Raw genomic sequence first — 169345 nt, forward strand, 5'->3', positions numbered from 1 at the left:
ATATAGTGTAGACGAACAAGCCTTTGATGAGCTTAAAAACACTTCCCTCGGCAAGACGATACTTTTTACCGACAGAAACGATTGGCAGGCAGAGGAAATCATCCTTACATACCGGGATCAGAACAAAATCGAGCAGTCGTTCCGCCAGATGAAAGACCCCTCCTGGGTCAGTTGGGATCCGCTCCTGCACTGGACTGACCAAAAGATCCGCGTGCACGCGTTCTATTGTTTTGCCGCACTGCTTATGTCGGCATTGTTAAAGAAAGAACTGCAAAATAGAAAGGTTGCCATTTCCTTAACAAGAGCTTTTGAAAAATTGTCCAAAATTCAGGAGGTTACGATTGAATATCCAGCCCCGAAACGTACTCAGGAACCTGTTCGGGTAGTCCTGTTGACTGAAATGGATTCGGAACAAAAGGAACTTTTTGAGGCTTTAGAGCTGGCTGATTACACTGTTTAGTACTACGTTTTTGGCCCTGAAAGCCTTGATATGAAAGGATTCTAAAAAATAAAAACTAATATTTCGTAAAGTCATGCTAGCGGTAATTCATATGTGGCATCCACGACTAAGTGCAGTTTGTAGCCAAACCATTTTACGACCTTTTCCCAGGGCCTGCCGTCTTTGTCCTGACCATGGTATTCTTTTCGCCCGTAGTCGGCATCCGTATCCCGCCTGCCATCCGGTGTCTGTTTTTCATTTTTTCGTTTGGCAAATGACGGGATGGCTTTGCTGTCTATAGCCAGGTGCTTCCCGAAGTCAGACAATAGTTCCTGCAGTTCTTTCACCAGCTTTTCGAAAACATTGTTTATTTCTTCTTCGTGTTTGAATAACTTTTTTATAAATCGCGTATATACCCAGGCCGGCGGCACTTTGTTAAAGAATCCGCACATCTCCCGTAATTGCCCGTTCCGCGCTAGTTCACGCCGCAGTTTTTCTACAGATTCGTGTTGAAAGACTATTCCTGCCAGGATGGAGTTCCACATAGCCCGCACCGGATAATCGTCCCGGCCTTTATAGCGCTCTTTCTCCATCTGCCTCATAAGTTCTTCGTCCGGCATATATTCCAGCACGAGACGCAGCCGTTCTAAATCACCTAATTCTTCGATTTCTCTCCAGCCAAATATGCGAAGTTGTGGTATAATAGCCATGCAGGTAAGCCTCCTTGGTTTAATGTGTGGATTGGTTTTCACTATTTTACCATGGAATTGGCTTACCTGTTTTTCTTTTTTCTATCTTGGGGTTGATTTTTTAGTATCTTATGATCTCCTGCCCCGCAAAACCGTATTTTCCGCTTTTTTATGGGGGAAAATTCTTTTTTGCGTTCCTTTCAACGCTTGTGCTGTTTGGCCCCCTGAACATAGCAATTAGCTCTCCTGGAAAATTGTCGTTTCACCGGGAAACCGCGGCGACAGTTGATATATTACCACATGCTTTTAAGTGTGTCAACGTACTTCCTGCAACAATCACAGTAAATATTTATTATATCCAGCAGCATTTTATTATAATTTTGAACCGTTCATTCGTTCTTGCTTATACCGGGGTTTAGTCCCCGAAGCAATCCAGATTCCACTCCAAAATAGGTGCTGGGCACCTGGCCGACGATAATGGTTTCAGCAATGGGTACCCTGTTGTTGACAGTCACGCTCTTGCTGTCGGTGGGTATAACTATTGTCACGATTGTTTTTATATTTAAATACAAAATATGGCGAACCTGGTTAATTCCAGCCTGCTGGAACTCATCATCAAACTCTACGTTGACAGTGCCGACTGGAACAATACCGACTTTGATTCTCGGGCCGTAATTAGCCAATATCCGGCTGCCCAGTGCTTGCCCCATGGGAATGTAAAGGTTTTCGTCTTTTAATCCTTTCAGCATTTCTTTGATTTCAAGCCCTGCCTGGGAAACAATACGGCTGATTTTTATAGTATTGGCCTGCATCATCGTAATGTGCTGCTGGGCATCTTTATGAACATAAACCAGGTCGTTGTAATTGACGTTAGCAAGAACCCTTTCATAAAGAATCCGGTGAATGGTTTCCGTGGCGACCAGATTGGCTCTTGATTCGGCCATGGCCATAATCGCTGGTTTAAGATTTCTTTCCACCATGCTAAATAAAAACACAAGGAAAAGCAGCAGAATAATAACCGGGGTAAACCAGGGAATTTTTACCGGTAAAAAACGCCGCCTCAACCCGTACCTGCGCCTGCGCCACCCCGCCAAATTCATTCACCTCACTTTTAGCGAAGAAATGAATAAAAAATGCCTGTAAGAAAAATATATGTCGCTCAACATGAAAAAGTGCAAATACTATTAATAGCCAAAAGCTTAAAGTTTTAATTGGCTTGACGAGTGTGCTATAATATTTCAAGCAGGTAAAGCAAGGAGGTTTTATAATGACCCGAAAAAGGCCCCGAACCAGGATAAGATATGGCCGGGTGGTCATTCTGGCTGTTCTCCTGGTCTCATTTATAATTGCGGGTGCCGGCCTGGGATTTGTTTTCGGAGCAATCCGCAGCATGCCAAAATATGACCTCGAAAATATTACCGGGGCTCTCTCAAGTTTTATCCTGGACAAAGACAACCAGGAAGTTACCATGCTTAGAACGGATAAAAACAGGGTCCAGCTGGAACCTGCCGAAATCCCGTTAATAATGAAGCAAGCTATTGTTGCTATAGAAGACCAGCGTTTTTATAAACATCACGGTTTTGACCCCATTAGATTCATGGGAGCAGTTGTCGCCAACATAAAAAAAGGCTATGGTTCCGAGGGCGGCAGCACTATCACCCAGCAGCTTGTAAAAATAGCCATCCTGGAAAACCCCGAAAAGAAGTTGAGAAGAAAAATTCAGGAGGCAATCATTGCCTTTAAAGTTGAAAACAAATACACAAAAGACCAGATCCTGACCATGTATCTTAACAATGTCTATTACGGGCACGGGGCCTGGAGCCTGGAAACCGCAGCCGAAACGTACTTCGGCAAAGAAGCAAAGGACCTGACTCTTGAAGAGGCCGCAATGCTGGCGGGAGTTGTAAATGCTCCGGGGCGGTATTCACCCTACCTGAGCATGGAGAAAGCAAAACAGCGCCAGGCTCTGGTTCTTAACGAAATGGTTAAAATGAAATACATTTCCCAGGAAACCGCCGATAAAGCCAAAGCCAAGCCGCTCAAGCTCGCCGGTTTAAAAGCTAACAATTATAAATACCAGTCTTTTGCGGACTATGTCATTGAAGAAGCTGCCGAACAATTAAAACTTGAAGGTTCGGACATCGCCTCTTTATACACGGCCGGATACAAGATTTACACAACCATGGATACAAAAGCACAAGATACAGCCGAGGCGGCCTTTGCCGACGACAGTTTTTTCCCGAAAGGAAAAAACGGCAAAATTGTTCAGGGCGCCCTGGTCATACTGGACCCACACACGGGCGAAATCAGGACCCTGGTGGGGGGCAGGAACCAACAGGGAGAGCGCCAGTTTAACAGGGCCGTTCACGCTGCCCGCCAGCCCGGATCGGCCTTCAAGCCCATTGCCGTGTACGGCCCAGCCCTGGAAAAAGGCTATGGACCGGCCACAGTCCTTGATGACTACCCCCAGGTATATGAAACGCCATTGGGGCCAAAAACATTTGTCAACTATGACGAAAAAACCCGGGGTTACCGGGGATTGATCAGCATGCGCACCGCTATCCAGTGGTCTGTCAATACGTTCGCCGTGAAAATGCTGGAAAGAATCGGCGTCAGCGAAGGTTTCAATTTTGCGAAAAGGCTCGGTATTTCCACTCTTGTGGAAAGCGGTAAAAGCAACGACATGGGACTTTCCCTGGCCCTGGGAGGGTTAACCAAGGGGGTATCCCCCCTGGAGATGGCCGGCGCTTATGCGGCCTTTGCCAACCAGGGCATATACATCAAACCGTATGCAATCCGTAAAATCGAAGACAAGGATGGAAACGTGCTTTACCAGCATAAAACAATTAAAACGGTGGTAATGTCCCCCCAATCGGCTTATCTCTTGACAGACATGTTGCGAACGGTTGTTGAAGCCGGCACGGCCACCAAGGCCCAAATGGACCGCCCGGTAGCCGGGAAAACCGGTACAACCTCCTTTGATGTGGATGCCTGGTTCTGCGGCTATACCCCCGACCTGGTCGGAGTAGTCTGGATGGGTTATGACAAAGAAGAAGCGATGAGCGGTGTTTATGGCGGGACAGTGGGTGCTCCCCTCTGGAAAAAGGTGATGGAGGTAGCCCACCAGGGAATACCAGTCTCTGAATTCCCTGTTCCCGAAGGTATAACGGAAGTTCAGGTCGATTACAAATCGGGTCTGCTCCCTTCGCCTCTTACTCCCCCTAATTTTATTACTACCGAGAAATTCAACAGTGCCTACGTTCCTACCGAAATTTCCAATGTATGGGTACAGCTGCCTGTTTGCCCCGATTCGGGCAAACTTTTAACCGACATGTGCCCTTCCTCCATAACAAGGACATTTCTAAAACGCCCCATCCCCTGGAGCGGGGAACAGGTCCCGCAGGACGCCGTTCTTGAGCCGCCCACCGAATACTGCCCGGTACACGGCAGTGGAACTGCGGCAGGCCCTGTAATAAATTTGCAGGGGTTTCCGGTAATGGACGGTGATAACGTAAAAAGCATCAAACTAATGTGGACCCATTCAGCTCTTAATACCGACATGTTATTCCATATTTACCGCTCAACGCAGCCCAACATCATACCCGGTCAGGCAGTGTCCGTGGCAAAAGTAAACGTGGGTTCAACCTCTTGGCAGGACAACGATATTGTCCCAGGAAGCAAATACTATTACATGATAGTCGCCCAAAATCCCCACACGGGAGAACAATCTCCTCCCTCCAATGCAATCGAGGTGTTCGCCGGTAAAACAGATAAGCAAGACATTAAATTAAAAGCTCCAATCTTGCGGGGAGAAGCCCATATTGAGGGTAATAAGGCTACCGTTAAGCTTGATTGGACCAAAGCTTCCGAAACCAGGCCGGTTGTCTATTTCGTTTTTCGTTCGGACACTCCAAATTTCGAAGCCGGTCCCGAAAACCAGATAGCAGCCAACCAGTCAATCACAGCGACTTATTGGACGGATTCCGGACTGCCCAAGGGTAAGACTTACTACTACCGGGTAATTGCGTTCGATATGGAAACAAAACAACAGAGCCACTCTTCCAATCAGCTTCAGGTGATCATTCCCTGATTATCTCGCCGGCGGCGACAAAAGTACTTATCTTATATTGTCATCATCCAAATTAAGCTTTTCGCAGTTTAACTCAAATCCCGTACCCGGCCCCCTACTTCTTAAACTCCACTACCGTAACACCGTGACCGCCTTCGTAGTACCCGCCCATACGGGACGAAGCGACAAAACGGTGTCTTTTTACAATTTCACTAATGGCTCCTCTGAGGGCCCCCGTACCTTTACCGTGAATGATATATGCCTTAGGGATCCCGGCCAGATAGGCATCATCCAAATATTTTTCAGCCTCCAGAACGGCTTCCTCCACCGTCATGCCCCTAAGATCAAGCTCATTTTTCATTATCCTGGCCTTTTCGGCGACAATCTCTCCCACGCCTGTGCGTTCCTGTTTTTTATCTGGTTTTTCTTCCTCCAGCCTGCGGAGGTCTTTCAATTTCACGGCAAGCTTCACAATTCCCGCCTGTACCAGGACCTCGTCGTTCTTCGGTTTCTCCAGCACCTGCGCTTTCTGGTTCAATTTCTTTAAAAGGACAGTATCTCCCGGTACCAGGTCGGCGGGACTTACCAACCCCTCATCATCCTCTTTTTCCATTTGCGCCCTGATACGGGCTTCTTCTTCGCGCAGGCGGTCCCGCAGTTCATGAAGCTCTTTCCGTGCTTCCTGCGGCGCTCTTTTCAGTATTTCTTTCGCTTCCTTCAGAATAGCTTCGCTTTCCCGCCTTGCTCTGGTAACAATATCCAGCGCCTCGGCCTGGGCTTTTTGCAATACGTCCTGGACCTGGCTCTTTAGCTCATTTTCCCGTTTTTCCATTTGCAGGAGTTTGGTCTCGGCAATCCTTTTCAACTTTTCCGCCTCCTGCCTTTCTTTTTCCGAAAGCAGCTGGTTGGTCTCAAGACTGGCAATCAGGTCGGCCACCCGGACCTCCTCCTGCGAAAGAAAACTCCTGGCCCGTTCCACCAGCGCCGGGCCCAACCCCAGCCTTCTTGATATTTCAAAGGCATTGCTCCTGCCTGGGACACCTATCAAGAGCCGGTAGGTAGGCCGGAGTGTTTCCACATCAAATTCCACGCTGGCGTTTTCAACCCGTTCGTGGCTGTAAGCAAAGCTTTTCAATTCACTGTAGTGAGTGGTCGCGATGACTTTTGCTCCCTTTTGAATAAGGTATTCGAGGATTGCCATGGCCAGCGCCGCTCCTTCCGCAGGATCCGTTCCCGCTCCCAGTTCGTCAAGCAAGACCAGTGTCTGTTCGTTTAAGTTTTCCAGTATATTAATAATATTGGTCATGTGGGAGGAAAAGGTGCTGAGTGACTGCTCAATGCTCTGTTCATCGCCTATGTCGGCGTAAATCTGATTGAAGACGGCCAGTTCAGTGCCGACCTGCGCGGGCACGTGCAGTCCCGCCTGGGCCATGAGAGAAAATAGGCCGACCGTCTTAAGAGTTACCGTTTTGCCTCCGGTATTTGGACCGGTAATAACCAGGGTGTCAAACTCATCTCCAAGATGAATGGTCACCGGGACCACCCTTCCCTGGATGAGGGGATGCCTCCCCTGGATTATTCTTAAATACCCTTTCTGATTCATAACCGGCTGCCCGCAGTCCAGTTCAGAACTTAATCTGGCTTTAGCAAAAACAAAATCCAGGCTTGACAAGGCTTGAAGCATAAGCTTTAATTCCTGGCGGTGGCTGTCCACCTGCACGGTAAGCTGGCGCAGGATCCTTACCACTTCAGCCCGCTCCATGGCTTCACAGCGCTGCGCCTCGTTCGTCAGTTCCACCACGCTCATAGGTTCAATATATAGAGTGGCTCCGCTGGCCGACTGGTCATGAACAAGCCCCGGCACCTGGTGGCGGAACTCCTGTTTCACCGGCACCACATAGCGGTCGTTTCTGATCGTGATGAGCGGGTCCTGGAGATACTTCTGCATCCCGGGAGAACTGATCATTGCTTCCAGTTTTTCCTTGGCTTTGCCTTGCAGGCTGCGCAGTTTTCTCCTGATCCGGCCCAGTTCCTCTGAAGCGTTGTCGCTCACTTCCCCTTCCGGGGAAACGGTTTTCTTGATTTTCTGTTCAAGACCGGGAAGAACACAAAGATCGGTAGCATAAGAAGACAGTATCCGGTATTTTTTACCTTCTTTTTCAAAAAATCCTTTGATCCTTCTCGAAGCAGCCAGTGTATCAAAAATCTGTAAAAATTCTTGAGGCTCGATAATTCCTCCCATCTCGGCCCGCCTCAGGGGATTCCTGATGTCCCTGATGCCTCCCAGCGAAAAGCCCGGAAAGAGCCTGAGTATCTCTTTGGCCTCGCTTGTTTCCGCCAGGCCCAGGTTGACCGTATCCAGGTCTGTCGATGGCTTGAGACATAATGCCTTTTCCTTCCCCAGTTGAGATGAGCATTGTTTCACCAGCAGGTCAATGATTCTATGAAATTCAAGTTTTTGCAGCACTTTTTCATTCAATTCCATCATCCTTTTGTTTTGAACTGACGCTTTGACATTGGCGAGTGATATTATATCATAACCCGCCCTGCAACACTCCCCGGTAATAATGCCCTGTGGTAAAGCCTTCCGGGGACAAGCTGCTCAGCGTTTTCAGTGTTTCTTCCCGCACCCGGTACTTTTGGCCCAGTTCCCGGCACCGCCTTATTTCCTCACCATAAAGGCTAACCACCTTCTTCACCCAGCCAGCCTCTTCTCTTCTTGCCTCGATGCGCAAGATTTGAATCCCGCATTCCAACAGGGCCGGCAATTGCTCGATCATGGATAAGGTCTTGGGATTGTAAACAAGCATACGGCAGTTCTCATCGCTTTCTAAGGGAAACACCATCCTCATCCGGTCTTTTAGCCCGTAAATCCCTCCCGTACACGGGCGCGGGCACCCCCTGGACTCATGGCCCTTTCCCAAATTGAGGCCGATGGCGCAGTGCTCAGTTATCATGAGAGGGATCTTGCCGTGGACCAGGCATTCCAGCCTGACTGCCGGAACAGGATGAATTTGTTTGATTTGCTCTAAGGTCAACTCCAAAGAAAGGGCAAGCTGTTCAAGTCCCTTCTCCGAGAAGAGCCGGACGGTAAAGTCATTAAAAATATTAAGAGTGTAATCGCCCCTGACCCCCGGCAATCCCATTTCGCGAGCGAGTTGGACCGCTCCGGGGTTTCCCGCCAAAAACCCGTCCACGCCGGCTTCCTTCCCTTTCTCGCAGTATGCCATAACCTCCCTGGATTGTTCTTCGTGGAAAATACGGGGCAGCAGGAGGACCGCTTCGGCACCCTTTTCGTGGCACTCCGCAACAATGGACGGTAACTGTTCCTGTTCAAAACCCTCTTTGCGCCTTAGCTTTTCCCCTCCAAAATAGATAATGCGGGCCCCGCCCTGCAGGGCAGCCTTCAATGACGGCCTGTCGCCCACCAGTACAGAAAGGACTGTTTCCTTCCCTGGCACCTCTTTCTTGCCGGGCATATTTTCCATGAAAAGGCGAACCCGCCGCTCATAGACCTCCCTAGAAAGCGGGACTTTGGCAAAACGCGCCAGCCTATTCGCCTCTAGTGCCTCCACGGCCTTGCGGCGCAGGCTGTTTAGCTCGCTTAAGGGAACCATCATTCCTTCATCGCCTTCTATTTGCAAATCGCGCAGGTAAAACATCGTATTGCCCAATCTTTCCAGCTGCTTCTGGGCCGTTTTTCTTGATAAAGGGTGCCTGTCTGCTTTTTCCACCAGGTATTTACCCGCAACTTCGGCCGTGCGGCCATCAGCTTCCCTGGCCGCAAGAATCGCCGGCTCGCCCTCTCTTACCCGCAACATGAAGTCAAGCGGAAATTTTTTGGCCGTATTTGCAAAAAGGAAGGTTGCCCGGGACCTTTCCACCAGCCTGGTGTCAAATGTCTTAAAAACCCTGTCCCCCTTCCCTGGCCTCCCCTTGCCTGCCTTGAAAGTGACATTGCCCTGCCGGGCTGTTTCCACTACGTGACCGTCAAGTTTCAGGGATTTTATCTCACCGGCGAGGCGACCGCCCCTGGTCACCCAAATTTCGTAACCGTCACCCACCTGCAGGGGCTCCTCCAGGGCAACGGTCACTTCCTGCGTTTCTTTATCAAAAGCAACCACCCTCCCCAAATAAAGCCCGCGGTTATTCGGGCGCTGGTAGCTCATCAGGTGGGCCCCGGGCTTTTCCAGGAAGTAGCCCGTAGTAAAGTCGCGGTTGAATATCTGCGCCAGTTCCTTTAGAGCTTCAGGCTCCACCCTATAATTACAGGTCCCCCTGTCACAGGCGGCTTCCCTGCCGGCAAGCGCATCCAGCGCGTTCCGGTAATGGCGGGTTACGGTCGCCACGTATTCCGGCCTCTTCATTCGCCCTTCCACCTTGAGGGAAACAACACCAGAGTCAGCTAAACGGGGCAAATGCTCAATCATCATGAGGTCCCTTGGAGAAAGAAGGTACCCTTCGGCCAGCTCATCGCCCGCTGCATTGACCAGCGTATACGGAAGACGGCAGGGCTGGGCGCAGCACCCCCTGTTGCCGCTCCTTCCTCCGATCATGCTGCTCATCAGGCACTGCCCAGAATAAGAAACACATAAAGCGCCGTGGACAAACACCTCCAGCTGGATCTTGGCCTTCTTACTTATCAATCGAATATTATGGAGCGACACTTCCCGGGCCAGGATTACGCGGTTGAACCCCATCTCTTCCAAAAAACGGGCTCCGGCGCTGTTGTGCACGGTCATTTGGGTGCTGGCGTGAAGTTCCATTTCGGGCATGATCCTGCGCAGAGCTGCTGCCACGCCTAAATCCTGCACAATTACGGCATCGACATTCATATGGTAAAGCTCATACAAATAATCCAGGAGATCAGCAAACTCCGCATTGTCGACAAGAATATTAACTGCAACATATACCTTAACTCCGTAGAGGTGGGCATATTTTACCACCTCTTTCAGTTCCTCCAGATCAAAATTTTTTGCAAAGCGGCGGGCGCTGAACCGTTTTCCTCCCAGGTAAACGGCATCAGCGCCGTTTTGCACGGCGGCCCGCACAGCTTCTATCGTTCCCGCCGGGGAGAGAAGTTCAATTTTTGAAGACGACAACCTGTTTATCCTCCAATCTTTTTCCTGCCGGAAATCTATATCCACCACATATTATAACAATAGTCTCCTGCCCATAACATAAATAAATCTATACTGCCTCATCATGAGACATCCTGTGTCTCATTTTAATACGCGTCAGCCTCATTTTTCGCGCTCTCCAGGCTGGCATAATTTTTGCAAAAAATATGCATATCAAATCGTTAAGAAGGAGGCGATAACGCGCGTTCTAAAACAATACCTTAATCCAAAAGATCAGCAAGTCAAAAGAATCCCGAGCCAAAAGGCCTGTGACTTATCGTTATGGCCCTTGGCCTGTAGGGTACAGCGGGAAACTGCTGCGCCTCCCATTGCGGAAAGGGATGAGCAGGTCCAAAATTAAGAAAGATTTCAAGGAGGCGATTCGATTGGCTAAGATCGTAAGGGTTAACATGACTGACAGGAGTATTAAATTTGAGGATGTCCCGGAAAAATACAGGTTTTTGGGTGGGCGCGCACTGACATCCAGCATTGTCGTGGATGAAGTTGATCCGGCCTGCCACCCGCTAGGACCAAACAACAAGCTGGTGGTAGCCCCGGGGATGATAGCGGGTACCGCTGCGCCGAGTTCCGGCCGTCTTTCGGTGGGGGGCAAAAGTCCCCTGACCGGCACGATCAAAGAAGCAAATGCCGGCGGAATCCCCGGCCAATTGCTGGGCAGGCTCGGCATAAAAGCCATTATCGTGGAGGGACAGCCTCGGGACAAAGAATTTTACCTTTTGAAAATCGACAGCACGGGAGCCCAACTGGTTTCCGCCTCGGAAATAAGCGGAAAGGGAATGTACGAGACCAACGCGTTACTTTGGAAAAAATACGGCAGCGGGGCCGGGATCATCGGGATTGGTCCGGCTGGTGAAATGAAACTTCTCAACGCCGGCGTATCCTGCAACGATTCGGAAAACAGCCCGGGGCGCTACGCAGGGCGTGGAGGCCTCGGAGCCGTGATGGGCAGCAAAGGCCTGAAAGCGATCGTCGTAAGCGCTGAAAAAGGCTTGCAAGTTCCGCTGGCCGACAAGGAACTGTTTGACCGGGGCCGTAAAAAAATGGTCGATGCCCTCCTTAAACACCCCGTCACTTCCCAGACCCTGCCCACATACGGTACGGCAGCCCTGGTCAACGTCTTAAACGAGGCCGGCGGGCTTCCCACCCGCAACTTTAGCGCGGGAAGGTTTGAAGGCGCAGCCAAGACCGGCGGTGAAGCGATGGCTGAAATCAACCCGCAGCGCGGCGGGACCATGTCCCATCCCTGCCATCCCGGCTGCGTCATCAGGTGCTCCAACATTTATCACCGGCCGGACGGCAGCCACCACGTCTCACCCATTGAATACGAATCTACCTGGGCGTTGGGCGCAAACTGCGGCATAGACAACCTTGACGACATTGCCGAACTGAACAGGATCTGCAACGATGTGGGCCTTGATACCATCGAGACGGGCTGCACGCTGGCTGTGGCCATGGAAGCCGGTCTGGCCCGGTTCGGCGACGGCAAGAAAGCCATTGAGCTGCTGAGCGAAGTAGGCAAAGGCTCTGCTTTGGGACGCATTTTGGGCAATGGAACGGAGTACACAGCCAGGGCCTTTGGTGTCACCCGCTGCCCCACCGTCAAAGGTCAGTCCATGCCGGCTTACGAACCCAGGGTTATTAAAGGAATAGGCGTTACCTACGCCACCACGCCCATGGGAGCCGATCACACAGCCGGGTACACCATTGCCACGGAAGTGTTGAAGGTTGGCGGCGAGGCCGATCCTTCCGATGTCAATAAAGCAGACCTGGCCCGCGCTTTCCAGGCCGTTACCATGTTTGTCGATTCTACCGGCTACTGTCTTTTCGTTACTTTTGCCACTTCCGACTATCCCGAAGCACTGGAGGGAATGGTGGAAACCATTAACGGCACGCTGGGAACGAACTGGTCAACGGCCGATGTCCTCAGGCTGGGAAAAGAATGGCTGAAAAAAGAACGCAAATTCAACGAAGCGGCTGGCTTTACGAACAAGGACGACAGGCTGCCTGAGTTCATGAAGTACGAAAAGCTGCCGCCTCATGATGCCGTGTGGAACGTCTCCGATGAGATTCTGGACGCCGTTCATAATTATTGACCGGAGAAAACGAAAAATGAGCGAAGAAACAGGTAAGCATAACGGGTATATCACAGTATATCTTTATGGGAAACTCAAAAGTTTGGCCAGGCACAAGACACCCCAGGGCGAACACGTTGCGTATATTCCCTGCAGGGAAGGGGACAGAATAAGAGATATAATCGCGCGGCTCAAGCTGGAGTCGGCCGAACTTTCACACCTGTTTCTCAACGGCATATACTCCGGTCCGGCCTGCAGGGTAAAACCGGGAGACCGTCTCGGGCTTTTTGCCAAAGACATGCACCTTCTTTACAGGCAGTACTTTCCCATTGACAAAGGCGATGAGGACCAATGATCACAGTCGAGGTAATCGTTTATGCCACCCTGGTCGATTACGTGCCGGGCTCCAGGCCTGGGGCGCCGCTGGCGGTTAGGCTGGAAAAAGGCAAAACGGTCCTTGAACTGCTTGAGCAGCTAGGAATACCCGGAGAAAAAACAAAGCTTGTTTTTATAAACGGCGTATCAAGGAACATGGACCACATACTCAATGACGGCGACCGGGTGGGAATTTTCCCGCCTATAGCCGGGGGCTGAAAAACAAAAGGGCCGGTAAACCGAACGGGTTGACCGGCCCTTTTGCCGTTTTATTCAGGTCCCGGTAATCTCGGGTTGAAATTGTACTTTACCAGCTTCCTGTACAGTGTGGCCCTGCTGATGCCCAGTAAGCCGGATGCTTTTTTGATGTTGTTGCCTGTTTCGGCCAAGGCCCATTTAATCAGGTTGATCTCCGCTTCCTCCATGGGCGGAAGGCTGTCAACGACAAGAAAGGAGCTTTTGACCTGCCTGGGGAGGTGCTCCGGAAGAATCAGGTCATCGTCGCTGATGTGCATGGCCCTCTCCAGCACGTTGATAAGTTCGCGAATATTACCCGGCCACTGGTAACTGAGAAAAATTTTCTTCACTTCGGGCGAAACTTTAACTGCAGTTCTCTTGAATCTGTGCCCCAGTTTTCCAAGGTAATGCTCGGTTAATAGCTCAATGTCGTCCGTCCTCTCCCGGAGAGGAGGTATTTCTATGCTTATTACGTTAATCCTGTAATACAGATCCAGCCTGAAACTGCCTTTCTTCACTTTTTCATATAAATCCTTGTTCGTGGCTGCTATGACCCTGATATTAACGCTCCTGGTTCTGGAACCCCCTAGACGCGTCAGGCAGCCGTCCTGCAGAACACGCAGCAGCGCCGTCTGGGAATCAAGGGGGAGCTCGCCTATCTCATCAAGAAACAGAGTGCCGCCGTCAGCCGCTTCTATCTTTCCTTCCTGTCCCTTGGCTTTAGCCCCGGTAAAAGCGCCCGGCTCATAACCGAAGATCTCGCTTTCCAGCAAAGTTTCGGGTATGGCTCCGCAGTTAAGCGCTACAAACGGCCCGTCTTTCCGGCTGCTGTAATTGTGGATGGCCTGGGCGAACAGTTCCTTGCCTGTGCCGCTTTCTCCCTGAAGAAGCACCGTACTGTCGCTTTGCGCGGCCCTTTTGGCCAGCTTTATAGCTTCTCTAATCTTGTAATTGTTCCCCAGAATATAACTGAAATCATACCTGGCCGAATAAGTGTGCGGTGTCACCGCGCCAGCCCGGCCCTTTTTTACCAGCAGGTACCTGTTTTGAATGGCTTTAGCCGCAGCAAGGGCCAAACCCAGGTTATGAGGATGCGCCCTTTCGAAATTTCCTGATATATCCAATATGCCCAGCAAATTATAGTCTTCATCGAACACTGGAGCTGCCGAGCAGGTGAGAAAATGATTTTCCCGGTGAAAATGCTCAGCGGCATAAACAGTGATCGGGCATTGTTCCTGAAGAGCAACCCCAATGGCGTTCGTCCCTTTGAAATTCTCATGCCAGTTTACTCCTTCAGAAAGCTGCACCCTGTCAGCCCTGTCAACAAAACCGGCATCACCAATCCTTTTTAGAATGTATCCCTCGCTGTCAGTCAAGATAACCGAAAACCCGGACCCCTTTATTGTCTGGAACAGGTCCTCCATGATCGGTAAGGCTGCATCGACAAACAAGCGGTTTTTTTCTAATCTCTCCTTATACCTGGCCTGTTCCAGTTTATCAAGGGGAGCTCTCTTTAACGGGCTGTGCTTTTCCTGGCATCTCATCCAGGACTTGACTATTTCCGGCGCTATTTCGCTTCCCACTTCGCCCGTCCTAATAAACTTTTTCCAGGCCTTCTCCACAATAAGGTGTTTCTCATTGCTGCCCATTTGCCCGTCCACCTCCCATATTAAAAGTGGAAAATGCAGAAGATTTTAAAAACATTTCCACCGCTTGTTGATCGTTTTGCTAATTTTCTGTATTCTTCACTAACATAATTATAACATTTCTTCCCAGCCATTTGAAGCTGGTTGCCGCTCCAAGCGGGATATTTCTTCCCGCCCGGAGCAAGGTAGCGTTCATGCGTTTTTCGAGATCACTTTTTGGATCGGACAACCCGGATCAAACCCGCGCAGCTCAGGACTTTCACGCCGTTTTTTTCCAGTTCGTCCAGTAGAAGATTAATTCCCAGGGAGTCGCTGGCCATATGACCGGCAATAACGACATTTATATGGTTCTTTTCCGCTTCCTTGCGGTGTTTCTCACCTATGTGCATACCCACAACGGTGCCGACACCGGCAACGGCCAGCCTGGCAAAGGCATCCTCGGAGCCCCCCGTGCCGCCGGTCATATCCACGAAGATCTTGCCGGCCCGCCTCTTCCCTTCACCAACCACGATTCTAGGCCCGGCATTGATTAAAGCCGCTCTCCGGTATTCCGGAATTTCCTTTAATACCCTGATAACATCGTTAAGAGTATCCGGCTTTTTCTCCTCAAAATAACGGGTAAGAAAAGCGGCCACCATGTTGTCCGCGGGCGTGTGGACACACATGAAAGGAATATTTAAAAGCCTTGCCGCATCCACAGGACGGTCATGATTAAGCGGCATAAGCCCCCTTTCCACTTCGCTGATCCGGGAAGCCAAAATCCCCTCAGCCACATTGATTGGTACTCCCAGTTCAGCCAAAATGTCCTCCTGCATGTGCATAACCTGGTGAAGAGCCGCAAGCGCTTTCCCTTCCGGGTGATGGGCCAGGAGAAGGTCTATCTTTTCCCCCTTTTCGCGCAGCCTGTCGGCCAAAAGCACCTCCGGGGTCTCCATATCGATCCCCGCCAGCACTTTCCTTATTTCCGAGCCGGGATCTCCATAAAGTATTCTTGTATCGTTGTAAGGATGCCCAAGGTTTTCTCCGTCGAATATTTCCTTTTCGTCCTCTTTCAGCTCATCATACTGCTTCTTCCTTCTTTCAATCACTTTTTCAATTTCCCCGGCCGGCCTGGGATCGTTTTCCTTCCCAAGCCTGATAAAAAGCTCGTATATCTCGGACAGTTTCACAGTAAACCCTCCTGTTTGGTGAATAAATTTTTCACCTATTATTTTTGTCCTGGTCCAAAAGTTTAATCAGTTCATCGTAATCACTGGATAAGCGCAAATACTCATCGGCAATGTTAATTGCTGCCAGGACGGCAACTTTGCCCGGCGACAGGTGCGGGTATTTCAGGGTCAGCTGCTTCATTTTAAGGTCGACATAGGAAGAAACCTTTTCAATATGTTTGGTATCAGCGTCCCCTTTTATCACATAATCCTCGTTGAGAATTCGAACGTTTACCCGGTTGATTTTGTCCTTTGACCCTTTAGCTTCCCTGTCTTTGAGACTCATAAATACCCTCTCCCTCTTCAAGTGAGAAGCCTCTACCCTTTCTTTCGTCATTTCGACATAAACTCCTGCCAAGCGGCAAAGAAATATTTTCGTTTTTACGCCTGGCGTATCCGGGCGCCGAACCTCTGTTCAAGGGCAGCCAGAACTTGCTGGTGAAGGGTATTTACCTCCTCATCAGTGAGCGTCCTGTCCTCAGCCTGCCAGCTTAAAGAAAAAGCCAGGCTCTTAAATCCCTTTTCAATCTGTTTCCCTTTATAAACATCAAACAGTTTGACCTGCTTCAGAGACGGCTGTCCCGTTTCTTTAATTATCCGCTCGACAGCCGCCGCTTCAACTCCTTCCGGCACTATGACAGCCAGATCGCGTGTCACCGCCGGATACCTGGGAAGCGGGGTATACTGAACCTTTTCCTGGGCCTCCTGGGTCAGTATATCCATATCCAGCATGAACGCGACCGTCTCCTGCTCCAGCTCGTAGTTTTCAAGAACGAGAGGATGCAACTCGCCCAGCCAGCCGGCATTTTTGCCGTTAACCAAGACCCTTGCAGCCCGCCCCGGATGAAGGAAAGGCCTGCCGCTGTCGCTTTTAAATTCCCGGTTATTAATTCCCAGGCCGGACAGCAGGTTTTCAACAACTCCTTTCAAATAATAGAAGTCGTAAAACCTACCGGGATAGGCCCACGATTTTTCCTCTGCGCCGGTCGCCGCCCCGCCGAGAACCCATTTTTCCAACGGCAGCGGGGAATGTTCAGGGAACCCGTCCTGTTGATAGATCTTCCCCAATTCGTATACGGCTATATTATGGTTTCTCTTAGCTATGTTATTCCTGACCGTCTCCAAAAGTCCCGGCAGGAGAGTGGTCCGCATTATCCCCTGTTCTTCGGAAAGAGGATTCTTCACCACGACCGCCTGGCGAAGCTCATCTCCTTCCGGCAGTCTCAACCAATCAAGATGGCGTGGATTGACAAAGCTGAATGTAACAATCTCGTAAAGACCCTGGGCGCTCATCAAGGAACTGACCCGGCGCCGCACCCGCTGCGCCCAGGCCCTGCCCCCCTGTGTTACCGCACCGTAAGGCAGCGTGGTCGGTATGCGTTCGTATCCATGCAGCCGCGCAACTTCCTCTATCAAATCAATCTCTCTTTGTAAATCCCTGCGGTGAGAAGGCGTTTCAACCGTCCAGCCGCCATTCTCCTTGTTGATAACCCTTACCTGGAGAGAATCCAGGACAGTTTCCACGGCTTTTTCATCAAGAGAGGTTCCCAGTATTTTATTGACCCGGTCCAGGCGAAGCCTGAGCGGTTCTTTTCTTTCCGGATTCGGAAAGCAGTCCACATTTCCGGAAACGGGCACACCCGCCCCAAGCAGAGCAATGAGTTGTACGGCCCTGTCTGCGGCCAAGCTCACCCGCTCCAGGTCCACTTCCTTCTCAAAGCGTAACGAGGCCTCGCTCTTAAGCCCCAGGGTCTGGGATGTCCTGCGGTTATTTGGACCGTTAAAGAAAGCCGCCTCCAGCAGAACAGTCTTTGTTTCCTCCGTAACTTCCGTCTCCAAACCGCCCATTACCCCGGCAATGCCTACAGGCTTTTCGGCATCGGCAATGACCAGCATTTCCGGCCCCAAAACCCGTTTTTGCCCGTCAAGGGTGGTTATTTCCTCACCAGGACGGGCCTTTCGCACCACAATCCTGTTTTCAACAAGGCGGTCATAATCAAAGGCATGCATGGGCTGGCCCATTTCCAGCATAACGTAGTTTGTCACATCCACGATACTGTTAATGGGCCTGATTCCTCCAGCCAGCAGGCGGTGACGCATCCACAGCGGCGACTTCCCGACATGCACGTTCTTTATTATCCGGGCCACATATCTCCTGCATAGTTCAGGTTCCATGATTTCCACACTGGTGAGCGAAGCGCACTTGCCTCCTGTTTTTGATTCTTCAATGACTGGAAGCTTAAGCCTCCCCCCCGTCAAAGCGGCAACCTCGCGGGCAACATTTACCATGCCCAGGCAGTCCGACCTGTTGGGAGTAAGGCCAAGCTCCAGGATAATGTCGTTCAAGCCCAATACATCCACCACATCTTGACCGACAAGAACGTCCGCAGGCAAAAGATATATACCTTCCTTGTCTTCCGCGGGTAGTTTATCAACATCAAGGCCCAGTTCTTCAGCCGAGCAGAGCATCCCTTCCGACTCCACCCCTAAAAATGATGCCTTCCCTACCCTGACACCTCCGGCCAAAGAAGCACCCGGCAGCGCAACTGGTACTTTTTGCCCGGTCTTTAGGTTTTGGGCCCCCGAAACAACCGTAATGGAGTTTCCCTCACCGGTTTCAACCCTGCAGACCAGCAGCCTGCCGGCCTGCGGGTGAACCCGGACCTCCCGGACAAGCCCCACCTTAACACCCCCAACCCCTTTGTTGAGGCGTTCTATCGCCTCGACCTCCAGCCCCGACATGGTCAGGAGGTGAGCGAGTTCCTCCGGTTCAATGTTGAGTTCCACCAGTTCTTTTAACCAATTCCACGAAACGCGCATGCTTTAAATCCTCCTAAAACTGACGTAAGAACCTGATATCGTTTCCAAACAGCAGTCTCATATCATCCAGGTCATATTTCAACATGGTGATGCGTTCCACTCCCATGCCGAACGCAAACCCGCTCACTTTTTCCGGATCATAACCTCCCATCTCCAGCACCCGTGGATGAACCATGCCCGAACCAAGTATCTCCAACCAGCCCGTATGCTTGCACGTCCTGCACCCGTTACCCCCACAAACTCCACAGGAGACATCGACTTCCGCGCTTGGTTCTGTAAACGGGAAGAAGCTGGGGCGCAGCCGGATGCGGCGGTCCGCTCCAAACATCTGCCTGGCAAATGACAGCAGCGTTCCTTTCAGGTCGCTGAATCTTATATTTTCATCGACCACCAGCCCTTCCACCTGGTGAAACATGGGCGAATGGGTGGCATCATCGTCACGCCGGTATACTTTGCCTGGCGCAATTATCTTAATAGGAAGCCGGGGGCGCATTTTTTCCATAGCCCGCGCCTGTACAGGAGACGTTTGCGTGCGCAGCAGAACTTCGGGGGTAATATAGAATGAATCTTGCATATCCCTGGCCGGGTGGTCCTTGGGGATATTCAAAGCCTCGAAGTTATAATAATCAAGTTCAATATCCGGACCTTCTTCAATGGTATAGCCCATGCCGATAAAAATTTCCTCAATCCTGTCCAGCACCTGGTGAAGCGGGTGCTGCCGGCCGGGAGCCGGAGCAGATCCGGGCAAGGTGACATCAATGTTTTCCCGGCTCAACCTTTTTTCTATTTCTTCAGCCTTAACTCTTTTAATCGCTTCTCCCAGCTCTTTTTCCAGGTTGTCCCTGATCTCATTGGCCAACTGTCCCACCAGGGGGCGTTCCCCAGGCGGCAGCCGCCCCATGCCGCGCAAGATTTGGGTAAGCTCCCCTTTTTTACCCATGTATTTTACCCGGAATTCATTGAGAGCCTCAATAGACGCGCAGCTCGACAGCTCTTGCCGGGCTTTTCTTTCCAGTAAACGCAGTCTTTCCCGCATTTTTTCATTTAACCTCCTGTCGTTTTTTTAAGCTGAATAAAAACAGCTCCCGTCACGCAAGGGACGGAAGCTGGCTTCCGCGGTACCACCCTATTTAACCCAGCTTGTGGATTCGCTCATAAAGCCGTAACGGAGGCTCCGGCCAGGTTTTAGCGTTCACTTTTGTTTAGGCCTGGCAACTCCCGGGTGAACAACATTTCGTCATCTTAACGCGGTTTTCAGTCGCGACCGCGCTCCCTGTTTAAGACAACATCATGACTCCCGTTCATCGTTTTTACTGCGTAAGCGTTCTTTTATAAAGAATATAAAACATGATTGAACCCGTAGCTTCAAAAAGCCGCCAAAATAATTCGCTGTCGAGCTGCATGGTCCACACCCTCTCAGGTGACATGTTTCTAGTGGGATTATATCATAATTTCATTTAGAGTGACAAGGCTTACCGCTTTTTTGCCTGATGATCTCATAAAAAAGTATGCTTCCGGCTACAGCAGCGTTTAGCGACTCAACCCCGTTTCTCAGGGGGATCCTTACGCAAAAATCGACCTCATCCCGGGGAACATTGACTAGACCATGCCCTTCGCTGCCAATGACGAGAGCGATTTTACCTGGATAAGCGACGTTAAAATACTCTTCTCTTCCCAGCACATCTCCTGCTGCAAACCGGTAGCCCCGGCTGCGGCACCAGTCCCGCACAGTCGGCCAGTCCTGTCCGGTAACCACCGGAATCCTGAAAATGCTTCCCATCGTAGAGCGAACCGACTTACCGTTATACGGGTCAACCGTTCCCGGCAGGCAGACCGCTCCCAGGCCGCCGCCAGCCCAAACGGTGCGCAGCAGTGTGCCCAGGTTTCCGGGGTCCTGCAGCCCGTCGATGATCGCCAGAATGTCCTCCTCCCTTTTTTCCAATATGGAGGACAGCGAAACGGTATTCATCCGGGCAACCGCTACAATCCCCTGAGGGGTTTCCGTTTCGGCCAGTGTGCGCAGCACTTTTTCAGATACCTGGAAACAGCCGCTTTTGGTTTGCGCTGCGTATTCCCTTATAGTATGCCAAAGCCCCTCCCCCCGTTTTGTTTCCCGCAGGGAGAGATTGTAAAAAAAACAGGTCAGGCTGCCAGCCCTGATGCCTTCTTCCACCATCCTGACGCCTTCCACCAGGTACTGGCCCCTTTCTTCACGGTATTTTTTTTGCTGCAGTTTTTTTGCTTCTTTAACCGCGCGATTCTGCAGGGAATTTATTGTTTCCACAACCGTCTCATCCCTTTTAGCAAGTGTTCTCTTCCCGCTAGGCATTTCATGTCCAGTTACGTACTGACAAGAAAAAGATGGCTGTACGGCCATCTTCTCATCGCTATTGATTCTCCCTGGCCACGGCAACCAGCTGGCTGAATGCCGGCATATCGTTAACCGCCATGTCAGCAAGAATCTTACGGTTGACTTTTACCCCCGCCTTTTTCAGCCCGCTGATGAAACGGCTGTAAGACAAGCCGTTCATGCGGGTGGCGGCATTGATCCTGGCTATCCACAGTTTGCGGAAGTCGCCTTTGCGTTTGCGGCGATGGGCAAAAGCATAGGCCAGGGATTTCATTACCTGTTCATGGGCCGGTCTGTATAACTTTGACTTTGCCCCCCTGTAACCTTTCGCCAGCCGAAGTATCTTTTTATGTCTGCGGCGTGTTTTGTAACCGCCTTTCACCCTTGGCATATCAAAAACCTCCTTAGCAAGTTCCTGCCTGATTATTTATAGGGGATCAGTTTGACAACACGTTGAGCATCCGCTGCGCTCATGATTACTGCTTTCCTGAGATTGCGCTTTCTCTTGGCCGATTTTTTAGTCAGTATATGGCTTTTGAAAGCATGATTTCTCTTGATTTTACCGGTTCCGGTAACCCTGAAGCGTTTTGCCGCTCCACGATGCGTTTTCATTTTTGGCATAATCGTGGCCTCCTCTCTGCTGTTTAGTGCTGTTTCGGTGACAGGACCATGGTCATGTTCTTGCCTTCCAGCTTGGGGTCTTTTTCTATTATGGCCATTTCTTTGACAATTGCCGCAACCCTGCTTAAAAGCTCACGGCCAAGTTCGGGGTGGGAGAGTTCCCTGCCCCTGAACATAATGGTCACCTTTACCTTATCGCCATCCTGGAGAAAGCGAATGGCGTTCCTGGCCTTAACCTGAAAATCGTGTTCCTCTATATTGGGCCGCAGTTTGACCTCTTTCACATTTATAATGCGCTGTTTTTTGCGAGCTTCCCTTTCCCGTTTGCTCTGCTCATATTTGTACTTTCCCAGGTCCATGATCTTGCAGACGGGCGGTTTGGCATTGGGGGCAACCTCTACCATGTCCAGTCCTTTGGAGAGGGCAATTTTCAAAGCCTCTTTGGGAGACATTATGCCCAGCTGTTCCCCCGTCTCGCTGACCAATCGCACTTCTTTGGCCCTTATCTCCTCATTCACACGCAACTCGTCTTTACTTATGTTGTACACCTCCATAGAATTAATAACAAAAAAAGCGGACTTGAACCCATCCGCTTGAAAGACGATTAGCTTCGGCTTTATAACCGTGACCTTACTGGCCGCGCCGTAAGGTGAGAAGCGGACGGCTTCTGCTTATTGCCAGTGTTTGCGCTTATCGCTTCTATAGTATAACAAACTCCCGTGAAATGTGTCAATTTTTTCTTTGCCTGATTTCCTCCAGCAAATCCCGTTTAAACGCATGATAGTCCACAGTCCCTTTGTCCCCTTCGCCTCGCGTGCGCAAAGAAACTGTGCCGTTTTCCATTTCCTTGTCCCCCACCACCAGCATGTAAGGAACTTTTTCCAGCTGGGCCTCCCTGATCTTGTAGCCTATTTTTTCACTCCGCCTATCGATTTCCACCCTCACCCCGGCAGCAAACAAATCGTCATGGAGGCTCCCGGCGTACTCGACTTGCCTTTCGGTAATGGGGATCACCTTCACCTGAACCGGCGCCAGCCACACGGGGAAGACCCCGGCATAATGCTCGGTAAGAATGCCGATAAAGCGTTCCATGCTCCCGTAGCATGTGCGGTGAATCATAACCGGGCGGTGCTTCTGCCCGTCCTCGCCGATATATGTCAGCTCAAATTTTTCCGGAAGCTGGAAATCAAGCTGGATGGTGCCGCACTGCCATGTGCGGCCGATTGAATCCTTCAAATGAAAGTCGATTTTCGGCCCGTAGAACGCCCCGTCGCCCGGATTTATCCTGTAGTCCATGCCTTTTACCTCCAGGGCTTTCTTTAACGCCTGCGTGGCCATTTCCCATTCCTCATCGCTGCCCATAGCCTTCGCGGGCTTGGTGGAAAGTTCCACCCGGTATTCAAAACCGAACGTGCTGTAAACCTCGGTAAACAGGTCAAGAACACCGGTGATCTCCCCGGTTATCTGCTCAGGAAGCATGAAAATATGGGCATCATCCTGGGTAAAGTTGCGCACGCGCATCAGGCCGTGGAGCACTCCGGACAGTTCGTGCCTGTGCACCAGCCCCAGTTCGCACATGCGTATTGGTAATTCCCGGTAACTGTGCAAATCCGAATTGTAAACCAGCATTGCTCCGGGGCAGTTCATGGGTTTGATGGCATAATCTTCCTCGTCTATAACCGTAGTGTACATGTTTTCCCGGTAGTAAAACCAGTGGCCGGAACGCTCCCACAACTGGCGGTTGAGAATAATGGGCGACTTGATTTCCTGGTACCCTGCCTTCCTGTGGACCTCACGCCAGTAATCCTCAAGCTCGTTGCGGATCACCATTCCTTTAGGAAAAAAGAAGGGAAACCCCGGCCCTTCGTCCATAATGGCAAAAAGTTTCAACTCTTGTCCAAGCTTGCGGTGGTCGCGCTTTTTTGCCTCCTCCAGGCGGTGCAGGTATTCGTCCAGTTCGGTTTTATTCGGGAAAGAAGTGCCGTAAATCCGCTGCAGCATTTTGTTTTTCTCGCTGCCGCGCCAGTATGCGCCCGCCAGGCTCAGGAGTTTTACGGCCTTTACCCGGCCGGTGCTGGGAATATGGGGCCCCGCGCACAAGTCGACAAATTCCGCCTGTTCATACAGGGAAATGGGAACACCGGGCGGCAAGTCTTCAATCAATTCCACCTTGTAATTCTCGCCTCTTTCCCGGAAATAGGCAATGGCCTCCTCCCGGCCCATTTCTTTTCTTACCAGCGGCAGGTCTTCTTTAACGATCTTTTCCATTTCCCGCTCAATCTCTTGCAGGTCATCGGGCGTAAAGGTGTGTTCGGAATCAAAATCATAATAATAACCTTCGGCAATTGCCGGGCCTATCCCCAGCTTTGTGCCGGGAAACAACCGCAGCACCGCCTGGGCCAGGATATGTGAAGTCGTGTGGCGAAAGGCGTTCTTGCCCTCCTGATCGTCAAAAGTAAGGATTTCCAAAATCCCGTCTTCCTCCACCCGGTAAGAGAGGTCCACCACTAAATTGTTGAACCTGGCAACCAGCGCATCTTTTGCCAGTCTCCTGCTGATGTTTTCGCTTATCTCGGCTACCGTTGTCCCCTTCTTGTACTCACGTACCGAGCCGTCTTTCAGCGTGATTTTCACCATCGCCATCCCTCCAAAAAAATATTGATAACAAATCATGGTAAAAAATTTAAACCCGTCCCTGAAAAGGGACGGGAAATAAACCCGCGGTTCCACCCTTGTTGAAAGACCTGTATTAAGGTCTTCCCGCTTTTTTATCCCGTTAACGCCGGAAATACGTTTTTCCTTACTGTTTTCAGGAAAAAAGCTCCCAGGCGGTCTCACCGCAGCCTTCCCGGAGATGCTTCCAGCCAGGGCATCACCTCTCTGGATGGAGACACTGCGGCAGTTGTCCCGGTCACAGCTCATGCAGGCTAACACTCACTTTTTAGACTGCTACACAGATTATAATTATAATAGATAAAAAAGTCACCTGTGTCAATTGCCGGGAATAACGCGCAAAGTTATCAGGCCCTGGATAATGCCGATAATAAAACCCAGTACGCCGCCCATCAACTCAATGTGCCCCAGTTCCCTGCCGGCCAGGCGGTAAGTGATCTTTTCCAGCTGCTCCACGTCGAAAGCAAAAATCTTTTCCTCTACTATTTTCCTGATCTCTTCCCGGACATCTTCCAATTCATTTTCATTCAGTATTCCCTGGGGGTTTTCCAGGAAAGCCAAAGTTTCCTGGTACAATGTTCTACCGGCATACTTGGCCAGGGTATTTTGCATAGACCCAGGGATGATGGACGGGAGCCTCTCTTTGACCCGCTCCTGGACCACGCGCCTGACCTTCCAGGCGATTTTTTCCTTAATGTCCTGGCGCGCAAGGCTTCGTGCCACATCCTGGCCGGTGATCAATTCCCTGCTGACCACTTCTCCCAAAGCCGCGGCGATGTCTTTTCGCCTTTTGGGGATAAGCCCCTGCAACGTCCAGTTTACAAGCGCTGTTCGATAGGCCCTGTACGGTCGAAAAAGCAGCCTTATTGCGGCGACATTAGTTATCCAACCTATCCAGGCTCCGATAAGCCCCATGACCAATAGATACCCTGCGGTTTTCATGCTTCCACCCGATACCTTCAATATGCTCTGTTCTGACCAAAAAACCTTCCCTATGTCAAAATACCAGAGAACACCGGAACAAGCAAGCCTTTAGAAATTTAAAAGCAAAACCAGCCTGCAGTTGAAGCAAGCTGGCCTACTCTTCCCAGTCGGGCCTGCAGTGCCGGCAGCCGCCGCATTGGGTCGCCTTCCGGCCAAAAACATTGAGAATTGTTCTTATGGTGTCACCCGGTTCCACTCCTTCTTCCAGGTGCAGTTCAACTTTGCGAGGGGCCAGGGTTATAAGCGCACTAATCAGCAGATCGTCATAATTGATGTCGTTTTCAAGTAAATCCACCATTAAACCGTTCAGGCACTCGTGGATAAACGGCCTGTCATGGGCATCAAGCATCATGAATTTACCATTTTTTTTAAAAATAATTTTTATCTTATCAACCCGTGGTTCCTGGATCTCCACAAAATATTTTAATAGCCGAATAAATTCCATGTACTCCTTTTCCAGCATGAATTCGTCAACGGCTGAATTTACAATTTCCTCCAGTTCGTTCTGGTATTCCTTGAGACGAAAATTTATAAAACCTTCCAGTATTAAATCTTTATGAATTTCAAAATAACCCAGGATTTTTTCCATCACCTTTTCTTTGCGCTGCCGGATTTGAAATGAATCGTACCCGCCGGGGTTAAGGACCTCCCTGGCCTTGTTCAGAATGGCCTGCTTCTCTTCGTCGTTATAATAAAAGTAGTTCACCCGCACAATTCTCCTGATAATCCTGGCTTCCCACTCTTCCACGATAATGTCCGCCAGGCAGCTGGCAATTGAGTTTTTGATTAAATCGAAAGCCTCTTTATTGTTTTTGCCCTGCCGTTCCTGGAGACGGCAATCCATAAAAGTGAATTCTCCTATTTTATCCACGCCAATATTCAAGGGAAAACCTTCTTTTTGCAGGCAGCCGAGTTTATCCATGAGCCTTGTGTATAAGAGGCCGGGCATGGTACTTGTTCCTATTGAAATCGGTTCGGTCAAAAGCACCAGCTCCTTTCGCAAAACTAGTATATGAGAGGAATTTATTAATATACAGGTGTGTTTATAGCAAAAAAAGCAAAAGAAGGGAACTTATCATCAATAAGCTCCCTTCTTATTTTTACAGTACACATGGCCTTTACATTGTCAGCTGTCCTTGGGGAAACTGGGTCTGGGCGTATTGTTGGTACTGCTGCTGGGATTGCTGTATTTTTTGCTGGTCCTCGACTTCCAGTTTATAGTAACCTCCTTCGAACATGACGTTAAAAAACTCCCTGGCGCACTGGTGCGTCTCATTGAGGATAACCGTCAGGTCCTGGAAAAGCTCGCGGTGGCTTGCTTCCCTGACCATCACGTTAAAGTTGTCGGTGAGCCATTTTTCCGTGCTCAGGCAATCATTGAGCCTGTCCTGGTCGGTCATTTCCGGTCCTTTGGCCTGAGGTTCCCCCGGCATTTTGGGGTTTTGAATTACATTGGGCTGCTGCTGTTGCATATCGCTCTCTCCTTACTGTTTTAATTTGGCGGCTGAATTTGCGGGATTAAGATGTTTCAACAGGATGCCGTAATGTTTTTGATGAACCTGGACCGCTTTTCTCATCAGGTTTTTTGCCTTGGCGTCCTGGGTTTCCTGCGCGAAACGATTAAACTTTTTGATCACGCCAAGCTCCCAGGAAAGAGCATCCGTCAAATACTGGTGGTCTTTGGTGGTGATGACCTGCGGCGGTTCAGGCATCCTGTTTTGCAGTCCGGCCTGCTGCTGGTTATGCATTGCTTGGGGATTATACTCCTGCGGCTGCATATTCATTCCTCCTTTTTGTAATAGTGGTCCTTTACTAGCATGATTATTTTTTCGTCTGTTTATGTATTCATTCTTCCAATTTCTTTAAGTTCTTTTTCAGTATGCGGATGGCCCTTTCCGGATCAAGCCTGCCGTAAAGACCACCAACTGTCGAAACAAGGTAAGAGGCATCCAGGAGAACCTGGCCGTTGGGTCGCAGCACCGTGTATTCGTCATCGGTAAAGAGGGCTCCCTCGGTGATCAGCTTAAGGTCTTCCAGGTTATAGGCCAGTCCCTCTTTGCATTTATGGTATATGGTCCCGCCGATGAGCAGCAGGTTTGTCTTATTCGTATAAAAGTTGACCCCGTACTGCAGGAAATAGGTGTCCGTTTCCTTGACGTAACCCACATTGTTGCGGGTGGCTACAGCCATTATTTCTCTCGCCAGGCAGGAGCGAACGGCTGTCTCTTCCCTGGTCTCCGGCAAGTGGTGAGGATTGGCGTGAATCCACTTGAGGTACGGTTCCAGGACAAGCGTAAGGCCTTCTTCCGCCATCTTGAAGAAGCTTCCGAAGTGGTCTTTGCCCGGTTTAAACCCGGGAAACTTGGCCCGGAAAAAGGCGGCCAGTTCTTTTTCCATCTTGCCGCTCTTGAATTTTTCTAGTTCCAGGAGATTTTCGGCGTTGTAGCTAAGACCATATTTCCCTTCCACACGGCGGTAAGCCAGCGGCGCATTAGGCGTTTTCAAAATGGTCCTCTTGACTTTTCTTTTCGGGTCGTCATAGGGGAAAACATAAAGCGGGTTTTCCCTGACGTTGGCGAAAAAGTCGGTGGTGCAGCCGCCGATATCAAGAGCCACGATGTTGCCAAGCCCTTCTTCGCTGCCGTAACCCTTGGCCAGGAGATTGATACCCAGGAAGGCTGCTCTTGGCGTGGGCAAGAATTTGGCGCTCATGTATTCTTCGACCACGTCAAAGCCCTTGCCCCTGATGATTATCGTCTGGAACAACTCCCGGATTACCTCGTTGACCGCTTCGATATTGAACCTGTTTACTTCGGGCATCACGTTGTCGGTAATGCGGATATCGACGCTTTTGGCGGTAAAGATTTCCCTTACCCTGCCGGCTGCGTCCTTGTTGCCGGCATATATCACGGGAACGCCGTACTTTGCGTAGACAGCCAGCCTGGAGCCTTCAGCCAGCATCCTGGCGTTATGAAGCTGGGTTTCCGTATCTCCACCGTCGTCCACACCGCCGGCAATCAGTATGATTTCGGGCTGGTCAACTTCGTAAATGGTCCGTACATCTTCCTCTGTCAATTTCCCTTCATAAGAATTCAAGAGCTTTGCTCCCGCCGTAAGAGCAGCCAGGTCGGCGGCAAACCCGCTCTCTTCTTTGCACAGAGCCACCGTGACCATTTTCAGCCCGCCTTTGGCGCTGCTGCAGGGAAGCTTGACCTCAAACCTGTCCATGGCTTTTTTCAAAGGTTCCCAGCTTCCCTGGGCCTCGCACTCCGCCAGGCAGCCGAGCCCGTTGGCCAGTCCAATCCGGATGTCATTGGGCGTGGTGGGCACGTATTTCAAGTCAACCTCCTCGGAAGAAGTGTTAAACACGGCTATTTTGGTATAAGTGCTCCCAAAGTCCACGGCCAGTACCCACTTGTCTTCCAAATCCTTAATTCCCAGCTCTTCCCTGAATTTTGCCACCGTGTCGCTTTCGATCTTTTCTTCCAGTTCCGTTATGTAAGACTCATCATTGGCCATGGAAACATCCTTGAAGAAATACCAGGGAAATCTCTGCCTCACCAGGTCCACCCGGTGAATCTCGTCTTTGACCTTGATCCCGTCAAATTCGTCGATCTTGCAGGCGCCGTTTACTATCTTGGTGCGGCACTTCCCGGTCAGTTCGTAGCGCTTATCGACAACTGTTATCTGTGGAGCCTGGAAGAGGCCGATCTGAAGAGCAAGGTCAAGGTTATCGGCGCTGATCAGGGCGCATGTTTTTGTCGGGTAGTTTTCCTCATCAATGAGATCCAGGAGCAGGGAAGCATAATTCTTATCCTGGTCATGCCCCCGTTCTCCCGCTTCTTCTTCGCTCACCGCATATAGTTCATAATTATCCAGATTTACCTTTCCTTCGTAGCCTGCCATCATAGCCAGGTGCAGCATGTTGTACATGACGCCCTTTTTCAGTTCCCTCTTTCTTTCGACAACCCGGGGGTCATTCCAGACATCGGGCTGTGCGCCCTTGTAAAAATCCTTGAACACCTGTTTGACAATATCGGCGCTTTCGATAATATCCTTGGCCCTCGCTTCATGGTGGGCCTCCGGGTAGCTGACCACGTGCACAATGTCCGGTTCCATATACATCTGCCAGTAGGTGGAGACGGCAAGGTGTCCCTTAGCCATATCCAGGTTCGGCGGGAAGCTGGACAAACCGCCCCTTGTTTCCCTGATAATGTTGTAATCAAAATACCTGGTCAGCGGCTCAATAAGCTCATAAGCCGCCTTCATTTTCGCCAGGTCGCACAAGGGAGCAATTTCCGGCGGCAGGTCGAACATCAACTGCATCACATAGTTTTTTATCCCGCACTTTAACGCTACAACACCGGCAATGACATGGTCGGTCACGTACATGTCGTCGGAACAATTGCGCAATTGCCATTGATGGGGATCGTTGATTTCCAGGGGTTTATTAATTGAAGCCCACCAGCGCATGACCTCGAAGTGTTCATCGATGCCTTCCCTGATGGGCAGCGGTCCTCGACCGTCCAGCTGGTTGTAAAAAAAGATAGGCACAGCTGGAAAAGGCATATTGAAGGCCTCTTCAAAGTATTTGGCCAGCTCGAGAAGTTCGTCGGTACCTGAATAAATGCGGGTCATGGGGAAATTCCCGCACTTGGTGGCTTCTTTTAAAGCCTTCAAGTCTTCTTTTGTCCTGATGGGTGCCCCGCCCTGGCCCCGTAAATACTTGTCCGGCTTTTCTTCTCCCCGGATAAACTTGGCCAAAAATGCCTGCGACGGCTGGTCCGGCGCCAGGGAGACGATTTCAATAGCCTCAGCCTCGCAGACTTTTTTAATGTCTTCGAGGGTCGGTTCCAGGCTTTCCGAAGCGATACCGATATGGGCCCTGATGATGGGACGGTTTTCCAGCTCGCGGACCTGTTTAATCCTTGGAAGCAGGTCGTCTGACCACTCAATTTTTCTGGCAGCGGCTCCTGTTTTCTTTTCGGCAAATTCTTCCAGTTCTTCCATGGTAACAAAATCATCAACGATCATTTCAAAAAAGTTTTTAAACTCAGCCCGTTTCTCGTATTCCCTGGCAATAGCCTCCAGGTCGTAATTGCGTTCCTCTTCCGAGGAGAATTTGTCAGGCAGCACCGGAACGCCGGTCATAGCCCGCACCAGGTTGGCCGCCGGCCTCAACCCCCCAAAGGTATAGCGAATCCCGCTCTCCTTCGAATGAAGTCCGTGTTTGATGGCTTTTTCCATGAATTCCCTGATCATTTTATCAAGGTGAAGGTCTCCCAGCCTGAATGATACACCCACCACTTCGGGGCGCGACTCCCTGATCTTGTTAATCAGGTCGTCGATCTGCACTGCAGGTCCCAGCTTGACCGCGACATAACCCACCCCTTTGTCCTCCATCCACTCCGCAAAAGTTTCCACGCCGAGGGAATGAACGCAATCGCCGATCGAACCGGCTAACACCCTCCTTTTTTTCACATTCTTCTGCTCTTTCAAAACAAATCACCCCATTTTATTTTTATCTAAACAATATTCAAAATACTATCCTGCATAAACTGTCCATGTTCACAATTCCGTAATTCTGAGGTATCGGGGTTTCTCCCAGGTCCTTGCCCTCCAGCTTACCGCCTGCCAAGTACTCTTTCCCCATCCACCTGCCGGCAGCGGTAATAACTTCATCCATCATCGGAGTAGCCACACCTGCCAGTTCGGCCAGGCCCCGGCTTACAACAAGCCCATAAGGGACATCCTCCGTCAGGTAGCGGCTGGAGAAATCCGGCACATACCCCTCATTCCCCCGTTTTCTAACCGGAGCTTTTAATCCCCGGTAACCCTTATTGGTATTAAAGCACTTCATTAAAGTTGAACTGTCTTCTATTGACCCTCTGTAAGAATTGATTATCCATTCCCGGATTCCGGTGACACCTGTCAGATCAAACCCTCCATCTTTTTCCAGAACGGCTTTAATCTCCAATATCTCAAAACTGAGCCTTTCCAGTATGCCGCACATTTCTTCCGTTACGCCCTGGTAAAAGAGGGGGATTCTGTTTTCAGGGAAAGGCTGCCCGTCCCATTGGCGAAATAACCCGTACATTATCCCGGGATGGATTACCTGGCCCATATTGGCCAGGGAAACTGCCAGCATGTTCGGCATAGGCAGCACCGGAAGGCCAAGCAAATCCTGGAGAGCGTCGCAGAGAACAGCTGCTTGATTTGCCGGCAAGGACGCCGCCGCGACCTGGTTTTTCGTCCCCAGTATCTCCACCTGCTTGCCGTATTCTTTAATTCGGCAAGCCCAGGGAAGCGTCTGCAACCCGAAAATAGTGACGCCGGGCGGCGCCAGGCTGCAGGCCAAAAACTCAAAACCGCTGCGCGAAGGAATTGCTCCCACTATGGTACCCGGTGACAGGTGCTCGCTCATCCTGGCAAACAACTGCTTGTGGGTAAAAGCCGGAAGCACAAACACGACCGCCTCGCTTCCCGGAATAACCTTTTGGGGGTCACTGTCGATACGAGCAGGCAGGCCCAAGGAAACCTGTCCTTCCGCGCTTACCGCCTTAATACCTCCCTGCTGTGCCGTACCCTGCCTGATAAGCTCCGCCTCTTCCGGGAGCGGGGCCCATATCCTTACCTCCAGCCCCCTTGCGGATGCCAGAGCCGCCAGGGCATGCGCGCCGTTACCTCCTCCAACCACAGTAAGCGAACGAATTTTCATAAGACCTCCTCGTCTTAAGTCGAACAAAAACTAAAATAAAAAGAAAAGACAGCCAGAACTTAAGGAATTCCCTCTCTTCTGGACTGTCGGCCAAGTCGTTGCCCAGTCAGCAGCCTCTATATTCTTATGAGATTGATCATTTTACAGTCCCGGTTATGGCATTTGATTTCAATGTACCGCGCAGGTTTTAACACTGGCTTGTCAGGAACGGTACCCACCAACTTAAACAGTAACTTGCCGCAGTTGCCGCAGGTAACACGCACGTGGTCACTTTTTCCTCCGGGGGCAACCTGGTATGCTGCCTCCATACCTTACCACCCCTTAGCATTAAAGTATTATACAATGTATTGTTAATATGGTAATAATGTGTTAATACCGGTTGTTACCACTTAATATATTTATTCAACGTCTTTTTAAAAAATCCTCCTGGAAAACAGTAACCATGCAAAAAAATAGCCCGGGAAAAAGCCGGGCTGTTTTTTTATAACGCTTAAAACAATTCTTTTAGGCCGAAACGGAATTAACTTCCCCCGTCTCTTCCTCCTCATTTTGATCAATTGTCAAGTGGTGTTCTTTCATCATATAAAAGTCGATTAAGCCGAACAGGATGGCATAACAGGCTAATTTTTTACTGAAATTCATTACCTGCATGTTAAAGTTGGAAATCACGGCCGCCGCAGTTCCATCAACAATAAAGGCGGCAAGGAATAAAACCGCAACCATAGCTCCGGCCAGGACGGCCACGGCTACCGCGACGGCATAGACAGTCACTAAAAAGGCGTGGATTTGCTGTTTCATATCCGGATACCTCCTTCCTTAATGCACGAACAGAGGTAAAATGCCGAGCAGCAGGATCACGCTCATCACAGCATGTCCCGCTATCCAGACATACCCTAATTTGGCCGTTTCCTTAAATCCCGATTTGGCAATGCCCATGGCCGCATACATGCACAAGGCCATCGGCGGTGTCATCCCCTCCATGCATCCGGTAATTGCCGGCATTACCGCCGCTACGACGAAGGGGTCAAGACCTACCGCGGCTCCCGTCGAAATGATGGCACCGCCTAGAATGGCAACCTGGGCCGAACCGGGCATAACCATTCCCAAAAACGCTGTAAAAATTACAACCAGCAGAGCCCAACCAAAAGGCCCCAGTCCGAAGCTCAAAAACCACTGCTTGACAGCCTGCTCCATGGCGATTTCCTTAAATACCACGGAAATGGCATAAGCGAAATAGATGGTTGCCGATACCGGCACAACGCCTTTTAAGGTGTTTTTGAAAAGAATCATCAAGCTGGAATAGTTTAATCCACCCTCAATGTTTTTTCGGCCTATGTAAAGGGCATAAATGCAGGCCACGCCAGCCACAAACATCAACAGCGTACCGGAAAAAACCTTTTGCCCGGCTTCTCCCAGGCGAGAAACAACAAACGGCTTCATCGTAGAGTCCATAAGCAAGGGCAGCAGTATCAGAACGGGTATCAACAGGGAAGTCCAACCCTCTTTTAAAGACTGCCCAAAGGAAGGCCTTTCCGCCTTAGGAATTGGATCTACATGGTAGTATTTAGCAAAACCGTACAGGAAGATGGCTCTCTGTATGACGAGCCATGCCCCGACCACCCAGAGGGCCAGCCAGAAGGTTGAAAGCTCGTATTTGTTGGGATACAGTGCAGCCAGAATCCCGAAACCGACCAGGTTAAGACCGGGACCCATCTGGTTGCCCAGGGTGCTGCAGGACATTTCTGTCGTTGCCGCCAGGGCCCTGGGAAATCCCGTTTTAATCATAGCAGGGATCGTGAAAACCCCGGTGGCTGCCACGTTTCCAGGCCCCGTCCCCGACATCATGGCCATGGCGCTGCTTCCCAGCAGCGAAACATAGCCCGCGCCGCCGGGGAGCCCGCCGAACACGGCGACAATAAGGTTAATAAGCTTCTCAACTACCCTGGTCTGGTTGAGAATATGGGCCAGCACCAGGAAGGTGACGATGATGTAAAACAGGGAACTGGTTGTAGGATAAATCAGGTACTTCCAGAACAAATCATAGCGCTGCGTCATGATAATCGTGAAAGGAAAGCCTAAAGCTATTGCTTCGTAAATAGGCCGTTTAAATACTATAAAAACAAGCATGATAAACAACAGGAGTTCAACGAGGTAGAAAATTTCCAGTGGTATCCCGCCAATAGTAATATTCATTTTTCCATCTCCTTTCTTTTTCTTGCTTGCGCGGCACGGAGCTTGAATGCCTGAAATAGTTTATTCCAGGTTTCGTCCTTCTTTACCAGGATTTCCGGGTGAAATTGGGTCAAGAGAACAAAACTGTTCACCTCGCTTTCTATGGCCTCAATTACCTGATCCCGGGAACGGCCGACCGCCCTGAATCCTTGTCCCAATTCCTTGACAGCCTGACTGTGCCAGCTGTTAACGCGGAGTTCTGTTTTCCCAAATATCCTGGCAAGGTGACTTTCCTTTTCAACGGTAAGGTCATGATAAGGTTCCTCAAGCCCTATGCCCAATTTAACCTGGTTATGTTCCAGGGAACCGGGGATGTTTTCTGAAATCTTCAAGTAAAGGCTGCCTCCCATTACTTCATTCATCATCTGCATTCCCCGACACATCCCTAAAACAGGCAGGTCCAGTTCTAACACTTTTTCGAAAAGCCTTTTTTCAAAACGGTACCTGTCGGGGGCCGTTTCCGACAATCCCGGTATTTCTTTTTGGTTTAAAATACGGGCGGGAATCCTTCCTCCACCGGTGCAAAGCAAACCGTCTATCTCCTGCAACAACCGGGTAATGTATTCTTCGTTCTCGTTCACGGGTATCAAAAAAGGCAGCATTCCGTTATTTATTAAAATGTCTGAATATGTCCGGTCAATGTAGTGCAGGGCTCTTCCCGGAAAAATGTCTTCCTCGCCTCCGGTATCGGCATGGCATGTGACTCCTATCAACGGCATTTCCTTCACCGGATTTATACCCCTTTCTTGATAAAATAACCGGCAAATGCTGAATGTAAAGGTACAAAAAAGACAGCCCAGAATATGGTGCTTATTCCGGACTGTCTGCGGAATCGTGCTCCATCGGCAGTCTCATGATGTAAATGGTATTACATGTTATTACAAAGTAAAACTTCTACGTGAATGCTAAAATTCCTCCTGTAATTTAAAATATTTTTAATTTAAAATAAGACTTCCTCAGTTTTAAGTCAAAGGTATCTCAATATCCAAAAGAGGCGGGTACTGCTGGCAGCCAAAAATATCGGTTTCCCCGGGACTCCCGCTTGGCCGCTTTCTATTAATGGTAAATTTAATCGCCTGGGCAGGATCAAACGCAACAAGGTCAGCGATGTCTTTTTCTTCCAGGCCGTAAAGTTTGCAGAGCAGTTGTTTATTAATTACATCGCTTTTTTTTACCAACTCGTAATTTTCTTTTTCCCCGAAAATAATATCGAACGTGATCCTGTCGGTCCCGGCATTTTTGCTCCTGATGGTTTTAGCAAGTTCAGCCAGCTTTTTTGTCGGCACAAGAATCCCTCCCTTCAATACCTGCTTCAATGATCCCGGTTTTAAACAGCTCCAGGGGATCATCAACACATACGGCGTGGTTCATCGTCCACGTGTAAGCCGGTGTGGCCTCCAGAACTTCATCCACTACAAAGGCTGCCGCTCCCGCCGTTCCTTTGACTTCTGGCAGCCGGGCGTAAAACATCTGGCGTGTGCCGATCAGGGTTAATTCCCGGGCCATCTCCTTCGTTGGAGCAATGCCTTCCACAACAATACCCAGTTCATGTGACCTGATTTTCTTCACCGGCTCCAGGTCCCCCATCACGCCGTTCTTGCCGTATATCCGGTAACTCAACTCGTAACCGCCTTCGCCAAATCTTTCTCGGACCTGACTTCTTGCCCACTCAACGACCCTGTCAATATTTTTAATCGTATATGGATCGCGGATGCCGGCAATGCCTATGAAACGCTCTCCCACTTTGCCGGAACCTTCCAGCTTTACCTTGATTTTGTCCTCGATGGGATAAAACCTGGAGCCTGTAATGCGGCAGGTTTTTTCATCATACTGCTCATAAACGCAGTTCGACATGTCCAGCATCCCTCCCGCCACGTATTCATAATATGGATTGCTCCGCTCATACATGGCATGCCCGGCTACGGAAGCAATTGTGCACCTCTGGTGGGGATGCATTGCCTTTACTTTGACATCGTTTTCGCTGATCATGCCCAGAACCGACTCCTTGCCGGCATAAGGTTCCGCGCAAAAAGAAGCGCATTCCAGCACTTTCCCCAGGTAATAGGCCAGGTCGGCAGAAAAACCGTGATGCAGGGCCGGAGCTGCGAATATTGCGCAGTCGCTGGACCGGCCGCCAATGATCACCTCGGCTCCACTTTCCAAAAGTTTAAGATACGGGTGTACTCCGGCTACCGCCACAATGCGATCGGTCTTCTCCAGTTCATCCCTGGACAGGGGATGCCGCCCATCTAATCCTTCAATGATTTCACCATTTTTCATTTTGGTTAATACATATTCTTTTTCCACTTCCGAATAAAAATAACCGATTTTAAACCTGGGAATCCTGTGTTTTTTGGCCAGTTCGGCAATAAACTTAACATACATATCGACCCTGCTGTTAGTACCGGTATCCCCCGCGGAACCAACGATCATCGGAATTCCAAGCCTTCGCGACTCTACCAGCATCAGCTCCAGGTCATGGATCTGGGTTTCTTTTAGACTGGTGGAAATATCAGCTCCCAGCGGGACCGGGCCGATGTCGTCGCTTCCTGAATCGCATAGAATAAAATCGGGGTTTTCTTTCACGCCCAGGTAAAAACTGCCTTCTTTGGTAGGTGCGAAACCCAGGTGCCCGTTAGGGCAAAGGAATTTTAATTCTTTCTTCACAAATTGTCCTCTCCTTTTACCAAATTTGCCAATTAAACTTAATAACTCTTGTTTCCCTTGTTCTTAATAGGCGCCGTTCTTACAAAATGGAGTTCTCCTTTTTTCCGTCCTGTGATCATACTTAAAACCACCGTGCTTACTGCGGCAACCGCTACGGAGGCATAAGTCTCAGAGAGGCCCGGCACCGGATAATACCCATAAATGGCGTTGTATGCTACCCAGAAAAACCCAACCAGGCTTGTCACAATCATCGCCCAAAGAGCGCCTTTGGGCGTTGTCCTGCGCCAATATATCCCCAAAAGCAGAACCACGAACAGCGACCCGCGTATGGTATAGGCAAAATAAACCATGTCCAGTATTCTTGCGCCGCCATAAAGAAAGACGGCCAAAAAGATGCACACTGCACCTGCCATCCCGGTCATGAGCCTTGAAACGAACAGCAGCTCCCTGTCGGTCGCAGCTGGTTTAATGATCCGCTGGTAGATGTCCTTGGTAATCATTGTCCCGGAGGCCAGGATGATGGGTGAGACCGTAGAAAGGATGGCCGCCATTATCGAAGCCAGCACAATACCTCCGGCAACCGGCTGCAAATTCATCATCAGGACCGGCAGGGCGAGTTTCGCATTGGCCAGCTGCGGGAACTGCGCTTTGGCCGCCATTCCCAGCAGTGCTGTCAGGATTCCGAAAGGAGCAACCGCCAGGGCCGTGATAAAAGCCGCCTTCCTGGCCACATTTACGTCTCTGGCGGCCAAAATAGGTTGAATACCGGCTTGAGCGGTACAGGCCCCCAAGATGGAAGCGATCACCCAGGAAGCCACTTTGGCCTTCCCTATGCTGAACCAGTTGAAATAAGGTTCTGTGGGCAGCGCCGCAACAAGACCGCCAATTCCGCCGCTCCCGGTCCCCACCAGGACAATTGCAAGTATCACGCCGCCGTACATGGCCATAAGGTGCATGATATTCGTGTATCCTACCGCATTCATGCCTCCCGCCAGGGTATAGATGATAAACCCCAGGCCCAGGACAACAACGGCTGTCTCGTACCTCAATCCCAGCACGGTTACCCCAAGGGTCCCGGCGGCAATGACCTGCGCTGTGCCAACTGCGATCATGACAAAAGTTAAGAGTATGCTGGACACAACCCTGGCTTCTACCCCGATATACTTCTCAATAATCCCTGGTATCGTAACCGTTTCCAGGCTCCTGTAGAGTTTGGCAAACAAGACGGCCAAAAAAACGATGCCTATACCGTTGGCAATTGTGTACCATGCCCCTGAAAGACCGAACATATAGCCGTATTCGGACACTCCCGTAGTGGACGTTCCACCCAGCCACTCTCCGGTCCCCGCGGCAACGCACATCAAGACCCCAAGCCCCGCGCCATGAAAAGAACCGGCCGAGGTAGATTTGCCCCTGGCCATTAGGCCGATAAACACTGTTAAAACAAAATAGCCAAGAATAATCAGCAGCTGAATCGTCAAAGCTTTTATCCCCTCCACATATTTGTTATATCATGTTATATCTTGTTATGTTATCTATATTATACTTCCATCTTTCCTCCCGTGTAAATACTTAATATATTTTTTTTAAATTATACATTACATTTATCTGATTATAAACTTTAACCGCCGTTTATAGCTTAAATCTTTTTACCTTCAGCTAACTTACAGTCGTTAGAGCAACTCTTGCGAAAGGTTTAGTAAAGTGGTATTGTAATAAGCGAAGTGGTTATGATCTCTCATCACCCATAAACACAAAAAGGAACAAGGAGGGTGTTAAAACTGGAACACGAACTGCAAAACAATTCGCTTCCTCTCTACCTGCAATTGAAAAATATCATTTCGGGCCAAATAAAAGACGGTGTGCTCAAGCCTGGAGAAAAACTGCCCTCAGAAAGAGAACTCTGTGAAAGATACGGGGTCAGCCGCATAACTGTGCGGCAGGCCTTGAACGAATTAAGCAATGAGGGTTTGATTGACCGTTCCCACGGCAAGGGCACATTTGTCTCCCGGACGAAGGTGGAACAGGACCTCTACTCCATAACTCCCTTCCAGCACTTTATCCTCAGCAAAGGGATGAAGCCGCGAACCATGTACATAGAAGGCAAAGTGATACCCAACTCCTATCATCTCAGCAAAATACTGAATGTTCCGCTTTCGGAAAACCTGGTGGAAATGGCCCTCCTGGGGCTGGGCGATGATATGCCCATGTCCTTTTATACCAGTTTTTTCAGCTACGAACTCGGCATCAAGATGCAAGAACTGGCCCAGAGAGCCGCAAGCGAAAACCGTTCTTTCACAACATTTGACCTGTACAAAGAAATACCCCAGATCACTCTGGGGGTAATAAACCAGACTTTTGAGGCCTCGATTGCCGATGCGTACATTTCCAACATCTTAAAAATTAAAAAGGGAAATCCCATTCTCATTGCCGAATCCATAATCTATTCCCACGATGACCGTCCCCTGGAGTATAAAACTACTATCTACCGGGGAGACAAGTACAAATTCTCCCTGATTCGCAAGCCCGGCAGCGAATAGCGGACTTAATAAAGGTCTACCGACCTAGTAGCCCAGTTCTTCACCAACAATGAGCACGTTGATGTTTGACCGCGGGGGGTTCTTCCTTATTATGGTGGTAATATTGCATATCCGGGTGCCGTTCGGGCAATCCTGGCATATGCCGCTTTGGGTGCAAGGATTAGGCTTATTCATTCGTTTGTTGTTCAACGGCGCCACGTACATTTCTATCCTTTCCAAAGCGGCTTCGATGTCTTTAACAACTTTATTGATCCCCGCTATGACAACTACCTTTCGTGGACCAAAAGCCATTGCTCCAACACGGTTGCCGGTACTGTCCACGTTTACCAGCTTGCCGTCCAGGGTCACAGCATTGGTGCTGCATAAAAAGCAGTCACAGGTCAACTGACGGTGACGAATCAAAATATCTTCTTCCGGTTTAAACCCGGGTAGAGTTGCGTCCAAAATTTCCCTGCCTTCCTTTTCCAGCTGCTCAATGATCCCCAGTTCCCTTATTGTCATAGAACCGCCAACGCCTATGCTGCGGCTGTCGCCAATTATGGCGAAGGCTCTTTGCCGGGCTTCTTCCTTGGTGGCGACATATTCGGCATGAAAATTATTCTTCCTGAGCGCTTCTGCAACCTTTCGGCCAACAACCTCAGAATACCATTGTTTAGGGGTTTGCATGTCACTTCACTCCCATTTTAATAATTTACATTAATTTAACGATAAACGGAATTAATATTTTGATAGTCAGGAGCCTGGTCAAATGCAGCAGCGTAACCTCCAGCGGCTTGGCGCCAAGTTCATAAGCCAGAATGGTCATTGGCGTGAATCCAGATGGAGCTGCCGCTATCAGACAGGCCGTATTATCCCATCCGGTCGTTTTTTTAATAACCCAAGCCATAATTAATGATGTGGATAATACAAAAAAAGAAAGAACAGAAATAGGTACTAGCATTTCACGGAAAAGAAAAATTGTTTCATGAGTGATATTGAAACCTATCATTACTCCTATGCCAATCTGCATAATTCTATGGACAGGCACCGGGGGAGTTTCCAGCGGAACCCCTCCAAGAGATACCGCTGATACTGCAAACAAGGCCCCCAGCATCCCTCCGGCCGGCAAGGATAAAAACTCCCCCAGCAGGCCCCCGGCGACAGCGACGGCAACAGCGAAAATGACCCTCCCGGATTTTAATTTGGTCAAGTCTTTTATAATAAATTTTAGGTAAGCGTATGAAAACTGTTCTTTATAACAACTATAGATACGGTCCTTCAAGCTCGGGCGAACGGTTTGTTTTTTCCCGCCGGTCTTGCTTCGCCTTGCTAAAAAGGGAAATATGAGCAAAGTCAGCATTAACCTGTACACCTGAAGAAAAGAAACGCTGCCCACATCGGCTCCAACGGATAAGGCCACAATGCTCATTTCAGCAAGTCCAGCCGGGCTTGCCCCTAAAACAGCAGTGCTGATATCCATTCCGGTAATGAGCGAAAGCAGATAACCCACCCCCAGCCCAATGCTTAAAGCCCATAACGACATAAACCCGGCGGGCAAAATTATCTTTTTGATCTCGTTATAAACACCGGGGGTAATCTTTGCTCCGACAAACAGTCCCAAAAGCATTTGCATTATAATATTAAACTGCGGAGGCGGGGGCGACACGGGAATAACGCCCAGCAGATTTGCCGTGCCAACTATGGCGAGCGTCCCCAGTAATGCAGGCGCCGGCAAAGAAAAGACGAAAAACGCCAAATAACCAATAGAGCCTAAGAGCATTAGAAAAGCTATATTCATTACCGCCAATGGAGGTCCTCTCTTTTCTGAATCAGTTGACAAGCAGCTCCATAAGCCGGGATACGTCTTCCAGCTCCTCGATTCTTTCAATCGCTTCAACTAGCCGGAAGATATTTTTTTCGGGCATTAATCCGGAAGCGCACTCGAAAAATTTCTGGCAAATGATATCCCAACCCACCGGCATTTCAGGCGAACCCTTCAAAACATAAATGGTCTTTTCAAGCCTTGTCCCGTCTTTAAGAAAAACTTCCACCCGGGCGCCCCTTTTACCCGGAAACATCCTGTTGACTTCCTCGTCTACCGTTACTTCAACCAGCCGGGCTGTTTTCTTTAAATCCGGATCGGATAAATACCTTGGTTCCAGGTGCCGCATGCCGACTGATCCTTCCCGTAAAACAACCGCGCTGATGAAAGGTATGCTGAAACGCGCTCTCGCGGAATCTTCCGGCTCATAAATGTGCCCGGTCAGGTTCATTGCAACCTCATGGGTCCCCACGGCCACCCTGGATACATCTTCCGCCGAAAAACCGCATTCTTCCTTCAGGGCGGCAATGCTTTCGATGACCGGGTGGATGTGGCGGCAGGTGGGATAAAGCTTGGTATATGTATCGACAATTTCAAACCTTTTGCCCAGGTCCCCGGCAGCGCTTACACAATCCACTTCTTCCGACATGGTGTTGAAAATGCCGTATTGCCCTTCTAAGATGGACCTGGGACCGACCAGACCCTCTTTGGCCAGCCAGGCGGAAACAATGCCGGCAAAAGCGGCATGACCAACCATCACGCACTTGGAAGCCTGACCGGAAAGGGTTGCCTCCATCAGGCCCGCTGCCTGCATCCCCGAAAGCCCAAGCGCGGCTGCAGTTTGTTTATCATCAAGACCCAGCAGACTGGCGGCTGCCGCGGCCGCGCCAAACGTCCCGCAGGTGGCGCTGGGATGGAACCCCTTTTTGATCTGGGCGGGATTAACGCTTCGCGCGATACGGTAAACGATATCATACCCAAGAACGATTGAAGCGAGAACATCCTTGCCGGTAGAGCGCAGCGCTTCGCCTACGGCGAGAGCGGCCGGCACAACCACCGTACCGGCATGAACTCCCGCGTTTTTATGCCCGTCGTCCAATTCCACCGCATGGCCGAAAGCGGAATTAACCATGGCGGCGGCAGGGCAGGATAAACGTTCGCTTCGCCCAATGACCGTCGAAAAACCCATAGCTACGTCTTTTAAGCCTTTGACCAGTTCGGCGCCATATTCCCAGCCGCGTGAACCCGCTATGCAGGCCGCCATGATGTCCAGAACGCGCTCCTTTGTATAGGAGGCTATATTTGCCGGAATATCGTCAAAATCCGTGCCGGCAACAAAACCCGCCAGTTTCTCCGAGAGGCTCATTCCCGGATCATCCATCAAAAACCCCTCCAATACCGCATTGTTAAAAGCACCTGGTACGTTTACTTCTGAATGTATACCCATCCTTCCATTATGCGCCTTGCGGTCCGGCTGAACGTGGCACTTTTCACGCGAGACACCCCGTCTGTTTCTTCCAGCCGGGCTTCAACCGTCATTATCCCAAAGGGGTGTCCGATGCGAAGCCTTTTCACTTTATTTCCCAGCCTGGGGCTTACTATCTCGTTTATGACCGTGCCGGGTATATTCGCGGCCGTTATCGTACACACCGCGCCTGTCCCCATATAAGCATGGATGATTTTGCCCATGGAAAAGAGCCGGCCGACTATGTCGATTTGCTCCGGGCCAACAACTCTTCCCGTAGCGTCCGTATATTCTGCCGGTGCAGCATAAAAGCCTATCTTGGGAAGAGTGGGACTAAGAGTAGCCGCTTTGGAACGATCTTCAACCATCCCGATCATCTCCGCCGCCGTTCCTCTTATTTTTTCAGCCAATGCCATGATCCGTTTCGCGTCCGCTTTTCTTTCCACTTCCCAGGGCAGTTCCGTACCCTTAAGCCCCAATTCCTCGGCCCTGATAAAGACGATCGGGTTTGCCGCGTCAACAATGGATATGTTATATTTTGCTCCCTCAATTTCCACCACTTGCTGGGGAACTCCCGTGGGAAGCAGCTTGCCTGTCGCCGCCCCGCCAGGGTCTTCAAACTCAAGGTCAATTTTGGCTCCTGTGCCCGGCACTCCGTGGATCTCATAATCCCCTTTGGTCACGGCTTTCCCGTCCTTCACCGGAACATGGGCTACAATTATTTTTTTAGTGTTCGTATTGAAAATCCTTACAACCGTTACCGGTTCCACTGCTTTAACCAGCCCTTCGTCAACGGCAAAAGGCCCTACGGCGGAAGAGATGTTGCCGCAGTTCATTTCTTTGCCGACCAAAGGAAGGTCCAGGCTGACCTGGCCGAAAGTGTAATCTATATCGGCATCAGGCCTCTTGCTCACGCCGATAACAGCAACCTTGCTTGTTGACGAATTTGCTCCTCCCAACCCGTCGATCTGGCGAATGTCCGGGCTCCCGAAAGCTTTCAGGATCACGCTGTCCCGCTCTTTTATATCTGACGGCAAATCGTTTTCATGGAAAAATACCGCTTTGCTGGTTCCCCCGCGCATAATCACACATCTCACTCTTTCCTGATCGTACATGGAAACCGAGGCCTCCTTAAATACTGTTATTGTTTTGCTCTTTGGCCAGCTGTTCAAAGACACCCGGACCATACTTCTTTAAACACTGGACCATCCCGCCTTCCCGGATTATTTTCATCATGAAACCGGGAGGAGGAGTAACCCTGATGACAACCCCCCTGGTAATGTTTTCCACGCTCGAAAAATCCGGCGCTACTTTTATATAGTCTCCCTCTTTGATCGCCGTTGTATCGCAGGTCAGCACCGGCAAACCCAGGTTCACCGAATTACGATAAAAAATCCGGGCGAAAGATTTGGCCAAAACGGCTGAAATACCGGCCAGCTTGATGACAAGAGGCGCGTATTCCCGTGATGAACCGCAGCCGAAATTTTCATCGGCCACAATAAACCCGCCGCTTTTTATCTCGTCATAAAAGCCGGGCCTGATGTCTTCCATAATGTGCCTGGCCAGGTCATTCCAGTCCAGAGTCTTTGCCCTGTGCCTGCTGCCCATAATGTAATCGGTGTTTATATCCCGGCCGAACCTGTATGAAATCCCTTGCAGTTCCATCTGTTCTAAACCTCCATCAACGTTCTGGGGTCCGTAATTCTTCCCATTATAACGCTTGCCGCTACAGTAAGCGGGGAAGCGAGGTATATGCTGGCCTTAGCGTTGCCCATCCTGCCCTTAAAATTGCGGTTCGCTGTGGAGATGACATTTTCCCCGTCGCCGGGGATTCCTCCGTGTCCTCCCACGCACGGGCCGCAGCCGGGCGGGAGTACCATGGCCCCGGCTTCAACCATGGTTTCAATGATCCCTCTCTTTATCGTCTCGAGCAGAACTGACCTTGAGGCGGGCACTACCAGGAGCCTTGTGTTTTTGGCCACTTTTTTCCCTCTCAGAAGGTCTGCCGCCGCCTGCAAATCCTCCAGCCTCCCGTTCGTGCATGTGCCAATCACCCCTTGCGATATGGGCACATTCTCCATTTCAGAAACCGGCATTACGTTTTCAACCGTATGAGGGCACGCCACCTGCGGGGTGATTTCGAAAAGGTCGTACCGCAGTCTTTGGCTGTATGCGGCATCCGGATCTGGAAGGTAGCTGCTGTAATCAGTGATTCCCCTTTCATCCAGCCACTGCGCTGCCGTTTCGTCTGTCTCCATTAGGCAGGCCTTAGCGCCCATTTCTATTCCCATATTGCAGACAGTAAACCTTGCATCCATCGACAAGCTGGAGATTCCCGGGCCGCCGATTTCAAGGGCCATGTATGTAGCGCCGTCGGCCCCAAGATCTTTGGCCATTTTGAGAACCAGGTCCTTGGACATGACCCCTTTGGAAAATGCTCCTTCCAGATCAACGCGGATCGTTTCAGGCACCTTGAGCCATGTTTTTCCCGTAGCCAAGACAATAGCCGCATCCGTTGACCCCATTCCCGTAGCAAACGCGCCAATGGCGCCATATGTGCATGTGTGTGAATCTGTCCCGATCACGACGGTGCCCGGCCTCACCCTGCCCTTTTCAGGGAGGATCTGATGACATATTCCTTCGCCCGCCTCAAAAATCTCTATTCCCATTTCCCTGGCAAATTCTCTCAAACCATCCTGCATCCTCGAATATGTCTCTGCCGGGCTGGGTACAAAATGATCCATCACTATTGATACATCACTGGCGCGGCATACTTTATCAACCCCCGCTTCCCTTAAAGCCTCAACAGCGAGAGGCCCGGTGGCATCATGGAGCATGACCCGGCTCACAGGTGTTATCGTCAAGTCGCCGGCCTTTACCTCACCACCTGTAACGGCTGAAAGCAGCTTCTCCGCAATAGTCCGGCCCATCGAGTTTATACCCCCTATCTCCCCAGCGCCTTTTCCTCACGCAGTTTTTCTACCGTTCCATACTTCGTTTTAATAATCTCTTCGGGCAAAAACATTTCTTCCAGCTCCCTTATTTCCTGCAGGCCTATTAATTTGTTAAATTCACTAAAGGGAATAATTTTATCGTCCAGATTAGCATTGGTTCCCTCCTTCATAAGCTGGGTGACCCCTTCAACAATCCCTTTCGCGGCTGCGTACACAGTCATCACCGGTACGCTGCACCTCGCGTAGCCCATCTCTTCCAGCTCCTTGAAGGTTACAAGGGGTGTCCTTCCGCCATCCAGCATATTGGCGCTCAAGAGTATTCCCTTAGGTACCAGTTTATCGGCATAATATTTCAGTTCTTCGACGGATTGGGGCGCTTCCAGAAAAATCAGGTCGGCACCCGCCTCCCAGTATGCCTCCGCCCGGCGGATCACTTCCTCCGGGCCGAATACGGCCCGGGCGTCGGTACGGGCGTTGATCACGAAATCAGGGTCTCGCCGCGCCCACACTGCGGCTTTGATTTTGATCACCATTTCCTCAAGCGGTATAACTTCCTTCCCCGACATATGCCCGCAGCGTTTTGGCCAGACCTGGTCTTCCAGGTTAATGCCCGCAGCGCCTATTGTTTCAAATTCCCTCACCGTCCTGATGACATTGATGGCATTCCCGTACCCCGTGTCCCCGTCGGCCATTACCGGTATATCGACGCTGTTAACAATATTTTTCGTGTGCTCGAGCACTTCGCCGAAAGTCAACAAACCGACATCAGGTTTTCCCAACAGGCAGGCCGAAAAACCGTAACCGGAGCACTGAATCGCTTTAAACCCGGCCTTTTCAATGATTTTTGCCGAAAGGCAATCATAGGCCCCCGGCATCACAAGGATTTCCCGGGCTTTCAATAGTTCTTTGAGCTGAGTGGTTTTTTTCATGTATATTACCTCTCTTTGCAGAATTACTGGAATTTCTTTAAAAATAAAATGCATCCGCAGAATTAAACTTAGCGCCGATCCCTTGTTTCATTAGTCACTGGAAGAATAATTGCAATAATTACATATAAGCGTCTTTGAGAATATTAATAAAGTCTTCTTTTGTTGTTTGGCGCGGATTAATATATTGATAATGTTTTTCATACGCTTTTAAGCAGTCTTCAGCCAAAGGTTCGAAAACATCTTCTGAACAATTAAAATCCTTGAGCTTTTTACGCATATCGACATCAATACAGAGTTTCTCTATGGCTTTTATAGCTTTTTCGCCTGCTTCGTATTCGTTTATTCCCCGAATATCCTCTCCCATTGCTTGAGCAACTTGTGCATATTTCTCAGGGCAGGCAGGAAGGTTGAAACGGGCTACAGAAGTGAGCAATATGGCGTTTGAAAGACCATGACTCAAATGAAGCGTTGGCCCCAGATGCCTTCCTATGCAGTGTACATTGCCGGTGCCTGTTGTAGTGTAAGCCATACCGCCCATAGTGTTGGCGGCAAGCATATTTGTTGCCGCATATGCATTTTTCCGGTTAGCATACAAAGCGCGCAAATTGCTGCTGATAAGTCTTATCCCTTGAAGAGAAAGAGCTTCAGTATGAGGATTTGCTTTTAAAGAAATAAACGATTCGAAAGCATGAGTAAAAGCATCTATCCCGGCTTCAGCCACTACTTTGGGAGGGCAGCTTTCCAGGCTTTGGGGATCAAGAATTGCTATTTTGGGACAATTCAATTCTTTATGGCCTATCGTAAATTTAAAATTTCTTTCTTCATCGGTAATTACAGCTATAGAATTGACCTCGGAAGAGGTGCCGGCTGTTGTAGGTATGGCAATCAAAGGCACGGGAGGAATTTTGAACACCTCGTACCCAGCATAATCCTGGGGCTTACCACCGTTTGTCGCCATGACTCCAGCAGCTTTAGCCGTATCAATACAACTGCCTCCACCCACCGCGATCAACAGGTCACATTTTTCTTTTAAAATCATATTACACGCCTTCATAACCACTTCAACTGGAGCTTCTGGCAGAACCCCGTCAAAAATCACATATTGCGAATTGGATTCTTCGATGTGCCGGATGCATTTTTGATAAATATCCGTTTTCTTAACATTCTTACCGGATATTAACAATATTTTATTGGGTTTTATATTTATCAATTCCTCAGTAAGCTTTCTGATGCTGTTATAACCCATTATAATTCTCGTATGTGTTTCATATGTGGTAATATTGAACGGATAATTCATAAAACACCCCTTCTTTCCATCATGTCATCTTATTTTTTCGCAAACCCAATCCAGGTCAAGCTCATTCAACCTTGATTCCTTTGGCTTACCGTCCTCATCCCAGCCGGCAAGCTCATAGAACGTAGCCAGCGCCCGTTTATACGCGGCTTCGTCAATAACCTTTCCGTTGGTACCCCCGCCAACCAGCGGTTCGTACATGCGCGGCGGCAGCATATCATCCTCTTTAGTTAACCCGGCGGCAATATTAAAGGCGCGCATCATCTGCAGGCGGCGCTCGCCCAGCTGGACCAGTTCCCAGAGACTTGTTTCCCAGCCGGTAATGGCATCGACCGCGGCAACCAGTTCATTAAAATCGAGCGCGCGGGCAGGTGCCATGCAGAACAGGCAGATGTCCAGGCTGCTGTACACGCTGAAAATGAGATGCGTTTGATAAAAGAACTTCACCTTTTTGGGTCCCAGGTCATCCATCTCAAGCGGTTCATATATGCCCAAAGGCTTAAGTCTCTCTGTAACCAGAGCCGGAGCGGACGGTGAATTGATGCCGTCATGCAGGCTGGACATGTGGTCTGCGCCGATGGGCGTCAGGCCGTACGCCAAGGAGAGCGATTTTTTCACGCGCGGTTCATGGGCCGGGAATTCCACACCTTTGCAATGGACGGCAAATTTTTGAGCTTTCGGCCCCAGTTTTTCCGCCATTCTCTTCACGCCTTCCGCCAGCAGATCTCCAATCCCCTCGCGTTTCGCAATTTTTTCGACAAGCGGCAGCAGCGCTTTGCTGTTCCCGAACCTCAGCTCGATGCCGTCCGTATCCTCCAGCGAAAGTATCCCGTTTTCATAGCACTCCATGGCGAAGGCAATCGAAGCCCCCGCAGAAATGGTATCCAGCGAATACTTATTGCACAATTCGTTGGCCTTGCAAACGGCGTACAAGTCGGAAATTCCGGTATAAGAACCGAGTGCCGCAAGGGATTCGTATTCCGGGCCGCCGTATCGCGGATCGATTTCATACGGCTTGTCGGATTTAACGCTTTTTTTGCATAGCACGGGGCAGGCGAAACACCCCTCGTCTCCGGCAGCGATGGTCTCCTTTATCTTCGCCCTGCTGATTTCCTCCGCTTTCTCAAAATAACCTGTTTTCCAGTTGTATGTCGGCAACTGGAACGTCTGATTCTGTGAACTGACCAGCCTGCTGGTGCCGTTCTCGCGAAGTCCCCTGCTGCCGGGATAATCCATAAATTTACTCGCAAAACTCCGGGCAATCGCTTTTACCGCCTCGGGAGCCGCCGCTTCGGGGAAAAGATTTCCCCGGACGGCAAGGGCTTTCAAGTTTTTTGAACCCATTACCGCCCCGTGCCCGCCTCGCCCGTTAATATGTTTAAGTTCGTTAACCACGCAGGCGTAACGCACCATGTTTTCACCGGCAGGCCCGATACCAAGAACACGGATCCTGTCATCGTTATTCTCTTGGCGGATCAGGTCCTGGGCTTCGCCGGTCACCTTGCCCCACAGGTGGGAAGCGTCTTTGAGTTCAGCACGGCCATTGTTTATCCATAAATAAACCGGATGCGGCGCTCTACCCTGGACGACAACAGCATCAAAGCCCGCCGCTTTGAGTTCCCTGGCCCAGAACCCTCCTGCTTCACTGTCGGCAACACCGCCGGTTAGCGGAGAAACGCTGGTTATGGAATGGCGTGTAAACCCGGCTATGGGAAACCCTGAGACAATGCTGCCGCCGAAAACAATCACGTTTTCAGGCTCAAACGCATCGGTCCCCGGTTTTACGTTTTGCCAAACATAATACGCTCCCAGCGCCCCGCCGCCCATATAGCGGCGGAAAAACAGCTCGTCCTTTTCTTCCGTCCATATCTCGCTTTTGCTTAGATTTACCCTCAATATTTTGCCGTGATAACCATAAGGCATAAATCTTACACCTCTCTTTGACGCTTCAGTATGCTTTTGACAGAATCAGCGTTTAAGTTTCTCATTGTCACTCACAGCTGTTTTTCATCTTCAAGCAGGAACTGGGCAGCAATACGCGCTGCAGTCTCCGGAGGAACACGACACTTTTTTCTGCCCCCATCCTTAATAAACTGCTTGCGTTCTTCCGGAATAATGGTGTCGTAGTCTCTACCCATTAGCAGCGGTCGGATAACACCGCACATTGTGCTGCCGAATTCCTCCTTGAAGGCTTCATAATACCGATAGGCTTTCAGCCGACACTCGTTGTACTTCTCAATCGCCTCCGGAGTATCCCCCATGGGGTCAAAAATATTCTCTCTGCCATATGCAAGGCCCAACGCCATCAGTCCGCCAAGCAGCGCGCCGCAGGTCTCTTTATGGCTCGCAACACCTGGAAAAAAGGCTGCTGCTTTTAATAATTCCTGGCCGCCAGGAAGGCCAAACTCTTCCTGCAGCGCCGCCAAGGTTCCCTGCGCGCAGTTTCCGGATAATTCTTCATAGTCTCCGGCCTTTTGCGAAACCCTTCTGATTCTCTCTTTTTTACGGTCATTAAATGCCAAGATACCTTACCTCCTCAATCATTAATCACTTGCATTAATCGCTTGACCCTATAATTCCTTTTTTTCTGAAATGTCCTTAAACTTAAACACCCCAAGTTTTCTTATCCCTGCCACGACCAACAAAAACGCCGCCGCGGAAAGAACAATATTAACATGCAAAGGGTATTGATATACCATCATCGATAACCCCAAGGCAACCAAGAGTATGTTGGGAATTTTTTTCATCCCCCTGAATTCCACAAATAGCCCCATTGAAATTAAGAACATGGCCGATAACATAAAGAGAAACACTACATAATCCAAACGCAGGATGGACGGGAAATTTAAGAACACCAGCGGCATTAGTATCAACCCCTGGGCCATCTTCAGGCTTGTTACGGCTGACTTTACAAAACTGCCCTGAGCTAATTTTGCCGCAATTGCGCAGGCCGGGGCAATCGGAGGGGTGATCGGCGCTAAAGCCGAACCGTAAAATACGATAAAATGCGCCGTTAAGGGATCAATTCCGATTTGTCTAAAGGCTATCACCACTATTGACGCCACCAACAAATAGGTTGCCAGTCCGGAAACCGCCATGCCCAACAACACGCATAAAACCACAGTCACCAAAAGCAGCAGATACGGTTCGCCGTGGGCTACTCTTACCAGTTCGGCTCCCAGCTTGTAAAGAAGCCCTGTCCGCAAGAGCGTGCTCGAAATTATGCCGAGAGCCGCCCCCAATAAGATAACTTCGGAAACGCTTTTCCCGGCTTCATTGAGAGCGTTAATGCCGCCTTTAATAAATCCTTTTAAGTTCTCCTTAGATTTAGCCCAAACATCCCCTCCTTGAGGGTTTTTGATATAAGAAACAAGCAGCGGGATGAATAATTTAAGCAAATAAAATATATAGAATGAGACAATGGTGTTTACCCCGGCGACGAGGATGCTCGCCCCTGTCAAAAGATAGTACATAAGGACAATGATGGAGGCAAGTATGCACCACAAAATAAGCGGGTCATATAGTTTCTCCATTTCTTTCATTTGCTTTTCGATTAGCTGCTCATCTTTTTTTACCAGCCCCAGCGCTTCTTTTCGCATTTGGCGAAGCCTTATCCAGTGCGTATTTAAAAAAGTGGTAAAATAAAACACCAGCGCGGGAAGAATGCCGGCAGCAATTATGTTGAGGTAACTGGTCCCCAGCAGTTCAGCCATGATGAAAGCCGCCGCTCCCATAATCGGAGGCATTATTGCTCCCCCGGTGGAAGCAACCGTTTCCACGCTCGCCGCATCTTCCGGTTTCATCCCTCTCATTTTCATCATGGGGATGGTAAACGTCCCGGTGCCGGCCACGTTCGCGATTGCGCTTCCAGAAAAAGACCCGAACATCATACTTGACACCGTGGCTACCTGCGGGAAAAACACCTCGTGTTTTCCAAGCAGTCTGATGAAAAATGCAATCATGCTTTCCAGTCCGCCAAAACCGCGAACTACCGCCGCAAAGATAACAAAAATACCTACGTACGTAGCCATTGCCTGGGTAAGCGGCCCCCAAATCCCCGCCAAATCCAGGCTAATAGAAGCCACAAACCTTACAAAACCAATTTTTCCAATCGTAAACGGTTGCGGCAAATACTGTCCAAAAGCCACCAATAAAAACGGCGAGCAAATCACTATGCCAAAAATCACTCCTAGGGTTTTAAACGCCAGGTAAATAACGAGGGGTATGGTAATGTATATAAAGAAATAGTCCAGTGTGGTGTAATTTGATACCCTGAATTGCATCATTTCGTAAATCTCCATCCAGTAATAAACGGCTGAGATGAACATTATTAGAGATATGGTCCAGATGATAATCGTTATCAAGCGGTTGTGCTTAATTTTCTTTTCGTTGTAATAGAGATTTAGCAGCGTTACAATCAGCGCTATTGGCAGTATAGTAGCAGTAAACTTGGCGCTTGTGCAAAAAAAGGTCAGTGCAAATAATATCGTGAAAACTGTTAAGGAACAACTTAAAATAGTTATTATTGTTTTCGCTTGATTATTGCTTATTCTTGCCATTGATTGTCTCCCCCCTCTTATAAGCGAATAAATCACACCTCACATAAAACCAGGGAGGAGCCTTCAATATGCCTTTCAACCAAACAACCGCCATATATTGAAGGCTCCTTCTGAATTGTTTACTGGTTTACTTCGCCTACGAGCCAGTTGTCATGCCACACTTTTTGCTCTTTCAGCCATTTGGCAAACCCCGGATGAATTGGTATGCCCGCCTTGGCCGCTACCTCGATATGCCTTTCCTGGACTCCCAGGGCATCCTCCGCCCAAATGCAGTGAGCCGGGTGTACCTCTCCAACCTCTTTTCTGTGTTCATAAAGAGCTACCATTATTTCGTAAACGGCCTGTTCCGGAAGGTCCGGTGAAAAGACCCAGTACGTTCCCAGGACCGGTGACCAGCTCGTCTCTGGTCCTTTCAGCTTTGTGGAAAACTTTTTCAGGCTCAATGGCGCTGCAGCTACTCCCTCCACCTTGCTGGCGATCAATTCAGCGTCTTCTTTAGAAAAGGGCACTACCTTCGCATCCAATCTCATCTCCAGTTCTGTCATCCATGAAGGAACGCCTACGCTGGACAGCACATATCCCCAAGTGGCGTCGATCATCCCATTCTTCAGGGCATCGCTGATCGCACTCATTTCCACATAAACCATTTGGACAGGTAAATCAAGCTTTTCATGAATCATCTTGGATACCACTTCAGTAACATATCCCGGCAGTGTGGGGCAAACCTTTTTTCCCTTCAGGTCCCATATGCTTTTCAAATCGTCCCTGTCCGCCCTTGCCAGCAACACATTCTGGTGTTCCCAAAGACAAGGACCAAGCAGCGCTTTATTTTGCTTGGGAATGGGGTCTTTGGCAAAATTTCCTGTATCTTTCCAGAGTTCTACCATCTGGGGAATGTTTGAATAGGTGCCTTCACCTTCGCGCGACTGGATCGCTCTAAAACCGGCATATGGCCCTGCTGACGGAATCGTAGTAACGTCCTTCCAGATTTCTGGTTTGTGGTTTCTGATAATTCCAGTTATTGCCGACATCGAAACATAGGTCATACCGGACTCGCCAGCAGAAAACATTCTAAGAGAATACGGTCCTGCCTGGGCTTTGGCCGGCTGTCCTTCTGATTTGGTTCCTTCCGGCCCTTTTGTACTGCATCCCGCAAAAAGCATTAGAATCACCGATAAAACTAAAATCAATGAAATCAGAGATAATCTGGATTTTCTCACCCTTTTATCCCCCTTTAAATTTGGATTTTTTTCTTTGTTTATTTAAATTTCATTTCTGCTATTTTTCATGTATCACTCCTTTCTGCCGTGTATCTCTCTTTCCATACATTTCTTACCATCCCCTTTTTACGCTATTTCATAATTATTTTTAAAACCATGAAATGTTTTTATCATAATACTTTTTATTTTATATACAATAGAGGTTGGTATTATGATAACACATAACAATTATTAAGACATTTTATATCCTACGCAAGTATCGTGCCAATCAGCAGCTCCCTTGATTTCGCTGCTTTCTCTGGATTACATGTTTTCAAATGTTGCAGTATTACCACATGCAAGCTGGCTGCCTTTATTTTGCCGAAGTTTATGCGTTTCCTCTTTGCAACGCTCGGCTGCGTCTTTGACGCCCGTACAAAAGCGGCGTAAAGTGTACTCCATAACTTTGCGCCGCTTTGTGAAACACGCCCGCGATTGAGGCAAACGATTTTGAATTTCGAGCATCGAAACTCGAAATTACTGCTTTAATTTCCGCCATAAAGTGGTGCGATCTATCCCTAGCATTTTGGCGATTTCCTGTTTTTCCAGGCCGCTTTCGATCAGGGTCTCAATCAGGTTCTTTTCAAAATGCAGCCCTATTTTTTTAATATCGAGACCCTTTATATCAATGGCGTTAATCTTTTGATTTTTTTGCGGGATCAAGTCCTCCATGTCTTTAACGCCTATTTCCTTTTTCTGCATTATCACCATGTTTTCCGCGACATTTTTTAATTCCCTGACATTGCCCGGCCAGTTGTAGGAAAGGAGTATTTCTTTAACCCCTTCGCTTATTTTAGGTACATTCAGCTTATACTCGCGGGCAATGGCGCTGACAAAGTGTTCCAGCAGCAGCAAAATATCCTTCTTTCTCTCTCTCAGCGGCGGGATAACCAGCTTCAAAACATTAAGCCTGTAATACAGGTCCTCCCTGAACTGCTGTTTTTTTACCAGATCGATGAGGGGTTGGTTGGTAGCCGCAATAACCCGGACATCTACGGGAATGATTTTGTCGTCCCCCAGCCGCATAACCTCTTTTTCCTCGATAACCCTTAACAGGCCCAGCTGCAGTTTGGTCGTTATCCCGCTGATCTCATCAAGGAAAATCGTCCCTCCGTGGGCCAGTTCAAAAACCCCCGCCTTCCCTTCTTTTTTGGCGCCAGTGAAAGCGCCTTCCGAATAGCCGAACAGCATGCTTTCAAGAAGGCTTTCGGTCAGCGCGGAACAGTTTATGGCCACAAAGGGGCCGTTTTTCCTTTTACTGTTGTTATGGATGCTTTGGGCTATCATCTCTTTGCCGCTTCCGGTTTCGCCTTCGATTAAAACAAATGAGTCAAAGCGGCTTATGGTCTTGGCTTTTTCAATTGTTTCCTTCATTTTGGGACTCTGATGAACTATATCGTCAAAAACAACTTTGGCCTGCAAGCCGCGTTTCCGCATCTTTTCCCTGAGTCCCTGTTCCAGCTCCTTTATTTTGGTGATGTCCTTCAGGGTGATTACGCAGCCGAAAGTATCGCCTTTATAAACAAGCGGCACCTTGTTTACCACAATCGTTTTCCTGTTAAGCTCAATTAATTCGTTTAATCTCTCCTCCGGTTTTTTCAACAGGTTCCTAATCTCATGCGGGCAAGACACATCCTCGAGTTTATGCCCTATCAAACCCCTGTTCTCCAGGTCCAGTATGTCGATGGCGTTGGTATTGCACACTGTTATCCTGCCTTGTTCGTCAGTCGACATGATTCCTTCAAACGTGTAGTTCATTATTGCCTGAAACAACGAACTTTTCTTTCTTTCCTGGCTTTTGATCTGCAGAACATTAGCCGCCTGTTTAAGCGCTTCTTTGACACTCTCCCTGCTGGATTCGATAATCACCCCCTTGAGCCCGTGTGACTCGGCCAGCTGGCAGGACCCAACCCCGCCCACAATACACCTGAATCCTTTGTCCTTGGCCGTTAATATTGCGGACTCAATGTCTTTTTTAGTATCACATACATACATTTCCAGGGAACTTTTAAAAATATGGCGAAGGTCATTTACCTGGGATATTTGCTGCAGCAGGTTGTTGTACCCGACCACACAAATCTTCTCTCCTAATTCTTCGGCCCGCAATATCGCCTTAATAATATCGAAGCCGGTAAGAGGAATATCAACAACCGATATATCGCTGCTGAGGCTCCTCAACGCTTCAGCAGTGCCACCCCTGGCGACAATCACCTCCACTTCTTCAAATTTTGCCAGTTCAAGCCCTTTTTCTACCAGGCCTTCGAATACCTGGACGTTCAGCCCCAAGTTTTTGGCCTCGAATTGAATATCTTCCACCATTTTGGGATACGGAGCAATAAAATAAATTGAAGTTTTCGGGTTAGTCGTTTGTTCCACAGCCCGAACACCTCCTTATTTCCAGGCGAATAGTTTTGTACCTCGGGAATAAAAAAGCTGCTGCCAACACAGCAACTCTTTATTGTCAGTCCACATGAACCGCAGAAGTTTCAGCCGCCCTCCATCAGGGGCAGCAGTAATATCTCTTCGCCGGGTGATATTTCTTTGTTCAGGGCTTCCCTGTGTTCCAGCAGCCTGCCGTTATAACAAACCATCAGTCCTTCCAGCTCCCTGTAAAGCGTTTCAATGCCTTCCTGCTCCCGGGCCAGCTCATAGAGTTTTTTTATGCTGACAGGACCTTCAACCCGCACGACAATTTGTTTTTTTCCGGCGCTAACACACAGCTCATCTACAAAATTAATTGTAACGCGCATATAAACCCTTCTCTGAAAATATACAGGTTTGGCAGTATTATTTTATCACGTTTTTTAAAAAAAATCAGCCGCCCGTTAATGCGTGACGAATTCGCACTCGTGGCTGCCGACATGGGAATAAAAAACTCCTTTTTCTATCCAGGACGGTTTAATAACCGGCTCTTTTGTCACCGTGGCCGTGACAAAGGCATCAGCGCCGGCGACAGCGTCAAGAGCCGATTCAACTGCCTCAATTTTTTTGCCGGTCCATTCCCCCATTTCCCTGGCAAACGCAGAAGCCCTGTTATTATCCAGTCGGAACGCAGCTGCCTCAATACTTCGCGGCATTCCAGTGCTCCGCCGGTCCTACCGGGGTGAAGAACGACAACCTGGTTTTCCTGTAACAGGCAGCAGAGCTGCTGCATAATCTCACGGTGAGCAAAAGCCGGAGTCACCACCATAATAAGCCTGGCCTGCCCCCGCCCCACTAATCCACGCGCCTCATCCTGCAGAAGCAAACAGTTCTTAATCTGGTCATCCGCACCGGGCATCATGTTCCCACCTTTTAACCGGAATCACCTGAATCTTTAACTAAAGTATAACAAAATTTAAAACACCAAAACATGATTTATAATTGCGACCAGACAGATTTACTCTGGATAGGAGAAAACCATGTTTGCCGGAGCAAGAATAATCAAGACAGGCCTGGCTGTTGCCCTGAGCCTGTTTATATGCGATTATTTCAACATTCAGCCGTCCCTTTTCGCCGGAGCCGCCACCGTGCTGAACATGCAGCCTTCGGTGGAGCTGAGCCTTTACAACGCCAAGGAACAGTTGCTGGTTCATTCCCTTTCCGTTTGCGTAGCCATCCTGCTGGGGCTGACCATCGGCACCAACCCCCTGAGCATGGGTATTGCGACCATTATCATCATCCAGTTGTGCCAGGTTTTCAAATGGCGGGGCGGCGTCTCCGCCGGAGTTATGGCCGCCATATTCGTCCTGGCTTCGCCTCATGCGGAGTTTCTCAACCACGCGCTGGTCCGGTCGCTGGCCATCTTTGTCGGGGTCAGCGTGGCCCTGGTGGTCAATTTGACGATTGCTCCTCCCCGGTATCGCCAGCCTTTGCAAAAAAAGCTGGTCGAGTTAAACATCCATGTTTCCCGGCTTTTTTATGAAGCCGTGCAGGCTTTCCTCCGCCTGTCGTTGCCCACGCCGGAGGAAAAGGAAGCCATGACCAAGAAAACAGAAGACCTCTTCCGGGGAAACCCAGCGCCTTTATGACCTGTACCGGTTCGACATCGGCCCTCATGCTGAAAAGCAGGAAAACAGGCAAGAGGCTGTCATCCGGTACTTTAACGAATACCTGGCCTATAACAAAGGGCTCTGGCAAAGAACGCGCGACGTACTCTTCCTACTTGAGTCTTGTTTCTATAAAGAAGGAAATAATCAGTATTTATCGAATTATCCCGACAGAGATATCTCGAAGGAGTGTCGAGGATGATTCGGGTGCAGATGCTCGGTCGCTTCGCTATTTACACACCGGATGGAGAGGTTAGCCTTCCCACCGCCAAGGTGCGTGCCCTGGCGGCCTACCTGTTCTGGCAGCAGGGACGCTGGGTTCGGCGCGAGTTGCTGCGAGGTATGCTCTGGGGGGATATTGGTGAAGAACGCGCGGCGGGGAATTTAAGGACCGCCCTTCATTTATTGCGACGTTCCCTTGCCGGTGTGGACGCTGGCAACGAGCTTCTGGAGGTGAGACGCGATATTGTAAGGATTTCTCCCCGCCCTGACTGCCAACTTGACGCCCATGAGTTTGAAAAAAAGGCCTGGGCTGGCTTGGAAAAAGACACGCTCGAGGTCGAGCACCTGATGGCGGCTGCTTATTTTTACCGGGGGGGATTTCTGGAGGACCTGGACGTAGAATGGTGTCTCCCAGAACGCCGGCGTCTTGCCGATTTACACCTTGCCGTACTACGTTCGCTGGTGGAGCGGCTGGTCGGGCTGAACCTTCACGAAGCTGCCGCATCCTATGCTTCCCGGTGGTTGGCTGTAGATCCGCTGGATGAAGCGGCACACCAGTCACTGATGCGCATTTATGCTGCCCTTGGCGAGCCGGGTCGGGTCGTGGAGCAGTATGAACAGTGCCGTCAGGCGCTGGAAAAAGAGCTGGGCATAGCCCCGAGCGAGTCCACCAGGCGCCTGCTGCAGGAACTATCCCCTGCGGTTAAGGAGCGGACGGAAAGGTCTCATCATAAATATACCAAACAACGCGCGCAGAGCAGCTTTCGTTTTTTATCCGCCCGTCAGACCTCGGATATTTTATCCGACGGGAAAAAGCTATCCCAAGACCCGTTGCGCAACGCCCGGCTGCTCCTGGTCTCCGGCGAGGCGTTAGCCTTGCTGGGGGAAACGGCGGGCGGAATCAAATCACTGGAAAAAGCCCTCACCCTCTACGAACGATATAGCGGCCCGGCTGCCAGGGCCCGCCTAATACTGGGGGAAGCGCTGATCTGGCTTTCCATTCCTCTTACTCCCAAAATGGAAAGCTCGTTTCGCGAAAAAGGGCTCCGCTACATCGAGCAAGCCCTGGAATATTACCGTGTCAACGGCCCCCCTGCGGATCTGGGGCGCGCCCTGCAGTTGGGTTCTCAGGCTTGCTGGGTAGTTGGCCTGAACAGCCGGGCTGTTGCGCTGGCCGAAGAAGGTCTGGCCTTGGTCACAGCTCTTGGCGATCGGGAGGCGGAAGCTCGCCTGGCAGCCCTACTGGCCATGTCGCTTCGCGAGAAATATCGCCTGGCTGAAGCGCTGGCAGCTTTTGACCGCGCTGTCAAGAACGTGCCGTACATGAGCACTCCCTGGGAAGTGCTCTGGATTATTTTCCAGCGGGGTATCCTTTCCTACATTATTGGCGACCTGGCAAAGGCAGAATCCTTCCTGCGTGAAGCTCTGGCGCTCTGCCGGATGACAGCCTTTCCTTCGCTGATGATCAAGATTGGTGAATGTATGACACGCTCCATGATGATCGTACTCCTCCACTACCAGGACAAACCCGGGAAAATGGACGAATTTCTCAAACCGGAAATGGGTAAATACAACCCGGAACCCTTCATCTATTTAAATCAGTTGTTTGCCGCGGGGGAGGACCGACGGTCCCTTTTGCCCGGGGTGGAAGGATGGTTGCGAGCACGCATGTTCAGGCTGCCTAGCCCCATGATCGCCTGCACCATCCGCTGTGTGGCAGAGGAAATGCTGGCGGCGGGTCTGTTTAAAGAGGCAGCCCGCTGGGCTGGAGTGGGAGTGCGCCTGGCCAGGGTTCGTGAATGGGGCGCTATTGAGGCGTTATTTTATAGCCACCGGGCTGTGGCCTTGCTCAAACTGGGACGATCCGGCGCGGCGGAGGTCTGCAGGCGGCGAGCTTCAGAAATGGCTGATCCGATTGATCGGTGGGTTCCAGCTTGGCTGGCCCGGGTCGACGGTTTAATGGCCTTACGGCAAGGCGACAAGGCAGCATCTAAACGGCACCTGACGCGGAGCAGGCGCCTTTTTCTACAGAACGGCAGCCGCTACGATGCCCGGCAGGTGGAAAATGACCTGAAGAGGATTTAAAATAAAAAGAATATCAACAAAAAATGTCAACAAATACGAATAAACCCCTGGGAACATCCAAAAGGCGGGGCCTGCTTTTTTTATGCTTTTTAACGATTTTTAAACGATACATTGATATCTTAAAGGCATAATTGGCTGTATTACTTTTCCAGATGAGGTCGTACTTGCCGGTAATGAGAGTGGGGGCTTATTATTTTAGCCATCCCTGATGTTCCCGTTCTGGCATCTCCCGGCGGGACTGGTCCATTGGCCGCAGGTAGTCCCACACCGTCGGCCGGAACTGAATCCGAAGCAGCAGGTATTTAATCACACGCATGTTCCAGGGAGCTGGATTGCCGCTGGTAGTTGTCGGCCTGATCACCAGTATGGGCGCCAGGAGGAGGTGATGACAATGAAAAGAGTATTGGTTTTTTTGATTGTGCTGTTCGTGGTTATGTTCTGCCTGGTAGCTGCCGGTTGCGGCGGGGGTGGGCAGCAAAATGCCGGGCAACAAGCCACAAAACAGCCGGCTGCGCAAGAAAAGGCCGGTCAGCCGGCAAAAGAAGGGTCGGTAGCCGAGTTGTTCGCAAAAGGTCAAAAGGCAAGAGGAATGTCTTATGAGTATGTTTTAACCGCTTCCGCCGGGGTGATGAAGGGGAAGGTGTGGCTGCAGGGCAACCGGATTAAGACGGACGCGACCGTTGCCGGAAAGCGAATGATCAGCTTTTTTGATGGGGACACAAATACCATTGTCACTTATTATCCGGACCAAAACAAAGCTGTTAAACTATCCGCTGATAAGCAGCCGAAAACGGTCCTGACCCCCGGTGAGTATACAGGCGGTGTTGACCCGGATAAGGTGAAAGTCCTGGAAACCGTTGACTATGAGGGCGTTCGTTGCCGGGTGGTGGCAGTCTCCGGGGCAGGCAACGGGGAAGAGGTGCGCATGTGGGTACGTGAGGACTACGGTCTGCCTGTGCGGGTAGAAGTCGCTTCCGCTGCCGGCGGAAAAACGGTAATGGAGTACAAGAATCTGCAGGTGGGGCCCCTGCCGCCTGATACTTTCGAGCTACCTTCAGGCATAGAAGTGATGGACATCAATAAGATGATGGAACAGCTTCCCTCACGCCCGCTGGGACCTGTGAAGCAGCCTTGAGGTTTTAAGCATCCGGAATTATTAAGGAAGAAAAATGAATATGATTTGGAATAAGGGAAAAAGTCATATGTGTTAATGCTGCAACAGAAGTGGTTTATAAATATATTTATTAAATAAGAAATAAGGAGAGTAAGGGCATGGGAAATCGTTTGTTTGCGGCGATTATCTTATTATCTGTACTGATCTCCGCAGTATTCTGTGGTTGCGGCGGGGAGAAAAAGGCCCCGTCTACCGGCGCGTCCGCCAGCAATCAGCAGGCAGCATCCGAACCTGCAAAATCTCAACCTTCCGCCAAGCCAAGCAACTCTTCCGAAGAGTGGATGCCATGGGCAGGTCCGAAAACACTGGGTCCCGAAAAACCTTTGCCTTCCATGTGGTGTCTGACTCTTACCCACTGTTACAAAGCGGGTTCCGGCTATGTGATCCAGGTTAACTCCAAAGGTGAATGGTATGATGCGACGGTCCGCAAAGAGGGCGGCCAACTAAAAGGTACGCTTACCGCCGACGAGTTAGCAAGTGTAAAAGAGGCTGCCGGCAAAATCAACTGGGATCAATTGCCTGAGAAATCCACAAAAGATTATGTTGATTACACCGCTGAAAAGAAAACTCCTGCCGGGCCTGTTGGTTTCGTTGGCTACATCATTGACTATTACCAAAACCAGACCAATGCAATTCCGAATTACAAAGGGAAACGGATATATGTGGATTTTAAGGTTGCCTGCGCCCCCGAAGCCAAAAACCTCATCGAAGCTATGAAACCATTGCTGGAAAAGTATATTCCCCCTCAGAAATGATCAGGTGTAATCAGTATACCGATCTATAATTTCGAGTAGTTTCGAAAACATTATGGGAGGGTTTTGCATGTATTGTCCCAAATGCGGAAGAGGTTTAGAAGATACGGCGAAATTTTGCCCGAATTGCGGAACACCCGCTGCACCCGGAGCATCACAGGCTGCCAGCGCCTCGACAGGTCTGCCGGAAAACCTGGCAGGATTGTTCTGTTATATCCTCGGTTGGCTCACCGGATTGGTTTTCTTTCTCATTGACAGGCGGTCTTTCGTGCGTTTTCATGCCATGCAGTCAATAATTACCTTCGGGTGCGTAACCATTCTCAATATCCTAATCAGCGCCCTGTCAGTGATAGGGTTCTGGTCTCTCTTTCACCTGCTGAACAATATCATCATGCTGATCGCCATGGTTGCCTGGGTCCTCTGCATGTTAAAGGCATACCAAGGCCAGCGCTATAAGCTTCCCTTCTTTGGCGATCTGGCCGAACGCTATGCGGGAACACAAACCCAAGTCGGGCAATAGGCGGAGGGGGGGACAAATGAAAAAATTGCTTGTCTTTGTATTGATAATGCTTCTGATGTTTGCTACTTTTACAATTTTTTTGATTCCGGCCCTGAGTGTTGCTCTCCCAGAAAGACTGGAAAACCAAGCCTTAAGCGCCAGACTGACCTGGACACCGCAGGAGCTTGTTCCCGGAAATAATGCCACTTTCACTCTATCTATCAAGAGTACAGCCGCATCAACCGTTTCCAACGTAAAGGTCAGGATATCAGGAAATTATTACCCGTTTACACCCGAAGAACTCGGAAAACAACCGGCGCTTGCCGATACCTTTGACCTCCTCCTGCCCCAATTGACAGATGCTGAACGCAACAAGCTAACAGCCTTCAATATAGAAAAAATCCTGCCCATACTGGCCGCGAACAGCCAGGAAAGTATCAGCCATACCTACAAGCTTCCTTCCACGAACCTGCTGCCTACACTTGTGGTGAGGGTGAAAATCGAAGGCCTCCCAGATAAAGAGGAAAAACGCTATATAATCCCCGTACAGGCTCCCGGGGTTAACGCAAAGATCTCATCATTCACCTCATCCAAGACGACCGGCCTTACAAAAGGCCAGACCCTTACCTTTTCCGCCACTGTTAAAAACCTATCTAAAAGCTTATTCCCCGGGGTCCTTGGCCTCTATGCCGGTGATGCCCTGCTGCTGGAAAAGCCGCTGCTGCTGTCGGGCAATCAATCTTCCGTTATCGGGGCCTCCTGGACTGTGCCGGGACCAGGAGCATATAACATCAAGGCCGTTTTCAACAAGGCTTTCCTGCCGGAATTTCTCCATAGCCTGGCGGATTCACCTTCTTCTTTGACTCTGACGGTCCCCGATCTTAAGCCCGACCTGACCATCACAAAGATCGAAACAGTCCCTGCCGGTGTGGTCCCGGGCTCGACTGCCAATATACAGGTTACTGTGCAAAACAAGGGGGGCACGAGCTGTCCTGCCGGAAGCAAATTAACACTGACGGCAGGCGGACAAAGTTCTGAGGCAAATCTTCCGGCCCTAAACAAAAATGCCAGCAAAACTGTCAACTTCAACAAATTTTTATTTCCTTCCACGGAGAACTTTGTTATATCTGCCAAGGTAAATCCCCCACCCGGCACAGTTGAATCCGATGAAAAAAACAACTTCCTGGAATACACCCCTAATCTCCTTTTCCCGGATCTGGCGATTACAAAATTGACCATGACCCCATCCAGCGCAGCGCCGGGAGCCCCGGTAAAAATAACTGCCAGTGTAAAAAACACCGGGGCCGGGCAGTGCCCCGCGGGGGGGGTATGTTGAACTCCTCTGCGCCAGCCGGGAGCCGGTGAGACTGATGCTCCCTGCCCTTGGTAAAAACTCTTACAAAGACCTGGTCTTTAACAATTATCCCCTGCCTTTGAATGCGGTTGATGCAATCACAGCGAAAGCTTACCCCCCGGAAGGGATTAAAGAAATCTCCACGGCTAACAATACCAGGACGCTAACGCCCAACCTGCTTTTGCCTTCCATCTCCATCGAATCTTTCACCGCTTCGGGGGCATGGCCTCAGGGGAAACCTGCCCTGGGCGACTGGATTATCCTCAAGACTACGGTCAAAAACACTTCCAACATCAAGGTTACAGGCCTGCCGGTCCATATCATCCGGGAAGGCCAGGTCATCAACACTGCCCTGTTAAATATTGATCCGAAAAAATCGGCTTCCGCCGAATTTGCCCTGACGGTACCCCCCCTCTCCCTGCCGGCAAACCAGAACTCTATCGTTTATACCGCGGTAGTTAACCCCGCCGGGGCAGGAGGGCCTCCGACCAGCCCCGCCGAACTCCGCAAGGATTTGAACCTGGAAATCCTAAAGACAGGGCAGGTGCTCGTCAGCATCCGGGATGAAGACGATAATCCCCTGGAAGGGTTCACGGTAACCTGCACCGGCCATAATTATTATCAGCAGATTGAAAACGGCGAAAGGACCATAGCTGTCTTTACCAACGTTCCGATCGGTTACCCCTTTACCGTTACGGCATCCAAACCCGGCTATAACGGCTATAACGGCCAGCATACCTTCAGCGGCACACTGATGAACAGCGATACCAGGTGCCAGCTCTATTTTACCAACACGGGCACTGTTTCCGTCTCGGCCAAAAGCCAGGCTACGGGCAACACCCTGTCCGGCGTGGGTGTGGAAGTGGTTGGACCCGGCATGTGGGATCTGACCACCCAGGGAAGACCGGCCACCTTTACCCTGCCCAGCGGGACTTATACTTTTAAGCTTACCAAGCGGGGCTATGCGCCGACGACTATAACAGGATCAGTCACTGCCGGACAGAACACCATTGTCACGGGCAGTCTCCCCTATACGAGTATCACTCACATCTCGGGCTATGTCTTAAACCAGCATGGCAACCCCATGCCCAACCAGCAGCTTAAAATCTATAAAGCCGTAGAGGACACCCAGGTAGCCTCCCTGCAGACCAACGCCAGCGGGTATTTCTCCATAGACCTGGACAACAGCGGGCTCTTCTATATGTACCTCAAGTCAACTTCAGGCAGCGCCAGCGGGCGGTCGGAACCCCAATGCTTCTGGCCGGGCCTGGATTACCGGGTTGACCTTATTGTAGCGCCGCCTCCGCCGCCGCCCCCCTCTTCCGGCTGGCATGAAACAGCGCGCAAGGGCTGTGCCCGGGCCCATGCCGCCAGTGTCCCCGATACCTTCTTTACCCAGGGTTGGGATGTCGATTCAGCTTTAGGCCTATTTGCCATTCGGATGAAATACAACAACCAGCAGTTCGACATCCGGGACATCCATATTGACCTTATCGGCGGACCGGCAGCCATTTATAATGTCCACACCACCTACAACCCAGGCAGCATACTGGGAGAAACCGGTGCCGCCGCCGCTCAGTCCCTGGCCCCCACCATGAGTGACAGCGCGGCCGACTTCCTCTCCTTCCTCATCGAGATGAGTGCTCCGGGTATAGACTTAAATGCCACCGGGTCACTGGGCCGGACCATCGCCTGCCTGGACCGGCTGGAAGTTATCGACCGCGACACCGGAGAGGTCCTCTGGTATTCCAACAACGGGTTTAACACTATGGACAGCGGTTACAACTGGCAGGGGAAGAGCTATAATGTCCCGGACCTCCCCTGGTCCAAGTCCGTTATCCGCGCCTATTTGTACCTGGATGGCAGCGACATGCTGGGACCGAACAGCGACCGCTGCAAGATGGTCAGCTGGGATGTGGCCAGGGGGAAACTGCGTTACTTCAATGCTCCACGCAACCATCCCCGGTTTAACATTAACGATTAATGTCCAGAGGCGTGCATTATAAAAGAACCAAGCCTTTAATCCGGCCTGGTTCTTTTTTTTAGGTCCATAAAAGACTTCCCGACGGTCAAGTTAAAGGCAAGCCAAAAGCCTGGCAACTGTATCGGCCAATAGCTCGGCGGGGGCTTGTCCGACAAATTCTGCATTTCTGGCCGAATAGTCTACGGCGCGGATTTGCTCTACCATGATGTATCCCTTGACCTGATCGTGTCCGCTTTTTATACCATGCAGCGCCTACCGGGATAGTCAATTTCAATCTCCAATAATGCAGAACTTAAAGACTTGCCGTGGGTGTCCAGGGCTAAAGACGACGTGACGCCGCCGGCCAGTGAATCTTCAAGGACAAAATTGAAAGCGCAGATGTTGGGGAGTTCGTATCTAGTGATCCGGCCTTTAACCATGGGGCCAAAATGTTCCTTGACCACAGCAGGAGTGACGGTTTTGGCCAGCAGCTCATAATCTGCTTCATCATAAGGTATCAACGAGATGTTGGCGGCATTACCCTTATCGCCGGCCCTGGCATGCGCTATTTCCCACAATTTTATCCTGCTCATCCTTCATTCACCTCTTTGACCACCACTCGGCTTGCTACCGATTCCCGGGGGATAAAGGCTGAAACAATCGCAATTATTTCACTGACATGCTTTCTTGCCCCTCCACCGCCAGCCGGCCCGTTGGTATACAATGTTTCCACTTCATTACCGATTAAAATAGCCTCCTCGCGGGTATCCGTTTTAGCCGCCACCCGCAGCCTTACTTCATAAGGCTTGCCGCTCGCCTTCCCGTCTGCTACCGCCCCATGCAGCGCGTCAACCCCGATCAGGTCATACCTGATTTCCCGGTAAGTCGCTCCGACAGCTTCCAACCTCTCTTTCACAATCTGCGCAGCCAACCTGCCTCTTTCTACAGCGCCGCTCCCAGCATAGCTTATCTCGCCCTCGCCAATATAACCCTGATGATAGCCGATGCTCACTTTCAGTGTAGGGGGACGCCTCCGGCCATCCCCCCCCGTTACGAGCACCTTGTCAGGCCCGATCTGTTTGAACCCTACCTTGGTAAAATCAGCCGTTACATCAGGCGTAAGATAGGCGGCAGGGTCTCCAATTTCATACAAGAGTTGTTCCTTGCACGTGGAAACATTGACAATCCCCCCTGCTCCAGGCAGCTTGGTAATAATGCCGTCGCCATTTCCAGCAATGCAAGCTATTGGAAATCCCAGCCGGCCCAAACCAGGGACATCTTTTTTACCGGGTTCGGCATAATAACCGCCGGTAACCTGGCCGGCGCATTCCATCAGGTGCCCAATCACCGTACCTTTGCCCAGCAAAGTCCAGTTGTCTAAGCTCCAGCCGAACTCGTAAATCATTGGTGCCAAAAACAGGGAAGGATCGGCAACCCGTCCGGTGATAACAACATCCGCCCCGGTTTCCAAAGCCGGTATAATGCTTTCCGCTCCTAGATACGCATTGGCCGAAACAAACGAACCCAGCGACTGGTTCAATTTTTGGCCGGTCTCTACCAGACAGGGATTAATTTCGCCAATAATCCCGGAAACATCGTCGCCAATGACCGCCGCAATTTTCATTTTATCCAGGCCGTGTTTTCTGGCTATTTCTCTTGTCTTTTCCAGGGCCGCCAGAGGATTGGCAGCGCCCATGTTTGTTATGATTTTAATTTTGTTCTGGTAACAGACCGGCAGAATTTTATCCAGACGGTAAGCGAGCAGGCTGTCATATCCCGCGCTAGGGTCGCGCAATTTCCGTAACTGGGCAAGGGCAATCGTTCTTTCAGCCAGGCATTCAAATACGATATAATCCAGATTCCCATGTTTGGCAAGTTCTATCGCTGGTTCTACGCGGTCTCCGGCATAACCGGCGCCAGTGCCGATGACAAGCGTGTCATTTTTCATGTCGTCCTCCCCTATCCGTCTCGAAGTCAACCAACTGGTATTGTTAACATGCCTAAATTCGGAATGCTCCTGTCAATAAAGCTACCACCGTCATGAGGACCGTTATGACAAATGCATACGGTATGGTGAATTTTTGATGGTCCCCGAGGTCCACCCCGGCCAAACCGATCAGCAAAAAGGTGGAAGCCGTCAACGGGCTGACGGGGAAACCTGTGGTCATTTGTCCTAAAATCGCGGCGCGCGCAACTTCTATCCCCGGAATGCCCATCGCATCTGAGGCTGAGGCCAGTACCGGCAGAACGCCGAAATAGTATGAATCTGGATCAAACAGCAGGCTTGCCGGCATTGAAGTTAGAGCAGTCAGCACCGGAAAATGGGCGCCCAGGCCCTTGGGGATCACTGCCACCAGGCTGGTGGCCATAGCCTTAAGCATGCCAGACTTGCTTAACACTCCGGTGAATATGCCGGCGGCGAATATTATGGCCACCATGAGAATGGCCGTTTTGCCTTGCGCCACAATACGTTCCTGCTGAGCCTTGACATTGGGATAGTTGACGACCAGCGCAATAACCAGCGCCACCATGAACACAACCGGCAACGGCAGCAGCCCTTTGACCAGCGCAATGATTGACGCTGCCGTCAACAGCAGGTTGAACCACACCAGCCGCGGCCGCTTGAGGCTGGCGTCGCTATCTTCGTTGCTCAATGACGCCTGCACCGGGCCAGCGCTTTTGTCAACCCCCAGACGGGCCTTTTCTCTTTTACCCAACCAGTAGCTTATTGCCAGAACGCCGGCCAGGCCGGATAACAGCGCCGGTATGACGGGGTTAAACAGCTCCGACATGTTTAACTGCAACGAAGTCGCCGCTCTAAGGGTCGGGCCTCCCCAGGGAAGCATGTTCATGGTCCCCGCCGCCAAAGCCACAGTGCAGGCTAAAACTTTACGATCAATGCCCAGCCGGTCATAAATAGGCAATACGGCCGGAACGGCAATCAAGAAGGTCGAGGCCCCGGACCCGTCAAGGTGGGCAAGCATCCCAATCAGCGCTGTTCCTATTACAACTTTGACCGGGTCCCCGCCGCCGAACTGGACAATTTTTTTGATTATGGGGTCAAACATTCCGGCGTCGTTCATCAGCCCGAAATATAGAATCGCGAAGGTAAGCATAACGCCGGTTGGGGCTACGCTTTTAATTCCTTCCAGGGCAAACGTTCCGACTTTCGGCGCAAAGCCGGCCAGCACCCCGAACAGCAACGGGACTGCAATCAGGGCCACTATTACCGAAGTGCGCTTGGTCATCACCAGGAACAATAAAACCGCTATACTGCAGAACCCAAAAAAGGCCAGCATAAAATTTACCCCCTGTTCAAATTGTTTTCTCCGCGCGGTCAAAAATAGAATAGTAGCAAAATCCATGCCAATAGGGAAAAAATAAAAAGCATTATCCAATGCTTATTTTTGTCCTGGGATGTCTTGATTTTTACTTAAATATATATAACTATGATAACTATGCGTTTATCATAGTTGAGAATATAGAACGCGGTCCGCTGTCGATTTCTGTAATTGAATAAACCTATATCACACCTGGCTATTGTTTTTCAAAATTGATAAAACAGGCAAGTTTTTATCAATTATGAGAAGCCAATAATCTAATTCAGCACCGCAATCCGTATGTTTATTGAGATAACTTGCGGTACAATGTGGCCATAGATATGCCAAGCACCCGGCAAGCCTTCTTTTTGCCTTCCACGGAGTTTTCATAGTTCTGTAGCACGCTTTTTATAACTTCCTGTTCGTATTTTTTTATTTTGGCCTCCAGCGCATCCTCCGGTGCACCAATTTCCAGGCACCCCGCGGGCTTGTGGCCCATTATTGTTTTCCGGATGCGCTCCGGCAAATGCTCAAGCTTAATTTCGCGGTCTTCCGCCGCCATGTTGCAGGCATATTCAATTGCGTTCTTCAACTCCCTTATGTTTCCAGGCCAGTCATAGTCCATAAACGCCGCCTTTACTTCCTCGGAAAATCTTACATTTGCCGTTTTGTTTTTATCATACTGGCCAGCGAAAAATTCGGCCAATAGCAAAATGTCTCTTTTCCTCTCGCGCAACGGCGGCAGGTTTATTGAAAAGACATTGAGCCGGTAATACAAGTCCTGCCTAAACCGGCCGCTGTTTACCATGCTTTCCACGTTCTGGTTTGTGGCCGCAATAACCCGGATGTCTATCTTTTGCTCCGCCAGTTCGCCGATTCGCCTTACTTTCTGTTCCTGCAAAACCCGCAATATCTTGGCCTGTAACTCCAGGTCCATATCTCCAATCTCATCAAGGAAAAGAGTGCCCCTATCCGCAAGTTGGAAAAGCCCTATTTTACCGCCTTTTTTCGATCCGGTAAACGCGCCTTCGGCATACCCAAACATTTCGCTCTCCAATAGCACGGCGGGAATAGCCGCACAGTTCACCGCCACAAAATAGCCGTCTTTTCTTGGGCTGGAATTGTGAATGCTTTGAGCCAGCAGCTCTTTTCCAGTCCCGCTTTCGCCCGTCAGTATTATATTGGAATTGCTTTGCGCCGCTTTTTTTGCCAGTTCGACAGTTTCTTTAAAATTGGGGCTGTCACCGATAAGTTGGTCGAATGTGAAATGGGCGCGGAAAATATCTTTCATGGTCCCTTGAAGGTTCTTTAACCCGCTCTGGGCCTTTTTCAATTCCTCAGACAAGGCCTTAACTTCGGTGATGTCTTTTACAATCGATACCCCTCCGATTATTTCACCGTTAACTATAATCGGGGCCATGTCTACAACATACTCCACCGTCCCCACCTTGCGGTAAACGCCGGAAAGAGGTTTTCCGGACTCAATAACCGACGGCAGCACCGCTCCCGGCCGCACTTCAGCCACCGGCTTGCCGATTACTTCTTCTGCTTTCATGCCTATAATCCTTAGGTATTCCGGATTAACATACTGTATGACGCCCATTTTATCGGCTATGAGAAGACCGTCGCCGATTGCATTGAAAACATCAATCGACCATTCCTTCAACGTTTCGGGTTCGAGCAATGATTTTTGAGCCATTCGCCTCTCTCCTTTGCGGAGCGCCTCCTCGATTGCGTGGTGTCAATATTTGCCTTAATTTTATGTTTATTATCTCAATTAAATTATACCATCATTATTATGCTAAAAAAATTGCCGTTAATTGCCGGTACTAATTCTTGGACACCGAGGAATAATACAGTTAGTCGAATCACGGCGAGGGGTAATAATTGTGGAGAAAATAAAGGACAGGGTCGTTTTGGGGGTCGTGGCGGGGTTGGCGGGCAACGCAATAAAAACGACGATAGATATGGCTTCGGTGCGGGCCAAAATATCCCAGCGCTCCTTCCGTCAAACCGCGGCGGGCGTGTGGGTTTCAAACCGCAAGGAAGCCAACAGCATAAAAGGTCAACTCCTGGGCGGACTGCTTGATTTTGGGATGGGCATCCTGGGGGGTATTGGAATGGCCTACCACCTGTCGCTGACAGGGAAAGACCACGCCGCGCTAAAAGGGATAGTCTCAGGAATAGCAATGGGCTCAGCCATAACTTATTTTATTGGCTGTACGCCCAACAACCAGCTCCGCCCGACAGACGCAACCAGCAACCTGTCGTACATGTTGAGCCACGCCGCCTACGGGCTAGTGGCAGCCGCTGTGGCGGCAGCCCTGGGAGACCCATCGTTGTTTGGCGCCAGCCGGCAGGATGAAGGTCAATAATTCATCACCAGCAACTCGTCAATCTCGCCGCGTTTGTCAGCCCGGGAGTTGACCGGTCTCTTCGCTTTTATCACCACAGTTTTATAGCTTTTGTAAAGATCTTTAATAAACTCGGTGGCCGAGTTGGAAAGAATGAATTTTACTCCTCGCTCGTGGAGCTTGTCGCACGCTCTTTTCAGCCTCTTTTGCTCCTCCCGGTCGAACCCGCCCCGGTCGTATCCCGTGAAGCTGGCGGTATCCGAAACCGGGTCATACGGCGGGTCGAGATACACAAAGTCGCCGCACTTCACGTTATTTAACGCTTCTTCAAAATCAAGACTGGTGAAGGTGATGCGCGCCCAGTTGAAGTAATCGCTCACCGCCCTTAAGACGGCCTCGTTGACTATGTTCGGCCGCGCGTACCCGCCGAACGGGGTGTTGAACTCCCCGGCCTTGTTGACCCTGAACAGCCCGTTGTAGCAAGTCTTGTTGAGGTAAATGACCCGCGAGGCCCGCTGGATGGCGGTCAGTCTCTCGTACTGTTCGCGGTCGCGGTCCTGTTCCCTGACCCGGTAATAATACGCTTCCTCGTTTTTGTGCTTTTTCAGGTCAATGATCAGTTCCTCCACGCTATCTTTTATCACCTGATACACGTTTATAAGTTCGCTGTTGATGTCATTGACCGCTGCCTCCGGGGGCTTAAGCTCAAACAGCAGGGCGCCGCCGCCCAGGAAAGGTTCGTGATAAACCGAAAAAGATTTGGGAACGTGCATTTTGATGTGTTTTAAGACCTGCCGCTTCCCGCCGGCCCACTTCAATACCGGCGCCACCAGCTTGCTGCCAGCCATCTTGGGCCCCTCACACCCTTCGTTCCCGGCGTAAACCGCGCCTGTTAGTAGCGTCTCATGTCCTATATCGATTATATTTTACCTTGGGATCAAAGACAATCGGGGGCCGCCCCTTCTCCTCCATTTCTCCTGGCTACCAGCCCGGCCAGCAGGCAGGCAAAATAATAAATTGCCGCCGCTGACCCCAGCGTATACACCACAGCAGTGAATGCTCCCCGCAGGGGCCCGGTTGTCGCTGCTCCGGCCAGCGCCGCAGCAAACGGAGCATCAGACTGGCTATAAATAATAATGATATGGAAAACAACAAACATGTGCACCAGCGCACCGACGGCCAGACGCAGGCTAAACCTCCAATCGCGCAAGCGCCGTCTGTTCCCGGGAGCGCACAGCGCTTCCAGCAAAAAAAGCACGCCCAGGGTAACATAAAAGGTGACCAGCACGGTTACGGCGATGATTGCCGCCCCTTTCAACAAGGGAGCACTGTCAAGCCACCCACGCAGGCAAATAAAGGCTTCTTGCCCTGCGGGCGGCAGCATCGCAGGGATCAGGCACCATCCCCAAAAGACGCCCAGCAGGATAAAGAAAACCAGATTAACAATCAATAATTTGAGTATCGGCATCAAATGGCAAAAGGGTTATCCCAAAGAGTCAATTTTTGTCCCAAACCCAAGTCCAGGGCCTTCTGATAAACCTTGCTAGCCAGCGCAACATCTTCTATACCCATCCCTACCGTATTAAAATATATTTTCTCATCCCGGTTTTCACGCCCCGGCCTGGCTCCTGCCGCAATCATGCCGATTTCCGCGGTAATCGCGCTGTCATTAATAAGGCCTGCATTATACATGAGGGCAAGGCTCTCCACTCCCCTGTGCTTGATCTCTGCCCAATCATCAACAATTATTTTATCCATCTTCAAAATAGTCTCGAATTCGCACTCGTGGCTGCCGACATGGGAATAAAAAACTCCTTTTTCTATCCAGGACGGTTTAATAACCGGCTCTTTTGTCACCGTGGCCGTGACAAAGACATCAGCGCCGGCGACAGCGTCAAGAGCCCATTCAACTGCCTCAATTTTTTTGCCGGTCCATTCCCCCATCTCCCTGGCAAACGCAGAAGCCCTGTTTTTATCCAGATCGAAGATGCGGACTTCCTCTATTTCAGGGAGCACATAACAAAGCGCCAGCAGCTGCGTCCTGTTCTGGACACCTGCTCCTATCAATCCAACCGTTTTCGAATCCGGGCGGGCCAGGTATTTCGCCGCAACTCCCGTGTTCGCCCCGGTACGCGACGCGCTGATTACCGTCCCGTCCATAACAGCGATGGGAACCAGTGTTTCAGGATCGTTCAGGATGATAATGGCTGAAGCCCTGGGCAGTTTATGCCAAAAAGGGTTCCGGGGCGAACTGGCTATCCATTTGATCCCGACGGCGCCGATGTTTCCACCCACCCAGCCGGGCATTGCGTTAATCCTGCCGCGGCTGGATTCGCTTTCAACATCTCCCCAGCGGAGAACGCATTTGGGAGGCAGTACGTATTCTCTGCGGTAGTGCAGTTTGAAGACCTCTTCCATTGTCGGGACCGCTACGCTCATATCCAGCGCCCCGGCCGCCTTCACATCTTCCTGCGAAAGATAAAGCATCTCTGCTTTCAAGTTCGTGACCTCCTTTGTTCCTTGATTACAGCCATTAATCAGCATACGGCCAGCCTGAGTTCCTCCACGGTCATCCCTCTAATTCCCATTTTCTCCAACGTCCTCCCCAGCTTCCTGTACGGCGTGCCGTGCATCAATTCCGCAAGCCGGATTACACAGTCCATAACCGGTGTGTCCACACCCGCCAGCCTTCCCAGTTCGGCAAGAGGAACGAGACTCATCGGAACGTCTTCGGTTATATAACGGGTTCTAAGGTCTCCAGGGGCTTTAATCCCTGAATACACGGCGTTTTGCCTGATGGCTTCATACAAATTGTTCCCCTTTGTCCCGTAGACAGCCTCAATCCATTCCACTGCCGATAAGGTAGGCACGTTCAAAGCTCTGGCAATCCTGACCCTCTCATCGTCCAGGGCTTCCAGGACCCTTGCCACGGAGGGCGAAATGCCCCCGTGATAATACTCGAAGACCCCCTTTTCTTCTTCGATGCGGGCGGCGTTCAGGATGGTCGGGGCGGGATGAAAAACAGCCCCGATGTTCAACAAACTTGTTTCCAATACGCTCCCCGCTGCTTTGAAACACCCCGGCAAGGCCTCATCCAGCAAGGCCCGCACGTTCCCGATCTCTGCGGCCGGAAGCGAAGAGACGGCAACCTCCTTTTTAATCCCGTAAATGGTCACTTCCGTTTCTCCTGTGGCCCTGCTGGCATACAGCAGGGTTTGGGCTTCCGCAATAACCGCTTTTAAATCGGAACGCAGCTGCCTCAATACTTCGCGGCATTCCAGTGCTCCGCCGGTCCTACCGGGGTGAAGAACGACAACCTGGTTTTCCTGTAACAGGCAGCAGAGCTGCTGCATAATCTCCCGGTGAGCAAAAGCCGGAGTCACCACCATAATAAGCCTGGCCCCGGATACGACCTCCTCCATTTCCGGGCTGGCTGATTCCACCGGAGTGAAACCATCCCCCAGAACCCCTTTCCTGTTTATCCCGCCTGCTTCCCGTATGCCGGATAATGCCTGCTCGTACTTGTCATAAACAGAGACGCGGTGCCCGTTTAACGCAAGGTGAACGGCCATGGCCCGGCCGCCGTTGCCTGCGCCCAAAACCGCTGTTTTCATTTGGTCACCCCCGTTTTAAGCAAATCCTTGTCTTTGCCGCGCGCCCTGTACAGCTGCACCAGTAAAACGGCGGCAATTATCGCCAGACCGATCACATCCGAAACCACCCCCGGTTTGATCAGGACCAGGGCGGCAATGAGCAGCAGCAAGCGCGCCGGCCCGTTAATTCTTTGAAAATTGTAGCCCTGAAGGCTCCAGGAAAGGGAAAACACCCCGATTACAGCAGTCAATATCACGCCCAACGTCTTGATGACCGTTGTATTTACTAAAAGCATCGCTGGAGAAAGCACAAAGATAAAAGGCATAAGAAAAGCCGTAGAGGTCAATTTCAAACCGTTGAGGGCGGTTTTAACCGGGTCTGCTTTGGCAATGGCCGCCGCCAGGTAGGAACTCAAGGCCACCGGCGGCGTAACCGCAGCGAAACATCCGTAATAGAAAATGAACAAATGCGCAGCTATCACCATCACGCCCATTTTTACCAGGGCCGGTGCCACAATGGCTCCCAGGATAATATAAAGAGCGGTGGTGGGCATGCCCATGGACATCATTATCGCCGCCAGCATGGTCAGAAAAAGCGCTGCGTAAAGATTGCCCCCGGACAGGGTTATGATAAGATCGGCGAATTTTAATCCCAGTCCCGTAAGGGTTACGGAACCGACAATCAGCCCGGCAACGGCGCAGGCCGCTATAACGCTCAAGGCCCCCCTGGCGCCCCTGTCCAGGGCTTCCAGGGTTTTTTTAAGGTTAAGCCTGGTTTCTTTCTTAAACATGCTCGTCACTATGACTATGACCACCGCAAAAAAAGAGGCTTTTATAGGAGAGTATCCCCTAATGAGCATATAAAAAATGCTGAGAGGGGCCAGGAGCAAAAAAGCCCCGTTTTTAAGCGTTTTCCAAAAATCCGGCAGCTGGTCTTTTTTCAATCCGGCCAGCCCCTGCCTGGCAGCTTCCAGATCCACCATTACAAAGACCGCCAGGTAATAAAGAAGCGCGGGAAGTGCGGCGTTTATAATCAGCTTCCCGTAAGGCACGCCTGTCATTTCCGCCATAATAAAGGCTGCGGCGCCCATAATCGGCGGCATGATCTGGCCACCGGACGAAGCCGCAGCTTCTACCCCGCCGGCAAATTCAGGCCTGTACCCCACGCTCTTCATGAGCGGGATGGTGAATGTGCCTGTTCCCGCCACGTTGGCGAAAGAGCTTCCCGAAATCATGCCCATTAAACCGCTGCCCACCACGGCAGCCTTGGCAGGGCCTCCGCGGTAACGACCGGTTATAGAAAAAGCCAGGTCGATAAACGATTGGGCCCCGCCGGTCACTCCCAAAAACGACCCGAGCAGGATAAAGATGATCACATATGTGGCCGTGACATAAATGGCAACTCCAAATATTCCTTCGCCGGTCAGGTACATGTGTTCAATAATCCTGGTAAGCTCATATCCTTTGTGTCCAAAATCCCCCGGTAAAAACTGTCCGAACACGGCATAACCAAGGAAGACAAGCGCAACGATCACCAGCGGCCAGCCCATTGTACGGCGGGTTGCTTCCAGCGTCAGGAGAATGGCGGCCCCTCCGAACATAATATCCACAGAATTTGGAGCTCCCAGGCGATATACCAAATCCCAGTAAAATATAACGATATAAAGCCCAACAGCCGCTCCCAGGACTGTAAAAACCATGTCATACCAGGGGAAACGATTTCTGTCCTTCTTCCTGGCCGGATAGATGATAAAGGTAAGAGCAAGGGCAAATGCCAGGTGTATCGCTTTGTGCTGCGGTTGGGGAAGCATATAGAACCCCGCTGATACCAGGTGGTACAAGGACATGCAGACAGCAGCGGCGGTGGTTATCTTGGCCAGAGGACCCTTTAAGATGCGTGTTACTTCGAATTTTTCATTCAATATTTTAATTTTCTCTTCAGGACTGAGTTCAATTTTTTCCTTTTTCCTGAAAAACATCGGTGTTCCCCCTTAATATCCTGTATAACCAGGGCTCCTTATCGATATGGATTTTTAAAAGTTGACCGTCAGGGACGAATTCGTCCAGCGTTATTTCCTTTTCTTTAACCATGAGTCTTGGTTCGGCCAGGTAACTGACGCGAAAAAACAGTGCGTTCAGCCTGCGGTTGATGTTTTCCATGACCATAAATCCTTCGGTAAAGGTCACGGGGCCCTGCAGGGTTGACGGCATACCCCAGCCCAGGTCCTGCAAAGACGTTTTCGTCACAACAAGGCTCCCGTCCGGTTCCACGCGGTAGAACTCATAAACCGGCGTCCTCTGCACGGAATGGCGGATCATGGTGTAAAACTCAAAGCCGGGTTCAACTCCGCAAGAAAACATCAGTTTTCCAGAATCGGCATCCTCAATTTTAAAAACAAGAAAAGAGGGCCTGCAGGCAAGGTACAAAAGCAGGATTAATACAGCGATACCAGCGCGAAATAAATTGCGGCGCTCGTTCATCACAAGGCCCCCCCTTTCTCAGCTTGGTTTAGCGCTATTTAAGCAGCCCTTTTTCTTTATAAAACTTTTCGGCGCCGGGGTGAAGCGGGATAGACATGCCCTTGAGCGCGGTGTCAAGCGTGACGTTTTTACCCTGGGCATGAGCGCTTTTGATTTCATCCAGGTGTGAGAAAATGGCTTTTGTTATCTGATAAACCATTTCCGCGTCCATATCCTTGTGGGTCGTCAGGAGAGCAGGACTGGCCACCGTCGTAATATCTTTGTTGACGCCTTTGTAGGTCCCTTCCGGGATAGTGACCACCGTGAGATCCGGGTTGTCTGCGGCGATCTTTTTAAAAGCTTCCGGATCAATGGATAAAAGGTTTATTTCCAGCGTCGCGGAAGCATCAACCACCGCCGAAGTCGGGATTCCGGAACCGACTATGGCGCAGTCAACCAGGCGGTCCTTCAGGGCTGTCACCCCTTCGCCGAAGGAAAGGAACTGGGGTTTTATGTCTTCATAATCGATCCCGTGGGCCGTAAGCAGCAGTTTGGCCGTGCGTTCCGTCCCGCTGCCCGGCGCCCCAACCACCACGCGCTTGCCTTTCAGGTCGTAGATGGTCTGCAGCCCGGAGCTTTTTAACACCACGAACTGGAATGTTTCCGGGTAGAGGGAAGTAATCCCGCGAATGTTGTCAATGGGTTTTTCAAAGGGAGCTTCTCCCTTGAAGGCCGAAAGCGTAGTATTCGCGGCTCCCATGATGAAGTCGACTTTCTTTTCCGCAATCATTTTCAGGTTGGCCACGGAAGCTCCGGTCGACTCCGCAGTCGCCTCGACCCCCGGCACATACTTAGTAATGATGGCCGTAATAGCCGCCCCGATGGGATAATAAGTTCCCGCGGTCCCCCCGGTGGCGATCGAAACCTTCTTGGCTGGTGCGGGCGTCTCCTTCTTGGCCTCTTTGCTTGTCCCGCAGGCCGATAGGAACGCCAGGCACACGCTGATTGCTAACCCAAGGGCAACCAGTTTCCTTTTGTTCATTTTTTTACCTCCTTTGTTAATCCAGACCACGTTTGAACGCTGGTCCGCTTTTTAATTTCCATTTGTAATTGCAAGGAATGTGCCATTTTTAGTAATGACAAAAAAACCCGCAAAAGAGCCTCTCTTTCACAGGTTGTAAACACAAGTGTGCAATTTTTGCAAGCTTTTCGTTTCCTTGTATGAATTTTTTGCATAACGGCATGTCCTTACACGCCGTATTCCCTGATTTTATAATGTAAGCCTCTTTCACTTATTCCGAGCATTTCCGCAGTTCTCCGCTTGTTCCCGCCGCACGCCTCAAGGGTTTTTTGGATCAGCTTCATCTCTACATCGCGCAGCGTCTCCCCGACCCGGACCGTGAAAAAAGGGCCGCTTGCTTGCGCGTGGAACGCCGATTTCCTCAGGTGAGGCGGCAGGTCCCCGCAAGTAATGGTTGGGCCGGAACTTAAAGCCACCGCCCTTTCTATAATGTTTTCCAGTTCCCGCACGTTTCCCCTGTAATCATAATTTTCCAGCATCTCCAGGGCATCCTTTTCAATGCTGGCGATCTTCTTTCGGAAAGCGCCGCCGTATTGATTAATGAATTTGTCGACAAGCAGGGGGATGTCTTCCCGTCTTTCCCTAAGCGGCGGCAGTTTTATATGAATGACGTTGATGCGGTAAAAAAGGTCAGGCCGGAACGTCCCCTTTTCTATTTCCGCTTCAAGGTCCTTGTTGGTTGCCGATATCAACCGGACATCGATCTTGCGCCTGTTATTGGAACCAAGCGGCGTAATCTCTTTATCCTGTAAAACGCGCAGCACTTTCGACTGCAGGTTGTAATCCATATCTCCTATCTCATCGAGAAAAATCGTCCCCTTGTCCGCCAGCTCAAATTTGCCCGCTTTTCTGTTTGCCGCTCCGGTAAAAGCGCCTTTTTCATATCCGAAAAGCTCGCTTTCCAGAAGGGCGGAAGGTATGGCCGCGCAATTGACCACTTCGAAATGGTGCTCGCCTCTTCTCCCCAGGTAATGAAGGGCCTTGGCGACCAGCTCTTTGCCCGTCCCGCTTTCCCCGGTGATCAAGACGTTGGAATCAATGTCTTTTATTTTTTCAATAAGTTCAAACACCTGCCTCATGCTCTGGGATTTGCCAATAATATTAGCCAGGCTGTATTTCTGCTTGACCTCTTTGTTCAAATAATTCAGTTCGGTATTCAGGCGCCTGTATTCAAGCGCTTTTTGCGTCAGAACCTTCAGTTCTTCAATTTCAATGGGTTTTGTCAGGTAGTAATAAGCGCCTTCTTTTATCGCTTCCACGGTGGACTTTATACTCCCAAACGCCGTCATGATAATTACCGGCGTATCTTTATAACCGTCGCAAATCCGGCGCAACAAATCAAGACCGTTCTCCGGCCCGAGCTTCAGATCAAGCAGGACAAGGTCGATTTCGTTTGCGTTCAGGATCTCCAGGGCCTCCTTCGACCCTCTCGCCGTGAAAACAGAGTAGTCACGGTTCAACGCATATTTTAATGATGAACAAATGGCTTTTTCATCATCGACGACCAGTATGCTATTCATCTGCATCATCCTTTTTCTCCCGGGGCAAGATGACCGTCACTCTTGTACCCTCGTTTTCTTGGCTGTCAATACTGATCTCGCCGCCGTGTTCCTTGACCAGCTGGTAACATATGGAGAGGCCCAGCCCCGTTCCATCCTTTTTCAACGAAAAAAAAGGGTCCATCACTTTGTCCAGCAATTGGGCAGGTATTCCCTTGCCCGAATCGCTCACCTCAATTACTGTCTTCATCTCGGCTTCAGATGCTTTGAGGCTGATCTTGCCTCTGGATTCAACGGCCTGGATCGCGTTCAGCATCAGGTTGATGATGATCTGCTTGAACTGCTGCCTGTCGGCATAAGCCAGGACGTTCTCGCCCGCTTCCACCTTTATCTCGATTCCCTTTTCAAGGCACTCATTGTGGAAAAGAGAAAGAACCTCCAGGAGGAATAATTTTACCGGGATCATTTCCTTATTGGCTTTGCGCGGCCGCGCGTAATCGAGCAGGTCCGTGGCCAGGCGGTTCAACCGGTCCAGTTCCTGCGGGACATATTCCAGCATTTCTTTTTGAAAGCTGCGGTCCTCCAGACGGGAGGGGAGCAGTTTGACAAACGTTTTAACAGCCATCAGCGGGTTGCGGATCTCATGGGCAATTGCAGCCACCAGCTGCCCGAGGGCTTGCATCTTATCTTTTTGTCGCAGGGTTTCCTGCAGCCTTCTTTCGCCGGTAACATCCCGGAAACTGATAATGGCCCCGTTTATGGCATCAGAACCTGCGCGCAAAGGAAACAGGCTATAACTTATGACCTTGTCCTCGCCGTTGGTGCGCATGGTTTTCTCCTGGTTGAAAAATGTTTCACCGTTTTCAAGCACCAGGCGCAGCTTTTCCATATCAATAAACCTGTCCAGGGGCAAGTCCCGGATGTTGGCCCCAACCACCTCCATATCCTTTTCCGTTTTCAACTGGCGCCAGGAATGGGTATTGCAAAAACTCACCATCCCGTCGCGTCTAACGGTCATCACGCCCTGAAAGACGCTTTCCAGGATTTGAATTTTAAAACCGTGTTCCTTGTTTATTCTTTCATTCTGCTCCTGGAGCATCCTGTTAGCATCGGCGAGTTCCTGGGTTCGTTTTCTTACTTCTTGTTTAAGAAGCTGGTTCCACCTCAAAACAACAAGCACAAGCAGTCCGGCGCCGCCCAGGACGAAAAACAGCCGGCGCATGACGTTTCCCCATATCTCACCGGGAGTCTGAATGATTTCGCCAAACCATTTTTTGTATATTTTATCGTAGGTCCCATTGGCTTTTATCTGTTTCAGCCCCCTGTTAAAAACCTCCAAAAACTCCGTATTACCCTTTTTAACAGCCAGAGAATACTTGGCAGGCTCTATTTCGCCGCCGACAAGCTTGATGAAATTGGTCTGCTTCCATTTTTGAATAGTGTATAAGCCAACCATTTTATTGCCCACAAAGGCATCGACATTACCCATCATCAAAAGAAGGATGCCCTGCTGCTGGTTATCAACGTAATAAAGAGACTCCGGTGTTTTGTACCGGAGAAGAGCCGGGGGGACATTCCCTTTTTGGACGGCCACGCGCACGTGCTGCAAGTCTTCGATATCCGCTATGAAGTTGTTGTCGTGCCTGACAAAAATGCACCTGGAAATAGTAAGATAGGGTTCGGAAAAATCATACATCTTTTTTCGTTCATCAGTCTGTGTCATCCCCTGAATGGCGTCAATATCGCCCTTTTCAATGGATGCGGGTAGCATATACAAGGGCATGGGGTGAAGTTCTATATCCAAACCCGATTGAATAGCTATGGCGTGCATTATATCGACGTTAAACCCCTTATAGATACCGTTATCATTAACATATTCGTAAGGGGGGAGGTGATTGTCTCCTCCGACTTTTATGGAGCGCTGGGTAATCACCTCCGCGCCGGGCAGGGGTTCTGGTATTGCTGTAAAGAAAAGAAAAAGGCATAAGCCAAAAACATATTTTATATTTTTTTTTCGCAAAACAGACCCTCCCTTTTATTCAATATAATCATATCATGTTTAACAAACTAACCTCAACTTACTAATAACAGCTGATAGTGTCCCAATACTGTTGGAATTACCTCGTAAAACTCATAGAGGTAAAAAAGTCTCTCGAAATAACACAAATATTTGTCAAATTTTAGGAGTAAAAAAATAAAATGCATTTGGTCGAATTTCTGTAGCCAAACTACCTTGCATTATAAGGAGGCATTCTTCCAAATACCTATATTTTTCTCTCCACAGACAGGGCAGTTTTGGAGAGCCAGCGGCAATTCAAGGCCACATTCATCCAGCAATTCTGCATTCGTAAGAATTTCTGAAGTATGTCCATCTGCCGCGATTTTTCCATCTTTTATCACAATGGTTCTTTCGCAAAGCTCAAATACCATATCTAAATCATGGCTTGTAATGATTTTTGTATGTGTAAAGCTTTTAAGCAATTTTATGACCCGCCGCCTTGATTGGGGATCGAGTGCAGCGGTCGGTTCATCCATCACGAGAATATCAGGTTGCATCGAAAGCACAGAGGCAATGGCTGCAGCCCGCTTCTCACCTTCTGACAATTTGAAGGGAGCACGGTCTTTCAGATGAAGGATTCCCACCATCTCCAATGCTTGTATGACACGCTTTTCTACTTCTTTTTCATCCAGCTTGTAATTGCGCGGGCCAAAAGCCACATCATCATAGACCGTGGTCATGAACAACTGGTCATCCGGATCCTGAAAAACCATGCCGAGTCTTTGCCGGATCATGGAAAGTGTCTTTTTTGTCACTTGAACTTCACCCACCCGAACTTCTCCCTGGCAAGGAAAAAGAACACCTAATAACAGCATCAACAGCGTTGATTTTCCTGCGCCATTAGCACCAATGATTCCCACCGCCTCCCCGTGATGGATTCGGAAAGACAAACCATTTATGGCTTGGTGCCCATCGGGATAAGTGTAATGCACATCTATTACCTCTGTTATATGGTGACTCATCTTCCCACCCCTGTTATCAATGAACCTATCAACATCGGGATATTATAAATTCTTGCTACGGCAAAAAACATAACCCATCCTGCTAGATATATCCAATCGGAGGCTTTAATCTTTCGGCAGCTTTCTGTATTATATTCCCCCGCAAAACCTCTTAAGCACATCGCCTGATAAATACGCTGCGCCCTTGCAAATGTTTTTAGCAACAGTTGCCCTGCCAGAGATCCCCAAACGCCCGGGTGAATACCCTTTTGCTGAGGAGCCCGCAGGGAATAAGCACTTACTATCCGGGTAACCTCCACCATCAGCACCGAGATATATCGATATGTCAAAAGAAGCTGCAGGACAAACAAACGTGGGATTTTCAGCATCCTCAGAGCCGAGGCAAGGCTGTCCATCCCCGTGGTCGCAATAAGGATAAGCGCGGCTGTAACCGTGAATCCGCACTTTAAAAAGATGGAAAAAAAGGTGATCCACCCTCTCGAAAGGATGAACCCGCTAAGAATAAAGGCCTGGTGATCAAATAAAGGGTTTAATATACCTATACCAATGATAAAAGGTTCGACCAGTAGTATTCTTTTTAATATCGGTTTTATCGGAAGCTCCGCCAGTACCAACACCAGCAAAGGATAAAAAATAAGCGGAAATAATCCAATTATCTCATATCGATCAAAGGATACAACCACAGTCAGGTAAACGACTGTGGTCAAAAGTTTCACAAGTGGATGTATCCTGTGAATAATGGTTTCTTTCCGAGCTAGGTCGTCCAGAAGCCGTATATTATATAAGGAATTCGTGATGTTCGCCATATCAATAACCAAATCCTAACCAAAAGATATTAAGCATAGTTGTTGATACTGCCCCGGATATCTTCAAGCGGACACATCTTGCTTTCTTCTTTTGATCAGGCTGATAATAAACCCGGTAAGAGCTGCCAGCGCAAGCGTCATACCGCCGCCAACCAACCCTGAAAGGCTGGTGCCGCCACTCACGGCAGGCCAGGACTCTTGGCCTTCCCCGGTATTCTGTTCCTTCTCATTCTCAGGTGTTTTAAAACTATAATCGGGTAAAAAGGCGATCTTGCTTTGGATTTCAGAAAATACATGATGAATGCCATCTTTCGCTTCAAGCTCCTCTATTCCTGCGGTCTTGAACATAGACCATTCCAAACCATCAGGATTTGCTGAAGCAAACCACGAGAAGATTCCCCCTGTAATCACCGCAGCAATAGCAAGGCCAGTCAAAACTTTTTTTATGGAGAGGTTGCCCAGCGCTTTACCCAATGCAGCCTTCTCAATGATTTCCGGTTGCGCCTTCCAGACAAATGTTACAATAACTGCAGTGACAAGGCCTTCCACCACACCTATCGCCAAATGAATGGGTTGCATCAGCATGACGAAGGTGCTGAAAGGCAATTCAGTCTTCCCGGAAAAAAATGTTTCAAGTACGACCCCGAAAGCTCCAAGCTGAAGGCCTATAATGGCAGATAGCATTGCTGCACCAAAAATACGATTGGGGGAATAGCCTTTACCCATGATCTGCTTATAAACAAGCGGATAGGCAATAAAACATGTGAAAAAACCAAGATTAAATACATTACAGCCTAGCGCCAACAAGCCTCCATCGGCAAAGAACAAGGCTTGTATGACAAGAATTGAGGCCATGGTAAGGAATCCGGCATAAGGGCCAAGTAGAATAGAAAGAAGCAGACCCCCTCCAAGGTGACCACTGGAACCGGTGCCTGGAATTGAAAAATTAATCATCTGGGCGGCAAAAACAAAAGCGCCCATAACTCCCATCAACGGAATTTTCTTCTCATCCATATCATCCTGAATTTTTTTGATCGAATAAGCCGCAACTCCTGCAGTAGCTGTCCACATGGCTCCACCCACTACAGGCGAGATTAAAGCATCCGCCATATGCATGATTATCAACTCCTCTAAAAATAATAACCCATGAAGGTTGAATAATAATTCATCCCCTTCATGGGTTTGCTGTACATTTCTTCAGAAGTGCGAACAAAATCTTCACAACTTTGCCTGACAATAATATATCACAGTTCTTGAACGCAAGTCAAACATATATGTATGACTTCTATGTGCGGCACTACTTTTCGTATTTTTTGTTTTGTTGCCCCTTGTGATTACTGGCCTCTTCGGTTATATTGTGCCCATTTTGAATATTGGGCTGTCAAACTCAAGTCTAATAGTTATGCCCTTGATATTTCTTCATGGTACTCCACTGTAGCTTTCCTCAAATTAAATGTATTTTCATGGTATAATATAACTTAATTTTATAAAAAGAACAGGTGTATTATCATGTTTATTGCTGATTTTCATATACATTCAAAATACTCAAGAGCCACAAGCAGGGAATGTGTACCTGAAATGCTTGAAATGTGGGCGAGACGTAAAGGGATTGACGTTATAGGGACAGGCGATTTCACCCATCCGGCCTGGCGTGAAGAATTAAAGGAGAAGCTTGTTCCTTCAGGAGAAGGCCTTTATGTCCTTAAAAGCGATTACCGCAAAGAGGATAAAGTCGCAGGAAGAGATTGTAATCCTCAATTCATTGTTTCCGGCGAAATCAGTTCCATATACAAAAAGAATGGAAGGGTAAGAAAGGTTCACAACCTGATACTGCTGCCCGGCTTGGAACATGCCGAATCAATAGCGCGCCGGCTTGAGGCCGTAGGTAATTTGCATTCCGACGGCAGGCCGATATTGGGCCTCGACAGCAGGGATCTGCTTGAGATAGTGCTCGATATGTGCCCAGAGGCCATATTTATTCCTGCTCATATCTGGACCCCGCATTTTTCCTTGTACGGTGCCTATTCCGGCTTTGACGATATCAAGGAGTGTTTCGAAGATTTAACAGGCTGTATCTATGCCCTCGAAACGGGTCTTTCCTCAAACCCTCCCATGAACTGGCGCCTTTCCGCGCTGGATGAATTCATGCTGGTTTCCAATTCGGATGCGCATTCTCCGGCCAACCTGGGAAGAGAAGCAAACATTTTTGACACCGGGCTTTCTTACAGGGGCATCTTGCAGGCTTTAAAAAACCGCAGTACAAAGGAATTCTACGGTACCATAGAGTTTTTTCCGGAAGAAGGAAAATACCACTACGACGGGCACAGGGCGTGCAAGGTATGCTGGAAGCCTGCGGATACAAAAACTGCGGCAGGCATATGCCCTGTATGCGGCGAAAGGATTACAGTGGGTGTGCTTCACCGGGTTGAAGCGCTTGCAGACAGGGAAGAGGGCTTTGTCCCTCCGGCGGCAAAGCATTTTGAAAGCCTTGTTCCGCTTCATGAGGTGATAGCTTCCTCCATAGGCCATACTGCTGCCGGCGTGAAGGTGAAGGAAAAGTACGATGACCTGATACGGAGCCTGGGGCCGGAGCTGTTTATACTCCGCGAGGCGCCGCTAAAGGATATTGAACTGGCGGCAGGCCCCTGTATAGCTGAAGGCATCCGCAGGCTGAGATGCGGCAAGGTGGAAATACAACCCGGATTTGATGGAGAATACGGCAGAATTAAAATAATGGACAAAAGCGAAATAGATACGCTTTCCGGCCAGTTATGCTTTCTTAACGATAAAATTAATGATATTAAAAGTCAATCCATATCCAAAACGATTGAGGATAAAAAAGGTTCAGCCAGGAAAGCCGCCCTGGCGCCGATTTTAGCAGATGCCTGCCCGCTAAATGGTAGTGAGGACACGATGAAAACTGCTCCCGCAGACACTCTCTATGGGTTGAACCAGGAACAGTGGGAAGCAGTTTCATCCTCCAACCAGACAATTGCGGTCATGGCCGGTCCCGGAACCGGCAAAACAAAAACACTGGTGTGCCGTATCGCCTATCTTGTTGAAAAATGTGGCGTACATCCCTCGCAGGTAACAGCCGTTACCTTTACCAATAAGGCTGCAAATGAGATGCGCGTCCGTCTGGAGAAGCATTTCGGGGACAAGCGGACCGCGCGAGCCATAACCATAGGGACATTTCACTCCATCTGTCTGCAGATTTTATCCAGATGGAAGGGCAAGCATAACATCACGATTATTGATGAATGTAATGCCGTTTCAATCGTCGAGGAAATATTAAAGGGCATCAAATTGAAAATTTCTCCCCGGGATGTCATGAGAGGGATATCACTGATTAAAAGCGGCGCGGCCCTGGCGGGAGATCAGAAAAAATCGGATGTTCCAGCCGATGTATACGGTTTATACTGCTCACAGCTTGCGCGTTACGGTGTCATGGACTATGACGATATTCTCCTGGAAGTACTCAAACGGTTCGAGGGTACGAACCAAGGGGATATGGCGGACGGGAGCCTGGGAAACTCTTTCTCCCATCTTCTGGTGGATGAGTTTCAGGATATCAACGAGATCCAATACCGCTTGCTAAAAGAATGGAGCAGGAAAAGCAAGAGTATTTTTATTATAGGCGACCCTGACCAGTCGATTTATGGTTTCAGGGGTTCGGATTTCCGCTATTTTGAAAGGTTTAAAGAGGATTTCCCCGACATCCGGCACGTCCGGTTAACGCAGAATTACCGTTCCACGCCCGAGATCATCGTTTGCGCCCGGGCGGTAATCTCGAAGGAGAAGGCGGGCGGCCCCGCCCGTTCCCTGGAAACGAAAAGGAAAAACGGCGCCAAAGTACGCCTGGTAGCAACCAATGACGAATTCTCCGAGGCGCTGTTGGTGGCCAAGGAAATAAACCGGATGGTCGGCGGGATCGATATGCTCGATGCGCAGGCGCTGCCGGCCCCCAATAGAAAAAGATCTGCGGCGGAGCACCCGCGAGGCTTTTCCGATATCGCCGTGCTATACCGCACCAACCGTCAGGCGGAAATTCTGGAACAGTGCCTTCTTAAAGAAAGCATCCCCTATGTGGTCGTCGGGCGAGACGAGTTCCTTTCTGAGGAGCCGGTCCGCAAAACCATCGCCTTTTTCAAATTTTTGCTCAACCCAGGGGATATTGCCTCACTATGGGTATGCCTTAAAACCGGAAACATATACCCGGCAGACCTCACACAAAAGGTCCTGGAAAGTTACGCCGCAGTTGAGAGAAGCGTGTCATCCCTTGCCAGGATAATGGAAAGGGTCCAAGCGCCGCCTGTACCGGACAAGCCCAGGAAATTTATTGAAATGCTGAAGAAGTATGAACCTGTTATCCGCAAACAAAAACCGGGGACGATTATCGATTCCTGGATAAGCGACAACAACCTGTCAGGACTGAAGTGCATGGACCTGCTTTTAAATACAGCCGTAATGCATCACAATCTGAATTCTTTTATCCACAACCTTGTGCTGGGGCGCGAAAGCGATATCGTCCGCAGCGGCCGCAGGGCGTATTCCCCGGATGCCGTTTCGTTGATGACCCTGCATGGGGCAAAAGGTCTTGAATTCCCAGTAGTGTTCCTGTGCGGCGCAAACGACGGGATTATTCCGTTAAGGACCCCCGGCCGCGACTTCAATTTGGACGAGGAAAGACGGCTTTTCTATGTCGGGATGACAAGAGCGCAGGATGAACTCATCCTGCTGACCTCCCGCGCCCCTTCTCCTTTTATTGCCGACATACCTGAAGAACACCTGGCAACAGAAAATGCATTTGCGCGAAAGCAAGCGCCTCAATTCAAGCAAGTCAGCCTTTTTGACCTATAGCCCAAAATCGATAATAGAACCTTAACCAGGCAAAAAAACAATGCGGTGAAAAACGGGTTCAAGGCAGGGACAGCCGCAATTTTGCCGATTACATACAAAATATAAACATAGAGCGGCGGATAGTCCAACCGGGTATTCGAATAAACTGAAAAAAGATCGTTTGCGGCCGCGGCAGCCCAGCTTTTGAAAGTATTTATATCATAAGGGTGCCCACTAATTAAAACCGCGCAGGTGACCCGCAAAACGAGCCCAACCCCCAACAGGGTAAGCAACAACAATCTGACATTGCCCTGAAAAATCTTTGTCTTTTGATTTATTAAAAAATAGTAGGCTATAATGATTAACAACCAAAAAGCAATTGAGTAGATAATCAGGCAAGGATCATACTGAATGCCTCCCCCTGCCGCTCCCAATTCTCTTCTCCCCAGGCCACCGTTAGGCCGCCCCGTCGGACGGTTCGTCCCGCCCGGATTCGGCCTCAGTGCCGGTTGGCTTGCATTGTCATCGCGGTTAAATCGGTGGGGCAGAATATTCCCCTGCCCGGTCTCGCTTTGAGTAACGGCGCTCGTCCCATGGCTATCCCAAATTGTATAGACACACATAATTCCTGCCGCCAGCGCTGTCAAAACCAAGACTGCGCCCAACAGCCGCTTTTTCAGAATCACCTCGCAACCGCTCCTTTCAATGGCGTTTCCGGCCAGGCCCCTGTTCTCCGTAGCCATAGGGATGGGCGCTGTGCCAGCGCAGGGCGCTTGATAATATCGTGTCCAGATCGCTGTGTTCTGGCTCCCAACCAAAAACGCTCTTCATGGCGGAGTTGTCGGCCACCAGGCTATGCGGGTCTCCTGCCCGGCGTTCTACATATTCAACAGGGAGCTTATCCCCAATGAGAGCCTCTGCTTTTTGAATAATCTCCATCACCGAAAACCCTCGGCCCGTGCCAACATTCAAAGCCCTGCCTGGCAGTCCATTCTCCAGGGCGCCGAGAGCAAGAATATGAGCTTTGGCCAGGTCCAGCACATGGATATAATCGCGAATGCAGGTGCCGTCAGGTGTATCATAGTCCGTGCCGTATACATAAAGCCTCTGCCGCAGCCCCAGGGCTGTTTGCAGCATCAGGGGAACGAGGTGCATCTCCGGCCGGTGGTCTTCGCCAAGCTGACCGTCCAGCGCCGCTCCCGCGGCATTAAAATAGCGCAGGGCTATCCAGCCGATCCCATGCGCCCTGCCCATCCACTGCAGGTATTCTTCAATCATGCGCTTGGAAGCGCCATAGGGGTTAATCGGCTCAAGCGGGGACCCCTCGCTGATCGGGACGGCCTCAGGAATCCCATATACAGCAGCGGTGGACGAAAGGACCACCTGCTTTACGCCGGCCTTCACGGCTTCTTCCAGGAACGCAAAGGACTGGGCCGTATTTTCACGAAAATACAGTTCCGGTTGGGCATAGGATTCGCTGACCAGACTCTTGGCGGCAAAATGGATCACCGAACCAATCTCATGGGTTTCGATAATAAACCTCACCAGCTCAAGGTCAGCTATATCCCCCTCGTAAAAATGCCGGCTGGCGACAGCCTCCCGGTGGCCGGTGGACAGGTTATCCAGAACCGCCACCGGCACTCCTGCCTTAATTAGCTCGGCAACCGTGTGACTGCCGATATAGCCCGCGCCGCCTGTCACCAAAACCGGCTTCATATATAACCTCCCGCTTCCTGCAGATCCGTTTTTCTTCAAACAATACTTCTTCCATATAGGCCAGCAAATCAGAGTACAATTCCGGGCGGGCCAAGGCCAGTTTGATTCCGGCCTGCAGATAGCCCAGCTTATCCCCCACATCGAAACGCCTGCCTGCCAAGGGCAGCGCCAGCAGCGGGCGCTCCCGGCACACTTCCTTAAGCGCGTCTGTCAACTGGAACTCTCCGCCGCGGCCCGGTTTTAACTGTTCGAGGACCGGAAAGATGGATGGCTTTAAGATATAGCGCCCAATAACCGCAAGATTAGACGGAGCCTCCTCCACGGCCGGTTTTTCCACCAAATCGTTAATCCAAAACGCTTCTCCCGGGTCCTGCAGATTGCCATATTGGGGACAAACAATGCCGTACCTCTTAACGTCCCGGGGGTCTACCCGTTGGACCCCGACCACTTCCGTATCATGCTTTTCGTAAACCTCCATCAACTGCCGCAAAGCCGGCTTTTCGGATACCACGATATCGTCGCCCAGGAGCACGGCAAATGGTTCATCTCCGACAAATTCCCGGGCGCACAACACTGCATGCCCTAAGCCCAAGGGTTCCTGCTGGCGAACGTAGTGGATATGCGCCATTTGAGCAATCCCGCGAATTGTATTGAGGGTGTCCGTATCGCCGCTGGCGGCCAGCGTCCTCTCCAATTCAACGGACCTGTCGAAGTGGTCCTCGATGGCTCGCTTATTTCTTCCCGTTATGATAACGATGCTTTCGATTCCGGACTGCACAATCTCTTCAACAATATATTGAATGGCCGGTTTATCGACTATAGGCAGCATTTCTTTCGGTTGGGCCTTTGTAGCGGGAAGAAACCTGATGCCCAGTCCTGCTGCGGGAATTACGGCTTTCCTAATTTTCACAGAGATCACCTCTCACCTGTTTTTCTTTAAAAACCCAGCAACGGCTGCCAATATAGTTTATCGCCATGCCTGCCCCGGTGGCTGCGAGCTTGCTGGACCAAAGAGCCAGCCGCAGGGAATCCCGGCAGATGAACAACAGCGCTGCCGATACCAGCAGGGCAAGCCCGTTTACCGTGCCAAACTTGACCGCCTCCCAAAAGACAGTATTGCCGGCGGCCCTGAAGGTCCACTGGCGATTAAAATAAAAGCTGTTTACTACCCCTGCGGAATAAGCGACCCCTTGCGCCAGGAGGTGCGGCAGTCCGGCATGAGTCAGGATAAAAAAGACGATAAAATCAACTGCCGTATTGCCTGCCCCTACGGTACAAAAACGCAGGAACTCGAAAAAATTCTGTTTGTTGATGGGCACCCTATTCACCCCTTCATCTTCAGTATAATTATCTCCGGTTTCCAACTTCATCTTCGTTCCGGAGAAGGTAGAGCGGCCTGTTTTTCACTTCGTCATAAATCCTGCCGACATACTCTCCCATTATCCCAAGGGCAATCAGGATCACGCCGTCCAGCAGGAAAAGGCCGGCAAAAAGAACCGCCCATCCCGCGGCCGGATCGCCTTTGAAAAGCGCCAGGGCTACAGACGCAACCAGGCAGACGAAACCGGCAAAAGAGATCGCCAACCCCAGATGCATCGCCAGCTTCAACGGCTTATGAGAAAAGGAAGCGATTCCGTCTGCGGCGAAGCGAAGCATTTTTTTCAGCGGGTATTTTGTCTCCCCGGCGAAACGCTCCTCCCGGACGTACTCCACGGCAGTCTGGGAAAACCCCACCCAGCTGACCAGGCCGCGGACAAAACGGTTTTTCTCCCGGATGCTTTTCATGGCCTCGCATACCTTACGGTCTATCAGCCGGAAGTCACCGGTATCAAGAGGAATATCCACTTCCGCCAGGGCGCGGAGTGTCCGATAGAAAACTGCTGCGGTCCATTTTTTGAACAGGGTCTCCCCATTCCGTTTTACCCGCCTGGCATAGACCACATCATAACCTGCCTGCCATTTCTCAATCATCCGGGGAATCACCTCAGGGGGGTCCTGCAAATCGGCATCAATGATCACCACGGCATCCCCGCGGGCATAATCCATGCCCGCCGTTATCGCCATCTGATGTCCGAAATTGCGCGAGAAATCCAGCAGCCTTACCCTGTCATCCTGTTGGGCGAACTCCCTGATCAGGCTTGCCGTCTGATCACTGCTTCCGTCGTTGACGAAAAGCAGTTCATAAGTGTCCCCTATCGATTCCATCACCAGTGTCAGCCGGCGGTAAGTTTCGTTTACCACGGCTTCTTCGTTGTAAACAGGAACGATGACGGTATAACGAACGGTGCCTTCCATTGCGCCGCCTCCTTGTGTTAATTAATCAACAGCCTTATGGATCGACTCTATACAACGTATTGGCATCTCCCATACCCCTGGGGCCATCGAAAAAACCATTCCCCTGCCACTCTTCCCTGGGAACCTCGGTGCCGTGAGCGCGGATCCATGCCAGCACAGAGCTTCCGCCGCCTCCGAAGCCGGAGCCGGATGAAATGAGGAAGTACTTGATTTCTTTATTTGCCACCATTTTTTCCAGTTTCTCCACCGTAAGAATGGGATCCGAACCGCTGAAACCTCCCATAGCCATGACTGCCTTGCCTGTTTGAATGATATAGTTTTGCGCCGAGCTTGCGTTGGGAACGGCAAAGAGGTATTTTTCCCCGGTGTTGTTTTTGGTTACATAATCAAGCAGCCTGGTATTGATTCCGGAATCCATGTTTCTTCCCCCCACGCCCTGTCGGGGGCCAAAACCCGTTTGCCCCGGACCGGCTTGGGGCAACATGCCGTTGTCGCCGTAAAGAAGGGGCGTGGCTGACCAGTACAGGGGCGCTATCAGCAATACAAGCATTCCGGCCGTTGCGGCCAGGGCAGTCAGCCTCTCTTTTTTAGCGCCGACGAACAATACCAGGGCTAAGCCTATGCCAGCGCTTCCGATGCCAATCGTCCAGCCCGCGCCAATTTGCTGCTGGTAAGGCCGCAGGATATATAACTCAAAAAGAGTGGTGATCAGCAGGCCTGAGGGTAGCAGCCAAGTCTTCCAGCCCTCTTTTTCGCGATACAAGTTCCAGAGCTCGACCCAGCCTGCCCCGGCCAGGGCGGCGATGGGCGGCGCCAGCATAATCAGGTAGTAGTGATGGAAAAACCGCGCCGCACTGAAAAAGACCATCCCTGGCACAAGCCAGCCCAGCCAGAAAAGAGATTCCAATTGTTTATCCGAAAGCGGCTCTTTCCGGCGCAAACCGGACAGCAAACCTGCGCCTGCCAGGGCCACAAACGGCAAGAGCCAGCTGATTTGACCGGACAACTCTCTCTGGAAAAGGCGCAGGGGACCTGGTTGACCTGTGCCGAAGGCGCCGCCCCGGCCTTGTGGTCCACCCCCTGCGAAGCCGCCCATTTGTCCTTGCCTGCCACTGCCGTCAGGGCGTAAGGCTCCGGGAGGCATGTTGCTGCCGTTTGGCTGCATCTGCTGCGGGTTAGGCACAGCAGTTCCATTATCCGTTCCTTGAGCCGGGGTGAGGACTGTGTTCACTCCCGGTCGTGTTGGCTGCTGGCCTGACACGTTTGGGCCGTCCTGGTTTATTGGCTGGCGGTTGGGAGCGGCGCCTCCCGGCCCACCGCCCCTGTTCATGCCCGTAAGGCGGGACAGCCCGTTGTAGCCGAAAGCCAGTTCCAGGACGGAATTAGTCTGGCTGCTACCGATGTAAGGCCGGTTTTCCGGCGGGATCAAGTCGACAACCACGCCCCAAGACAGGGATATGCCGGTCATAATTACCGTTGCCGCTATCAAACCGGCCAGTTTCTTTTTCCACGGGCCTTTGAAGGCCAGCAGGTATAAGAGGTAAAATGCCGGCACCACCAGGTAGGCCTGGAGCATCTTAATATTAAAGCCCACCCCGATCATGGCGAAGGCCGCCAAAACCAAAGAAATCTTGCCGCGCTTAATGCCCTTGAACAACAACCAGGAAGCCAACAGGAGGGCAAAGACCAGGAGGCTGTCAATATTGTTGGTTCGGCTAACGGCAACGGCGATGGGTGAACAGGCCATTACCAGCGAGGCAATCCTGGCCGCCGTTTTCCCGAAGGTCGGCTTGACCAGAATATACACCATCAGGACCGAACCGATCCCCGCCAGGGCCTGAGGAAGAATTACGCTCCAACCGTGAACTCCGAAGACATAAGCAAAAACGGTCTGGACCCAGAAAGCCACCGGCGGTTTATCCACCGTAACAAACCCGGCTGGGTCAAAGGAAGCGAAGAAAAAGTTATGAAAACTCTGCAGCATGCTGGTTACGGCTGCCGTGTAATACGCGTTGGAGTATTGCTCCTTCCAGATATTAAAAATATTTAAAAAAGCGGAGAGCAAAACGATGGGGGCCAGAATTATATCGAAACGAAAACCATTCTTGGGCCTCATTGGATTGATTACCCCTTTCATTTCCGGCGTCGTTACAATAATACCCTTCTTAGCTGAATTGTCCCTTAACCGCAGCTGAATATTAAATGATAAACAACTGAAGATCCGCTGAAAACATCGGCACCAGCACGCTTCCGTTTATATTTATGGGGGCTGGGGAAAAAACCTTTTCAGCACCGTTTATGTAAACCTTAATCGTCGCAGGACCATTATTATCAGCAGGTGGTTGTGGCTTTTTGGAGTCATCTCTTTTGGGCATAAGTTCCATAATCTTATCAACTACGCTTTGAGTTGTGATTCCTTTATTGACGAGTTCAGCCCACATGCTGTTTCTTTCTTGCCTGGACTGTTCTATATACTTCCGGCGTTCTTCCTCACTCATGTTTTTCGTCTTTTCAAATGTCGCCTTTTGCTGTTCCTCTTGTTCCAGAACATATTACCCCCCAAAGCTGAATCAGCTCTGAACAATTACTGAAATTTGAATAAGTAACAGCTGAAAATTAGCTTAAAAAAGGCATTCATACGCAAAAACACTACGCATGAATGCCGTCACTCTGTTGAGCCTGCCAATGTGAATATTCAAACGGGAAGCCAGACCTGAAAAGTGCTTCCCTCCCCCTCCCGGCTTACAACACTGATTGTTCCCCCGTGGGCGTCCACGATGTGTTTGGTAATCGCCAACCCCAAACCGGAACCTCCGTGCTTGCGAGTCCTGGAAGTATCGCTGCGATAAAAGCGGTCAAAAATATGGGGCAAATGTTCTGCAGCGATCCCTGGGCCGTTATCCTGAACGGTGAATAGGACTCCGTTGTTTGCTGCGGCCAAAGAAATCCGGATCTCCCCTTTTTCAGGATCAGTGTGCTGCACTGCGTTTTGAAACAGGTTTAAGATCACCTGTTTGATTTTATCGACATCATATTTGCATTTCATATCCGGCTCAATCTCTAGGCTAAGCCTTCTTAAACCGGCCAATATGGTAAACTGCGGCTCCATTTCCCGGATAACAGCATCGAGTGAGCCTTCGGCCAGTTCCAAACAGGGTTCCCGTTCCAGCTTCGCCAGCAGCAGGAGGTCATGGACCAGTTTATTGAGCCGTTCCGACTCACTGCGCATGCTTTTCAACGCTTTAAAAAGCTGCTCCGGCTGCTGCGCCGCGCCCCTAAACAGCACATCCAGGAATCCCCGGATGGAGGTCAACGGGGTGCGCAGCTCATGAGAGGCATCGGCGATGAACCGCCGCATCTGTTCCTTGGTTTCCCTTTCAGCCGCAAAGGAGGTCTCCAGCCGCTCCAGCATGCCGTTAAAGGATTCCGCCAGGCGGTCAATTTCCGTTTGCCCCTGCCGGATCGGAAAGCGCCGGTCCAAATTGCCGGCATCAATTTGTTCAGCTGTCTTCACCATGTTGGACAACGGCACCAGGGTTTTCCGCAGCACCGGCAAAAACACAAACAGCCCCCCCACCATGGCCAAGAGGGACAGGAGCAAGAATTGAAGCAACTGCCCAGCCAGCAATTCTCTCAGCGGCCCTGTGGGAGTGCTTACCTGGATGAGGCCCAGCACGCGGCCCGGCCCTGCGGCAATCGGCTCCAGCACCACTAATTGCTGGATTCCTCCGTCGTTGACCACCCGGTAATTAGGCTCCCCCCTTCTGGACGGTTTCTTGTTCAATATTACGTCTAAATACTCCCTAGCCTCCAGTTGGGGCGGGTTTACGCCGTCCGGGCCGTTCATCAGGATGGTAAAACTGCCGTCGGCATCAATCAGGGCCAGGTTTGCGCCGGGGATGAAAAAAAAGGGCTGGCGGGGGGGGGCGCTTCCGACGCCCAGACCCAACTGCAGCCAGGCATTGGCGGGAACGGACATGATCTGGGTCTGAATGGTGGCAGCCCTGTTTCTATAGACCACATCCCGCATGAAAACATATTGCAACAAACCGATCAGCACCAGCAAAACAGCCAGGATCAGCAGCGACCGGTATAACAGCTGATTCTTCAGCGAGTTGGGAGATAACAGGGACTTAAGGCGAACAACAACTTTTTTGTTCATGGCAGATCAACCCGGTATCCCGACCCGCGGACAGTCCTGATAATACGATGGTCTTTATCGTTTAACTTCTCCCGCAGCAACCTAATATAGACTTCGACTATGTTCTCGTCCCCGACAAAATTAATCCCCCAAACCCGATCAAGTATCATTGTTTTACTTAATACCAGCCCGTGATTAAGCAGCAGGTATTTTAGAAGTTCATACTCCGTGGGGGACAATTCCAAAACCCTGTTTTCAAGTTTGATTTCCTTGCGGCGGTCATCCAACTGAAAAGGCCCGATCACCACTTCCCCAAACAAATTGGGAAACTGGTTGCGGACCCGGGCATAGATTCTGGCCAACAGTTCTTCGAAGCTAAAAGGTTTTACTACATAATCATCTGCCCCCAACATGAGGCCCTTAACCCGGTCATCAACCTCATCCCTGGCCGTCAGCATAATCACTGATACATTTTCTATTTTCTTAAGCATCTTACATACCTCGAACCCGTCCATTCCGGGCATCATGACATCAAGGACCGCTACATGGGGTTTGAACTCTTTAACCAGCGTTATGGCCGTCACGCCATCCTGGGCCGTTTTAACTTCAAATCCCTCGTTCTGCAGGCCCAGCTCTAGAAACTGCAAGATATTCGGTTCATCATCCACCAATAATACTTTAATTCCCTTGAGCTGTTCCATTCTTGATTACCACTTCTCTTCACGCCTGATTATCTGTTTTAATATTATCCTCTTTACAGCTGAAATTGTACTGAAGAGAAACTGAAAATTTGTTTAAGGTTTCTATAATTTTTCTATGCTCTTTATCAGTTCATATGCAATATTAGGGCTATCAAGCCGCATGATACTTTCTTCAGCACTTCCAAAACTTAAGCGGTCTCCAAACTTTTTTGCTGATGTGTAGACGGAACGGCTAAGCCCACCTGCTACAACTAAATCCGGCTAGTATATCAAGCCATGAATATAACCTAATCGCCGCACCAGCCCCCATAATGTTCCTCTGCTGGACTTATACTAAAGGCTGCTTCTCTTCGCCCCAGTCCATACCCAGCCCATGTGGTCCGTCACGCTAACAAAGCCAAAACCGTGTGCGGCATACCATTCGACCATCTCCCGGCGGGAAAGTTCGCCGTCCGAGCGGTCTGAATGGCTGTGGAGGTTACCGCGCAGCCACACTCCTTCACCGGTATAAGGATTACTAACACATCCAGGTCCGTCAACGAAGAAAGGCTGGGTAAACACCCATGCCGGTCCCGGAAACTCAACCTCGACCCGCACGTACCCTTCGTCTCCTTGGGGGAGATACTCAGCCCGGGTTCCCATTCCCCTGGCCAGCACCTTGCCTCCAAGTCCCACGAACCTCAGTTTCCCAGGTTGCTCCAGTAGGATAACCACGCGGCCGCCCTCCAGGCCCAAATCCCGCAGCAAAGGTCCCGTACTGGCATAGAACCGACCCGCCCGCAACGCCTCCAACACCGACTGCTCGTCTGGCCCCGCGCACTTCGCCACCACAAAGCGGCGACCCATGCTGGATTCGTCATGGGCATCATCCGAGGCTACGCCCCATACCGGCGGCCCCCCAGTACGAATCCTTTCCGCTAGCAGGCCGTCCCAAATGGCCAGAGAGGCGTCCTCTCCCGGTAGGATTTCCATGGCAAATGGGCCTCCCAGCAGAAAGAGTGCCTCCGGCTGGTCAAAAACCCTGCCCACCCAAGGGTGGGCAACTATGGGAACACCCCCGTCGTGCAGGACGTAGTCGATTACTTCCTGAACAGTACCCGACGATTGGAATAGATTCATCCCCCCTGTTGCCTTGAGCGCCCCCGACAGCCACAGTCTAGTTGGAGGCAGTCCTACCACTACGAGATGCAACTCGTTTGCAGTAAGCTCGCTGCCGGGCAGGATCACTATCTCCTGGGGCAGAGTACCACCCCCGCCATACCACCAGAACACAAACGGTATGGCAAACAGAAAGATCCATAACCAGGAACCGGGGTGGAGCCAGGCTGATCTTATGATCCTCATCTCCAGTAGCTTCCTCCTTCACAACGGCCGGTAGATAGTACCAGCATACCATGGTTTCCTATGGCCAGATAAACTCCCGCCGGATAAAACGTACCCAGCCCAAAAAAGAGAAGCACCGCCAGATGCGCCGCGGACCACGGAGCCGTCTTTGTTTTTGCGTTGCACAGTTCGAATGTACATGCTTACGTTATTCGACGCAAGTTAGCTAATTCCTGCTGGCAAATTAAAAATGTGTGCCTACGGCTTTTTGCGTTTTCTCTAGTTTTGCGCCCGGTAAAGGCTTGCTATTGCTAGATCGTGGTTTCTGTATGTGCCTCAAAACTGTCGAACTCGGCGTTGAATGAGGCCTCTGAAAAACCTCTATATCATCTTTTTAGGCCATTTGCGGTTCTAATTTGATTTTTTGCGCCATTTTTTTCGCATTGAGGCATATATATGTACCGAAAAAGATAAACCTTTATCGCCAAAATACTACCGAAAAAAGAAATATTACCCAGTCTTGGAGCAGTTAAGCATTAAGAAACTAAGCCCTCATGCTTGTCGGCATACTTTTGCCAGTTTAATGGCTAGGGCTAAAGTGGACCCGCTCTATATAAAAAAGATAATCGGTCATTCAAACTATGCTTTTATGGCCAATACCTATACTCACACTGACATTGAAGAACTTAAAAAAGCAATAAACACTATATAATTTTTGTTAGTTACTTGTTAGTTACCGCCCTAATTTTCAGCGATTTACAGAGACTTTTTGCCTATATGGTAGAATATGTTAAAAGCCTACAATCCTTTAGGACTGTGGGCTTTTGGGTTTTCTTTATGGTGGGCGGTACTGGGTTCGAACCAGTGACCCCATGCATGTCAAGCATGTACTCTAACCAGACTGAGCTAACCGCCCGTATTCTTGACATAATGCCTATGCTTTATTATAATTTGGTAGGCGGCTGTTGTCAAATGAGAATCATTTACTTCTTTTGCAATGTGTAGTCCAAAAACAACCAATTGCATAGAAGAAAGAACACTGTTATAATAAGGACAAGCATGAAAAGGGGATTGTGGTGCAGAGGTCGCACTCAGGTTCGTGGCACCTGAATACGTGGGTTCGATTCCCACCGGTCCTCTTCGGCGCATCTTATCATGGATGCGTTGTTTTGAAACCCTTTTGAAAGGGTTTTATTTTTTTTTGCTCATGGCAGGAATATTATGTAAATATGTTAAATATTACCATTATGTGCTTTTATATGCTTTCGGAGGTGCCCGTCTGTGATACCTGCTTTAAAAAAAATAATCCCCGGCTCAGCCTTCTTCTTAACGCTGGTCCTGTTCTTGTTTTCCCCAGCTTTGCCGGCGGCCAATTCCCCCTGGGAAATTGAAAAGGGAGAAAAAATGATTGAAGGGATCTTGCTTTCCCTCGACAGCGAACGTGTCCGGATAAAAACCTTCCGGCACCATCAAGATTTTCCGCTGGCTCCTGATGCGCTCCTCGCTCTCATGGGCAGGCAGTCGGGACGGCTTGTCTCGCATGTTCATTTTCCCACAAACATTGAGGTAGAACTGTACATAAACGCCTCGGGCGCCGTCAGGGCTATCCGCAACAGGCAGGTCTCCCTTAAACTTCCTGAAGGTGCAGCGCTGCAGGGCTGGGGCCATCAAGCCTTATTGAGTCCCGATGGCCAATATTACTTGCTGTACCACCGGGAAACCGGTCTTCACCTGTACAGTAAACAGCAGGCGCAGCCTTCAGCCTTTCTCGCCGGCAGCCCCACGGCGGACTGGAACGCAAGCGGCGAGATAGCCCTGGGCTTGCCCGATAAAATCATGATTTACAACCCCCGCAAAAAAACGAAAAAAAATTTGCCCTTACCCGCTTTGCCAAAAGGAACTTCACGCGTCATCACAGCTTTAAAATGGAACTGCGCAGGAAACAAGCTTTTTTACGTCGCTGTTGAAGATGTACCCGATACCGGGAGCGACCTCTGTTCGCTGGCCGTCATGGATAAAAACGGCTGCCTGCTGGGAAGCAAGCCGGTCGCCAACCTTGGCCCAGCCGTTTGGTTGAAAAACGACCGCATTCTCTATATCTCTTATGAAAATATGGACGGTGACAGGGGCCGGATCATGCTCTGGGATTATCTTTCAGAACAGGAGGAATTCTTTTGGGCAGGCAGGGAGGAAGACTGCACCGGCCTGGCCTATAACCCGAAGACTGAGGTCCTGGCTTTTACCGCCAAAAAATTTGCGGGAGAAAGCCTTTACCTGCTCAAGGCCAACAGCGGAAAACCGGTCCTTGCCCTAAGCTGGCCGTTTCCGCTTCGCAACCTGCAGTGGTCGCCGGGTGGCGCTCTCTTTTTCTGGGATGAATACAACAACTGCGTTTATGAACTGCAAAACGAGGACCAGCTTGCGCTTCCCCGCGCCGCCGGCTATCTTCCCCCGGCCGGGACAGGAAAAGACGGGTTTGTCTACTTCCTGTCGGAGCCCCTGGAAGAACCCCAGCAGCCTTTTTTCAAGCAATAAAAACAACGGAAAAGGTAATGGCAACTTTATGGCGAATATAACTTATTGAATCCGTAATCATACTTTCATCTTTTAGACCGAAATGAAAGGAGCCATAAAATTTTGAAGAATACCATAAGTTGTGAAAGCTTCCCCTTAAAAAAACCAGACGCGGCTTACCGGACAATCCTTTCTGAATTAATCCTCTTAAACCTGGACAACGGCTTTTACTACAGTGCCAACGAAGTTGGCTCAAGACTGTGGGAGCTTTGTGACGGCAAAAGACCCGTAAAGGACCTCATCGCCATAATCAGCGAGGAATACGAGGTTGCTGAAGAAGAGGCGGCAGGCGACGTGCTTGAATTCATAGGTGATTTGTACCGTGAAGGACTTATCACGCTCCAAGATGAACCGGAAAATTAAAGATGCGCCCCGCATAATTTGGTTTTGCCTGCGCGTATTCATGGCAGCTCTCCTGCTTTCTGCTCTTCTTCCGGCAATCAAGTTCCCGCGCCTGCTGAAAATCATTCACTACAGGCAAACGGCCGCGCCTGAAAAAAGAATTGATTCCCAAGACATTATCCGGATAGTCAATTTCGTTGCCCGGTTAAAATATTTTGTTATCAGGAACAATTGCCTGAAAAAATCTCTTCTTCTATACTATTTCCTGGGAAAAACCGGCTTAAAAAACCTCGAACTCGTAATCGGCGTGAAAAAAAACACCGGCCGGCTGTCGGGCCACAGCTGGCTTGCCCTGGACAGCCGTCCATTTCTCGAGGACTGGGATTCCATAAAGGAGTTCCAAATTATTTATTCGTCAGGAGCCAGAAAGTGAGCAAGACTTATAAACATCATTATTTTGAAATCGGGCCTATCGCGCTAAAAATCGGTTCGGACTCCGGCGCTTTGCTTGAAGCCGTCCGCTCATGGCTGCAGCCCTTTGCCTGCGATAAACAGACCCAGCGTGCACAAATCAGCGCTCTTTTGCTCAGCTGCGACGAGGATAGAGCCGTGCCCTTCAAGCTTCCAAAAGACATTCCCTGTTTCTTTGAAGGGCCATCGACCAGGTATTTTTCATATAAAGGCCTGCTGGTGGCCGACTTCCCGAAGTTGGGAAAGGCCGTGATTAACAGGGAGCAGGGAAAATTTTTGGGTTTGGCTTATACCTCCCGCCTCCTGGCGTCTCCCTGGGACCTCGAGCACTTCCTTCACCCCATCTGGGAACTCCTGCGGCAAAAAGGAGTCTACCAGTACCATGCGGGCGCGGTTTGCCTGAATGAGCGGGGCCTGCTTCTGGCCGGAAAATCGGGCCAGGGAAAAACCACCTTAACCCTTGACCTTATCTCGCGGGGGTTCCTTTTCCTGGCCGATGATACCTGTTTTTTGCGCAATGCGGAAACGGGCGTTGAGGTCATCGGGTTTGGCGAACCCGTGCGCGTTTTTCCCGAAAACGTATCCCACATCAAAGAGTTGGCCTGCCTGAAAAGCGGCCAGCGAAACGACAAGATCAGCCTGGCTGTGGAACAACATTATCCTGAAGCGAATAAAAAAAGCTGCTCTCTCAGCGGCATCCTCTTCCCCTCCTGGGTTCCCGGCGAAAAAAGCCGGTTGGTGGCACTATCCCCCGCCCAGGCCGCGCTGGAACTGCTGCCGCTTACGATGGTCTGCTTTGACGCCGGCACGTCACGGCGGCATTTTGACCTCAACTGCCGTCTTGTTTCAGAACTCCCCTGCGCCGTATTAAAAATGGGGAAGGACAGAGAACGCTGGCATCCTCTGGTCCTGGACTTTATTGAAAACCGCTAGACATTTTCCTTAGAAGCTGGTGTCAGTAAATGTTGTTTGACCCAACAGCAAAAAGCGAAGCGGGCTGGTACGCCCCCATGTTTTTATACAGCCTGCATCCCGCCGCATTCCCCCTGGAAAAAGACGGTGAGGAAATAAGGAACACCATGCGGCAGATCGGGCTTCGAAACCTGAGCCTGGAAAAAGAACTCGCCGGCATCTTAAAAGCGCTGGAAACCGTCCATGTTCCCGTCATTCTCCTCAAGGGATGCCACCTCGTCCAGGCAATATACCCATGGGACGTCAGACCCGTAGGGGATATGGACCTGCTTATCAAGCGGGAGGATTTTCCCAGGGCGCACAAGGTCATCAGGGATTTGGGCTACCAACCCTGGATGGAAAATTTTCCCCTGTGGATTCACTGCCACTTCTCAGGCAAGCTCACCTATACGCGCTCGCGGGAAAAAGAACCTTTCATTCCCCTGGACCTTCACTTTTCCTTGGGCCCCTACCCTTATCTCGCCCGTATAGAGCCACCTGTCCTGTGGAACAAAGCCCGCGAAATACAGATTAACGGCCATAAGGCCTACACCCTTTGCCCCGAACACCTTCTCATCCATCTTAGCCTTCATCTCCTGCAGCACACTCCCGACCACTGGCCGGTATGCGGCTGCGACATCGCCGCCTTAATCCATCATGAAGGAAGCCGGTTTCCCTGGGAAGGTTTCCTGGTGGAAACAAAAAAAGCGGGTGTTAACCGGCCGGTACGTTTTGCTCTGGAAAAAGTCGGCGAAATGTTCGGCGAGCTTGTTCCCGAAGAGATTCTTAACCGCCTGGCCAAACTCCCGCCCGGCAAGCCGGGCTGGAACCTGAACCTGCACTTCGCCTGCCAGAAAAGCGAAGTCAAAAAATACTTGCTCCAGTTTTTAAGCACCCCCGGCTGGCGGGCAAAACTGGGCTGCTTCCCTTACATCCTGCCATTTTTCCTGCGGAGGTTAAAAAACCGTTGAATTATGCCCTCTCACTCAGTAATGTGTCCAAAACATACCAGGTTTCGCGGCTGCCTTTTGGCCGGAAAACCGTTTATACGGCCCTTTCCGGCATTTCGCTCAATATTATGCGGGGAGAGGTTTTCGCCCTGCTGGGGCCTAATGGAGCCGGCAAAACCACCCTGATCAAGATCATCTGCGGCCTGATCCGGCCAACTGAAGGAAGTGTTAAGATCAACGGGCACGATGCCCTCAGGGATGAGGTTGAGGCCAAAAAAAGCATCGGCTGCTGCCTGGAAAGCGAGCGAAGTTTTTATTACCGGATTTCCGGCAGGCAAAACCTCGCTTTTTTTGCCTCCCTGGACAACCTGAAAAGAAAAGAGGCCGCCGAAAAGGCGGGCGCTTTATTAAAGGTCCTGGACCTGGACAGTGTCGCCGACACGCCGTTTATGCACTATTCCTCCGGGCAAAGGCAGCGTCTTAACTTGGCCCGCGCCCTCCTGAAGGACCCGTCTATAATCATCCTTGATGAACCCACAAAAAGCCTGGACCCCGGAGCTGCCGAAAACTTCTGGAAGGTCTTGAAAGAATGGGTGGCAAACGAACCTGAAAGAACGGTCCTTTTCTCAACCCACAGCCTGGAAGAAGCGGAAAGATTCGGCACCAGCCTGGCTTTCCTCGACGAAGGCAAAGTCAAGGCTCACGGAAGCCTTCAAGAAATTAGGCGGCGGTTCAAACAGGAAAGCCTGCGGGCCGTATACCGGCAGGTAATTGATAAAGGAGGGCTGGATTGACTTGCTGGAAAGAGGGATAGCGTTTATAAAACGCGATTTTTTAATTGATACCAGTTACCGGGTTAATTTTCTCTTGAACATATTGAACACCTTTTTCCGCGTATCTTTTTTTTATTTCTTTTCACTTTTTATTGGTGTGGAAAATTATTTTCCTTTTGTTCTGGTGGGCATAGCCCTCTTTGATTATTTTTCTGTTCTTACCCGTTCCTTTTCGGAAACCCTGCGGGAAGCCCAGCAGGAAGGGACGCTGGAAGCATTGGCCTCAACCTTAACGCCCCTTTTCATTTGTATTGTTTTTTCCGGTCTTTACCCGCTCCTGTACACTGTTTTCCAAATTCTTTTGTACTTTATCATCGGCGCCAGCTTCTATCACCTTTCTTTGGCCGGCGCGAATTATCCCGCCGCCCTGCTCGTCATGCTCACCGCCACTTTTTCTTTTGCCGGGTTCGGCCTTCTCTCCAGCATTTTCGTCCTTGTTTACAAACGCGGCGACCCGCTGATCTGGGTGTTAAACAGCCTCTCCTGGCTGCTTTCGGGAACACTGTATCCCGTTGCCGTGCTGCCCGGCTGGCTGCAGCAGGCCACAAAACTGCTGCCGCTCACCCACGCCCTCCAGGCCCTGCGGCTTACTCTTCTTGAGGGCGCTCCCCTCAGTAAGGCAGCCGTCCCCCTGGCTTTCCTGGCCGCCCTTTTCTTCATTACCAGTTCTCTGTTTATTTTCTTGTTTCCACGCGCCCTAAAAAAAGTAAAAAACGCGGCAGGCCTTTCCCAGTATTAGTTCAATGTTCGCCAACAGATTTTTTCAACAACCTGCAAACCTCAGGCATCATTTGATCATCTAAAGGCCAGGCAGTATTGTCCATTTCAAAAAGCCGCAGGCTATCTTGCACGTCTTCAAGCGCTTTCCTCGCTCGCTTTCCAACCTTAACCATAACGACTTCCCTGCATACTTTAAGCTCGATGCTGGAAGGAAAAATGGCGAGCCCCTTTTCAATCGCCTCCATGATTTCTTCATTGGCGTACTTTTGACTTTCAATCATCGTCATGACTTTACTGATGTGTGTAAACCGCAGGTATGTCTCCTTCCTAAACGAATTGTATTGTAAGGCTGCCTCCAGGTGAAACATGGCCTTTTCCCAGTCCCCGGCGAGCCGGTGCATGTCGGCGAGATAAAAGTGTATCTCCCCGTCAGCGGAGTCTTTTTTCAACTCCTTTAAAAGCAAGGAAACGTTTCTTCCATATTTATTTTTATCCTTCATTTTCTCCTGGTCGTAGCCGCTATGAAAAATGCCGACCTCGCGCCGGTAATCGGCGCAGCTCAACTCTCTTTCCGCATGGAACAGGTACTCGTGAACCGGGCGGCGGTAACGTATCCGGCTGTCGTTTTTAAAAATCCTGGCAACGCCTCCCCCGTAAACCGGCCCGTTCTCCTGGATGCCCAGGTTATACAAGGCGCAAAGAAGCACATCTTTCGTTTCGGCTGCCAGCGCTTTTTTGAGCCATGCCGCATCGGCCCGCAAATACTCGTCGGCGTCAAGAAAGACAACCCAATCGCCCTTTGCTTGCTCCAGGGCATAATTGCGGGCTGAGGAAAAATCGTCGGCCCATTTAATACGGTGGATTTCCGCGCCGTGTTCCCTTGCTATCTCCAGCGTCCCGTCTCGCGAACCGGTATCGACCACCACCAGCCGGTCCGCCACTTCGCTTAGGCTTGACAGGCACTCGCCCAGCGTTTTTTCGTCGTCCCGGGACATTACGCATCCGGTTATTGTCATCTGCAGCCTCATCTCGCTTGCCTTCAATTAAAAGCAACCCACCTGTAGATGCAGGTGGGTTCAAGGTCACAGTTCATATATGCTTGTTTACCCTACCGGGGACGGTCTGGGGTGTCCGCTCCGCAAAGTTACCTCCCTGAGCTGTTCATGTTTAACCAGGCTGGGCTTTATATATCTCTTTTTTTTACTTTCCCTTTTTTGCATTTCGGTTTCCTCCCGATTTTTATTAAGAATAATAGGCATAAGTTTAGAATATGCCGGTCTTTTCTTCGTCTGCCTGTATATTACTATAATACCAGTAAGTTTAGTTTTTTTCAATCTTTTTTACTTTTCATTATATTACATATTAATGCTTAAGGTATTCAGGGGCCATAAACGTTTTATACACGGGGCAAAAACAGGCTGGCGGTCGGGACTAACTATCGGCAAGCTTATGCGCAAGCCAGCTGCAAATGCCGCCTCGCCAGCCCAAAGGAACAACCGCCAGCCTGTTTCTATTTTTCCCTTTTCCCCGGACCATATGACGCGGCAAGCCGTGCAGATATTGCCTGGTATGGCATACTATCCCTTCTTCAACCAGCTGAGGGCTTTCAATAACACCAGCGCCAGGACGCCGCCGCCCAGGGCGGTAAAAAGCTGCGGGGTGGTGAGCATATCCACGATTTTAGGCGGCAGGTTGATTTTCAGCAGCAAGGGCAGCAGATAATATACCCCCAGCGTCATTACGCCATATTTGGCCACTGCGGCGGCAATCATGCCCAGGTAAGGGTTTTTGGGCAGGTAGCCGAAAACCAGGGCCAGCGTGACGTTTCCCAGGATAATCACCGGTACGGCAGGAGCCAAAGGCATGATCCCGAAAGCGAAAGCAATAACCGGTGTGCACAACCCGATCAGCGCGGCGCTGACCGGGCCTATCAGACTCGCGGCCAGAAAAAGCAGGGCATTGACAACCGGTCCCGTGACAAACTGCGGCATCCTGACGCTTTGCACGGCAATAGCCAGCGCTAGAATTAAAGCGCTGCGGGTAATCATTTTTGTGGTTATTTTCATAATCCAAACGACCTCCCGTTAAAATACAAAACTTTCAATTCAGCCGGGCTTCAACCTTCGCTTATCTTGGTCAAAGCCGATTTGACAATAACCCCTTTTAAACTTCCCAGTTTTCCCGTCAAGGCCCCGATTTCGTCCGTTGTTCCATCAACTATTAACGAAATGACGGAAATCCCTCTCTTGTTGTACGGTACGCCCATACGCCCGACGATGCACTCGCTGAATTCGCTTAAAACAGCATTCAGCCGCGGCACATTTTCCTTGCTTTTGACCACTATCCCCACCACGCCGAGCCTTTTTTCCATACTGTCATTCCTCCATCCATTAAAAATGAAGAAAGACTACCTGCCGAAGCGACCGAGCCTCACGGGTAATCTTTATTGAACACGCGCATAATTATGATTCCCCCTTTATCTCAGGTTATCCCTCAACTGCAGGGACCGTTTTAATTTTCCTTTCCTGTCGGCCAGCATGCCTCCATGTCCGGATAAGTTTATTATACTATAGTTTTATAAGTTTTGTTACCCCCAACAGCAAGATTATGCCGCCTGGAAGCAGGCATAATTCATTTCGCAGCCCGCCGGCGGCAAAATTTTTGCCGATAAAAAGCCCCAGGGAAACGAGTAAAAACTTGCTGGCGGCCACGACAACCGGCGTCCAGAAAGGATCGAACCCCGACAGGGCGGCGCCAAAACCCGCTCCTAGGGCATCCATCGCCAGGGCCGCGCCCAAAAGCGCCGCCTCTTTCAGTTCGATCGTCCCCGAACGGTCCAGGTCGGCCTCGGCAGGTTCTTTCAGTATACTGATGGCCAGTCCGAGGCCCGGCAGCCTGAAGTGGTAAATCCGTGCCGGTACAAGGTATAGGATAAAATTCTGCATGATGATCCAACCGCCGAGCACGATTAAAAAAAGGCCGCCCGCAATGCTGGCCAGCCAGGCTGGCAAGAATGAGGCCACCGCGCTCCCGGCCAGCATGGAAACCGCCACGGCCGCCGCCGAAGACAAGCAAATGACTGCAAAAGAAAGCACGCGAATTTTTATCTTCTGAAGCCCGTAAGAAAGCCCTACCCCCAAACCGTCCAGGCTCAGAGCCAGTGAAAAAAGAACCGTCGTCCAGAACAAAAGCTTTTCCCCCTTACTCCGAGTTCTGACTTACTATATGTCAAAACTCGCGGGGAGGTGCATTTATTATTTTTTTGCCTTCCGCCACCGCATAGACGGCAGGTATGACCACCATCGTCAGCAGAGTGGCCACTACCAAACCGCTCATCAGGGATACGGCCATAGGCACAAAGAGTGTGCCGCTCATGGCCAGCGGAATTAGTCCCAGGACAGTCGTGGCCGTTGTCATGAGAATAGGCCTGAACCGCTTTTCCACTGCACTCCGGCAGGCTTCTTCCATCTCCATGCCCCTTGAACGTTCAGAATTGATATAATCCAGCATGATAATGGCATTGTTCACCACCACACCGATCAGGCTTACCACTCCCAGGAGGGCCATGAACGAAAGCGGCTGCCTGAAAAGAAAAAGTCCGATTACAGAACCTATTGCGGAAAGCGGGATGGTGGTCATGATTATCAGCGGCTGCACCAGTGAGTTGAACTGTATCAGCATGATCAGATAAATGATCAGGGCGGCAAAAACAGAGGCCGTTCCCAGGTTGCCGAAATGGTACCTTATTTTTTCCCTTTCCCCGTTGAAAACAACCCGGACATCGCTCAAATCCAGTCCCCTCAGCTCTTGCTCCAACCGGTCCTCTGTGGTTACCGCGCTGTATCCGGGTTTTACATCGCTCAAAACCTTTATCGTTCTTTCCCTGTTGTACCGCTTGATGGTGGGAAGCTCAGATGCCAGCTTGATTTCCGCCACCTGCTTTATAAGCGCCTTGTTTCCGGTCGCCGCCGCCTTTACCGCCAGGTTTTCCAGCTCCTCCTTGGTTTTGATGTCTCCTTTCACTATAATATCGTATTCTTCGCCGCCCTGCCTGAAAACGGAAGCGGTTTTACCCTCAAGAGCGGCGTTAATCTCCCTTTGAATATCAAACCTGGTAAGCCCGAGAAGAGCGGCTTTGCCGGTGTCTATCTCCACCTCGTACTCGTAAAACTCGTCACTGCCGTCGTCCCTGACGTTGATCGTTCCTTCCATCCTGCCGAGCATTTCTTTCAGCCTTTCTGCTGCGGAAGAAACAGACTCGTAACGCTCACCCGTGACCAGGACCTGCACAGGCGCCTCCACTGGCTCCGCCAGTTCAAGCTGCTTTACCGTTGCCGTCCCCCCCGCGATTCTCTCATCGAGAACCTGCTGGAGATAATCGGCAAACTCCGTATTACTGCCAAACCTCTTTCCTTCGCGCAGGTCAAGCTGGATGAGCACCTGCCCGAAGTCCGGCGATTGGATCGCCAAAGGGACGGTCATGAAAAATTTGGGCAGGCCGGAGCCGACGGCGCTGGTGTATTTCACCACTTCCTTTTGTTCTCGCAAGACCTCCTCCACCTCTTTCACCAGCTCTTCGGTCTTTGACAAATCGGCGGCTTTTTCCGCCGAAATATTGATATACACAATGTTTTTATCGTCCTTGGGGAAAAAAACCAGCGGCAGGTTCAGGGCCAATAAAAGAGTAAAAACCAGCGCGGCGGCAATAACGGCGAACATCCCCCTTTTTTTCGCCAGCGCCTTGTCCAGAAGCGCTTTGAAGTAACGCCAGAATAAAAAGATTCTCGCTTCCCTCTTGCCCTTCTTGAAAAAGAGAAAAGCCATGGTGGGTGTAAACAAAAGCGCGACCAGGTAAGAGGCGCTCAAGGAAATAATGACCACCTGGGGAATACCCCGAATATAGTCGCCGGCAACCCCCGGCAGGGTTGCCAGGGGAATGTAAGCGGCCACCGTGGTCAGCGTGGATGATAAAACGGGGATAGCCACATCCTTGGTTCCCAGTACGCAAGCCTGCATCCTCTCTTCTTCCCGGTCCAACCTGACCTGGATGGCGTCGCTGATCACGATGGCGTTGTCTACAAGCATACCAAGCGCAATTATCAAGCCGGCAATGGTGATCTGGTGGATTTTCAGGCCGAGAAAACCCATCGAGCCGAACGCGATGAGGATGGAAAGGGGGATTGCCGTGGAGATGATGCTGGCATTGCGCATCCCCATCCCGAAAAAAACGACCAGCGCCACGATCACCATGCCCAAAACAAGGTTTTTCATAAAATCGGTTACTGATTCGTGAATATCGCGGGGCTGGAAAATCACCTCATCCACTTTAAGATCCTGGGGAAGCCGCTTCCTCACAGAATCAAGCCTTTCTTTTACTTCCTTTCCCACCAGGACGATATTCTTATTATCCTGGAAATAGCCGGTCAACAAAACGGCGTTTTCCCCGTTTTCCCTGATCTTGCAGTTGCCGTCTTCATCTTCCAGCGAAACCCTGGCAATGTCTCTGACCCTTAAAACAGAACCGTTTTCCGGTGACACATCCAGTATCGTGTTCCTAATATCCTCCAGGCTGGTGAATTTCCCCGGAGCCTGCACGCCAATCTTTGTCCCGCCGTCCTGAATGTTGCCGGGTGGTATCTCCGTGTTTTGCGCCGCCAGGATTTGCGAGACATCTTCCAACGAAAGCCTGGTCTGGTTGAGGCAGGCCGTGTCTATTTCCACATGAACCTCTTTTTCCTGCTTGCCCGATACTTCGAAACGGGAAACCCCTTTTACGACTGCAAGTTCTTTCTTGATTTCTTCGGCAAAATAGGCCAGTTCCTCATAAGAATAATTGTCGCCGGAAAGGCTGATGATCATTCCCGCCGTTTCAGCCAGCTCCGTGTTAACCTCAACGGCGCTGCAGCCTGCGGGCAGTTTTCCCTCCAGGTCATCCATCTTCTGGCGCAATTTGCTCCAGGCCTTTTCGACATCGGCATCGTTTTCCAGCCAGATGATCACCTTGGAAAGACTGTTCCTGGAATATGACTCGCAGTAGTCAAAACCATTGATCCCGGTAAGTTCGTCCTCGATTTTGCCAGTCACGTTCTTCTCGATCTCTTCCGGCGAGGCGCCGGGATAAGTAACCGTTATCATGGCTACAGGAACGTTCATATCCGGGTTTTCCTGTTTGGGGATCAGGTAATAGCTGTATAAACCGAATATTACCGCGAGCAGGACAAAAAAAATGGTTACTTTCCTGTTTTCGATCGCTTTGGCGATAACTGCTTTCAACATGCCAGCCAGTTCTCCCTTCTAAGGCTGGATCGTCACCTTGTCTTTGTCCTCCAGCCTCTTCATTCCCTCCACCACCAGTTTCTCACCGTCTTTCAGCCCGAAGACCATAACCTGCGTACCCCTGACTGTCCCAAGGGTCACTTCTCTTTTTACCGCTTTCCCTTCCTCAACAACAAAGACAAAGTCCCGGCCGCTTTTCAGGATGCAGGTGATGGGAATAAAAACGCCGCGTTCTTCCCCCACTTTCAGGACAGCCCGCGCCGCGGCACCGGCAGGAAAATCCTTTCTCTCTATTTCTACTTTCACCTCGTAAGCGCGGCTCTGCGAATCGGGCAGCTGGGCGATTTCCGTAACCTTGCCCGTCGTTTCGCTGCCGTCAACAATCACCCTTGCCGTCATGCCGGGGCTTATCCTGCCCACATCCTGCTGCGGCACGCCTACCCGCGCTATAAGGTTTTCGCTTCTCACCGCGACGGCAGGGTAACCCGCAGCCGCAATTTCTCCCTCCTTGACAAAGATGCCAGCCACAAACCCGTCCATCTCCGTCCTGATTTCGCTGTCATTAAGAATATTCCGTTTGTTTTCCAGGTCGATTTCCGCATTTTTGTAAGCCGCTTCCTGCACGGCCAAATCAAGCCTTGCCCGGTCGGCATCCTGCCTGGAAATGGCACCGGCCTCCAGCAGCGATTTATACTTTTCATAATTATCCCGCGAAAACTCGTAAGCCCTTCTGGCCTGGTCCAGGGTATTCTCAGCCGCCTTTACGGCCAGTACAAGCTCCGTGCCGTCGAGGGAAACCAAAAGATCGTTTCTTTTCACCGCCTGCCCGTCGGAAACCTGGACCCTGCCGACTCTGCCGGAAATTTTAAAGCCGTATTTTTTCAATTTGCCCGGTTGGATGGAACCAACATATTCAAGATATACCGGGTACGTCTCTTCCTTTAATTCCACCACTTTTACCGGTTTTGTCTTCTCCTTCAGAGCGCTGTCATCAGCCGCACACCCTGAAATGACCGCACTGCCCGTGATTAACACCAGTAAACCGGCAAACAACGCGCGCCTCATATTAAGCGCCTCCTCCCGTTCTGGCAAGAATCCCAAAGACGAAGATGTCCCGGACCTGTTCAACCAGCTGGTGGGCGGTCATTTCATGCTTCTGCAAGAAATTCAGGTCCAGCAGGTTGTCAAGCGACTTATCGAGAACGGATGTAATAACGTCCGGGTGCAGGCACGAATTAATCTCGCCTGTTTTGGCCCCCTGTTCCAGCAGGCTGTATACCAGTTCCTTCTTGAACCTGCGGAATTCTTCCACCTTGGCCCACTCTTCAGGGAAAAAACGCTGCAGTTCTCCCAGCAGCCAGAGCGGTATCTTGTACTCCGAATAAAGAAAAAAGACGGCGTTGAGCCTGTCAAGCCACGACTTTGACTTTCTGTCCTGGAACGCCTCTATTGTTGCGGCCCGCTCACTCTTGATATAATCGTCAACCACCGCGCTGACAATTTCCCGCTTGCCCTTAAAAAACTTGTAAACCGTCTTCTTGCTGATTCCCATAGCCTCGGCGATGCCGTCTATTGTAAATTTTCTGAACCCGTACCGGCCGATTTCTTCGCCGGCATGCTGGATAATTCTTTCCTTCATGTTGTCTCCTTTGGAAACTTATTTGGTTTCTATAGTTTCCTCACTTTCTAATTTTACACTATCTGGTAACAAAGTCAATCGCAAAGCATAATCCTGGATAAATATTACATAATATATTCCTAAATATTTCGTATTCATCGAATGCCTGCTTTCGCTGCCGCCCAATTGACAAAGCGTTTGTCCAATTATATAATTATTCCGACATTGGAAATCATAAGGCGTTGCAGGCTTAGAAAAGGCGAGCGCTTTTATATTTTTTGCACCGGCCGAATAAAAGAATGGGGGTGGTTTGCCGAAAACATTTCCACAACGACGGGTTCGTTACGGCAACAATCATTTAGAAAATAATTGGAAAATAAGGGGAGGTTAATTCTAATGAGGTTAAACAAAAAGATCGTCCTGGTTATCCTGGTGGCTTTTGTTTTGACTATTGCGGCAGGGTGCAGCGGCACACCGAAGAAAGAGGCACCTGCCCCGGAAAAACCCAAAGAAATCGTGATTGGCGCCAACTTTGAACTGTCCGGTAACGTGGCAACTTTTGGCCAGTCCATCATGAACGCCATGGAAATGGCTATCGCGGAAATAAACGCTTCGGGCGGAGTCCTTGGCGCTAATCTTAAAATGGTCAAGGCGGACAATAAATCGGATGCGGCCGAATCAACGAACTGCGCGACCAAGCTGATAACGCAGGACAAGGTTGTAGCCCTGCTGGGACCAGTAACCAGCACAAACGTTCTGGCCGCTTCTCCCGTGGCTGAACAATATAAAATCCCCCTGCTGACACCGACCGGCACGGCTTCCAAACTGACTGTTGACGACAGCGGGAAAACAAAACCGTACATTTTCAGAAACTGTTTTATTGACCCGTTCCAGGGCCTTGTCGGCGCAAACTTCGCTCTGAATACCCTGAAAGCAAAGACCGCGGCCATCTTCATTGAAAAGAACAGCGACTATGCGAAGGGCTTGTGCGAGGTCTTTGAAAAGACCTTCACTGAAAAAGGCGGCAAAATCGTGGCCAAGGAAGCCTTCGTCACCGAAGACAAGGATTTCCGCGCGCCTCTTACCAAGATAAAATCAACCAATCCCGATGTCCTCTATGTGCCTTCTTATTACGAACAGGACGGACTCATCGCCAAACAAGCCCGTGAACTCGGTTATACAAATCCCATTGTGGGCGCTGACGGTTGGGATTCCAGCAAGCTGTTGGAAATCGCCGGGGCCAAGGCGCTGCAAAAGGTGTACTTTACCAACCATTACTCTGCTTTCAGTACCGATCCGAAAGTGGTCAAGTTCGTTAACGACTATAAGGCCAAGTACGGTTCAGTTCCCGATGCCCTGGCGGCTCTTGGCTATGACGCCACCTACCTGATGGCTGACGCGATCAAGCGGGCCGGTGCTCCCGACCCGGCGAAAATAAGGGACGCCCTGGAAAACACCAAAGGTTTTCAGGGGGTTACCGGAACAATAACCATGGATGACAAGCACAATCCTGTCAAGTCGGCCGTTATCCTTTCCTTTGACAAAGATGGAAATCAGATATTCGTAGAGTCGGTCAATCCGTAAATCAACCAAACAGCAGCACCGTTAATAGGGGGGATCATTCCCCCCTGTTCTCTGTTTCACTGCCCTTGATATTTTCATGAACTGGAGTTGCAAAACATGGAACAATTTTACACATTCTTACAACAAGTGATTAACGGTGTCTCCCTGGGAAGCATTTACGCCCTAATCGCACTTGGCTATACCATGGTCTATGGCATCATAAAGCTGATAAACTTTGCCCATGGAGATATCTACATGGCGGGAGCATACGTGGGCTTTTTTGCCATAACCATTTTTGATATGGGGTTTTTCCCTGCTCTGCTGTCTTCCATGTTTTTTTGCTCGGTCCTGGGAGTAATTATCGAACGTTTTGCCTACAAACCGCTGCGGAATTCAACCAGGATTGCGGCCCTGATAACGGCGATAGGCGTCTCGCTGTTTTTGGAGTACGGCGGAATGCTCATCGTCACTCCGCAGCCCAGGGCCTTCCCCAATGTGTTCCCCCAAACCAAGATAAATTTTTGGGCAGGCAACGTCTATATTACAAACCAGCAGATCGTTATCCTGGCAGTAACGGTTTTACTCATGATAATCCTCCAGTACATCGTCTTTAGAACGCAAGTCGGCAAGGCCATGCGCGCTGTTTCCTTTGACAAAGAAGCCGCACAGCTAATGGGAATCAATGTGGATACGACTATATCCGCAACGTTTGCCATCGGTTCGGCCCTTGCCGGTGCCGCCGGAGTACTGGTAGGAATCTATTACACCTCCATCACGCCTCTGATGGGCATAATTCCCGGCCTTAAAGCCTTTGTCGCCGCCGTCCTGGGAGGGATCGGCAGTATACCGGGCGCGGCCGTTGGCGGTCTTTTGATGGGGATAATAGAAGCCATGGTCAGCGGCTACTGGAGTTCTACTCTGCGCGACGCCGTTGCCTTTGGGATCCTTATTCTAATTCTCATCATAAAACCGTCCGGCATTTTCGGCTCAAATATCCGGGAGAAAGTGTAGGTGGACCTCATGCGGGAAATCTTCAACAAAAAGATGCTGGCAACCGTTTTCGCCATATGCCTGCTTTATGGTTCCATCCAGTTTTCCATTGCCGCAGGAAAACTGAACCCGTTTTACGAACTCAACGCCGTTCTGATCTGCATAAACATAATACTCGCTGTCAGCTTGAACCTGATCAACGGGTTCACCGGCCAGTTCTCCATTGGTCATGCCGGGTTCATGGCCATTGGCGCATATGCTTCGGCTATCTTAACAGTCAAGTTTCACCAGCCTTTCTTTCTAGCCATTCTGGCAGGAGCAGCCGCAGCCGCATTCATCGGCTTCCTGATCGGCCTCCCCACATTACGGTTAAAGGGAGATTACCTGGCCATAGCCACCCTGGGGTTTGGAGAAATAATCAAGGTGCTGTTCATCAACTTTGAATATGTCGGAGGAGCCAGCGGTTTCCACGGCATACCTCACATTACAACCTGGACGTGGTCATTTTTCCTGGCCGTCTTCACTGTCTTGTTTATTAAAAACTTTATCAACTCCACGCACGGCCGGGCCTGTATCGCCATCCGGGAAGATGAAATTGCGGCTGAAACCATGGGCATAAACACGACAAAATACAAGGTCATGGCTTTTACTATCGGGGCATTCTTTGCCGGGGTTGCCGGAGCGCTTTTTGCCCATTACTTCTATATTCTACAGCCCAACAACTTTGGCTTTTTGAGGTCCGTAGACTATCTGGTCATGGTTGTGCTTGGCGGTCTCGGCAGCATTACCGGTTCCATCCTTGCTGCCGTGGGTCTAACAATCATCAACGCTGCCCTGCAGAGCGTGGCTGAACTGCGGATGGTAATTTACTCCATTCTCCTGATAATCATCATGCTGTTCCGTCCCCAGGGTCTAATGGGCAACAGGGAAATCAGCATGCAACTATTTGCGCGCCTGGGAAGGAGGGAAAAGTATGGCACTCCTGGCAATAACTAATTTGAGCAAGTCTTTTGGCGGCTTAAGCGCAGTCAGCAATTTCAACCTGGAACTCCAGCCCGGCGAACTGGTGGGGCTTATTGGCCCCAACGGGGCGGGAAAAACGACCGTCTTTAACCTGCTTACCGGGGTATACGAACCAACCGAAGGAGATATCGAATTCAACAACGAAAGCATCATCGGATTAAAGCCTTACGAAATAACGCAGCGCGGCATTGCGCGCACCTTCCAGAACATCAGGCTCTTCGGAAACCTGAGCGTGCTCGACAACGTACGCATTGCCTACCATTCACACGTCAAATACAGCCCGGCCTCGGCGGTGCTGCGCCTGGCCTCCTATCACCGGGAAGAGGAAATGCTGACCAGGAAGGCTGTCGACTTTTTGAAGATTTTTAACCTGGACGGCAAAAAGGACGAAACAGCCAAAAACCTCCCTTACGGCCAGCAAAGACGCCTGGAAATAGCCCGGGCCCTGGCCGCCCAGCCCAAACTGCTCCTGCTGGACGAGCCTGCAGCCGGGATGAACCCTCACGAAACACAGGAACTGATGAACCTGATCAAGTGGATTCGCCAGGAATTCGACCTGACGATCCTGCTCATCGAACATGACATGTCCCTGGTCATGGGAGCATGCGAGAGGATCTACGTTCTTGACTACGGCCTGATCATCGCCCACGGCAGCCCGCAGGAAATCAAATCCAATCCCAGGGTTATCGAAGCCTACCTGGGCGAGGAGGTGGCTTATGCTTAAGCTGGACGACATCAACGTTTATTACGGCGCGATCCACGCCGTCAAGGGAATCTCCCTGGAAGTAAAAGAGGGGCAAATCGTGACCCTTATCGGGGCAAACGGCGCCGGCAAGAGCACCATTTTGAAAACAATTTCCGGTCTCCTGCGTCCCAAAACCGGAGAAATATATTTCGAAAATATGAAGCTTAACGCCATGCAGGCCCAGGACATCGTCAAAGCCGGTGTGTGCCAAGTGCCGGAAGGGCGGCGGGTTTTCGCCAACATGTCCGTCCTGGAGAACCTCGAACTCGGCGCCTTCCTGGAAAAAGACAAAAAGAAAGTTAAGAAAAACCTGGAACACGTTTTTGAAAAATTTCCCCGGCTGAAAGAGCGGCTTCACCAGCTGGCAGGGACTTTGAGCGGCGGGGAGCAGCAGATGCTGGCTATTGGTCGCTCCATGATGTCAAAGCCCAAACTGATGCTGCTGGACGAGCCGTCCATGGGACTGGCCCCGCTTCTGGTCAAGGAAATATTTTCGATCATAAAAGAAATCAACGAGGGCGGCACCACCATCCTGCTGGTCGAGCAAAACGCCCACATGGCCCTCTCGATTGCAAACTATGCCTATGTCCTGGAAACAGGAAAGATTGTTCTTGAAGGAACGGCCAGGGAACTGGCTGAATCCGAAGAGGTAAAGAAGGCTTATCTCGGCGGGTAACCCCATTACTCAAACAGGTGGTGAACCATGTATGCTGGTAAAAGAAAAAATGACGCCCAACCCGATCACGATCACCAGGCAGGCGACGATAGCCCAGGCCCTGGAAATAATGCGTCAAAACAAGATAAGACGGCTTCCTGTCATGGACAAAGATAGCCTTGTCGGCATAGTAACCGACCGCGACCTGAGCGAAGTCAGCCCTTCCCGCGCCACGTCCCTGAGCATCTTCGAATTGAACTACCTTCTTTCCAAAACCAAAATCGGTGACATCCTTTCCCCCAAACAAAAACTCATAACGATTAGCCCCGACGCCTTTCTGGAAGAAGCGGCTCTCCTCATGCGAAACCATAAAATAGGCGGTATCCCGGTAGTGGAAAACGGCAAACTGGTAGGCATCATCACTGAAACCAACATATTCGACGCCTTTATCGAGATAATGGGATTGCGGCAGGAAGGCTTCCGCCTCACCGTCAAACTGGTTGAGGATAAACCCGGCGTCCTGGCCGAGGTCGTCAGCGCCATCGCTTCCTGCGGCGGCAACATCACCCACATCAGCACGTATCCGGCCGGCGGGCATGCCCTGATCGTCTTCCGGATCAACCGGGGCTCGGCGCAAGATATACAGGAGGCCTTGGGCAAGCTAGGGTACGAGGTATACGTCCACCAGCAAAACAATGTCCAATAAGGCAAAACGGAACTCCTCCCTGGTGGGAGGAGTTCCGCTGTTTTATTCATATATCCAGGTAATCCTCCGGCGCCCGGTAAAAAAGAAACCCGTTTTCCGCCGCCGCCTTTTTGGCCAGGCGAAGGCGTTCGCCAGGCTGTTTTCCTTCCATCAAGAGCAGCACTTTGAGTCCCGCCTTCTCTTGCAGCGCTTTCAAGCGGTTCATCACCGCCTCAAGCCACGCTTTGCTTTTCGTCTCCGCAAACGGCGGGTTTTCCCAGCAAATCCCGTCAACCAGCCGTGCCGTGTAAAGGCACAACCTCTCCAGCCCGTTGTTCTGGACGAAGACATGACCCTCGTATTCTTCCCTGAATTCTTTGAGCAGGTTGACAGCCGCCATTATTAAACCGTCCCTGCACTCCGGCGAAAGAGCCGGGTGCTCCACATTCCCGATGGTATCAAGGAAAAGCCCGTCATATCCCGAAGACAGCAGGCTGCTCGCCTTGCGGCGAAGCAGCCTGTTCCATCTTTCCGACCGCAAATCAGCCATCCTGTTGCCGTATATCCCGTTGATCAGCGGTACGCCTCCGCCGGCCGACAAAAAATCCTCCTTTTGCAGCGCCTCAAATTCACCGGCGCCTGGAGAAATTTCTATTGCACTTAAATAAGCCAGGACAAGGGTTCCCGCTTCCCGCATCGTTTTAAGAGACGCCTGAGCCTGGCCCGAAGGTTCAACAACGGCCAGGTCGAAACGGGCCAGTTCCTCTGCCCTGCCCCGGCCGTAATACAACGCGAAATTCCTTATCCCCGCAAAAGCTTTTCTCCTTTCCAAACCCCAGGCTCACCCCAACAGCTTGTCAAATTTCGGACCCATCCTGTACAGGTATTCCGTGTAAACAAAACAGGTCGCGCAGGCGTTCCCGTGAGCCTCGCACATAACGCCTTCCACCTCCCAGCAATTGCGGTCAGTCCTGCCGAAAGCCGGGCATTTTGCGCAAATGCCCGGAGGCGCGCACCTCATCTCCCAGCAAGCCCCCAGGGACCGTCCCCTGGACGCCGGCTGCGCCTGCTTCTTTTTGAACCAGCCAACAAGCGCGTTGACGGCATCCGGGTCAAGCTGTGTCCCCGCAGCCGTCTTCAATAGTTCCATGGCTTTTTCGAAGGGCAGCGGGTCCCTGTACTGCCGGCCGCTTATTTTGGCCAAAAAAGTTTGAACCACGGCCACGATCCTGGCACCCAGGGGAATGTCCTCCCCTTTTAAGCCGGCCGGGTAACCGTTGCCGTCCATTCTTTCATGGTGATACCTGATATAATCGGCCACTCTCTTATTGCCCAGTGTCGCCTCCACAATCGCCGCGCCCACTTCGCTGTGCAGCTTCATGGTCTCGTACTCCGAATCCGAGTACTGCCCAGGCTTCAACAGCAGGTCGTTGGGGAAACCCAGGACACCGATGTTGCTTAAGGCTGCCGCCAGGACAACATCCTGAATTTCCTCCTTGTCCAGGTTCATTTCCCTGGCAATAATTCCCGCGTAACGGGCCATCAGCTCGGAATAGCCCGTTGTATGCGGGTTCAGGTTGTCTATCGCCTCGGCCATCATTTTCAACATATCCAGGTAAGACCTGGATAGTTCGTCAAACTTTTGTTTGCTGTCCAGTATGTCGGAGACCCTTTTGATCATAAGTTGAAGGCCGGTAAACCGACGAAGCTCAACCTGCGGCGCCTCGTTGTACCAGAAAACCGCGATCCCCCTTTTCTTTTGGGCTGGCACGTTGACCAGAATGACCACCTCGATGCCGCCGGCGCTTAAAAACGAGGGCAGCTCGTAAAAATCTCGGTCCTCCCTTGTCAGGGCGCGCAGGTCCTCCTTGGCCAGGACCCTGTCGATTGCCCCGTGCCCGGCGGTATTGACTCGAAAAACCTCGCCGGCCTGGTCTCCCGTCCTGCTGAGATAAACAACGTCGTACCCGTCGGGTTTTGAAACCAGCAAGGCCCCTCCGCTTGCCGCGATCATGTTTATAGCCAGCTCCATCATCATGCCGATTGTGCCCGCATAATCCATGGTTGCCTGGGCAACGTTATGCATGGCCAGGGTGGAGGCTGTTTGAATATCAACCCTGTTTTTAAGGCCTTCCATATCGATCAGGACATCGATGACGGGCTGCAGCGACCTGCTGATATAATTGAGCATCTCTTTGTTTTTCCGGGCCACGCCTTTCACCGGGCCGATGCGCACAAGCGCCCTCCCGCCCTGCACGGGAACCACGAGCAAGGGGATCGCGCCTTCCTTAACCTGGGTAATAGTGGAAGGCTGGGAATTGACCGGCAGGGAAAGCGGCGGCAGGTACTCTTCCTTTTTATACGGCAAAAGCCCGCTGTAAGCGGGGCCTGCCTTCCCTTCCCCGTCTTCGGCGTGCCTGACGGCTTTTAGGACAAAACTGTCTTTTTGGGGATCGCGGATATAAAAATAGTACCCTCCGGCCCTTACCAGCGGCTCAAAGATTTCCAGCAGTTCGGAGGCGTTCTCTTCCACCCCCTTGGACAGTTTGAAACTCGCCACTATCCTGTCCAAAACCTCGCGCTGCCTGCGGGCTTTTTGGGCCCTTCCCCTCTGGTATAAACAGAGAAACAGCAAAACAAGCGCGGTTATGGACAAGCCCTGCACATAATAGCCCTCGTCAACACGGCCAAGCAGGCCTTTGAAATACTGCAGCTGGTTTATTACAGCGCTGGCAGCCGCCTCACCTGCCGTCATATTCTTCCACCTCATCTCCTTGAACAAAGCGGTCCATTTGTTCGATGGCCAACCGCTGAGTTAGCTCCTTGACCCTTTCCTGCAGCACGGAAATTTGGATGGACTGGTGCAGCGTAATAAACAGGATGACAAGTATCGACAGCAGGAACAACAAGGTGGGAGGGTACTTGACGCCGGCCAGGTCGGCCATTATTTCCAGCGTATCCGGCATCGTGGAAAAAACCAGTATGGCCAGCGCCCCGCAAAGCCAGAACAGGGAATTGCGCTCGTTTATTTTCCTTTTAACCAGCAGGTAGAAAACCGCGCACACTGCGCTCAAGCCTGTAAATAGAATGACGATTCTTAACGTGCTGCCCATAACCCTATCCCCCCCGCTTCAATTTCGGTCGCAGCAAAACCACCAGGATACTGACCAGCATCTTTATAAAATAGAAGAGCGGCCGCAGTCCCGCGTGCATGCTCCTCCCGTATTCCCTTCCCCGTATGTTGGCCGGAAATTCGACCACTTTGAACCCCGATAGAATCATCTGGATCAGGACATCGGCATCCGGGTAGTCCGGCGGGAAGTGGCCTATCTCGCTGTAATGGCGAAACGTCCTCCGGCTGAGTCCCTGGAGGCCGGAAGAGGGATCGGTTACCTTCACCCCGGTGGAAGCTTTGATTACCAGCCTGAAAACGTTGATGGCCATCCTTTTCAGGAAGCCGGTCTTAAAAGCGCCGCGGCCCAAAAAGCGCGAGCCGATAACGATGTCGTACCCTTTTTCCAGCAAATTCAGGATTGTTTTGATGTCTTCCGGGTCATGCTGCCCGTCGCCGTCGAACTGGACGACATACCTGTACCCTTCCGAAACGGCGTATTTAAACCCGGCCTGCAGCGCTCCCCCGTAACCCAGGTTAAAGGGCAGCGAAATCAACCTGACCTTTTCCGCTCTAACCACGGCTTCCGTATTATCGGTTGAGCCGTCATTTACAACCAGTATGTCGATGTATGGGTTCGTCTTTTTTAAACCAGTTAGAACCTTCTTAATATTACCGCCTTCGTTGTACGCCGGAATTATAACAAGACAGTCCCTCACCAGGGAATCCCCCTTATTAAGTATAATATAGCAGACAGGGCAAAAGTTTTAAAGAAAAACCCGCACCTCAATACCAATTTATGGTGCTAAATGATTTTAAAATAACGCAGCCCGCTCAAGTATCCAATACCGGCCAGCAGGACAACCAAAACCGCATACAAGGCGCGGACCAGAAAGCCGCTTTCCTGGGGCCAAAAATTCCAGGCGTAAGCGCAAATTAAGGCGATGACCAGCACAATTAAATTAGCCCCAAGGACCCTGGCGACCTTTGACATGCCGTTTTTGAAAGACAATCCGAGTCTTTTTTTCAATGCCAAAAGCAAAACAGCCGCATCAAGGGTCGCTCCCACCGCCAGCCCGTATCCCAGGCCTGCCGAACCCAGCCTATTGACCAGGAAAAAGTTTAAGGCGATGCTTGTCGACGCCGCCAGGGACGTGGTCAAAAGCGGCAGCAGCATCCTGCCCATGGCCAGGCATACCCTGTGGCAGATATACTCGGTGGCAAGACCTGCAACTGCCAGGGAATACCCGGCTAATATGCCCGAGGTGATGGCCAGCGAATCGTGTCCAAAAGCGCCCCTTTGCAGGAGAATGGAAACGATAGGGACCCGCAGGACATGGAGGATGATCGAAAGGGGGAGAGAAACAATTATAACCAGCCAGAAAGCGCTGGCAAAAGTTGCCCTGAATTCACTGGTATCTCCCAATCCTTTGGACCTGGACATGGACGGCAGGATAACCATGCCCACCGCGGCGACAAAAACCCAGACGGGAAACTGGGCCAGCCTGTAGGCGTAGTTCAGCCCGGCAATCGCCCCCACTTCCAGGTATGAGGCCAGGTACCGTTCGCTGAACAAAACGCTTTGAGCGGCAAGCAGGATCAGCAGGTAAGGAACAAAAGCGGACAAAACCTGCCGCATCCCCTCCAATATCGCCGCCCGGTTATCGAAAAAAGAACGGAAAACTGCAACAGCCGGAAATTTGATTTTGCCCTTGAAAAACAACCCGCCCCAGGTCAAAACGGACATGGAGAGGACGGCAATGACGATAAAATAAGCAACAACGTACACGCCCCTTGCTGCCGGCATTTTCAAAAACACCATGGCCAGGATGCCGGCTAAATAAACGCCGTTATAGAGGACAGGAGCAAAAGCGGAAACAACAAAACGGCCGTGCGCCTGCAGCAAAGAATTGCCGGCCGCGGCAGCAGGAGCGAAAACAATTATCGGCAAAAAAATAGCGAAAAAGTCAAGGCACAAGTGTTTTGCTTCCGGTGAAAGCCCGCTTCCCAGGACATCAATGATGTTTACCCTGAAGATGTCGAACAGTCCGAACACAAACAGCGAGATGAGCAACAGGAAAGCAGTCGTGTAAGCTGCGCACAGGCCCATCAAGCCCTTATTCCTGGCATGTATTTGGGAGTACAAGGGCACGCAGGAGGCAACAATCGAGGCGGATAAAAGATTCATCCCCACCATGTCGGGAAGAAAAAAGGCCAGCAGGAAAACGTCGGCATACAAAGTCGTGCCCAGGTATGAAGCCAGAGCAATGTCCCGCGTAACAGCAACCATACTCAAAAGTATATTGATCATTATGATCGGGGCGACATCGCTTTTTGCATATTCTTTTATTATTTCGGCGGTTTTGTTAATACAGCTTTTCAAGACGATACCTCAAATTGCATAATACTAAGAATTGCGGGAAAGACCCTGGGCTAATCTTTCCAGTTCAATTTTCAATAAAGCTGTTTCCTGGGTCAGGTTTCTTATTCTTCTCGAACTCCTGGACAGGGCAACAGTCAAACTGAACACAATCGCTATCAAAAAAAGATTGCCTGCAAGAAAGAGCATGTTGAGACGGTCAGCTATGCCGAACAAATCCGCCAGGCCGCTCAGTACCAGCGGGTTTACAGCGAGAAAAACGAGACAAACGCCTGAAAACAGCCAGAGCAAGGAATATTTCAGTTCAAGCAGTTCTTTTTTTATTAAATGAACCACGGAAAACGTAAAAAAAAGAGAACTAACCGCCATAATTATTTGTATTCTTTTCATAAACCCCTAACCTCCGGTTTATCTTTTTGGGTGCCTTCATCAAACTGAAAAAAACAGCCAGGCTCACCTTGATCATATAATAAACAGCTTTGCCGCGGCTGATCGAAGAAACCCCGGCAGTCCGTTCGGCCATTGTAACCGGGACTTCGCTGATCCGCAGACCATTTCTGAGGGAATCGATGATCGATTCAACGGATGCGTAGTCGGCAGGGTAATTAAATGCAAAATGCTCTATGGCCGCCCTGCCGCACACCCGGAAACCGGAAGTGGGATCGTAAATCTTCACCCCTGTTAATATTTTAATGAGAAATGAAAAGTAATAAATCCCTATTCTTCTGACCAGGGTGGATTTAAACCCTCCCTGGTTAATAAACCTGGACCCGATTACGATATCGCTTTTCTTATCCTGCAGTGCCTTTATCATTGCCGGTATTTCACTTGAACTGTGCTGGCCGTCCCCATCTATTTGCACGACAATGTCGTAACCATGTTTCAAAGCAAACTTATACCCTGTTTGCAGGGCACCCCCGATCCCAAGGTTGTTTGAAAGATCCAACACCATTACCTGTTCTTTTCTGGCCGCTTCTCCCGTTCGATCAACCGACCCGTCATTGACAACAAGTATATCGCCGCCCGGGAGGCTCCGCTTTACCTGAACTATAACTCCCGCAATGTTCTCCTCCTCGTTGTACGCTGGTATTACAACCAAGATTCTACTCATAGAACTTCTCCACCTTTTGTAAAAGCTATCTCCGGCAATTCAGTTTGATAACAGAGAAACGCCCTGCTTGCACAAATCGATTAAATCCTGGGGGCTCCTGACATTAGCCAGCATCCTTAAAATATAGGACGGGCGCAAATAGAAGCTGTATATAGCGTAATTCCTCAATTTCCACAGTTTTTCCCTGGACAGAAGCGATGTCTCGATCACGGGATACCCCCTTGAGGGGTCCAGTTCTTCCTCCTCTCCCGCCAGCCAGCCGTTTTCCAGGCAGCGCTCGCGCAGCGTCGTCCCCGGAAGGGGTATGGCGACATTAAACGACGCGTAATCGCACCTTATTTTCTTGGCCAGTTCTATGGTTTGTTTTAAAGTCTCTTCCGTTTCGCCGGGTAAGCCTAAAACAAAGTGGGCCAGGGTTTTAATCCGCAAACGTGAGCATAATTCAAACATGCTCACTATTTCTTCCACCCTGACATCTTTATTGTTGTGGTCCAGGATTTGCTGGGACGCGCTCTCCACGCCGAACTGGATCGTGTGGCAGCCTGCTCTTTTCATCAATTTCAACATGTCTTCGTCCAAAACATTAACCCTGGACGCGCATACCCACGAAAACCCGTGAAACCGGGAAATCATTTCTTCACATATTCTCCTGGCGACACCCGCCGGAATTCCAAAAGTAAAGTCTTTGAAAAAGATTTCCCTTATGCCGAGGCAATCAAGTTTTTCAAGCTCTGGAACGATATTCTCCCAGGGACGGTACTTAAAATCAAGCCTTTCTGCTATACAGTAGCTGCACTGGTAGGGACACCCGTAATTCGTAAGCATGCTGGTAAAAGGCCTTTGCCTTCCATGCGGTATCCGGTATTTGTTCAGCGGGAACAGTTCATGCAGGGGAACCGGAACGGAAAACTCCTTCAGTTTTTGGGGCGGTTTTAAAACGATTTCGTCCCCACGGCGCAGACAAATATCATACAAATCCTCTTTGCCCTTCAGGTAACCCAGGAGGGAATCGCTTGTAAAATCCATTAACACGGCATCCAGGAAAGGATGCTGTTCCATTATTTCCTTGCATCTCTCCCTCAGAACGCCTCCCGAACCTATCAAAACGGCTCCCGTAATTTCTTTTGCCTTTTGCATAAATATGAAATCCTCAAGCCAGGAAGAAATCCCGGTAATAAAAACAATACAGTCGGGTTTAAATTTTCTTATTTTTTCCAACGCAACCGCATCATTAATCCTTTCAATAAGCGCGTCAAGAACAGCCACTTCATGCTCTGCGGACAGGATCCCGCTTTGCATTAGCAAATCAATGGGAGGCCAGTAATAGCTGGCTTTCGACACGGTGGAACAATGCTGGTCTCTCAAATAAAGCCTTTTCCCCGGCGGGTTTAACAACAATACTTTTCCCAAGTGTTCAACCCTCCTTTTCCTTATAATGGTAGTACCGGATATTTTTTTCCTTTTATTGCTTCGCCCAGGGTGGTGAATTTAAACCTTTTGAACAACGCTTCCAGTTTTCTTACTGTCGTCTCCAAGTTGTGATAGTGAACGAATTTAATAAGCGCAGGCACCTTTAACCTTGGCTGCTTTATGTCTGTCTCCCAGGGATGCGTGTAAACCATTGCCGGCTTTTGTTTATTCACGCTGGCCAGCATCTTGATGATTAACCATCCCGGCAGTAGGCGTAAATACAAGCCGCCAGCAAAAGGAAAACGATAATTCCATATTTGGAAAACCGTGGGAGGATATTCCAAAATATTGAGGGTTTTACCGTCAACAACGGGGTAATAAGGCCCACCGGGAGCTTTGCTTATTCCATATAAAGGATTCCTAAAAGGGTAAATGCTGGAACTGCAGGTAAAACCCTCTTCTTCCAGAATTATCAAGGCCCATAAACACTTCCTGGTGATCGACCATGAGGGTGCCCTGTAAAATTTCACCGGCCTTCCGGTGATATCCTCAAGTAAACTTTTGGAGTGCAGGAGCTCCTTTCTGAACTCTTCCGGTTTTTGTTCATACACCAGCTTGTGCCAGTATCCGTGAGAGCCGATTTCATGCCCGTTTTCAACGATTTTTTTAATAAGTCCCGGGTGTTTTCCGGCCACACAGCCAAGGATGAAAAAAGTCGCCTTAAGGTCGTGTTTCTCCAACAGCCCAAGAAGCAAAAGAGTGCTTTGCTCGATCCTGTCCTGGCAATGCTCGTACTGGTCTACTGAAATATTTAAAGCATTAGCGTGATACCAATCTTCTATATCAACTGTCAGTATATTTTTCAAAGTAATCACCCTTTAAAACAAATCTCCACATTTCGCGGTCGAGCAGGTACCTGAAACACGCTAAAAGAAAGCCTAAGGCTGGTAGCGGGTCGTCCAGGGAGAGGATGTCGTCATAAACATCCCTTTTTTTTCCGGCCAAAAATGGCGGATCCATTTTCAGCCTGTCTTTGTTGGTTATGAAATGAAGAATATCGCCCGGCAGAAGCCAGCGACATTTTATGCCCTGCTTGTATGAATTTACTTCTTCCGCATCCCCCTCCACAGCCAGCTTATACAAAAGCCAGGGGAAATCTACTCCCGCTATAACAGCCAGGTGCAAGGAGCCCCAAAACCTCGGGTTTATTTCCATGAAGTATGCCTTCCCCTGCTTGTCCACCAGGAATTCAAGCTCGGCAATCCCTGTCCAATTCAAATCCTTCAACAACTTTAATCCCTGCTCTACCAGTTCCGGGAAAAAGACGCTTTCCTGCACCACGCTTGTTCCTATATCCACCGGATAATGCCTGATCTGTCTTTGCACAAAAGAAGCCCTCAATTGAGAAGATTTGTTAAACAGAAGACACACGCTGTATTTTGCGGCAGGCGGTATATATTCTTGTATAATCGGATAAGGATGCTCCTTGTGAACCCTAAGATAAACCCCGGCTAACTCCTTTCTTTCCTTTACAAGCTTTATGCCCCTTGAACCCGAACTTTTTCGCGGCTTGATCACTACTGGTAATTCCAGTCTTTTGATTATATCGTCTAATTTCTCCAAATCATTTGGCTGCACAGTCTCCGGGCAAAGCAGCCCTGCGCGCTGTGCGGCTAAAACCGAGAGCCCCTTGTCGGCAGCAATCCTGTAACTATCTACCGGCGGCAAAACAAAATGGCAAATCTTTTCCACTTCTTCCCTTCGTTCCATAACAACTTCCAGAGCTGCGTCATCCACGGGCATACATGCGTCACAGCGATACTTTTGCAGGCTTTCAACAAGCCAATTGAAAAATTCTCCAGGATATTTCTTCGGATCGGGATAAACCAATGAACGGCTGCAATACTTGGAATAAAGAGCGGGAGCAAATCTGGTCTTTTCCGCTGCCAGCACTTCCAGCCCTTTTTTGCCCAATGAGCGGACAACTGCCAGGGTCATCCTGGGTTGACCGTCCGTAACCAATATCCTTGCCTTCATTTCTCGCCTGCTCCCTATTTGTTTTTCCTTTTTAATCCCCTGCCCAAAACCTCTTTCCACATTTGAAGGTCCGGCAAGTACCTTAAACAAGCTAAAACAAAACCCAGTGTCGGCAGCGGGTCGTCCCAGGACAGGATGTCGTCATGCACATTTCTTTTCTTGCCGGCTAAAAACGGGGGGTCCATTTTAAACCTGTCCTTATTCGCTATGAAATGAAGGATATCACCAGGCAACAACCAGCGTCCCATCAGTCCGGTTATATATGTATGCACTTCTTCCACATCCCCTTCCATGGCCAACCTGTACAAAAGCCATGGAAAATCAACTCCTGCCAGTATCGCGGTATTTAATGACGCCCAAAGCCTTGGATTCACTTCAATAAAGTATATTCTCCCCTGCCTGTCCACCATAAATTCAAATTCAATCGGCCCAAACCATTCCAGCTTTTTCATAAACGTCATGGCAAGATCTATCAGTTCGGGATAATAAACGCTTTCCTGTATTGTGCTCGAACCTATATCCACCGGGTAAAGCCTTATTGGCTTGTAAACATAAGAAGCCCTCAGTTCGGAGTCTTTATTAAACAGCAAACACAGCCCATATTTTTGGGTGGGGAATATATATTTCTGGACAATAGGGTAGGGGTATTTCCTGTGAACGTGGAGATAAGTATCGGCAAAAACCTTTTTTTCTTCGGCCAGGCATATTCCCCGTGAACCAGAACTGTTCCTCGGTTTTATGATCACCGGAAAATCCAGCCGGTTCGCAATATCGTCCAGTTCTTCCAAGTTGCCGGGCGCGATAGTGTCCGGGCAAAGAAGCCCCGCACGCTGGGCCGCCAGCACTGACAGCTCCTTATCGGCGGCAATCCTGTAACTTTCCACCGGCGGCAGTACAAAACGGCAAATACTTTCCAATTCATCCTTATGATCCATAATCACTTTTAGCGTCGCGTCGTCCATAGGAATGCACACGTCGCACTGGTAATCCCGCAAAGTTTTTACCAGCCAGCCAAAAAATTGATCCTGTTTATTCTTTGGATCGGGATAAACCAACGCCTTTTTGCAGTATTTGGAGAACAGCGCAGGAGCAAATCTTGTTGTTTCAGCCGCCAGCACCTCCAAACCTTTTTTACCCAGTGAACGCACCGCAGCCAGCGTCTTCCTTGGCTGTCCGTCCGTCAGGAGCACTCTTTTTCCCATCCGTTTTCACCCGTTTCCATTAAGATCAGGTTCATGAAATATATGGTATATTTTTAGATTATCATCCTCATAAAAAACCGTTATGTTATCGTGCGACCTTTGGTAAGCCTCCATTAGCCTGGCCGCTTTGGCTTCAATGATACCTCTTTGTTCAGCATTTATATAATATTGTTTATAAGGATTATCTCCTTCCGGTTCAAGCTCTTTTTCGGCATCTGCCTGCATTACTTTTCTTCCCAAGTATAAAGGTACTTTTTCCACATAAACAAAGACGTGGTGTGTCGGGATAGGCAGTTTAAAGTCGGGGCTCTCCAATTCTTCCGGCGTAAATCTTTGCACAAACCTGAGAAGGTCATAATGCCATCCTATACCAAGCGCTTGTTGATATTGTTCCGCTGGCGCCACAATCGTCCAGTCAAGCGGTTTAAAATCCCTTTTGATGACCAGGTAATTCAATACTGCAGCCTCATATTCAAGGGTACTCGCCTGGAGCTTACCCGGCGGGTAAATATATAACACAAACAGGCAAAGAACAGTAACAGCAGTCTTATAAAATATATTTTTTGCACGTTCAGCCGCGGCAGAAGAAAAAAGCGGGAACAAGCGAATCAAAAGATCTAAGCCGCAGGAATACACGGTCGCCAGCATCATTGACAAAAACATGCTTGTCCTGTACGGGTCAATTAATACGGGCAGGTTTAATTCCAGTCCCCGGTAATGGAGAATCGTGAAAAAAGTGATAAAGGCTATGCTGGCGATTCGCACTGTTTTATATTTGGCTTTTACAAAAATAACATAATAAAGGATTAGGAAAATGATTAATAGCAGCGCGCAATCAATAAAAGGATTTTTAGTCACCATCTTCTGGAGGTAACCCATAAGGTCCAGTTTTAGCGACCCGGCTTTAACGTACGCTTTAACGTAGCTTGCGGAAGAACCATGAAAATCTTTCCCCCCCAGCAAACCAACAGCCAAGGGCAACAAACCGGCGGCAACCGCTGCCAGGCTGTAACCGGCATAGTCGAAAATATTTCTTATTTTAATTCGTAATACTACTAGGGCAACCGCCATCATTATCGCCGACCAAAGGCCCAGGTACACCGTGGAAAAAGGATGTATCAGGACCGTCACCGAAAGGGCCTCGGCAAAAAGCAGCAGGTATCTCCTCTTGCCCGATTTCAAGTATAGCCAGAAGAAATACAAACCAGGCAAAACGAAGACGACAGCGTGTTCCTGGGCGATGAGGGACACCTGCCTGGAAATCGCGGAAGGGAACTCCGGCCTGGTAACAAGCCCGAATACCACGGCGGCAATCAAACTGGCCGCTCTGTTTTCAATCATCCTCACTGCAAAATAATACACGCTTAAAAATATCATCACACCTATGAATGGGCCAATGAACCTGCTTAACCAGTACGGGTCGATAAAAAACGTCTTGTGCAGGGCAGAAAGGCACGCATGGGACCCGAAGGGGTAAACGCCGTCGTGGTATATTTGGTTCAGGCTAAGGTATTTTTGCCAGGCCAAGCTAACGTAAGAGTCCGGAGCTGCAAACGTGGCATGGGACACAGAGTGCCTGAACCTGATAAAGGCTGCCCCGATGAAAACAATGACGGGAAAAAGCCCGTAAAACGGGTCGTGGAAACCCGTTTTAACCTGGCCCCATGCTTCTTTTTTAAGTCTTTTAAGCCACGCGTAGAAGCGGCGACGCGATTCTCCGGCAAACCCCGTGTCTCCTTCCGAAATGTTGAACAGCTGGACAAGCAAGGCCAGGCCGAGGCCTTCAAGCACGGCGAACCATGATTTTCCCTTCCGCCTGATTATCAGGACGTACGCCACCAGGTATGAAAAGAGGAGCGAGAATGTGTCATACAGTTTCAAGAAGGCTAAAATATGCACTATTATAATCGTCAATAAAGTGGAATGGGTGAGGCTGATAAACACCTTGTCCAGGAATTTGTCGGCCTCTTCATCAAAACTGGCGATGCGTGAAGGGATGATTATATAAAGCAGGCAAAACACAAAAATCACTTTTATCATCATCGCGATGGTGTAACCCTGGCTGATCATACCGCCTCGCCCTCCGCTAGCTCCGGATTGAACCCTGTTCCTGGCCCCAGATCTTTTGGAAGGTTTCCTCCCTGGTGACAGGCTGGTGGATACGCGCTATTTTAAGGTTTTCATCCTCGTAAAACAGGCTCAGGTTATCGTGTGTTTTCTCGTATATCGCCAGCCACTCCTTCAACTGCTGGTTTTCCTTTTCCCGCTGGTCATAGATGGACTTTTCTCTGTTTGCCCTGAAAACCCTTTTCTCGTGGTAAATGAAAATATCGGGTGGACATCCTTCCAGCTTTTCAGCACGCGGGTCGTACGTTTTTAGAAAGTCGCCGAGCATCATATGATAACCCCTGCTGTACACCAGGGCGTATCCCTCTTCCTGCGACACAATCATCCACTCGGTGCGGCGCAGCGTTGAACTGATGCGCAGGTATTGCTCCACGCCGCTTTCATACTCCATTTTATAAGGGATAATGGGTTGAGGACGGATAGAAAAGAAAATAAAGCCAAGAAAACAAAAGCATAGAACCAATTCAACCGCCCGGCGCCTTAGCGGCGCAGCCAGCTGGCCGGCGGCAAACCAGCCCGCGCCCATGCACACCGGCGATACCAGCCCCCACAGCTCCCGGGCGCGCGTGGATATGACCAAGCTCCCGCTTACCAGCCCGCCGTAATAATAGAGTAAAAAGGTTGCTGTGCCAAGCAGGATAATGAACCTGGCAAAAAACAGTTCGTTCCCCTTTTTCCATTTTACTAACTGGTAAACGAAAAGCATCGCCACCCCGGCCAGGGCGAAATAATCGGTGAGCATTAATTCGGGCAGTGCTGCCACATAGGCCTTTTCCAATAAAAACTCGGCCGAGGACTCGTAGAAACCCTTCCCCATCAGCAAGCCGATGCCGACAGGCAGCAGGGCTACCGCCATACTTGCCGTCCCTGCCAGGCAGGTTTTCCATATCTTGTTAATATTTTCACGAAAACCGGAAACGGCAGCGAGAAAAAGCAGGAGTCCAATACCCAAGCCTATGAAGGCATAAGCCAAGGAATGCGTCAGACCTGCTATGAAAACCGCCGCTGAACCGGCAAAAAAGTCAGCCCGGTCACCATGCTTTATGTAACGGGAAAGGAAATAAAAGGCCGGCATCACAAATATAAACGCGTATTCCTGCGAGTTGGCGGCTGCCTGTCTCATCCAGCCGATTGTCAAATATGGCCCCAGCACTCCATACATTACGGCCGCCAGGATCCCCGGCGCTTTTCTTCCCGTCCAGCGGCTCACCGCGAAATAGATGCTTAAAGTGATCATTATCCCGTGCAGGGGACCGGAGTAATTGACAATATACAGCGGGTCCAGCGCTGAAAACTTGTGCAAAAAATCCAGGTACAGGTGAAAACCCTGCGGGTATATGCCGTCCCGGAAGAGCATTTTCCCATCCAGGTATTTTATCCAGGCAATCACCACGTAAGAATCCGACATGGCCGGCGCGGCATGCCGCAGCGTGTCATAGAACCGCAGGTGCGCGGAATATACGAATACGGTCAAAAAAAGCAGGGTGTCCAAAAATGCCGGCCGGCTGCCGAAACGTTCAGACAGTAAGACCTTTAATTCGCCGCTCTTCCTTTGCAGCCACCCGCGCAGCACCCTGCGGGGATGGACAAGCCCGTCGGCGAAATCGTAAACCCAGACCATTGCCCTTGGCCAAAGGTCTTCCCAGCTGTTGATGTTGTGTTTTTCCCGGTAATAGCGCAAATAGATAAAGGCAAGCACCGCAAACAAGGTCAGCAGCTCGTAAATCTTGAGCAGGATCAGAAAAAAACCCAGGACGACAAAAAACAGCACGGATATTATGTAATTCCTAAAAAACCGTTCCAGCGGCGTACCCGGTCCTTCGCGTAAAACAACGCGGGGAAACAGCACGAACAGCACATAGAAGGCAATCAGGTAGCGCGAAGCATGAACGAAGTGATTGGCAAACGACGAGTACAATCCCCTCACCTCTTAAGAGGCTGCGTATAAATAGTAGTCAAGGTTTTTTAACACCTTTACGACCCCCCGGCACGTTGTCGCCAAAAAGACGGCGGCGCCAAACAGCAGCCCCAGCACGGCAAAATGATGGTCAAACCAGCGGCTTAAAGGAAACCCCACCACGATGTTCGCCACCAGCCCCCATAAGATGGAACGGCCGACCATTTCCGGCTGGGACAGGGAAAAAAGGATCAGGGCGTTCATCAGGCCGGCGCAAAGCACCGTATACCCGGCCAGCGCCGCAATAAACACAAAATGCGTGATCTTGCTGCTCAAGAGGTTCACTTCCAGCGGCAGCACCGGATTAAGGTGGATAAACCTGACGGCCAGGTAGACCGCCGCGGCGGTTGCAGCCGAAAATAAAACCACCAGGTAAATTCTTCTCAGGTAGATGCCGAGGTATCTCATTCCCAGGGCGGCCGCGCGTGAGGCCTTGTAATTCTTTTGGTGGGTCTCCAGGTTCGCCATGAACTCATTCACCACGACCTCAATAAACCCCATCGGGAGGATCAGGGTTATGAGCGCCAGGTCAAGGCCCATTTCGTAAGGACCCCTAAACCAGATCAGGTACGGCATGTAGACGTTGCTTGTCGACCAGGCAATAATCCTGTCCATGAACAAGAAAGTGAAGTAAAGAAAACCGTAAATGAAATATGGCAGGACCGTATAAATGGTGATCGAAGCGCGGGGCAAGGAAGGCGCGATCCCCTTTTCCAGTTTCCTTTCGGCGCTTATGAAAAAAAACACTGCCAGTATAACGCCAGCAATTGAAACAAGACAAAGCGATATTATCTGGGAAACAATGATATTGAACTTCAAGACGACAAAGAAAATGTAAACCGTAAAAATCCCCGCAGCCAGCAGGCCGGTAAAAGCCAGCTCCCTCTGCAGGATATACATGACGGTGACGGACAGCCAGATGGCGCTTAAAAAAATAAAGTAGAGGAGGATAACGACAACCATCCGAAAAGGGAACACGCCAAAAAAGGCGTTGAACACGAGAAACACCAGGAAAATCGCCGAACAAACGAGATAACCCAGCCTGACGAAATAATAGGTTATCCTGCGGGCCATGTTGTAGTATCCAAGTTTGATGTACAAAAAACCGCGCCGGGCTATGGCCTGGGTGAATCCCCCTACGGCCATGAAACTCATGATCGTGCCGATGGCTATGGCCGTGGCCAGTTCCAAAGACAGGTTTTCGTAAGACCATAACGAAAACCGCAGGATGAGCATGGCCAGCACGGAAATGGCCATGGGCAGGGCGAAGATCATACCCCTCAGGAAGCTGCGCAAAACCATGGCCATATAAGAAAAAAATCCCATCTTGGAAGCCGGCGGCAGGGGTACGGCGGTGAATCTTTCCTGGCCGATGTCCCAAAGATAAGCGGCCAGTTCAAAAACATTTTCCGCGCCGAATTCCTCGGCAGCCCGGTCGTCGGTCCATCCCTTTGATTCAAGGAGCGCCGCGATCTCATACTTGTCCTCCGGCTGCAGACGCCTCTCCAGAACAACATCCAGCAAGTTATTAAGCTTCTCGCTGTCAATGCCTCTTATCTCTTCTTTGCCGACCAGCGCCATCAGCTACTCTTCCATCCCCGGCAAAACCATATTGACAATCAGCTCGGGAAGCTTTCCCTCCGCTTCCGCCCTGCCTATCACCTCGGTGGTTATCTTTTCCCCGCGGGCAATGATCAATTTACCGCCGCCGTCAAACAGGTCTTCCCCCGCAATCTTGCCGGCAATATACTTGTACCGCATGCTGTTTATTTCCGCGGCAACCGCGCGGCTGCCCGCCGTCGAAGCCGCCATATCCGCTGTATCCGCCGGTCCCTGCTTCGCGGTCGGCGACGTCTTCTTCACCTCTTCAACCTGTTCTTGACCCAGCTCCTTTACCGGCTCTTTCTGCAGGTCTTCTTCATCCGCGACATCCGCTGTTTTTTCCCGGTTTTCTGCATAACCGGCCGGATGAGCGCGCAGCGTTTCCGCTGTCGAAGCCGTCTCGCCGTCCGCCCCGGGGCTGTCGAAAACACTGTCCCAGAAGCCAGACCCCACGACCTTTCTTTCTTTTTTTTCTTCCGCACCCGGGAGCAGCAATGCCTGTTCGTTCTCCGGGACATTCAGCACCCTGGCCAGGTTATCAAGCATTTTTTTCATTTGCTGGCCCTGTTCCTTGCCGGCCTGTGGTGGTGACAGCGCCGCCTGCTCGTCTTCTTTCGCCTGGGCAGGTTTCCTGTTCTCGATTGTGCTTTTGAATTTGATAATCTTTTTCGAAAACTGTTCAGCCACATCGCCGGCCTTTTCGGGTTCCTGAAAAATACTCGCCAAACCTTCCAGCAGCGACTGGATGTGAGCCCTGGTCGCCTTTATTTCGCTCTCGATGCCGTCAACCTTGCTGCTGTTCGCCTCGTTCTTTTCCCGCGCCGCTTTTATAACCTCTGCCGCTTCTTCCTCGGCCTTCTTCTTTAAAAGGTCGACGGCCTCCCGCGCCCTGACAAGAGCCAGTTCAAGAAATTCCCTGGGCTTCGCCTTTTGGGCTCTTTGGGCCTGCAGTTCCAAAAGCCTCTGGTACAGCCTTTCCTTTTCTTCCCGGCTGGCCCGGACCTGCTCTTCCAGCGCGGCAGTTTCCTCGGCCTGCGTTTTTTCAAGCTTGCCCAGGAATTCATCGACTTCACGGACGCTTAGTCCCCTGAACCTAACGGTCATACCGCCCTTTTTAGACATTCTTATACTCCTCCAATGCCTTGCTGTAACACTGGGCTATGGATTCCATGTCCTCGGTCAATCTTTCCAGGGTTTTCCTGATCCTTTCGCTTTCCTTCTCTTTCTCGTAGACCTGTTCCCTTACTTTAATACTCATGGATTCCGCGGTTTTTATGGCTCCGTACACGTTATCCGTGGCTTTCATGTGCGCTGAAAACAGGATGCCCTTTATCTCTTCGTTCAGCGAGTTCTCTTGGGCGATTTCCTCCTCGATCGCGCGGATTCTTTCTTTCAATGTTTCAATCTCGCTGGTCGTTTCGAATAATTTGTCGGACAACTGCCTCAAGGTTTCTTCGTAAGCCTTGTTCATCGTTCTTATCCTGTATTCGACTTCTTCTTCATCATAACCGAAAAAGGAACGAGCAAACTTTTTCTCCACGTTTAATCACCTCATGCCGTTCTCTTTCCTCCAGCGAGTTTTACAAGAGTCTCCGCTTTCTCCAGTTCGTGAAACGCCTTGTCAAATTCACCCATATTGTTGTATGCGCCGGCTATTTCGGCAAGGATCACGGGTACCGCCGGGGTATCCGGGGCTTCTTTTACCGCAAGCCTGAACTGGGCTACGGCCTCGCTCCAGTGTCCAAACGCCAGCAAGGCGTAACCCTTCTCCGCCAGCAGCCTCTGCCTGGCGACCCTGCTGGAAACCGCCCTGAACTCTTCGGGCCTCCTGGCCAGCTGCCGGTAGCTGTTTAAATAGAGTTCCAGCACCCTTTCGATCGTAAAATAGTTCAAGGCCCGCTGCCTGGCTTCATCACCCAGGGTTTGCCTCATCTGGGGATTTTCCAACAGCCTGATGATCGAGCTGGCCAGCTGTTCCCAGTTCTGCGGCCTCACCAGCATCCCCGCGTCGCCAAGCGCCTCTTTGATTCCTCCCACATCCGTGGCCACAATGGCCTTGCCCGTCATCATGGCTTCCACGATAGAATAGGGAAACGCTTCGGACATGCTGGACAAGGCTATCACGTCGCCGCTGCGGTAAGCGGCCGGCATATCGTCGGTATGGCCGGCGAAAATGAAGTTTTCGCTCAAGTCCAGTTCATTTACCAGACCGAGGCATTCGTCCAGGTATTCGGGCACGGTGACCGACCCGTACACGATGAACCTCACGTCCGGGATGCTTTTCTTTACCGCCCCGGCCGCCCTGATCATCGTCAGCAGGTCCTTGGTCGGGTCGACCCTGGCTGCCACCACAACCGTGGGGTACTTGTTCTTGCGCAAGGTTGGGGCGGGAGAGTATACCCGGCTATCCACGCCGTTATAAATAACTTTTATCGTTTCCTGTTTTACCCCAAAGGTCCTTTCCCAGCGGGTATTGAAATGGCAAACGGGCGAAACCTGGTCCGCATAGGCGTAGTTGAGCTGGGTTATGGAATTTATCAGCCTTACCAGAAAAGTGTTGAGAAAAGAGGGATAACCCCTTTTGGAAAGAGAAAGGTACTGCTCCCGGAGATACACGCCGTGCTCCGTCAGGAGAAAAGGCGTTCTGTGCTGTATTTTGGACAACACGCAGGGGAGGCCGCAAAAAGCGGCGGCCGCCGAATGCGTGACATTTACCCTGGGCACAGGGGTATTGATAATGTTAAAAAAGCGATAAATCCAGCCCAGGCTCTGGATCAGGCCGAAAATGCTCGGTTCTTCCATTTTTTTATCGTACCCGGCCGTATAGGCAAGCATCATCTTCTTGTACAGGTTCCAGATCAGTTCGGATTTAAAACTCATTTTGTAGTCATATTCCTGGAAATATTTATGCAATTCTGAAAGGATAAACCCAAACTTTTTTGTATCCTTTTGCGGGCTGATTATTTCCTCGATCAATGAAACGAAGAGAGGCGCGAAATGGCTGCGGACAACGTTTTCGTCCGTGCGCCGCTTGGCTAAGTAAACTTGAGAAAAAGGAGTGGTCAGGTGCTCGCTCGGCTCCTCCGTTCCCCACAACGGGACCTTGATCAGTGTTGAGTCTAGAGGCAGGTTGAACTTCCTCGTCACATAAGGATTCATGATAATGCTGTATATCACATATTCCACGCCGCTCATTTTATGCACAAGGATATCGCACCACGTGCTTACGCCGCCCTGGTGAAAAGGATAAGTTCCCTCTGTAGTTAGCATCACTTTAATTTTACCATTCATTTACTCACCTGTAAAAATATATTTCATTTTGGTTATTCAATTCATTAAATTATTGCTAAAAAACGGCTGGCACGCCCGTGACTTATTACGACAGCAATTGATTAATTTCGACATTTTTGCTATAAAACTCTAGATAAAAACCACCAGAAATGACTTCATTTTACAATATAAATATTATAACAGACTTTTTTCATGTTAACAAACGAAAAATGTCGAAAAAAGAACTCCATAAAAAGACCGGGGCTCATTCTGGCGCCCCGGGGAAAACCTGATGGACAAGGACCGGCATTACTGGTAACATAAAATCATGGAAACCCTTGTACAAGTGCTTGCGAAAGGGGAAATGGAGAATGCAAACGGTGATCATGACCGACTCTTCCAGCGACCTGCCGTTGGGCTACATTGAAGAAAACAATATACCGTTTATAAGCCTGACCTGTCATTTTAAGGGAAAGGATTTCGTCGACGACTTCGGAAAAACCCTGGATTACCACGAATTTTATGAGGCTATCCGCGCCGGGGAAATGCCCAGCACCTCCCAGGTAAATGTTCAGGCTTATGTTGACAAGTTCCGGGAGTATGCAAAAGAAGGCGCGGCCGTCATTTATATTGGTTTCTCCTCCGGTTTGAGCGGCAGCCTGCAGAGCGCCCAGATAGCCAGAAAAACCATCCTCGACGAGTACAAACAGGCCGACATCACCGTCATAGACAGTAAGTCCGCTTCGCTCGGCCAGGGCCTGCTGGTTTATTACGCTCATGAGCTGCTGAAAAAAGGCGCGGTCAAAGATGAAATCGTCGCCTGGGTCGAAGAAAACAAATTGAAGGTCAACCACTGGTTTACCGTTGATTCGCTTGAACATTTGAAACGGGGCGGCAGGATATCCGGAACCGCGGCCGCAGTGGGCAGCATCCTGAACATCAAGCCCGTTCTCAAAGTCGACGACGAGGGCAAGTTAACGCCGGTAACAAAAGTCCAGGGCCGGAAAAAGTCCCTGCGCGTGCTGGCCGACATGCTTGAAGAGAGAATAGTGAATCCGGAAGAACAGGTGATTGCCATCAGCCACGGCGACTGCATCGAAGACGTCAATTTTTTGGAAAACATCCTGCGCGAAAAATTCGCCTGCAGGGAGATCATCATCAACCAGATCGGCCCTGTTATTGGTTCTCACTCCGGTCCGGGTACGCTGGCCCTATTCTTCATGGGTAAAACCAGGTAAACAGAACCAGGTGGGTATTACCCGCCTCATTTTTTTATTATCCTTTTTCCTTCTTTAATCCCTTCCAGCTGCGGGTTGAGGACAACCATGTCTCCTTGAACCAGTCCCTCCTCGATGACCGTTTCCCTGTCGTTTTCGAATCCCTTTTTCACGGGCTGAATTCTTGCTTTGCCGCCGCGCACCACCCAGACCGCATCACCATCTTTATATGGGAACAGCGCGGTTTTGGGCACAACCAGGCGGTTCTCCTGCCGGCTGGTCGTAAACTCGACGTCCAGCAAATAACCGGGCTTCAGGGTGACCTCTGGGGGTGGGTCCGGTCTTACCGTGACCTTGATGCGCTGCTCAATGAGCCCCAGGGCGGAAACCTTCTCAACGGCTGCCGGCGCTATTTTCTCTACCGTACCCGTAAAAACGACCTTTTGATCATCATTGTTCTGGATCAAACTGACCTTCAACCCCGGCCCAATCGCGGATGCGTCTTTCGTCAGCACAAAGGTCTCAATAAGGTAGCTGTCTTTTTGAAAAAGCGTCATTACCTGCTGGCCGGCGCCAATGACCATGCCCGCTTTTGCGTCAAGCTGAGCCACGATGCCGTCGGCAGGCGCATAAACAAAGCTTTCTTTGATCCGGTACTCCAGCAGATTTATCTGGGCAAGCAGGGACTCGATCTGCCCGGGATAATACTGAGAATTCACGGTGTTCAAAGCGTCTTCATACTCCTTTTTGCTGATGGCCCCCGCTTCATACAGTTCTTTCAACTTGTCAACAGACACCTTGCTTTTCTCCAACTCCTGCTGGGCAATCACACTTTTCAACTGTCCCCGGAGCTGTTCCACCTGAAAAACCAGTTCGCTGGTGTCAAACGTCAAAAGAAGCTGTCCTTTTTGCACCGTGCTGCCTTCCTCTACCGGAAGATCGACGATTTTTCCCCCGTAGACCGCGTATACCGGATGCTCCTCGCTGGCGATAACAATCCCCTCTTCTTTAAAGGTCCGGGCAATGGAACGGGGTTCGACTGCCAGAAGATTTGCCTGGAGTCCACGGAAATGCTGGAGGACGACGGTTGCAGTAATGACCGCAACCAGGGCCAGTGCCGCGATCACTTTCCATTTCTTTTTCATAAAAGCTACCCCTCTTTCCTTGTTATTCTGCCGCCTTCAGAACATCAGCCAGGTGCAGCGACCTTATTTTTCCGGCCGCCGCCCGCTGGCCGATCCAGATGGAAAGAACCGTAAAAAGAACAGCGACAGCAACTGACATCATTCCAAGAGCGGTGGGCATGCTGTAAACATCGTTGCTGATTGAACGGGCGAGCCCGACAAGCATCAGTTTGGTCAGCGGGATACCGCCCAGCATGCCGAATGCGGAGAGAAACCACTGCTCAAAGGTAATAACGGACAGCACTTCGGAGGGCGTCATACCAAGCACCATCATGGAGGCCAGTTCGCGGCTGCGTTCCGATACGGAAATAACGGAAGTGTTATAGATAATGGCAAAACCCACCACCATGCCGATGAGCAGCATTATATAAATGGTCGCCGAATATGACCCCATCAGTTCCCGCAGCTGCCTGAGCATTTTGGCCCGGTCTTCTATCCCGCTGATCACCGCTGAATTCCTGTACTCCTGGTGTAATAGCGGCAGGTCACGCTCATCTATTTTCAGCATGGCGGTAGTGACTATCTCGCCTTGTCCCAGCAGTGATTGAAGCGCTTCTATTTCCATATAGGCGTTGAGGCCCAGGTACTGGGGGATAACCCCGGCCACCTCAACTTTTTTAGAGGAATCCGGATCTTTCAGCATCAGGCTTTCCAGGGTCAGCTCCGTGCCTACCTCGGCCTCAAGGAGCTGCGCCAGGCGTTCTGAAATCACTACCCCGCGGTGAGGCAGCTGCACCGGTTGAGAATCGGCGTCAAGGACCCGGTGCATTTTGCTGCCGGCGGGAAGCCCCAGCAAAACAACATCCTTTTTATTCCATTTATTTCTCAAGGTAACGGGTATTTCCGCCTTGCTTTCCACGCTTTTGACTCCCGGAAAGCCGGACAGCTCCCGCTCGACCAGGCTCCTTTTCAGGGGTTGCGACAGGTTGATTTTCACATCGTACGTCTCAATCTTTTCAAACTGGTCAAAGAGCATTTCCTCGGACAGTTCCCACATCGACCAGGACATGGAAAGAAGCGCAAACGTAAACGTTATCCCTATAACAATGAAAAAGCTGCGGCTCTTGTTCCGGGCCAGGTTGCGTACAGCCATCTTGCCCTGCACATTGAGCGCCTTCCAAAAAAACGAAACCCTCTCCAGCAGCACGCTTTTACCCGGGAGCGGCGAACGCGGCCTCATGGCTTCAGCCGGTTCCAGGGCAAGTACGGCCCGGCACCCCCGGTATCCCGCTATGGCTGAAAAGGTCAGGCTTAGCGCCAGGCTTAAAAATACCGCGGCAAGCGAGAACCTGCTTTCCAGCCCGGGAATATTGAAGTACAACCGGTACATGTCGGTATACGGGCGCGAAAGCGCGGCGCCCAGCAGCCCGCCGGCGATCCCTCCCGCCGCGCCCACCACCAGGGCATACGAGAGGTAATGAAACATTACTTCCCTGTCTGTATACCCCATGGCCTTCAGGACGCCAATCTGGACGCGCTGGTTTTCGATCATCCGCCTGAGCATAATATAGAGGATAATGCTGGCCACGCTCAAAAATATCAAAGGGATGGACCGGCCCATGTTCCCCAGCTGTTCAAGCTCTTCGGAAAGTATGACGTGGCTGGCCTGGTCCTTGCGCGGGTAAATGCTTTTTAACCCGTAAGCCTTGAGTTCTGCTTTCAACCTGTCTTCCACGCCCTGGTAATCCGCACCAGGCATAAGCTTAAAAATGAGGCTGTTGACGCTTCCCTTTTCCTGGAAAAAGGTTTCCATCGTTTTATATGGCAGGTAGGCAATCCCGAATTCTTCAGGCCTCGGAAAAAGGTCGCCCGAAGACCTCATGGCATAGATAAACTCAGGGCTGACCCCGGCTCCCGCTATTCTCAGGCTTCTTTTTTTCCCTTCGGCAATGATCTCGATTTCACTGTTCAGTTCCAGCCCGTTGGCCTGGTAAAACTTGTTGTCAATCCAGATGTTCATCTCCCGCTCCTCCAGCGGGATGCCCATTTCCAGTCTCACCCCGTTGAGGGGATTGACAGCTCCGGGATCAACTGAAACCAGGCGGAGGTAAACGTTGTCTTCCCTCCCCGGAAACACCACCCTGACGTCCTTGATCAGTCTCCCCTGGATTTCTTTTATCCCCTCGATGGAACGCAGTTTTTCAATTTCACCATGCGGCATGGCTGCCACCTCGGCAAAACCATCGGCAAAATTGTAGTAATAATAGAAATTTTTCTGTGCCAAGTCCATGTTTTCCAATACCATGGAGAAAGAAGTGAAAAACAAAAGCCCGATGACCATGACCGTGGCGCAGGCTATATATGACCCCTTGTTGTCTTTCAAGTCGCGCAGCACTTTCCTCCAGAGCATTACCACGTCACCTTCTCCGGCGGGAGGGGATTCTCGTTTGTTTCGATGCGGGCCAGCCTTCCGTCCTTGAGATAAAACACGCGGTCGGCGATCCTGGCAATGGCGGTGTTATGGGTTATGACAACAACCGTTTTTTCAAAGGCTTCGCAAAATTCTTTCAACAGCCGGAGCACCTGGATGCTGGTGTTATAATCCAGCGCGCCGGTCGGTTCATCGCACAACAGCATCCTTGGATTCTTCACCATTGCCCTGGCCAGGGCGACCCTCTGCTGCTCGCCGCCCGAAAGCTGCGAAGGAAAATGGGCGAGCCGGTCGGCCAGCCCCACCCTCTCCAGCATTTCCCCGGCCGGAAACGGCTGCTGGGCGATCTCGGCGGAAAGGCTCACATTTTCATAAGCGGTCAGGCTGGGTATGAGGTTGTAAAACTGGAAAACAAAGCCTACCGTGCTGCGGCGGTAAGCTGTCAGCGTCTTGGAATCGGCCAGGTGCAAAGGAGTGCTCCCGTAATACAGCTCTCCATCGCTTACCGTGTCCATCCCCCCGATCAGGTTCAAGAGGGTGCTCTTTCCCGAACCGCTGGGACCCAGGATAACCACAAACTCGCCTTCATACAGTTCAAAGTCGACCTCCCGAAGGGCCTTTACGGTAACTTCTCCCATCCGGTAGTATTTGCCGATCCTTTTGGCCAGAATAAGCGTTTCCACAGGCTCACGCCCTTTTTGAACAAGTTTCATGGTCTATCATAGCACATTTTAATCGCTTCCCCTGCTGCAGCTGCTGCAAGAAATAATACAGAAAAAAATGGAAAGAAGAAATAATATATGCAGGCCACTCCTGATAATACGCTTCACTGCAGCACCCCGTTCCTTTGCGCAATAACCGTATTTTAGTAACCCGGCTACCTGTCAAAATTCCTGATAAACATGTTGGCCTTCTCTCCTTCCAGGAGTTCGTCTATTTCTTTGTACCCCAGTGTTTTCAGCAGTTCAAGGACATAGGGATTATCCGCCGGCGTCCGGTTTGCCGCCTGGGAACCGTACCTGTTGACCTGTTCAGTTCCCAGCTTTGGGTCGATAACCGCCTGGGGACCGCCCACGCACCCGCCGGCACAGCCCATCCCCTCGTAAAAATTGGCGTCTCCTTTATGATCGAGGGCCTCCTCAAGCATTCGTTTACATTCCCGCACCCCGTCGGCCTGGACCGCTTTCAGCCGGATCTTTCTTTGGGGCCTAATCCTTTGCAGCGTTGCCGCCACCGCCTGGCTGACGCCGCCCGTGCGGGCATAAATCCTGCCGGCTTCTGAAGAGTGCTCGCTGGGTTCGTCTTCCAGCTCGGCCGGGTTTATCCCCACGGCCTCAAAAATCTGCTGCAGTTCCTTAAAAGTGAGCACGGCGTCGACGGCGTCCTTGACGTCCTCTTCCTTGGCTTCGGCTTTTTTGGCTACGCACGGCCCGATGAAGACCACCCTGGCTTCCGGGTGGATTTTTTTCACCCCGCGCCCGCAGGCGACCATAGGAGAAACGGACGGGGAGATATGGGGAACCAGCTGCTTGTAAACCTTCCTGATCATGGCCACCCACATGGGACAGCAGCAGCTGGTCAGAACAAAATCGCCCTCCTTACGAACATTTATATCAAACTCCAGCGCCTCTTTCAAGGTCAGCATGTCGGCAAAAAGCGCCACTTCGACCATCCCGTAGAAGCCCAGCCTTTTCAAGGCTGCCCTGAGCTTTCCCGGCGTTACATCAGGACCGAACTGCCCGGCAAAGGCCGGCGCCACTATGGCATAAACCGGAACCGTGCGCTCCTGGAGAATCCGGATGAGGGGCACAAACTCTTTTTTATCCACCAGGCAGCCGTAATCGCAAACCTTAATGCATTCCCCGCAGCTTGAGCAATAATCCTTTTTTATGACCACCTTCCCTTCTTCGTCCCTGCTGATGGCATTAAAGAGACATGCCGCCTGGCAGCGATCTTCCCCGCATCCGCGCCCGGTTTCACAGTCCCTGACCTTAAAGACGACCTTGTCTTCTTCTCCCTGCCCGGAGGCGTATTTTATATAATCATTGAGATATCCTTCACCCGCAGAGTTAATCCTGGCGATTTCCCCTTCCATGTTCCCCTCGAAGGCTGATTTCACCAGCCTGCCGAATATATCGTCATACGTGAGGTTCTCCATGAGTTTCTCTCCTTTCTTTCATCATCATTGTTAATATTTTTGCTCAAGACCTTTGTTTATGCTTGTATCCAAAACAAAATTGTATTTCTAAATACAGGAGGATTATGCATAATTATGTCAAATAATAAAAGAAAAAGCGTTTTTAAGAAGGGGGCCCTGTTATGTTAAGAATGAAGCTGAGGACCAAGCTGGTATGGCTCATCCTGATCTTCTATATAGCCATTGGAACAGTAGGCTTTATGGGGATCCAGCACCTGAAAAAGGTTATTGGTTCGGCACAGTATTTGTATGAGCAGTCGGTCCTTGGCATAATCAAGCTAAACGAGGCTGACTCGCTGTTGAAGGAGTCTTCGCAAAGCACGCTGTTTTTTTTCCTGAGCAAGGATGAAAGCCAGAAAGAAGCCCTTAAGACCCTGATAAACAAGCAAAACGAAAACTTGAAAGCAAAATTGGAAGAATATAAACAGTGTGACCTGGACGAAATTCAAAAAATAAATGTTCAAGCGCTGGAAAGAGATTTTAAAGAATACAACGCCTTCCGTGAAAGCATGATGGCTGAAAATGAGCTGGGAAACGACGTCTCGACTTCCCTCAACGACCTGATCATCAAGCAGTCCAGGGTTTCAACCTCTTTTTCCATGCTGCGGGAGTATCAAAAAAACAGGAGCCAGGAAACCTATGAAGCAAGCTGGCAAGTTTATAATCAATCTTTGAATTCATTTCTCTGGATACTGCTGGTCAGTATCGTCCTGACCCTTGCTTTCGCCATCATCATCTATCTTTCCATCATCAGGCCCTTGAACAGGCTGACAGGCGCGGCGCAGCTTTTGGAACAGGGAGACTTGCGGTCACAAATCAAAACCGCTGAAAACAAAACGGAAATAGGCCGTCTCATGACCTCGTTCGGCGCAGCGTTATCAAACCTCCGCGAACTGATCGTGAGCACCAACGAAATAGCTCTGGGAGTAGCCGAGGCAAGCAACGAGCTTAGCACGACCGCCGAAGAAACAGGCCAGGGCGCCAGCCAGGTGGCTGTATCCATGGAGGAACTGACCAAAACAAGCCAGGAGCACATGGAACGGACCCGCCAAATGGCGGCCGCCGTGGAAAGCATGCTGAATACGATAAACCATATTAGAGAAAGCTACAACCAGGCCAAGAACGATACGGACCAGGCCAGCGCGCTGGCTGACGAGGGGCAAAAAGACGTGGAAACGGCCATCGCTCAAATGGATGTTATCAAGAACTCGACCTATGACATGGGCGAAAAGGTCACCGCCCTGGAAAGCTCCTCACAGAAAATAAGCGAAATCGTCGATATAATCAGCTCCATCGCCCAGCAAACAAACCTGCTCGCTCTCAACGCCGCCATCGAAGCGGCCAGGGCCGGTGAACAGGGCAGGGGATTCGCCGTGGTAGCGGAAGAAGTGCGGAAACTGGCCGAGGAATCGGAGCGTTCGGCGCAGCAAATTGCCGAGCTGATACTGACCATACAGGACGGCATCAAAGCTTCCATGGCCTCCATGCACAAAGGAGCCGAGGAAGTAAACAAAGGCACCCAGACCATCGAAACCAGCGGCAGAGCCTTCCTCGAGATCAGCAACTCGGTAAAGAGCATTAACGAGGCGGTAAAAAGGCTGGGCGACGCGGCTGAAGAGATTTACAGGGGCAGCAGCGAAGTTGAAAAGCTGCTCGCCTCTTCAGTGGAAACATATGAAAGCATCGCCGCCCACACGGAAAGAGTATCCGCTACCGCCCAGGAGCAGGCCGCCGCTATGGAAGAAGTCGTTGCTTCCGCGTCTCATCTCTCCGGCCTCGCGGACAGCCTGAAAAAAGCGGTGGAAAGGTTTAAGGCGTGAATAATACTATCAATCCGGAAGGGCAGCCGCCTCTTCGATTATCACTGCCACAAACCGCGCTGTGTCTACCAGGTCTTTTATACTGATCTCTTCTTCAGTGGTATGCACCCTGTTCATCCCCGTGGCCAGGTTAACTGTCTTGAGCCCGCGCTCGTTAAAGAAATTAATGTCGCTTCCCCCACCTGAAAAGACCACCCTGGTTTCCAAACCCGTTCTTTTCCCGGCTCTTTTGGCGAGCTGGATGAGCGGGTCTTCTTCTTTTATGTGAAAGGCGGGGTACATCCTCTCCGTTTCGACTTCCAACCGCGCGCCGAAATGAAGGCAGGCTTCCTGCAGGCAGTCCACCATGTGCCTGGTCTGCCGCTCCAGCTTGATGACAGAAAGACTCCTGGCTTCTCCTTCAATTTCCACCCTGTCGCAGACAATATTTGTAGCCCTGCCTCCCGAAATCACCCCTATATTGGCCGTTGTCTCCTGGTCAATGCGCAAAAGGACCATCCTGTCTACAGCCCTGGCCGCAGCCTGGACAGCGCTGACGCCTTCTTCCGGGTTGACTCCCGCATGCGCGGCTTTGCCGTGGATAACTGCCCTGATCTTGTCCTGTGCCGGTCCCTGGTTGATTATTGTCCCTGGCTTTCCCCCGCTGTCGAGAACATATCCTCTCCGGGCCTGCAGCAGGTCACGGGTCAAATAGCGTGCCCCTAAAAGACCAGTCTCTTCGCCCACAGTAAAAAGCAGTTCGATGTCGCCGTGAGGAATACCCTCTTCTTTAATATGGCGGATGGCTTCCAGGACAGCGGCAATGCCTGACTTGTCATCGGCGCCGAGAATGGTGTCGCCGCTGCTGAAAACCGTCCCCTCCCTGATTATAGGCTCAATATTTTCACCGGGTGAAACCGTATCCATGTGGGCGCCGAAAAGAACCGGTTCAACTCCTTCCCTGTTTCCTTTCAGTCGTGCCACCAGGTTTCCCGTATCGCAGCCGGCGCTTACACCCGCCCGGTCGTCGACTAATACTTCCAGCCCCATCTCTTCCATCCTGTTCTTGAGGAACAAAGCAAAGCGTGCTTCCTGCCGGCTGGGGCTTGCTATCCTTACCATTTTGAGAAACTCATCCAACAGGCGCTCTTTTCTAATCATGACAACCTCCGGCAGGTAATCTTTACCCCAATATACCATTTGCCTGAAGCAAATACCATAAGATTTTTTTGTACCCCTTGACAACAGCCCAATTATGTTAGTATAATATTTAGCAAATCCAATAAATAACAATAAAAGTGATGCGGGAGGAAAGTAGGCTGAAGCAAACCTTCAGGGAGAGGGTGTCGCGACTGGAAGCGCCCTCAGGCTTTCTTCAGGTGAAGTTCCCTTCCAAACTGCAAGGGTGAGCGCCGCAAGGCGGGTAGTCTGCGCCGGAAACTTCTACCGTTAAAAAGAAGGGGTATCGGATTTTCCCCGTACCTTTACGCCAAGAGGGTTTATGGCGGCAAAAGGATGCCGTCATCTGCCAACCAGGGTGGTACCGCGAAAGAAAAGCCTTTCGTCCCTAGGACGAAAGGCTTTTTGTCTAATCCATGCGGGGAAAGAGGTGCCTGTTTCGAGCGGGCGATCAAGCCAAAAAGGGTGGTACCGCGGAGTCCACAGCCTCCGTCCCTTTACGGGGAAGGCTGTGGACTTTATTTATTCTAACACTTTCCGGGAGGAATGAGCATGGAAAAAGCCGTCATTCAAGACTCTTTCAAACTGGCCAGCCGTAAATTCAAGCCCGAAGACACCGTCGTGCGGGTCGGTGAAACAACCATCGGCGGCCCGGAAATCACCGTAATGGCCGGTCCCTGTGCCGTGGAAAGCGCGGAGCAACTGCTGGACTGCGCCCGGGTGGTGAAAGAAGCGGGCGCTCAAATCCTGAGGGGCGGCGCTTACAAACCGCGGTCCTCGCCATACTCTTTCCAGGGTTTGGAGAAAAAAGGCCTTGAATACCTGGCCCAGGCCAGGGAGAAGACAGGGCTGCCCATTGTTACCGAAGTAATGGATACCGAAAGCGCCGGCCTGGTGGCTCAATATGCCGATATTCTCCAGATAGGCGCGCGCAACATGCAGAATTTTTCGCTGCTGCGCCAGGTGGCGTCTTTCGGTAAACCCGTCTTGCTGAAGCGCGGTCTCTCAGCCACCATTGAAGAATGGGTCCTGGCTGCCGAATACATTCTGGCGGCTGGCAACCACCAGGTAATCTTATGCGAAAGGGGTATCCGCACCTTTGAGACTTACACCCGTTTTACGCTTGACCTTTCAGCCGTACCGGTTCTCAAACACCTTACCCACCTTCCGGTAGTTGTTGACCCCAGCCACGGAACAGGAAAATGGCGCTGGGTCCAGCCTATGGCCCGGGCTGCTGTTGCCGGCGGGGCTGACGGCCTGCTGATCGAGGTTCACCCCAACCCCAGCGAAGCTCTTTGTGACGGGCCCCAGTCACTGAACCCGGAGAAGCTCCAGCAGCTCATGGCGGGTCTTGTTCCCGTCGCCCGCGCTGTAGGCAGGAATTTGAACATACCCTCGCCTTAAGACCCTTCCCAAATCTTGATTGAAAAGGTGATCTGAAATGGCAAAAACCCTCGCTTATCTCGGACCAGAAGGAACATTCTCGCACCAGGCAGCTTTAAAGTGCTCAAAAACGGGCGCCCTGCCGAAACCCTATCCAACCATCGCCCATATACTCTCAGCCGTGGACAAAGGAGAAGCGGACTTCGGCGTGGTTCCCGCCGAGAATTCCATCGAAGGCTCAGTTAATATCACGCTCGATATGCTCGCCCACGAGCTTTCCCTGTATATTCAACAGGAAATAGTTATTGACATCACACATCATCTCTTCTCCTACACCTCTTCCCTCGCTGAGATCCGCACCGTGATGTCCCATCCTCAGGCCCTGGCCCAGTGCCGCCGCTTTTTGGAGAAAGAACTGGCGCATGCCGCGCTGGTTGAGACTTCGAGTACAGCGGAAGCCGTCCGCCTTCTCTCCCCCGGCGCGGAAGGAACAGCTGCCATTGCTTCCTGGGACAGTCATACCCGCTACGGCGTACCTTGTTTAATCCGCAACATCGGTGATTATCCCCACAACCAGACCCGTTTCCTGCTAGTGGGAAAAGAACCCTGCCCAAGCAATAACACCTGCAAAACCACCCTGGTCCTGACCCTGGCGGAAGACCGTCCGGGCAGCTTATATGAAATACTGGGTGATTTTGCCAAAATGAACATCAACCTGACCAGGATTGAATCACGGCCAGCCAAAAGCCAGCTGGGAAAATACATCTTCTTTATTGACTGTGAGGCCGGCAGCCACCATCCCGGCCTGCAGCAAGTTTTAGAAAACCTGCCTGCTAAAACGGCCCTGCTGAAAAACCTCGGTTCCTACACAACTTCATGTCCTTGCTGAAAATAAATCGCCTTTTCACCCGAACGAACGTTGAAATTCAAAAAGATATTTGTTAAAATGAACGAAAGTAAATTACTTTTTATGGAACAGGCGTTGCCCGCACCGATCCGGCGCGGGCAAGCAGCCGGGCATAGGCAGCAGGAAACTGTGGGACCATAACTACCAGCGTAGTTATGGCCTTTTGTTTTTATGTATTTTGCCGGGACCAGGGAGCTGTTAATCATGATGGAAACTGATAAGGAAACCCTCGGTATTACCGGGGCATGGTTAGGTGTAGGGGGGAATTTGCTTCTTACAGTGATAAAACTGGCTGCCGGCATCGGCGGCAAAAGCCAGGGACTCATTGCCGAAGCTGTTCACTCTTTGGTGGACCTGTTTTCTTCTATCGGGGTTCTAATAGGGTTAAAAATTTCCAGCCGTCCCGCCGACAGCAGGCATCCTTTCGGCCACGGCAAAGCCGAATCCATTGTGGCGGGAATTGTTTCCGCGGTATTAATTCTAACCGGGGTCCAACTTGCTTACACGGGTATAAGGGGTGTCATCACCGGCTCGGAAAGCGTCCCCTCCCTTTTGACCCTCTATGTCGCTCTTTTTACGGTGGTGTACAACGAAGCCCTTTTTCGCTACCGTCTCTTTATTGGCCAAAGAATAAACAGCCCGGCAATCATTTCAGATGCGTGGCACCAGAGGGCTGACGCTTTCGCTTGCGCAGCGGTCAGCCTGGGCATTATTGGAGCCCGCTTCGGCTGCCCCGTCCTGGACCCTGCCGCAGCCGCCGTCGTCTCCCTTTTTATCATCAAAGCCGGGTGGAACCTGGTTAAAGAGTCTCTGGACCAGTTGATGGACGCATCCGCCGGTCAAGAAACGGATGAGACCATTAACGCTATCCTGCAATCAATCCCGGAGATCAGGGAAGTTGAATCCATAAGGACCCGCAGTTCGGGCGGGGGTATCATCTGCGATTTGAAATTCCGCGTTAACCCAGCTCTTACCGTTGAAGAGGCGCACCACGTGTCAGTTGATGCCAAAAACGAAATCATATCCCGGATACCTGCCGTCAGAGACGTTTCCATCCATTACGGACCGAGCCGGCAGGAGGGGGATACGGAAATATGATTACAAATAAAAGCAAACATTGTTCCCGTTATCCCTCCTGCTGTCAAGCGTCAATAATACAGTCCATGATAAATTTCAGAACTTTTTACCCAGCATAATATTGCGCACCTTACAATTATACCCTGCCTGCGGCAGGGTATTTTTAAACTTATAAAGCGAGCGCGCAACGATCTGCCTTGGACTGGTATGGACAGCTTCATACCCAATCATGATCTTTCGACCATGATCAGGCATTTCACCGCCCATACCAATCGGTCGTTCGACCATACAGGATACCTGGACAACCCTGCGCAATCTCCCGACTGCGCAAGATCATCAGGTGCCTTCGCCGGCACTCGGCACCCTGGATGATCTTAGCTCGACCCTGTATGACAGGTTGGGCTCGTGCCGCAATCAAAAAGAAAAATTCAATTCGACTGCGGCACGAACTTTCCCCGCCATACAGGATCTGCCCTCCGGCTGCATACAGGCCGTCTACTACACTTTTACAGTCGTAAAAGGAAGCTGCGTCATTAAAAGACGCAATGTCCAACAGAACATTTTTTGCGACCTGCAGGCAACCTTTGGCCGGCCCATGCAAACCCCCTTTGGAGCCCGCATGAGCCTGGGCTCAACCGTTACGCACCCGCATCTATAACTTAACCCAAAGAGAAAAAACTTATTCATTTTTTCTTTTTTTAACTTATCTCTTTGAAACCATGCAGTTCTTCCTCGGTAAAGAGACTCCTTAAACTGAGCAATACCAGCAGGCGGTCATCCACCTTCCCTATGCCTTTTATATAATCGTGACCCATGTTGATGAACGGCGGCGGTTCGATCTGGTCATCGGAAAGCCGCAGGACTTCCGTAACCTCGTCCACAATAATCCCCACACGGCTGTCGCCGATCTCCGAAACGATCACTTTCGGCTCAACCCCTTCGCAAGTGGTTAGCCCGAACTTGCTGGATAGGTTGACAACCGGTACAACATTCCCGCGCAAATTGATAATGCCCTCCATATAGTCGGGAACATCCGGTAGTTTTTTCACCTCGCCATAGCGAATAATCTCTCTAACTTCAAAGATGGGTACAGCATATTCCTCGGTACCCAGCTTGAACACCACAAACTGCTTTTCCGGCATCCTGTCACTCCCCCTTATTTATCCTGCGCAACCTGCGGAATCACAGAACTGGATTTGCATTCCAATTATACCATGAAGTTGATTGCCTATGATAGTCCTCATGCCGAAACGGAGACCCATTTGAAATCTGCCTCCGGACCAGCAGGGGGAAGACAGAGCCCTTTGACTTTCGGCTTGACGGCATAAGCCCTGGTAAAATCATAAAGCGGTAAAACCGGCAGGCCGGCCATTAGAATATCTTCCGCACGGTGCAAATAAACCAGGCGTTCTTTTTCCTCGCTGCCGGCCGCCATTTTCATCTGCTCGTCGAATTCCCGGCTGGTCCAGCCTGTGTCATTATTGCCGCTGCGAAAAACGTACTTTTCCAGGAACGCCGCCGCATCGGCATAATCGGCGGGCCAACCGGTCAGAATCAGGTCGTACTGCCTGGCCCATGCTCTCAGGGTTCTTTGCTCCCATTGAAGCGGTATAATTTTAACCTCAATCCCCAGTTGTTTTTTCCATTCCGACTTGAGATAAGCCGCCAGGTAAAGATGGCTCCCCTCGTCCTCCACCAGCATTTCCAGCTCCGGAAAGCCCTTGCCTTCAGGGAAACCCGCTTCGGCGAGAAGCCTTTTGGCCTCGTTAAGGTCATTATCGGGAACCAGAACGCCTCCTTCCGCCCGGAAATCGCTCCCAGGCTGGCCTGTTGTCATCCCGGGGGGAACGATACCACGGGCCGGCTTTTGCCCTCCCTGCAATACCGTATCTACCATCTCTACCCGGTTAAGGGCATAGGACAGGGCTTGGCGGGTTCTGATGTCCTTGAGCGGCCCTTTGCTTGTGTTTAACTGGCAGTAAAAACTGGCAAAAACAGGGCTGGTGAGCATATAACCTTCTTTCAGTCCCCTGGCGATTTCATCCTGAGGCACATTGAGCGTTAAATCATACTGCCCTTTTTGGAACGCCTGCCAGCGGTCTTTAACGCCAGCAGTCCCCGTAAACCATGTCATGCTCTGCAGGCTGACGTTTTCCCTGTCCCAGTATTTATCATTCTTTATCAGCTCATATTTTTTGCCTGCTTCATACTTGCTGATGAGAAAAGGCCCGTTGCCAACAACTTTTTTATCCCTGAACAATTCCACATCCTGGTTTTTCAGCCCGGTGGGAACAGGGAAAAAGACGGGATGAATCAACTTCTTGTAAAAGACAGGATTGGGCTGGCCCAGTTCTACTTCCAACCTTCTGTCATCGAGGGCCCTGATGCCCACTTCTCCGGCTCCCTTTTTCTCTCCCCGGTAATCGCTGTCTTCGGAACGGTTGTACCCTTCCGCATTTTTAATTTCATAAAGCAAAAAGGCATACGGGCTTTTGGTCTTGGGGTCCAAAACACGCTTCCACGCATATTCGAAGTCACGGGCTGTTACCATCTCGCCGTTTGACCATTGTGCCTGCCGGATCGTAAAAACGTACCTGGTCCCATTTTCCTGTATCCAGCCCGTGGCCATAGCCTTTTCATAAAGACCATCGGGCCTGATACGAACCAGTCCCTCAAAGACGGCATTAACCAGCTGCCTGCCTGCACTGTCGGAAACCAGCGCCGGGTCAAGACTGGCCGGCTCCGAAAAAAGGTCATAATTGAGGTGCTGCCGCGGCGTCACCTGCCAACCCCGGCAGCCCGGCAAAATAAAAACTGTCAACAGGGCAAGAGACAAGAACAGTCCCAGCCCCTTCTTCAAAAACATCCTCCCTGACAACCCCCTTACAGATTTTTCTCCTTCCATCACAGCCCTATCATAGCCGCAGCCCGGTCTTTCTGTAAACAGGCACTTAATCCCAAAACAGCCATTGTTTTTTAAAGGAATTTTCCGTTTTTGAGAGAAGTCTATTTATAAATAAATACGGTATAATTGAATAAGACCCGCAAAAAAATACCAAACAATTAAGGAGAGACAAAAAATGATCATCGCCGACAGGCTAAAAAGGCTGCAGCCCGGAATCTTCTCCAAAATCAGCATGCTGAAGGACCAGGTGAAAGCTGCAGGTAAAGACGTTATCGACCTGAGCGTGGGCAGCCCAGACATGCCGCCTCCGCCCCACGTCAAAGAGGTCTTGCTTAAAGCCGTGAACGATGACAAAAATTACGGCTACACACTGACCGAAGGCATCCCTCCGCTGAAAGAGGCCATTACCGGCTGGTATAAAAAGAACTACGGTGTTTCCCTCGACCCCGACCGGGAAGTGCTTTCACTGATGGGCTCCCAGGACGGGCTGTCCCACATATTCTGGGCCACGGTTGACCCCGGTGACATTGTGCTTGTCCCCGACCCCGGCTACCCTATTTACAGCAGCGGTCCCCTGCTCGCGGGTGCAGAGCTTTATCCCATGCCTCTTGCGGAGAACAACGGCTACCTGCCGGATTTTTCTCGTATTCCGGAAACCGTGCGCCGGAAGGCCAAGGTCATGGTCATCAATTACCCCAGCAACCCGCTGGCAGCTACGGCAACAAGGGAATTTTTCCAAGAAGCCGTATCCTTCGCCCTGGAAAACGGGATCATCGTTTGCCACGACTTTGCCTATTCCGAACTCTCTTACGACGGATTCAAAAATGTAAGTTTTATGGAAATCGAGGGCGCCAAAGAGGTGGGAGTAGAGTTCCATTCCATTTCTAAAACTTTTAATCTTGCCGGCTGCCGTCTAGGTTTTATCGTCGGCAACGAAGAAGTGATTGACGCCTTGCGGCTGGTAAAAAGCAACATAGACTACGGAATCTTTCGCCCTGTGCAAATGGCGGCGGCAGCCGCCCTCAGCGGTTCAAACGAATGTGTCAGGCAGAACGCCCTGGCCTACCAGCGAAGAAGAGACACTCTCCTCGACGAGCTGGCCAAATACGGGTGGAATGTCAACAAGCCTAGGGCTTCCATGTTTGTCTGGGCTAAGCTCCCCCCATCTTTTACCTCCGCCGGTGATTTTTCCAGCCGGCTGCTTACGGAAAAAGGCGTGGCCGTCGTTCCCGGCACAGCGTTCGGCGAATGCGGCGAGGGGTATGTCAGGATTGGCCTGGTCCAGGAGCAGGCCAGGCTGAAAGAAGCTGGAAAACGCATGGGAGAATTCATCAGCACGGTTTAACTTGTCTTTTAGATTTCAGTGTTATAAAATAAAGCTGGCTTATCCAGGTGCTTGGGGAGGATGACGATGATTAAAGACACGGAACTGGCTTTAGGTCACGATGCCTCTTTACGAAATAAAGTTTTTAAATACATTAAAACCCAGATCATAACCGGACAGTATGGTCCGGGGGAAAGCCTGGTCGAATCGAAACTGGCCGAGGAACTGGGGGTCAGCAGGACCCCTATCCGCGAGGCTATTCGCCTTCTGGAACTGGAAGGCCTGGTGGAAATCACCCCGAATAAGGGAGCGGTGGTCCTGGGAATAACCAAAAAGGACGTGGAGGACATCTACGCTATCCGCCGGCTGATAGAAGGCCTGGCGGCCCGCTGGGGAGCAAAGCTAATCACCGCTCACGATAAAAAAGAGATGGAAAAGATCATCGACCTGATGGAATTCTATGCGCAGCGCGGCGATGTGGATGAAGTGGCGGACCTAGACAACAAATTCCACGAAATAATCTACGAAGCCTCAGGCAGCAAAATCCTCAAACTTACGCTGTGCAACCTGCACCAGTACGTGCAGCTGGCCAGGCTGGAATCGTTGAAAAAGCCCAGCCGGATTTCCCAGACCCTGGCCGAACACCGGGCTATCCTGGACGCTTTTAACGAAGGAGACCCGGATAAGGCCGAAGCCGCAGTATCCCATCACGTGAACATGGCCTACGAAAACATTAAACGACATGAATAAATGAAATATTAACAATAATAAGGGCGCACCATAAAAGGGCTGTCCCATCTTTTATGATGGTCCAGCCCTTTTATAAAAATACGTCTATTTCTGGTAACTGATTACCTCCAGCAAGGCAGCCTCCGCGCTTTCGATGTGATGGCGGGCCGCTTTCTGGGCAAGCGCGACGTTGCGGCTGGCAATCGCCTCCACGATCTGCCTGTGCTCGTCCAGGGCGAATTTCATGCGCCCGGGCACCGCCAGGGTGGTTGTTCTGAACCTCTGCACCTGCTCGCGCAGCTCCTTCACCATGCCCTGCAGGCGGCTGTTTTTTGACGCCTTAAAAATAAGCTCGTGGAATTTAGTATCCACCTCAATCGTTTTTAACAGGTCGCTGGCTTCGTAATGGCTTGCTTCCAGCGCCAGGCTGATCTCCATTTCTTCTATTTCTTCTTCCGTGGCGCGTTGGGCAGCTAACCCTGCCGCCAAGGCCTCCAGTGCTCCCCTTATTTCAAAAACCTCGTTGATGTCTTTGATGGAAAGGCCGGCAACATAAGCGCCTTTCCGCGGGACCATAACTACGTAACCCTCCAGTTCAAGCTTGCGAATGGCTTCCCTGACAGGAGTGCGGCTAACGCCCATCTCCTCGGCCAGTTCCGTTTCCATCAGCCTCTCTCCAGGCTTGAGAACCTGGTTGACAATCGCGTCCCTCAAAGACTCATAGACAATTTCACCAAGAGGCCGAAACGAGTCAAGCTTTATCCTCAACAGTGACTTTTCCGGCATTTTTTCTCCTCCTTGCTTCCCAATCTCACAGGATGAAACACCAGTCAAAAGCCGCCAAAAAATCCGGATATGATAATCGCTTAGCTAAAGTATAATACATTACCCGTCATTGTCAACGCCTGTTCTTTTTGCCTGGCGGATACGGCCTGTGTAATACTCGATGATTTCCCTCCGCCTTACTATGCCGATAAAAACCCCTTCGTCATCCACCACCGGAACGAAATTCTGGGTGATGGCAAGGCTGAGCAGGTCTTCCATCCTGGCATCGATGTTCACCGCTTTGTTTTGCCTATGCCTGGGAACTTCTGTCAAAAGTATTCTATGGGTATTCTCAAAAACTAAGCCCGGCGTGTTTTTCATTTTCCACAGAAGGTCTCCCTCCGTAATGGTTCCCACATATTTTCCTTCGTCATCAATCAGGGGAACGGCAGAATAGCGGTGGTACTCCATCTTTTCCATGGCCTGGCGCATCGAAGCCCGGTAGGAAAGATAAACCACGTCCTGCTTAGGAATCAAAAAGAAAGGTATATTCATCTTTTGCGGCCATCCTTTCTCATAATAAAAACAAAATTATTAATACTTTGCTTCGCGCAACAATAATGTTAAAGTAAATTAGAACATCTTACAAGGATCGCCTGGCGAAAAATTTAACCAGCCGCAAGCTCCGCCGGCGCCCGTCGTCCCCACGCGCCGACAATCGTTAAACTCCGAGGAGGTATACACCTTGAAAAAAAGACTCGCCTGTTTGCTTCTCATCCTGGCACTCCAACTTTTTCTTTCCGGCTGCAGCAGACCGGAGAGGCAGGCGGACCGGGACATGATTAAACTGGGACTGCTCAGGGTGGAGGACAATCTTCCCTTTTTTGCCGCTGAACAGGATAAACTTTACGAGAAATACGGCCTGCAGGTTGAACTTGTCACTTTCAACAGCGCCCGGGAGCGAGACATCGCTTTGGAGGCGGGTGAAATAGACGGCGGCCTGGCCGACCTGCTGGCGACAGCCCTTTTCAAAAAAGGAGGAACTCACGTAAAAGTGGTGGCTTTAGGCCTGGGAGCTGCCCCGGAGGAAGGAAGGTTTGCCATCCTCTCCGCGCCGCAAAGCGGCATTACCTCTCCGCGGCAGCTGCGGGGAGTGCCTGTCGCCGTTTCATACAACACCATTATTCATTACCTGGCCGAAGAAATGCTGGCGGCTGCCGGCCTTAAACAGAACGAAATCTCCTTGCAAAACATCCCGGACCTCAGTATTCGCCTCGATTCCCTGCTGGCTGGAAAAGAAGTCCGGGCCGCCCTGCTGCCCGACCCCCTGGCCGCGCTCGCCGAAAAATCAGGGGCCTGCGCGGTCATTGACGATACCAGGCTTGGCCTCAACCTGTCCCAAACCGTGATCATCTTCCGAGAAGATACGTTGAACACAAAACCCTCTGCGGTGAAAGGAGTATTAAGCACTTACCAGGAAGCCGGCGCAAACCTCAACTCGCATCCCCAAAAATACAGGGAACTGGTCCTGGATAAAGCCCGTATCCCTAAGCCCCTTGAAGACAGCTACGCCATTCCCCATTACTCCCCCCTGCAGCTGCCTACCAGTGAAATGGTGGAAAGAGTCATGAAATGGATGGCGGGAAAAGGCCTGCTGGCAAAACCATACGCCTTCGAAGAACTGGTGGAACCAGCTTTTATCCCGCGGAGCGGAGCAAAGAGCTGACATGTACCAGCTGATCAACGTCTCGCTGTCTTATAAAACAAAAAACCGCCCCCCTGCGGAAGCGCTGGCGGATATTAATCTCTCCATCAACCCTGGAGAAAGATGGTCTCTCATCGGACCTTCGGGGAGCGGCAAAAGTTCGCTGCTCCTGATGATGGCCGGGCTGCTCATGCCTACAGGCGGGCGGATACTTTTCCGGGGGGACCCTCTTGGCGGCCCGGCGCCGGAAGCTGCTCTCATCCTGCAGGATTACGGCCTTTTTCCCTGGAAGACTGTTTATGAAAATGTCCTGCTGGGCCTGACCGTCAAAAAAATGCCAAAACCGGCCGCGCGGGAAAAGGTGTTCCAGTTTTTGTCCATACTGGGCATCGAGGAACACTGGCATAAATTTCCTGCCCAGCTGTCGGGCGGGCAGAGGCAAAGAGTAGCCATTGCTAGGGCATTAGCCCAGGAACCCGCCTGTCTCCTGATGGATGAACCCTTTTCCGCGCTGGATGCCCTCACCCGCGAGCAGCTGCAGGCGATACTCCTGCAGCTGTGGAAGGATTTAAGATTCACCATGTTCCTGGTCACGCACAGCATCGAGGAAGCGGTTTTCCTGGGAAATAAGATCGCCGTGCTCTCACCAGCCCCGGGGCGGCTGCTCCATGTGCTGGGCAACAGCGAACAGGAAGGGATAGCACGCAACTCCGCCGGGTTCTACCGGCAGTGTTCCGCGGTACGTTCCCTGCTGGAGGAGGGTAACCATGTCCGGTAAAACGCGAGGTTATCTCTCCGCCCTGCTCTTTGTCGTACTGTCCTGGCACCTCTTATCGCTTATTCTTGACAAACCGTTCTTCCCGCAGCCCTTCCCCGTGATGAGGGAACTCCTTTTCCGCACCCTTCACGGCAACCTGCCTGGTCATTTCCTGGTCAGCGTTTACCGGGTGTTGGCCAGCCTCATTATCTCTTTTGTCCTGGCGGTTCCCCTGGGACTTGTCGTAGGAAGAAACCCCGCCCTGGACAGGCTCGTTTCTCCCGTCATCTACCTGCTGTACCCGCTGCCCAAAACCGTCTTTTTGCCGCTGATCGTCGTGCTGCTCGGACTGGGTGATTCCCCAAAAATTTTACTTATTTCCCTCATCATCTTTTTCCAGATCCTTGTGGCTGCCCGTGACGCCGCCAAAGACATCGCCCCCCAGTGGGTCCTCTCCATGAAGTCGCTGCATGCGACCAGGTGGCAGGTATACCGCCACCTGGTATGGCCTTCCTGCCTCCCGAATATCTTTACGTCCCTAAGGATCAGCCTGGGTACAGCCATCGCCGTGCTCTTCTTGGCGGAAACCTTTGCCTCCACAGATGGCCTGGGCTATTTCATCCTTGACACCATGGAGAAAAGAGAATTCGCCGCGATGTACGCTGGAATACTGGCCATGGGGCTGCTGGGAGTCGCCAGCTACTTGCTCGTCGACCTTTTGGAAAACCGCTTTTGCCGCTGGAACAGGTTCTAATGCCGGAGCCGGCCGGGGTAACCCGGCCGGCATTATTATAAGACAGTCAATCACAGTAAATTTCGCTAAATAATTTTATGGACATATGCCCATAATATATGTTATACTACTAATGAGCATATGCTTATTAACACCCAAGAATACCATTTAATAAACCAGGAGGATGAATGAAATGAAGTTAGCTGTGAGCTCGAAGGGCGAAAACCCTGACAGTCCCCTCGACGAAAGGTTCGGACGGGCGCCCTTTTTTATCGTCTATGACCTGGAAAACGACACCTGCACCTGCATCGACAACAAGCAGAATTACAACTCCCCGCAGGGCGCCGGAATCCAGTCGGCCCAAAATGTCGTCAATGCCGGCGCAGGCGTAGTAATCACTGGAAACGTAGGACCGAAAGCTTTCCAGGTCCTTAAAGCCTCCGGCGTGAAAGTGTGCCTGGCAGAGGGAATGACCGTAAAGGAAGCCATCAACATGTACAAGCAAGGACGGCTGTCAACAGCCGAGACTAACAATATTGAAGGCCACTGGGTCTAAATTAGCGTTAAACTGAATCAACCGGAGGATTAAATATATATGAATATCGCCATAGCCAGCGGTAAGGGCGGCACCGGCAAAACAACCGTCGCCACGAACCTTGCCTTTTATCTTCAACACCACGCCAAAGAAGATGTCGCGCTTCTGGACTGCGATGTGGAAGAGCCCAACTGCCATCTTTTTCTAAAATCGGTCTGCCTGGAAACAAAGAAAGTGATCCTGCCCGTTCCTTCGCTTGACCCCGATAAGTGTACGGGCTGCGGAAAATGCTCGGAAATCTGCCAGTTTGCAGCCATTGCCTGCATCAAGGGAAAAGTCCTGACCTTTCCTGAACTCTGCCATGGCTGCGGCGGCTGCATTCTGGCCTGCCCCGCCGGGGCGCTTTCGGAGCAAGAACGGGAGATAGGAACAGTAGAAACCGGCACCAGCGGAAAAATAAAAACGGTATACGGCCAACTGCGGGTGGGTGAAGCCATGTCTCCGCCGCTCATCAGGGCGGTGAAGAGTCACGCTCAAAATGGACAAATCAACATAATCGACTCGCCGCCGGGAACTTCCTGCCCCGTTATCCAGGCTGTTAAAGGCTGCGATTTTGTCCTTTTGGTCACCGAACCCACCCCCTTTGGTTTAAACGACCTGTCGCTGGCGGTAGAGATGGTCCGCGTGCTCGGCCTTCCTTTCGCCGTGGGGATAAACCGGTCTACCATCGGGGACGAGAAAGTACGGGAATACTGCCGGAATGAAAAAATCCCCATCATCCTGGAAATACCGGAAGACAGGGAAATCGCCAGTATGTATTCACGCGGCCGCTTGGTTCTGGAATCTCTCCCCCACTATATGGAAAAATTCGAAAAGCTCTACCTACAGCTTAAGGAGGTCATCCCATGTTGAAGGAACTGGTAGTTATCAGCGGCAAGGGCGGCACCGGCAAAACAAGCATAGTGGCGGCGCTGGCCAGCCTGTTGAATAATAAAGTCCTGGCAGACTGCGACGTGGATGCCGCCGACCTCCATCTGGTACTGCAGCCGCAAATCCTGGAAAAAAAAGAGTTCTGGAGCGGGAAAACAGCCAGCATCAACCGTGAAAACTGCGCCGAATGCGGAAAATGCCTGGAACTGTGCCGCTTTGCCGCCATCAGTAATGATTACGCCATAGACAACATTGCCTGCGAGGGCTGCGGCGTGTGCGCTTACTTTTGCCCGGCAGGGGCCATCGACCTGAAAGACAACCTGTGCGGGCACATCTTCGTATCCCGGACCCCCCACGGCCCGATGGTTCACGCCAGGCTGGATATAGCCGAAGAAAACTCCGGAAAACTTGTCAGCCAGGTGAGAACCCAGGCCCGCGCGCTGGCATATGCGGAAAAGCGCAGCGCTGTCATTGTGGACGGACCGCCGGGCACAGGCTGCCCGGTCATCGCTTCCATTTCCGGCGCCAGCACGGTCCTGGTAGTGACCGAACCGACAGTGTCGGGAATACACGACCTGGAAAGAGTACTGGAACTGGCCAGGCATTTCCGCATCCCGGCCATTGTCTGCATCAACAAATGGGACATCAACCCCGGCATCTCTGCATCAATAACGAACAAATGTGAGCAAATCGAAGCAAGAGTAGTGGGTCAAATACCCTATGACGGCGCCGTAACCAGGGCCCAGGTCCAGGGAATTAGCGTTCTGGAATACGACCCCGGTTCCCCGGCGTCATTAGAACTGCAAAAGTTAGGTAAAGTGGTTGAATCGTTATTAAATCAGTAAACCGGCATAAACATGAAAAAGGAGAGAAAAAAAATGATCATCGCCCTGCCTGTTATAAACAACCAGCTCTGCATGCATTTTGGACACTGCGAGGTTTTTGCCTTCTATGAAGTGGATGAAAAAGAAAAAAGAATAATTAAGAAAACCTTTCTCACCCCGCCTCCTCACCAGCCCGGAGTGCTTCCCCCATGGATCAAAAGCCAGGGCAGCAACCTGGTTATTACCGGGGGAATGGGGCGCCGGGCCCAGGACCTTTTTGAAGAAGCGGGAATAAAAATAATCATCGGCGCTCCCGCAGCCAGCCCCGATGAAATCGTCCAAAGTTATCTCAACAATACGCTGCAAACCGGCAAGAATGTCTGCGACCATTAATCTATATTATTTTTACGCTCTGTTTCTTCCCCGCAGCGGGGACACCTCACCAAATCGTGACCGTGACCGTGCCTTCCGAAAGGCGGGCCAAACCTGTAACCGCAGGCTTCGCATTTCAGCCACTGGTCGGCCAGGCGGTAATTTCCGCCTTCAATGCGAATGGCCTTGCCGTTTATGACGGCATCGGCCAGCTTGGCCCTGGCCGTGGTCAGGATCCTTTGAAAAGTCGGCCTGGAGATGTTCATCCTTTCGGCGCCTTCTTCCTGCTCCAGTCCTTCCAGGTCCTTCAGTCGTATGGCTTCAACTTCTTCCAGACCTAAAACCAGTTCTTCCAACTGCCACTTTGGGACCCCGGCCGGCTTAAAATAAGTGACCTGCGGTTCATATTCAACGCGTCGCCATTTTGGAGGCCTTGGCATGCAAACCCCTCTCTTTCGTGGTTATACTATTTTGACATTATCGTCGTCACGCAGGGATCTGACGATGTAATCCAGGATGGCTCTCTGCAAAGCTCCTGCCCCCAGGTTGGAACAATGCGCTTTGGTTTCCGGAAGACCGCCCAAGTAATGGAGTATGTCTTCATCGGTTATCTCGCAGGCTTCATCAATGGTTTTGCCGTTCGCCAGTTCGGTCATGGCGCTGCCGCAGGCAACGGCAGCCGGGCAGCCTGCAATCTTGAATTTGATGTCAACAATCCTGTCTTCTTTTACCCTCAAGAACACCTTGATATAGTCGCCGCAGGAAGGGTCCCCCATGGTGCCTACCCCGTCCGGATCATCCATCTCGCCAAGGTTCCGCGGGTTCAGGAAGTGGTCCAGTATTTTTTCGTTGTACATAATTTTCCTCCCCACATCACTACCTGTATCTTATCATTTTACCCTGTTTTGTAAAAGCCTCTCCGCATTCAACGGTAAAAAGCCGCCGGTCGCCGGCAGCTTTTTTATTTACTGTTTTTTGTTCGCCTGTTCCGTCAGGAAATCTATTTCCAGCAAATCCGCTCCCGGCGACTCCTCGATCCTGCCTTCATCCCCGAGGCTGCTGACGGACGGCTCCAGGGGAAGCGTTCCCACAACCGGGAATTTGAATTCCTGGCTTATCAAGCCGGCCTTTCCCTCGCCGAAAGGAAACACCCTCTGCTTGCAGGCAGGGCATTCCAGGTAGCTCATGTTTTCCACAATTCCCAGCAAGGGAACCTTCATTTTTTCGGCCATTTTGACCGCCTTGCGGACAACCATTTGCGCCAGGTCCTGCGGAGAAGTGACCACCACCACTCCATTTAAAGGTATTGTTTGCATCACTGTTAGAGGGGCGTCTCCCGTGCCTGGAGGCAGGTCAACGAAAAGGTAATCCAAATCGCCCCAGACGACTTCCTCCCAGAACTGCTTTATCGCTCCTGAGATTATGGGCCCGCGCCAGATGACGGGTTCGTCCTCACTGGGCAGCAGCAGGTTTATGGATATTATTTCTATACCCTTTCTGCTCCTGATGGGCAGTATGCCCAATTCCGTAACCGGCGGAGCGGAACTCAAACCAAAAAGCTTTGGTATGCTCGGCCCGGTAATATCGGCATCCAGTATGCCCACTTTATATCCCCTTTTCCTGTAGGCAACAGCTAAAAGGGCCGTTACGGTTGACTTGCCTACACCTCCCTTCCCGCTCATCACCGCTATCACGTGTTTGACGTTGTTAAGCCCGGACGCCTTGCCCTGCTGTTCGCCGGTACAACGGCCCTGGTCCTTTTCTTCACAGCTGCTGCAGCTGCCTGTGCATTCTGGCATATCGAATCCTCCTTGTCATGTTTCTTCTAGCAGGTAGCACCGGGAATAGCATACACCTGTTTTGGACATATGTCAATAATTATCGGCGGGGAGAAAATTTAATAACGATTTCCACAATTTCCGGCCGGTTGCCGGTGCGGATAGGCGGTCCCCAGGTGCCGAAGCCGGAGGAGACGATCAACTGCAGGTTCCCCTTGCGCAGGTAACCCCAATCGGTTTCATAGATCCTCCGGGTAATGAAGCCGTTGGGAAAAAGCTGTCCACGGTGAGTATGGCCGGAAAGCTGCAGGTCGACTCCCTGGGCAGCCGCCTCGTCAAGCTGGCGCGGCTGGTGATTGAGGAGGATTACGGGAAGCCTGCGGTCCACTCCTTCCATTATTTCCGCCAGTTCCTTCGGTTTTGAGCCGGACGCAAAATGGGCACGCGAAACCTCATCACGGCCTACGATATAAAAACTGTCAGCCACCTTGACGCACTCGTCGCGCAAGACCGTGATTCCGGCCTGCTGCAGGTTGTGAACAGCCGCTTCGATATGTCTTCCGATGTACTCATGGTTACCCGGAACGGCAAAAATCCCGTATTTCGACCTGAGTTTCTGGAAAGTGGAAGACATGTCCTGCTGGATAAAGGGGCCTACGTCTTCGTCGATGATATCGCCCGGCAGCAGGATAATGTCCGGCTGTAAGCTGTTGACCGTCTCCACCATTTTGCTTAAACGGCTGTTATGAATGATTTCACCCAGGTGTATGTCGGATACCATGACCGCGCGCAGTTCTTCCAGCCCCCCGGCCTGCTTGGCAATGTTAAGTTCATAATGCTGGAGGCGGGGATGGCGGGCGTTCCAGGTGCCGTAAACCAGGACGGCAAAAGTGAACGCCAGCACGAAAACACCCACGGCCGGAGCAAAACGCGGATTCTCCTGCCAGCCGGCAGGAACAAAATGCAGCCACCCGTTAAGAAACCTTAAAAGATCGAGAATGAAGATTATCTGCAGCAAGTAAAACATGGCCGCCAGCCAGTAGGAGCCCGCCAGGGTCAGCAGATAGCGGGCGGCATGGGGAAGAACCCCGCTGCCCAGGCGGGCGATAACGTAAGAGAGAGCCAGCAGCCCAAACAATAGCCAATACGTCGCCTGGCCCAGGCCGGGTATAAACCTGGCCAGGTACTGCCACCCGCGCAGCCCGATATAATAATTAATCAAGGCGTAAACAAAAAAGAAGAGGGCAATGATCAAATATGCGGCGGTTCTCATATACATGCTACATTTCTTCCTTTAGAGTAGAAAGTACGACAATCGTATTGGTTTTGGCTACACCGGCCGTTTTCTTCAGGATCTGCGAAATGTATATCTCCAGCTTTTCCGTGTTCTCCGCGACCACTTTCAACAGGTAATCGTATTCTCCCGCAATATTGTGGCATTCCAAGATCCAATCGCTTTTGGCCACAGTTTCCCTGAAACCACCGGCGTATTCGGATTTATCAAGAGAAACCAGGACAAAAGCCAAAAGGTTAAGGTCCAGCTTTTTCCTGTTCAACCGGACAGTGAACTGCCTGATTATTTTTTCTTCTTCCAGCTTGCGAATTCTCTCCGCCACCGCCGGGACCGAAAGGAGAACCTTTTTGCTGATTTCCGAACAGGTCATCCTGCCGTTTGCTTTTAAGAGCTGTATAATTTTCAGGTCGATCTTATCCATATTGCCCTCTCCTCAACTTCCTTATTTTTTAACGCTATTCTACATAATACCTTTAATATTGTAAATATCTTTGCTTTTACTAAGATATTATTTTTCTCAATTGGGATATTTTCTTAATAATATTAAGCATATGGCTGGTGGTCCAATATCCCCAACCATTATGACATTTTAGGACAACAAAAAGGTGCCGACTCCTGTCAACACCTTAAGCGAGTAGTTTTGCCTGTCACTTGAACAGGGAAAGCAGGACGCCGGCGGCGACGGCGGAACCGATAACCCCGGCCACGTTCGGTCCCATGGCATGCATCAACAGGAAATTCCTTGGGTTGTCCTTCTGGCCCACCACCTGGGAAACGCGGGCCGCCATGGGAACAGCCGAAACGCCGGCTGAACCGATGAGCGGGTTGACCTTGCCCCCCGAAAGGAAATACATCAAGTCGCCCAGGATTACGCCGCCGGCTGTGCCCATGCAGAAGGCCGCCAGCCCAAGGCAGATGATGGAGATGGTCTGGAAGTTCAGGAAGTTTTCGGCGCTGGCCGTGGCGCCGACCGTGGTGGCCAGGAAGATGGTGACGATGTTGATCAGCGCGTTCTGGGCCGTGTCGTTCAGACGCTGGACCACGCCCGCTTCCCGGAAGAGGTTGCCCAGCATGAGCATCCCGATCAGGGGCGCGGCGTCCGGCAGCAGAAGGGTAACGACAATCGTCACGGCGATCGGGAAGACTATTTTTTCCAGCCTGGACACGGGACGCAGCTGCTCCATGACGACCATGCGCATTTTTTTGGTTGTCAGCAGGCGCATGATCGGCGGCTGGATGATGGGGACAAGGGCCATGTATGAATAGGCTGCGATGGCTATCGCGCCCAGCAGGTGCGGCGCCAGCTTGGAGGTCAGGTAGATGGCGGTCGGCCCGTCGGCGCCGCCGATGATCCCGATGGAAGCGGCCTCTTTAGGCGTAAACCCCAAAAAGAGGGCGCCGAGGAAGGTGGTGAATATGCCCAGCTGCGCGGCCGCCCCCAAAAGCAGGGTTTTCGGGTTGGCGATAAGCGGGCCGAAGTCAGTCATGGCCCCCACGCCCATGAAGATCAGCGGCGGGTATATTCCCAATTTGACCCCCTGGTACAGGTAGTAAAGCAGCCCGCCGGGATGCACCTTGCCGTCGGCCCCGATCGTCTGCGGGGCCATCAGGCCGGTGTTGGGCAGGTTGGCCAGGAGCATCCCAAAGGCGATGGGCAAAAGCAGCAGCGGTTCAAATTGTTTGACGATGGCCAAGTACAGGAGTATGAAGGAAATGAGCATCATCAGAAGCTGCTGCCAGGTGAGCGACAGGAAACCCGTGTTCATGATCAGGTCATGCATGGCTTTTGAGAAATCTATATGCATAGC

General features: G+C 50.7%; 152 protein-coding genes, 2 tRNA genes, 1 riboswitch and 2 other annotated features. Of the genes, 44 read left to right on the forward strand and 110 right to left on the reverse strand.

Annotated elements, in window-relative coordinates; genetic code table 11:
* Positions 1-460 (forward strand): transposase (locus tag NUV48_00960; GenBank protein ID MCR4440706.1); only part of this gene is annotated, 460 nt, incomplete at its 5' end.
* Between the two features lie 71 nt (positions 461-531).
* Here the strand turns inward: NUV48_00960 and NUV48_00965 are convergent.
* Positions 532-1149 carry a transposase gene (locus NUV48_00965; GenBank protein MCR4440707.1) on the reverse strand — a complete coding sequence of 206 codons (618 nt, stop codon included), beginning with the start codon at positions 1147-1149 and terminating at the stop codon, positions 532-534.
* A gap of 368 nt (positions 1150-1517) precedes the next feature.
* Positions 1518-2228 (reverse strand): sporulation protein YunB, encoded by a 711-nt coding sequence (yunB, locus tag NUV48_00970; GenBank protein MCR4440708.1) that lies wholly within the window; start codon positions 2226-2228, stop codon positions 1518-1520.
* A gap of 167 nt (positions 2229-2395) precedes the next feature.
* Between yunB and NUV48_00975 the strand changes: the two genes are divergently transcribed.
* Positions 2396-5218 carry a PBP1A family penicillin-binding protein gene (locus tag NUV48_00975; GenBank protein MCR4440709.1) on the forward strand — a complete coding sequence of 941 codons (2823 nt, stop codon included), beginning with the start codon at positions 2396-2398 and terminating at the stop codon, positions 5216-5218.
* 94 nt (positions 5219-5312) lie between these two features.
* On the opposite strand, the gene NUV48_00980 is transcribed toward NUV48_00975, so the two are convergent.
* Both NUV48_00980 and NUV48_00985 read right to left on the reverse strand, forming a co-directional pair.
* Positions 5313-7682 carry an endonuclease MutS2 gene (locus NUV48_00980; protein ID MCR4440710.1) on the reverse strand — a complete coding sequence of 790 codons (2370 nt, stop codon included), beginning with the start codon at positions 7680-7682 and terminating at the stop codon, positions 5313-5315.
* 49 nt (positions 7683-7731) lie between these two features.
* A complete protein-coding gene (locus NUV48_00985; GenBank protein MCR4440711.1) occupies positions 7732-10299 on the reverse strand; it encodes a DUF3656 domain-containing protein in 2568 nt (855 codons plus the stop codon).
* 257 nt (positions 10300-10556) lie between these two features.
* A riboswitch (molybdenum cofactor riboswitch) is annotated at positions 10557-10675 on the forward strand.
* Between the two features lie 28 nt (positions 10676-10703).
* Between NUV48_00985 and NUV48_00990 the strand changes: the two genes are divergently transcribed.
* Genes NUV48_00990 through NUV48_01000 form a run of 3 tightly spaced genes read left to right on the forward strand, consistent with a single transcriptional unit; the run spans position 10704 to position 13004 of the window.
* Positions 10704-12431, forward strand: a complete 1728-nt coding sequence (locus NUV48_00990; GenBank protein ID MCR4440712.1) for an aldehyde ferredoxin oxidoreductase — start codon at positions 10704-10706, stop codon at positions 12429-12431.
* A 16-nt stretch (positions 12432-12447) separates the two neighbouring features.
* Positions 12448-12765, forward strand: coding sequence for a hypothetical protein (locus NUV48_00995; GenBank protein ID MCR4440713.1), 318 nt, complete (start codon positions 12448-12450; stop codon positions 12763-12765).
* Entirely contained in the window at positions 12762-13004 is a 243-nt protein-coding gene (locus NUV48_01000; protein MCR4440714.1) for a MoaD/ThiS family protein, read from the forward strand. The genes NUV48_00995 and NUV48_01000 overlap by 4 nt, the downstream gene beginning before the upstream one ends.
* A 50-nt stretch (positions 13005-13054) precedes the next feature.
* Here NUV48_01000 and NUV48_01005 read toward each other — a convergent pair whose 3' ends face one another.
* The 23 genes from NUV48_01005 to NUV48_01115 form a co-directional block, all read right to left on the reverse strand.
* The gene (locus NUV48_01005) at positions 13055-14671 is read right to left on the reverse strand and encodes a sigma-54-dependent Fis family transcriptional regulator (protein ID MCR4440715.1); all 1617 of its coding nucleotides are present in this window, start codon (positions 14669-14671) and stop codon (positions 13055-13057) included.
* A 206-nt stretch (positions 14672-14877) separates the two neighbouring features.
* The gene (locus NUV48_01010) at positions 14878-15837 is read right to left on the reverse strand and encodes an NGG1p interacting factor NIF3 (GenBank protein ID MCR4440716.1); all 960 of its coding nucleotides are present in this window, start codon (positions 15835-15837) and stop codon (positions 14878-14880) included.
* 31 nt (positions 15838-15868) lie between these two features.
* Positions 15869-16213, reverse strand: a complete 345-nt coding sequence (zapA, locus tag NUV48_01015) for a cell division protein ZapA (protein MCR4440717.1) — start codon at positions 16211-16213, stop codon at positions 15869-15871.
* 44 nt (positions 16214-16257) lie between these two features.
* Positions 16258-18696 (reverse strand): phenylalanine--tRNA ligase subunit beta, encoded by a 2439-nt coding sequence (pheT, locus tag NUV48_01020; protein ID MCR4440718.1) that lies wholly within the window; start codon positions 18694-18696, stop codon positions 16258-16260.
* Positions 18697-18709: 13 nt separating this feature from the next.
* Entirely contained in the window at positions 18710-19732 is a 1023-nt protein-coding gene (gene pheS / locus NUV48_01025) for a phenylalanine--tRNA ligase subunit alpha (GenBank protein ID MCR4440719.1), read from the reverse strand.
* A 417-nt stretch (positions 19733-20149) separates the two neighbouring features.
* Complete coding sequence (locus NUV48_01030; protein MCR4440720.1) at positions 20150-20980, reverse strand: RNA methyltransferase; 831 nt, start codon at positions 20978-20980, stop codon at positions 20150-20152.
* 103 nt (positions 20981-21083) lie between these two features.
* Positions 21084-21437, reverse strand: coding sequence for a 50S ribosomal protein L20 (gene rplT / locus NUV48_01035; protein ID MCR4440721.1), 354 nt, complete (start codon positions 21435-21437; stop codon positions 21084-21086).
* Positions 21438-21469: 32 nt separating this feature from the next.
* The gene (gene rpmI / locus NUV48_01040; protein MCR4440722.1) at positions 21470-21667 is read right to left on the reverse strand and encodes a 50S ribosomal protein L35; all 198 of its coding nucleotides are present in this window, start codon (positions 21665-21667) and stop codon (positions 21470-21472) included.
* 23 nt (positions 21668-21690) lie between these two features.
* Positions 21691-22221, reverse strand: coding sequence for a translation initiation factor IF-3 (infC, locus tag NUV48_01045; GenBank protein MCR4440723.1), 531 nt, complete (start codon positions 22219-22221; stop codon positions 21691-21693).
* A 5-nt stretch (positions 22222-22226) separates the two neighbouring features.
* Positions 22227-22346 (reverse strand) — a sequence feature (ribosomal protein L20 leader region).
* 50 nt (positions 22347-22396) lie between these two features.
* Positions 22397-24304 carry a threonine--tRNA ligase gene (thrS, locus tag NUV48_01050; protein MCR4440724.1) on the reverse strand — a complete coding sequence of 636 codons (1908 nt, stop codon included), beginning with the start codon at positions 24302-24304 and terminating at the stop codon, positions 22397-22399.
* Positions 24305-24365: 61 nt separating this feature from the next.
* Positions 24366-24591, reverse strand: a binding site (T-box leader).
* Positions 24592-24658: 67 nt separating this feature from the next.
* Entirely contained in the window at positions 24659-25282 is a 624-nt protein-coding gene (locus NUV48_01055) for a DUF445 family protein (GenBank protein MCR4440725.1), read from the reverse strand.
* Positions 25283-25418: 136 nt separating this feature from the next.
* A complete protein-coding gene (gene ytxC, locus NUV48_01060) occupies positions 25419-26306 on the reverse strand; it encodes a putative sporulation protein YtxC (GenBank protein MCR4440726.1) in 888 nt (295 codons plus the stop codon).
* Positions 26307-26442: 136 nt separating this feature from the next.
* Positions 26443-26796: a spore coat protein gene (locus NUV48_01065; protein MCR4440727.1), complete on the reverse strand. Its 354-nt coding sequence runs from the start codon at positions 26794-26796 to the stop codon at positions 26443-26445.
* Between the two features lie 12 nt (positions 26797-26808).
* Positions 26809-27102 carry a hypothetical protein gene (locus tag NUV48_01070; protein ID MCR4440728.1) on the reverse strand — a complete coding sequence of 98 codons (294 nt, stop codon included), beginning with the start codon at positions 27100-27102 and terminating at the stop codon, positions 26809-26811.
* A gap of 67 nt (positions 27103-27169) precedes the next feature.
* Positions 27170-30823 carry a glutamate mutase L gene (locus NUV48_01075; GenBank protein ID MCR4440729.1) on the reverse strand — a complete coding sequence of 1218 codons (3654 nt, stop codon included), beginning with the start codon at positions 30821-30823 and terminating at the stop codon, positions 27170-27172.
* A 37-nt stretch (positions 30824-30860) separates the two neighbouring features.
* Positions 30861-32042, reverse strand: coding sequence for an NAD/NADP octopine/nopaline dehydrogenase family protein (locus tag NUV48_01080; GenBank protein MCR4440730.1), 1182 nt, complete (start codon positions 32040-32042; stop codon positions 30861-30863).
* Positions 32043-32158: 116 nt separating this feature from the next.
* A complete protein-coding gene (locus tag NUV48_01085; protein ID MCR4440731.1) occupies positions 32159-32350 on the reverse strand; it encodes a hypothetical protein in 192 nt (63 codons plus the stop codon).
* A 196-nt stretch (positions 32351-32546) separates the two neighbouring features.
* Positions 32547-32840, reverse strand: a complete 294-nt coding sequence (locus NUV48_01090; GenBank protein ID MCR4440732.1) for a hypothetical protein — start codon at positions 32838-32840, stop codon at positions 32547-32549.
* A gap of 18 nt (positions 32841-32858) precedes the next feature.
* Positions 32859-34235 carry a TRAP transporter permease gene (locus NUV48_01095; protein ID MCR4440733.1) on the reverse strand — a complete coding sequence of 459 codons (1377 nt, stop codon included), beginning with the start codon at positions 34233-34235 and terminating at the stop codon, positions 32859-32861.
* Positions 34232-34993, reverse strand: a complete 762-nt coding sequence (locus NUV48_01100) for a gamma-glutamyl-gamma-aminobutyrate hydrolase family protein (GenBank protein MCR4440734.1) — start codon at positions 34991-34993, stop codon at positions 34232-34234. Before NUV48_01100 ends, NUV48_01095 begins: the two co-directional genes overlap by 4 nt.
* A gap of 243 nt (positions 34994-35236) precedes the next feature.
* Positions 35237-35560: a DUF4387 domain-containing protein gene (locus NUV48_01105; protein ID MCR4440735.1), complete on the reverse strand. Its 324-nt coding sequence runs from the start codon at positions 35558-35560 to the stop codon at positions 35237-35239.
* Positions 35538-36941: a DUF1446 domain-containing protein gene (locus tag NUV48_01110; GenBank protein MCR4440736.1), complete on the reverse strand. Its 1404-nt coding sequence runs from the start codon at positions 36939-36941 to the stop codon at positions 35538-35540. Before NUV48_01110 ends, NUV48_01105 begins: the two co-directional genes overlap by 23 nt.
* A gap of 38 nt (positions 36942-36979) precedes the next feature.
* Entirely contained in the window at positions 36980-38422 is a 1443-nt protein-coding gene (locus tag NUV48_01115) for a sodium:solute symporter family protein (GenBank protein ID MCR4440737.1), read from the reverse strand.
* A 291-nt stretch (positions 38423-38713) separates the two neighbouring features.
* Here NUV48_01115 and NUV48_01120 point away from each other — a divergent pair, with 291 nt between their 5' ends.
* Complete coding sequence (locus NUV48_01120) at positions 38714-39481, forward strand: GntR family transcriptional regulator (protein MCR4440738.1); 768 nt, start codon at positions 38714-38716, stop codon at positions 39479-39481.
* Positions 39482-39505: 24 nt separating this feature from the next.
* Here the strand turns inward: NUV48_01120 and NUV48_01125 are convergent, their stop codons facing one another.
* The 15 genes from NUV48_01125 to NUV48_01195 all read right to left on the reverse strand — a co-directional run bounded on the left by NUV48_01125 (position 39506) and on the right by NUV48_01195 (position 56819).
* Positions 39506-40147 carry a lactate utilization protein gene (locus NUV48_01125; protein ID MCR4440739.1) on the reverse strand — a complete coding sequence of 214 codons (642 nt, stop codon included), beginning with the start codon at positions 40145-40147 and terminating at the stop codon, positions 39506-39508.
* 25 nt (positions 40148-40172) lie between these two features.
* Complete coding sequence (locus tag NUV48_01130) at positions 40173-41258, reverse strand: AbrB family transcriptional regulator (protein ID MCR4440740.1); 1086 nt, start codon at positions 41256-41258, stop codon at positions 40173-40175.
* A 31-nt stretch (positions 41259-41289) separates the two neighbouring features.
* On the reverse strand, positions 41290-42663 hold the full coding sequence (locus tag NUV48_01135; GenBank protein ID MCR4440741.1) for an MmgE/PrpD family protein: 1374 nt from the start codon (positions 42661-42663) through the stop codon (positions 41290-41292).
* A gap of 44 nt (positions 42664-42707) precedes the next feature.
* The gene (locus NUV48_01140; protein MCR4440742.1) at positions 42708-43862 is read right to left on the reverse strand and encodes a 3-methylitaconate isomerase; all 1155 of its coding nucleotides are present in this window, start codon (positions 43860-43862) and stop codon (positions 42708-42710) included.
* Positions 43863-43878: 16 nt separating this feature from the next.
* Entirely contained in the window at positions 43879-44412 is a 534-nt protein-coding gene (locus NUV48_01145; GenBank protein ID MCR4440743.1) for a 3-isopropylmalate dehydratase, read from the reverse strand.
* A 5-nt stretch (positions 44413-44417) separates the two neighbouring features.
* Positions 44418-45677 carry a 3-isopropylmalate dehydratase large subunit gene (locus NUV48_01150; GenBank protein MCR4440744.1) on the reverse strand — a complete coding sequence of 420 codons (1260 nt, stop codon included), beginning with the start codon at positions 45675-45677 and terminating at the stop codon, positions 44418-44420.
* A 14-nt stretch (positions 45678-45691) separates the two neighbouring features.
* Entirely contained in the window at positions 45692-46630 is a 939-nt protein-coding gene (locus NUV48_01155) for an oxaloacetate decarboxylase (GenBank protein ID MCR4440745.1), read from the reverse strand.
* A 118-nt stretch (positions 46631-46748) separates the two neighbouring features.
* Positions 46749-47927 carry an iron-containing alcohol dehydrogenase gene (locus tag NUV48_01160; protein MCR4440746.1) on the reverse strand — a complete coding sequence of 393 codons (1179 nt, stop codon included), beginning with the start codon at positions 47925-47927 and terminating at the stop codon, positions 46749-46751.
* Positions 47928-47951: 24 nt separating this feature from the next.
* Positions 47952-49847, reverse strand: a complete 1896-nt coding sequence (locus tag NUV48_01165; protein MCR4440747.1) for an aldehyde ferredoxin oxidoreductase family protein — start codon at positions 49845-49847, stop codon at positions 47952-47954.
* A gap of 71 nt (positions 49848-49918) precedes the next feature.
* Positions 49919-50446, reverse strand: coding sequence for a C-GCAxxG-C-C family protein (locus tag NUV48_01170; protein MCR4440748.1), 528 nt, complete (start codon positions 50444-50446; stop codon positions 49919-49921).
* A 48-nt stretch (positions 50447-50494) separates the two neighbouring features.
* Positions 50495-52483 carry a TRAP transporter fused permease subunit gene (locus NUV48_01175; protein ID MCR4440749.1) on the reverse strand — a complete coding sequence of 663 codons (1989 nt, stop codon included), beginning with the start codon at positions 52481-52483 and terminating at the stop codon, positions 50495-50497.
* A 119-nt stretch (positions 52484-52602) separates the two neighbouring features.
* A complete protein-coding gene (locus NUV48_01180; protein MCR4440750.1) occupies positions 52603-53703 on the reverse strand; it encodes an ABC transporter substrate-binding protein in 1101 nt (366 codons plus the stop codon).
* A 516-nt stretch (positions 53704-54219) separates the two neighbouring features.
* Positions 54220-56118: a sigma 54-interacting transcriptional regulator gene (locus NUV48_01185; GenBank protein MCR4440751.1), complete on the reverse strand. Its 1899-nt coding sequence runs from the start codon at positions 56116-56118 to the stop codon at positions 54220-54222.
* Between the two features lie 110 nt (positions 56119-56228).
* Positions 56229-56492, reverse strand: a complete 264-nt coding sequence (locus NUV48_01190) for a MoaD/ThiS family protein (GenBank protein ID MCR4440752.1) — start codon at positions 56490-56492, stop codon at positions 56229-56231.
* A 75-nt stretch (positions 56493-56567) separates the two neighbouring features.
* Positions 56568-56819: a hypothetical protein gene (locus NUV48_01195; GenBank protein ID MCR4440753.1), complete on the reverse strand. Its 252-nt coding sequence runs from the start codon at positions 56817-56819 to the stop codon at positions 56568-56570.
* A gap of 324 nt (positions 56820-57143) precedes the next feature.
* Between NUV48_01195 and NUV48_01200 the strand changes: the two genes are divergently transcribed.
* Both NUV48_01200 and NUV48_01205 read left to right on the forward strand, forming a co-directional pair.
* Entirely contained in the window at positions 57144-57752 is a 609-nt protein-coding gene (locus NUV48_01200) for an aromatic acid exporter family protein (GenBank protein ID MCR4440754.1), read from the forward strand.
* 216 nt (positions 57753-57968) lie between these two features.
* The gene (locus NUV48_01205) at positions 57969-60077 is read left to right on the forward strand and encodes a hypothetical protein (protein ID MCR4440755.1); all 2109 of its coding nucleotides are present in this window, start codon (positions 57969-57971) and stop codon (positions 60075-60077) included.
* Between the two features lie 190 nt (positions 60078-60267).
* Here NUV48_01205 and NUV48_01210 read toward each other — a convergent pair whose 3' ends face one another.
* A complete protein-coding gene (locus NUV48_01210) occupies positions 60268-60438 on the reverse strand; it encodes a hypothetical protein (protein MCR4440756.1) in 171 nt (56 codons plus the stop codon).
* A gap of 30 nt (positions 60439-60468) precedes the next feature.
* Between NUV48_01210 and NUV48_01215 the strand changes: the two genes are divergently transcribed.
* From NUV48_01215 to NUV48_01235, 5 genes are all read left to right on the forward strand, one after another.
* Positions 60469-61212 carry a hypothetical protein gene (locus tag NUV48_01215; protein MCR4440757.1) on the forward strand — a complete coding sequence of 248 codons (744 nt, stop codon included), beginning with the start codon at positions 60469-60471 and terminating at the stop codon, positions 61210-61212.
* Between the two features lie 137 nt (positions 61213-61349).
* The gene (locus tag NUV48_01220) at positions 61350-62006 is read left to right on the forward strand and encodes a hypothetical protein (GenBank protein ID MCR4440758.1); all 657 of its coding nucleotides are present in this window, start codon (positions 61350-61352) and stop codon (positions 62004-62006) included.
* 67 nt (positions 62007-62073) lie between these two features.
* The gene (locus tag NUV48_01225; protein ID MCR4440759.1) at positions 62074-62523 is read left to right on the forward strand and encodes a zinc-ribbon domain-containing protein; all 450 of its coding nucleotides are present in this window, start codon (positions 62074-62076) and stop codon (positions 62521-62523) included.
* A gap of 16 nt (positions 62524-62539) precedes the next feature.
* On the forward strand, positions 62540-63838 hold the full coding sequence (locus NUV48_01230) for a hypothetical protein (GenBank protein ID MCR4440760.1): 1299 nt from the start codon (positions 62540-62542) through the stop codon (positions 63836-63838).
* Between the two features lie 25 nt (positions 63839-63863).
* Positions 63864-65840, forward strand: a complete 1977-nt coding sequence (locus tag NUV48_01235; protein ID MCR4440761.1) for a hypothetical protein — start codon at positions 63864-63866, stop codon at positions 65838-65840.
* Positions 65841-66076: 236 nt separating this feature from the next.
* On the opposite strand, the gene NUV48_01240 is transcribed toward NUV48_01235, so the two are convergent.
* The 4 genes from NUV48_01240 to NUV48_01255 all read right to left on the reverse strand — a co-directional run bounded on the left by NUV48_01240 (position 66077) and on the right by NUV48_01255 (position 70838).
* Positions 66077-66403, reverse strand: coding sequence for a hypothetical protein (locus NUV48_01240; GenBank protein ID MCR4440762.1), 327 nt, complete (start codon positions 66401-66403; stop codon positions 66077-66079).
* A gap of 5 nt (positions 66404-66408) precedes the next feature.
* Complete coding sequence (locus NUV48_01245; GenBank protein MCR4440763.1) at positions 66409-67767, reverse strand: DUF1446 domain-containing protein; 1359 nt, start codon at positions 67765-67767, stop codon at positions 66409-66411.
* A gap of 52 nt (positions 67768-67819) precedes the next feature.
* Positions 67820-69118 (reverse strand): citrate:proton symporter, encoded by a 1299-nt coding sequence (locus tag NUV48_01250; protein ID MCR4440764.1) that lies wholly within the window; start codon positions 69116-69118, stop codon positions 67820-67822.
* A gap of 325 nt (positions 69119-69443) precedes the next feature.
* Positions 69444-70838, reverse strand: coding sequence for a sigma 54-interacting transcriptional regulator (locus NUV48_01255; protein MCR4440765.1), 1395 nt, complete (start codon positions 70836-70838; stop codon positions 69444-69446).
* Positions 70839-71028: 190 nt separating this feature from the next.
* Here NUV48_01255 and NUV48_01260 point away from each other — a divergent pair, with 190 nt between their 5' ends.
* Positions 71029-71514: a hypothetical protein gene (locus tag NUV48_01260; GenBank protein ID MCR4440766.1), complete on the forward strand. Its 486-nt coding sequence runs from the start codon at positions 71029-71031 to the stop codon at positions 71512-71514.
* Here the strand turns inward: NUV48_01260 and NUV48_01265 are convergent.
* From NUV48_01265 to NUV48_01320, 12 genes are all read right to left on the reverse strand, one after another.
* Positions 71508-72341 carry a DNA adenine methylase gene (locus NUV48_01265; GenBank protein ID MCR4440767.1) on the reverse strand — a complete coding sequence of 278 codons (834 nt, stop codon included), beginning with the start codon at positions 72339-72341 and terminating at the stop codon, positions 71508-71510. The genes NUV48_01260 and NUV48_01265 overlap by 7 nt on opposite strands.
* An 89-nt stretch (positions 72342-72430) precedes the next feature.
* Positions 72431-72964 carry a hypothetical protein gene (locus NUV48_01270; protein ID MCR4440768.1) on the reverse strand — a complete coding sequence of 178 codons (534 nt, stop codon included), beginning with the start codon at positions 72962-72964 and terminating at the stop codon, positions 72431-72433.
* Positions 72961-73992, reverse strand: a complete 1032-nt coding sequence (locus NUV48_01275) for a hypothetical protein (protein MCR4440769.1) — start codon at positions 73990-73992, stop codon at positions 72961-72963. The genes NUV48_01270 and NUV48_01275 overlap by 4 nt, the downstream gene beginning before the upstream one ends.
* Before the next feature lie 38 nt (positions 73993-74030).
* Entirely contained in the window at positions 74031-75107 is a 1077-nt protein-coding gene (locus NUV48_01280) for an NAD/NADP octopine/nopaline dehydrogenase family protein (GenBank protein MCR4440770.1), read from the reverse strand.
* The gene (locus NUV48_01285) at positions 75104-77065 is read right to left on the reverse strand and encodes a TRAP transporter permease (GenBank protein MCR4440771.1); all 1962 of its coding nucleotides are present in this window, start codon (positions 77063-77065) and stop codon (positions 75104-75106) included. The genes NUV48_01280 and NUV48_01285 overlap by 4 nt, the downstream gene beginning before the upstream one ends.
* Complete coding sequence (locus tag NUV48_01290; protein MCR4440772.1) at positions 77037-77567, reverse strand: DUF1850 domain-containing protein; 531 nt, start codon at positions 77565-77567, stop codon at positions 77037-77039. Before NUV48_01290 ends, NUV48_01285 begins: the two co-directional genes overlap by 29 nt.
* A gap of 34 nt (positions 77568-77601) precedes the next feature.
* Positions 77602-78588 carry a TAXI family TRAP transporter solute-binding subunit gene (locus NUV48_01295; GenBank protein MCR4440773.1) on the reverse strand — a complete coding sequence of 329 codons (987 nt, stop codon included), beginning with the start codon at positions 78586-78588 and terminating at the stop codon, positions 77602-77604.
* Positions 78589-78794: 206 nt separating this feature from the next.
* On the reverse strand, positions 78795-80156 hold the full coding sequence (locus NUV48_01300; protein ID MCR4440774.1) for a sigma-54 dependent transcriptional regulator: 1362 nt from the start codon (positions 80154-80156) through the stop codon (positions 78795-78797).
* Positions 80140-82146 carry a transporter substrate-binding domain-containing protein gene (locus NUV48_01305; protein MCR4440775.1) on the reverse strand — a complete coding sequence of 669 codons (2007 nt, stop codon included), beginning with the start codon at positions 82144-82146 and terminating at the stop codon, positions 80140-80142. Before NUV48_01305 ends, NUV48_01300 begins: the two co-directional genes overlap by 17 nt.
* Positions 82147-82364: 218 nt before the next feature.
* The gene (locus NUV48_01310; protein ID MCR4440776.1) at positions 82365-83147 is read right to left on the reverse strand and encodes an energy-coupling factor ABC transporter ATP-binding protein; all 783 of its coding nucleotides are present in this window, start codon (positions 83145-83147) and stop codon (positions 82365-82367) included.
* Positions 83144-83953, reverse strand: a complete 810-nt coding sequence (gene cbiQ / locus NUV48_01315) for a cobalt ECF transporter T component CbiQ (protein MCR4440777.1) — start codon at positions 83951-83953, stop codon at positions 83144-83146. Before cbiQ ends, NUV48_01310 begins: the two co-directional genes overlap by 4 nt.
* A 63-nt stretch (positions 83954-84016) precedes the next feature.
* Entirely contained in the window at positions 84017-85069 is a 1053-nt protein-coding gene (locus NUV48_01320; protein ID MCR4440778.1) for an energy-coupling factor ABC transporter permease, read from the reverse strand.
* Positions 85070-85462: 393 nt separating this feature from the next.
* Here NUV48_01320 and NUV48_01325 point away from each other — a divergent pair, with 393 nt between their 5' ends.
* The gene (locus NUV48_01325; GenBank protein MCR4440779.1) at positions 85463-88813 is read left to right on the forward strand and encodes a UvrD-helicase domain-containing protein; all 3351 of its coding nucleotides are present in this window, start codon (positions 85463-85465) and stop codon (positions 88811-88813) included.
* On the opposite strand, the gene NUV48_01330 is transcribed toward NUV48_01325, so the two are convergent.
* From NUV48_01330 to NUV48_01380, 11 genes are all read right to left on the reverse strand, one after another.
* Positions 88780-89478, reverse strand: a complete 699-nt coding sequence (locus NUV48_01330; GenBank protein ID MCR4440780.1) for a hypothetical protein — start codon at positions 89476-89478, stop codon at positions 88780-88782. The genes NUV48_01325 and NUV48_01330 overlap by 34 nt on opposite strands.
* Before the next feature lie 16 nt (positions 89479-89494).
* A complete protein-coding gene (gene galE / locus NUV48_01335; protein ID MCR4440781.1) occupies positions 89495-90508 on the reverse strand; it encodes a UDP-glucose 4-epimerase GalE in 1014 nt (337 codons plus the stop codon).
* Complete coding sequence (gene galU / locus NUV48_01340; GenBank protein MCR4440782.1) at positions 90441-91418, reverse strand: UTP--glucose-1-phosphate uridylyltransferase GalU; 978 nt, start codon at positions 91416-91418, stop codon at positions 90441-90443. The genes galE and galU overlap by 68 nt, the downstream gene beginning before the upstream one ends.
* Positions 91408-91827: a GtrA family protein gene (locus NUV48_01345; GenBank protein ID MCR4440783.1), complete on the reverse strand. Its 420-nt coding sequence runs from the start codon at positions 91825-91827 to the stop codon at positions 91408-91410. The genes galU and NUV48_01345 overlap by 11 nt, the downstream gene beginning before the upstream one ends.
* 28 nt (positions 91828-91855) lie before the next feature.
* Positions 91856-92803 (reverse strand): glycosyltransferase family 2 protein, encoded by a 948-nt coding sequence (locus NUV48_01350; GenBank protein MCR4440784.1) that lies wholly within the window; start codon positions 92801-92803, stop codon positions 91856-91858.
* A gap of 34 nt (positions 92804-92837) precedes the next feature.
* Positions 92838-94919 carry a glycosyltransferase family 39 protein gene (locus NUV48_01355; protein ID MCR4440785.1) on the reverse strand — a complete coding sequence of 694 codons (2082 nt, stop codon included), beginning with the start codon at positions 94917-94919 and terminating at the stop codon, positions 92838-92840.
* 82 nt (positions 94920-95001) lie between these two features.
* Positions 95002-95301, reverse strand: a complete 300-nt coding sequence (locus NUV48_01360; protein MCR4440786.1) for a hypothetical protein — start codon at positions 95299-95301, stop codon at positions 95002-95004.
* Between the two features lie 197 nt (positions 95302-95498).
* Complete coding sequence (locus NUV48_01365) at positions 95499-96965, reverse strand: HAMP domain-containing histidine kinase (protein ID MCR4440787.1); 1467 nt, start codon at positions 96963-96965, stop codon at positions 95499-95501.
* On the reverse strand, positions 96962-97645 hold the full coding sequence (locus tag NUV48_01370; protein MCR4440788.1) for a response regulator transcription factor: 684 nt from the start codon (positions 97643-97645) through the stop codon (positions 96962-96964). The genes NUV48_01365 and NUV48_01370 overlap by 4 nt, the downstream gene beginning before the upstream one ends.
* Positions 97646-97978: 333 nt before the next feature.
* On the reverse strand, positions 97979-98989 hold the full coding sequence (locus NUV48_01375; GenBank protein ID MCR4440789.1) for a hypothetical protein: 1011 nt from the start codon (positions 98987-98989) through the stop codon (positions 97979-97981).
* An 817-nt stretch (positions 98990-99806) separates the two neighbouring features.
* A tRNA-Val gene (locus NUV48_01380) sits at positions 99807-99884 on the reverse strand.
* Positions 99885-100034: 150 nt separating this feature from the next.
* Here NUV48_01380 and NUV48_01385 point away from each other — a divergent pair.
* The 8 genes from NUV48_01385 (at position 100035) to NUV48_01420 (ending at position 105828) form a co-directional block, all read left to right on the forward strand.
* Positions 100035-100108, forward strand: a tRNA-His gene (locus NUV48_01385).
* A 141-nt stretch (positions 100109-100249) separates the two neighbouring features.
* Positions 100250-101503 carry a hypothetical protein gene (locus tag NUV48_01390; GenBank protein MCR4440790.1) on the forward strand — a complete coding sequence of 418 codons (1254 nt, stop codon included), beginning with the start codon at positions 100250-100252 and terminating at the stop codon, positions 101501-101503.
* 102 nt (positions 101504-101605) lie between these two features.
* Positions 101606-101905, forward strand: a complete 300-nt coding sequence (locus tag NUV48_01395) for a PqqD family protein (protein ID MCR4440791.1) — start codon at positions 101606-101608, stop codon at positions 101903-101905.
* A complete protein-coding gene (locus NUV48_01400) occupies positions 101865-102317 on the forward strand; it encodes a lasso peptide biosynthesis B2 protein (GenBank protein MCR4440792.1) in 453 nt (150 codons plus the stop codon). Before NUV48_01395 ends, NUV48_01400 begins: the two co-directional genes overlap by 41 nt.
* Entirely contained in the window at positions 102314-103288 is a 975-nt protein-coding gene (locus NUV48_01405; protein MCR4440793.1) for a hypothetical protein, read from the forward strand. The genes NUV48_01400 and NUV48_01405 overlap by 4 nt, the downstream gene beginning before the upstream one ends.
* A 29-nt stretch (positions 103289-103317) precedes the next feature.
* Entirely contained in the window at positions 103318-104277 is a 960-nt protein-coding gene (locus tag NUV48_01410; GenBank protein MCR4440794.1) for a nucleotidyltransferase family protein, read from the forward strand.
* Positions 104274-105050, forward strand: coding sequence for an ABC transporter ATP-binding protein (locus tag NUV48_01415; GenBank protein MCR4440795.1), 777 nt, complete (start codon positions 104274-104276; stop codon positions 105048-105050). Before NUV48_01410 ends, NUV48_01415 begins: the two co-directional genes overlap by 4 nt.
* Position 105051: 1 nt before the next feature.
* Positions 105052-105828, forward strand: a complete 777-nt coding sequence (locus tag NUV48_01420; protein ID MCR4440796.1) for an ABC transporter permease — start codon at positions 105052-105054, stop codon at positions 105826-105828.
* Position 105829: 1 nt separating this feature from the next.
* Here NUV48_01420 and NUV48_01425 read toward each other — a convergent pair whose 3' ends face one another.
* From NUV48_01425 to NUV48_01455, 7 genes are all read right to left on the reverse strand, one after another.
* Positions 105830-106852 (reverse strand): glycosyltransferase, encoded by a 1023-nt coding sequence (locus NUV48_01425; protein ID MCR4440797.1) that lies wholly within the window; start codon positions 106850-106852, stop codon positions 105830-105832.
* Between the two features lie 534 nt (positions 106853-107386).
* A complete protein-coding gene (locus NUV48_01430; protein ID MCR4440798.1) occupies positions 107387-107875 on the reverse strand; it encodes an ECF transporter S component in 489 nt (162 codons plus the stop codon).
* 50 nt (positions 107876-107925) lie between these two features.
* Complete coding sequence (locus tag NUV48_01435) at positions 107926-108180, reverse strand: iron-only hydrogenase system regulator (GenBank protein MCR4440799.1); 255 nt, start codon at positions 108178-108180, stop codon at positions 107926-107928.
* A gap of 196 nt (positions 108181-108376) precedes the next feature.
* Positions 108377-108997 carry a sporulation membrane protein YtaF gene (gene ytaF, locus NUV48_01440; protein MCR4440800.1) on the reverse strand — a complete coding sequence of 207 codons (621 nt, stop codon included), beginning with the start codon at positions 108995-108997 and terminating at the stop codon, positions 108377-108379.
* A gap of 40 nt (positions 108998-109037) precedes the next feature.
* Positions 109038-112085, reverse strand: coding sequence for an efflux RND transporter permease subunit (locus NUV48_01445; GenBank protein MCR4440801.1), 3048 nt, complete (start codon positions 112083-112085; stop codon positions 109038-109040).
* A gap of 18 nt (positions 112086-112103) precedes the next feature.
* Positions 112104-113150, reverse strand: a complete 1047-nt coding sequence (locus NUV48_01450; GenBank protein MCR4440802.1) for an efflux RND transporter periplasmic adaptor subunit — start codon at positions 113148-113150, stop codon at positions 112104-112106.
* Position 113151: 1 nt separating this feature from the next.
* Positions 113152-113724, reverse strand: a complete 573-nt coding sequence (locus NUV48_01455; protein ID MCR4440803.1) for a TetR/AcrR family transcriptional regulator — start codon at positions 113722-113724, stop codon at positions 113152-113154.
* A 375-nt stretch (positions 113725-114099) separates the two neighbouring features.
* On the opposite strand from NUV48_01455, the gene NUV48_01460 reads away from it, so the two are divergent.
* From NUV48_01460 to NUV48_01485, 6 genes are all read left to right on the forward strand, one after another.
* A complete protein-coding gene (locus NUV48_01460; protein ID MCR4440804.1) occupies positions 114100-115287 on the forward strand; it encodes an ABC transporter substrate-binding protein in 1188 nt (395 codons plus the stop codon).
* Positions 115288-115383: 96 nt separating this feature from the next.
* Positions 115384-116277, forward strand: coding sequence for a branched-chain amino acid ABC transporter permease (locus tag NUV48_01465; protein ID MCR4440805.1), 894 nt, complete (start codon positions 115384-115386; stop codon positions 116275-116277).
* A 9-nt stretch (positions 116278-116286) separates the two neighbouring features.
* On the forward strand, positions 116287-117252 hold the full coding sequence (locus tag NUV48_01470; protein ID MCR4440806.1) for a branched-chain amino acid ABC transporter permease: 966 nt from the start codon (positions 116287-116289) through the stop codon (positions 117250-117252).
* Positions 117230-118003 carry an ABC transporter ATP-binding protein gene (locus NUV48_01475; protein ID MCR4440807.1) on the forward strand — a complete coding sequence of 258 codons (774 nt, stop codon included), beginning with the start codon at positions 117230-117232 and terminating at the stop codon, positions 118001-118003. The genes NUV48_01470 and NUV48_01475 overlap by 23 nt, the downstream gene beginning before the upstream one ends.
* Entirely contained in the window at positions 117996-118700 is a 705-nt protein-coding gene (locus tag NUV48_01480; GenBank protein MCR4440808.1) for an ABC transporter ATP-binding protein, read from the forward strand. Before NUV48_01475 ends, NUV48_01480 begins: the two co-directional genes overlap by 8 nt.
* 31 nt (positions 118701-118731) lie before the next feature.
* Positions 118732-119385 (forward strand): CBS domain-containing protein, encoded by a 654-nt coding sequence (locus tag NUV48_01485; protein MCR4440809.1) that lies wholly within the window; start codon positions 118732-118734, stop codon positions 119383-119385.
* 46 nt (positions 119386-119431) lie between these two features.
* Here the strand turns inward: NUV48_01485 and NUV48_01490 are convergent, their stop codons facing one another.
* The 17 genes from NUV48_01490 to pelF all read right to left on the reverse strand — a co-directional run bounded on the left by NUV48_01490 (position 119432) and on the right by pelF (position 139593).
* Entirely contained in the window at positions 119432-120196 is a 765-nt protein-coding gene (locus tag NUV48_01490) for an endo alpha-1,4 polygalactosaminidase (protein ID MCR4440810.1), read from the reverse strand.
* Between the two features lie 9 nt (positions 120197-120205).
* Positions 120206-122119, reverse strand: a complete 1914-nt coding sequence (locus NUV48_01495) for an HD domain-containing protein (GenBank protein MCR4440811.1) — start codon at positions 122117-122119, stop codon at positions 120206-120208.
* Complete coding sequence (locus NUV48_01500) at positions 122106-122477, reverse strand: DUF2304 domain-containing protein (GenBank protein MCR4440812.1); 372 nt, start codon at positions 122475-122477, stop codon at positions 122106-122108. Before NUV48_01500 ends, NUV48_01495 begins: the two co-directional genes overlap by 14 nt.
* 4 nt (positions 122478-122481) lie before the next feature.
* Complete coding sequence (locus NUV48_01505) at positions 122482-123195, reverse strand: glycosyltransferase family 2 protein (GenBank protein MCR4440813.1); 714 nt, start codon at positions 123193-123195, stop codon at positions 122482-122484.
* A gap of 86 nt (positions 123196-123281) precedes the next feature.
* A complete protein-coding gene (locus tag NUV48_01510) occupies positions 123282-124859 on the reverse strand; it encodes an MATE family efflux transporter (protein MCR4440814.1) in 1578 nt (525 codons plus the stop codon).
* Positions 124860-124883: 24 nt separating this feature from the next.
* A complete protein-coding gene (locus tag NUV48_01515; GenBank protein ID MCR4440815.1) occupies positions 124884-125246 on the reverse strand; it encodes a DUF2304 domain-containing protein in 363 nt (120 codons plus the stop codon).
* Positions 125215-125967 (reverse strand): glycosyltransferase family 2 protein, encoded by a 753-nt coding sequence (locus tag NUV48_01520; protein ID MCR4440816.1) that lies wholly within the window; start codon positions 125965-125967, stop codon positions 125215-125217. Before NUV48_01520 ends, NUV48_01515 begins: the two co-directional genes overlap by 32 nt.
* Before the next feature lie 39 nt (positions 125968-126006).
* Positions 126007-127377, reverse strand: coding sequence for a radical SAM protein (locus NUV48_01525; protein MCR4440817.1), 1371 nt, complete (start codon positions 127375-127377; stop codon positions 126007-126009).
* Between the two features lie 20 nt (positions 127378-127397).
* The gene (locus NUV48_01530; GenBank protein MCR4440818.1) at positions 127398-128243 is read right to left on the reverse strand and encodes a DUF3473 domain-containing protein; all 846 of its coding nucleotides are present in this window, start codon (positions 128241-128243) and stop codon (positions 127398-127400) included.
* Positions 128221-129414, reverse strand: coding sequence for an ATP-grasp domain-containing protein (locus NUV48_01535; protein ID MCR4440819.1), 1194 nt, complete (start codon positions 129412-129414; stop codon positions 128221-128223). Before NUV48_01535 ends, NUV48_01530 begins: the two co-directional genes overlap by 23 nt.
* A gap of 14 nt (positions 129415-129428) precedes the next feature.
* Positions 129429-130616 carry an ATP-grasp domain-containing protein gene (locus NUV48_01540; GenBank protein MCR4440820.1) on the reverse strand — a complete coding sequence of 396 codons (1188 nt, stop codon included), beginning with the start codon at positions 130614-130616 and terminating at the stop codon, positions 129429-129431.
* Positions 130617-130622: 6 nt separating this feature from the next.
* A complete protein-coding gene (locus NUV48_01545; protein MCR4440821.1) occupies positions 130623-132686 on the reverse strand; it encodes a hypothetical protein in 2064 nt (687 codons plus the stop codon).
* Between the two features lie 16 nt (positions 132687-132702).
* On the reverse strand, positions 132703-134661 hold the full coding sequence (locus tag NUV48_01550) for a hypothetical protein (protein ID MCR4440822.1): 1959 nt from the start codon (positions 134659-134661) through the stop codon (positions 132703-132705).
* 12 nt (positions 134662-134673) lie between these two features.
* Positions 134674-136281: a hypothetical protein gene (locus NUV48_01555; GenBank protein ID MCR4440823.1), complete on the reverse strand. Its 1608-nt coding sequence runs from the start codon at positions 136279-136281 to the stop codon at positions 134674-134676.
* Positions 136282-136284: 3 nt separating this feature from the next.
* Complete coding sequence (locus tag NUV48_01560; protein ID MCR4440824.1) at positions 136285-137424, reverse strand: hypothetical protein; 1140 nt, start codon at positions 137422-137424, stop codon at positions 136285-136287.
* Complete coding sequence (locus NUV48_01565) at positions 137417-137842, reverse strand: DivIVA domain-containing protein (GenBank protein ID MCR4440825.1); 426 nt, start codon at positions 137840-137842, stop codon at positions 137417-137419. The genes NUV48_01560 and NUV48_01565 overlap by 8 nt, the downstream gene beginning before the upstream one ends.
* 11 nt (positions 137843-137853) lie before the next feature.
* Complete coding sequence (pelF, locus tag NUV48_01570; protein MCR4440826.1) at positions 137854-139593, reverse strand: GT4 family glycosyltransferase PelF; 1740 nt, start codon at positions 139591-139593, stop codon at positions 137854-137856.
* 350 nt (positions 139594-139943) lie between these two features.
* On the opposite strand from pelF, the gene NUV48_01575 reads away from it, so the two are divergent.
* Entirely contained in the window at positions 139944-140810 is an 867-nt protein-coding gene (locus NUV48_01575; GenBank protein MCR4440827.1) for a DegV family protein, read from the forward strand.
* A gap of 26 nt (positions 140811-140836) precedes the next feature.
* Here NUV48_01575 and NUV48_01580 read toward each other — a convergent pair whose 3' ends face one another.
* The 4 genes from NUV48_01580 to NUV48_01595 all read right to left on the reverse strand — a co-directional run bounded on the left by NUV48_01580 (position 140837) and on the right by NUV48_01595 (position 146502).
* Positions 140837-141934, reverse strand: a complete 1098-nt coding sequence (locus tag NUV48_01580; protein MCR4440828.1) for an efflux RND transporter periplasmic adaptor subunit — start codon at positions 141932-141934, stop codon at positions 140837-140839.
* A 22-nt stretch (positions 141935-141956) separates the two neighbouring features.
* Positions 141957-144323: an ABC transporter permease gene (locus tag NUV48_01585; protein MCR4440829.1), complete on the reverse strand. Its 2367-nt coding sequence runs from the start codon at positions 144321-144323 to the stop codon at positions 141957-141959.
* Complete coding sequence (locus NUV48_01590) at positions 144323-144982, reverse strand: ABC transporter ATP-binding protein (protein MCR4440830.1); 660 nt, start codon at positions 144980-144982, stop codon at positions 144323-144325. The genes NUV48_01585 and NUV48_01590 overlap by 1 nt, the downstream gene beginning before the upstream one ends.
* Positions 144983-145221: 239 nt before the next feature.
* Positions 145222-146502: an iron hydrogenase gene (locus NUV48_01595; GenBank protein ID MCR4440831.1), complete on the reverse strand. Its 1281-nt coding sequence runs from the start codon at positions 146500-146502 to the stop codon at positions 145222-145224.
* A 161-nt stretch (positions 146503-146663) separates the two neighbouring features.
* Between NUV48_01595 and NUV48_01600 the strand changes: the two genes are divergently transcribed.
* Positions 146664-148361, forward strand: a complete 1698-nt coding sequence (locus NUV48_01600; protein MCR4440832.1) for a methyl-accepting chemotaxis protein — start codon at positions 146664-146666, stop codon at positions 148359-148361.
* A gap of 9 nt (positions 148362-148370) precedes the next feature.
* Here NUV48_01600 and NUV48_01605 read toward each other — a convergent pair whose 3' ends face one another.
* Positions 148371-149501: a M20/M25/M40 family metallo-hydrolase gene (locus NUV48_01605; protein ID MCR4440833.1), complete on the reverse strand. Its 1131-nt coding sequence runs from the start codon at positions 149499-149501 to the stop codon at positions 148371-148373.
* 570 nt (positions 149502-150071) lie between these two features.
* Here NUV48_01605 and aroF point away from each other — a divergent pair.
* The 3 genes from aroF (at position 150072) to NUV48_01620 (ending at position 152907) form a co-directional block, all read left to right on the forward strand.
* Positions 150072-150923: a 3-deoxy-7-phosphoheptulonate synthase gene (aroF, locus tag NUV48_01610; GenBank protein MCR4440834.1), complete on the forward strand. Its 852-nt coding sequence runs from the start codon at positions 150072-150074 to the stop codon at positions 150921-150923.
* 37 nt (positions 150924-150960) lie between these two features.
* A complete protein-coding gene (pheA, locus tag NUV48_01615) occupies positions 150961-151791 on the forward strand; it encodes a prephenate dehydratase (GenBank protein MCR4440835.1) in 831 nt (276 codons plus the stop codon).
* A 222-nt stretch (positions 151792-152013) separates the two neighbouring features.
* A complete protein-coding gene (locus tag NUV48_01620; protein MCR4440836.1) occupies positions 152014-152907 on the forward strand; it encodes a cation diffusion facilitator family transporter in 894 nt (297 codons plus the stop codon).
* A gap of 75 nt (positions 152908-152982) precedes the next feature.
* Here the strand turns inward: NUV48_01620 and NUV48_01625 are convergent, their stop codons facing one another.
* Complete coding sequence (locus NUV48_01625; GenBank protein ID MCR4440837.1) at positions 152983-153174, reverse strand: hypothetical protein; 192 nt, start codon at positions 153172-153174, stop codon at positions 152983-152985.
* A gap of 52 nt (positions 153175-153226) precedes the next feature.
* On the opposite strand from NUV48_01625, the gene NUV48_01630 reads away from it, so the two are divergent.
* Positions 153227-153544, forward strand: coding sequence for a hypothetical protein (locus tag NUV48_01630; GenBank protein MCR4440838.1), 318 nt, complete (start codon positions 153227-153229; stop codon positions 153542-153544).
* A gap of 40 nt (positions 153545-153584) precedes the next feature.
* Here the strand turns inward: NUV48_01630 and NUV48_01635 are convergent, their stop codons facing one another.
* A complete protein-coding gene (locus NUV48_01635) occupies positions 153585-154028 on the reverse strand; it encodes a chemotaxis protein CheW (GenBank protein MCR4440839.1) in 444 nt (147 codons plus the stop codon).
* Between the two features lie 98 nt (positions 154029-154126).
* Entirely contained in the window at positions 154127-155752 is a 1626-nt protein-coding gene (locus NUV48_01640; protein ID MCR4440840.1) for a peptide ABC transporter substrate-binding protein, read from the reverse strand.
* Positions 155753-155966: 214 nt separating this feature from the next.
* On the opposite strand from NUV48_01640, the gene NUV48_01645 reads away from it, so the two are divergent.
* Both NUV48_01645 and NUV48_01650 read left to right on the forward strand, forming a co-directional pair.
* Positions 155967-157136, forward strand: a complete 1170-nt coding sequence (locus tag NUV48_01645) for an aminotransferase class I/II-fold pyridoxal phosphate-dependent enzyme (protein MCR4440841.1) — start codon at positions 155967-155969, stop codon at positions 157134-157136.
* Positions 157137-157202: 66 nt separating this feature from the next.
* Positions 157203-157865, forward strand: a complete 663-nt coding sequence (locus NUV48_01650) for a GntR family transcriptional regulator (GenBank protein ID MCR4440842.1) — start codon at positions 157203-157205, stop codon at positions 157863-157865.
* An 84-nt stretch (positions 157866-157949) separates the two neighbouring features.
* Here the strand turns inward: NUV48_01650 and NUV48_01655 are convergent, their stop codons facing one another.
* Complete coding sequence (locus NUV48_01655) at positions 157950-158630, reverse strand: GntR family transcriptional regulator (protein ID MCR4440843.1); 681 nt, start codon at positions 158628-158630, stop codon at positions 157950-157952.
* A 99-nt stretch (positions 158631-158729) separates the two neighbouring features.
* Positions 158730-159164: a CBS domain-containing protein gene (locus tag NUV48_01660; GenBank protein ID MCR4440844.1), complete on the reverse strand. Its 435-nt coding sequence runs from the start codon at positions 159162-159164 to the stop codon at positions 158730-158732.
* A gap of 190 nt (positions 159165-159354) precedes the next feature.
* Here NUV48_01660 and NUV48_01665 point away from each other — a divergent pair, with 190 nt between their 5' ends.
* The 7 genes from NUV48_01665 (at position 159355) to NUV48_01695 (ending at position 164486) form a co-directional block, all read left to right on the forward strand.
* Positions 159355-160335, forward strand: a complete 981-nt coding sequence (locus tag NUV48_01665) for a MetQ/NlpA family ABC transporter substrate-binding protein (protein MCR4440845.1) — start codon at positions 159355-159357, stop codon at positions 160333-160335.
* Position 160336: 1 nt separating this feature from the next.
* Positions 160337-161092 carry an ABC transporter ATP-binding protein gene (locus NUV48_01670; protein MCR4440846.1) on the forward strand — a complete coding sequence of 252 codons (756 nt, stop codon included), beginning with the start codon at positions 160337-160339 and terminating at the stop codon, positions 161090-161092.
* On the forward strand, positions 161082-161825 hold the full coding sequence (locus NUV48_01675; protein MCR4440847.1) for an ABC transporter permease: 744 nt from the start codon (positions 161082-161084) through the stop codon (positions 161823-161825). Before NUV48_01670 ends, NUV48_01675 begins: the two co-directional genes overlap by 11 nt.
* A gap of 172 nt (positions 161826-161997) precedes the next feature.
* Entirely contained in the window at positions 161998-162360 is a 363-nt protein-coding gene (locus NUV48_01680; protein ID MCR4440848.1) for a NifB/NifX family molybdenum-iron cluster-binding protein, read from the forward strand.
* Positions 162361-162399: 39 nt separating this feature from the next.
* Entirely contained in the window at positions 162400-163251 is an 852-nt protein-coding gene (locus tag NUV48_01685; GenBank protein MCR4440849.1) for an ATP-binding protein, read from the forward strand.
* Entirely contained in the window at positions 163245-164114 is an 870-nt protein-coding gene (locus tag NUV48_01690) for a (4Fe-4S)-binding protein (GenBank protein ID MCR4440850.1), read from the forward strand. Before NUV48_01685 ends, NUV48_01690 begins: the two co-directional genes overlap by 7 nt.
* A 33-nt stretch (positions 164115-164147) precedes the next feature.
* Positions 164148-164486 carry a NifB/NifX family molybdenum-iron cluster-binding protein gene (locus NUV48_01695; GenBank protein MCR4440851.1) on the forward strand — a complete coding sequence of 113 codons (339 nt, stop codon included), beginning with the start codon at positions 164148-164150 and terminating at the stop codon, positions 164484-164486.
* Here NUV48_01695 and NUV48_01700 read toward each other — a convergent pair.
* From NUV48_01700 to NUV48_01725, 6 genes are all read right to left on the reverse strand, one after another.
* The gene (locus tag NUV48_01700) at positions 164483-164905 is read right to left on the reverse strand and encodes a DUF134 domain-containing protein (GenBank protein ID MCR4440852.1); all 423 of its coding nucleotides are present in this window, start codon (positions 164903-164905) and stop codon (positions 164483-164485) included. The two genes, NUV48_01695 and NUV48_01700, sit on opposite strands and share 4 nt — an antisense overlap.
* Before the next feature lie 21 nt (positions 164906-164926).
* Positions 164927-165322 carry an iron-sulfur cluster assembly scaffold protein gene (locus tag NUV48_01705; GenBank protein ID MCR4440853.1) on the reverse strand — a complete coding sequence of 132 codons (396 nt, stop codon included), beginning with the start codon at positions 165320-165322 and terminating at the stop codon, positions 164927-164929.
* Between the two features lie 108 nt (positions 165323-165430).
* A complete protein-coding gene (locus tag NUV48_01710; protein ID MCR4440854.1) occupies positions 165431-166264 on the reverse strand; it encodes an Mrp/NBP35 family ATP-binding protein in 834 nt (277 codons plus the stop codon).
* Between the two features lie 79 nt (positions 166265-166343).
* A complete protein-coding gene (locus NUV48_01715; GenBank protein MCR4440855.1) occupies positions 166344-167522 on the reverse strand; it encodes a metallophosphoesterase in 1179 nt (392 codons plus the stop codon).
* 1 nt (position 167523) lies between these two features.
* Complete coding sequence (locus NUV48_01720; GenBank protein ID MCR4440856.1) at positions 167524-167958, reverse strand: Lrp/AsnC family transcriptional regulator; 435 nt, start codon at positions 167956-167958, stop codon at positions 167524-167526.
* Positions 167959-168184: 226 nt separating this feature from the next.
* Positions 168185-169342 (reverse strand): sodium ion-translocating decarboxylase subunit beta, encoded by a 1158-nt coding sequence (locus NUV48_01725; GenBank protein MCR4440857.1) that lies wholly within the window; start codon positions 169340-169342, stop codon positions 168185-168187.
* Between the last annotated feature and the right edge of the window lie 3 nt (positions 169343-169345).

It is taken from the genome of Peptococcaceae bacterium, from assembly GCA_024655825.1.
GTDB lineage: Bacteria > Bacillota > Peptococcia > DRI-13 > PHAD01 > JANLFJ01.

Bases quoted from the DNA above. Each gene is read 5' to 3' on its own strand.
- NUV48_01135 (MCR4440741.1), bottom strand. From the start codon at position 42,663: ATGGATGATCCGGGAATGAGCCTCTCGGAGAAACTGGCGGGTTTTGTT.
- NUV48_00975 (MCR4440709.1), top strand. From the start codon at position 2,396: ATGACCCGAAAAAGGCCCCGAACCAGGATAAGATATGGCCGGGTGGTC.
- zapA (MCR4440717.1), bottom strand. From the start codon at position 16,213: ATGACGAAAGAAAGGGTAGAGGCTTCTCACTTGAAGAGGGAGAGGGTA.
- NUV48_01455 (MCR4440803.1), bottom strand. From the start codon at position 113,724: ATGAAGGAAAGAATTATCCAGCATGCCGGCGAAGAAATCGGCCGGTAC.
- NUV48_01545 (MCR4440821.1), bottom strand. From the start codon at position 132,686: ATGATCAGCCAGGGTTACACCATCGCGATGATGATAAAAGTGATTTTT.
- pheT (MCR4440718.1), bottom strand. From the start codon at position 18,696: ATGCGCGTTTCGTGGAATTGGTTAAAAGAACTGGTGGAACTCAACATT.
- NUV48_01130 (MCR4440740.1), bottom strand. From the start codon at position 41,258: ATGAATATAGCTTTTCTAATGCTCTTAGGCTCTATTGGTTATTTGGCG.
- NUV48_01165 (MCR4440747.1), bottom strand. From the start codon at position 49,847: ATGCCTTATGGTTATCACGGCAAAATATTGAGGGTAAATCTAAGCAAA.
- pheS (MCR4440719.1), bottom strand. From the start codon at position 19,732: ATGCGGGAAAGACTGCGTTTACTGGAAAGAAAAGCCCGGCAAGAGCTG.
- NUV48_01410 (MCR4440794.1), top strand. From the start codon at position 103,318: ATGTTGTTTGACCCAACAGCAAAAAGCGAAGCGGGCTGGTACGCCCCC.
- NUV48_01675 (MCR4440847.1), top strand. From the start codon at position 161,082: ATGTCCGGTAAAACGCGAGGTTATCTCTCCGCCCTGCTCTTTGTCGTA.
- NUV48_01145 (MCR4440743.1), bottom strand. From the start codon at position 44,412: ATGGAACTGCAAGGGATTTCATACAGGTTCGGCCGGGATATAAACACC.
- NUV48_01005 (MCR4440715.1), bottom strand. From the start codon at position 14,671: ATGGGCAGCAATGAGAAACACCTTATTGTGGAGAAGGCCTGGAAAAAG.
- NUV48_01670 (MCR4440846.1), top strand. From the start codon at position 160,337: ATGTACCAGCTGATCAACGTCTCGCTGTCTTATAAAACAAAAAACCGC.
- NUV48_01650 (MCR4440842.1), top strand. From the start codon at position 157,203: ATGATTAAAGACACGGAACTGGCTTTAGGTCACGATGCCTCTTTACGA.
- NUV48_01685 (MCR4440849.1), top strand. From the start codon at position 162,400: ATGAATATCGCCATAGCCAGCGGTAAGGGCGGCACCGGCAAAACAACC.
- NUV48_01705 (MCR4440853.1), bottom strand. From the start codon at position 165,322: ATGTACAACGAAAAAATACTGGACCACTTCCTGAACCCGCGGAACCTT.
- NUV48_01725 (MCR4440857.1), bottom strand. From the start codon at position 169,342: ATGCATATAGATTTCTCAAAAGCCATGCATGACCTGATCATGAACACG.
- NUV48_01375 (MCR4440789.1), bottom strand. From the start codon at position 98,989: ATGAGGATCATAAGATCAGCCTGGCTCCACCCCGGTTCCTGGTTATGG.
- cbiQ (MCR4440777.1), bottom strand. From the start codon at position 83,953: ATGGCGAACATCACGAATTCCTTATATAATATACGGCTTCTGGACGAC.
- NUV48_01365 (MCR4440787.1), bottom strand. From the start codon at position 96,965: ATGAACAAAAAAGTTGTTGTTCGCCTTAAGTCCCTGTTATCTCCCAAC.
- rplT (MCR4440721.1), bottom strand. From the start codon at position 21,437: ATGCCAAGGGTGAAAGGCGGTTACAAAACACGCCGCAGACATAAAAAG.
- NUV48_01500 (MCR4440812.1), bottom strand. From the start codon at position 122,477: ATGGGCAGCACGTTAAGAATCGTCATTCTATTTACAGGCTTGAGCGCA.
- NUV48_01370 (MCR4440788.1), bottom strand. From the start codon at position 97,645: ATGGAACAGCTCAAGGGAATTAAAGTATTATTGGTGGATGATGAACCG.
- NUV48_00965 (MCR4440707.1), bottom strand. From the start codon at position 1,149: ATGGCTATTATACCACAACTTCGCATATTTGGCTGGAGAGAAATCGAA.
- NUV48_01595 (MCR4440831.1), bottom strand. From the start codon at position 146,502: ATGGAGAACCTCACGTATGACGATATATTCGGCAGGCTGGTGAAATCA.
- NUV48_01715 (MCR4440855.1), bottom strand. From the start codon at position 167,522: ATGTATATGAGAACCGCCGCATATTTGATCATTGCCCTCTTCTTTTTT.
- NUV48_01360 (MCR4440786.1), bottom strand. From the start codon at position 95,301: ATGAGTGAGGAAGAACGCCGGAAGTATATAGAACAGTCCAGGCAAGAA.
- NUV48_01290 (MCR4440772.1), bottom strand. From the start codon at position 77,567: ATGAACGAGCGCCGCAATTTATTTCGCGCTGGTATCGCTGTATTAATC.
- NUV48_01460 (MCR4440804.1), top strand. From the start codon at position 114,100: ATGAGGTTAAACAAAAAGATCGTCCTGGTTATCCTGGTGGCTTTTGTT.
- pheA (MCR4440835.1), top strand. From the start codon at position 150,961: ATGGCAAAAACCCTCGCTTATCTCGGACCAGAAGGAACATTCTCGCAC.
- pelF (MCR4440826.1), bottom strand. From the start codon at position 139,593: ATGAATGGTAAAATTAAAGTGATGCTAACTACAGAGGGAACTTATCCT.
- NUV48_01435 (MCR4440799.1), bottom strand. From the start codon at position 108,180: ATGGAAAAAAGGCTCGGCGTGGTGGGGATAGTGGTCAAAAGCAAGGAA.
- NUV48_01450 (MCR4440802.1), bottom strand. From the start codon at position 113,150: ATGAGGCGCGCGTTGTTTGCCGGTTTACTGGTGTTAATCACGGGCAGT.
- NUV48_01645 (MCR4440841.1), top strand. From the start codon at position 155,967: ATGATCATCGCCGACAGGCTAAAAAGGCTGCAGCCCGGAATCTTCTCC.
- NUV48_01680 (MCR4440848.1), top strand. From the start codon at position 161,998: ATGAAGTTAGCTGTGAGCTCGAAGGGCGAAAACCCTGACAGTCCCCTC.
- NUV48_01250 (MCR4440764.1), bottom strand. From the start codon at position 69,118: ATGCTGGCCTTTTTTGGGTTCTGCAGTATAGCGGTTTTATTGTTCCTG.
- NUV48_01445 (MCR4440801.1), bottom strand. From the start codon at position 112,085: ATGTTGAAAGCAGTTATCGCCAAAGCGATCGAAAACAGGAAAGTAACC.
- NUV48_01230 (MCR4440760.1), top strand. From the start codon at position 62,540: ATGAAAAAATTGCTTGTCTTTGTATTGATAATGCTTCTGATGTTTGCT.
- NUV48_01590 (MCR4440830.1), bottom strand. From the start codon at position 144,982: ATGGGAGAAGTTACCGTAAAGGCCCTTCGGGAGGTCGACTTTGAACTG.
- NUV48_01095 (MCR4440733.1), bottom strand. From the start codon at position 34,235: ATGAATATTACTATTGGCGGGATACCACTGGAAATTTTCTACCTCGTT.
- NUV48_01085 (MCR4440731.1), bottom strand. From the start codon at position 32,350: ATGGAGGCAGCATACCAGGTTGCCCCCGGAGGAAAAAGTGACCACGTG.
- NUV48_01710 (MCR4440854.1), bottom strand. From the start codon at position 166,264: ATGCCAGAATGCACAGGCAGCTGCAGCAGCTGTGAAGAAAAGGACCAG.
- rpmI (MCR4440722.1), bottom strand. From the start codon at position 21,667: ATGCCAAAAATGAAAACGCATCGTGGAGCGGCAAAACGCTTCAGGGTT.
- NUV48_01690 (MCR4440850.1), top strand. From the start codon at position 163,245: ATGTTGAAGGAACTGGTAGTTATCAGCGGCAAGGGCGGCACCGGCAAA.
- NUV48_01475 (MCR4440807.1), top strand. From the start codon at position 117,230: ATGGCACTCCTGGCAATAACTAATTTGAGCAAGTCTTTTGGCGGCTTA.
- NUV48_01430 (MCR4440798.1), bottom strand. From the start codon at position 107,875: ATGAAAATAACCACAAAAATGATTACCCGCAGCGCTTTAATTCTAGCG.
- NUV48_01215 (MCR4440757.1), top strand. From the start codon at position 60,469: ATGAAAAGAGTATTGGTTTTTTTGATTGTGCTGTTCGTGGTTATGTTC.
- NUV48_01320 (MCR4440778.1), bottom strand. From the start codon at position 85,069: ATGCATATGGCGGATGCTTTAATCTCGCCTGTAGTGGGTGGAGCCATG.
- NUV48_01635 (MCR4440839.1), bottom strand. From the start codon at position 154,028: ATGCCGGAAAAGCAGTTTGTGGTGTTCAAGCTGGGTACCGAGGAATAT.
- NUV48_01155 (MCR4440745.1), bottom strand. From the start codon at position 46,630: ATGAAAAAAACCACTCAGCTCAAAGAACTATTGAAAGCCCGGGAAATC.
- NUV48_01470 (MCR4440806.1), top strand. From the start codon at position 116,287: ATGCGGGAAATCTTCAACAAAAAGATGCTGGCAACCGTTTTCGCCATA.
- NUV48_00995 (MCR4440713.1), top strand. From the start codon at position 12,448: ATGAGCGAAGAAACAGGTAAGCATAACGGGTATATCACAGTATATCTT.
- NUV48_01055 (MCR4440725.1), bottom strand. From the start codon at position 25,282: ATGAAAACCGCAGGGTATCTATTGGTCATGGGGCTTATCGGAGCCTGG.
- NUV48_01600 (MCR4440832.1), top strand. From the start codon at position 146,664: ATGTTAAGAATGAAGCTGAGGACCAAGCTGGTATGGCTCATCCTGATC.
- NUV48_01555 (MCR4440823.1), bottom strand. From the start codon at position 136,281: ATGGCGCTGGTCGGCAAAGAAGAGATAAGAGGCATTGACAGCGAGAAG.
- NUV48_01280 (MCR4440770.1), bottom strand. From the start codon at position 75,107: ATGAAAACAGCGGTTTTGGGCGCAGGCAACGGCGGCCGGGCCATGGCC.
- NUV48_01485 (MCR4440809.1), top strand. From the start codon at position 118,732: ATGCTGGTAAAAGAAAAAATGACGCCCAACCCGATCACGATCACCAGG.
- NUV48_01655 (MCR4440843.1), bottom strand. From the start codon at position 158,630: ATGCCGGAAAAGTCACTGTTGAGGATAAAGCTTGACTCGTTTCGGCCT.
- NUV48_01465 (MCR4440805.1), top strand. From the start codon at position 115,384: ATGGAACAATTTTACACATTCTTACAACAAGTGATTAACGGTGTCTCC.
- NUV48_01205 (MCR4440755.1), top strand. From the start codon at position 57,969: ATGATTCGGGTGCAGATGCTCGGTCGCTTCGCTATTTACACACCGGAT.
- NUV48_01065 (MCR4440727.1), bottom strand. From the start codon at position 26,796: ATGCAACAGCAGCAGCCCAATGTAATTCAAAACCCCAAAATGCCGGGG.
- yunB (MCR4440708.1), bottom strand. From the start codon at position 2,228: ATGAATTTGGCGGGGTGGCGCAGGCGCAGGTACGGGTTGAGGCGGCGT.
- NUV48_01220 (MCR4440758.1), top strand. From the start codon at position 61,350: ATGGGAAATCGTTTGTTTGCGGCGATTATCTTATTATCTGTACTGATC.
- NUV48_01520 (MCR4440816.1), bottom strand. From the start codon at position 125,967: ATGAGTAGAATCTTGGTTGTAATACCAGCGTACAACGAGGAGGAGAAC.
- NUV48_01285 (MCR4440771.1), bottom strand. From the start codon at position 77,065: ATGTTTTTCAGGAAAAAGGAAAAAATTGAACTCAGTCCTGAAGAGAAA.
- NUV48_01720 (MCR4440856.1), bottom strand. From the start codon at position 167,958: ATGGATAAGATCGACCTGAAAATTATACAGCTCTTAAAAGCAAACGGC.
- galE (MCR4440781.1), bottom strand. From the start codon at position 90,508: ATGAAGCCGGTTTTGGTGACAGGCGGCGCGGGCTATATCGGCAGTCAC.
- NUV48_01090 (MCR4440732.1), bottom strand. From the start codon at position 32,840: ATGAAACAGCAAATCCACGCCTTTTTAGTGACTGTCTATGCCGTCGCG.
- NUV48_01355 (MCR4440785.1), bottom strand. From the start codon at position 94,919: ATGAGGCCCAAGAATGGTTTTCGTTTCGATATAATTCTGGCCCCCATC.
- NUV48_01295 (MCR4440773.1), bottom strand. From the start codon at position 78,588: ATGAACAAAAGGAAACTGGTTGCCCTTGGGTTAGCAATCAGCGTGTGC.
- NUV48_01660 (MCR4440844.1), bottom strand. From the start codon at position 159,164: ATGAATATACCTTTCTTTTTGATTCCTAAGCAGGACGTGGTTTATCTT.
- NUV48_01535 (MCR4440819.1), bottom strand. From the start codon at position 129,414: ATGAAGGCAAGGATATTGGTTACGGACGGTCAACCCAGGATGACCCTG.
- NUV48_01575 (MCR4440827.1), top strand. From the start codon at position 139,944: ATGCAAACGGTGATCATGACCGACTCTTCCAGCGACCTGCCGTTGGGC.
- NUV48_01310 (MCR4440776.1), bottom strand. From the start codon at position 83,147: ATGAGTCACCATATAACAGAGGTAATAGATGTGCATTACACTTATCCC.
- NUV48_01300 (MCR4440774.1), bottom strand. From the start codon at position 80,156: ATGATGCAGATGAATAGCATACTGGTCGTCGATGATGAAAAAGCCATT.
- NUV48_01190 (MCR4440752.1), bottom strand. From the start codon at position 56,492: ATGCGCGTTACAATTAATTTTGTAGATGAGCTGTGTGTTAGCGCCGGA.
- NUV48_01265 (MCR4440767.1), bottom strand. From the start codon at position 72,341: ATGGCTGGCAGCAAGCTGGTGGCGCCGGTATTGAAGTGGGCCGGCGGG.
- NUV48_01625 (MCR4440837.1), bottom strand. From the start codon at position 153,174: ATGGTCGAACGACCGATTGGTATGGGCGGTGAAATGCCTGATCATGGT.
- NUV48_01695 (MCR4440851.1), top strand. From the start codon at position 164,148: ATGATCATCGCCCTGCCTGTTATAAACAACCAGCTCTGCATGCATTTT.
- NUV48_01560 (MCR4440824.1), bottom strand. From the start codon at position 137,424: ATGTCTAAAAAGGGCGGTATGACCGTTAGGTTCAGGGGACTAAGCGTC.
- NUV48_01480 (MCR4440808.1), top strand. From the start codon at position 117,996: ATGCTTAAGCTGGACGACATCAACGTTTATTACGGCGCGATCCACGCC.
- NUV48_01175 (MCR4440749.1), bottom strand. From the start codon at position 52,483: ATGGCAAGAATAAGCAATAATCAAGCGAAAACAATAATAACTATTTTA.
- NUV48_01160 (MCR4440746.1), bottom strand. From the start codon at position 47,927: ATGAATTATCCGTTCAATATTACCACATATGAAACACATACGAGAATT.
- NUV48_01325 (MCR4440779.1), top strand. From the start codon at position 85,463: ATGTTTATTGCTGATTTTCATATACATTCAAAATACTCAAGAGCCACA.
- NUV48_01495 (MCR4440811.1), bottom strand. From the start codon at position 122,119: ATGACGGCAGGTGAGGCGGCTGCCAGCGCTGTAATAAACCAGCTGCAG.
- aroF (MCR4440834.1), top strand. From the start codon at position 150,072: ATGGAAAAAGCCGTCATTCAAGACTCTTTCAAACTGGCCAGCCGTAAA.
- NUV48_01245 (MCR4440763.1), bottom strand. From the start codon at position 67,767: ATGAAAAATGACACGCTTGTCATCGGCACTGGCGCCGGTTATGCCGGA.
- NUV48_01200 (MCR4440754.1), top strand. From the start codon at position 57,144: ATGTTTGCCGGAGCAAGAATAATCAAGACAGGCCTGGCTGTTGCCCTG.
- NUV48_01580 (MCR4440828.1), bottom strand. From the start codon at position 141,934: ATGAAAAAGAAATGGAAAGTGATCGCGGCACTGGCCCTGGTTGCGGTC.
- NUV48_01225 (MCR4440759.1), top strand. From the start codon at position 62,074: ATGTATTGTCCCAAATGCGGAAGAGGTTTAGAAGATACGGCGAAATTT.
- thrS (MCR4440724.1), bottom strand. From the start codon at position 24,304: ATGGTGAAAATCACGCTGAAAGACGGCTCGGTACGTGAGTACAAGAAG.
- NUV48_01540 (MCR4440820.1), bottom strand. From the start codon at position 130,616: ATGGGAAAAAGAGTGCTCCTGACGGACGGACAGCCAAGGAAGACGCTG.
- NUV48_01000 (MCR4440714.1), top strand. From the start codon at position 12,762: ATGATCACAGTCGAGGTAATCGTTTATGCCACCCTGGTCGATTACGTG.
- NUV48_01195 (MCR4440753.1), bottom strand. From the start codon at position 56,819: ATGCCGCGAAGTATTGAGGCAGCTGCGTTCCGACTGGATAATAACAGG.
- NUV48_01620 (MCR4440836.1), top strand. From the start codon at position 152,014: ATGATGGAAACTGATAAGGAAACCCTCGGTATTACCGGGGCATGGTTA.
- NUV48_01700 (MCR4440852.1), bottom strand. From the start codon at position 164,905: ATGCCAAGGCCTCCAAAATGGCGACGCGTTGAATATGAACCGCAGGTC.
- infC (MCR4440723.1), bottom strand. From the start codon at position 22,221: ATGGAGGTGTACAACATAAGTAAAGACGAGTTGCGTGTGAATGAGGAG.
- NUV48_01125 (MCR4440739.1), bottom strand. From the start codon at position 40,147: ATGCAAACCCCTAAACAATGGTATTCTGAGGTTGTTGGCCGAAAGGTT.
- NUV48_01605 (MCR4440833.1), bottom strand. From the start codon at position 149,501: ATGATTAGAAAAGAGCGCCTGTTGGATGAGTTTCTCAAAATGGTAAGG.
- NUV48_01070 (MCR4440728.1), bottom strand. From the start codon at position 27,102: ATGCAGCCGCAGGAGTATAATCCCCAAGCAATGCATAACCAGCAGCAG.
- NUV48_01255 (MCR4440765.1), bottom strand. From the start codon at position 70,838: ATGGCTCAAAAATCATTGCTCGAACCCGAAACGTTGAAGGAATGGTCG.
- NUV48_01150 (MCR4440744.1), bottom strand. From the start codon at position 45,677: ATGGGCCGGACTATTGCGGAGAAGCTGCTTTCAGCCGTTACAGGTGGT.
- NUV48_00980 (MCR4440710.1), bottom strand. From the start codon at position 7,682: ATGGAATTGAATGAAAAAGTGCTGCAAAAACTTGAATTTCATAGAATC.
- NUV48_01080 (MCR4440730.1), bottom strand. From the start codon at position 32,042: ATGAAAATTCGTTCGCTTACTGTGGTTGGAGGAGGTAACGGCGCGCAT.
- NUV48_01515 (MCR4440815.1), bottom strand. From the start codon at position 125,246: ATGAAAAGAATACAAATAATTATGGCGGTTAGTTCTCTTTTTTTTACG.
- NUV48_01585 (MCR4440829.1), bottom strand. From the start codon at position 144,323: ATGCTCTGGAGGAAAGTGCTGCGCGACTTGAAAGACAACAAGGGGTCA.
- NUV48_01640 (MCR4440840.1), bottom strand. From the start codon at position 155,752: ATGTTTTTGAAGAAGGGGCTGGGACTGTTCTTGTCTCTTGCCCTGTTG.
- NUV48_01140 (MCR4440742.1), bottom strand. From the start codon at position 43,862: ATGTACGATCAGGAAAGAGTGAGATGTGTGATTATGCGCGGGGGAACC.
- NUV48_01100 (MCR4440734.1), bottom strand. From the start codon at position 34,993: ATGCCGTTGATAGGAGTCACATGCCATGCCGATACCGGAGGCGAGGAA.
- NUV48_01350 (MCR4440784.1), bottom strand. From the start codon at position 92,803: ATGGAAGGCACCGTTCGTTATACCGTCATCGTTCCTGTTTACAACGAA.